The organism is Rudaea sp. 3F27F6, from assembly GCF_005503555.1.
Lineage (GTDB): Bacteria > Pseudomonadota > Gammaproteobacteria > Xanthomonadales > Rhodanobacteraceae > Rudaea.
Genome location: NZ_SCNG01000002.1, coordinates 864,107 through 1,093,343, shown reverse-complemented (window position 1 = coordinate 1,093,343; position 229,237 = coordinate 864,107). Strand labels below are relative to the sequence as shown.

General features: G+C 63.9%; 206 protein-coding genes and 1 pseudogene (2 of these 207 cut by a window edge). 129 read left to right on the top strand and 78 right to left on the bottom strand.

The window, feature by feature from the left end; translation table 11 throughout:
• The 4 genes from FFS30_RS12600 to hutG all read left to right on the top strand — a co-directional run.
• Positions 1-221: the final stretch of a D-aminoacylase gene (locus FFS30_RS12600; RefSeq protein WP_137913477.1), read on the top strand. 1,489 nt of this gene lie to the left of the window's left edge; 221 of the gene's 1,710 nt are visible here — the last part of the coding sequence; its start codon lies off the left edge, out of view; its stop codon occupies positions 219-221.
• A gap of 118 nt (positions 222-339) precedes the next feature.
• Complete coding sequence (locus FFS30_RS12595) at positions 340-1,596, top strand: FAD-dependent oxidoreductase (protein ID WP_137913476.1); 1,257 nt, start codon at positions 340-342, stop codon at positions 1,594-1,596.
• A gap of 27 nt (positions 1,597-1,623) precedes the next feature.
• Entirely contained in the window at positions 1,624-3,750 is a 2,127-nt protein-coding gene (locus FFS30_RS12590) for a tetratricopeptide repeat protein (RefSeq protein WP_137913475.1), read from the top strand.
• Entirely contained in the window at positions 3,747-4,532 is a 786-nt protein-coding gene (gene hutG / locus FFS30_RS12585; protein ID WP_137913474.1) for an N-formylglutamate deformylase, read from the top strand. Before FFS30_RS12590 ends, hutG begins: the two co-directional genes overlap by 4 nt.
• A gap of 15 nt (positions 4,533-4,547) precedes the next feature.
• Here hutG and FFS30_RS12580 read toward each other — a convergent pair whose 3' ends face one another.
• Complete coding sequence (locus tag FFS30_RS12580; RefSeq protein WP_137913473.1) at positions 4,548-5,048, bottom strand: hypothetical protein; 501 nt, start codon at positions 5,046-5,048, stop codon at positions 4,548-4,550.
• A gap of 361 nt (positions 5,049-5,409) precedes the next feature.
• Complete coding sequence (gene parE / locus FFS30_RS12575; RefSeq protein WP_137913472.1) at positions 5,410-7,326, bottom strand: DNA topoisomerase IV subunit B; 1,917 nt, start codon at positions 7,324-7,326, stop codon at positions 5,410-5,412.
• On the opposite strand from parE, the gene FFS30_RS23845 reads away from it, so the two are divergent.
• Positions 7,310-7,492: a hypothetical protein gene (locus FFS30_RS23845; RefSeq protein ID WP_171014587.1), complete on the top strand. Its 183-nt coding sequence runs from the start codon at positions 7,310-7,312 to the stop codon at positions 7,490-7,492. The genes parE and FFS30_RS23845 overlap by 17 nt on opposite strands.
• A gap of 113 nt (positions 7,493-7,605) precedes the next feature.
• Complete coding sequence (locus FFS30_RS12570) at positions 7,606-8,595, top strand: sulfotransferase (protein ID WP_137913471.1); 990 nt, start codon at positions 7,606-7,608, stop codon at positions 8,593-8,595.
• On the opposite strand, the gene FFS30_RS12565 is transcribed toward FFS30_RS12570, so the two are convergent.
• The 4 genes from FFS30_RS12565 to wecB are packed head-to-tail and all read right to left on the bottom strand — an operon-like array spanning position 8,592 to position 13,872.
• A complete protein-coding gene (locus FFS30_RS12565) occupies positions 8,592-9,371 on the bottom strand; it encodes a class I SAM-dependent methyltransferase (RefSeq protein ID WP_137913470.1) in 780 nt (259 codons plus the stop codon). The genes FFS30_RS12570 and FFS30_RS12565 overlap by 4 nt on opposite strands.
• Complete coding sequence (locus tag FFS30_RS12560; RefSeq protein WP_171014586.1) at positions 9,368-11,617, bottom strand: glycosyltransferase; 2,250 nt, start codon at positions 11,615-11,617, stop codon at positions 9,368-9,370. The genes FFS30_RS12565 and FFS30_RS12560 overlap by 4 nt, the downstream gene beginning before the upstream one ends.
• Before the next feature lie 10 nt (positions 11,618-11,627).
• The gene (locus FFS30_RS12555) at positions 11,628-12,743 is read right to left on the bottom strand and encodes a hypothetical protein (protein ID WP_137913468.1); all 1,116 of its coding nucleotides are present in this window, start codon (positions 12,741-12,743) and stop codon (positions 11,628-11,630) included.
• Positions 12,744-12,747: 4 nt separating this feature from the next.
• Positions 12,748-13,872, bottom strand: coding sequence for a UDP-N-acetylglucosamine 2-epimerase (non-hydrolyzing) (gene wecB / locus FFS30_RS12550; RefSeq protein WP_171014585.1), 1,125 nt, complete (start codon positions 13,870-13,872; stop codon positions 12,748-12,750).
• Between the two features lie 241 nt (positions 13,873-14,113).
• Here wecB and FFS30_RS12545 point away from each other — a divergent pair, with 241 nt between their 5' ends.
• The 10 genes from FFS30_RS12545 to FFS30_RS12500 all read left to right on the top strand — a co-directional run bounded on the left by FFS30_RS12545 (position 14,114) and on the right by FFS30_RS12500 (position 22,169).
• Positions 14,114-15,775, top strand: a complete 1,662-nt coding sequence (locus FFS30_RS12545; RefSeq protein ID WP_137913466.1) for a CTP synthase — start codon at positions 14,114-14,116, stop codon at positions 15,773-15,775.
• Positions 15,776-15,884: 109 nt separating this feature from the next.
• Positions 15,885-16,697: a 3-deoxy-8-phosphooctulonate synthase gene (gene kdsA / locus FFS30_RS12540; protein ID WP_137913465.1), complete on the top strand. Its 813-nt coding sequence runs from the start codon at positions 15,885-15,887 to the stop codon at positions 16,695-16,697.
• 11 nt (positions 16,698-16,708) lie between these two features.
• Positions 16,709-17,134 (top strand): hypothetical protein, encoded by a 426-nt coding sequence (locus FFS30_RS12535; protein WP_137913464.1) that lies wholly within the window; start codon positions 16,709-16,711, stop codon positions 17,132-17,134.
• Between the two features lie 6 nt (positions 17,135-17,140).
• Positions 17,141-17,782 carry a LysE family translocator gene (locus FFS30_RS12530; RefSeq protein ID WP_137913463.1) on the top strand — a complete coding sequence of 214 codons (642 nt, stop codon included), beginning with the start codon at positions 17,141-17,143 and terminating at the stop codon, positions 17,780-17,782.
• 19 nt (positions 17,783-17,801) lie between these two features.
• A complete protein-coding gene (gene eno, locus FFS30_RS12525) occupies positions 17,802-19,106 on the top strand; it encodes a phosphopyruvate hydratase (protein ID WP_137913462.1) in 1,305 nt (434 codons plus the stop codon).
• Between the two features lie 13 nt (positions 19,107-19,119).
• The gene (ftsB, locus tag FFS30_RS12520; protein WP_137913461.1) at positions 19,120-19,449 is read left to right on the top strand and encodes a cell division protein FtsB; all 330 of its coding nucleotides are present in this window, start codon (positions 19,120-19,122) and stop codon (positions 19,447-19,449) included.
• Positions 19,436-20,176 carry a 2-C-methyl-D-erythritol 4-phosphate cytidylyltransferase gene (ispD, locus tag FFS30_RS12515; RefSeq protein WP_137913460.1) on the top strand — a complete coding sequence of 247 codons (741 nt, stop codon included), beginning with the start codon at positions 19,436-19,438 and terminating at the stop codon, positions 20,174-20,176. Before ftsB ends, ispD begins: the two co-directional genes overlap by 14 nt.
• 91 nt (positions 20,177-20,267) lie before the next feature.
• Positions 20,268-20,792, top strand: coding sequence for a 2-C-methyl-D-erythritol 2,4-cyclodiphosphate synthase (gene ispF / locus FFS30_RS12510; protein WP_137913459.1), 525 nt, complete (start codon positions 20,268-20,270; stop codon positions 20,790-20,792).
• 12 nt (positions 20,793-20,804) lie between these two features.
• The gene (truD, locus tag FFS30_RS12505; RefSeq protein ID WP_137913458.1) at positions 20,805-21,851 is read left to right on the top strand and encodes a tRNA pseudouridine(13) synthase TruD; all 1,047 of its coding nucleotides are present in this window, start codon (positions 20,805-20,807) and stop codon (positions 21,849-21,851) included.
• Between the two features lie 96 nt (positions 21,852-21,947).
• Complete coding sequence (locus FFS30_RS12500; protein ID WP_137913457.1) at positions 21,948-22,169, top strand: hypothetical protein; 222 nt, start codon at positions 21,948-21,950, stop codon at positions 22,167-22,169.
• Here the strand turns inward: FFS30_RS12500 and FFS30_RS12495 are convergent.
• The 3 genes from FFS30_RS12495 to FFS30_RS12485 are packed head-to-tail and all read right to left on the bottom strand — an operon-like array spanning position 22,162 to position 24,307.
• Entirely contained in the window at positions 22,162-22,707 is a 546-nt protein-coding gene (locus tag FFS30_RS12495; protein ID WP_137913456.1) for a Smr/MutS family protein, read from the bottom strand. The two genes, FFS30_RS12500 and FFS30_RS12495, sit on opposite strands and share 8 nt — an antisense overlap.
• A complete protein-coding gene (locus FFS30_RS12490) occupies positions 22,704-23,918 on the bottom strand; it encodes a cupin domain-containing protein (RefSeq protein WP_137913455.1) in 1,215 nt (404 codons plus the stop codon). The genes FFS30_RS12495 and FFS30_RS12490 overlap by 4 nt, the downstream gene beginning before the upstream one ends.
• Positions 23,915-24,307, bottom strand: coding sequence for a helix-turn-helix domain-containing protein (locus tag FFS30_RS12485; RefSeq protein WP_137913454.1), 393 nt, complete (start codon positions 24,305-24,307; stop codon positions 23,915-23,917). Before FFS30_RS12485 ends, FFS30_RS12490 begins: the two co-directional genes overlap by 4 nt.
• Positions 24,308-24,475: 168 nt before the next feature.
• Between FFS30_RS12485 and gstA the strand changes: the two genes are divergently transcribed.
• Positions 24,476-25,099 (top strand): glutathione transferase GstA, encoded by a 624-nt coding sequence (gene gstA, locus FFS30_RS12480; protein ID WP_137913453.1) that lies wholly within the window; start codon positions 24,476-24,478, stop codon positions 25,097-25,099.
• Between the two features lie 75 nt (positions 25,100-25,174).
• Here gstA and purB read toward each other — a convergent pair whose 3' ends face one another.
• Positions 25,175-26,548, bottom strand: coding sequence for an adenylosuccinate lyase (gene purB / locus FFS30_RS12475; RefSeq protein ID WP_137913452.1), 1,374 nt, complete (start codon positions 26,546-26,548; stop codon positions 25,175-25,177).
• Positions 26,549-26,690: 142 nt separating this feature from the next.
• On the opposite strand from purB, the gene FFS30_RS12470 reads away from it, so the two are divergent.
• Positions 26,691-28,085: a class II fumarate hydratase gene (locus FFS30_RS12470; RefSeq protein ID WP_137913451.1), complete on the top strand. Its 1,395-nt coding sequence runs from the start codon at positions 26,691-26,693 to the stop codon at positions 28,083-28,085.
• Between the two features lie 131 nt (positions 28,086-28,216).
• Complete coding sequence (locus tag FFS30_RS12465) at positions 28,217-29,446, top strand: hypothetical protein (protein WP_137913450.1); 1,230 nt, start codon at positions 28,217-28,219, stop codon at positions 29,444-29,446.
• Positions 29,447-29,474: 28 nt separating this feature from the next.
• Here the strand turns inward: FFS30_RS12465 and FFS30_RS12460 are convergent, their stop codons facing one another.
• The 7 genes from FFS30_RS12460 to FFS30_RS12430 all read right to left on the bottom strand — a co-directional run bounded on the left by FFS30_RS12460 (position 29,475) and on the right by FFS30_RS12430 (position 36,121).
• Positions 29,475-30,719: a serine hydrolase domain-containing protein gene (locus FFS30_RS12460; RefSeq protein ID WP_137913449.1), complete on the bottom strand. Its 1,245-nt coding sequence runs from the start codon at positions 30,717-30,719 to the stop codon at positions 29,475-29,477.
• 23 nt (positions 30,720-30,742) lie between these two features.
• On the bottom strand, positions 30,743-31,264 hold the full coding sequence (locus FFS30_RS12455; RefSeq protein WP_137913448.1) for a DUF2884 family protein: 522 nt from the start codon (positions 31,262-31,264) through the stop codon (positions 30,743-30,745).
• Between the two features lie 34 nt (positions 31,265-31,298).
• The gene (locus tag FFS30_RS12450; RefSeq protein ID WP_137913447.1) at positions 31,299-32,333 is read right to left on the bottom strand and encodes a hypothetical protein; all 1,035 of its coding nucleotides are present in this window, start codon (positions 32,331-32,333) and stop codon (positions 31,299-31,301) included.
• Positions 32,330-33,220 carry an ABC transporter ATP-binding protein gene (locus FFS30_RS12445; RefSeq protein ID WP_137913446.1) on the bottom strand — a complete coding sequence of 297 codons (891 nt, stop codon included), beginning with the start codon at positions 33,218-33,220 and terminating at the stop codon, positions 32,330-32,332. Before FFS30_RS12445 ends, FFS30_RS12450 begins: the two co-directional genes overlap by 4 nt.
• Positions 33,213-33,590, bottom strand: a complete 378-nt coding sequence (locus FFS30_RS12440; protein ID WP_137913445.1) for a GntR family transcriptional regulator — start codon at positions 33,588-33,590, stop codon at positions 33,213-33,215. Before FFS30_RS12440 ends, FFS30_RS12445 begins: the two co-directional genes overlap by 8 nt.
• A gap of 17 nt (positions 33,591-33,607) precedes the next feature.
• Positions 33,608-34,096: a hypothetical protein gene (locus tag FFS30_RS12435; RefSeq protein WP_137913444.1), complete on the bottom strand. Its 489-nt coding sequence runs from the start codon at positions 34,094-34,096 to the stop codon at positions 33,608-33,610.
• A 198-nt stretch (positions 34,097-34,294) separates the two neighbouring features.
• Positions 34,295-36,121 (bottom strand): ATP-binding cassette domain-containing protein, encoded by a 1,827-nt coding sequence (locus tag FFS30_RS12430; protein WP_343182326.1) that lies wholly within the window; start codon positions 36,119-36,121, stop codon positions 34,295-34,297.
• Between the two features lie 283 nt (positions 36,122-36,404).
• On the opposite strand from FFS30_RS12430, the gene FFS30_RS12425 reads away from it, so the two are divergent.
• The 4 genes from FFS30_RS12425 (at position 36,405) to FFS30_RS12410 (ending at position 39,672) form a co-directional block, all read left to right on the top strand.
• Positions 36,405-37,223, top strand: coding sequence for an FKBP-type peptidyl-prolyl cis-trans isomerase (locus FFS30_RS12425; protein WP_137913442.1), 819 nt, complete (start codon positions 36,405-36,407; stop codon positions 37,221-37,223).
• A gap of 169 nt (positions 37,224-37,392) precedes the next feature.
• Positions 37,393-38,757: a UDP-glucose/GDP-mannose dehydrogenase family protein gene (locus tag FFS30_RS12420; RefSeq protein WP_137913441.1), complete on the top strand. Its 1,365-nt coding sequence runs from the start codon at positions 37,393-37,395 to the stop codon at positions 38,755-38,757.
• Positions 38,754-38,987, top strand: coding sequence for a SlyX family protein (locus FFS30_RS12415; protein ID WP_137913440.1), 234 nt, complete (start codon positions 38,754-38,756; stop codon positions 38,985-38,987). The genes FFS30_RS12420 and FFS30_RS12415 overlap by 4 nt, the downstream gene beginning before the upstream one ends.
• 109 nt (positions 38,988-39,096) lie before the next feature.
• The gene (locus FFS30_RS12410) at positions 39,097-39,672 is read left to right on the top strand and encodes a DUF2058 family protein (RefSeq protein WP_137913439.1); all 576 of its coding nucleotides are present in this window, start codon (positions 39,097-39,099) and stop codon (positions 39,670-39,672) included.
• Positions 39,673-39,789: 117 nt separating this feature from the next.
• Here the strand turns inward: FFS30_RS12410 and phbB (FFS30_RS12405) are convergent, their stop codons facing one another.
• From phbB (FFS30_RS12405) to gluQRS, 4 genes are all read right to left on the bottom strand, one after another.
• Positions 39,790-40,536: an acetoacetyl-CoA reductase gene (phbB, locus tag FFS30_RS12405; RefSeq protein WP_137913438.1), complete on the bottom strand. Its 747-nt coding sequence runs from the start codon at positions 40,534-40,536 to the stop codon at positions 39,790-39,792.
• A 94-nt stretch (positions 40,537-40,630) separates the two neighbouring features.
• Entirely contained in the window at positions 40,631-41,125 is a 495-nt protein-coding gene (gene phaR, locus FFS30_RS12400) for a polyhydroxyalkanoate synthesis repressor PhaR (RefSeq protein WP_137913437.1), read from the bottom strand.
• Positions 41,126-41,244: 119 nt separating this feature from the next.
• Positions 41,245-41,985, bottom strand: coding sequence for an acetoacetyl-CoA reductase (gene phbB / locus FFS30_RS12395; RefSeq protein WP_137913436.1), 741 nt, complete (start codon positions 41,983-41,985; stop codon positions 41,245-41,247).
• Between the two features lie 67 nt (positions 41,986-42,052).
• Positions 42,053-42,931, bottom strand: a complete 879-nt coding sequence (gene gluQRS / locus FFS30_RS12390) for a tRNA glutamyl-Q(34) synthetase GluQRS (protein ID WP_137913435.1) — start codon at positions 42,929-42,931, stop codon at positions 42,053-42,055.
• 134 nt (positions 42,932-43,065) lie between these two features.
• On the opposite strand from gluQRS, the gene htpX reads away from it, so the two are divergent.
• On the top strand, positions 43,066-43,947 hold the full coding sequence (gene htpX / locus FFS30_RS12385) for a protease HtpX (protein ID WP_137913434.1): 882 nt from the start codon (positions 43,066-43,068) through the stop codon (positions 43,945-43,947).
• A 361-nt stretch (positions 43,948-44,308) separates the two neighbouring features.
• On the opposite strand, the gene secF is transcribed toward htpX, so the two are convergent.
• From secF to FFS30_RS12365, 4 genes are all read right to left on the bottom strand, one after another.
• Positions 44,309-45,277 (bottom strand): protein translocase subunit SecF, encoded by a 969-nt coding sequence (gene secF / locus FFS30_RS12380; protein ID WP_137913433.1) that lies wholly within the window; start codon positions 45,275-45,277, stop codon positions 44,309-44,311.
• A 10-nt stretch (positions 45,278-45,287) separates the two neighbouring features.
• Positions 45,288-47,216, bottom strand: a complete 1,929-nt coding sequence (gene secD / locus FFS30_RS12375; protein WP_137913432.1) for a protein translocase subunit SecD — start codon at positions 47,214-47,216, stop codon at positions 45,288-45,290.
• Positions 47,217-47,321: 105 nt separating this feature from the next.
• The gene (gene yajC / locus FFS30_RS12370; RefSeq protein WP_137913431.1) at positions 47,322-47,654 is read right to left on the bottom strand and encodes a preprotein translocase subunit YajC; all 333 of its coding nucleotides are present in this window, start codon (positions 47,652-47,654) and stop codon (positions 47,322-47,324) included.
• A gap of 243 nt (positions 47,655-47,897) precedes the next feature.
• Positions 47,898-48,923: a fatty acid desaturase gene (locus FFS30_RS12365; protein ID WP_212742462.1), complete on the bottom strand. Its 1,026-nt coding sequence runs from the start codon at positions 48,921-48,923 to the stop codon at positions 47,898-47,900.
• Between the two features lie 161 nt (positions 48,924-49,084).
• Here FFS30_RS12365 and FFS30_RS12360 point away from each other — a divergent pair, with 161 nt between their 5' ends.
• The 4 genes from FFS30_RS12360 (at position 49,085) to FFS30_RS12345 (ending at position 50,754) form a co-directional block, all read left to right on the top strand.
• A complete protein-coding gene (locus tag FFS30_RS12360; RefSeq protein WP_212742461.1) occupies positions 49,085-49,525 on the top strand; it encodes a hypothetical protein in 441 nt (146 codons plus the stop codon).
• A 256-nt stretch (positions 49,526-49,781) separates the two neighbouring features.
• Positions 49,782-49,991 carry a cold-shock protein gene (locus FFS30_RS12355; RefSeq protein WP_137913429.1) on the top strand — a complete coding sequence of 70 codons (210 nt, stop codon included), beginning with the start codon at positions 49,782-49,784 and terminating at the stop codon, positions 49,989-49,991.
• Positions 49,992-50,044: 53 nt separating this feature from the next.
• The gene (locus FFS30_RS12350; protein ID WP_137913428.1) at positions 50,045-50,311 is read left to right on the top strand and encodes an RNA-binding protein; all 267 of its coding nucleotides are present in this window, start codon (positions 50,045-50,047) and stop codon (positions 50,309-50,311) included.
• A gap of 47 nt (positions 50,312-50,358) precedes the next feature.
• Complete coding sequence (locus FFS30_RS12345) at positions 50,359-50,754, top strand: hypothetical protein (protein ID WP_137913427.1); 396 nt, start codon at positions 50,359-50,361, stop codon at positions 50,752-50,754.
• A 339-nt stretch (positions 50,755-51,093) separates the two neighbouring features.
• Here FFS30_RS12345 and FFS30_RS12340 read toward each other — a convergent pair whose 3' ends face one another.
• Together FFS30_RS12340 and FFS30_RS12335 are read right to left on the bottom strand one after the other, a co-directional pair.
• Entirely contained in the window at positions 51,094-52,443 is a 1,350-nt protein-coding gene (locus tag FFS30_RS12340) for an amino acid permease (RefSeq protein ID WP_137913426.1), read from the bottom strand.
• Between the two features lie 332 nt (positions 52,444-52,775).
• On the bottom strand, positions 52,776-53,990 hold the full coding sequence (locus FFS30_RS12335) for a hypothetical protein (RefSeq protein WP_137913425.1): 1,215 nt from the start codon (positions 53,988-53,990) through the stop codon (positions 52,776-52,778).
• Between the two features lie 53 nt (positions 53,991-54,043).
• On the opposite strand from FFS30_RS12335, the gene FFS30_RS12330 reads away from it, so the two are divergent.
• Positions 54,044-54,226, top strand: coding sequence for a hypothetical protein (locus FFS30_RS12330; RefSeq protein ID WP_137913424.1), 183 nt, complete (start codon positions 54,044-54,046; stop codon positions 54,224-54,226).
• 308 nt (positions 54,227-54,534) lie between these two features.
• Here the strand turns inward: FFS30_RS12330 and FFS30_RS12325 are convergent, their stop codons facing one another.
• On the bottom strand, positions 54,535-57,783 hold the full coding sequence (locus FFS30_RS12325) for a TonB-dependent receptor (RefSeq protein WP_137913423.1): 3,249 nt from the start codon (positions 57,781-57,783) through the stop codon (positions 54,535-54,537).
• A gap of 240 nt (positions 57,784-58,023) precedes the next feature.
• Here FFS30_RS12325 and FFS30_RS12320 point away from each other — a divergent pair, with 240 nt between their 5' ends.
• From FFS30_RS12320 to FFS30_RS12295, 6 genes are all read left to right on the top strand, one after another.
• The gene (locus tag FFS30_RS12320) at positions 58,024-60,618 is read left to right on the top strand and encodes a bifunctional aspartate kinase/diaminopimelate decarboxylase (protein ID WP_137913573.1); all 2,595 of its coding nucleotides are present in this window, start codon (positions 58,024-58,026) and stop codon (positions 60,616-60,618) included.
• On the top strand, positions 60,615-62,030 hold the full coding sequence (murL, locus tag FFS30_RS12315) for a UDP-N-acetyl-alpha-D-muramoyl-L-alanyl-L-glutamate epimerase (protein ID WP_137913422.1): 1,416 nt from the start codon (positions 60,615-60,617) through the stop codon (positions 62,028-62,030). Before FFS30_RS12320 ends, murL begins: the two co-directional genes overlap by 4 nt.
• Entirely contained in the window at positions 62,017-63,567 is a 1,551-nt protein-coding gene (gene murD / locus FFS30_RS12310) for a UDP-N-acetylmuramoyl-L-alanine--D-glutamate ligase (protein WP_137913421.1), read from the top strand. Before murL ends, murD begins: the two co-directional genes overlap by 14 nt.
• 442 nt (positions 63,568-64,009) lie before the next feature.
• Complete coding sequence (locus FFS30_RS12305; RefSeq protein WP_137913420.1) at positions 64,010-64,390, top strand: hypothetical protein; 381 nt, start codon at positions 64,010-64,012, stop codon at positions 64,388-64,390.
• A 189-nt stretch (positions 64,391-64,579) separates the two neighbouring features.
• Positions 64,580-73,018, top strand: a complete 8,439-nt coding sequence (locus FFS30_RS12300; protein ID WP_137913419.1) for an RHS repeat-associated core domain-containing protein — start codon at positions 64,580-64,582, stop codon at positions 73,016-73,018.
• Entirely contained in the window at positions 73,019-73,648 is a 630-nt protein-coding gene (locus FFS30_RS12295) for a hypothetical protein (protein ID WP_137913418.1), read from the top strand. It abuts the gene before it with no gap.
• Between the two features lie 637 nt (positions 73,649-74,285).
• On the opposite strand, the gene FFS30_RS12285 is transcribed toward FFS30_RS12295, so the two are convergent.
• Positions 74,286-75,224: a LysR family transcriptional regulator gene (locus FFS30_RS12285; protein ID WP_137913417.1), complete on the bottom strand. Its 939-nt coding sequence runs from the start codon at positions 75,222-75,224 to the stop codon at positions 74,286-74,288.
• 112 nt (positions 75,225-75,336) lie between these two features.
• Between FFS30_RS12285 and FFS30_RS12280 the strand changes: the two genes are divergently transcribed.
• The 4 genes from FFS30_RS12280 to FFS30_RS12265 all read left to right on the top strand — a co-directional run bounded on the left by FFS30_RS12280 (position 75,337) and on the right by FFS30_RS12265 (position 78,072).
• On the top strand, positions 75,337-75,741 hold the full coding sequence (locus tag FFS30_RS12280) for a carboxymuconolactone decarboxylase family protein (RefSeq protein WP_137913416.1): 405 nt from the start codon (positions 75,337-75,339) through the stop codon (positions 75,739-75,741).
• A gap of 52 nt (positions 75,742-75,793) precedes the next feature.
• On the top strand, positions 75,794-76,393 hold the full coding sequence (locus FFS30_RS12275; protein ID WP_137913415.1) for a short chain dehydrogenase: 600 nt from the start codon (positions 75,794-75,796) through the stop codon (positions 76,391-76,393).
• A 122-nt stretch (positions 76,394-76,515) separates the two neighbouring features.
• Positions 76,516-77,394, top strand: a complete 879-nt coding sequence (locus FFS30_RS12270; protein ID WP_137913414.1) for an N-acyl homoserine lactonase family protein — start codon at positions 76,516-76,518, stop codon at positions 77,392-77,394.
• Positions 77,395-77,403: 9 nt separating this feature from the next.
• Positions 77,404-78,072: a cytochrome b/b6 domain-containing protein gene (locus tag FFS30_RS12265; protein ID WP_137913413.1), complete on the top strand. Its 669-nt coding sequence runs from the start codon at positions 77,404-77,406 to the stop codon at positions 78,070-78,072.
• 39 nt (positions 78,073-78,111) lie between these two features.
• Here the strand turns inward: FFS30_RS12265 and FFS30_RS12260 are convergent, their stop codons facing one another.
• On the bottom strand, positions 78,112-79,614 hold the full coding sequence (locus FFS30_RS12260; RefSeq protein ID WP_212742460.1) for an alpha/beta fold hydrolase: 1,503 nt from the start codon (positions 79,612-79,614) through the stop codon (positions 78,112-78,114).
• A gap of 180 nt (positions 79,615-79,794) precedes the next feature.
• Complete coding sequence (locus FFS30_RS12255; protein ID WP_137913411.1) at positions 79,795-80,241, bottom strand: cytochrome c; 447 nt, start codon at positions 80,239-80,241, stop codon at positions 79,795-79,797.
• Positions 80,242-80,384: 143 nt separating this feature from the next.
• Here FFS30_RS12255 and FFS30_RS12250 point away from each other — a divergent pair, with 143 nt between their 5' ends.
• Complete coding sequence (locus FFS30_RS12250; RefSeq protein ID WP_137913410.1) at positions 80,385-81,176, top strand: dienelactone hydrolase family protein; 792 nt, start codon at positions 80,385-80,387, stop codon at positions 81,174-81,176.
• A gap of 138 nt (positions 81,177-81,314) precedes the next feature.
• On the opposite strand, the gene FFS30_RS12245 is transcribed toward FFS30_RS12250, so the two are convergent.
• Positions 81,315-81,812, bottom strand: a complete 498-nt coding sequence (locus FFS30_RS12245; protein ID WP_137913409.1) for a molybdopterin-binding protein — start codon at positions 81,810-81,812, stop codon at positions 81,315-81,317.
• Between the two features lie 145 nt (positions 81,813-81,957).
• Here FFS30_RS12245 and FFS30_RS12240 point away from each other — a divergent pair, with 145 nt between their 5' ends.
• Complete coding sequence (locus FFS30_RS12240; RefSeq protein WP_137913408.1) at positions 81,958-83,166, top strand: serine hydrolase domain-containing protein; 1,209 nt, start codon at positions 81,958-81,960, stop codon at positions 83,164-83,166.
• A gap of 19 nt (positions 83,167-83,185) precedes the next feature.
• On the opposite strand, the gene FFS30_RS12235 is transcribed toward FFS30_RS12240, so the two are convergent.
• Positions 83,186-84,190 (bottom strand): polyprenyl synthetase family protein, encoded by a 1,005-nt coding sequence (locus tag FFS30_RS12235; protein ID WP_137913407.1) that lies wholly within the window; start codon positions 84,188-84,190, stop codon positions 83,186-83,188.
• A gap of 145 nt (positions 84,191-84,335) precedes the next feature.
• Between FFS30_RS12235 and FFS30_RS12230 the strand changes: the two genes are divergently transcribed.
• The gene (locus tag FFS30_RS12230; RefSeq protein ID WP_137913406.1) at positions 84,336-86,252 is read left to right on the top strand and encodes a CocE/NonD family hydrolase; all 1,917 of its coding nucleotides are present in this window, start codon (positions 84,336-84,338) and stop codon (positions 86,250-86,252) included.
• Positions 86,253-86,544: 292 nt separating this feature from the next.
• Here FFS30_RS12230 and FFS30_RS12225 read toward each other — a convergent pair whose 3' ends face one another.
• Entirely contained in the window at positions 86,545-88,542 is a 1,998-nt protein-coding gene (locus FFS30_RS12225; RefSeq protein ID WP_137913405.1) for a bifunctional 2',3'-cyclic-nucleotide 2'-phosphodiesterase/3'-nucleotidase, read from the bottom strand.
• An 85-nt stretch (positions 88,543-88,627) separates the two neighbouring features.
• Between FFS30_RS12225 and FFS30_RS12220 the strand changes: the two genes are divergently transcribed.
• The 5 genes from FFS30_RS12220 to FFS30_RS12200 all read left to right on the top strand — a co-directional run bounded on the left by FFS30_RS12220 (position 88,628) and on the right by FFS30_RS12200 (position 92,751).
• Positions 88,628-89,740 carry an FUSC family protein gene (locus tag FFS30_RS12220; RefSeq protein WP_137913404.1) on the top strand — a complete coding sequence of 371 codons (1,113 nt, stop codon included), beginning with the start codon at positions 88,628-88,630 and terminating at the stop codon, positions 89,738-89,740.
• A gap of 121 nt (positions 89,741-89,861) precedes the next feature.
• Positions 89,862-91,265, top strand: a complete 1,404-nt coding sequence (gltX, locus tag FFS30_RS12215) for a glutamate--tRNA ligase (RefSeq protein ID WP_137913403.1) — start codon at positions 89,862-89,864, stop codon at positions 91,263-91,265.
• Between the two features lie 7 nt (positions 91,266-91,272).
• Positions 91,273-91,650 carry a zinc ribbon domain-containing protein gene (locus tag FFS30_RS12210; RefSeq protein WP_137913402.1) on the top strand — a complete coding sequence of 126 codons (378 nt, stop codon included), beginning with the start codon at positions 91,273-91,275 and terminating at the stop codon, positions 91,648-91,650.
• Positions 91,651-91,780: 130 nt separating this feature from the next.
• Positions 91,781-92,257 carry a transcriptional repressor gene (locus tag FFS30_RS12205; protein ID WP_137913401.1) on the top strand — a complete coding sequence of 159 codons (477 nt, stop codon included), beginning with the start codon at positions 91,781-91,783 and terminating at the stop codon, positions 92,255-92,257.
• Between the two features lie 80 nt (positions 92,258-92,337).
• Complete coding sequence (locus FFS30_RS12200; RefSeq protein ID WP_137913400.1) at positions 92,338-92,751, top strand: glutaredoxin family protein; 414 nt, start codon at positions 92,338-92,340, stop codon at positions 92,749-92,751.
• 377 nt (positions 92,752-93,128) lie between these two features.
• Here the strand turns inward: FFS30_RS12200 and FFS30_RS12195 are convergent, their stop codons facing one another.
• Entirely contained in the window at positions 93,129-95,300 is a 2,172-nt protein-coding gene (locus FFS30_RS12195) for a TonB-dependent receptor (protein ID WP_137913399.1), read from the bottom strand.
• A 171-nt stretch (positions 95,301-95,471) separates the two neighbouring features.
• Here FFS30_RS12195 and FFS30_RS12190 point away from each other — a divergent pair, with 171 nt between their 5' ends.
• Together FFS30_RS12190 and FFS30_RS12185 are read left to right on the top strand one after the other, a co-directional pair.
• Positions 95,472-95,921 carry a MerC domain-containing protein gene (locus tag FFS30_RS12190; protein ID WP_137913398.1) on the top strand — a complete coding sequence of 150 codons (450 nt, stop codon included), beginning with the start codon at positions 95,472-95,474 and terminating at the stop codon, positions 95,919-95,921.
• A 191-nt stretch (positions 95,922-96,112) separates the two neighbouring features.
• Positions 96,113-97,081 carry a cation diffusion facilitator family transporter gene (locus tag FFS30_RS12185; protein WP_137913397.1) on the top strand — a complete coding sequence of 323 codons (969 nt, stop codon included), beginning with the start codon at positions 96,113-96,115 and terminating at the stop codon, positions 97,079-97,081.
• Between the two features lie 88 nt (positions 97,082-97,169).
• Here the strand turns inward: FFS30_RS12185 and FFS30_RS12180 are convergent, their stop codons facing one another.
• Positions 97,170-98,135: a patatin-like phospholipase family protein gene (locus FFS30_RS12180; protein ID WP_171014584.1), complete on the bottom strand. Its 966-nt coding sequence runs from the start codon at positions 98,133-98,135 to the stop codon at positions 97,170-97,172.
• Between the two features lie 91 nt (positions 98,136-98,226).
• Between FFS30_RS12180 and FFS30_RS12175 the strand changes: the two genes are divergently transcribed.
• Positions 98,227-99,429: a multidrug effflux MFS transporter gene (locus FFS30_RS12175; RefSeq protein WP_137913395.1), complete on the top strand. Its 1,203-nt coding sequence runs from the start codon at positions 98,227-98,229 to the stop codon at positions 99,427-99,429.
• Between the two features lie 101 nt (positions 99,430-99,530).
• Complete coding sequence (locus FFS30_RS12170) at positions 99,531-99,707, top strand: 30S ribosomal protein THX (RefSeq protein WP_137913394.1); 177 nt, start codon at positions 99,531-99,533, stop codon at positions 99,705-99,707.
• Between the two features lie 31 nt (positions 99,708-99,738).
• On the opposite strand, the gene hutI is transcribed toward FFS30_RS12170, so the two are convergent.
• On the bottom strand, positions 99,739-100,968 hold the full coding sequence (hutI, locus tag FFS30_RS12165) for an imidazolonepropionase (protein ID WP_137913393.1): 1,230 nt from the start codon (positions 100,966-100,968) through the stop codon (positions 99,739-99,741).
• Complete coding sequence (locus FFS30_RS12160; protein WP_137913392.1) at positions 100,965-102,365, bottom strand: chloride channel protein; 1,401 nt, start codon at positions 102,363-102,365, stop codon at positions 100,965-100,967. The genes hutI and FFS30_RS12160 overlap by 4 nt, the downstream gene beginning before the upstream one ends.
• A gap of 179 nt (positions 102,366-102,544) precedes the next feature.
• Here FFS30_RS12160 and FFS30_RS12155 point away from each other — a divergent pair, with 179 nt between their 5' ends.
• Entirely contained in the window at positions 102,545-103,921 is a 1,377-nt protein-coding gene (locus FFS30_RS12155) for a formimidoylglutamate deiminase (protein WP_249352404.1), read from the top strand.
• Positions 103,922-104,082: 161 nt separating this feature from the next.
• Positions 104,083-104,664: a hypothetical protein gene (locus FFS30_RS12150; RefSeq protein WP_137913390.1), complete on the top strand. Its 582-nt coding sequence runs from the start codon at positions 104,083-104,085 to the stop codon at positions 104,662-104,664.
• A gap of 27 nt (positions 104,665-104,691) precedes the next feature.
• Here FFS30_RS12150 and FFS30_RS12145 read toward each other — a convergent pair whose 3' ends face one another.
• Both FFS30_RS12145 and FFS30_RS12140 read right to left on the bottom strand, forming a co-directional pair.
• Positions 104,692-105,522: a sterol desaturase family protein gene (locus tag FFS30_RS12145; RefSeq protein ID WP_137913389.1), complete on the bottom strand. Its 831-nt coding sequence runs from the start codon at positions 105,520-105,522 to the stop codon at positions 104,692-104,694.
• A gap of 34 nt (positions 105,523-105,556) precedes the next feature.
• The gene (locus FFS30_RS12140) at positions 105,557-106,486 is read right to left on the bottom strand and encodes a LysR family transcriptional regulator (RefSeq protein ID WP_137913388.1); all 930 of its coding nucleotides are present in this window, start codon (positions 106,484-106,486) and stop codon (positions 105,557-105,559) included.
• A 141-nt stretch (positions 106,487-106,627) separates the two neighbouring features.
• Between FFS30_RS12140 and FFS30_RS12135 the strand changes: the two genes are divergently transcribed.
• Positions 106,628-107,863: an MFS transporter gene (locus FFS30_RS12135; RefSeq protein ID WP_212742459.1), complete on the top strand. Its 1,236-nt coding sequence runs from the start codon at positions 106,628-106,630 to the stop codon at positions 107,861-107,863.
• Positions 107,864-107,919: 56 nt separating this feature from the next.
• Complete coding sequence (locus tag FFS30_RS12130) at positions 107,920-108,306, top strand: tautomerase family protein (RefSeq protein ID WP_137913387.1); 387 nt, start codon at positions 107,920-107,922, stop codon at positions 108,304-108,306.
• A 12-nt stretch (positions 108,307-108,318) separates the two neighbouring features.
• On the opposite strand, the gene FFS30_RS12125 is transcribed toward FFS30_RS12130, so the two are convergent.
• Positions 108,319-108,726, bottom strand: a complete 408-nt coding sequence (locus tag FFS30_RS12125) for a VOC family protein (protein WP_137913386.1) — start codon at positions 108,724-108,726, stop codon at positions 108,319-108,321.
• Positions 108,727-108,744: 18 nt separating this feature from the next.
• A complete protein-coding gene (locus tag FFS30_RS12120) occupies positions 108,745-110,028 on the bottom strand; it encodes an MFS transporter (RefSeq protein WP_137913385.1) in 1,284 nt (427 codons plus the stop codon).
• An 87-nt stretch (positions 110,029-110,115) separates the two neighbouring features.
• Between FFS30_RS12120 and FFS30_RS12115 the strand changes: the two genes are divergently transcribed.
• The gene (locus FFS30_RS12115; RefSeq protein WP_171014583.1) at positions 110,116-110,586 is read left to right on the top strand and encodes a MarR family winged helix-turn-helix transcriptional regulator; all 471 of its coding nucleotides are present in this window, start codon (positions 110,116-110,118) and stop codon (positions 110,584-110,586) included.
• A gap of 583 nt (positions 110,587-111,169) precedes the next feature.
• On the opposite strand, the gene FFS30_RS12110 is transcribed toward FFS30_RS12115, so the two are convergent.
• The 4 genes from FFS30_RS12110 to asnS form a co-directional block, all read right to left on the bottom strand.
• On the bottom strand, positions 111,170-111,931 hold the full coding sequence (locus tag FFS30_RS12110; protein ID WP_137913383.1) for an ABC transporter permease: 762 nt from the start codon (positions 111,929-111,931) through the stop codon (positions 111,170-111,172).
• A 3-nt stretch (positions 111,932-111,934) separates the two neighbouring features.
• Positions 111,935-112,858, bottom strand: a complete 924-nt coding sequence (locus tag FFS30_RS12105; RefSeq protein WP_137913382.1) for an ABC transporter ATP-binding protein — start codon at positions 112,856-112,858, stop codon at positions 111,935-111,937.
• Between the two features lie 138 nt (positions 112,859-112,996).
• On the bottom strand, positions 112,997-114,727 hold the full coding sequence (locus FFS30_RS12100) for a choice-of-anchor D domain-containing protein (protein WP_137913381.1): 1,731 nt from the start codon (positions 114,725-114,727) through the stop codon (positions 112,997-112,999).
• Between the two features lie 456 nt (positions 114,728-115,183).
• Positions 115,184-116,584, bottom strand: coding sequence for an asparagine--tRNA ligase (asnS, locus tag FFS30_RS12095; RefSeq protein WP_137913380.1), 1,401 nt, complete (start codon positions 116,582-116,584; stop codon positions 115,184-115,186).
• A 100-nt stretch (positions 116,585-116,684) separates the two neighbouring features.
• Between asnS and FFS30_RS12090 the strand changes: the two genes are divergently transcribed.
• The 5 genes and pseudogenes from FFS30_RS12090 (at position 116,685) to rplI (ending at position 119,278) form a co-directional block, all read left to right on the top strand.
• Complete coding sequence (locus FFS30_RS12090; protein ID WP_137913379.1) at positions 116,685-117,011, top strand: iron-sulfur cluster assembly accessory protein; 327 nt, start codon at positions 116,685-116,687, stop codon at positions 117,009-117,011.
• An 88-nt stretch (positions 117,012-117,099) separates the two neighbouring features.
• Positions 117,100-117,900: a hypothetical protein gene (locus tag FFS30_RS12085; protein ID WP_137913378.1), complete on the top strand. Its 801-nt coding sequence runs from the start codon at positions 117,100-117,102 to the stop codon at positions 117,898-117,900.
• A gap of 132 nt (positions 117,901-118,032) precedes the next feature.
• A pseudogene (gene rpsF / locus FFS30_RS12080) lies at positions 118,033-118,362 on the top strand (30S ribosomal protein S6); the annotation flags it as partial.
• 141 nt (positions 118,363-118,503) lie between these two features.
• A complete protein-coding gene (gene rpsR / locus FFS30_RS12075; RefSeq protein ID WP_137913376.1) occupies positions 118,504-118,728 on the top strand; it encodes a 30S ribosomal protein S18 in 225 nt (74 codons plus the stop codon).
• Between the two features lie 100 nt (positions 118,729-118,828).
• On the top strand, positions 118,829-119,278 hold the full coding sequence (gene rplI / locus FFS30_RS12070; RefSeq protein WP_137913375.1) for a 50S ribosomal protein L9: 450 nt from the start codon (positions 118,829-118,831) through the stop codon (positions 119,276-119,278).
• 78 nt (positions 119,279-119,356) lie between these two features.
• Here rplI and FFS30_RS12065 read toward each other — a convergent pair whose 3' ends face one another.
• Both FFS30_RS12065 and FFS30_RS12060 read right to left on the bottom strand, forming a co-directional pair.
• Complete coding sequence (locus FFS30_RS12065) at positions 119,357-119,893, bottom strand: DUF4199 domain-containing protein (protein WP_137913374.1); 537 nt, start codon at positions 119,891-119,893, stop codon at positions 119,357-119,359.
• A gap of 108 nt (positions 119,894-120,001) precedes the next feature.
• A complete protein-coding gene (locus FFS30_RS12060) occupies positions 120,002-120,427 on the bottom strand; it encodes a response regulator transcription factor (RefSeq protein ID WP_137913373.1) in 426 nt (141 codons plus the stop codon).
• A gap of 168 nt (positions 120,428-120,595) precedes the next feature.
• On the opposite strand from FFS30_RS12060, the gene FFS30_RS12055 reads away from it, so the two are divergent.
• The 4 genes from FFS30_RS12055 to FFS30_RS12040 all read left to right on the top strand — a co-directional run bounded on the left by FFS30_RS12055 (position 120,596) and on the right by FFS30_RS12040 (position 125,929).
• Positions 120,596-122,029, top strand: a complete 1,434-nt coding sequence (locus FFS30_RS12055) for a replicative DNA helicase (protein ID WP_137913372.1) — start codon at positions 120,596-120,598, stop codon at positions 122,027-122,029.
• Positions 122,030-122,272: 243 nt separating this feature from the next.
• Positions 122,273-122,464, top strand: a complete 192-nt coding sequence (locus FFS30_RS12050; RefSeq protein WP_137913371.1) for a DUF6229 family protein — start codon at positions 122,273-122,275, stop codon at positions 122,462-122,464.
• A 15-nt stretch (positions 122,465-122,479) separates the two neighbouring features.
• Positions 122,480-125,350 carry a type 2 lanthipeptide synthetase LanM family protein gene (locus FFS30_RS12045; RefSeq protein WP_137913370.1) on the top strand — a complete coding sequence of 957 codons (2,871 nt, stop codon included), beginning with the start codon at positions 122,480-122,482 and terminating at the stop codon, positions 125,348-125,350.
• A gap of 69 nt (positions 125,351-125,419) precedes the next feature.
• Positions 125,420-125,929, top strand: coding sequence for a DUF4275 family protein (locus FFS30_RS12040; protein ID WP_171014581.1), 510 nt, complete (start codon positions 125,420-125,422; stop codon positions 125,927-125,929).
• Positions 125,930-126,277: 348 nt separating this feature from the next.
• Here FFS30_RS12040 and FFS30_RS12035 read toward each other — a convergent pair whose 3' ends face one another.
• Positions 126,278-128,083, bottom strand: a complete 1,806-nt coding sequence (locus FFS30_RS12035; RefSeq protein WP_171014580.1) for an Ig-like domain repeat protein — start codon at positions 128,081-128,083, stop codon at positions 126,278-126,280.
• A 202-nt stretch (positions 128,084-128,285) separates the two neighbouring features.
• Between FFS30_RS12035 and FFS30_RS12030 the strand changes: the two genes are divergently transcribed.
• A complete protein-coding gene (locus FFS30_RS12030) occupies positions 128,286-128,546 on the top strand; it encodes a hypothetical protein (RefSeq protein ID WP_137913367.1) in 261 nt (86 codons plus the stop codon).
• 104 nt (positions 128,547-128,650) lie between these two features.
• On the opposite strand, the gene FFS30_RS12025 is transcribed toward FFS30_RS12030, so the two are convergent.
• Positions 128,651-129,676, bottom strand: coding sequence for a peptidoglycan-binding protein (locus FFS30_RS12025; protein ID WP_137913366.1), 1,026 nt, complete (start codon positions 129,674-129,676; stop codon positions 128,651-128,653).
• Between the two features lie 262 nt (positions 129,677-129,938).
• On the opposite strand from FFS30_RS12025, the gene FFS30_RS12020 reads away from it, so the two are divergent.
• The 6 genes from FFS30_RS12020 (at position 129,939) to radA (ending at position 141,284) form a co-directional block, all read left to right on the top strand.
• The gene (locus FFS30_RS12020; protein ID WP_137913365.1) at positions 129,939-132,668 is read left to right on the top strand and encodes a winged helix-turn-helix domain-containing protein; all 2,730 of its coding nucleotides are present in this window, start codon (positions 129,939-129,941) and stop codon (positions 132,666-132,668) included.
• Between the two features lie 311 nt (positions 132,669-132,979).
• Entirely contained in the window at positions 132,980-134,062 is a 1,083-nt protein-coding gene (gene alr, locus FFS30_RS12015; protein ID WP_137913364.1) for an alanine racemase, read from the top strand.
• An 82-nt stretch (positions 134,063-134,144) separates the two neighbouring features.
• A complete protein-coding gene (locus FFS30_RS12010; RefSeq protein WP_137913363.1) occupies positions 134,145-136,103 on the top strand; it encodes a hypothetical protein in 1,959 nt (652 codons plus the stop codon).
• Between the two features lie 176 nt (positions 136,104-136,279).
• Positions 136,280-136,825 carry an ECF-type sigma factor gene (locus FFS30_RS12005; protein WP_171014579.1) on the top strand — a complete coding sequence of 182 codons (546 nt, stop codon included), beginning with the start codon at positions 136,280-136,282 and terminating at the stop codon, positions 136,823-136,825.
• A gap of 100 nt (positions 136,826-136,925) precedes the next feature.
• A complete protein-coding gene (locus FFS30_RS12000; RefSeq protein WP_137913361.1) occupies positions 136,926-139,802 on the top strand; it encodes a serine/threonine-protein kinase in 2,877 nt (958 codons plus the stop codon).
• Positions 139,803-139,910: 108 nt separating this feature from the next.
• A complete protein-coding gene (radA, locus tag FFS30_RS11995) occupies positions 139,911-141,284 on the top strand; it encodes a DNA repair protein RadA (RefSeq protein ID WP_137913360.1) in 1,374 nt (457 codons plus the stop codon).
• A 12-nt stretch (positions 141,285-141,296) separates the two neighbouring features.
• Here radA and FFS30_RS11990 read toward each other — a convergent pair whose 3' ends face one another.
• Together FFS30_RS11990 and ccsA are read right to left on the bottom strand one after the other, a co-directional pair.
• Complete coding sequence (locus FFS30_RS11990; RefSeq protein ID WP_137913359.1) at positions 141,297-141,662, bottom strand: DUF488 domain-containing protein; 366 nt, start codon at positions 141,660-141,662, stop codon at positions 141,297-141,299.
• Between the two features lie 10 nt (positions 141,663-141,672).
• On the bottom strand, positions 141,673-142,470 hold the full coding sequence (ccsA, locus tag FFS30_RS11985) for a cytochrome c biogenesis protein CcsA (RefSeq protein ID WP_137913358.1): 798 nt from the start codon (positions 142,468-142,470) through the stop codon (positions 141,673-141,675).
• Positions 142,471-142,627: 157 nt separating this feature from the next.
• On the opposite strand from ccsA, the gene ffh reads away from it, so the two are divergent.
• On the top strand, positions 142,628-144,013 hold the full coding sequence (ffh, locus tag FFS30_RS11980) for a signal recognition particle protein (protein ID WP_137913357.1): 1,386 nt from the start codon (positions 142,628-142,630) through the stop codon (positions 144,011-144,013).
• Positions 144,014-144,036: 23 nt separating this feature from the next.
• On the opposite strand, the gene FFS30_RS11975 is transcribed toward ffh, so the two are convergent.
• From FFS30_RS11975 to FFS30_RS11965, 3 genes are read right to left on the bottom strand one after another with little or no spacing between them, the layout of a single operon-like run.
• Complete coding sequence (locus FFS30_RS11975) at positions 144,037-144,459, bottom strand: DUF4440 domain-containing protein (RefSeq protein WP_137913356.1); 423 nt, start codon at positions 144,457-144,459, stop codon at positions 144,037-144,039.
• A complete protein-coding gene (locus tag FFS30_RS11970) occupies positions 144,443-145,843 on the bottom strand; it encodes a DUF2867 domain-containing protein (RefSeq protein WP_137913355.1) in 1,401 nt (466 codons plus the stop codon). Before FFS30_RS11970 ends, FFS30_RS11975 begins: the two co-directional genes overlap by 17 nt.
• Before the next feature lie 19 nt (positions 145,844-145,862).
• Positions 145,863-146,177: a metalloregulator ArsR/SmtB family transcription factor gene (locus FFS30_RS11965; protein WP_212742470.1), complete on the bottom strand. Its 315-nt coding sequence runs from the start codon at positions 146,175-146,177 to the stop codon at positions 145,863-145,865.
• Positions 146,178-146,385: 208 nt separating this feature from the next.
• Here FFS30_RS11965 and FFS30_RS11960 point away from each other — a divergent pair, with 208 nt between their 5' ends.
• The 10 genes from FFS30_RS11960 to FFS30_RS11915 all read left to right on the top strand — a co-directional run bounded on the left by FFS30_RS11960 (position 146,386) and on the right by FFS30_RS11915 (position 155,976).
• Entirely contained in the window at positions 146,386-146,745 is a 360-nt protein-coding gene (locus FFS30_RS11960) for a YerC/YecD family TrpR-related protein (RefSeq protein ID WP_137913353.1), read from the top strand.
• Between the two features lie 67 nt (positions 146,746-146,812).
• The gene (gene hisG / locus FFS30_RS11955; RefSeq protein ID WP_171014578.1) at positions 146,813-147,712 is read left to right on the top strand and encodes an ATP phosphoribosyltransferase; all 900 of its coding nucleotides are present in this window, start codon (positions 146,813-146,815) and stop codon (positions 147,710-147,712) included.
• The gene (gene hisD / locus FFS30_RS11950) at positions 147,709-149,064 is read left to right on the top strand and encodes a histidinol dehydrogenase (protein ID WP_137913351.1); all 1,356 of its coding nucleotides are present in this window, start codon (positions 147,709-147,711) and stop codon (positions 149,062-149,064) included. Before hisG ends, hisD begins: the two co-directional genes overlap by 4 nt.
• Positions 149,061-150,146 carry a histidinol-phosphate transaminase gene (gene hisC, locus FFS30_RS11945; RefSeq protein ID WP_171014577.1) on the top strand — a complete coding sequence of 362 codons (1,086 nt, stop codon included), beginning with the start codon at positions 149,061-149,063 and terminating at the stop codon, positions 150,144-150,146. The genes hisD and hisC overlap by 4 nt, the downstream gene beginning before the upstream one ends.
• A 139-nt stretch (positions 150,147-150,285) precedes the next feature.
• A complete protein-coding gene (gene hisB / locus FFS30_RS11940; protein ID WP_137913350.1) occupies positions 150,286-151,407 on the top strand; it encodes a bifunctional histidinol-phosphatase/imidazoleglycerol-phosphate dehydratase HisB in 1,122 nt (373 codons plus the stop codon).
• Positions 151,407-152,000 (top strand): imidazole glycerol phosphate synthase subunit HisH, encoded by a 594-nt coding sequence (hisH, locus tag FFS30_RS11935; protein WP_137913349.1) that lies wholly within the window; start codon positions 151,407-151,409, stop codon positions 151,998-152,000. The genes hisB and hisH overlap by 1 nt, the downstream gene beginning before the upstream one ends.
• Positions 152,001-152,158: 158 nt before the next feature.
• Positions 152,159-152,884: a 1-(5-phosphoribosyl)-5-[(5-phosphoribosylamino)methylideneamino]imidazole-4-carboxamide isomerase gene (gene hisA / locus FFS30_RS11930; protein ID WP_137913348.1), complete on the top strand. Its 726-nt coding sequence runs from the start codon at positions 152,159-152,161 to the stop codon at positions 152,882-152,884.
• 136 nt (positions 152,885-153,020) lie between these two features.
• Positions 153,021-153,791 (top strand): imidazole glycerol phosphate synthase subunit HisF, encoded by a 771-nt coding sequence (gene hisF, locus FFS30_RS11925; RefSeq protein ID WP_137913347.1) that lies wholly within the window; start codon positions 153,021-153,023, stop codon positions 153,789-153,791.
• 66 nt (positions 153,792-153,857) lie between these two features.
• A complete protein-coding gene (hisIE, locus tag FFS30_RS11920; RefSeq protein WP_137913346.1) occupies positions 153,858-154,469 on the top strand; it encodes a bifunctional phosphoribosyl-AMP cyclohydrolase/phosphoribosyl-ATP diphosphatase HisIE in 612 nt (203 codons plus the stop codon).
• 82 nt (positions 154,470-154,551) lie between these two features.
• Positions 154,552-155,976, top strand: coding sequence for a M20/M25/M40 family metallo-hydrolase (locus FFS30_RS11915; protein ID WP_137913345.1), 1,425 nt, complete (start codon positions 154,552-154,554; stop codon positions 155,974-155,976).
• A 51-nt stretch (positions 155,977-156,027) separates the two neighbouring features.
• Here the strand turns inward: FFS30_RS11915 and FFS30_RS11910 are convergent, their stop codons facing one another.
• The 4 genes from FFS30_RS11910 to FFS30_RS11895 form a co-directional block, all read right to left on the bottom strand.
• Positions 156,028-157,065: a C13 family peptidase gene (locus tag FFS30_RS11910; RefSeq protein WP_137913344.1), complete on the bottom strand. Its 1,038-nt coding sequence runs from the start codon at positions 157,063-157,065 to the stop codon at positions 156,028-156,030.
• A gap of 161 nt (positions 157,066-157,226) precedes the next feature.
• Complete coding sequence (gene mtnC / locus FFS30_RS11905) at positions 157,227-157,922, bottom strand: acireductone synthase (protein ID WP_137913343.1); 696 nt, start codon at positions 157,920-157,922, stop codon at positions 157,227-157,229.
• Entirely contained in the window at positions 157,919-158,479 is a 561-nt protein-coding gene (locus FFS30_RS11900) for an acireductone dioxygenase (RefSeq protein ID WP_137913342.1), read from the bottom strand. Before FFS30_RS11900 ends, mtnC begins: the two co-directional genes overlap by 4 nt.
• The gene (locus tag FFS30_RS11895; RefSeq protein ID WP_137913341.1) at positions 158,476-159,105 is read right to left on the bottom strand and encodes a methylthioribulose 1-phosphate dehydratase; all 630 of its coding nucleotides are present in this window, start codon (positions 159,103-159,105) and stop codon (positions 158,476-158,478) included. The genes FFS30_RS11900 and FFS30_RS11895 overlap by 4 nt, the downstream gene beginning before the upstream one ends.
• Positions 159,106-159,239: 134 nt before the next feature.
• Between FFS30_RS11895 and FFS30_RS11890 the strand changes: the two genes are divergently transcribed.
• Positions 159,240-159,599: a hypothetical protein gene (locus FFS30_RS11890; RefSeq protein ID WP_137913340.1), complete on the top strand. Its 360-nt coding sequence runs from the start codon at positions 159,240-159,242 to the stop codon at positions 159,597-159,599.
• 76 nt (positions 159,600-159,675) lie between these two features.
• Positions 159,676-161,160 (top strand): DNA recombination protein RmuC, encoded by a 1,485-nt coding sequence (gene rmuC, locus FFS30_RS11885; RefSeq protein WP_137913339.1) that lies wholly within the window; start codon positions 159,676-159,678, stop codon positions 161,158-161,160.
• Between the two features lie 31 nt (positions 161,161-161,191).
• On the opposite strand, the gene FFS30_RS11880 is transcribed toward rmuC, so the two are convergent.
• The 3 genes from FFS30_RS11880 to FFS30_RS11870 all read right to left on the bottom strand — a co-directional run bounded on the left by FFS30_RS11880 (position 161,192) and on the right by FFS30_RS11870 (position 164,713).
• Positions 161,192-161,602 carry a hypothetical protein gene (locus FFS30_RS11880; RefSeq protein WP_137913338.1) on the bottom strand — a complete coding sequence of 137 codons (411 nt, stop codon included), beginning with the start codon at positions 161,600-161,602 and terminating at the stop codon, positions 161,192-161,194.
• Between the two features lie 25 nt (positions 161,603-161,627).
• A complete protein-coding gene (locus tag FFS30_RS11875) occupies positions 161,628-163,100 on the bottom strand; it encodes an amino acid permease (RefSeq protein WP_137913337.1) in 1,473 nt (490 codons plus the stop codon).
• A 104-nt stretch (positions 163,101-163,204) separates the two neighbouring features.
• Positions 163,205-164,713, bottom strand: coding sequence for an amino acid permease (locus FFS30_RS11870; protein WP_137913336.1), 1,509 nt, complete (start codon positions 164,711-164,713; stop codon positions 163,205-163,207).
• A gap of 172 nt (positions 164,714-164,885) precedes the next feature.
• Between FFS30_RS11870 and FFS30_RS11865 the strand changes: the two genes are divergently transcribed.
• A complete protein-coding gene (locus tag FFS30_RS11865) occupies positions 164,886-165,479 on the top strand; it encodes an NUDIX hydrolase (RefSeq protein WP_249352399.1) in 594 nt (197 codons plus the stop codon).
• 108 nt (positions 165,480-165,587) lie between these two features.
• Here FFS30_RS11865 and FFS30_RS11860 read toward each other — a convergent pair whose 3' ends face one another.
• Complete coding sequence (locus FFS30_RS11860) at positions 165,588-166,451, bottom strand: arginase family protein (RefSeq protein WP_137913335.1); 864 nt, start codon at positions 166,449-166,451, stop codon at positions 165,588-165,590.
• Positions 166,448-167,527 (bottom strand): GNAT family N-acetyltransferase, encoded by a 1,080-nt coding sequence (locus tag FFS30_RS11855; RefSeq protein WP_137913334.1) that lies wholly within the window; start codon positions 167,525-167,527, stop codon positions 166,448-166,450. The genes FFS30_RS11860 and FFS30_RS11855 overlap by 4 nt, the downstream gene beginning before the upstream one ends.
• Positions 167,528-168,065: 538 nt before the next feature.
• Here FFS30_RS11855 and FFS30_RS11850 point away from each other — a divergent pair.
• Positions 168,066-168,275, top strand: a complete 210-nt coding sequence (locus FFS30_RS11850) for a cold-shock protein (RefSeq protein WP_137913333.1) — start codon at positions 168,066-168,068, stop codon at positions 168,273-168,275.
• A gap of 186 nt (positions 168,276-168,461) precedes the next feature.
• On the opposite strand, the gene FFS30_RS11845 is transcribed toward FFS30_RS11850, so the two are convergent.
• The gene (locus FFS30_RS11845) at positions 168,462-169,334 is read right to left on the bottom strand and encodes a pirin family protein (RefSeq protein WP_137913332.1); all 873 of its coding nucleotides are present in this window, start codon (positions 169,332-169,334) and stop codon (positions 168,462-168,464) included.
• A gap of 142 nt (positions 169,335-169,476) precedes the next feature.
• Here FFS30_RS11845 and FFS30_RS11840 point away from each other — a divergent pair, with 142 nt between their 5' ends.
• Positions 169,477-170,352 carry a pirin family protein gene (locus FFS30_RS11840; protein WP_137913331.1) on the top strand — a complete coding sequence of 292 codons (876 nt, stop codon included), beginning with the start codon at positions 169,477-169,479 and terminating at the stop codon, positions 170,350-170,352.
• Positions 170,353-170,370: 18 nt separating this feature from the next.
• Here the strand turns inward: FFS30_RS11840 and FFS30_RS11835 are convergent, their stop codons facing one another.
• The gene (locus FFS30_RS11835; RefSeq protein WP_137913330.1) at positions 170,371-170,769 is read right to left on the bottom strand and encodes a cytochrome c; all 399 of its coding nucleotides are present in this window, start codon (positions 170,767-170,769) and stop codon (positions 170,371-170,373) included.
• 119 nt (positions 170,770-170,888) lie between these two features.
• Between FFS30_RS11835 and tcdA the strand changes: the two genes are divergently transcribed.
• Entirely contained in the window at positions 170,889-171,749 is an 861-nt protein-coding gene (gene tcdA, locus FFS30_RS11830) for a tRNA cyclic N6-threonylcarbamoyladenosine(37) synthase TcdA (protein ID WP_137913329.1), read from the top strand.
• A 15-nt stretch (positions 171,750-171,764) separates the two neighbouring features.
• Here tcdA and FFS30_RS11825 read toward each other — a convergent pair whose 3' ends face one another.
• From FFS30_RS11825 to FFS30_RS11815, 3 genes are all read right to left on the bottom strand, one after another.
• Entirely contained in the window at positions 171,765-172,556 is a 792-nt protein-coding gene (locus FFS30_RS11825; RefSeq protein WP_137913328.1) for a TatD family hydrolase, read from the bottom strand.
• Positions 172,557-172,721: 165 nt separating this feature from the next.
• Positions 172,722-173,837 carry a serine hydrolase domain-containing protein gene (locus tag FFS30_RS11820; protein ID WP_137913327.1) on the bottom strand — a complete coding sequence of 372 codons (1,116 nt, stop codon included), beginning with the start codon at positions 173,835-173,837 and terminating at the stop codon, positions 172,722-172,724.
• Positions 173,838-174,002: 165 nt separating this feature from the next.
• The gene (locus tag FFS30_RS11815; RefSeq protein ID WP_137913326.1) at positions 174,003-175,208 is read right to left on the bottom strand and encodes a magnesium transporter; all 1,206 of its coding nucleotides are present in this window, start codon (positions 175,206-175,208) and stop codon (positions 174,003-174,005) included.
• 187 nt (positions 175,209-175,395) lie between these two features.
• Between FFS30_RS11815 and FFS30_RS11810 the strand changes: the two genes are divergently transcribed.
• Positions 175,396-175,914, top strand: coding sequence for a glycine zipper 2TM domain-containing protein (locus FFS30_RS11810; RefSeq protein WP_137913325.1), 519 nt, complete (start codon positions 175,396-175,398; stop codon positions 175,912-175,914).
• A 79-nt stretch (positions 175,915-175,993) separates the two neighbouring features.
• Here FFS30_RS11810 and FFS30_RS11805 read toward each other — a convergent pair whose 3' ends face one another.
• Both FFS30_RS11805 and FFS30_RS11800 read right to left on the bottom strand, forming a co-directional pair.
• Positions 175,994-176,431, bottom strand: coding sequence for a cell wall hydrolase (locus tag FFS30_RS11805; RefSeq protein ID WP_137913324.1), 438 nt, complete (start codon positions 176,429-176,431; stop codon positions 175,994-175,996).
• A 458-nt stretch (positions 176,432-176,889) separates the two neighbouring features.
• Positions 176,890-177,714, bottom strand: a complete 825-nt coding sequence (locus FFS30_RS11800) for a folate-binding protein YgfZ (RefSeq protein WP_171014576.1) — start codon at positions 177,712-177,714, stop codon at positions 176,890-176,892.
• A 115-nt stretch (positions 177,715-177,829) separates the two neighbouring features.
• On the opposite strand from FFS30_RS11800, the gene FFS30_RS23835 reads away from it, so the two are divergent.
• From FFS30_RS23835 to FFS30_RS11760, 8 genes are all read left to right on the top strand, one after another.
• On the top strand, positions 177,830-178,066 hold the full coding sequence (locus FFS30_RS23835) for a DUF1674 domain-containing protein (protein WP_343182328.1): 237 nt from the start codon (positions 177,830-177,832) through the stop codon (positions 178,064-178,066).
• 58 nt (positions 178,067-178,124) lie between these two features.
• Positions 178,125-178,517 (top strand): succinate dehydrogenase, cytochrome b556 subunit, encoded by a 393-nt coding sequence (gene sdhC, locus FFS30_RS11790; RefSeq protein WP_137913322.1) that lies wholly within the window; start codon positions 178,125-178,127, stop codon positions 178,515-178,517.
• Entirely contained in the window at positions 178,517-178,921 is a 405-nt protein-coding gene (gene sdhD / locus FFS30_RS11785; protein ID WP_137913321.1) for a succinate dehydrogenase, hydrophobic membrane anchor protein, read from the top strand. The genes sdhC and sdhD overlap by 1 nt, the downstream gene beginning before the upstream one ends.
• Before the next feature lie 11 nt (positions 178,922-178,932).
• Positions 178,933-180,723: a succinate dehydrogenase flavoprotein subunit gene (sdhA, locus tag FFS30_RS11780; RefSeq protein WP_137913320.1), complete on the top strand. Its 1,791-nt coding sequence runs from the start codon at positions 178,933-178,935 to the stop codon at positions 180,721-180,723.
• Positions 180,724-180,815: 92 nt separating this feature from the next.
• Positions 180,816-181,598 (top strand): succinate dehydrogenase iron-sulfur subunit, encoded by a 783-nt coding sequence (locus FFS30_RS11775; RefSeq protein ID WP_137913319.1) that lies wholly within the window; start codon positions 180,816-180,818, stop codon positions 181,596-181,598.
• 115 nt (positions 181,599-181,713) lie between these two features.
• Entirely contained in the window at positions 181,714-182,133 is a 420-nt protein-coding gene (locus tag FFS30_RS11770) for an MAPEG family protein (RefSeq protein WP_137913318.1), read from the top strand.
• Positions 182,134-182,171: 38 nt separating this feature from the next.
• Positions 182,172-182,372: a succinate dehydrogenase assembly factor 2 gene (locus FFS30_RS11765; protein ID WP_249352432.1), complete on the top strand. Its 201-nt coding sequence runs from the start codon at positions 182,172-182,174 to the stop codon at positions 182,370-182,372.
• The gene (locus FFS30_RS11760; RefSeq protein ID WP_137913316.1) at positions 182,344-182,775 is read left to right on the top strand and encodes a protein YgfX; all 432 of its coding nucleotides are present in this window, start codon (positions 182,344-182,346) and stop codon (positions 182,773-182,775) included. Before FFS30_RS11765 ends, FFS30_RS11760 begins: the two co-directional genes overlap by 29 nt.
• A 131-nt stretch (positions 182,776-182,906) precedes the next feature.
• Here FFS30_RS11760 and FFS30_RS11755 read toward each other — a convergent pair whose 3' ends face one another.
• Complete coding sequence (locus FFS30_RS11755) at positions 182,907-183,494, bottom strand: porin family protein (protein ID WP_137913315.1); 588 nt, start codon at positions 183,492-183,494, stop codon at positions 182,907-182,909.
• A 316-nt stretch (positions 183,495-183,810) separates the two neighbouring features.
• Here FFS30_RS11755 and FFS30_RS11750 point away from each other — a divergent pair, with 316 nt between their 5' ends.
• From FFS30_RS11750 to FFS30_RS11700, 11 genes are all read left to right on the top strand, one after another.
• Positions 183,811-185,052 carry a lipoprotein-releasing ABC transporter permease subunit gene (locus FFS30_RS11750; RefSeq protein ID WP_137913314.1) on the top strand — a complete coding sequence of 414 codons (1,242 nt, stop codon included), beginning with the start codon at positions 183,811-183,813 and terminating at the stop codon, positions 185,050-185,052.
• Between the two features lie 99 nt (positions 185,053-185,151).
• A complete protein-coding gene (gene lolD, locus FFS30_RS11745; protein ID WP_137913568.1) occupies positions 185,152-185,880 on the top strand; it encodes a lipoprotein-releasing ABC transporter ATP-binding protein LolD in 729 nt (242 codons plus the stop codon).
• 253 nt (positions 185,881-186,133) lie between these two features.
• The gene (locus tag FFS30_RS11740) at positions 186,134-188,416 is read left to right on the top strand and encodes a DNA internalization-related competence protein ComEC/Rec2 (RefSeq protein ID WP_171014574.1); all 2,283 of its coding nucleotides are present in this window, start codon (positions 186,134-186,136) and stop codon (positions 188,414-188,416) included.
• 135 nt (positions 188,417-188,551) lie between these two features.
• Positions 188,552-189,205: a MotA/TolQ/ExbB proton channel family protein gene (locus FFS30_RS11735; RefSeq protein WP_137913567.1), complete on the top strand. Its 654-nt coding sequence runs from the start codon at positions 188,552-188,554 to the stop codon at positions 189,203-189,205.
• Position 189,206: 1 nt separating this feature from the next.
• Positions 189,207-189,638 carry a biopolymer transporter ExbD gene (locus tag FFS30_RS11730; RefSeq protein WP_137913312.1) on the top strand — a complete coding sequence of 144 codons (432 nt, stop codon included), beginning with the start codon at positions 189,207-189,209 and terminating at the stop codon, positions 189,636-189,638.
• Between the two features lie 9 nt (positions 189,639-189,647).
• Complete coding sequence (msbA, locus tag FFS30_RS11725; RefSeq protein WP_137913311.1) at positions 189,648-191,429, top strand: lipid A export permease/ATP-binding protein MsbA; 1,782 nt, start codon at positions 189,648-189,650, stop codon at positions 191,427-191,429.
• An 87-nt stretch (positions 191,430-191,516) separates the two neighbouring features.
• Positions 191,517-192,509: a tetraacyldisaccharide 4'-kinase gene (lpxK, locus tag FFS30_RS11720; RefSeq protein WP_137913310.1), complete on the top strand. Its 993-nt coding sequence runs from the start codon at positions 191,517-191,519 to the stop codon at positions 192,507-192,509.
• Positions 192,510-192,752: 243 nt separating this feature from the next.
• A complete protein-coding gene (locus FFS30_RS11715; protein WP_137913309.1) occupies positions 192,753-194,267 on the top strand; it encodes a hypothetical protein in 1,515 nt (504 codons plus the stop codon).
• 554 nt (positions 194,268-194,821) lie between these two features.
• Entirely contained in the window at positions 194,822-197,527 is a 2,706-nt protein-coding gene (gene mgtA / locus FFS30_RS11710; protein ID WP_137913308.1) for a magnesium-translocating P-type ATPase, read from the top strand.
• Positions 197,528-197,725: 198 nt separating this feature from the next.
• Positions 197,726-198,397, top strand: a complete 672-nt coding sequence (locus FFS30_RS11705) for an SDR family NAD(P)-dependent oxidoreductase (RefSeq protein ID WP_137913307.1) — start codon at positions 197,726-197,728, stop codon at positions 198,395-198,397.
• A gap of 9 nt (positions 198,398-198,406) precedes the next feature.
• Positions 198,407-199,420 (top strand): AraC family transcriptional regulator, encoded by a 1,014-nt coding sequence (locus FFS30_RS11700; RefSeq protein WP_137913306.1) that lies wholly within the window; start codon positions 198,407-198,409, stop codon positions 199,418-199,420.
• Between the two features lie 19 nt (positions 199,421-199,439).
• On the opposite strand, the gene FFS30_RS11695 is transcribed toward FFS30_RS11700, so the two are convergent.
• The gene (locus tag FFS30_RS11695; protein WP_137913305.1) at positions 199,440-200,516 is read right to left on the bottom strand and encodes a substrate-binding domain-containing protein; all 1,077 of its coding nucleotides are present in this window, start codon (positions 200,514-200,516) and stop codon (positions 199,440-199,442) included.
• 134 nt (positions 200,517-200,650) lie between these two features.
• Between FFS30_RS11695 and FFS30_RS11690 the strand changes: the two genes are divergently transcribed.
• The 7 genes from FFS30_RS11690 to FFS30_RS11660 all read left to right on the top strand — a co-directional run bounded on the left by FFS30_RS11690 (position 200,651) and on the right by FFS30_RS11660 (position 209,695).
• The gene (locus tag FFS30_RS11690; protein ID WP_137913304.1) at positions 200,651-202,312 is read left to right on the top strand and encodes an OFA family MFS transporter; all 1,662 of its coding nucleotides are present in this window, start codon (positions 200,651-200,653) and stop codon (positions 202,310-202,312) included.
• Positions 202,313-202,411: 99 nt separating this feature from the next.
• Entirely contained in the window at positions 202,412-202,984 is a 573-nt protein-coding gene (locus FFS30_RS11685) for a formate dehydrogenase subunit gamma (protein ID WP_137913303.1), read from the top strand.
• On the top strand, positions 202,981-204,585 hold the full coding sequence (locus FFS30_RS11680) for a formate dehydrogenase beta subunit (RefSeq protein ID WP_137913302.1): 1,605 nt from the start codon (positions 202,981-202,983) through the stop codon (positions 204,583-204,585). Before FFS30_RS11685 ends, FFS30_RS11680 begins: the two co-directional genes overlap by 4 nt.
• A gap of 121 nt (positions 204,586-204,706) precedes the next feature.
• Positions 204,707-207,679 carry a formate dehydrogenase subunit alpha gene (gene fdhF, locus FFS30_RS11675; protein WP_137913301.1) on the top strand — a complete coding sequence of 991 codons (2,973 nt, stop codon included), beginning with the start codon at positions 204,707-204,709 and terminating at the stop codon, positions 207,677-207,679.
• Between the two features lie 165 nt (positions 207,680-207,844).
• Positions 207,845-208,720, top strand: a complete 876-nt coding sequence (gene fdhD / locus FFS30_RS11670; RefSeq protein WP_137913300.1) for a formate dehydrogenase accessory sulfurtransferase FdhD — start codon at positions 207,845-207,847, stop codon at positions 208,718-208,720.
• Positions 208,717-208,971 carry a formate dehydrogenase subunit delta gene (locus FFS30_RS11665; protein ID WP_212742458.1) on the top strand — a complete coding sequence of 85 codons (255 nt, stop codon included), beginning with the start codon at positions 208,717-208,719 and terminating at the stop codon, positions 208,969-208,971. The genes fdhD and FFS30_RS11665 overlap by 4 nt, the downstream gene beginning before the upstream one ends.
• Positions 208,972-209,074: 103 nt before the next feature.
• On the top strand, positions 209,075-209,695 hold the full coding sequence (locus FFS30_RS11660) for a Pr6Pr family membrane protein (protein WP_137913299.1): 621 nt from the start codon (positions 209,075-209,077) through the stop codon (positions 209,693-209,695).
• Here FFS30_RS11660 and FFS30_RS11655 read toward each other — a convergent pair.
• On the bottom strand, positions 209,670-210,827 hold the full coding sequence (locus FFS30_RS11655) for a cation:proton antiporter (RefSeq protein WP_137913298.1): 1,158 nt from the start codon (positions 210,825-210,827) through the stop codon (positions 209,670-209,672). The two genes, FFS30_RS11660 and FFS30_RS11655, sit on opposite strands and share 26 nt — an antisense overlap.
• 64 nt (positions 210,828-210,891) lie before the next feature.
• On the opposite strand from FFS30_RS11655, the gene FFS30_RS11650 reads away from it, so the two are divergent.
• From FFS30_RS11650 to FFS30_RS11630, 5 genes are all read left to right on the top strand, one after another.
• Positions 210,892-212,379 carry a wax ester/triacylglycerol synthase family O-acyltransferase gene (locus FFS30_RS11650; protein WP_137913297.1) on the top strand — a complete coding sequence of 496 codons (1,488 nt, stop codon included), beginning with the start codon at positions 210,892-210,894 and terminating at the stop codon, positions 212,377-212,379.
• A gap of 20 nt (positions 212,380-212,399) precedes the next feature.
• Positions 212,400-212,651, top strand: a complete 252-nt coding sequence (locus FFS30_RS11645) for a DUF3297 family protein (RefSeq protein ID WP_137913296.1) — start codon at positions 212,400-212,402, stop codon at positions 212,649-212,651.
• Between the two features lie 82 nt (positions 212,652-212,733).
• Positions 212,734-215,229: an alpha/beta fold hydrolase gene (locus tag FFS30_RS11640; protein WP_137913295.1), complete on the top strand. Its 2,496-nt coding sequence runs from the start codon at positions 212,734-212,736 to the stop codon at positions 215,227-215,229.
• 109 nt (positions 215,230-215,338) lie between these two features.
• Positions 215,339-215,605, top strand: coding sequence for a DksA/TraR family C4-type zinc finger protein (locus FFS30_RS11635; protein ID WP_137913294.1), 267 nt, complete (start codon positions 215,339-215,341; stop codon positions 215,603-215,605).
• A gap of 135 nt (positions 215,606-215,740) precedes the next feature.
• On the top strand, positions 215,741-216,382 hold the full coding sequence (locus tag FFS30_RS11630) for a trimeric intracellular cation channel family protein (RefSeq protein WP_212742457.1): 642 nt from the start codon (positions 215,741-215,743) through the stop codon (positions 216,380-216,382).
• Positions 216,383-216,486: 104 nt separating this feature from the next.
• Here FFS30_RS11630 and FFS30_RS11625 read toward each other — a convergent pair whose 3' ends face one another.
• Positions 216,487-217,653, bottom strand: coding sequence for an acyltransferase (locus FFS30_RS11625; RefSeq protein WP_137913293.1), 1,167 nt, complete (start codon positions 217,651-217,653; stop codon positions 216,487-216,489).
• Between the two features lie 104 nt (positions 217,654-217,757).
• Entirely contained in the window at positions 217,758-219,167 is a 1,410-nt protein-coding gene (locus tag FFS30_RS11620) for an MFS transporter (protein WP_137913292.1), read from the bottom strand.
• A gap of 108 nt (positions 219,168-219,275) precedes the next feature.
• Here FFS30_RS11620 and FFS30_RS11615 point away from each other — a divergent pair, with 108 nt between their 5' ends.
• The 5 genes from FFS30_RS11615 to FFS30_RS11595 all read left to right on the top strand — a co-directional run bounded on the left by FFS30_RS11615 (position 219,276) and on the right by FFS30_RS11595 (position 224,193).
• A complete protein-coding gene (locus FFS30_RS11615) occupies positions 219,276-219,938 on the top strand; it encodes a PadR family transcriptional regulator (RefSeq protein WP_137913291.1) in 663 nt (220 codons plus the stop codon).
• Entirely contained in the window at positions 219,938-220,624 is a 687-nt protein-coding gene (locus FFS30_RS11610) for a class I SAM-dependent methyltransferase (protein WP_137913290.1), read from the top strand. The genes FFS30_RS11615 and FFS30_RS11610 overlap by 1 nt, the downstream gene beginning before the upstream one ends.
• Positions 220,625-220,761: 137 nt before the next feature.
• Positions 220,762-222,168 carry a circularly permuted type 2 ATP-grasp protein gene (locus tag FFS30_RS11605; RefSeq protein WP_343182327.1) on the top strand — a complete coding sequence of 469 codons (1,407 nt, stop codon included), beginning with the start codon at positions 220,762-220,764 and terminating at the stop codon, positions 222,166-222,168.
• Between the two features lie 129 nt (positions 222,169-222,297).
• Positions 222,298-223,260, top strand: coding sequence for an alpha-E domain-containing protein (locus FFS30_RS11600; protein WP_137913288.1), 963 nt, complete (start codon positions 222,298-222,300; stop codon positions 223,258-223,260).
• Between the two features lie 189 nt (positions 223,261-223,449).
• A complete protein-coding gene (locus FFS30_RS11595; protein WP_137913287.1) occupies positions 223,450-224,193 on the top strand; it encodes a peptidase in 744 nt (247 codons plus the stop codon).
• A 23-nt stretch (positions 224,194-224,216) separates the two neighbouring features.
• Here the strand turns inward: FFS30_RS11595 and bla are convergent, their stop codons facing one another.
• Positions 224,217-225,131: a subclass B3 metallo-beta-lactamase gene (gene bla / locus FFS30_RS11590; protein WP_137913286.1), complete on the bottom strand. Its 915-nt coding sequence runs from the start codon at positions 225,129-225,131 to the stop codon at positions 224,217-224,219.
• A gap of 179 nt (positions 225,132-225,310) precedes the next feature.
• Here bla and FFS30_RS11585 point away from each other — a divergent pair, with 179 nt between their 5' ends.
• The 3 genes from FFS30_RS11585 (at position 225,311) to FFS30_RS11575 (ending at position 227,950) form a co-directional block, all read left to right on the top strand.
• Entirely contained in the window at positions 225,311-226,291 is a 981-nt protein-coding gene (locus FFS30_RS11585; RefSeq protein ID WP_137913285.1) for a PD40 domain-containing protein, read from the top strand.
• 71 nt (positions 226,292-226,362) lie between these two features.
• Positions 226,363-227,454 carry an alpha/beta hydrolase gene (locus tag FFS30_RS11580; protein ID WP_137913284.1) on the top strand — a complete coding sequence of 364 codons (1,092 nt, stop codon included), beginning with the start codon at positions 226,363-226,365 and terminating at the stop codon, positions 227,452-227,454.
• A gap of 85 nt (positions 227,455-227,539) precedes the next feature.
• Positions 227,540-227,950: an RNA-binding S4 domain-containing protein gene (locus FFS30_RS11575; protein WP_137913564.1), complete on the top strand. Its 411-nt coding sequence runs from the start codon at positions 227,540-227,542 to the stop codon at positions 227,948-227,950.
• A 124-nt stretch (positions 227,951-228,074) separates the two neighbouring features.
• On the opposite strand, the gene gspN is transcribed toward FFS30_RS11575, so the two are convergent.
• Positions 228,075-229,237, bottom strand: partial view of a type II secretion system protein N gene (gene gspN, locus FFS30_RS11570; RefSeq protein WP_137913283.1) — the 3' portion only. Its footprint extends 205 nt past the window's final position; the window shows 1,163 of its 1,368 coding nt (coding positions 206-1,368); the start codon falls outside the window, past its right edge — the gene reads right to left on this strand; the stop codon is at positions 228,075-228,077.

The window sequence follows — 229,237 nt, the reverse complement described above, 5'->3', positions numbered from 1 at the left end:
TGCGCGATCGCGGCGAGCTGAAGCCGGGCAATTTTGCCGACATCGTGATCTTCGATCCGGCGACGGTCGGCGACCGCGCGACGTTTGATCGGCCGCAGCAGTACGCGACCGGCATGCGCGATGTGTTCGTCAACGGCGTGCAGGTGCTGAAAGACGGCGAGCATACGGGTGCCAAGCCTGGGCAGTTCGTGCGCGGGCCCGGTTGGTCGGGATGGAAATAGAAGCGGTTTCGACACGGGCCTGCACGGATGAGCACGCACAAGAATGGATGACGATTTGGTTTTCTTTCATTCGTGTATGTCCGCGTTGATTCGTGTCCAACGTTTCTTTTGAGCTGAAATGACCTCGAACAAGAAAGACGTTCTGATTCTCGGCGGCGGCATCATCGGCCTCGCCTGCGCCTACTATCTGCTCAAGGCGGGGCGCGGCGTGACGATTCTCGAACAGAACACGCTGGCGAGCGGCTCCTCGCACGGCAACTGCGGCACGCTCACGCCGAGCCACGCGCCGCCGCTGTCGCAGCCGGGCATGGTGTTCAAGGCCCTCAAGTGGATGCTCACGCCCGATGCGCCGTTCCGCGTCGCGCCGCGGCTCGACTTCGAACTGTTCGAGTGGATGCTGCAGTTCGCGCGGCGCTGCAACTGGAGCGACTACCACCGTCTCGCGCGCGCGAAAGGGCCGCTGCTGCTGCGCTCGCGAGAACTGATCGGCGGCCTGGTGCGCGCGGAAGGACTCGACTGCGAATTCGCTGAGAGCGGCACGCTCTATGTACACCGCGACGCGGCCGCGTTCGAGGAAGCACGCGATCTGCCGAAGACGCTCGCCGACTGCGGCATCGCCATGGAACGTATCGACGCCGCGAGTTGCCGCGCGATGGAGCCCGCACTCAATGGCAGCATCGTCGGCGGCTACTGGAATCCGGGCGATGCGCGCCTGCGCCCCGACCGCTACGCGGCCGAACTCGCGCGCGTGGTCAAGGCGAACGGCGCGGAAATTCACGAATCCACGAAGGTCAACGGTTTCCGTAACGAAGGCGAGCGTATCGGTGCGGTGCTGACCGATCGTGGCGAGTTCGCGGCGGACGAAATCGTCTTCGCGCTCGGCTCGTGGTCGCCGCACACGGCGAAGCAACTCGGCCTGCGCATTCCGATCCAACCCGGCAAGGGCTATTCGATAACCTACACGCAATCGCCGCGCGCGCCGCGTATTCCGCTTACCTTGAAGGAACGCAGCGTCTGCGTGACGAGCTGGGGTTCGGGCTATCGTCTCGGCAGTACGATGGAGTTCGCCGGCTATGACACGTCGCTCAACCGCGCGCGGCTCGATGCGCTCAAGCGCGCTGCCGCGGAATATCTGATCGAGCCCGAAGGGCCGGCCGTGGTCGAAGAATGGTACGGCTGGCGGCCGATGACGTACGACGATCTGCCGATCATCGGACGCACCGCAAAAATTAAGAATCTGACCCTCGCGACCGGCCACAGCATGCTCGGCGTCACCATGTCGGCGGCGACCGGCGAACTCGTCGCGCAACTGTTCGCCGGCGGCGAAACGGCGCTCAATGCTGCGACGTTCTCGCCGGCGCGCTTCGGTCTCTAGGCTTTCCTGCGCGAGGTTGGCTTTCGCATGAATTTGCCTCAGTCGGACGACGCACTGCGCGGCCAGTTCGAGTCGGCCCTCGCCGCACACCGGCGCGGCGATCTCGACGCGGCGGCAGCGGCGTATGAGAACGTGCTGCAGATCGACGCGCGGCACGTCGACGCTCTGCACATGCTCGGTATGCTCCACCATCAGCGTGGCGATGCGGCGCGGGCGCTGTACTTCCTCGGGCGCGCACTCGGCGCGGTCGACGCGCCGCGTGCTGCGGCCGTGCTGGCGAATCGCGCGACGATTCACCTGGCGCATGAAGACTATGTGGCGGCCGAACAGGATGCGCGCGCCGCGGCGGCAGCCGATCCGCAGGCATTCGGTGCCTGGTTCAATCTCGGCCTCGCGCTGCGCGCGCAACGCGATATGGCCGGCGCGGCATCGGCTTTCGCGCGCGCAAGCGCCCTGCGGCCTCAACACGCGCGCGCGCTGCTGGAGTGGTTTTCTGCGGCGGCGGCATTCGGTCAGTTCGGTGCACTCGAGGTGCGCGCAAGTGCGTCGTTGCCGGCTCTCGCCGGCGAGCGGTCGTTGGCGCTGAATGCGGCGTGGCTGCTGGGCCAACACGGACAGTCCACATTGGCCTTCCGCGTACTCTCGCAGTTGCGTCGGGAACTGCCCGACGACGAAGAGGTGCGCTATCGCCACGATATCGAACGAAGCTACGGTGCCGCGGGTCTGCTCGACCAGAAGGGTGAGACCGACCGTGCGCTCGCGGCGGCCGATACGTTGCTGCAGGCGGTACCCTGGCATCGCGCCACGCGCATGCTGCGTGCCGGCATCTTCGCCGAGCGCGGCGAAGCAGTGGCAGCCATTTCAGAGTATCGGCGTATCGGTGAAATCGTGCCCGATGATGCGGTTGCCGGGGAAGCTGCGTTGATTGCGATGCAGCACGATCCGACCGCGTCTGCCGCTGCTGTGGCCGAGGCACATCGCGCCTGGGCGGCGCGGCATATGCCGGCGCTGGCGCCGTGCTGGCCGGCGCGGACGCCGCATGCCGATCCGCATCGGCCGCTGCGCATCGGTTGGTTGTCGCCGCGGTTCTTCACGGGGTTGGTCGCGAACTTTTTTCTCTCCGCGCTCGAGAAGTTCGACCGCAGCGAAGCGCAGCACGTGCTCTACGATTCGGGCGGCGTGGACGATGCGTGCACCGCGCGTTTCCGCGCCGCGGCCGATGAGTGGCGCCGCGTCGACGAACTCGATGACGCAGCGCTGTGCGAGGCGATCCGCGCCGACCGCATCGACGTGCTCGTCGAACTGAGCGGGCACAGCCCCGGCAATCGCCTGCGCGCGTTGGCGCGGCGACCGGCACCGGTGCAGGTGACCTGGCTCGATTATTTCCACAGCAGCGGCAGCGCTGCCGTCGACGTGCTGATCAGCGATGCGGTGCTGAGCCCGCCCTCGCTCGCACAGCACTACAGCGAGCACGTATTGACCTTGCCGTCGGGGCGCCTCTGCCAAACGCCGCCGGCCGACGCGCCGGCCGTCTCGGCTCGCGCCGGCGGCGCTTTGCGTTTCGCCGGTTTCAATCGCATCAACAAGGTCAACGACGAGGTTCTCGCGGCGTGGTCACGCATTCTCGCGGGCGCGACGGGCAGCACTCTGCGCCTGAAAGCACGCGCCTTCGACATTGACGATGAGCGAGCGCATTTCCTCACGCGCTGTGCAAAGCACGGCATCGCTGGCGAGCGTCTCGAACTGCTCGGCTACGGCTCGCCGGCGCAGGCGTTGGCGGCGTATGCCGAGGTCGACATCGCGCTCGACCCGTTTCCGTTTTCGGGCTGCGCGACCAGCCTCGATGCCTTGTGGATGGGCGTGCCGGTCGTCACGCGGATCGGCGAGACGATGGTAAGCCGGCAGAGCGCCAGCTTGCTGACGGCGCTTGGCCTCGAAGACCTGATCGCCGAAAATGCCGACGATTACGTGGGCCGTGCGCTCGGTCTGGCCAACGATCGCGCGAGGCTCAGCGAGCTGCGCTCCGGTTTGCGCGAACGCATGCGGACGACGCTCTGCGACGCTGACCGGCATGCGCGCGAATTGAGCGCGGCGCTGCGCGAAGCCTGGCGGCGATGGTGCCGCGACGAATTGAGAAAGGAACAAGCGGAATGAGCGAAACATATTCTTTGCAGCGCGGCACGGCGCCGCTGCTGGTTTCCCTGCCGCACGACGGCACGGCGTTGCCCGACGACATCGCCGCGCGTCTCGTGCCCGAAGCGCGGCGCGTGCCCGATACGGACTGGCACGTCTCGCGCCTGTACGCCTTCGCGCGCGAACTGGGCGCATCGGTGATCGCGCCGACGTATTCACGCTACGTCGTCGATCTCAACCGGCCGCCCGACGACGTCTCGTTGTACCCGGGGCAGAACACGACGGGGCTCTGTCCGACCGTCCAGTTCTCGGGCGAGCCGGTCTATCTGGCGGGACAGGAACCGTCGCCCGAAGAAATCGCGCAACGCATCGAACGCTACTGGCGGCCGTACCACGCGGCGCTGGCCGAAGAGATCGTGCGGATCAAATCGATTCACGGCCGCGCCGTGCTTTGGGAAGGGCATTCGATCCGCTCGGTCGTGCCGTTCCTGTTCGACGGCCGCCTGCCCGATTTCAATCTCGGCACCGCGGCCGGAGCGAGCTGTTCGCCGGCACTGCAGCGCCGGCTCGAAGCGGTGCTGGCCGCGCAGAAAAACTATACTTTTGTCGTCAACGGCCGCTTCAAGGGCGGCTACATCACGCGCCATTACGCCGATCCCGCGCACGGCGTCGATGCGGTGCAGCTCGAACTCGCCCAGCTCAACTACATGGACGAAGACTCGTTCGCGTATCGCGAGGATCTCGCCGCGCCGACTCAGGCGCTGATCCGCCGTCTGCTCGAAACCACCTTGGCGACCGAGTAGCGCCGACGCGAGAATTCAGGAGATCGGCTCGCCGAGGCAGCCGCTCTCGATGTTGCGGTAGGCGTCTTTTGCGCCGCTGAGATCGATGTCGCCTTCGACGACGTTGTCGGTGCCGGTCAGCACGCGATAGCGCAGGCGCGAGGACTGCTGTACGCGCTCGAAGTCTGCGCCTTCGATATTGATCGCGCTCACCGCATGCTCGGAGCGTTTGGGCAGGCGCATTTCGCGCGCCGAATCGTCATCGAAGCGCAAGGTCACGCTTTTTAGGCCGTCCGCAACGGCGATGGCCAGCGAGTGCGAACCGAGCTGGATGCCGTAGTCGTTCTTGTAGATCGCCGTGCAGAGGTTCTTGTCGGTCATCGCGTCCTTCGTGCGATGCACGGTCCAGTCGCCGCTGCGGAAAATCACGGGCGACCCCACAAGATTCTCCGCCGCCGCATCGGTCGATGCGAAGAACGGCACGAAAGCGCAGAAGGCGAGGGTGGCGAGGCGTGCGCGCAGGTGTCGAATCAACATGAAACACTCCTTGTGCTGTGGAAAGCGACGGCGCCTTGATATCACGGCGCGCAGCCAGCGCGCGTAAAGAATTGCAAAGCGTTGATTCGCGCGCGGGCGCGGTTTAGCGGCCGGTCATCCGGCGCATCGATAGGCGCAGAGCGGCTCTGCAAAGCGGCGTTGCTTTAAGCACGTGCTTGGCATTTGGCGCGGCAAGCGTACGGCCGAGCAAGCCATCGCACGCGATGAGGTCGAAAAGTGCAAAGAGAGTTGCCGAAGCGATTTCGCGCGCGTGGGCGGCGCGCGCGAGGTTGGAATGACGAAGCGGGCAACGAGAGGGAGCGTCATGCACCGATGGGCGCACGACGGCATTCCTCCGCGTCTACACTTCCAACGAAGCCAGGTCGCCCTTGGTTTCCAGCCACTCCTTGCGATCCGCCGCGCGCTTCTTCGACAGCAGCATGTCCATGACCTTGCTGGTGCCGTCGTCGCCCTCGATCGCGCTGCCGTCGACGCTGAGGCCGACGGTGAGCTGGACCAGGCGGCGCGTGTCGGGATCGATCGTCGATTCGCGCAACTGCGACGGGTTCATCTCGCCGAGGCCCTTGAAGCGCGTGACGTTGACCGCGCCCTTGAGTTTGTCGCGCTGAATCTTTTCGAGCATCGCATCGCGCTCGGCTTCGTCAAGGCAGTAGAACACCTGCTTGCCGACGTCGACGCGGAACAGCGGCGGCATTGCGACGAAGACATGGCCTTCGCGCACGAGCTTGGGAAAATGGCGCACGAACAAGGCGGAGAGCAGGGTGGCGATGTGCAGGCCGTCGGAGTCCGCGTCGGCGAGGATGACGACCTTGCCGTAGCGCAGGCCGGAGATGTCGTCCTTGCCCGGATCGCAGCCGATCGCGACGGCGAGATCGTGCACTTCCTGCGAAGACAGCACCTGGCCCGACTCGACTTCCCAGGTGTTGAGGATCTTGCCGCGCAACGGCAGGATCGCCTGGAAGTCCTTGTCGCGCGCCTGCTTGGCGCTGCCGCCGGCGGAATCGCCTTCCACGAGGAACAACTCGGTGCGCGTCAGATCGCTGGCCGCGCAGTCGGCGAGCTTGCCGGGCAACGCCGGGCCCTGGGTGATCTTCTTGCGCACGATCTGCTTCTCGGCCTTGAGCCTGAGCGCCGCGCGTTCGATCGCGAGCTGGGCGATCTTCTCGCCGATGTCGGTGTGCTGGTTGAGATACAGCGAGAAGCCGTCGTGCGCTGCGTTCTCGACATGGCCCGCGGCGTCGCGCGAAGACAGGCGTTCCTTGGTCTGGCCGGAGAACTGCGGCTCTTCCATCTTGAGCGAAAGCACGAAGCACAACCGGTCCCAGACGTCTTCGGGGGCGAGCTTCACCCCGCGCGGCAACAGATTGCGGATATCGCAGAATTCGCGCAGCGCGTCGGTGAGGCCGGTGCGCAGGCCGTTGACGTGGGTGCCGCCCTGCGCGGTCGGGATCAGGTTGACGTAACTTTCCTGGGTCAGCTCGCCCTCGGGCAGCCACGCGAGGGCGAAATCGACCTCGTGCTTGTCGCGCTTGAGCGAGACTTGATAGAGATCGGAAGGCAGATACTCATTCCCGCCGAGCATCGACTTGAGATAGTCGGAAAGGCCGTCCTCGTAATGCCACTCTTCCTTTTCGCCGCTGGCCTCGTCGCTGAAGCGGACGCTGAGGCCGGCACAGAGCACCGCTTTCGCACGCAACACGTGCTTGAGCTTGGACAGGCTGATCTTCGGCGAATCGAAGTACTTCGGATCGGGCCAGAAGCGCACTGTCGTGCCGGTCTGCTTCTTCGCCACGGTGCCGACGACAGAGAGATTGCTCGCGCGCTCGCCGTCCTTGAAGTCCATGCGATGGATCTGGCCGTCGCGGCGGATTGTCACCTCGACGCGCTGCGACAGCGCGTTGACGACCGACACGCCGACGCCGTGCAGGCCGCCGGAGAATTTGTAGTTCTTGCCGGAGAATTTGCCGCCTGCGTGCAGCTTGGTCAGGATCACCTCGACACCGGGACGGCCTTCGTCCGGATGGATGTCGACCGGCATGCCGCGGCCGTCGTCGCTGACTTCGACCGAGCCGTCGGCGTGCACGATCACTTCGACCGTCGAGGCGTGGCCGTTGACCGCTTCGTCGACCGAGTTGTCGATGACTTCCTGGGCCAGATGGTTCGGCCGCGAGGTGTCGGTGTACATGCCGGGCCGGCGCTTGACCGGATCGAGGCCGGAGAGGACTTCGATATCCGCTGCGTTGTATTTGCTGCTCATCCTGATTGTTTCGTTTGTTTTTGTTGACAAGTCCGGCATGAATGCCGGCGGGTTCTCCGCGCTTGCCGCAGGGCGCGAAAACAAGCCGCGAATAGTGACGATTGTGCGCTGTTCGATCAAGTCGATCCGCAGATTCGGCCGCGGGGTCGCAGAGTTCGCACGCTAACAGAGTTTTACATCAATTCCGCGATCGCGCGCCTGCTGGGTGTCAACCAAACGTATTTGACGCCGTTGACTACCCCTGGGTGATGGTTGCGCGGGTCCAGCCGGCGGGCTCGCGTGACGATTGCCGATCCATACGATCCCTGGAAAAACAGAGCGATGGACCATCCAGAAGCAAAAACATCTTCTTCGCTGGATTCGAAAATCATTCTCGTCGTCGGCATGCATCGCTCAGGTACGTCAGTATTGGCGCACGCGATCAGTCTGATGGGGGCTTTCGTCGGCGAAGAACGCGAATTGGTGCCTCCGCATCCGAGCATCAATCCGACTGGTTTCTGGGAACGTACGGACGTCATTGCTGAGCATGATCGTTTTCTGAAGGATAGCGGTTGCAGTTGGGCCACGATTGCCAACTTCTCTCTGGAAAAAGTGGCAGAAAGCCGCCGGCATAATCTCGCGGGAAATCTGCGCAGTATCGTCGGCACGATGCGGCGTCACGATTCGACGCTCGCGATCAAAGATCCGCGACTTTGCCTGACCTTGCCCGTATGGCACGAGTTCGTCGCCGCGCCGGCGCATGTCGTGATCGTGCGTGATCCGCGCAAGATTGCCGCTTCGCTGATGGCGGCCTTTCCCGAATCGTTCACGACCGATTTTCTGCTGGCGCTATGGCAGAAATATTTGCGATGCGCACTCGCGGCTCTTGCCGGCAAACGCGCCTTGTTCGTTTCCTATGCGCGTTTGCTCGAAGAGCCTGAAGCGGAACAGCGTCGTCTGTGGCTCGGTCTCAATGCGCAAGGTTGCGCAAGGCTTCCGCGCTTCGACGCACGGCGCCTGCGCAGCGTGATCGACGGCCGCTTCGATCGCAGCGCGCCAAGCGGGCATGCGCGATTGAGTGACGATCAGCAGCGTCTGTACGCGTGGCTCCTGGATCGCTGCGAGAGCGAAGGCGTGGTGGAGATTGCCGACATCCCTACGATCGAGTGCCCCGATTCGGCGCTGCTCGAACTCGAGAGCGTGCGGCGCAGTTGTATGCGCGGCGGTTGGAACATGGCCGTGCAAAACGGAGCGACGGCGAGCACACGGCCTATGCTGAGCACTGCCTAGTGGTTACGCAACACGACCGTGGCGAAGCGAGCTGCGGCAGCTTCCGCATGAGCGCCGTAGTCCCAGGTCGTCGATTCGACGCTGAGGCCAGCCGACTCGCCGAATTCGGCGAGTTCGTCGACCCGATAAGGTCGTATCGTCTCGTCGGTGGAAAATTCCGAGGTGGCGTTGCCGGTCTCGTCGAGCAGGATGTAGCGGCGTTCGATGCGGTTCGTGTGGTCCGCGTTCGCGGTGATGCGCTTGTGGCGTTCGAGGAAACCGCCGTCGTGCTCGCGCCGGTAGTCGCGGCGGAAATCAGCGAAGCTTGTCACTGGTTGCGGCACGAATGCGTCGAGAACTAGGCAGCCGCCCGGTTCCAGCAAGGTTGCGAGCGTACCCACGGTTTGCTGCGCGAGCGCCGCGCTGCGCAAATAGGTGATCAGCGAGTACGGCATCAGCACGACGCGGAACAACCCGCGCAGGGCTGGCGCGGCAATATCCATCTGCGCGACGCGCGGCGACAGAGTGTGCCTTTGACCGTCCTCGCGCAGGCGCGCGAGCATCGGCAGGGAACGATCTGCTCCAGTCGCGTCGATGCCGGCACGCAGCAGTTCGATCAGGATGCGGCCCGTGCCGCAGCCGAGTTCGAGCACTTTGCCGCCCTCGCGCAGACACAGCCGGCGATACCAGCCGACGTCGTCGAACGGCATGCTCCTGCCCATATCGGTCGCATAGACGTCGGCGATCGCATCGTACGACCAGACCCCGGTGCTCGCATGATCGAGATTTTCGTTCATAGGTTTCGATGGTTCTGTTGCAAATGGCGATAGAGCGCGAGCTGGCGTTCGGCGATCGCGTTCCAGGTATGTGCTTCGAGTCTCTCGTCGTCGGCGTTTTCGAGACGATGGCGGAGTTCGGGATCGGCGAGCAGGCGCGCAATCGGCGCGGCCATGCCGGCAATGTCGTCGGCGGCTACGAGGCCCTGCAGACCGTCGCCGGCGAAACCGCGCGTGCCCGCGGCCGTGCTCACGCAGACGCGGCGCGCGAGCAGGGATTCGATCAGCTTGATCGACGAGCCGCGGATGTCGTGCTGCGGATTGATGCTCAGGGTGCAGTCGGCGAGATGCGGCGCCGGATCGACGAAAGCGGAGACGAGGTCGATGCCGTCCTGGCTCAGGCGCGGGTCGGTTTCGGCAACCGCTTTCGATTCAACGCCGCCGAGTATGGTCAGGCGCAGATCGGGAAAGTCGCGTTTCAAAACAGGCCACGCCTGGTCGATAAAGGCGAGGATGCCTTCGCGATTTTGTGTGTAGCGGAACGGCCCCATGAACAGCAGCCGCGTCGGACTTTGCGGCGACAGTGACGCATCGGCGCGGCGATCGGTCGCGCCGTTGCCGATCAGATAGGCGTCGGCGTTCGGCAGCAAGGCAACGTCTTCGTTCGAGCAGGCGCTGACCGCATCGAAGCGTTGCAGCGCCGCAATTTGCTCTGCGTCGTTCGCGCCGCCATTGCCGTTGAGATAGACATCGTGCAGGGCGAGCAGCCAGCGTGCGCGCCCGGAGCGTTCGTCGGCGAGCAGGGCCAGTTCCATGAACTCGACTTGCACGATGTCGGGATCGTAGAGCGCGATCATGCGCTCGAGTTTCTGCCGCAGGCCCGGCCACGCATGGCGCTGCATGCGTTCGATCAAAGTCATCGGGCCGTCGGTCGAGCGATCGCCGCGGCCTTCGATCAAATGGGTCGCGCGCACGAGCCGGAGCCAGGGTTCAGAGGCAAGCGAATAGAGCGAACGCTCGTCGCCGAGCAGAATGAAATCGACCCGGTCGGCGAGCCGCGTAACGAGTTCCGCGATGCGTCGCGCGCCGCCATGCGCGGGCGGAAACAGCGCGAACGGGGTGACGAGCAGCACGCGCGGCCGTTCGGCGTAACTCGGATGCGGGCCGTGGAAGCTGTCCTGGGTGATCTTGGCGTAGGCGAGGCCTTTGAGTCGCATGCGCTGCGCCGACAGGCGCAGGCGAAACGTGCGCACGGCGCGCGCAAGGCCGGTGAATTCGTGCCAGTGCTCGGGCGCGCGCGCAGCGATACGGCGGATCTGTTCGATCGGCGCGGTCGTGGTCCACGCATGGCGCATGTCGAACCATTGGGCGTTGCGCGCGATGACGCGTTCGATTTCCTCGTGCGCATAGAAGCGGTTCACCGTGCCGCGGTGCCCGTGCCAGGCGTGCGAGGTCGGGCAGAACAGCACTTCCCAACCTTCGTTCCAGGCGCGCACGCCGAAATCGGCGTCTTCCCAATAAAACGGGTGGTATTCGTGCGCGTCAGCGACGTAGCGGCGCAGCAGATCGGTGCGGCACAGCGAGGAGCCGCCGCCCGGATAGAGATTGCCGCGCGCAAGCGTGCCCGGTTCGGGCGTGCGTTCATAGACAACGGGCTTGTCGTGATGCGGCTCGAAGTCGGACCAGCCGGTTTCCTCGCGTCGCCGGCTCGCGTCTTCGAAGAAGATCTGCGAGGTGACGGCGAATACCTGCGACTGCCGATACGGCAGCAGCTCGGCGAGCGCGTCAGGGGCGAGGCGCATGTCGCTGTTGAGCAGATAAGTCCACGCGTACTTCGCCTTGGCGAGGCCGGCGGCGATTGCACCGTCGTAGCCGAGCGGCTTGTCGTGGAATTCCCATTCCCACTGTATTTCGATAGCGCGGTTCTGCGCGGCCAGCTCATGATTCTGGTGTTTGTGGACGAGTTCCGAGTAAGCGGCCGGGTTCGCGCCGTTGACGACAACGATAATCTGCACCGGCTCATCGAGCTTCGCGCAGGCGGCAGCGAGCGCATCGAGCGTGACGGCGAGCGTGCTCGGCGTGCCGCGTTCGGGCACGATCACGCTGATGCCTTTCGCAAACGAGAACGCACGTTTCGGCTGCGGCCAACGCCGCGGCAGCTTCGGCGCGAGCCAGTCCGCCGCGTGCATGGCCGCATACAGCGGCAGAAAGCGCAGCAGGAACTGCGCGCGGGCGAGTGGTGAAATTCGGCGTGCGTCGTCGCTCACGGGCATGCGCTCAGACCAGGGCGGCGGCGCTAAGGCGCGGCGATGCGGCCGGATCGGCGTACCAGCGCAAGGCCTGTTCGGTGAACATCGTTCCCCAGACATTCGCCTGCGCTGCGGTGTCGGCGTTGAACGGCAGGAAGCCGCGTGCGTCGATGCGCGAGATCAGTATGGCCGCGAGCCGATCGAGTTCGTCCTGCGTAGGTGCCTGTGCGGCGCCGAGTTCGCGCAGCAACAGGCCGACGCGCAGTGCCTGGGCGAGGATGTCGTTGCGCACTTTGCCGTTTGCTTCGCCGGCGGTTTCGGGCAGTGAGCCATCCGCGTGCTGTAGCGCAAGGCAGCGCTGAAGCAAGGCCGCGATCGCATCGGCGCATTGCGGGCGCGAGAGCAGCAGGCCCTCGGCGAAGTACAGTGTCGGATGCAGCATGCCGAGATCGATGTCGGCCGCCTGATTCGCCCAGCGCAGGCTTTCGTTCTCACACGCCTCTTCGAGAGAGTGGGGCAGCGCTGCGTGACGTGCGCTCCAGGCGACGCGCGAAGACGCCTTGACCAGGAATGGACCACCGAGGGTCGACCAGCGCGGCGGCAAGGCACGCGTACCGCGAATTTGCACCGCAGGCAACAAAGTATCTTTTTGCACAAATTGCAGAAATTGCTCGTGCAGCGACGCGCGCAATGTTGGTGCGGGCCGTGCGATGGCGGCCTCTGTCACCGCATCGATGCCGCGCAGCAGCATGGCGAAATCGAAGAAGAACGCGGCGTCGTTGCGCCAGTCGGGCTCGGTCGCTTCGAGATAGATGCGTGTCTGCGGCGCGTGGCCGGGCAGTGGAAAACTGCGCGCCGACCAGTCGAGCGCAAGCTGCGCGCGCTCACGTACGAGAGCGTCGTCGTGATCGCCGGCGACATCGGCAAGCCAGCTCAGGTAGTAGCCGGTGATTTCCGCGTAGACATAGAGCGGCCTGCCGTCCGCGCCGATCGTTCCGGCGACGCCGCCGGCCTGGTCGCCTTCACGCAGTTGGGCGGGGCCGTGCAGTAGCCATTGACGCAGCAGTTCGGCGGTGGCGCCGGCGGTTTGGATCGGTAGAAAACTATCGGTCACGGCGACCGACGAAGTAGTGAAGGCGTTCATAGAGTCAGGCGATCTGAGGAATCAAGCCGGGCGCCTCGTGCGCGTCGGCCGTTTCGTGAAAAGCGATGAGATGTCGGGCGATGCGAATGCCGGCACGGCCGTCGCCGTAGGGCGCCTGCGCATCGAAGGGAAGTTTGGGCGGGCGCGGCGCGTCGAGCAGGCGCTGCGCCGCGGCGACGATGCTCGGCGCGTCGACGGCGACGAGGTTGGCGCCGCCGAGGGCGATACTTTCGGGACGCTCGGTGTTCTCGCGAGCGATCAGGATCGGCGTGCCGAGATAGGGCGCTTCCTCCTGGATGCCGCCCGAGTCGGTGATCGCGAGCGTGGCGCGTGCAAGCAGGCTGACGAACGGGCGGAAGTCGAGCGGTTCGGTCAGCGCGATGCGCGGATGCGCGGAAAGATGCTGACGGATGCGCGAGCCGACCGCGGGATTCGGGTGCACGGGACAGAGCACGCCGACGTCCTCGCGTGCGTCGAGCAGGCTGCGCACGGCGGTGCATACCGTATCGAGGCCGCGGCCGTAGTTCTCACGGCGATGCAGGGTCAGCACGATCAGGTGGCGCGTCGGCGATAGCGGCGGCAGTTCGGACGGCGCACACGGATTCAGCACGGCTTCGCGCAGCAAGTCGATCGAGGTCTGGCCGACGCGGTGGATGCGCGTCGGCGCTATGCCTTCGATGAGCAGGTTGCGTTCGGCGCTTGCGGTCGGGGCGAAGTGGAACTCGGCCAGGCGCGCGATGCGCCGGCGGAAGTGTTCTTCGGGGAACGGACGCAGCGGGTGGTTAGTGCGCAGGCCTGCCTCGACGTGGGCGAGAGGCAGGTTCAGGTCGCGCGCGGCGAGCGCAGTCGCGTAGGCGGTGCTCGTGTCGCCCTGGGCGACGAGCAAAGTCACGCCGGAGTCACGCAAGCGGTCGCGGATCGATCCGCGCAGGCGTTGCAGCGTGGCCGAGAGCGAGCCGCTTTCGCACTGTGCGGCACTGTCATCTGCGCTGAGCCCGAGCTGTGTCAGACTGCGCTCGACCATAGCGCGGTGCTGGCCGCTGTTGACCAGCACTGCCGCGCGACGGCCGTAGGCGTGCAGAGCCTTGGCCACGCTCGCGAGCTTCAGGCATTCCGGGCGCGTACCCACGACCAACCCAATCCGCGGCTGGCGAATTCGATTATGCCTCCCCAATTGGTATCCCCCTGCGGATTTTTTGCACATCTCTTCACATATTATTACATCGAAAAATGACAAAAAAGTGCCCGAACGACGCAGGTTTGGACGATTTTTTTTCACCTGGAGCCGGGCGCCAGGCGCCCGCGTGTCTCGCTAGAGACGTGGAAGCGGAGTAAACTGTCGCTTTACCAGCACCGGAAACTGCTGCGTCATGACTCCCCTGATTTTCGTTACCGGCGGCGTGGTGTCCTCGCTAGGCAAGGGCATTGCGTCGGCGTCGCTTGCGGCCATCCTCGAAGCGCGCGGTTTGCGCGTGACGATGATGAAGCTCGACCCCTACATCAACGTCGATCCGGGCACGATGAGCCCGTTCCAGCACGGTGAGGTCTACGTCACCGACGACGGTGCCGAAACCGACCTCGACCTCGGCCACTACGAGCGCTTCGTGCGCACGCGCCTGACCGGCAAGAATTCGATCACCACCGGCAAGATTTACGAGGCCGTAATCCGCAAAGAGCGCCGCGGCGACTACCTCGGCGCGACCGTGCAGGTGATTCCGCACATCACCGACGAGATCAAGCACTCGATCTTCGAGGCGACGCGCGGTTTCGACGTCGCCCTGGTCGAGATCGGCGGTACCGTCGGCGACATCGAGTCGCAACCGTTCCTCGAGGCGATCCGCCAGATCCGCATCGAACACGGCGCCGACAAGGTGATGTTCATGCACCTGACCCTGGTGCCGTACATCAAGGCCGCCGGTGAGATCAAGACCAAGCCGACCCAGCATTCGGTTAAGGAACTGCGTGCGCTCGGCATCCAGCCCGACGTGCTGCTGTGCCGCTGCGAGACGCCGCTGCCCGACAGTGAGCGGCGCAAGATCGCGCTGTTCACCAACGTGCCGGAGAAAGCTGTCATCAGCGCGGTCGACGTCGATACGATCTACGCGATTCCGCGTTGGCTGCACAAGCAGGGACTCGACGAACTCGCGGTCGCCCACCTCAAGCTCGATGCCAAGCCGGCCAACCTCGCCGAGTGGGATCGCGTCGTCGAGGCGGTGGAGCATCCGAAGCAGGAAGTCGATATCGCCATCATCGGCAAATATGTCGAGCACAAAGACGCGTACAAGTCGCTCAGCGAAGCGCTGCGCCACGGCGGCCTCAAGCAGAACACGCAGGTCAATCTGCGCTGGGTCGAGTCCGAAGAGATCGAGGCGCGCGGCGCCGAGATGCTGCGCGATGTCGACGGCATTCTCGTTCCGGGCGGTTTCGGCAAGCGCGGCTTCGAGGGCAAGATCGCCGCGGCACGCTATGCGCGCGAGAATTCAATTCCGTATTTCGGCATCTGCTACGGCATGCACGCGGCCGTGGTCGATTTCGCGCGCAGCATCGCCGGCCTGCCGGGCGCCAATTCGAGCGAGAACGATCGTCTTGCCAAGGATCCCGTGATCGCGCTGATCACCGAATGGACGAAGTCGTCGGGCGAAATCGAGCATCGCAGCGAGGATTCCGATCTCGGCGGCACGATGCGTCTCGGCGCGCAGGAGGCCAAGCTCAAGCCCGGCACTCTGGCGCGCGAGCTGTACGGCCAGGACGTGATCCGCGAGCGTCATCGCCACCGCTACGAATTCAACAACAACTACCGGCAGAAGTTCGCCGATCTCGGCCTGGTCATTTCGGGCGTGTCGATGGACGAAGAACTGGTCGAGATGATCGAGTTCTCGCCGCAGAAGCATCCGTGGTTCGTCGCCGGCCAGTTCCATCCCGAGTTCACTTCGACGCCGCGCGACGGCCATCCGCTGTTCTTCGGCTTCATTCGCGCCGCGCGCGAGCAGCGCGTGCTGCGCGAGGCACCGAAATTGGCCGGAGCCGCGTGAGCGAACGGATTTCTAGCCGCCGGAGCGGCGCTGAGCTTTGCATGAAAAGTGCGGCCACGGGCGGCCGCTTTTCGATTTCACGATCACGGACGAACGCCAAGGTGAACCCATGAATTTGTGCGGATTCGAAGTCGGCGCCGACCGGCCGCTGTTCCTGATCGCCGGTCCCTGTGTGGTCGAGTCGATGCAATTGCAGATCGACACGGCCGGCAAGCTCAAGGAAATCACCGGCAAGCTCGGCATTCCCTTCATCTTCAAGTCGAGCTTCGACAAGGCCAATCGCACGTCGACCGCGAGCTTTCGCGGCCCGGGCATGGAAGAAGGCCTGCGCATTCTCGGCGAGGTCAAGCGCCAGATCGGCGTGCCGTTACTGACCGATGTGCACGAATACACGCCGATGCACGAAGTCGCCGCCGTCGTCGACGTGCTGCAGACGCCGGCCTTTCTCTGCCGCCAGACCGACTTCATCCAGAACGTCGCGCGCGCCGGCAGGCCGGTCAACATCAAGAAGGGCCAGTTCCTCGCGCCCTGGGACATGCAGCACGTCGTTGACAAGGCCAAGGCGGTCGGCAACGACGACATCCTCGTCTGCGAACGCGGCGCGAGCTTCGGCTACAACAATCTCGTTTCCGATCCGCGCAGCCTCGCGGTGATGCGCGATACCGGCTGCCCGGTCGTGTTCGACGCGACCCATTCGGTGCAGTTGCCGGGCGGTCTCGGCGGCAAATCGGGCGGCCAGCGCGAATTCGTGCCCGTGCTCGCGCGCGCGGCAGTCGCAGTCGGCGTCGCCGGCGTGTTCATGGAAACGCATCCCGATCCGGACAAGGCGCTCAGCGACGGGCCGAATGCGTGGCCGCTCGGCAAGATGGAAGCGCTGCTGGAAACTCTCATCGCATTGGATCGCGTCGCCAAATCGAACTAGGGATAGACCGCATGATGCGATCGACAAGCGTGGCTATTTTGCTGTGCCTTGGTTTTGCGGCTTATGCTGCCGACCAGAAGGACTCGAAGCCAGATATCGTCGTAAGGGGCAAGGCCGTAACCAAGGATGAGCTTGATCAAGGGCAACCGGTGGCTGCATTTGCTAAGGACGAAATTCTTGCGGTCGTAACCAAAGGCAAGCCGGCGTGCAAAAACGGGACGGGCGGTGCGGATTTCGACGGCACGGTTTTTTCGTCCGATGGCGAGAAATTTACTACGGACGAGCTGCTGGCTCGACTCCACCAGCTAAAGAGCGAGCAGAAAATTTCTTGTTTCAGAGTGCGAGCGCACCGCTACGACAAGTTGGTTTACAAAAGGCTTGAGCATGTACTTGTCGATGAGAATCAAATTTCATTGTTTTGGGACGAGGTCAAATAGAACTTTATGTTCGGCATCCACGACCTGGCGCTGTTCGTTGTCTCCGGCCTGCTGTTGAACATCACGCCGGGTCCCGACAATCTGCTGATCATCGGCCGCAGCACGAGCCAGGGCGCGCGCGCCGGGTTGCTCGCGGCCTTGGGCATCGCCTGCGGCTGCTTCGTGCATGTGTTCGCGGCGGCATTCGGTCTCTCGGCGATCCTGGCGACGTCGGCTGCGGCCTTCACCGTGGTCAAACTGGCCGGTGCCGCGTATCTGATCTACATCGGCGTCGGCATGCTGCTCACCAAGATTCGCGGGGCGGCGACGCAATCGTCCGCGCCGGTCGTGAAAGCGCTGTCGCCGTGGCGGATTTTCGCCCAGGGTTTTCTGACCAACGTGCTCAACCCGAAGGTGGCGCTGTTCTTTCTCGCGTTCGTGCCGCAGTTCATCGTTCCCGACGCGCCCGACAAAGCGCTTGCGTTCCTGTTCCTCGGTACCTTGTTCAACGTGAACGCGTTGATCTGGACCTGCCTGCTCGCGCTGTCCGCGGCTGCGCTGAGCCGCCGCTTCAAGGCCAGCGGCGTGCTTTCGGCGTGGTTCAACCGTGCCGTCGGCGGACTGTTTGTCGGTTTGGGTTTGAAACTCGCGCTCAGCGAGCAACATTGATAGGGTATAAAAAGAGACTATGTCGAAAATTGCACAGATCCTCGCCCGCGAAATCCTGGACTCGCGCGGCAATCCCACGCTTGAAGCGGAAGTGACCCTGGCCGACGGTTCGTTCGGTCGCGCCGCGGTGCCGAGCGGCGCCTCGACCGGCTCGCGCGAAGCGGTCGAATTGCGCGATGGCGACAAGGCGCGCTATCTCGGCAAGGGCGTGAAGAACGCGGTGGCCAACGTCAACACGACGATTGCGACGGCGTTGAAAGGCTTCGATGCAGTCGACCAGAAGGGTCTCGACGCGAAGCTGATCGAACTCGACGGAACGCCGAACAAAGGCAAGCTCGGTGCCAACGCGCTGCTCGGCGTCTCGCTTGCCAACGCGCATGCCGCGGCGGCGTCGAAGAAGCAGCCGCTGTGGCAGTACATCAACACCTCGCTCGCCGCCGGCGCGCCACTGCACCTGCCGGTGCCCATGATGAACATCGTCAACGGCGGCGCGCATGCCGACAACAATGTCGACATGCAGGAGTTCATGGTCCTGCCGGTCGGCTTGCCGAATTTCGCCGAGGCGCTGCGCGCCGGCACCGAAATTTTCCATGCCTTGAAGTCGGTGCTGAAGGGCAAGAGCCTCAATACCGCGGTCGGCGACGAGGGCGGCTTCGCGCCCGATCTCAAGTCGAACGAGCAGGCGATCGAGACGATCCTCGAAGCGATCGGCAAGACCGGCTACCAGGCCGGCAAGGACGTCTATCTCGGCCTCGACGTCGCCAGTTCGGAGTTCTACAAGGACGGCGCCTATCACCTCGAAGGCGAAGGTCGGAAATTGTCTTCGGCGGAGCTGATCGAGTTCTACGCCGGCTGGTGCGCCAAGTATCCGATCATCACGATCGAGGACGGCATGGCCGAAGGCGACTGGGACGGCTGGAAGGCGCTGACCGACAAGCTCGGCAAGAAAGTGCAGCTCGTCGGTGACGACCTGTTCGTGACCAACCCGGCGATCTTCCGCGAGGGCATCGACAAAGGCATCGCCAACGCGATCCTGATCAAGGTCAACCAGATCGGCACGCTCAGCGAGACGCTCGAAGCGATCGCGATGGCGGACAAGGCGAAGTACGCCGCGATCGTTTCGCACCGCTCGGGCGAGACCGAGGACGTGACCATCGCCGACATTGCGGTCGCGACGACCGCGACGCAGATCAAGACCGGCTCGCTGTGCCGTTCCGACCGCGTCGCCAAGTACAACCAGTTGCTGCGCATCGAAGGCGCGCTGGGCGCATCGGCAACGTATGCGGGCCGCGCAGCGTTCCCGAACCTGCCCGGCCTCGTCTGACGGGCCGTTGTAAGTGCTGCGTTGGGTTGCGCTGATACTGTTGGCTTTGCTCCTGGCCTTGGGCGTGCAGCTCTGGGCCGGCGAGTGGGGCTTTCGCGAGGTCGCGCGGCTCAAGGCGCAGATCGACGAGCAAAAGGCCGAGAACGCCAAGCTCAAGCAGCGCAACGACCAGCTTTCCGCCGACGTCGACGACCTGCGCAGCGGCAAGGACGCGATCGAAGAGCGCGCGCGCACCGAGCTTGGCCTGATGAAGCCGGACGAGATTTTCTATCAGGTCGTCGAGCCCGCGCCGGGCGAAGACAAGACGGCGCCGCCCGAAAAGAAGAACGATGCCAAGCACTGACCGCGTGGCCGGCGGTGTGCGGCTCTGGTGCGTCGTACCGGCCGCGGGGCGCGGAGCGCGTTTCGGCGGCGGCGTTCCCAAACAATATTTGCCGCTGGCCGGCAGGCCGCTGCTGCTGCGCACCTTGGAGCGGCTTGCCGCGCATGCGGACATCGCGGGATTGATGATTGCGCTTGCCGCGGACGATGCGCATTGGCCGGGTATTTCCTCGCTGCACGACAAGCCCGTATCGGCCTGCATCGGCGGCGGCGAGCGTGCCGAATCGGTGCTGGCCGGTCTGCATGCCCTGCACGATCGGGTGCAGAAAGATCATTTCGTCCTCGTGCACGACGCGGCGCGGCCTTGCGTGCGCGCGGACGACATTTCACGCCTGATCGAACTCGGCCTGCCCGCAGGCGGGGCGCTGCTTGCCGCACCGCTGCGCGACACCTTGAAGCGTGCCGATGCGCAGGGACACTCGGTGGCGACCGAGCCGCGCGAGGCGCGCTGGCGCGCACTGACGCCGCAGTTGTTCCGTTACGGCGAGCTGGTCGCCGCGCTCGAAGCCGCGCACGCGGCGGGCATCCTCGCGACCGACGAGGCGATGGCGATGGAGCGCGCCGGCCATAAGCCCTTGCTCGTCGAGGGCGCGGAAAGCAATATCAAGGTGACGACGCCGGCGGATATGGAGTTGGCGGAGTTTTTGTTGGGCCGGGATTCGGGATTCGGGATTCGGGATTCGATCTAGAACGGGCTCCCGAGTGTGCGTGCACGTGCTCCGTCCACGCTGTGCATGACGTTTTCCCGTTTGCGTGTTTCTTCAACGATTGGAGTTGCGAGTGGCTGGCTCTTCCCCCGAATCCCGAGTCTCGAATCCCGAATCGCGGTTCCCGCGCATCGGACAGGGCCTCGACGTCCACGCCTTCGGGCCCGGCGACCACATCGTCCTCGGCGGTGTGCGCATTGCGCATACGCAAGGTCTCGTCGCGCACTCGGACGGCGACGTGGCGATTCACGCGCTGTGCGATGCGATCCTCGGTGCGCTCGCGCTCGGCGATATCGGCACGCATTTTCCGCCGTCCGAGGAGCGCTGGCGCGGCGCCGACAGCCGCGTGTTCCTGCGCCGCTGCGCGGAACTGATGCGCGAACACGGCTATGCGCTCGGCAATGCCGACATCACTCTCGTCTGCGAGCGGCCGAAGATCGCGCCGCATGCGCAGGCGATGCGCGAGCATCTCGCGGTCGACCTCGGCGTCGGCGCCGGACAGATCGGCATCAAGGCGACGACGAGCGAGAAGCTCGGCTTCACCGGGCGCGGTGAAGGCATCGCGGCGAGCGCCGTGGTCCTGCTCGTGCCGAACTGAAGGCCCGCGAACGTGAATGAGCTTACCTATGCGTACGGCGGCCCGCCGCTGACCGGCGTGCTGCGTTCGACGCCCGAGGATTTCTTCGTCGAAGAGGATCTCGGCTTCGCCGCCGACGGCGCGGGCGAGCATGTGTTCCTGCGCGTGGAGAAGCGCGGTGCGAACACCGATTTCGTTGCGCGCGAGCTGGCGCGCTATGCGGGCATCGCGCCCGATGCGGTCAGTTACGCCGGGCTCAAGGATCGGCATGCGCTGACGCGGCAGACCTTCTCGCTGCATATGCCGGGAAAGTCGGCCGCCCCGGACTGGCATGCGTTGGCGCACGACGAATTCCGCATACTCGACGCCGAGCGGCACAGCCGCAAGCTCAAGCGCGGCGCGCTCAAGGGCAATCGCTTCCGCATCGTGCTGCGCGAGGTCGCCGGTGATCGCGACGCGACGCAGGAACGCATCGCCGCGATCGCCGCTGCGGGCGTGCCGAATTATTTCGGCGAGCAGCGCTTCGGCCGTGGCGGCGCAAACGTGGACCGCGCGCACGCGATGTTTCAGGGCCGGCGCGTGCAACGCCATGAACGCAGCCTGCTGCTCTCGGCCGCGCGCTCGCATCTGTTCAATGCCGTGCTCGCCGAGCGTGTCGAACGCGGCAATTGGTGCAGCCCGCTGCCCGGCGAGGTGTGGATGCTGGCCGGCACCCACAGCATTTTCGGGCCGGAGCCGCTGACGCCGGAGCTGACGCAGCGCTTCGCCGCGGGCGATATCGGCCTGACCGGACCGCTGTGGGGCAAGGGCGTTCTACGCAGCGGCGACGACGTGGCGCTCATCGAAAGTGCCGCTATAGCGCAGCATGCTGCGCTCGCAGCGGGCCTCGAAGCGAACGGTCTGAACCAGGAGCGCCGCGCCCTGGCGCTGCGTCCGGCCGACTTTTCGACGAATTGGTTGACTGACCGCGACCTGGAACTGGGCTTTTCTCTGCCGGCCGGTGCTTATGCCACCGCGGTCCTGCGTGAAATCTGCAGTTGGTCGTCGCCAGCTCCGACGCCGGCCGCCCAGGCCGAATAGGCAATTTCGGCACATCCGGACCTTGCGCGCTCGCCTATAGTGGAGTTGGCGGCGGCGCGTCGCCGTTCGCCTTGGCAGATTCCATCGGAGGTTGCCATGAAGCGCTCCACTCTACTTGCAGTTGCGGTCACGTTCCTAGCGCTTGCCGGGTGCGCGTCGACCGGCGGTCCGCGTGTCGCCAGCCACTATGGCGCGGACGTCGACACGGAAAAGGTGCTGATCGTCAATCAATGGGCGCAGACGAAAGGCGCGACGGTCGTCTGGATAAACTTTCCGCAGAAGCTGAAGGCCGCGGAATCGGCCAGCACCGTCAACTAGCCAACAGCACGATCACCGCGCCGGTGCCACCCTGATTCGCTTTCGCCGAGGCGAAGGCGAGCACGTCGGCGCGTCGGCGCAGCAGGCTGTCGACCAAACGCTTGAGCACCGGACCCTCGTTGCGCGAGCGCAATCCCTTGCCGTGAATGATTTTCACGCAGAGGCGGCGTTCGCGCCGGCTCTCGGCGAGGAACTGCGCGACGGCCTCGCGCGCCACGGCCGCGGTCATCTGGTGCAGATCGATCTCGTCGGCGACGCTGAACTGCCCGCGTTTGAGCTTGCGCAACAGCAGAGGCGAATGGCCATCCTTCAGATAGCTCAATTCTTCGCCGACTTCGACCAAGGCGGGATCGATGTCGGAATCGATCAACTCGCCCGGCACGCGCGCTTCGTCGAGCTGTGACTGCAGCGGTTCGGGCGGAGGACGCGGCTTATCGCTGACGACGACCTGCTGCTTGACCGGACGCACCGCGCCGATCGATTGCGCGAACAGCTCGCGGTCTTCCGCGCTGACGCCGGTCGCGCGCCGCTTCGTCATCCGCGGCGAATCAAGCGCAGATGGCCCGCATCGAGCAAGGATTTCAGCGTCTGCAGGACCGATGCTCCCTGCGCCAGCGCGGCAAGCTTGGGCCCGTCGATTTCGCGCCGCGATGCGAGCATCTGCGCCAGCGGCAGTGGGCAGCGCCAGACTTCTCCGGCCACGTACAGTTCCGCATCGCGGCCGCTGCGCCGCCAGGCGTAGCGGCTGAACGGGTTGCGCAGGACTGTGGAGCCAGGCAGGCGTCGGGTCAGCGCCGGGATGCCGATCTCGCGCGCCGGTGCGGCGACGACCTGCGCGCTGCGGTAGCGCGTGATGAAACGGCCGAACCAGCGCGCCAAGGTAGCTTTGTCCACTTCGGCGAAATGCGGCATCGCGCGGACGACGCGGGCCAGCGCCGCGTCGTCGATCTCTGCGCTGTCGTTCGCCGGGACGAGGTCCGGATCGCTATAGCGCCGGTCTTCGGTCAGCGGCTCGGCAAGGAATTCGACGAAATCGAACAGCAGTTCCGCGCGCGACGGCGCGCGCATACCGATCGAATACGTCGTGCACTCGCCGAGCGCGACGCCGTCGTGCGGCACGCCGGGTGGCAGGTAGAGTGCGTCGCCGGGATCGAGCAGCCATTCGTGGGTCGGCGTGAATTCGCGCAGGAGTTTCAGTTCGGTGTCGTCGCGAAATGCGTCAGGCGAATATTCGCGCGTATGCGCGTCGATGCTCCAACGGCGGTAGCCCGCGCCCTGGACGAGAAACACGTCGTAATGATCGACGTGCGCGCCGACACCGCCGCCGTCGGTCGCGTAGCTGACCATCACGTCGTCGATGCGCCACGAGGGAATGAAAGCGAAACGCTCAAGCAACGCGGCGACGTCCATGTCCCACTTGTCGACATCCTGCACGAGCAGGGTCCAGTTCTTGCGGCCGAGTCTGGGGAATTCGCTTTCGCGGAACGGCCCGTTGCGCACGCGCCAGCGCTCGTGTTGCGCATCGCGCACGACGATGCGCGAGAGCGCGGCTTCCTCGCAGGCGAGGCCGGCGAGGTCTTCGGGCGCAACTGCATCGACGCCGCCGGCGAACAAGCCGCGGATCAGCAGCGGCTGTTTCTGCCAGTAGTCGCGCAGAAATTGCCGCGCCGGCATGCCGAGCGGCTGCTTCGCTGTTGCGTGGACTTCGATCGGCGCGGCGGCTTGCCGCGATGCGTTCGCGCGCTTCATGCGGCGATCCGCACGGCGGTGGCTCTGCGCGCCGCCTTGCGTTCCGGCTCGCCGACTTCGGGCAGCTTTTGCCCGACAGCGATCAGCGCCTTGATCGCCGGCATGACCTCGCGGCCGAGTTCGGTCAGCGTGTACTCCGCCGACGGCGGCGAGGTGTTGAGCAGATGGCGCGAAACCAGGCCGCGCACTTCGAGTTCGCGCAGACGCGCGGAGAGCACGCGCGCGGAAATCAGCGGAATGTCGTGGCGCAGCTCGCCGAAGCGGCGCGGCTCGCCGGACAGGGCCCAGATCACGTTCGGCGCCCAGGCGCCGCGCAACAGCAGCAGGCTGCGGGTCAGCGGGCAGAACGGTGGCGGTTCGATTTTGCTTTTGCGCAGGGGTAGGCCCATGGTGCGGTTACTCGGCAGTCCGCAAGTTACTCGGCGGATACCGCATTTTATCAATTACCGCGGGTTATATGGTATCCAAGAGTAACTACGTATGGATACGATACCGCATCCGGACTGCGACGGCCGCGCAGCTTCGGTACGAATCGTTTGTCATCAGGAGAAAAGCCCATGAAGCTCTACTATTCCCCCGGCGTCTGTTCGTTGTCGCCGAACATCATCGCTCACGAAATCGGCCTGCCGCTCGATCTGGAAAAGGTCGACACGAAGGCCAAGCGCACCGAGACCGGCCGCGACTTCCTCGCGATCAACCCGAAAGGCTATGTGCCGGTGCTGGAACTCGACAACGGCGAGCTGCTGACCGAAGGCCCGGCGATCGTTCAATACGTCGCCGACCAGAAGCCCGAGAGCGGCATCGCGCCGCCGAACGGCACGCTCGCGCGTTCACGCCTGCAGGAGATGCTCGGCTACATCAACTCCGAAATCCACAAGACCTACAGCCCGTTCTTCAAGGCCGACACGCCGGCCGAGACCTTGGCCGAGCGCACGGCTTACCTGCGCAAACGCTATCAGTTCGTCGAAGACATTCTGGCCAAGCAGGAGTGGCTGATGGGCGACAAGTTCGGACTGGCGGATGCCTACTTGTTCGTCGTCACCAATTGGGCGAGGGGCATCAAGTTCGATCTGTCCGATTTCCCCGCGCTGCAGGCATTCCAGAAGCGCGTCGCGGAGCGTCCCGCGGTGCAGGCGGCGATGGCGGCGGAAGGTCTCACCAAGAACAAGGTCGCCGCGTAGTTCGTTACGCTGTCTTTCCCCCGCGTGCAACGCGCGGGGGAAAGATGGAGCTGCGTTCGGCGTTCGGCGCCGATTTCAGCCTTGAATGCCCTTGGCCAATGCCTCGGCAAGACCCGTGTAACCGCCCGGAGTCAGGTCGAGCAGGCGCTGCTTGTCCGCTTCGGGCAGGGCGAGACCGGAAATGAATTCGCGCATCGAGTCGCGCGTGATGCCCTGGCCGCGTGTGAGCGCTTTCAACTGTTCGTACGGTTCGGGCAGCCCATGACGGCGCATTACCGTCTGCACGGCTTCGGCGAGAACTTCCCAGCTCGCGTCGAGATCGGCAGCGAGCCGCGCCGGGTCGACGTTGAGTTTGCCGACGCCGCGCATCAGCGAGTCGAGCGCGATCTGCGTATGGCCGAACGCGGTGCCGAGCGTGCGCAACACGGTCGAATCGGTCAGGTCGCGCTGCCAGCGCGAGATCGGCAGTTTCTCGGAGAAATGGCCGAACAGCGCGTTGGCGATACCGAAGTTGCCTTCGGCGTTCTCGAAGTCGATCGGGTTGACCTTGTGCGGCATCGTCGAGGAACCGACTTCGCCGGCCTTGAGCGCCTGCTTGAAATAGCCGAGCGAGATATACGCCCAGATGTCGCGGCACAGGTCGATCAGGACCACGTTCGCGCGGCGGATGGCATCGGACAGCTCGGCGACGAAGTCGTGCGGCTCGATCTGCGTCGTGTAGGCATTGAACTCGAGGCCGAGCGATTCGACGAAACGCCGCGACAGCGCGGGCCAGTCGACTTCGGGATAGGCGACGACGTGCGCGTTGTAGTTGCCGACCGCACCGTTGATCTTGCCGAGGATTTCCACCGCGGCGATCTGCTTGCGCTGACGCTCCAGGCGCGCGACCACATTGGCGAGTTCCTTGCCGAGCGTGGTCGGCGACGCGGTCTGGCCGTGGGTGCGCGCCAGCATCGGCAGAGCGGCGGTCGCCTGCGCAAGTGCGCGCAGCGCGGCGATGGTGCGGTCGAGCGCCGGCAACAGCACGCCGTCGCGCGCGTCGCGCAGCATGAGCGCGTAAGCGAGGTTGTTGATGTCCTCGCTAGTGCAGGCGAAGTGGACGAACTCTTTGGCCTTGGCCAGTTCGGCGTCGTCGCCGATGCGCTGCTTGATGAAGTATTCGATCGCCTTGACGTCGTGGTTGGTCGTGCGCTCGATTTCCTTGACGCGCTCGCCGTCGATCACGGTGAACGCATCGGCGATCGTCTGCAGCTTGGCGCGCGCAGCGTCGGAAAACGGCGCGACTTCGCCGATCGATTTTTCCTCGGCGAGCGCCTGCAGCCAGCGCACTTCGACGAGGACGCGGCGCTGCATCAGGCCGTACTCGCTGAAGATCGGGCGCAAGGTCTCGGCCTTGGCGGCATAGCGTCCGTCGAGCGGCGACAGGGCAGTGAGGGTGGAGTGAGTCATCGCTGTTCCTCTTCGGGGCGCGAATGATACCAACGCCGGGGCACGATTTCGGCAAAAAGCGGAAATGGCGCTTTTTATCTTGATTTTGCCGCGCGCAAACGCAAACTCCTCGGATTCAACGCAACCGTAAGGAGAAAGCAAGATGGGCGAATTCCGCATCGAACACGACAGCATGGGCGAGCTAAAGGTGCCCGCCGCAGCGCTGTGGGGCGCGCAGACGCAGCGCGCGGTCGAGAATTTCCCCATTTCCGGCATCAGGATGCCGCGCGGGTTCATTCGCGCGCTCGGACTGATCAAGTCGGCTGCGGCCCAGGTCAACGGCGAACTCGGGCATCTGTCGAAAGCAAAAGCGAAGGCGATCCGCAAAGCGGCCGATCGCGTCGCCGCGGGCGAGTTCGATGCGCAGTTTCCGATCGACGTGTTCCAGACCGGTTCGGCGACGTCGTCGAACATGAATGCGAACGAGGTCATCGCGCATCTGGCCTCGACCGCGAGCCTGAAGATTCATCCGAACGACGACGTCAACGCCGGCCAATCGTCGAACGACGTCATCCCGACGGCGATCCATGTCGGCGCCGTCCTGGCGGTCAGCGAAGATCTGTTGCCGGCGTTGAAGCATTTGCAGAAGACCATCGATCGCCGCGCGCGCGAGTTGAACAAGGTGGTCAAGACCGGGCGCACGCATCTGATGGACGCGATGCCGGTGACGTTCGGCCAGGAGCTTTCCGGCTGGTCGGCGCAGATCGCGTCGAACATCGCGCGCATCGACGATGCGCTCAAGCGCGTGCGCGCGCTGCCGCAGGGTGGAACGGCGGTCGGCACCGGCATCAACGCCGATGCAAAGCTCGGTCCGGCAATTTGCAAGGAACTGAGTCGTGCGACCGGCGTGCGCTTCCTCTCGGCGCGGAATTTCTTCGAAGGCCTGTCCTCGCAGGACGCCGCGGTCGAACTGTCCGGCCAGCTCAAGACCCTCGCCGTGTCGCTGATGAAGATCGCCAACGACCTGCGCTGGATGAACTCGGGGCCGCTGGCCGGCATCGGCGAGATCGAACTGCCCTCGCTGCAGCCGGGCTCGTCGATCATGCCGGGCAAGGTGAACCCGGTGATTCCCGAGGCCGTCGCCATGGTCGCCGCGCAGGTCATCGGCAACGATGCGACGATCGCGGTCGCCGGCGCGAGCGGCAATTTCCAGCTCAACGTGATGCTGCCGGTGATCGCGTACAATTTGTTGCAAAGTATAGAAATTCTCGGCAGCGCTTCGCGCCAGCTCGCCGATCGCGCGATCGGCGGATTCAAGGTGCGCACCGACCGCATCAAGGAAGCGCTTGCGCGCAACCCGATCCTGGTCACTGCGCTCAATCCGGTCATCGGTTACGAAAAGGGTGCCGCGGCGGCGAAGCAGGCGTATAAGGAGGGGCGGCCGATTCTCGATGTCGCTCTGGAAACGACGGGCTTGTCGAAAGCCGAGCTGGCGAAGTTGCTCGATCCGGCGGCGCTGACCCGAGGCGGCGTGCACGGCGGCTCGGCCGGCGGCTGATTGTCTCGGTATTTGTTGACGAACGTCACAAATTCCGTTTCTCGCCCTTGCATAGACCGGGCCGCGAACGTATTCAAGCGGCCTGCGCGGCAGCTTTCCAGCTGCCGCATTCGTTTATTCAGGGGTCTGCGATGTTGTCGAAGCGGTTTTCCGTCTTTGGAGTAGTGTGCGCGCTCGCTTCGGGCGCGCTGTTTGCACAGGATCTGGCGATCGACGGCAAGGATTTTGAATCGGGCGCCGCCGATGCCAAACTCGCCGAGATCGCGCGCCAGGCCGCAGCGAGCGGCAAGACCGTCGTCGTCTCCACGCCGCCGTACTGGCAGTCCAAGGTCGCCGGCAAGATGCGCGCGGCCGCGCCGGGCCTGCAAGTGAAGACCAGCGACGCGTTCTTCGAGAACGTGCTCGTGCGCATCGTCGACGGGGATAAGACGGCCAAGCCGGATGCGGCGGCAAAAGCGGCCGAAACGGCGCCGAAGCCGGTCGAAATCGCGAATACGGCCAAGCCTGTTCCGCGTGCGGAGCCGCGCGCCGAAGCCGTATCGTCCGCCGATTCGGCGAAGCCGGAATCCGCCGCTGCGGTGAAGCCCGAGCCTGCGCAGCAAGTTGCGCTGGCAAGTGCCGCGCCGGTGCAGCATGCGAAACCGATAGCGTCTGAAACGCCGGCGCCTGCTGCTCCGGCAGCCGCGGAGTCCGCACCGTCCGTTCCTGCGACCGCGCCGCCGGCGCCGGCGCCTGCGCCGCAGATCGCGTCGATCACGCCGCCGCCTGCCGTCGCCGCTTCGAACGCGAAGCCGGCAGCGAGCGCCGACACCGCGGCAATCAAGCGCAGCTTCGAAAATCAGCTCAACCTGGGCCGGCCGGCGAACGGCGATATCCGCGCCGCGCAGTTGCAGAAGGGCGACGAGATTTTCGTGCACGGTCCGGTGCGCGCCGTGGTCAGGCGCGAACGTTCGCGCGTCGAGCTGTTCTGGGTCGAAGGAGAATTGAATCTCGATCGGGCCGAACTGTTGAAGACCGATGCCAGCCGCTACCGCGTCGACGAACCGATCCGCGACGTGGCCAACCCGAGCCTCAGGGCGATGCACAGCGAGCCGAAGATGTTTGCCGCTCATGTGCCGTCGGCGCAGGTGCGTACCGACATGGAGCGGCATTTCAACGACGCGAAGGTGATCGCGTCGCGCATGCGTCCGGACGAACTGCGCTACGGCGACCTGTTCTACGTCTATCGCACGCACGCGGTCGTGTTCCGCCGCACCGAAGTCGGATTCGACCGCTACTGGCTCGAAGGCGAGCTCGACTTGAATCAGGCCGGCGTGATCAAAGACGGCGACGCCTACCGCATCGTCAGCGAAAAGCTGTAAAGCATCTGCGCGGCGTCGGAGCCGCCCGCTAATTCGACACGTTCGCCGCGGTTCGTGCGCAGGCAACAGGAGCTTGCGCGCGCGCCTCGGGCCCGCGCAGTTCGGGGCGGTCGTACGGAATGTAGTTTTCCCAGAACCACGGCAGGCAGGTTTCGCCGAGGGCCGCTTCGACGAGATACTTGAATATGCTTTCCGCGTTCGAGCTGTTGCTGAGGATCAGCACGCAATCGCGTGACGCGGCGAGGCATAGCGCAAGATTGTTGGTGCCGTCGTCATGGCCGCCTTTGAACCAGGCCGGCCCGCGTGACGATTCGTAGACCGCGAGTCCGAGCCCGTAGGCCAGCTTGATGCTGTCGTTGGCCGTGGTCGTATCTTCGGCGAGAGTCGGGAACTGCTGGACCGAGCGGATCGCGATCTGCGGTCGCCGCATTTCGGCGCAACTGTTTTTGCTCAGGCCCTCGCAGCGTGCGAACCCGGCGAGAAAGCCGGCGAAGTCGGCCGGCGTGGTGTCGAGCGAACCCGCACCGCGAGCGTTGCTGCGCTGTTTGTGGGCGAGTGCTTTGCCGGTTTCGTCGTAGCCAAGGGCGACGTTGGTCGCGAAATCTTCGCGCCAAGTCATGCCGCTGCGGCGCATGCCGAAGCGGTCGAAGACGCGCTCGCGGACCAGTTGCTCGACGTCGATGCCGAGTCCGTTCTCGATAACGAATTGCACGAGGTTGATGCCTTCGCCGGAGTAGGCGAAGCGGCTGCCGGGTTCGAACTTGAAGTCGAGCTTGGCGTTCGGTTCGTAGCCTTTGGCGGTGAAAAAACGAAAGTTCGGGAAACCGGACGTATGGTCGAGCAGGCGGCGCACGGTCAGCTTGCGCCAGCGTTCGTCGCCGGCGAGGTCGGCATACTTGTCGTAGGCCGGCAGTGGCTTCGGCAGATAGTCGGCAATGCTGCGGTCGAGATCGATGCGGCCTTCGTCGACCAGGGTCATCACCGCATAGGCGAACATCGTCTTGGTCAACGACGCGGCATACATCGTGGTATCGGCTTCGAGCGGCAGACGTTCGGCGACATTGCGCTCGCCGTAGGCGCGTAGATGGACGATGCGGCCGTTCTCGATCACCGCGAGCGCAAGCCCGGGCACCTGTGCGGCAGCCATCAACTGCTGCGCTTTCGCGTCGAGCGCAGCGCCGCGTAGTGGCCGCTTGTCGAGGCTCTTCGACGTTTGGGTTGCGCAGCCAGCGGCGAGAACGACGCAGCTTGTCGCCAGAATCCAGCGCAGCATGAATTTCCCCTATTGGTCCAAGCTTATTTGCTGTGGCACTTGGCCACGGCGTCGGCGTCGATTCTTGCGTAGGGCTGGAAGGCCGGCAACTGCTGCGTGATCGAATCCTGCGTCGCGCGGATCCCGGCGAAGTCGGCGCAGAGCCGCGTTGCCGAGGCTTCGATCTTGTCCGCCTTGGCATTGATCCTCTTGTCGGCCTTGTCCGTATCGGCGCCGGCGATCGCAGAAACGGCAAGGGCGATGGCGTCGCCGGCGATGTCGGCCCCGGCCATCCCGGTCTCGTAGGCATGATCGCGGAGCGCAACCACGCCCTTGTGGTATTGCCTGAGCAGCTTCTGCTGTGCGTCGGTCACGGTGATTGCTTTGCCGGCGATGCTGAGGCTTCCATCGGGCGTCACGATCGCATCGGGCGCGGCCTCGGCGTGGACATGCACGTTGCCGTTGTCGATGTCGAAGTAGTTCGTCGACAAGTGGGTCTCACTGTGGGCAAAACACGGCGTTGCCAATGCGATGGCGGGCAGAAGGAACAAGTTTCGCTTTTTCATGGACGGGCCTTGGCGATTGCGGTCGGATGCGTTCTCAGGAGTAAGCCTCGGTGCGCCGGCGACGGAAGTAGACCGCCGCGGCGATCAGCCCGACGCCGGCGATGGCGCCGAGCCAGAGATCGAGCGAACCGAGTGCATTCAGGATCTGGTTCCAGTTGAGCAGGGAATTGACCAGATCGAGCCGGCTCAGAGAAAAATTGAAATCATCTCCGCTGCCTGCCGTCCACAACTTGCCGTTGCCGATGTTGAACCAGCCTCCAGGAAACACGCCAAACAGAATGCGCGCGACGATATTCTTCCAGTACCACGAATCGGGAATCGACAGCTGCCGCAGCAGTTGGGTGAAGCCGACCATCAGGCCGAAACCGACCGGCAGGGCAACCGCCCAGAGGAAAGGCTTGGAGCGCGCGAAGCTCGAACAGAGCAGGAGCCAGCCGACCGTCGGCAGTGCCCAGAGCGCGTTGAGCGGGATCATGCAGACGAGCTTGATCCACATCGATACCAGGGGCACGGGGTTCCACAGCAAGGGCAGCGGATTGACGCCGTGGAACGCGGCGTAAACGCTGATCAGGCAGAGAAAGACGATATGCAGCACGATCGTCGCCGCGATCGCGAACAACGGCGCGACGACGACGGCGGTGGCGACCTTGGACAGCACCGTGTCGAGGTCGGAAATCGGCAGCGATTTCCAGAACAGCACGCTGCGGTCGCGGCGGTCGTCGTAGAGCGCGCCGAGCAGATAGAAGAATACGACGAAGAACAGCGTAACCATGACCGGGACGGAGATGCCCATCAACGCGGCGGTCACGCCGCTGTTGAAGATCCTGACCTGGTCGGCCGTCATGTTGCGCGAGATGGCGTCGAGATTCATGCCGTTGATGCTGATGCCGTGACGCGCCGCCGTCGCCTCGGCGATGATGAGGGTCAGCATGGCGATCACGATCATCACGCCGCCGGCGATCATCGGTCCCCAGAAAAAGCCGCCGCGATGCTCCCAATATTCGCGCTTGAGCAGCCAGGCGAAGGTCTGCGTGGGATTCGATCTGGCGGTGCCGATTTGTGTATTCATGCGTAGGTCCCCTTCATCGTCGCCACGAACAGATCGGCGACGCTCGGCTTGTGCAGCTCACCCAGCTCGGCGAGACGTTTCTGGTCGATGCCGTCGAACAGGAACACGGTCTTGCCGAAGATGCCGCGTTCGTTGAGGGGCCTGAGTGCACGCGCGGCTTCGATCTTGTCGGGGCCGACCATCACTTCGCAGTAGCGTTCGCCGATTTCCTCCATGCTCGCGTTGATCACGAGCCTGCCGTTCTGGATGAAGATCAGGTCGGTGAGAATGTGTTCGATCTCTTCGACTTGATGGGTGGTGACGAGGATCGTTTTCTCTTCGTCGAAATAGTCGTTGAGCAAGCTCTGGTAGAACTCTTTGCGATAAAGAATATCGAGCCCGAGCGTCGGCTCGTCGAGCACGAGCAGCTTGGCGTCGATCGCCATCACGAGAGCGAGGTGCAGTTGCACGATCATGCCCTTGGACAGCTCGCGCACACGTTGCCTCGGCTGCAGTTTGGTGCGGGCGAGGAAGGCGAGGCATTTTTCGCGCGAAAAACGCGGGTGGATGCCGGCAACGAAATCGATCGCCTCGCTCACACGCAGCCACCGCGGCAATACCGCGACGTCGGCGATGAAGCAGACTTGCTGCATCAACTGCGTGCGCTGCGTGCGCGGGTCGAGACCGAGCACGGACAATTGGCCTTCATATTCGGCAAGCCCGAGGATTGCCTTGAGCGCCGTGGTCTTGCCGGCGCCGTTCGGGCCGATAAGGCCGACGATGCGGCCTGCGGCGATGTCAAAATCGACGTTGTCCAGCGCGACCGTGGTGCCGTAACGCTTGGCCAGCCCGCGTGCGCGGACGATGTTCGCGGCGGGACTTGTCGTATTGGCGGCCGCATCATTCATGCGAGGATCCATTCGTATTTTTCGCGGTGTCGACGAGGGTGGTGAGATCGATGCCGAGACGGGTTAGGCGGTCGCGCAGCGTGGGCCATTCTTCGCGCAGAAAACGCTCGCGCTCGCTGCGCAGCAGGGCTTCGCGCGCACCTTCGGCGACGTACATGCCGAGGCCGCGGCGCTTCTCGACGAGGTGATCGTCGACCAGTTCCTGATACGCCTTCGACACAGTGATCGGGTTGAGCTGGAAGTCCGCAGCAACCTGGCGTACCGACGGTAGTGCATCACCGTGCTTGAGCACGCCGTCGAGGATCATCGCCACGACTCTATCGCGCAACTGGCGATAGATCGGGGCATTGTCGTTCCAGGTAACGCTCATGGCGATGGCTTAATTTCTCACTTGCTGCTGTGGGTCAGAATCTTGCCGAACGAATAGTAGGGCATGTCGAGGCGCAGGCGGTGCGGTTCGGCCACGGCGCGGACGAAGGTTTCGCCGAAACCGTTGTCGTCACCACCGCCGACCTGCACGACGGCCGTGCTGGACAACGCCGCTGCGACTTCTTCCGCACTCGGCTGCACGGTGATGGCCGACATGATCTGAATGCGGTCGGTCGGGTCGAGGCGTGCGGCGAGAACTTCTTCCTCGCTCGCACCGACCGCGACGGTCGGCAGAACGGGGAGCGCGGCAGCGACAACGTCGGCGACGAGGTCGTCTTCGGCGCTCGGGCGAACCGTGATGGTTTCGAGCGTGGTGGTCGGCAGCGTCGACGCGGCGGCAGAAGAAAGGGCCGTGCTGGGGTTCGAATACAGGGTCGCGGTGCCGAGAATGATCGCGCCCGTCAGCGCGAGCAAGCCGAGCCGAATTACTGGGGTGGACGTGTTCATGATCATCTCCGTTGGTGAAGCTGTGAGCTAATGAGGTGGTGTTGTATGTAACTATAACACTAAATCACGAGATGTCAACTTGTTTTTGAGAAAACCGACGAACACGCGCCCGTCGAGGCGCGCGTTAGCACGCCTGGCGTTGATTTTTCTGAAGATTTTTAGAAATGATGGCGCGGTGAGCGGCGCCCCGGCAGGCTATCAGGCGGCTTCTGCCTGCTCGAGTTCCTGCTGTACGGCCAGCCAGGTCTCTTCGAGAGAGCCGATTTCGGCAGCGATGGCGTTCGATTTCTGGGTCAGTTCGAGCATTTGCGCCGTTGCGGCGCCGCTGTAGAACTCGGCATTGGCCAATTTGGCATCGAGGGCCCGCTTGTCTTTGTCGAGTGCAGCCATGCGCTGTTCGATGTCGGCGAGTTTTTTGCGCAAAGGCGCAACTTTCGCACGCGTATCCGCGCGCCCGCGGCGGTCTTCCTTACGCTTGCTCGCCGGCGCTGCGGTCGTGTTCGTATCCTCGGCATTCGCGCGCTGGACGATGCGGGCGTAATCGTCGAGATCGCCATCGTAGTCGGCGACGCGACCACCGCCGACATGCAGCAAAGTCGTGCAGCAGGTGCGAATCAGCGCGCGGTCATGCGAAACGAGGACCAAGGCGCCTTCATAGTCGTTGAGCGCTTCCGTCAGCGCCTCGCGCATGTCGAGGTCGAGATGGTTGGTCGGCTCGTCGAGCAGAAGCAGGTTGGGTTTTTGGTATACGGTTAGAGCCAAGCACAGCCGTGCTTTTTCACCGCCCGAAAACGGAGCCACCGGTTCGAGCGCGCGGTCGCCCTGGAAGCCGAAGCCGCCGAGGAAATCGCGCGCGCCGCGTTCGCCGAGCGCAGGATCGAGTTCGAGCAGGTGCTCGACCGCCGTGGCTCTGGCGTCGAGCTGTTCGAGCTGATGCTGGGCGAAATAACCGATCTTGAGGTCGCGCGCGGCAATCAATTCGCCCGCGAGCGGTGCGATCTGGCCGGCCAGCACCTTGATCAAAGTCGATTTGCCGGCGCCGTTCGCGCCGAGCAAGGCGATGCGGTCGCCCGGCACCAGACTGAGCTTGATATGGTCGAGTATGCGGCGCTCGCCGTAGCCCGCAGCCGCTTCGTCGAGGCGCAGCAGCGGATCGGGTAGCGCTGCGGGTTTGCGGAACTCGAAACGGATCGTCGACGCCGCACGCACGGGCGCGATGTCGACCATGCGCTCCAGCGCCTTGATGCGGCTTTGCGCCTGGCGCGCTTTCGACGCTTTCGCACGGAAGCGGTCGACGAAACTCTGCAGATGCGCGCGCTCACGGCGCTGCTTCTCCTGCATCGACTGTTGCTGGGCGAGGCGTTCACTGCGCTTGCGCTCGTAGCCGGTCAGGTTGCCGCTGAACAGTTCCACGCGCTGCTCGGCGATGCTGAGCATGTGGGTGGCGACCGCATCGAGGAATTCGCGGTCGTGCGAGATCACGAGCAGGGTGCCCGGATATTTCTTCAGCCAGCCTTCGAGCCAGATCACCGCATCGAGATCGAGGTGGTTGGTCGGCTCGTCGAGCAAGAGCAGGTCGGAGCGGCACATCAGCGCCTGGGCGAGATTCAGGCGCATGCGCCAGCCGCCGGAGAAGTCGCGCACGTTGCGCGCCTCGTCGCCCGCGGCGAAGCCGAGACCGTGAAGCAGGGCGCCGGCGCGCGCGTGCGCGGCGTAGCCGTCGATCGCAAGCAGGCGCTCGTACAGCGCCGCCTGACGCAGACCGTCGTGAGCCGCTTCGGCAGCGACGAGGTCACGTTCGATCTGGCGGAATTCGGTGTCGCCGTCGAGCACGTAATCCAGTGCGCTGATGTCGAGCGCCTCGACTTCCTGCTTGACCCAGGCGAGGGTCCAGTTCTTCGGCCGCTCGAAATGTCCGGAGTCGGGTTGCAAGTCGCCCGCGACGAGGGCGAGCAGGCTGGATTTGCCCGCGCCATTGCGCCCGTTGATGCCGCAGCGCCAGCCGGCGTGCAGTTGCAGGGTCATGGATTGGAACAAAAGGAGGGGTCCGCGCCGCAGCGCGAGATCATCGAAACGAAGCATGCGCGGATTTTACCCGAAGCGGCGTGTTTCGTCCGAAACTGAACGGTCGGCGAGATCAAAAGGAACCCCGTCGCCTCGATCGAGTCGAACTGACCGGTTATTTGCCTTCGCGGGGTGGGAGCCGCACAATACACCGCCTTTTTGCGCCTACGCCCCGAGCGGACGGCATTCTTCGGTCCTCACGGATCGTTTACCGAGAAAGTTTTCGAATTACTCAGGAGCACACATGACTCAGTTTTTGCGCAAAACCCTGATTGCTTCCGCCGTGGCCGGCGCGATGACCGTGGCTGGCGCTGCGTTCGCGCAGGCTCCGGCTGCGCCTGCGGCCGGTGCGGCTCCGGTCGCCAACAAGGCGATCGACGCGAAGTTCAAGAGCGAAAAGGAAAAGTACGGCTATCTCGTCGGCACCAAGGTCGGTGAGAACCTCTCGCAGATCAAGGATGAAGTCGATCAGGCTGCGCTGATCGCGGCTCTGCAGGACAGCTTGAAGGGTGTGAAGCCGAAGCTGACTCCGGAAGAACTGAACCAGGTCAACCAGGAATTCATGCAGAAGCACCAGGCCGTGGCGATGGCCAAGCGCGCTGAAGAAGCGAAGAAGAACCAGGCCGACGGCGATGCGTTCCTCGCGAAGAACAAGGCCAAGGCCGGCGTGAAGACCACGGCCTCGGGTCTGCAGTACGAAGTCGTCAAGGAAGGCACGGGTCCGAAGCCGAAGGCGACCGATACGGTCAAGGTCGAATACGTCGGTACCAAGATCGACGGCACCAAGTTCGACGCTTCGGCCGATCACGGCGGTGCGGCGACGTTCCCGCTCAACGGCGTGATCCCGGGCTGGACCGAGGGCGTGCAGCTCATGTCGACCGGTTCGAAGTACAAGTTCTACGTGCCGGCCAAGCTCGCTTACGGCGAGAACGGCCCGGGCCCGATCGGTCCGAACGCGACGCTGATCTTCGAAGTCACCCTGCTCGGCATCGAGCCGCCGGCGCCGGCTGGCAACGCGAAGACGCCGCAGCCCGCGGACAAGCCTGCCGAAGCCAAGCAGTAAGTTCGAGTTACGCTTGAGTTCGAAAAAGGCGCGGAGCGATCCGCGCCTTTTTCATGGGCGTGTTTTGCCGTTGCCCATGCCATGCCTGCCAAGATCGCGACGCGGCCATGTACCGTCGCACTTTTCAATACAATAGCGGCTTCGACGGAAGCGAGCTTGGGTTGGATTGATGAAAATCAGTATTTTCGGCACAGGATACGTCGGCCTCGTCACCGGTGCCTGCATGGCGGACGTCGGCAATGATGTCGTCTGCGTCGATATCGATGCGGCCAAGGTCGCGCGCCTCGACGCTGGCGAGATTCCGATTTTCGAGCCGGGCCTCGAAGATATCGTCGCCGCCAACCGCGCGAAAAAGCGCCTGCGCTTCACCACCGATGCGCAAGCTGCGATCGCTCATGCCGCGATCATCTTCATCGCCGTCGGCACGCCGCCCGACGAGGACGGCAGCGCGGATCTTTCGCACGTGCTCGCCGTGGCGCGCACGATCGGCCGGCATCTCGACCGGCCCGCGGTGATCGTCAACAAGTCCACCGTGCCGGTCGGTACGGCCGACCGCGTGCGCGAGGCCATCGCCGCCGAACTCGGCGCGCGCAAAACCGAGATCGCGTTCGACGTCGTCTCCAATCCCGAATTCCTCAAGGAAGGCGATGCGGTCAAGGACTGCATGCGCCCCGACCGCATCGTGATCGGCTCGAACAGCGCGCGCGCGATCGAGCAGATGAAAGCCCTCTACGCCCCGTTCAACCGCAATCACGAGCGCATCGTGCTGATGGACGTGCGTTCCGCCGAGCTGACCAAGTATGCGGCGAACGCGATGCTCGCGACCAAGATCAGTTTCATGAATGAGATGGCGAACATCGCCGAGCGCGTCGGTGCCGACATCGAACTGGTGCGCCACGGCATCGGTTCGGATCCGCGCATCGGCTACTCGTTTATCTATCCGGGCGCGGGCTACGGTGGTTCGTGTTTCCCGAAAGACGTGCGTGCGCTCGAACACACGGCGCGCGGCCACGGCTACGAGGCGCGCCTGCTCGGCATGGTCGAAGCGGTGAACGACGCGCAGAAGGAAAAGCTCTACGAACTGATCGTGCGCTACTTTGGCGGCGAGCCGAAGGGCAAGACCGTCGCGGTCTGGGGGCTCGCGTTCAAACCGAATACCGACGATATGCGCGAGGCGTCGAGCCGACGCCTGCTCGAACAGCTCTGGACCGCCGGTGCGAAGGTGCGCGCTTACGACCCCGAGGCGCGCGAGGAAGCGCAGCGCCTGTTCGGCGCGCGTGAAGACCTGGTGCTGTGCGAGGAGGCCGACGCTGCGCTCGAAGGCGCCGACGTGCTTGCGATCGTCACCGAATGGAAGGCGTTCTGGAGTCCCGATTTCGCGCGTATCAAGGCAAGTCTGAAGACGCCGGCGATCTTCGACGGGCGCAATATCTATGAGCCGGCCACGGTGGAAGCGGCCGGCATCGCATACTACGGCATCGGCCGTGGACGCAGCGTGGAAGCCCGCAAAGCGCACAGCGAAGGCCCGAAATGAGCGAGGCCGACACGAATACGACGTCCATCGAGCAGCGGTTGACCGAGCTGGAGGTGCGCCTGTCGTTCCTCGACGGCACGGTGCAAAGCCTCGATGCGACCGTGGCCGCGCAGGACCGCCTCCTCGTCGACCTGCGGCGCGAGCTTCAAAAACTGCGCGACGAGCTCGGCGGAATCTCGGCGACGCTGAGCCACGACCCGCGCGACGAACCGCCGCCGCCGCATTACTAGCGCATAGTGCGGCTACCGCGAATCTGAAGGTCACGAAGCGGTCATCCACGGGCCGCACTTTCAAATAGAATCACCGCCTAGACGAAGGCAAAGTGCGTTATCCGTTCCCATGTCCGAATCCCTACGCGACCAACTGCTGAAATCCGGTCTCGCCGCAAAGTTCAAGGCCGAGACGAAGCCTGCGAAAGAGCAGCAGCACAAGCACCATAAACACCCGAAACCGCAGGTGCCGGCGAAGCCCCAGCCTGCGGTGGCGCAACCGAAGAAACCGGCCGCTGCGTCGCAAGAGCCGAATCTTGCGCATGCCTACGCGTTGCGCGCGAAGCAGGAAAAGGACGAGCGTGAGCAGGCGCAGCGCGATGCGGAGCGGCAGGCGCGCGAGAACCGCGAACGCAAGCAGAAGTTGGCGAATCTGCTCAACGGCAAGGGGCTCAATTCCAATGACGCCGACATGCCGCGTCATTTCCCGCACGGCAACAAGATTCGCCGCGTCTATTGCACGGCCGATCAGATCGCGAAGCTCAATCGCGGCGAGCTTGCCGTCGTCCAGCTCGCCGGCCGCTATCTGCTCGTCGAGCGCGATGTCGCGTTGCAGGCGCAGGCGATCAACTCGCAGGCGTTGGTGTTGCTATGCGACCCGAATGCGCCTACCGAGGACGATGTGCCGGCCGACTTGATGTGGTGAGGCGGAACGGCGTTTCACGCAGCTCAAAAAGAGATAGGCGCGTACAGGAGTCTTCCTGATGATCTGTTCGTGCGAATTCGCTTTTTTATCCGTGTCCGATGCGTTCTTCGAAGCGGATCAGAAATCGATGAAGTAGCCGCCGTTCACCGGAATGTTCGCGCCGGTGATGAAACCCGAATCGTCTGCGGCGAGGAAGGCGACGACGCGCGCGATCTCAGACGGCTCGCCGAGGCGGCCGACCGGAATGCTGGCGACGATCTGGCTGCGCACGTTTTCCGGGATGGCCCGCACCATCGACGTATTGCAGTAACCCGGCGAGACGCTGTTGACGGTCACGCCCTTGCGCGCCACTTCGCGCGCGAGCGCCATCGTGAAGCCGTGCATGCCCGCCTTGGCCGCGGAATAGTTGGTCTGACCGAACTGCCCGGTCTGGCCGTTGACCGAAGAGATATTGACGATACGCCCGAAGCCGCGATCGCTCATGCCGTCGACGACGTTGCGGCACATATTGAACACGCCGTCGAGATTGATCTTGAGCACGTCGACCCACTGCTGCGGCGACATTTTTCTGAGTGTTGTGTCACGCGTGATGCCGGCGGCGTTGACGAGGATGTCGATCGGGCCGTGCGTCGCCTCGACCTGCTTGATCAGCGCAGCGCAGGCGTCGAAGTCGGCGACGTTGAACGGCTCGAAGAAGATCTTGCCGTCGAAGTCCTTGATCTCGTCCTTAAACTCGGCAAGGCGCTCGGGGCGGCTGCCCAGATCGGCGGCGACGGCTACGCAGCCGGCATGCGCCAGGTGTTTGCAGATTTCGGTACCGAGTCCGCCGATGCCGCCCGTGACCAGCGCGATGCGTTTCTTCATGCCTGCCTCATCAAAAAAAATCCCATCGCAAGGATGGGTTTTGTTGCCGCGCCGCGCGTGTTGCGCAGCGAAAAATAGTTATCGCTGCAGCCGATCAGGATTTGCCTTCTTTCTTGCCGAGGCCGGGCTGGTGCGCCTGAGCGGAAGAAGCGGCGGCCTTGAGGAAACCGTCCTGCACCGACTTCCACAGATCGAGATTGCGTTCGGTCATGTCGTTGAGCATCGACCATGGAGTCTGGCCGAGAATGTTGTTGAGCTGGCTGCGGAACTTGCCCTGCTGGTCGAGGAAGATTTGCAGGCTCTTCTCGAGGTAGCTGCCCATGAAGCCCTGCATCGAATCGCCGTAGAAGCGGATCACCTGCGAAAGTAGCTGCGTGGTGAACATCGGCTGCCCGTGGCCTTCGTGCTCGGCGATGATCTGCAGCAACACGGTGCGGGTCAGGTCTTCGCCGGTCTTGGCATCACGGACTTCGAAGACGTCGCCGTCGAGTACGAGCTGACGGACTTCTTCGAGCGTGATATAGCTCGAAATCTCCGTGTCGTAGAGGCGGCGATTCGGGTATTTTTTGATGATGCGGGTTTGTGCCATGCGGCAAAATTAGCAGATTGTGCCGCGGTGCACCAGTGTATTGCTGCGCAGCATGGGGCGGGGCGAGCGCCACAAATTCGCCGCGCGATGCCGTGAAAGGCATCGCGCAAGCGCGGAATTTACCAACCCATGTACTGGCCGCCGTTGATGGCCAGGTTGGCGCCGGTGATCCACTTGGCCTCGTCCTTGACGAAGAACTCGATCGCGTAGGCGATTTCTTCGGGCTCGCCGAGGCGGCCGACCGGAATCTGCGCGGCGATCTTGTTGCGTACGTCCTCGGGCACGGCCATGACCATTTCGGTGGCGACGTAGCCCGGCGAAACCGTGTTGACCGTGATGCCGAACTTCGCGTTCTCCTGCGCGAGCGAGATCGTGAAACCGTGCATGCCGGCCTTCGACGCCGCATAGTTCGCCTGGCCGTACTGGCCTTTCTGGCCGTTGATCGAGCTGATCTGCACGATGCGGCCCCATTTGCGGTTGCGCATGCCGTCGATGATCGGGCGCGTGACGTTGAACACCGAGTTGAGATTGGTGTTGATCACTTCCTGCCATTGCAGCGCAGTCATCTTGTGGAACGTCGTATCGCGCGTGATGCCGGCGTTGTTGATCAGGATGTCGATCGGGCCGAGATGGGATTCGACCGCCTTGATCATTGCTTCGGCCGAGGCCGGGTCGGATACGTCGCCCTTGACGATGAAGACGTCGACGCCTTCGGATTTGAGTTTGTCGGCCCAAGCCTTGGCCTTGGCTTCGTCGCGATAGTTCGTGGCCACCTTGTGCCCCATCGACGCAAGTCGCTTGACGATGGCTGTGCCGATGCCTCCGGTGCCGCCTGTAACGAGTGCTACGCGTGACGTCATGATTCCCTCCTCCGGTTGTACGACGGCTGAGCTTCAGCCGACTGAATCTTTCGTTCGATTGTACACGTTAAGTCCTTCGCTCCAAGGACGCCGAAACGGCGGCTTCTTTGCGTAGCGAAGCGAGGTCGAAATGCGCTGTTGCGGCGGTCAGCAGCGCTTCGGCGCTGGCTGCCGGTTCGTGCGAGGAACGTACTAGCCCGAGGAAGGCGAGTGCGGCGCGCAATGCCGGCAGCGGATCGTTACGCCCGACCGGCCGCGCACGATCGGACTTCGACAGCTTCGCGCCAGCTTCGTCGAGCGCGAGCGGCAGATGCAGATAGCGCGGCGTCGGCAGACCGAGCAGGGATTGCAGATAAATCTGTCGCGGAGTCGAGTCGAGCAGATCGCTGCCGCGTACGACCTCGCTGATGCCGGCGGCGGCGTCATCGACGACCACGGCGAGCTGATAGGCGTAGCCGCCCTCGACCCGGCGCACGACAAAATCGCCGACGTCGCGCAGCAAATTTTGCGTGAATCCGCCCTGCAGCAAATCGACGAAGCCTATCTCGCGATCCTGCGTGCGCACGCGCCAAGCCGGAGCACGCGACGGATCGGGCCGGGCGACGCAAGTTCCGCGATGCACGCCGCCCGAGGCTTCGAGATCGCTGCGGCTGCACCAACAGGGAAATGCGTGCTCATGCAGGTGATCGAGCGCGGCGGCGTAAGCGGGCTCGCGCCGGCTCTGCCAGACCACGGGTTCGTCGGAGGTCATGCCGAATGCGGCAAGTGTGGCGAGAATATCTTCGGCCGCACCGGGAACCTCACGCTGCGGATCGAGGTCTTCCATACGAATCAGCCAGACACCGTTCTGCGAACGCGCGCGCAGCCAGCTGCCGACAGCGGCGACCAGCGACCCGAAGTGGAGCGGGCCGGTGGGCGAGGGCGCGAAGCGGCCGCGATAAGGCATGCTGAACGGAAGAGGTCGGGACGGGCGGTTTTCTTGAAATCGCACCGAGTTTACCCAAACCTTTGTTGTATCTGTACGCGCCGCCGCGGCCCTGTCGATGGCGACGCGAAACTTCAACGCATTTGAGGGTAGTCATGCTGCGCGTCGTTCTGTTTCTTCTCACCAACCTGGCGATCATGCTCGTGCTGAGCGTGGTCGCTTCCATTTTCGGCCTAGACCGTTGGGCGTATCAGGCGACCGGCATCAATCTGGCCGGCATGCTCGTCATGTGCGCGCTGTTCGGCATCGGCGGCTCATTCATCTCGCTGTTGCTGTCGAAGACGATGGCGAAGATGTCGGTCGGCGCACAAGTGATCTCGGAGCCGCGCAATGCGAGCGAGCAATGGTTGTTCAATACCGTCGCGCAGCATGCCAAGAACGCCGGCATCGGTATGCCCGAGATCGCCGTCTATGAAGCACCCGACATGAACGCCTTCGCCACCGGCGCGAGCAAGAACCATGCGCTCGTCGCCGTATCGACTGGGCTGCTGCAGAGCATGAATCGCGATGAGGTGTCGGCCGTGCTCGGCCATGAGATTAGCCATATCGCCAACGGCGACATGGTGACGCTCGCGCTGATTCAGGGCGTGGTCAATACTTTCGTGATGTTCCTCGCGCGCGTGCTCGGCAGCGTCATCGACAACGCCATCTCGGGCAATCGCGACCGCGAAGGCGGCTACGGCATCGGCTATTTCGTCATCACCCTCGTGCTGCAGATGGTGCTCGGTGTGCTCGCGACGATGATCGTCATGTGGTTCTCGCGCTGGCGCGAATTCCGCGCCGATGCGGGCGGCGCGCGGCTTGGCGGCCGCGAGAACATGATCTCCGCGCTGCGCACGTTGTCCGGCAATCACGGCGAAACGAGTCTGCCGAAGGCGGTTCAGGCTTTCGGCATTTCGGGCGAAGGCGGCATGGCGCGGCTGTTTATGAGCCACCCGCCGATTCTTGAGCGCATCGCGGCGCTGCAGAAGGCGTGATGCCTGCCTATCGGAGCCGGGCGCGATTCTTCGCGTCCGGCTTTGTTTTTGTCTGCTTCTGGATTTCCGAATCCTGCCGGCTGCGGTGAGGCGGTGCGGAACGCTCGTCAGGCTGCATGTGAATCGCGGCAATGCTAACAGCGCTGCCGCTTCTCTCCCTCGTCGTCGCACCTAGCTAGGCCGCGAGCCGTGAAGGCTGGACGCTGGGCGGAGAGCGGAATGCCGCACGGTTGAATGCGTCGCGCAGAGTCGTGGCTGGGCTGTTGGGTCTCGATAGTTGAACGCTGCGCATTCCGAGGAATGCCAACAAAAAAGGGCGCGATTTATCGCGCCCTTTTTTAAGTTCAGGTCAACGCCGATGTTATGGCCGGCGCGCCAGTTCGGAGTTGTCGCGCGTCACCGGCATCAGGTCCTTCTTCGATACGCCGAGCCAGTAGAGGATCGGGCTGGCGAAGAAGATCGAGGACAGGGTGCCGATGATGATGCCGATGATCATCGTCAGGGCGAAGCCGTGCACCGCGGGGCCGCCCCAGAGGTAGAGGGCGATCATCGTGATGCCGGTGAACAACGAGGTGATGATCGTACGCGATAGGGTCGAGTTGATCGCCTTGTTGAGGATTTCGACTGGCTCGGCCTTGCGCGCGGAGCGGAACAGCTCGCGCACGCGGTCGAACACGACGACCTTGTCGTTGATCGAGTAGCCGACCACGGCGAGCACCGAAGCGAGCACCGCCACGTCGAAATCGTGGCCGGTCAGCGCATAGAAGCCGAGCACGATGATCGTATCGTGGAATTCGCTCGCGATCGCGGCGATGGCGAAGCGCCACTCGAAGCGGATACCGATGTAGATCATGATGCCGATGATCACGAAGATCACCGCGACGATACCGTCGCTCTTGAGCTCTTCGCCGACCGAGGCGCTGACGAAGCTCGCGCTCTTCTTGGTCACGTCGGGAGTCTTGGCCTTGAGCGCGGCGATCACGTTGTCGGCGATCTCGTTCATCTTCTTCAGATCGTCGCTCGTTTCGTTCTTGCCCGATGCGTTCTCGCCGAGCTGCAGGCGGATCGCGACGTCGTTCGTGCCGACGTACTGCACGACCTGCGGACTGTGATATCCGGCTGATTCCAGCGTGGCGCGCACCCCGTCGATGTCGGGCTGCTGATGGTAAGTCGCCTCGACGAGCACGCCGCCGGTGAAGTCGAGCGCGTAATTGAGCCCGCGGGTGAACAGGGCGCCGAACGAGATGAGCAGGAGGATCGCCGAGATCGTCAGGCTGATCGTGCGCAGGCGCAGGAAGTCGATCTTGCTGTCGTGATTGAAAATTTCCATTTGCGTACCTTTAAACGGACAGCGCTTTCAGTTTGCGTCCGCTGTGGACGAGATTCACGATCGCGTGGGTCACCGTGACCGAAGTGAACATCGAGGTCAGAATGCCGACGAGCAGGGTCACGCCGAAGCCCTTGATCGGGCCGGAGCCGAAGAAGAGCAGGGCGACCGCGGCGAGCAAGTGGGTGACGTTGGCGTCGAGAATCGTCGCCCAGGCTTTCTCGTAACCCGCCTTGATCGCGGCCAGCGGCGTGGCGCCGTTGCGCTGCTCCTCGCGGATGCGCTCGCAGATCAGCACGTTGGCGTCGATCGCCATGCCGAGCGTCAGCACGATACCGGCGATGCCGGGCATGGTCAGCGTGGCCTGGAACAGCGACAGCACGGCGATCAGCAGGACGAGGTTGAACACCAGTGCGACGTCGGCAATGAGACCGAACAGCCTGTAGTAGATCGCCGCCGCAAACAGCACGGCGATGAGGCCGATGATCACGGCCTTGAAGCCCTTGTCGATATTGTCCTGACCGAGGCTGGCACCGATCACGCGCTCTTCGACGACGTCGACCGGTGCGGCGAGTGAGCCCGCGCGGAGCAGCAGGGCGAGGTCGCTGGCTTCTTTCTGGCCGAGGCCGGTGGTCTGGAAGCGCGAACCGAACACGCCCTGGATCGTCGCGGCGTTGATGACTTCTTCGGTCTGCTTGAACGTGCGCACTTCCTTGCCGTCGACGATCTGCGTCTGCGGGACGCGCTCGATGTAGACCACGCCCATGCGTTTGCCGACGTTCTGCTGGGTGAATTCCAGCATGCGCTGACCGCCCTTGGCGTTCAGTTGGACCGACACGGCCGGCGTGCCGCTCTGCGGGTCGGGAATCGCGGTGGCATTGACCAGCTCGTTGCCACTCGCGATCACCTTCTTCGACAGGATGATCGGCATCGGCTTGCCGTCCGGGCCAGGGCGCTGCATGTAGTAGAGCTTCGACTCGGGCGGCACGTTGCCGCTCTTGGCGATTTCATAGGCGCCCGGGTTGCCGAGATTGGCCGAACCGGTGGCGTTCTCGTCCACGGCGCGCCACTCCAGCGTTGCGGTGGCTTGCAGAATTTTCTTCGCTTCGGCGGTGTCATGCACGCCGGCCAGCTCGACGACGATGCGGTTCGCGCCCTGCTGCTGGATGATCGGTTCGGACACGCCGAGCTGGTTGACGCGGTTACGCAGTGTGGTCAGGTTGCTTGTGGTCGTATTGCGCGCGGCGGCGAGCGCGGTCGACTCGCGCACCTTGGCGAGAATCGGAAAGTTGTCGGCCGTCGCGGCGCTGTCCGTCAATTCGAGCGGCGGCTGGTCGCCGAGTTTTTCCGGCTGATTGACCTGCTTGGCGATCACGTTGCCCGCGGCGGCGCGATCGGCCTCGGTTTTGAACGTAGCGACGATGCCGTTCGGCGTCGAGTTGACCGATTCGAAGCGGATCTTGGCATCACGCAGTGCGCTCGAAATATCGTCGCGGTAGCGCTGCTGCATCTTGTCGAGCGCACCCTTCTGATCGACTTCAAGAAGGAAGTGCACGCCGCCCTGCAGGTCGAGGCCGAGCGGCATCGCGTTCGCGCCGATCGCGCGCAGCCAGCCGGGTACCGTCGAGGCCATGTTCAGCGCGACGTTGTACTTGTCGCCGAGCGCCTTGCTGATGACGGCCTGGCCTTTGTTCTGCGCATCGGAATCGTTGAACTCGACGAGCAGGTTGTCCTTGCCGATTTCGAGGCTCTTGACCGCGAGCTTTTCGTGGTCAAGCGCTTCTTTCACCTTGGTCTTCAAGGCATCGTCGAGCGTGCCGCCGCGGTTGGCGGAAACCTGCACGGCCGGTTGCGGCAGGAAGGTGTTGGGCAGGGCATAGATCGTGCCGAGAATCAGCACGACTGCGATCAGGGCATAACGCCATTTGGCAAAATCGTTCATCGTGTCGCTCTTGCGCCGCGCTCGGGCACGGCCGTTATCGTTGTCGATTTATCGCGCGAAGCCTGGGCGCAGCGCGATTACGGGGTTCTCAACGGATGCGGATGCTCAGGACGATTTCAACGTGCCCTTGGGCAGGACCATGCTGACGGCCTGCTTCTGCACCTTGATCGTCACGCCGGAGGCGATTTCCACGCTGAGAAAGGTCTCGCCGATATCGGTGATGCGGCCGGCGATGCCGCCGCCGACCACGACTTCGTCGCCCTTGGCGAGCGCGTCGATCATCGAGCGCTGCTCTTTGGCGCGCTTCATCTGCGGACGCAGCATGAAGAAATACATCGCGACGAAGACCGCGCCGAACATGATGAGGCTCGGCCACGGACTCGGTTGTCCCGCGGCGCCCGCGGCCTGCGCGTAGGCGCTGGAAATGAAAAAATCCATCGTTGAATCCCTGAGTTGAAGGCCGCGCCGTAACGGTCGGCGGCCGGAAAATGGCCGCCGATTATGGCATGGGATGGGGGGATGTGCATCCCGGGCGGCTTTTGCGCGGCGCCGCGGCGGCAAAGCCGTGGCCGAGCCCGCCGTCCGGTTGTCTCCGGGCACATACGAAGCGGCCCGGAAAATGAATCCTGCGGCATGCCCCGTCGAGCTGAAAGGACCGCCTTTGCCGAGGGAAAGGCGTTCTCAAGCCGAGCGGACGGCTTCGCGGAACGAAACCAGGCGTCGCGATTTTTCGTCCCACAGCGCCAGGTTGATGCAGCGAAAACTTTGCCACAGAGTCAGGCGGTCCTGGTTGCGCAGTTCCGGTTCCGCGCCGACGGCGAGCGGCAATCGATAGAACGGTATGCGGCTGGACAGGTGATGTGCGTGATGCATGCCGATATTCGCGGTAAACCAACGCAGCACCGACGGCAAATCGTAGTGAGAGCTGCCGTGCAGGGCGGCGTCGCGAAAGGCCCATTGGTCGCCGCGCGACCAGTAAGTGCCTTCGAACTGGTGCTGTACGTAGAAAAGCCATCCGCCGACCGAAGCGCTGAGCAGCATGATCGGACCCTGCACGAGGAGAAACGGGCCCAGGCCGATCCGGCCGCTCATCAGGATCACGACGCCGGCGATCGACACGTTGGTTCCGAGCGTACTCGCCCAGTGCCGCCAGCCCGCGCGGAAAAATCCGGCCGGAATGCGGTTTTGCAGAAAGAATACGAACGCCGGACCGATGCAAAGCAGTAGCAGCGGATTCCGATAGATCCGATAGCGCCAGCGCATCCAGTTAGGTCGGGCCATGTATTCGGCCACGGTCAGCGTATCGATATCTCCCACGCCGCGCCGGTCGAGATTGCCGGACGTCGCGTGGTGTATGGCGTGGGCTCGCCGCCAATGCGTGTAAGGCGTCAACGTGAGCACGCCGAGGCAGCGGCCCACCCAGTCGTTGGCACCCTGTGCCGGAAGAAAGGCGCGATGACCGCAATCGTGTTGGATAAGGAACAGTCGAACCAGGAACCCGACTGCGAACGGCAGCAGCACGCAATACAGCCAAATGTGTCCGTGCATCGTCGCCCAATACATGGCGTACCACACGAGCGCGAACGGAACGGCAGTGATCGCGAGTTCGATAATGCCGCGCGACAACGAAGGCGTTTGGTAGTGCATGAGCCGCTGTGACAACGCGGCCGCTCGGTCCGACGCATCCGGGGCGATCTTGGAATTCAACGCGTTGCTCCGATCGGGGCGTTCGGCAACGGCGTTGCACGGACTTCACAGTCATTCTTGCAAAGATAGGCTTTCGCTGTCCATGACAATTCGTATTCCGCTTTGATCTGCAGAAACAATAGTGTCGTTCGGGAGTGTGCGCAGAGTCGTTCTCATTCGACATGGTCGGGGGCCCAGCGCTCGATGCCCGTTTACCGCAATGCATGCGCAGTGGGCAAATTCCTGCCGCTCCATCACAAGATTGCCACCGGGTTCCAACTGCGGATATGGAACCGGTTGCACCCGCCGAAAAGGCGCATACTGCATCCAGATCTATCTCGTGGCGCGCTCTGATGGCAAGTCCCGTGGCCCTGTTTCATTTCCGTTTGAATGCGGATCACGGCATCGGTCGCGTCGAATTGCTCAAGCTGTGGGCGCAGGCCTGCCACTCGACCGAAGTCAGTGTGAGCCGCGTCGAATCCGGCAGCGGCTCCGGCAAGGTGCATACCTATTCGTTGTTCGGTCCGACCAAAAATTTGGATATCCGCGACGCCGAGAATCGAATGCGCGATTCGTTGGCAAAAGCGCTGCCCAAAGCGGCCCTCGTGCTTCGCCGGTACTGATGATCACGCGCACTTCGAGTCGACGGCCGCAAGCTTGGCAGAGTCGACTCCGTACGATGATCTGCGCGGCAGCGGTCGGGCCGTGCGGGGGGAACTATGTTATTCTGGCCCCACTGAGTTTGCCCTGGCGGTCGCAGTCTGTGACCTGATCGCGCATAGCGTGCGCTGTCTCTTTCCCTCTCTTCACTCCCTCCGCATCCCAGTAGTCGGTCCGCTCGCGCACCGGCGCGCTATCTTTTTTTCGGGAGCTACACCTATGTCCAACCGCCAGATCGGCACTGTCAAATGGTTCAACGAGGCGAAGGGCTTCGGCTTTATTTCGCGCGAGAACGGACCCGATGTGTTTGTCCATTTCCGCGCCATCACCGGCTCGGGGTTTCGCACGTTGGCCGAAGGTCAGCGCGTTTCCTTCGAGTTGACCCAAGGCCAGAAGGGCCCGCAGGCGGAAAACGTCAACGCGGCCTGATCGGTGATGGATGAACCTTGCTTCGGTCTTACTTTTTATGAGGAGCCAACGAAATGCTGACGATGGTTATTCGTGGGCTGCCCAAGTCGATGACCGAGGTCACGCTTGAACACTTATTCACGGTACACGGACGCGTGTTCGACGTGCGGATGTCGAAGGATCTTTTCAGCGGCGAGTGCAAAGGCTTCGCCCAGTTGAAGATGGAAGGCCATCAGGCCCGTGCCGCAATCGCGGCACTCGACGGCACCCCGCAGGGCGATTCCTACATGCGTGTTTCTCTGCTCGACGAAAGCAGAACGCGCCGCAGCGGACGCCGGTGAGCCGGTACGCGAAATCGAAGCCCGCGCGCAAGTCCGACCCTGCGCGCATGCGGCGTCTCGCCGGGACGCGCGGCGAGGGCGCGGCCGTGGGCGAGGTGCTCGACAGCGCGGACGGCTACGTCTGTTGGGAATTGAACCCTGCCTATGCCGCTTGGTTCTGGCCGTTGATGCACAAGGCCACTGGATTAGTCTTGTCGATTCCGGAGTCGGAACTTGAGCCGTTGCAGCCCGGCGATCGCACCGCTCCGCCGCGTGCACCGACGGAAGAGGAAAAGGACGAGATTCTTAAACTTCCCGAACGCACTGAAGACAGTGCGCGGGTTTACAGCCTCATTCTGAAGGGCAAGCCGGCCTTGATTCACAAGGCGTTCCCGACCCGAACCGCCAATATGCGCGTACTGCACTTCTGTCTGCGTCAGTTGGGCGGCGAAGCGAAGAACTGAAAGTTCGAGGTGGCGTCGCAGATTTCTTCGCGACGGGGAATATCGGCTCGCGGCTAAACCGATGCTCTCGATCATAAGCGGGCGCGTAGCGCACGGTATCGACCGTTCCTGTCTGCTTATTGATGCGGTACCTAATTGATGCGGCACCTATAGGGATATGTCCGTTCGGGCTGAGCGTAGCGCCGTAGGCGCGCAGTCGAAGCCTGTTGCTGCGGCACTTCGACTTCGCCGCCGCGCGGCTACGCTCAGTGTGAGCGGTCAAAAATTTATCGGGCCGAATCCATAGTGAACGTAACTTGGGAACACCGATGATCGGGCGACTCCTGCTGTTTTACGTTTTCACGTTGAGTGGCGGAAGCGCCGTGCGCGCGTCCAGTACCAGTAGACCGGAATCCCCGCGAGCGTGATCAACACGCCCATGCCGGCGTCACGAGGATTCTGCCAGACCGTGGTCGCGACGACCCAGGCGACCACGACGAGAAACAGCATCGGCAACAAAGGATAGAGAGGCATCTGGAAGGCCGGGGCGGCGCCTTCGGCGCGCGCGCGGCGATACCAGAACAGCGTCGCGATCACCGCAGCGATGCCGATCCAGTCGCCGACGGTCGAGTAATTCAAGAGCTGCTCGAACGTGCCGGTCAGGGCGAGCACGCTGGCCCACGCCGCGAGCATCAGCAGGGCCGTATTCGGCGAACGCCAGCGTGGGTCCAGCTTGCCCGCGGAGCGGAAGAACACGCCGTCCGCGCCCATCACCTGGAACACGCGCGCCGCGCCGATCAGCGAGATATTGACGAAGCCCAGAGTCGAGATGGCGATGCCGAGCGCGATCAGGCGCGCGCCGGGTTCGCCGAATACATGGCGCATCACGTCGGCGGCCGGCGCTTGGCTCGCGGCGAGGCCGGCATGGCCGAGCACCGCAAGATACGCTGCGTTGGCGAGTACGTAGCATCCCGCGACGAGCAGCATGCCGAGCAGCAGCGAGCGCGGCAGGTTGCGCTGCGGATCGCGGATTTCTCCGGCGATGTCGTTGACGTAGTACCAGCCGCCATAGGAAAACAGCACGGGCATCATCGCCCCGATCAGCGTGAGCGGCTGGATCGGCGGCGGCGGTGCCGTCGGGGCCGGCGCACCGCCGGCGGCGAGGCCGACCGCAATCAATACACTGAGCGCGAGCAGTTTCAGCACGGTCAGGATGTTCTGGGTCAGCGCGCCGGCGCGGATGCCGAACCAGTTGATTCCGGTCAGGAACACGATCGTGCCGACAGCCCACGGTGCCGGGTTGGCGACTTTGATGCCGAGCGCCGCGCCGAAATATTCGACGAATACGGTCGAGACCGCGGCGATCGCGCCGGAATGATTGACGATAAGAAGATTCCAGCCGTAGACAAAGGCGACGATGAGGCCGAAGGCTTCACGCAGATAGACGTAGCCGCCGCCGGCGTTCGGCCGCCGCGCGCCGAGTTCGGCATAACACAGAGCGCCGATCAGAGCGATGACGCCGCCGAGGCTCCAGGCAATCAACTGCTCGGTCGCCGAACCGGTCTGCTTCGCCACCGCCGCGGGCACGCGGAAAATGCCCGAGCCGATCACGCCGCCGACCACGATCATGCTGGCGTCCCAGACGCCGAGCCGGCGCAGATAGCCGGGCGCCGATGCCGTGGACGAGGAAGACGCGGCTTCGTTGGACATGCGGGTGGTTCCCTGATCGGATGGCCGAGCATGGCGAACTCGCGCGCGGCTGTCGAGATGCTGGCGCGGCAAATAAGTACTGCTGCTCAATCCACGGCATCGAGGTGCCTGCGCTTGGAGGGCGGATTGCTCTGCGCGCACAAACATCGCGAAAAACAGATGCGCAAGCTCGATTTGCACAGCGACATCGAACTTACTGCGTTCACCGTATTGCTTGCGTTCGACGTCGGCCGGACAAACTCAGGTAAACATTCGCGCAATCGCGGCAACAACCGCGCCGCTCCCCGAAGGAAGCGGCGACGGGTCCGGGCGCAGGCTCCCGGAAGAACGGATCACTTGCCGGGCATAAGTCCGAGCATCCAGGAGAAATCCTGCGAGATCGAACCGGGCGTGACCGGCGTGCAATTGCCGTGCGGGTTGGAGGAGCAGGCATAGCCCACCGCCGACCATCCGTTCGCCGGGCCGCCGAAATTGTCTTCCACGTGGCCGGGCTGAGGCAGGCTGCCGTCGTAGTAGGCGTATCTGTGGCAGGTGATGCACGACGCGGTGCCGGGGTTTACGCCTGCGTTGAACTCCACGAACGAATTGCCCAACGGGATCGGCGTGGTCTGCGCACTGACGAACTGAGTCTGCGCACCGGTGAGGAAATAATTGTTGAATGCCGGATCGAGGCCCGCCGACGCCATCAGCTGTTTCAACTGCGGGCTCTGTGGCACGGTCGTGCCTTTGCCGTAGGGCGTCTTCGATGTCGTGCCCCAGGGATCGAAGCAGGTGTCGTAGAGGTTCGCATCGCAGCGGTTCGGATTCGTGATCGTACTCGCGGGCTCGAACGTCGCCCACAGCCAGTCCGGCAAAACCTTCGAGGAGATATGCAGGCCGACGAGTGCGTAGCAGGTTCCGTTGATCGTTTCCGTGTACAGCGAATGCGTCGGATCGGGGCATTGGAACGACGGATTGAACGAACTCGTCGGCACCCAGTCGGCCTTGACCTCGATCGCATCCCACGGGAAGGTGATCGCGCCGCCCTGTCCCTTGGCATACGCCTGCTGGCCGGTGAGGGTGATCAGCCCGTTGGTCTTGACGAAATTCGCTTCGGGCGGATTCACGTACACCTCTTCGCAGAACTGCGCTTTCGCAGTGACGTTCGACGGAGGCGGATATCCGTTGAGTGTCGTGGTCTGCATCGGTGTGCATTCGATGCCCTTGTCGGTCGCGTCGGCGGCGAGTCCTCTCAGCCCGCGCAGTGACCGCGCGAGCGGGCTCACATGAAATACGCGCTTCTTGCCGAGCAGCGCCTGCGGCGGCGGGCAGCCGATCATGTTCGGATTGAGCTTGCACTGCTCGGTCCACGTCTCGAACGTCAAGCCGCCGTTGGCGGGCTTCATAGCCTGCACGAACAGGAACCACGCATATCTCGCTGCGGCATCGGAATCGGCCGCGCTGGCCGGCCGCTTCGAGATGTCATCCGCCGTGGCCGGCGCCTGCGCCGAGGCTCCGCTCAGGGAAATGATGGTCAGCAATGCGGCGGTGAGAACTCGTTTGTTCATTGGCACTACTCCTCATCGAATTGGCGACTGCACGCCGTCGCCCGCGTTGGAAAATGGAATCGATCGTGGTGCGTTCTCCGCGAACGGTTGTGCAAGCGATCCGCTTCGACGCGGTCGCGTTTTTTATTGGTTGCAGCTACGGCATACCGTTCACGACGAAACGTCGGAGTGCCACAGCGAACGTCCGCAGCGACGGCACCGCTGCGGAAATCGGAGACGTGTTGGGATTGCCGTGATCGAGACGTTGGCCTGCGTGCATGCGCAAGCGCCGACGCAAAAGCGCGTCGCTAGCGGCGCAACGACTCGTTGCACTCTCGCACTGACCGTACGGCGCGCATGAGCGCGCGGCAGATTCGATCATGGCCTGCCCCCTGAAACGAGTACGTACCCATGTCGATTGCGAGCGGAATGCAGCGGGCGCGCAGTCGAAGGCACATACGGCAAACGCGGTATACGCCAGTTGCCGATGTCGATTCTGTGCGCCGACGCAAAAAAAATCGGCGCCGTTGCGGCGCCGATTCCAGGATTGTGACCCGTGATGCGTTTAGAACGTGTATTTCGCCGTCACCATCATCGACCAGCGCGAGACGACACGGCTCGGATCGTAGAAGCCGCCGTCGTAGATCGTGAGCTGCTGCGGCTGATAGTTGCCGTTCTTGTCGGTCGGCAGCGAATAGACGTACTGGCCCTTCGAGTTGACCCCGGCATAGTTCGCCAGTGTGCGCGTCGGATAGAGGCCGGTGTTATACACGTCGCCCCAGTGCTTGTTGAGCAGGTTGAGGAAGTTGAAGATGTCGAGACGGATCTCGCCCTTGTTGCCGTTGAAGATGCCGGGGATCTCCTGCGCGAGCGACAAGTCGAACGACGTCACCCACGGCGTGCGCGCACCGTTGCGCCCGGCGATCATGCCGCGATGGCCCGACAGGTACTTGTCGTTGTTGAGGTACTGCCAGAACTGCGCGATCGCCTTGTCGCTCGTGCCCGGCGCGAACGCCATCTTCGGATCGTTGATCGAAGGAATGTAGACCGGATCCCAGCCGGCGACGTTGTCGCCGTTCGCGTCGTTGCCGAACACCCAGGTGTACTGGTTGCCGGTGCGGCCGCTGTAGAAGATCGACGCCGTGCTCTTGTAGTCGCCGAAGAAGGCGTGCTGGTAGGTCATCGACGCCTTGATCGCGCGCGCGATGCTGTAGTTCGACGTCGAGGAGATGTTCTCGTTCGGGTTCGTGCGCGCGATGCGGCGGTAGCCGTCGAACGCGATCGTGTCGGAACCCGGGTCGGCATCGGTCGCATGGCCGAAGGTCACGCTCACGTTGCCCGAGAGACCGTCGGTGAACGGCTTGGTCAGCGCCAGGGTCAGGCTGTCGGACTTGCCCTTGTGCGTGTTCGTGAGCAGGGTCGAGGTCGGGGCGAAATCGCGGTTGCGGTTGGCCAGCCAGTCGGTGCCGTTCGGTGCCTGGCCCGGCGTCTTCCAGAACTGCTGACGGCCGTCGGGCAGCGTGCCGGTCGGCGCGCCGAAGTTGATCGCCTGGTAAAGAATGCCGTCCTTCACCTTGTTGTGCTGGTACTCGGCCGTGGCGAGCAATCCCCACACCGGCAGTTCGCGATCGAGCGCGAGGCTGAACTTCCACGCGGTCGGCAGCTTGAAGTCCTTGGCGATCGTGTCAACCGAACCCGCACCGCCGCCGGCCGGAATGTTCTGGTTGTACGGATCGGGACTGAACGGCGCCTTGGTCGGATCGCCGTTGGTGTACGAGAGCAGGGTGACGCCGTTGTTCTGATACGGGTTGGTCAGCCACACCGTCGGTGGCGAAGTCTGGAACAGGCCGATGCCGCCGCGCAGCTGAGTCTTGTACTCACTGTCGAAGTTGTAGTTGAACGAGACGCGCGGCTCGATCACCTTGTTGCTCGACGACACCGTGTAATTGTTCGGATAGCCGAACGCCTGGGCGAACTTGGCGTTGTACTGCGGCGGTTTGTTCGCGTCGGGGATGTCCATGCGCAGGCCGTACTGCACCGACAGCTTGTCGTTGACCTGCCAGGTGTCCTGGATGAACGGGCTGTACTGCGTGTAGGTCCACGCGCCGGCGATGTCGTTCAGACCGAAACCGGACGCCGGGTGATACAGCGAGTACTGCGAATACTTGCCGGCGAGGAAATTGTCGAGGCCCCAGAACTGGTACACGCCGAATTCGGCCTGGCCGAACAGGTTGAAGATCTTGTTGCGCTGGAAGTCGAGGCCGCCCTTGATCGCGTGATCGCCGAGCGTGTAGGTGCCAGCCAAGAACAGCGAGGTCTTCTTGGTCTCGATGTAGTTGTAGTGGCGGTACTGTTCCTTGCCGAGAAACACCGACGGACCGGTGCCCGACGGCGACAGATTCACCTGCACCGACGGCTGGTCGTATGGCGCGGTCGTCGCCTGGGTGAACTTCTGGTAGCCGACCTTGGCTTCGGTGGTGAAGTTGTCGCCCCAGTCGGAGAACAACTGTGCGACGTAGTTGGTCGTCTTGATCGCCTTGGTCCAGGTGTAGCTCGACAGGCCCACGGTGGACGGTCCGTTGCCGCCGACCGCCGGCTGCGATTCCTTCGAATTCTGGTACGAGAAGCTGGCACGGTGACGGTCGGAGATGTTCCAGTCGATCTTGGCCAGATAGCGCTTGTCGTCGTAGGTCAGCGCCGACGAGCCGCCGAAGCTGCCCGGCTTGAGGCCGAGCTTGGTCGCGGCGTCGATCACCTTCTGCAGGTCGCCCGGCGAGACCTTGTTGCTGGTCGAGGCGCCGTTGCCGAGACTGAAGTCCATGCCGTTGAGCGAGTCGGCGCCGATGCCGGTGGTCTTTTCCTTTTCCGCGGAGAGGAAGAAGAACAAACGGTCCTTGATGATCGGACCGCCGACATTGAAGCCGTAGGTCGCGTCCTTGTCGTAGCCGTTGTACTTGTAGCCCGGCGTGCCGCTCGGCAGCCAGCCGGCATCGCCGACCAGGTGGTTGGCATTGCGGTAGGCGTAGTAGAGCGAACCGTGGAAATCGTTCGTGCCCGACTTGGTCACCGCGTTGACGTCGGCGCCGACAGTGTCGGCGACCACGTCGAAGTTCGCGGTCGAGATGTTGTACTGCGCGATGGCTTCAGGCGAGATCGGCGACTTGAGGTAGGGCAGGCCGTTGGCGTTGAGGCCGAACGGGTCGCCCTGGGTTACGCCGTCGACGGCGATGTTGTTGTAGCGGTTGTTCATGCCGACCGCGGAGATCGCACCGGTGCCCTGGTTGACCACGTTGACGCGCGGGTCGAGGCGGACCACGTCGTCGATCGCGCGGTTGCCCATCGGGATCGCCTGCAACTGGCGCTGCGAGATGTTCGTCGCCAGGCCCTTGTTGTCCGGGGCGAACGTCAGCGCGAGCGCCGAGGCGCTGACGGTGACGCCTTCGAGCTGGGCGGCGCCGGCGGACGATGCCGCGGCCGTGGTCAGATTGATCGAGGAAGGCTGACCGAGCTGCAGGTAGACGTCGTTCTGTTCGGCGACGGGCTTGCCGCCTTCGTTCGCCTTGACTTCAAACGGGCCGCCGACGCGCAGGCCCTGTGCGGAATAGCGGCCTTCGGCGTCGGTCGTGACCTCTTTCGAGGTGCCCGAAGGCACGTGCACGATCGTCACTACCGCGCCGGCGACCGGCTTGCCGGCGGCGTCGAGGACGCGGCCATTGATACCGGACGTGGTGATGTTCTGGGCATTTGCCGTGGTGATCGCCAGTAAGGCGGCGATGGCGACGGGCAGGGCTTTGGCGCGAACGGAAACAAACATCTAGAGTCCTCGATGTGAAAACAAGTGTTAAGCGTATTTTACAATTGTTACAACGTAACGGAACATGCTGCGCCGCCAGATGAGCGGGTTCGGTTAGCTCGATCACGAAAACTGCGACAGTGGCCGCAGTCGCGGCGCCGATCTGTGCGGGCGCAGCATTTCGCCTTACTATTGCCAGCTCGCTGCGCTTTGCTGCGCAGCTCCGCTCTTCTTCCACCAACAACGGGAATCATCGTGAGTGTGAATGCCGCGCCTGTCTCCGGCGCCCAGTGGGTCGTTCTCAAATTCGGCGGTACCAGCGTTTCGACGCGGCCGCGCTGGGACAAGATCGCGGCAATCGCCAAAGGAAAACGGGCGCAGGGCAAACACGTGCTGATCGTGGTCTCGGCGCTGTCGGGCACGACCGACAAGCTCAAGGCGATCTGCGACGGCCACGCCGACCACGGCAAATGCCGCGCGGTCGCCGACGACATCGTCGCGCGCCACCGCGCCATGTTCGCCGAGCTGGAATTGCAGGACGCTGGCGCTCTCGACGCCTGGCTCGGCAAGCTCGAAGCGCTGCTCGCCGATCCGCGCCGCGGCGAAGGCGCGCTGACCTGGCAGGCCGAAGTGCTCGCGCTCGGCGAGATGATGTCGTCGACGCTCGGCGCCGCCTATCTCAGCGCGTCCGGCCTGACGACGCGCTGGCTCGACGCGCGCGAGCATCTGCTCAGCGAGGCGCTGCCGAACCAGAGCGCATGGGGACGCTATCTCTCCGCGCAGGTGCCGACCTCGCGCGACGCCGCGCTGATCGCGAAACTGCCGGGACTCGGCGAGACCTTTATCACCCAGGGCTTCATGGCGCGCAATTCGGCCGACGAAACCGTCATCCTCGGCAGGGGCGGTTCCGACACCTCGGCGAGCTACTTCGGTGCCTTGCTCGACGCCGAGATCGTCGAGATCTGGACCGACGTCGCCGGCATGTTCAGCGCCAATCCGCGCAGCGTGCCGACCGCGCGCTTGCTGTCGCGCCTCGACTACGAGGAAGCGCAGGAAATCGCCACGACCGGCGCCAAGGTGCTGCATCCGCGCTGCATCAACCCGGTGCGCGAGGCCGGAGTGCCGCTCGCGATCAAGGACACGAACTATCCCGACTTCGCCGGCACCGAGATTTCCGCCGCGGTGGCCGAAGCGCTGCCGAGCGTGAAAGCGATCTCCTCGCGCACCGGCATCACCCTGATCTCGATGGAATCGATCGGCATGTGGCAGCAGGTCGGCTTTCTCGCCGACGTGTTCGAGATCTTCAAGCGCCACGGCCTGTCGATCGACCTGGTCGGCACGGCTGAAACCAACGTCACCGTCTCGCTCGACCCGACCGAAAACCTGGTCAACACCGACGTGCTCTCGGCGCTGTGCACCGACCTCGCCGAAGTGTGCCGGGTGAAAGTGATCTCGCCGTGCGCGGCGATCACCCTGGTCGGGCGCGGCATGCGCTCGATGCTGCACAAGTTCTCGTCGGTGCTCGCCGAATTCGGTTCGCTGCGCGTGCATCTGATCTCGCAGTCGTCGAACAATCTCAATCTGACCTTCGTGGTCGACGAAAGCGTCGCCTCCAACCTCGTGCCGCAACTGCACGATCTGCTGATCAAGGCCGAGGCGATGCGCGTCGAGGACGCCGCCGTGTTCGGCCCGAGCTGGGGCGACCTGTACAAACCCGCGCAGACCAAGACCACGCCGTGGTGGCGCACGCGCCGCGACGAACTGCTGGCGCTCGCGCAGACGGCGACGCCCGCCTACGTCTACGATCTCGCCACCGTGCGCGCGCAGGCGCAGGCGCTGCACGGCACGATCAAGGCGGTCGACCGCTGGTACTACGCGATCAAGGCCAATTCGCATCCGGCGCTGCTGCGCGAAATTGCCGCCCAGGGCTTCGGCCTCGAATGCGTTTCGCCGGGCGAGCTGGCGCGCGCACGCGAGGCGGTCGGTGCGCAGGTCGATCTGCTCTACACGCCGAACTTCGCTACGCGCGAAGACTATGCCGCGGGCATCGAAGCCAACGCGCGCCTGACTCTCGACAACCTGCATCCGCTCGAACACTGGGGCGAGCTGTTCGCCGGACGCGAAATCGAGCTGCGCATCGATCTCGATTTCGCCCGCGGCCACCACGACAAGGTCAAGACCGGCGGCGCCGCGTCGAAATTCGGTCTCGCCTTGAACGAGCTCGACGAGTTCCGCCGCCTGGCCGCCCAGCACGACGTGCGCATCGTCGGCCTGCACGCGCATCTCGGTTCCGGCATCCTCGATGCGAAGCACTGGAAGGAAGTGCACATCCAGCTTGCGAGCATCGCCGAGAAGATCGGCACCGTGCGCTCGCTCAACGTCGGCGGCGGCTATGGCGTGCCGGCGCGCCCCGACGAAGCGCCGCTCGATCTCGCCGCGGTCGCCGCGAATCTGGCCGAAGTGAAGGCCGCGTATCCGCAATTCGAACTGTGGAGCGAGCCGGGTCGCTTCCTCGTCGCCGACGCGGGCGTGCTGCTCGCGCGCGTGACCCAGTTGAAGCGCAAGGGCGAGTTCCGTTACGTCGGCGTCGATGCGGGCATGCACACGCTGATCCGCCCGGCGCTGTACGAGGCCTATCACGAGATCGTCGACCTGACGCGCATCGACGAGCCGGCGAACGAACTCGTCCAGATCGTCGGACCGATCTGCGAATCGGGCGACGTGCTCGGCAGCAATCGCCGCCTCGCCGCCGCGCAGGAGGGCGACGTGATCCTGATCGCCCAGGCCGGCGCCTACGGCGCGGCGATGTCGTCGGACTACAACCTGCGCGGACGCGCGGTGGAGATCGTGCTGTGAGCGCACCGACCGCCGACAAATTCGCCGATCCGCGTGCGGCCAAAGCCTTCCGCTTCGTTGCCTGCGATTTCGATGCGCAGAGCGGGACGGCGAGCCTCGCCTATGCGTTCGACGACGGCCCACTGCTGACCGAGCGCATCGTCTTCCCTAATGCGCCCGCGTTGCCGCGCGAGCGCGAAGCCGCGTTCAACGAAGCACTGCGCCTGCTGCACCTGACTGCGGGCGTTAGCTACTACAAGGCCGGCATTCCGCCTGAGCTGCGCGTCGAAACCGGCGCGCTCGATGCGGACACGGCCGCGTACCTCCACGAGCTGTACTTCCACGGTCTCGCCGAGTTTGCCTATCAGAACAAGCTCGATTTGAGCGAGCGTTTGTCGTCGCTGCTCCCGCTCGGAGAAGGTGACACGGCGCACCGGGCGAGATTAGGGGCCGTCGACTCCGATTCGGTTTCGGGAGAAAGCAAAAAGTTGAATCTCCCGCGCCGCACGCTGCTGCCGATCGGTGGCGGCAAGGACTCGCTGGTCGGCGTGGAACTGTGCAAAAACGTCGGCGAGCCCGCGACCGCGGTCTGGATCGGCGACTCCGCGCTGATCGCCGCCTGCGCCGAACGCACCGGCCTGCCGCTGCTCAATATCAAGCGCCATATCGCGCCGGAACTGTTCGAGTACAACCGTCGCGGCGCCTACAACGGCCATGTGCCGGTCACCGCGATCAATTCGGCGATCCTCGTCTGCGCGGCGATCCTCTACGGCTACGATGCGATCGCGTTTTCCAACGAGCGCTCCGCGTCGAGCGCGACGCTCGAATACCTCGGCCGCCAGATCAATCATCAGTGGAGCAAGTCGCTCGATTTCGAGCGCCACCTGCGCGCGCAGATCCAGGCGCGCATCGCCGCCGATCTCGATTATTTCTCGCTGCTGCGTCCGTGGTCGGAATTGGCCGTCGCGCGCGAGTTCGCCAGGCATTCGCAGTACGACGCGGTGTTTTCGAGCTGCAACCGCAACTTCCGCATCCTCGGTGAACATCCGTCCGACCGCTGGTGCGGGCAATGCCCGAAATGCCATTTTGTTTTCCTCGCGCTTGCGCCGTTCGTCGCCAAACCGCGCCTGCTGAAAATCTTCGGCCGCAACCTGCTAGACGATACGGCGCTCGCGTCGGGTTTCGACGCACTGCTCGAGTACCGCGATCACAAGCCGTTCGAGTGCGTCGGCGAAGGCCGCGAGTCGCGCACGGCGATGTACGCGCTGACCCAGCGCGCCGAATGGCGCGAGGATGCGCTGGTCGTGCGCTTCTCCAGGGAGATTCTGCCGCAGCTCGATCGCGGCGAACTCGCGTTCGAGCCCTTGCTCGCGTCGGCCGCGGAACATTTTCTGCCCGAGCGTTTCGCCTCCATCCTGAATGCGCATCGCTGACGACGCTGCGACGGGACCGCGCCTCTCGGCGCTGGCGGGCAAGCGCGTCGCCATCTGGGGCTATGGCCGCGAGGGCAGGGCGGCGCTGTCCGTTCTGCGCCGGCGCTTTCCCGATCAGCCGATCACCTTGTTCTGCAGCGAAGCAGAAGCCGGGAACCTCGCGGCGCATGGCCTAGGCGCTGGATTTGACGGGCACGGTTCTTTATCCGAATTGGAGAAGAACGAACGCCACGCGCATAAACTTTCTTCGTCACAAGACGCGCAAGCGTCACATCCTGCTGATTCCGGCATCAAGGTGATCACCTCTTCGCCCGATGCCGCTGCGCTGTCGCACTTCGACGTGGTGATCAAGTCGCCCGGCATCAGTCCCTATCGCGAGCCGTATCTTTCTGCGCAGCAGGCCGGCGTGCGCTTCACCTCGGCCAGTGCGATCTGGTTCGCCGAGCGTCCCGATGCAAAAACGATCTGCGTCACCGGCACCAAGGGCAAGAGCACGCTCGCATCGTTGGTCGCGCATCTGCTGCGCAAGAGCGGCAGACTCACCGCGCTTGCCGGCAATATCGGCCTGCCCCTGCTCGAACTGCTCGATGTCGAAAGCGAACCCGACTGGTGGGTGATCGAACTGTCGAGCTTCCAGACCCGCGATTTCGCCGGTGCGTCGACGATCGCCGTGGTCAACAATCTCTACGAAGAACATCTCGACTGGCATTTGACGCGCGAAAACTACGCAGCGGACAAACTGAGCATTGCGCAGGCTGCGCAGCGTATCGTCGTCAACGCCGCGCAGCCCGAACTGGTGCAGCTCGCGGCACGCGATTTTCGCTACGCATTCAATCGCCCCGAAGGCTGGCATCTGCGCGAAGCCGCGATCTGGCGCGGCGACGAACGAGTTCTCGCAATCGACGAGATTCCGCTGCCGGGCGAGCACAACGCGCTCAATGTCTGCGCCGCGCTCGCCGCGGTCGAGGCCGCAAGCGAGTTCGAGGCGGACGAAGGGAGACGACCGCCGCTCGATCTGCGTGACGCACGGCGGCTGCGCGAACATCTCGCCGAGTTCAAGGCGCTGCCGCACCGCCTGCAGCATCTCGGTGCGCGTGGCGGCATCGACTACGTCAACGACAGCATCTCGACGACGCCCTATGCGGCGATCGAGGCCCTGCGCAGCCTGCACGGCCACGCGACGACGATCCTGGTCGGCGGTTTCGATCGCGGCGTCGACTGGCGGCCCTTCGTCGACTTCGTCGCGGAACGTCCGCCGCGGGCGATTGTCACGATGGGCGCGAACGGCGAAGCGATCGCGGAAGCGCTCGGCCGCATAGCGCATCCCGGATTCCAGCTCGAATCCACGCGCATGCTGGCCGACGCATTCGTGCGCGCGCAGACGCTGACCGAGGCAGGCGGCACGATCCTGCTTTCGCCCGGCGCACCGAGCTTCGACCAGTTCACCGACTACGCCGAGCGCGGCCGCGAATTCGCGCGCCTGGCCGGCTTCGATCCCGCTGCAATCGTACAGATCGAAGGTCTCGGCATCGCCTAAGACCCTCTATCGGTCGCGCTTGTCGATTGTCTGTCGCGATCGCGGCCGGTGGAAGTGCTCGCAATTGATTTTTTTGGTCACACGGCCTAGCGCGCCAAGCGTTGAATGCAGAGTGCGAAGATTTCACGAATTTCATTATGGGCGGTCGATAATTTTCGGGTAAATTCGAGCATACTCGGCCGAGATGAAAGTTAAGTGCTAATCGGGTTCATTTCGGGTTTGGTCTTACTCGTGTGGAAACGTGTCAAGTATCTCTGTTAAAAACGACTTTGCTTTCGATTGCGTCAGTTGAGTGTGGGTAGGGGTGAAAGCGAGCGTATTGAACGAGAAGTATTCATCTGAGTGTTGAAGATATGATTATCGGATGAGTCTTATCTCGGACTAAGTGAGGAGCTCGAACATTGCAAGTATTATTCGACAATTTGGCTTGGAGGAGTCTCAAATGTTGAAGATGTTAATGGCGGTGCTGGTGTTGTTGTCACCCGCGATGGCATTCGCCGGCGGAAGCGCAACCGGGCGGGTTTCCGGCCCTTGGGTTGCGAAAAGTCCCAAACAGCTTTTTATGTTCTACGTCACTCCAGTTACCGGCAATCCTTCCTGTTCGACCGGTGGAAGATGGGCGGTTGACTTGTCTACGCCGAGCGGCCGGGCGACCATGCAATTGGTCAATTTCGCCAATTTGATCGGAAGGACAGTTACGGTTGGTGGGACAGGCGCTTGCACCTTGGTCGGTGACAGTGAAGATGTGGATTTTGTCTTCATTCCGGGTGAAACCTACACTCCTCCCGCTGCTAGCCCACTCCCGAGTTTAGGTGGAACCTGATGAGTGGTAGATCGAACTAGTCTTCGCTGGATAAAGCGGCTAGCAGATGCGTGGGAGTTGGCCTATTTGGTATCGAATGCCGAGTTGGTGTAGAAAAAGCAACTCGCATGAATGTTGAATGGGGATGGCTCGGACGGGGTCTTATTTGTTGCCTCATTTTGAATAGATGAGGCAGGATGGGGAAAAAGCATGACGGGACGGCACAAGGGCGTTTGGCGCGTGGCGATGGTAGCCATGGCCGGTCTTTTGGTTTGGGTGGTGGTATCTGCCCGAATCTTCAACCAAACAACAGATTCCTCTGCGGCATCGGGCGTTGATTTTTCCGATGTCCATGACGGCGCGTTTACCGTGCGGTCGTTCGTGGAAACGGTGCATAGCCCGCCTCTGATTTTCCGAGACTCTTTAGCTCCTCCACCTGAACCGGTTGCTGTACTGCCTGTCCCCGTCTGGTCGACGGCGCTGTATGGCCAGGGAATTTACGGCTCTCCTCCCGTAGCGGTTTCAGTTCCGTACGCAACTCCGCCAGCCTCGAGTACGGCCAATCCCGGGGCCACGCGAGCAGCAGCCCTGATCCTGCTGATGGACGACGACGGTCCATCCATTATTTCGATCAGCCCGCTCGTTGGCACTGCCGGCAGCACGATAGTGACCATTACCGGTTCGGATTTCAGCTTCGTTGCGTCCGAGAATCAGATCGCCTTTACCGGAATCCCGGCAGTGCCGGCAGCAACGGTCACTCAGTTAGCGAACGGCAACATGCAGTTGACCGTTATCGTGCCAGGCAATGCCCCCGCGGGCTCCGGCCCGATTACGCTCAGCGTGCTCGGGGATTCGGCGGTCAGCAACGATAATTTTGCGATATATCTGCCTCAGACGATCACGTTCAATCCACCCGCAGCGCAAGTCTATGCGCCTAGCACTACCTTCTCGCTGAGCGCGAGCGCCAGTTCCGGTTTGCCTGTGACGTTCAGCGTAAGCCCCGCCCAAACCTGCGTCCTGACTGGTCCATCCACCGTACTCATCGTCGGCGCCGGTACGTGCACCGTTTCTGCTGATCAAGCCGGATCGAGTGTTTATGCGAAAGCCGCCACTGTGACGGGGGCGGTAGTCATCAACCGTGCCGCCCAGACAATCACGTTCAGCCAGCCTACGTCGCAAATCTATGGTCCTGGCAAGATATTCAATGTGAGTGCGAGTGCAAGCTCCGGACTGCCGGTTTCGTTTAGCGCCGGTCCCTCTTCGATCTGCACCATGAGCGGGGCTTCAACGGTCGCTGTGCAGGGGGCAGGAAGTTGTAGCGTGTCGGCGGACCAGGCCGGATCGAACAATTACAACCCAGCACCAACGGTTACAAGGATGGTGGCGATCGCTCCTCCTGTGGTCTCTCTCTCCATGCCTCCATCGGCGACACCGATAAACGATGCAGTTACTCATGACGCTACGGTGGGCACGATGGCTGGCCAGGCCAGCACCGACGGCGGGGCGGCGCAGTACCACATTCCGATCGTTGTACCGCCGGGGCGCGCCGGTATGCAGCCTGAGTTGGCGCTCGTCTACAACAGCCGCGGCGGCAATGGTGTGATGGGCATAGGCTGGACAATATCGGGGTTGAGTTCGATCCATCGCTGCCCACAGACTCCTGAGCAGGATGGTATGACGGTCGGCGTGGCATATGCGGCCACGGATCGCCTGTGTTTGGATGGTCAGCGGCTCGTGAGAGTGGCTGGGAGCAACTACGGCTTGAACGGCGCGGAGTATCGCACCGAGGTCGACAGCTATACGCGTATCACGCAAGTGGGGGGCGATATTGGCAACTGGGATGCCGCATGCTTTCGTGTGGAGCAGAAGGATGGTCGTATCCTGCACTACGGCGGCGTGACGAGCGGATCATCTTGTTCCATTTCAACCGCCGCCTCACGTGTGAAACCTTCAGGCGCACCTGCAGCGTTGAGCTGGTTGGTGGAAAAAATCGAGGATCGAGTCGGCAACAATCAGTTCTATACCTATGTCGACAAGGGCAACGGTGAGGTACTGCTTAGCAAGGCCGAATACACCGGCTACGGCACGAATAAGGGCAATCGTTCGGTTAATTTCGCCTATCAGCCTCGTACGAGCGCGGCAAGCGGAGTGAACGACATCAGCTCAAGTTATCTGTCGAGCGGTTTGACGATGCAGACGCAGGCGCTGCAGTCGATCACGGTTATGATTGATGCGACATCGGTGCGCACCTACACGCCGACATACACCGTGTCGTCTTACAGCCAGCGTCTGATGTTGATGAGCTTGAAAGAATGCGCTGTCGATGCGAATGGCACCGTTTGTCACCCGGAAACGCAATTCGGCTCGACGGAAAGAGATGCGGGCAACGTAAAGCCGGACTTTCACCTCACTTCTCTCGTGGGCCTGAATATTCCGACGACGCCGATCGCGCAAGCTTTGGTGGCTCCGGACGCTATGAAAGCGCTGGTCGCCAAAGGGATGGCGAAAGCAGCTCAGACGGCAGCCGATCCCAATGCGGGCGATATGGATTATCGCATCCAATCGGCCGGAGACATGGACGGTGACGGTTCGTCCGAGGTCGCTCTGCATGTTGGCAACGATTCGAGCAGCAAAGACTATCTGATCCAGCTGACACCCGATCGACAGGTGCGCAGCGCTGTTGATGTCACCGGGCTGCTGTGCTTCAACCAAGACGGGCAGGATTGTTATGGCGATTTCGGGGGCGATGGACGTTCCGAAGCCATCCTTTTTCCGTTGACGAGTTCCGATCCGCCAAACATTCGCCTAGCCATGTGGAGCCTCGGGAGGGGTGTCATTGCCACCGCGGGGAGCCAGCCTCTCCAGACTCTCGTCACCAATATTCCCGCAGGTGTGCCTGTGCCCGGAAAGCCCGGTGGAGTGAACGGCGCCGTGCACGCAGTAGATATCAATGGCGACGGCAAGCTCGATATCATTGTGGAGCAGCCCGGATCGGTGGAACCGAATAATTGTGGCAACGATGCCGCTGGAATGCCGACAAAGGCGGTGTTTGTATATCTGAACAAAACTCAGGTGAATCCTCAGACGGGCCGCATGGATGCCGCGCATCCGCCCACATTCTCCGCAGGCATCCAATTGACCTGCTTGCGTCGCGTTACGACAGCGCAAAGCTATTGGATGTTGGAAGAGAGAATCGACCATATCGCCGATTTCGACGGGGATGGCATTCCGGATATCTTCATTGGAAATACTTATCCGGCCGGTGATGGCAACGGTTCGGCTGCGTTCAGTAGATTGCTTCTGATCCAGTCGATCAACAACGGCACTGTGAGTATCAAGTCGTCTAAGAGCTGCACGGACATTGGTCTCGTCAGCATTGCCGATAACGACAGTGGTAGTAGAGACGAGTGCGCGCGATCGACAGGCTATGCCGTTCATTGGATGGACGTCAATGGTGATGGCCTCGAAGATTTCGTCATATCGCGCCCGAACCGCCGAGTTTGGGAGGTCCGCCTAAATCAAGGCGGTACCGCAGGATTGGGGCCTGTCATCACGACAACCGGCTTGGGCAGTGGCGCCGGGCAGGATATCTATAACAATCCGACCGATCCGACCAATCGCTATCGTTACTATTTCAAGTACCTCAACCGCCTGCCTCTGGCAGACATCGATGCGGACGGAAAGCCGGAAATTCTTGTGGTTTCGGCGCAGCAAGGCTTTGCGCTGAAGATGTGCGTGTTCTATGCGTTGCCATTGACCTCGGACGGTGAATGCCGGACGACGAATACCACGACTGGGCCGCCGCCGGATCCGACTTCGCCGATTTGTCCCGCTTACGCCTGCCCGCAGGAGCCGGGTACGGGAACCTATCTCATGCCTGGCGCAGACCCGAATGGTGGTTTCAGCAAATGGGGACGTAACGTCATTTTTCCGATGTACGGTTCCGATACCGACCACCCTGACGTCGGGTTCGCCGATACCAGTGCTTATCACCTTGCAGCGGTGAAGTTCGTGCAAACGGACGCGACGCACATCCGGGCGGATCTGTCCGAAACTCCAATCGTGTCGACCCTGTCCAAGCCGAGCTCTCCGCCTAGCAATTTGGATGTGTTCGGTGACGGTCTGCAGGACGTCGTCACGCGGCTGGGTTGCCAGTACGGACCGTTCGTTCTGGAGCTGGCGAATCGTTCAATCAGTTGGGACGACTGCCTGGTGGTGGACGTAGCCGGCTACGGTCCCTCCACGCTTTCGACCTACGCTTCGCCGACCGACACCAATCCAACCGTGATTAGCGCAGCGAGCTTGAAGTCGGACTATCCGATCTTCATCAATCAGAACGTCGGCACTGGCTTGAGCTCTACGGTCTCTCCGCTTTCCTCGGTTGCATCGGTTACCACAGGCCTGCCGAGCTTATTGTCCCAGGCGACAAGCGGTCTTGGTGATTCGGCGCAATGGAGCTATTTGCCATTGGGGCAGCCGATCGTGCAAGACGGGATTCCGCTTTACACAATCAAGAATCCGCTGACGAACGGTGACGGTGGCTATGCCGATGATCGGCACTACTATTTCGCGAGCAGCATGCCGGTAGTCAGTGCGATGACGCAAAGCAACGGTCTTGGCGGCGTCGCTGGCGCACGCAGCGCGGTGTATGGTTACAGCGAGGCGATGTACAACCACCTGGGCCGTGGGTTCCAGGGTTTCCGCACGATCAGCGTAGAGAACGCTGCGAGTGACGCATCGCAGCGGCTAGTCACTACGACGACGTTCAAGCAGAAATTTCCACTCGTCGGCAAGATCGAGCAGGTGACCACCCGTACGGTGCCGGCAAATGGCTCGCGTACGATTCATGCCGAGAGCTCCGCATACTTGTGCATCCAGTCGAGTGGCGGTCTTGCCTCGTGTCCGCAAAGCGACTCGAGTACTTCTCCGCTGACGATACCGACAGCTGTCACCGTACAGCGCCCGGTGGCGACTTCCCAGACAAGCAAAGACTATGATCTCGCTACTGGTGCGCAGTCGGGTCACAGCACGACGTCAAACAGTCAGTGGGATATCTATGGCAATCTGCTTGCGCAAACGGTGACCCGTGGCGACGATGCCGCTGGCGGCCAGTTCATGGCGAGCCATACGGTATCGACCACGAATACCTACACTCCGAATGCCGCTAATTGGACAATCGATCTGCCCGACGAGACGCGAGTACAGACCTCGATCAGTTACGCGCGTAGCGTCCCCATCGGCGTCGCGGCCCCGCCCACACAGACTCTCGACACGAAGTATGCATGGAATCCCGACCGTTCGCCGCAATCGAAAACGATACAGCCACAGTCGGTGATTGGCGATGCGAACCAGGAATCGACGACAGGTTATTCCTATCCGTCGCCGAATTATGGTTTGCCTTCTCAAGTACAGGTCACGGGTCCGAGCATCGCTCCATCGAGGACGATGAACTACGGCTACAGTGCTGATGGCTATTTCGTTGCGACGACGACGAATGGCTTGGGGCAGACCGTTACCACTGTCGTCCAGGCGCGCGATGGACGGGTGACGAAGGCAACCGACGCCAATTACGTCAGCACCGGTACGACTTATGATGCGTTTGGTCGAGCCGTACAGGTTACCCACCGCACGTCCACGGGTTCCGACATCGAACCGCCGATCAATATTGCCTACACCAACTGCGTGGGTGGTTGCGGAGGCCAAGGCAGTGATTCTAACGATGCGTACTCAATTTACCGCACACTGACCGCACAGCAAGGTTATCCAACCAAGGTGGCGTGGTACGATCTGCTTGGCCGCACGGTCAAACAAGCACAGGCCGGATTTAGCGGCACATCGGGTAGTACCTTGCAATATGCATTCAGTGCGACGCGGACCTGGTTTGACGAAAACGGCCGCACATGGAGGCAGTCCACGCCGTACTACGTCGGCATGGATAGCCCGAGCTACACTGAATTTGGTTACGACGCACTGAGTCGCGTCACGGCCAAGTCTGCGCCGGCTGCATGCGGCGGCGGCACGATGGATACGACCTATTCCTACGTGGGCCGACAGACGAATATCGCGGCCAGCGGTTTCTGCTCGGGCGGTGCGTCGAACACCACCATCAAAATGAGTCGAAGTTCAAACGTGCTCGGTCAGTTGATGCAGACGATCGACGCGAACGGCAATACGACCTTTTCGAACGGCAAAATCACGAGCTACTGGACCGATGCCTTGGGCCACGCCGCGGCGATCCAGGACGTCGAAGGCAATGTGACGCAAGCCACCTACAATGCCTTGGGCCACCGCTTGCAGAGCGCGGACCCCGATCAGGGAACATGGAATTTCAGTTATAACGCGCTCGGTGAACTGACAAGTCAGACCGATGCACGCGGTGTAGTGACAACAGTGACCGGCCGCGATGCACTGGGTCGCATGACGCAACGCCAGCAAGTGTCGCCGACTACGGTGAACGGCCTCGCTGCGGAAAACCTGTTCGACGCTTGGAGCTACGATCCGCTCAATGGTGTTGGTCAGCTCGGCGGGGTGACGCGGCGTCGCGGCAGCGGCACGCCAGGTTCTAACCCGGTAACGTGGAGTGAGAGCTACGCCTACGACCCGGCCGTGCGTCCGATCGCGATCGCGACGACGATCAATGAATCGGGCTCGACCCTGAACCTAAGCAGTTCGACGTCTTACGATAACGTGGGAAGAGTAGACACTCAGACCTATCCCGCGCTGCCGACGGGTGGCAACACTCTGGCGGTAAAGCGCAGCTATACGGCCTACGGTCAGCTCGACGCGCTGAGCAATGCAGGGACCAGCTATGTGTACTGGACTATGCAGTCCCAAAACGCTTGGGGACATGTGACCAGTGAACAGTATCCGGGTGTGATCACGGGCAGTCATAGCGACTATACGGCGACGGGCCAGACACAAACGCTGAGTTGGAGTGGCAGCGTCAACGATCAGGTGGTCTACACATACGACAGTTTCGGCAACCTCAATACACAGCAGCGCAACGCCGGCGGCAGTACCAACACAGAGAACTATACCTATGACTCGCTACAGCGCTTGAAGATCGCTACGCGTGCGGTCGGCGCGCCGGTGAACTACGCGTATTCGCCTAACGGCAACATCACAAGCAAGAACGACAATGGCACAGGCGGCTATAGCTATCCTCCTGTGAACGGGAGAAGCAACGGCTGCGGCCCGCATGCGGCAATCTCGGCGAACGGGCAGAGCTACATCTGCGATGCGAACGGAAATGTGATTGGCGGCGCGATCAGCGCCACATACGATGCCGATAATCATCCGCGCAGCATCAACCGCGGCGGCGGTACGATGAGCTGGACGTACTCGACGACCGGTGCAATGACCTCGGAGGTATCGAGCCGAGGATTGCGCTACTTCGGCCCGAATGGGTACGAACAGATCGGCACGGGCAGCGGCGCGACGCAAGTGTACGAGCTCGGGCCGGTGATCGTGACCCGAACGGGGGGAGTGGACAACGTCAGCGTCGTGCTGAGAGACCGCCTAGGCTCGACGATCAGCGTGATCGATGCGAATGCGCCGACGACTCGGTGGTACGACGCGTTTGGCAAGGTGCGCAACGGCGATATGAGCGACCGGTTCCTAGGTGGGCTCAGTCTGGACAAGACGATCCATGGATTCACCAAGCACGATCACGCGGATGACGTGCAACTGATTCATATGGGCGGGCGGGTGTATGACTACAGCCTGGGCCGCTTCCTCAATGTCGATCCGATTATCGCGAATCCACAAAATTCACAGTCGTTAAATCCTTATAGCTACGTCGGCAACAATCCTCTCAGTGGTGTCGATCCGACTGGCTACACCACTAGATCTGACACGAGGTCACTCTGTTTCCAGTCACTTATGGCCTGCGGCATGGTTAGTGGCAAGGATTCCGTGTCCGCGTTGAGTGCAGCGAGGCAGCAGAGTAAGAGCGGTAAAGATTCGATGACGTCTCTCGGGGCGACATCCACCCCGAACAGCGGGAAGGTGTCAGATACAGGTTCGCTGAGTAAGAGTGTTGCTGGTAAGCAGCTCGCTCAAGGAGCCGAGCCAGCGCGGACGGAAGAAACGGTGCGACCGGAAGAGCGGGATGCTACAGGGCGCGTAAAATCTATTCCGGAGATTGGTTCCGAGAACGTAGCTGCAAGGGACGTCGCTCGCCATACCGAGGAGGTGCAAAGAGATAACCCGAAATACCGACCACCCGAGACAACGAGCGGGCGCGGTGTGAATAATCCGAATGACCAAATGGAGATCATTCAGCAAGAGCAGCAGCAAAAGACAGACGAACTACTCGCGCCGATGCGAAATCAAACGGATCAGATAGTTCGAGGCGGTACAAACAATACGGAGGCTCCGTCGTCTACATACGACACCTCGATTACATCTGCTGGAAGCAGATATTTGAACGTACGGACGAACGTCACCGCAAGCCAGTTTCAGTCGAACCTAACTTCGAATGGCTATAGCGTCACTGGCCAAGGCACCAACGCGAATGGGACCTATACGATTCTGGGTAACGGCACATCCACCTACACTATCTACATGCGATCAAGCACTGGTGAGGCAGGGGCCCAATATTTCGGGCCCAACGGAGCTTCCGCTAAGTTTTCGCTCGGAGGGCAGTAAGTGGTGATGCAGGCAAAATTGGCAGGTCAAGAAGATGCTCTTCGACGCCGAGCTTTTGAGAATGCTGTGCGGGCCATAGACTATCGTCGGCAGCTACCAGAGAGAGTGTTCGTTGGGAAATGGGAGGGCTTCTTCTTTTGCGAGTCTGATCGTATCTTTCATTCGGAATTTATCGACGTTGCTGGCGCTTTCTTGCACTACGAGCAGGCCCATGTGGTGGGCTTTATAAACCTTGATGCTGTAAGCGAAGTTGGTCTTGTGGAAAGGGCGGCGATCTTCGCGGATGAACAAACTACTGGGCGACAATATATGGAAAGCCTACAGGGCAGCGGACCTGCTGATGGTTGGCTTTATCAGATGGGGCGATACATTGTGGTATCGGATGTGGGGGATTGGTGTATTTATTGTGAAAAGGGTAATGAAGTTGCTGTCGTTGGGGTGCGCAGTTTCGATTACGTAATGAAGTTTGAGTCAGCCTTGGGGCGGCTGATGGCAAGACCAATTGAGGATTTGGTCGAGGGTGGTCGTTCGCCTTTGTATCCCTTTGATCAGTTAGTGCCAGAGTGGCGCAAGGGATTAATAGAAAACTACGGTCGTTCAACTGAAGAGGCTGAATCGGTCGAGCGCTAAAATGAGCACGCCTGACGCACAGGCCTGGCTTCGCGCTGGGCTTATGCCTTGAGCGGCTGGCTGAGCTCAGCAGCGTCCATGCCGCGAAGATAGACCATTTTGACCCAATGGCCGCCACTGTTGTCGTGCTTCAAGTCCTTGCTTGGCGCGGCCAGTGTTTCACGATGTGGAAATCCTTACGCCAGATAGGCGCGATGCTGGTAGTGCGCGATAGCACAGCGCCCGGACCTGTAGTTTCTGCCACTCGCGCCAGGCTGCGGAGACACCTTTTTTGCGGATTGCTCGGCGAACCGCCTTCGGTGCGGAGGATGAGGAAACCTCCCAGTTGTTGCGCGACAGCGTGCACTGTCCGAGGCACGTTGAGGGCGGCGGTGAGATCGAACACCGAGACCTCACGGTCGCGGCCGTTCTTGGTACCGGCGGCGATGCTGATCTTGGGTTGGGTCTGAGCTCTGTACCCGATTTAGTAGCAGTCAGAAGCGGAAACTTCCGGCCGAGCGATTGCCGACATCACAGGCGATCAGGAACCTTTCCCTCCATTTGCCATTGGGATTACATCGCAGATGAGATTTTCATTTAGGTGACATCGCTAAAACTTGATATGGTGGCTATTCACATTGAGAGAAGAATCTTCGCTTTAAATCAATCTGGCTCGCCTGCCATTAGACGGACGTGGCGATAAAGGCAGCGGCTCCGGCTTCTCGAACCGCGCCACGATGAAATCGATAAAGCACTGCAGCTTCGGCGTCGGTCGCCGGTCGGGCAGATAGACCAGGTGCACCGGCGCGGACCTTACTTGGTAGTTCTGCATCAGCGGCACGAGGCGGCCGGCGCGCACGTCGTCTTCGAGCAGCACTTGCGGCTGCAGGACGATGCCGAAGCCGGCGAGCGCGGCCTGACGTAACGCTTCACCGTTGTTCGTGCGCAGACGGCTGTCGGCGCGCACTCTGTGTTCGCGGCCGTCGCGGCCGACCAGGCGCCAGAAGCCTTGCTGCGACCAGTAGGCGAGGCAGGCATGTCGATCCAGATCCTGCGGGCGCCGCGGCGCCGGGTGTGCCGCGAGATAACTCGGCGCTGCGCAGATCAGCATGCGGTACGGCGCGAGCGGGCGGGCGACGAGGCCGGAGTCGTCGAGCTTGCCGATGCGGATCGCTGCATCGAAGCCTTCTTCGATCAGGTCGGCGATGCGGTCGTTGAGCACGAGCTCGGCCTGCACCTCGGGATACAGACGCAGGAACTCCGTGAGCGCCGGCGCGATCTTGCGCGAGCCGTAGGTCGTCGACGCGGTGATGCGCAGCACGCCGCGCGGCACGCCGCGCAGGCTGTCGATCGAAGCGTCGGCCGCGGCGGCTTCTTCGAGCACGGCCTTGCAGCGGTCGTAATAGAGTCTGCCGACGTCGGTCAATTGCTGGCGCCGTGTCGTGCGATGGATCAGACGCGCGCCGAGGCGCGTTTCGAGTGCTCTGACATGCTTGCCGACCATCGTCGCGGAAATCTCGAATTCATCGGCGACCGCAGTGAAGTTGCCGAGCTCGGCAACGCGCGCGAATACCGTCATGCTGGTAAGGCGATCCATAGAATTAAAAACCATGGGTTCGGAATAATCGAACTATAGCGCCGTTTATCGGCGGCTGCCGCGACTTCAGACTATGCCGGTCGCCCATCGGGGCGGATTACGGGAAACCACCATGACTAACGATCGCATTCTGCCCAGAGACACCGAAGCCTACGCACGCGGACTGGCCTTGTTCAAACGCCTGCACGGCGAGCACAGCGGCGCGCAGCTCGCCGAGTCGCGCGAAGAACTTTGCCCGGATTTTCTGACCATGACGATGGAGTGGGCCTTCGCGGGCGTTCTCGACCGGCCCGGCCTCGACCTGGCGACGCGCGAACTCGTCGTCATCGCGAGCTGCGTCACCCTAGGCTATGCGTTGCCGCAGTTGCGCGCGCATATCGAGGCGGCCGTGGTCGCCGGCGCGACGCGCGAGCAGATCGTCGAGACGATCCTGCAGACGCTGTTCTACGCCGGCGGCGCCGCGGTCAACAACGCGCTCGGCGTGGCCGCCGAGGTATTCGTCGCCAAGGCCGCGTAGGATAAACGCGGCGGCCCGGCGCAAAACATTTCGTTCGATCAAGGAGCACTCCATGAAAGTTCTGGTTATCGGCGCCGGCGGCGCCATAGGCAAGGCGGTTGTCGCCGAACTCGCGCCACGGCACGAGGTGATCGAAGTCGGCAAATCACGCGGCGCGCATCGTGTCGACGTGCTCGACAGCGCGAGCATCCGCAGGCTGTTCGCCGAAGTCGGCAAGGTCGATGCGGTCGTCACCACGACCGGCGTGGTGCATTTCGGCCCGCTTGCCGAGATGACGCCGGAGCAGTTCCAGGTCGGTCTCGACGACAAGCTGATGGGGCAGGTCAAGGTCGTGCTCGCCGCGCAGCCGTACCTCAACGACGGCGGTTCGTTCACCCTGACCAGCGGCATCGTCGGCGCGGAACCGATCCGCGAAGGCGCCAACGCGAGCGCGGTCAACGCCGCGATCGAAGGTTTCGTCCGCGCCGCGGCGATCGAACTGCCGCGCGGCCTGCGCATCAATGCGATCAGCCCGACCGTGCTGACCGAATCATTGCCGACCTACGGGCCGTATTTCCGCGGCTTCGAGTCGGCGCCCGCGCAGCGCGTGGCCCTGGCCTACAGCCGCAGCGTCGAAGGTGCACAGACCGGGCGGGTCTACAACGTCTGGTGACGGCGGCGTCCGCGTGCCGGCCGGCGCGCGGGCGTGAACTCTCGCTTCCGGCTTGTGGTCGCAATAGCGCCTTTGCACAATGGCCGCGCCCGACGCGCGGCGACCACGATCCGGAGAGTTCCATGTCGAGCTGGAAGAGCTGCCTGCTGGCGGCATCGCTGATTCTGTTTTCGGCCTTCGCTGCCGCCGCGCCGCCGGCGGCCAAGCCGGCCGCGGCCGCGCCGGACGACGACGTCAGGCTCTACGCGCTCGACTGCGGCCATCTCGATTTCAAAAGCCTCGGCATGTTTTCCGATACGGGCGAGTACGACGGCCGTCCCGGCCGCATCGTCGCGCCGTGTTATCTGATCCGCCACCCAGCCGGCTGGATGCTTTGGGACACCGGGCTCGGCGACCGCATCGCGCAGTCACCGCAGGGCGTCGACCTGCTCGACGGCTTGGTGCACGAGCAGGTGACGGTCACCCTGGTATCCCAGCTCAACGCGCTCGGCCTCGCGCCGAAGGACATCCGCGTCATCGCGTTCTCGCATCTGCATGAAGACCATGTCGGCAACGCGAATCTGTTCGCCAAGACCTCGACCTGGATCGTCAACGACAAGGAGCTGGCCTGGGCCAAGTCGGATCCGTCGCCGCTGCGCGTCGATCCTGCGCTGTTCTCCGGCGTCGATTCGGCCGACGTCAAGCATATCGACGGCGACATCGACGTATTCGGCGACGGCCGCGTGATCATTCTCAAGGCGCCGGGACATACGCCGGGACATCAGGTGTTGCTTCTGCGCCTGAAAAAGTCGGGCGCGGTCCTGCTCACGGGCGGTCTCTATCCGCTGCGCGAGAGCCGCGGCCAGCGGCGCGTACCGGCGATCAACGTCAGCCGCGCCGATACGCTCGCGTCGATGGAACGCATCGAGAAAATCGCCGCCAATCAGAAGGCCCGCGTCGTCGCCCAGGGCGATCCCGCCGACTTCGCCGCGCTGCCCAAGTTTCCCGCCTATCTGAACTGAGCATCGCCCATGACCACGGAAAAACGTTCGATGCGTGTGTGGGATTTGCCGACGCGCCTGTTTCACTGGGCTCTTGTCGTGCTGATCGCATTGCAGTTCGCCACGGCCGAGTTCGGCTTCCTGACGATGGAATGGCATTACCGCTTCGGCTATGCGACGCTCGCGCTGATCGTGTTCCGCGTGCTGTGGGGATTCGCCGGTTCGCAGACGAGCCGCTTCGGCGAATTCGTGCGCGGCCCGGCGGCGGTCGTGCGTTATCTCAAGGCGAGCGTGTCGGCGAATCCGCCGGCGCAGGTCGGCCACAATCCGCTCGGCGGCTGGTCGGTGGTGGTGATGTTGTTGTGCGTGCTCGTGCAGGCGGTCAGCGGGCTGTTCGCGAGCGATGGCATCGACGAGGACGGGCCGTTCGTCGGTGCGGTGTCGAATGCGACGGTCAAACTCGCCACGCGCCTGCACCATCTCGGCGAGACCGCTTTGCTCGTGCTGATCACTCTGCACGTCGCCGCGGTGCTGCTGCACTGGGCGCTCAAGCGGGACAACCTGATCGTGCCGATGATAACCGGGCGCAAGCGCGCGGACGGCCCCGTGCCACTGCGCTTCGTCAGTGGCTGGCTGGCATTGGCGTTGTTCGTGATCGTCGCCGCGGCGATCGTCATGTTGAGCCGCGCCGGCAACTGAAAAAGCCGCGGCGGCCGAAGTTCCGGCGGGAACGCGCGCTTACTTGCGCTGCGGCGCCGGCGCGGCGAATGCAGGCACTTCGAACTTCGGCAAGGCCAGGGCAACGTCGGTCGGGAGCGCCGCGGTCGCTCCTGTTTTCAAGAAATCGTAGACGGCTTGCTTGGCCGCCGGATTTTCACGCAACTGATAGAACGTGCCGTCATGTCCCGCACGGTGCACGAGGATCGCGTGGCCGTTGGGGAAATACGGCAGCAGGCCGAGCGTGTTCTCGATCGGTGTCGAGGTGTCCCAGTCGCCGTGGACGAAGACGACCGGGATTGGAGTCACGCGCGGGCGCCTGACTGCATCGCCCATGTCCGGCGTCGGCCAATCGGATGCCGAGGTGAAGTTCGATTCGAAATTCCAAGTGCCGAGATAATCCAGGGCCGGGTCGGTTCGCAGCTGATGCTCGCGTTCCGGTGTGGTCGCCAGGCTGTTGTCGGCGAGCGGGCCGATCAGTTTGGTCGGATGCGCCTGCCGGTCTTTGATGGTCATCTTCGCCCACTCATCGTAATGGCCGTGGTAGAGCGAAAGGATAAAGGCCGGCCAGTGCTCCGCCTCGGCTGTATGCGTGAGCAGCGCAAGCTGCATGTCTTCGGTGCCGAGCACCACTGTTCGCGGTTTGCCTGTGTCGTCCTTCACGCTCACCCGCACGGGCGCGGCGACGAAGCGAGTACGCAAGCTGCGAATCGCCTCCATCAGTCCGCCTTTGGGAAGATACGGTGCGAGTCCGGGGTCGCGATCGGCATCGTAGGCGATGCGCTGCAGCGCGGCCACTACGTGCGAGGGCATATCGAAGCCGTTGTTCAGCGGCTCGACTCCCGAGAGCACGGCGCGGGCTACGCTGTCGGGATGGAAACGCATCACCGCGAGCGCCCATTGCGAACCGAAGCTGCCGCCGAACAGGCTGATCTTGTCGTAGCTCAGCGCCCGCCGCAGATCGTCTACGTCTGCCGCAAAGGCTTCGATCGTATAGCCGGACAGATCCTTGTCCGCATGATGCGCGACGGCACGCCGGGCCAATGCCTGCATCGCGAGCGCGTCGTCGCGTACCGAAGCCGGTTTGTCCAGAGGGGATGCGTCGGCCATTTCCACGAGCATCTCGCCGCGGCGGGTGTAGCCGCGTTGCTCGACGATAACGAGATCGCCGACGGCGCCGAAGGTCGACCAAGAGCGCAGGCGGCTCCGCGATGCTTCGTCCGTATCGGTGAAGGCGCCGAGCACGCTCAGGCCCGGGCCGCCGGGAAGCCAGAAGACCGGCGGCGCGCCGGTCGGCTGCTTTGCCTTGATGCGTGCGAAGCCGACGCCGATCTTGCGGCTCGCCGGGTTGTTCCGATTCTCGGGCACATAGAACGTGCCGATTTCGTAGGCGAGGGTTTCGCCGGTCGGAAGCTTGACGGTTCCCGGTTCGATCGCAATCCGATCGTTCGCCGTTTGCGATGACGCGACGGCGGTCGCTATCGGGGAAAATGACAACGCCAACACCCAGCAGAGTGTTTGCATCCACGTTCGCATGATTCCCCCGTTACGATGTCCCCGCGTCAATGTCCGCGAGAAGTGTCCTCTGCGTCAAGGACACTTTCGCGATAGTGACGATCGGGCATCGTCAGCGTCCTGAAGGGCCGCTGCGCGTACGCGTCGACGAGTGGTCGATATGCACGAATCCGTTGTGCCGACGACAAGTCAGTCTTTCTTGTACTTCTCGTGGCAGGCCTTGCAGGTCTCGGCGACTTTCTTGAACTGTTCCTTGTCCTTGGCCTCGTCATTGGCCTTGGCGACGTCGGCGAGCAATTTGGCCTGCGTGTTGAAATCCTTGGCCTTGGCCTGGAAGTCGTCCCAGTTCGCCCAGATTTCGGGCTTCGCGTCGGTGTGGCCCTTGTCCGAGCCTTTCGGGAAGCCTTCGACGATCTGGTCGCTCAGAAAGGCGACGCGATCGGCGTGCTTGGAAAAATCGGCGGCATCGAACGGCGCCTTGCCCTTGACCATCGCGCCGAGCGGGCCGAAGTTCCAGCCGATCACGGTCATCAGACCCATGCGGTAGTCGACGGCGTCGTCCTGTTTGCCGTGGGCGAAGACGAGTGCGGAGAGACTCAGAGCGGTAGCGGCGACGAGCAGACGGGACTTGAGCATGGCGGCCTCGATGACGGTTGCGGGATGCCGGCCGAGTGTAGCAAACGCCTGTGCAGAAATTGCGCAACGCGGGCGCGCTATCATGTCCGTCGCCGTTGCGCGGCCCGCCGCGAATTTCCGCAATCGACCGGAGGAGAAACCCGATGAAACGCCTGCTTTCGCTCTGCCTGTTGTCCTGCCTCGCGGCGAACGCCGCGCATGCCGCGATGGTGACGAAGAATCTCGACTACGACGTCGGCGGCAAGAAGATGCAAAGCGTGCTGGTCTACGACGACGCGGTGAAGACGCCGCGCCCGGGCGTCGTGATGACGCCGGACTGGCTCGGCATCACTCCCGACAATCTCGCCCTGGCCAAGCAGATCGCGGGCAAAGACTACGTGCTGCTCGTCGCCGACGTCTACGGCGCCGACGTGCGGCCGAAAAATGCCGAGGAGGCCGGCGCCGCGACCAAGGCGATGTACGCGAACCGCGGCGACCTGCGCGCGCGCATCAATGCCGCGCTGACCCAGCTCAAGGCGCAGGCCGGCAAGGCACCGCTCGACGGCAAGGACTGGGGTGCGATCGGTTTCTGCTTCGGCGGCGCGACCACGCTCGATCTCGTGCGCAGCGGCGGCGACGTTGCCGCCGTCGTTTCCTTCCACGGCAATCTCGCCACCGACGATCCGGCGCTGGCGAAGAACATCAAGGCCAAGGTACTCGCGCTCAACGGCGGCGACGACAAGTTCGTCTCGCAGGAGTCGATCGTGGCGTTCGAGAAGGAAATGCGCGACGCCAAGGTCGACTGGCAGTTCGTCAACTACGGTGGCGCGGTGCACTGCTTCGCCGTGCCGAGTGCGAAAGGCGACGTGCCGGGCTGTCAGTACGACGAACGCACCGCGAAGCGCGCCTATGCGCGCATGCACGAGTTCTTCGACGATGCTTTCAAGGCGAAGTAGGGCGCGTCTTCCGCGCACTCAGCGCGGGAAACAATGCAGAAAACATTCGCGCGCATCGAACCGCACTTTCGATGCGCGCGACGACCGTCGGGCCGCGAATCGCGCCGAGCACATTGCTTCGAACCGCGGTTCCAGGCGCTACGGCGCGCGCAACAGATCGACCGCCGTGACCTGACGAATCCAGCGCGCCGGACGCTTCTCGTCGGGCGCGACGATGCGGAACGGACCGTCATTCGCATCGAGCGGCTTGCCGTCGCATTCGTGGGTCAGGACCGGCACATTGTCGCCGCGGAACATCGGGTCGAGTTCGGCCAGCGCATAGACGACGCGATAGCCGTCGGCCGCGCGGATGCGCACGTAGAGCGCGAGATCCTTGCCGCGCAGCTTCTCGCCGCTCGATGCGCCGACTTGGGCGAGCACGTCGATCAGATTGGCGCCGCGGCAGTCGGCCTTGTGCCCGTGTGCCTCGGCCTGGACGCGGCGCTGCGGCAGCTTGTCCAGTGCGGCGAAGTCGAGCGAGAGCGTCTTGCCGTTCTCGCCGCCGACGGCGACGGCGGTCTGCGGCGCCGGTGTGTCGGCGTAGGCGCAGCTTGCGACCGCGGCGAGGGCAGCGAAGCAGAGTCGGTACGGTTTCATGGGTTACTCGCGATGGCCGATGAGCCGCAGGCGGCGGGAATTTCGAGCGTAGCGGCGACGGCAAAAAAATCCAACCGTGCGCTTAAACCTTGCGCTGCGTCGGCGCTTCCAAACAGGCGTTCCCGACTGATCCCTGCTCACGCTCATGAATCCCAATCGCCGCCGCTTTCTCGGTACCGCCGCCGCCGTTTCGTTCGCACCTTGCGTTTTCGCCGCGGCGAAGACTGCAGGCGTGGCGGGGCAGGCTGACGGAATCCAAGTGCCCGATGCCGCGTTCACCGCAACGCTGCCGAAACTGATGGAAATCTCCCAAGTACCCGGACTGGGTGTCGGCGTCGTCCAGGATGGCCGTCTTGTCTGGCAGTACTACGCCGGCGTCGCGCATACGCAAAGCCGCGTGCCGATCACGGCGGATTCGTTGTTCAACGCCGCGTCGCTCGGCAAGCCGGTGTTCGCCTATGCCGCGTTGCGCTATGCGCAGGCCGGCAAGCTCGATCTCGACCGGCCGTTGAAAAGCTATCTGAGCGAGGATATGCCGAGCGGCGAGTTCGCCGAACGCGCCACCGCACGCCATGTGCTGAGTCATTCGACCGGGTTCGTCAATTGGCGCGACTCGCCCGACGAGGCGCTCACGTCGAGTTTCGAGCCCGGTGCGACATTCCAGTATTCCGGCGAAGGCTACTTCGCCTTGCAGCGCTGCATCGAAGGCTTGAGCGGCCAGGGCTGCGAAGCCTGGATGCAGCAGACGATGAAGTCGCTTGGTATGCGCTCTTCGACGTATCTCTGGCGCGAAGACGCGCCGCAGCGCATCGTTGACGGCCATTACGACGGCAAGCCGAAGCACAGTTGGGATTTCCGCCGCGAGTTGTTCGCGCGTATCGAGACCGGCGGCGAACCGCTGGCCGCATGGAACAGCGCGCGCATCGCGAAGGCGATGCGTAAGGCGGACGAGCCGAAGCTCGTGCCGAACCGCGTCGTACCGAACGTCGCTGGCAGTCTGCTGACGACGGTGCCGGACTACGCCGCATTCCTTGCGCACCTGCTCTCGTCGTCCGCTCAGGACGGTTCCGGCCTGGAAGAGCCTTTGCGCGACGCGATGTGGCGGCCGCGTACGCGCATCGACGACGCGTTGTCGTGGGGCCTCGGCTGGGGCGCGCAGCGCGACGCCGCCGCGTGTCGGTTCTGGGCCTGGGGCGACAACGGCGCATGGAAGAATTTCGTCCTCGGCGATCCGGCGACGCGCTCGGCCGTGGTGGTTTTCACCAACGGCAGCAATGGCATGCGCCTCGCCGAGCGCATCGTGCGTGCAACGAGCGGACGCGACAATGCGGCATTTCTTTGGGTGGCCGCCTAGCGCCGGCGCTGCAGCGCGATCAGTGATCGCGCTGCAGCGCGTAGTCGGCGAGCGCGGCGAGCGCGGCGCGTGCGGCCGATGCGGGCAGTGCATGCAGACAGGCTTTCGCGGCGTCGGCGTATTGCTGGGCGAGATCGCGTGCGCGTTCGATCGCGCCGGTGTCGCGGATCGCCTTGACGATATTGTCGAGCGAGTCGAGGCCGCCGGTTTCGATCGCGCGGCGCAGCGATGCGGCCTGTTCGGCCGGCGCGCGCTCGATCGCGTAGATCAGCGGCAGGGTGGCCTTGCCTTCGGCGAGGTCGTCGCCGATGTTCTTGCCGATCGTGCCGGCGTCGGAGACGTAGTCGAGCACGTCGTCGGCGATCTGGAACGCGTAGCCGAGTTTCATGCCGTAGTCGTAGAGCGCCTGCTCCTGCGCGGCCGGCACGCCTGCAAGCACGCCGCCGAGGCGCGTCGCCGCGGCGAACAGCACGGCGGTCTTGCGCTCGATCACTTCGAGGTAGGCCTGTTCGTTCGTATCCGGGTTGTGGATGTTGAGCAGTTGCAGCACCTCGCCTTCGGCGATGCGGTTGGTGGTGTCGGCGAGGATGCGCATGACCGGCATCGAGTCGAGTTCGACCATGAGCTGGAACGAACGCGAATAAAGAAAATCGCCGACCAGCACGCTCGCCGCGTTGCCCCAGAGCGCGTTTGCGGTCTTGCGCCCGCGGCGCAGGTCGGATTCGTCGACCACGTCGTCATGCAGCAGGGTAGAGGTATGGATGAACTCGATCACCGCGGCGAGCTGGACGTGGTCTTTGCCCGCATAGCCTGCGGCCTGTGCGGCGAGCAGGTGCAGCATCGGCCGCAGGCGCTTGCCGCCGCCGCCGATGATGTGCTCGGCGATCTGGTTGATCAGGACCACGTCGGAGGCGAGCCGCGCGCGGATCAGCGCGTTGACCTGGGCCATGCCCGGCGCGGCGAGCGCCTGTGCGTCGGCGAAGCGGGTGATGGCGTGGGGAAGATCGTTTGCGGCGCTGGACATCGGCATTCTCGTGGCGTTGCCGCGATTATAGCGGGCGGGGCGGATTTCTTTTGCGACCGCACACGAAAAACCGAGACTTTTGGCGCTTTGCGCACGGCGCGAACGCGTCTAGTATCGCGCGTCACCCACTGCCAAAAGGTCCGCGATGAATCCGCTCCGTTCCGCCTGCCTGGCCGCATTGCCGCTGCTTTTCGCCGCCGCTTCGGCGTCGGCCGACACGCCGCCGTCGATGCCCGACATCCCGAAGACGTTCACGATGCCGACCCAGGCCAGCGACTACGTCAAGCGCGTGGTCATGATCCCGATGCGCGACGGAGTGAAATTGTATACCGTGGTGGTGATTCCGAAAGGCGCGTCGCATGCGCCGATCCTGCTGACGCGCACGCCGTACGACGCCTCGCACCGCACCGAGCGCGAAGTGTCCGGCAGCATGCTCGCGACCATGCCGCAGGGCGACGAGGTGTTCGTCAAGGGCGGCTACATCCGCGTCTTCCAGGACGTGCGCGGCAAGTACGGTTCGGAAGGCGACTACGTGATGACGCGGCCGCTGCGCGGGCCGCTCAACGGCACGAAGGTCGATCATTCGACCGACGCCTATGACACGATCGACTGGCTGGTGAAGAACATCAAGGAGTCGAACGGCAAGGTCGGCATGCTCGGCTCGTCGTACGAGGGCTTCACCGTGGTCATGGCCCTGGTCAACCCGCATCCGGCGCTCAAGGTCGCGGCGCCGGAGAGCCCGATGATCGACGGCTGGATGGGCGACGACTGGTTCCACTACGGTGCGTTCCGCCAGACCAATTTCGACTACTTCTCCGGCCAGACCGTCGAGCGTGGCGAAGGCAAGAAGATCGCGCGTGCCGGTTTCGACGACTACAACAACTTCCTGCGCGCGGGTTCCGCAGGCGACTACGCGCGCGCTGCGGGGCTCGAACAGCTGCCGTTCTGGCGCAAGGTGTCCGAGCACCCGGCCTACGACGCGTTCTGGAGCGGCCAGGCGCTCGACAAGGTGATGGCGGAGACCAAGCTCACGGTGCCGACGATGTGGCTGCAGGGCCTGTGGGACCAGGAAGACATGTGGGGCGCGATCCACAGTTATCCGGCGATGGAGTCGAAGGACACGCACAACGACAAGAACTTCCTCGTCATGGGTCCGTGGCGGCATAGCCAGGTCAATTACGACGGCACCTCGCTGGGCGCGCTGCAGTGGGAGGGCGATACGGCCCTGCTGTTCCGCCGCGACGTGCTCAAGCCGTTCTTCGACCAGTATCTCGTCGACGGCGCGCCGAAGGTCGACACGCCGCCGGTATACATCTACAACACCGGCGAGAATCACTGGGACCGCTACAACGCGTGGCCGCTGAGCTGCGCCGAAGGCTGCGCGGCGAAATCGAAACCGCTCTATCTGGCCGACAAGCAGGGCTTGTCGTTCGACGCACCCGCGGCCGGCGACAAAGCCTACGACGAGTACGTCTCCGACCCGGCCAAGCCGGTGCCGTACCAGCGCCGCCCGGTGCATTTTGCCGACGGCGATGCGTGGAAGCGCTGGCTCGTCGAAGACCAGCGTTTCGTCGACGGCCGCCCCGACGTGCTGACCTACGTGACTGAGCCGCTCACGCAGCCGCTGCATATCGGCGGCGCGCCGCAAGTGCACCTTGTCGCCTCGACGAGCGGCAGCGACAGCGACTGGGTGGTCAAGCTCATCGACGTGTATCCCGATACCTTGCCGTCGAAGCCCGAGATGGGCGGCTACGAACTCGGCGTCGCCATGGACATCTTCCGCGGCCGCTATCGCACGAGCTTCGAGAAGCCCGAAGCGCTGGCCGCGAACCAGCCGCTGGTCTATCGCTTCGGTCTGCCGACCGCGAACCACGTGTTCGAGCCGGGGCACCGCATCATGGTGCAGATCCAATCGACCTGGTTTCCGCTCTATGACCGCAATCCGCAGACCTTTGTGCCGAACATCTTTTTCGCCAAGCCGGGCGATTATCAGAAGGCGACGCAGCGCATCTATCGCGGCGGTGGCGATGCGAGTTATATCGAACTGCCAGTGACACCCTAGGGAACCTCTGAACAACTCCGATTTTCACCAAGCTCGTCATTCCGGCGGCTCTCAACAGCCGAAGGGCTGGTCAAGCTCGAATCCAGCCTTTATGGGGGCTGGGCGAAGAGCTGGATCCCAGCTTTCGCTGGGATGACGAATAAATCAGAGGTTCTCTAGGCGACAGACGCCGCCCCGCATCGGGCGATGAATCCTCCGCGCCGCGCCTTTGCGCCGGCGCGGAGTTTTTTTGTAGGCGTGCGGTTAGCGCGCCGACGCATGCCGTCGGCGCGTCCTTGCTCCGGCAGTGCGCTCAGCGCGACAGATCGATCGAGTACACCGCGGTGCCGTCGCCGTTGTCTTTGACCAAGGCAATATTGTTGAGTCCGGCGGCGTGCGCGCGGTCGAGCTTGCCCGCGGCCGAAGTGAACACGACCGGGCCGGCCGTCTTCACTTTGGCGAAACGCCAACTGCGCTGGTCGCCGAACTTCTTGCGCGTGATGTCGCGCTGCTCGCGGACGAAACCGATCAGCGCGTCGCGGTTCGTGTCGGGCGCGGAGAACAGCGTGTTGTCGCCGTCGAGGCCCGGGAAACGTCCGCCGCCCGAGGCGCGGTAGTTGTTGGTGACGACGACGAAGTCCTGGTCCTCGCGCACCGGCTTGCCGCGGTAGCGCAGGTCGAGGATGCGCTGGCCCGGTTCGCGCGTGACGTCGATCGTCCAGGTCAGATCGCCCTGCAGCACGTCGAAGTTGTAGGTCGGGAACTTGGTGTTGACCAATTCCTGCGCCTCGGACTTCGCCGGGTCGATGCGATGGAACCAGCCGGCCGACTTTTCCAGCCACGCCTTCAACCCGGCGCCGTTGACCTTCACCGCGGTCAGTGTGTTCGGATAGAGGTAGAGGTCGGCCGCATTGTTGATCGCGAGCGAGCCCGCGGGCACGTCGGTGTAGTCGTTCGGGCCGCCGAAGCCAGCCTTGAACGGCGAGGCCGCGCCGAGCACCGGCAGCGAGGCATATTGCGGTAGATGTTCCTTGATGTACTTCTGCGCATAGTCGCGCTCGGCGGCGTTGACCAGGCTCAGCGCCGAGGTATCGCCGGCGGCGACGAAATAAGTGCTGATCTCGTAGTCGCTGTGGCCGATCGGCGTCTTCACGTACTCGATCGCGCCGAGGTGTTCGTCCTTGACCAGTTCGGCGATGTGCGCATCCGCCGCCGTGTCCTTGACCGAGCGCACCTCGGCCTTGGTCGTGGCGCGGTCGATCTGCCAGCGGCCGTCGCGCCAGACCAGGGCGAGCTGGACCACGCCGAGATTCTTGCCGAAATAATTGCCCATCACCGCCGGCACGCCGCGCACGAAGCCGCGCGTGTTGTCGACTTCGGGCACTTTGCTGAAACGCGATTTCGGATCGTTCGGGTTCGGGAAGATGTCGTGCGAGTGGCCGAGCATCATCGCGTCGATGCCGGCCACGCCGGCCAAATGCCAGGCGGCGTTTTCGGTGCGCGCGGAGTAGGGCGAGGCGTCGATGCCGCCGTGCACGAGGGCGATGACGATGTCGGCGCCGGCCGCCTTCACTTCGGGCAGGTACTTCTGCGCGGCTTCGACCACGCCCATCACGGTGACCTTGCCTTCGAGATTGCGCTTGTCCCAGTCGAGAATCCAAGTCGGGGTGAAGCCAAGCACGCCGACCTTGATCGGCGCTTCGATCGTCTTGCCGTCGGCGGTATGCGTCTTGATCGTGCGCGTCAGTACCTTCCACGGCGCGTACAGCGGCTTGCCGTCTTTCGCGCTGAATACGTTCGACAGCACGAGCGGGAAGTCCGGTCCCTTGCAGTGCTCGGCGGGCACGCCGCTCACGTCGAACGCGGTGCCGGTGACCTGGCTGAGGAACGGCAGGCCGTAGTTGAATTCGTGATTGCCGATCGTGGCCGCGTCGTAGCCGAGCGAGTCCATCGCCTTGTATACCGCGAGTTCCTGCGTGCAGGCGACGGGTTTGACCTGCGCTTCGTAGTCGGCGAGCACGGTGCCCTGGATCGTGTCGCCGGCGTCGAACAGCATCGTGTTCGGGAATTCCTTGCGCGCCGCGCGGATCAGGGTCGCCGCGCGTTCGAGACCGAGCGTCTTGTCTTCGGCGAGTTTGTAGTAGTCGTAGCTCATCACGTTCGAGTGAATGTCGGTCGTTTCGAGCAGGGCGAGTTCGGCCTGGGTGCCGGTCGCGGGCGCCGCCGCAGACATTTTCTGCGGGCCGGGCTGCGCAGCGCAGGCGGCGAGGGCAAGGGCGGAAACGAAAGTGAGTGAGCCGGCTCGGGTCATGGCGTGAGGTCGTTGCGGGGACAAAGCGCAAGTGTAGCGCCGTGCACATGGCACAATCATGTAAATCTGCAGCAGGGGAAGGCGTGTGAACGCGGCCAGCAAGGAATCCGACTCGACTGTCGCGGCGGCCGGCGACGACGTGCGGCGCGACTGGCGCACACGTCTCGCCGAAACCTGGCCCGACGCCGTGCGCCTGCTCGCCGGCGCGATGCTCGCCTATCTGCTCGCGCGCGTGCTTCACCTGCACGAGGCGCATTGGGCCGTGCTGACTGCGCTGATCACCTCGCGCGGCCATGCGGGCGGTGCGGCGCGCGCGGGCGTCGAACGACTGCTTGCGACTGTCGCCGGTGCGGGCATCGCGATCGGCGCGGCATGGCTGCGCCACACCTGGTACATCGACAGCGGCATCATTCTGTTTCTCGCCCTCGCGCCACTGTGCCTGCTGGTCGCGGTGAAGCCGGACTATCGCGGCGCGCCGGTCGCGGCGCTGATCGTGCTGTCGGCGGGACCGGCCGCGGGCCTCGGGCCGCTCGACACCGCGCTGCTGCGCACCGGCGAGATCGCGCTCGGCGCGCTGGCCGCGATGATCGTGTCGGCGCTCGTATTCCCGGCGCGCGGCAGGGCCAGACCGCGTGCGCATGCGGCCGCGGTGCTGCATCTGCTCGGCCGCTGGCTGCGCATCGCGTTTGCGCACGGCGAGACGGACGCCAAAGCCCTCGATCGTCTGCGCGAAGAGATCCGCCACGAGCTTCGTGAACTCACCATCCTCGCCCACACCTCGGGCTGGAAGAAGATGCAGGACAAGCAACTGGAGCGGCTGCTCAAATGTGTTTCCGCGCTCAATGCCGACGTCGGTTTTCTTGTGCGTGCGGTCGCGCGCAAACCGCTGGCGCAGGTCGTCGAGGTTTTGCGCGCACCGGTCGACGAGGTTGCGCAGAGTCTGATCGTCGCAATCGAGCGCGTCGGCGCCGCGATGTCCAAGGATGCCGCGGTCGCGGCCGACACGGAGATCGAGGCGAAATTGAAGGCGCTGGCGCTGGCCGCGCGCGCGCAGGCCGAGCGCGTCGAGCCGCGCCATGTGCATACGCTGATCTTCCTGTTCGGCACGATCGGCACGGATCTGGGTTATCTCAGGGCGATGCTCGGGCCCGCGCAAACGGCGGCCGACACGGCCGCTTCCGCGCCGGCGGATGGTTGAGTCCGGCGCGCCGCCGCTTCGCTTCGTCATTGCCGCGATGCGCGCCGTGGCGGCGCGTTTAGGGAAAACGCAGCCGCGTATCTGCTAATCTTTGCGCCCGTTTTTCGACGCTGTTTCCGCAATGACCGTTCGCACTCGCTTCGCTCCCAGTCCCACCGGCTATCTGCATATCGGCGGTGCGCGCACCGCGCTGTACTGCTGGCTCGAAGCGCGGCATCGCGGTGGCGAATTCATCCTGCGCATCGAAGACACCGATCGCGAGCGTTCGACCGACGTGGCCGTGCAGGCGATTCTCGACGGCATGCGCTGGCTCGATCTCGGCGCGGACGAGGGCCCGTACTATCAGACCCTGCGCATGGAGCGGTACGCCCAGGTCGCCGACGAACTGGTCAAGGCCGGCAAGGCCTACTACGCCTACGAGACCAAGGACGAACTCGAGGCGATGCGCAACGCGGCGATGGCGAAGAACGAAAAGCCGCGCTACAACGGCTACTACCGCGAACGCAACGAACCGCTACGCGACGATCCGAACCGCGTGATCCGCTTCAAGAATCCGCAGGGCGGCAGCGTCGTGTTCGACGACAAGGTGAAAGGCCGCATCGAGTGGAGCAACGACGAGCTGGACGATCTGGTGATCTTCCGTTCGGACGGTTTCCCGACCTACAACTTCGCCGTCGTCGTCGACGATATCGACATGGGCATCACCGAAGTGATCCGCGGCGACGATCACGTCAACAACACGCCGCGCCAGATCAACATCTACCACGCGCTCGGCGCGACGCCGCCGACCTTTGCGCATTTGCCGATGATCCTCGGCGCCGACGGGCAGAAACTGTCGAAGCGCCACGGCGCGGTGAACGTGATGCAGTATCGCGACGACGGCTTTCTGCCGCACGCGTTGCTCAACTATCTGGTGCGCCTCGGCTGGTCGCACGGCGATCAGGAGATTTTCTCGCGCCAGGAAATGATCGATCTGTTCGACGTCAGCAACGTGAACAAGGCCGCGGCGCGCTTCGATCTCGACAAGCTCAAATGGATCAACCAGCAGTACATCAAGAACGACGATCCACTCGAACTCGCCGGCGAATTCGAATGGCATCTGCGCATGCAGGGTCTCGATCCGGCCCACGGCCCCGCGCCGGTCGACGTGATCGTGGCCTTGCGCGAGCGCGCTCAGACTCTGCGTGAAATGGCCGAGAAGGCGAGCATCTGGTACGGCCCGATCGTGTCCTGGGACGAGGCGGCGATCGCCAAGCATTTGAAGTCGGCGACCGCCGTGCCGGCGCTGCAGGCGGTACATGCGCAGCTCGCCGGCCTCAAGGACTGGAGCGTCGAGAACGTGCACAAGGCGATCCAGGACGCCGCAGCCGCGATCGGCGAGGTCATGGGCAAGGTCGCGCAACCGCTGCGCGTGGCGATGACCGGCACCCAGGTGTCGCCGTCGATCGACCACACCGTCTATCTCGTCGGCCGCGATCGCGCGCTCAAGCGCATCGACGACGCTGTGGCGCGCGCCGGAGCCTGAGACGGCCATGGCGACGCCGTCGGGCTGCGATGTCGCCACACTGACGCAGGCACTGCAGTCGGGCGATCCCGACCAGCAGATGCAGGCGCTCGACGCCTGCTCGGCCGTGCTGACCGATCCGACCCTGTGGTATTGGCTGATCGGCCTTACGCTGTTCTGCGCCCTGGTCGGCGCGCTGATCGGCAAATACAAGCATGCGGTCGTGCGCGACATGCTGCTCGGCCTTGCCCTCGGCCCGATCGGCTGGGGCATTTCGCTGCTGCTGCCAAAGGTCGTGCCGAAGCCGCCGTGCCGCGCCTGCGGCAAGCCCGTCGAGGCGGGGGACAAGTATTGCCGGCACTGCGGCGCGGCACTCGGCACAGCGTCGAATCGCCTGAACCCGTAGACGCATTGCGCGGATCGGCTCCTCATGTGCGCGGGAACGGTGGCGCAAATCGCGCGCGGCCTTGGCAGAGCGCATCGGCGACCCCATTTCCCTGAGTGCTATGATGCGCCCGTCACAATCCGATCCGTCCATGTCCGCCACCAAGCCCGCCAGCTCGCATCACCACCGTCACGACGCTCACGCCTTCGTGCGCGAGGTGACGGCCGCGTGCGAAATGCGCGGCTTGCGTCTGACCGAGATCCGCCAGCAGGTGCTCGACCTGATCGCCAGCTCGGAAAAGCCGGTCAAAGCCTACGATCTGCTCGACCGTCTCAAGGACGATCGCAGCAACGCGGCGCCGCCGACGGTCTATCGCGCGCTCGATTTTCTGATCGAGAACGGCTTCATCCACAAGCTGCAGTCGATCAACGCCTACGTCGGCTGCCACCACCCGAGTGTGGTGCATCACGTGCCGTTCCTGATCTGCGACCAGTGCGAGTCGGCGACCGAAATCTGCGACGAGAAAGTCGCCAAGCTGCTCGCCGACCAGGCCAAGGCGCTCGGTTTCCGTACGCGCGCGCAAACCCTCGAAGTGCACGGCATCTGCAAGCGCTGCGCCGCAGCTTGACCCTCCCGCCCGATTCGGATTGAAATGGCGGCCGCTCGACGGGGCGAGCCACGCACTCCAATCCAATCGAGATTCCGGGAATGAATTTCGTCAAGAATGTCAGAGTCGCCGGCCTTCTCGTCGCGTTTTTCTTCGCCGGCCTGTACGGGCCTCCGCTTGCGCACGCGATATATCAGCGCCTGTTTCCCGAAGCGGAATACCAGAGCGGAGATTTCTCCGCGCTGCACGCCCAGGCCGGAAACGACATCGTCCTGTTCAGCACCTCGACCTGCCCCTACTGCAAGAAGACGCGTGAGTTGTTCGCCGCGCGCCATCTTCAGTACAAGGATTACGTCGTTGATCAGTCGAAGGAAGCCGAAGATCTCTTCGCCAAGCGCGGCGGCGACGGCGCCGTGCCGCTGATCTACATCGGCGATCGCGAGATTCGCGGCTTCAGGGAATCCACGATTCTCGATGCCGTGGCCTCGATTTCAGGCTCGTCCAATCCGCATTGATTTGCGCGCTCAGCGGTCGGGCTCGCACCACGGGGGCGCAGACCGCGACTTTCTTCGGAGGCTGTCAAATGAAGAAGACTTTTCTGCTTTGTGCTTTCGCTCTGGGCGCAGGAATCGGATTGTCGTCGGTCGCATTCGGAGACAATACCGCCTGTGAGAACCGCTGCTGGGGTTCGTACAGCTCTTGCATCGCGAACGGAGTCGCGCAGTCGATTTGCCAGAGCGCGCTGCAGGGCTGCATCGGACGCTGTTATCCGGGCTGCCACAATCAAGTCTGCTGATCGGCACGATCGGCTGGACGCAGAAACGCAAAGGCGCAGGCTCGTAAGCCTGCGCCTTCGTTTGCCAAAGCGGCAACGCTGGGTTTGCCGCGAAACTCAGAACGACTTGGACAATCCCACATAGGCCCCCGCGCGCGGACCCCACTGCGGTGCGCCGACGCCGATGCCGGAGCCGTCGCGCAGCTGATAGGTCTTGTCGGTCGCGTTGATGATGGCGAAGCGCACATTGGTCTTGCCGAGCTGCGGCAGGTCGAAGTCGCGCGCGGCGGACAGGTTGAGCTGCCAGTACTGCGGCAGGTGCGCGGTATTGGCGAAGGAATTGCGTAGGCCCGAGCCGTAGAGGAAGGTCGCGCCGAGCTGGGTGCCGTTCCAGTCGTAGCTGATGCCGCCTGAGCCGGTCAGGCGCTGATCGTGGTCGAGATGGACCCAGTGCGTGGCGATGTAGTCGAGCTCGTCCTGGCCGAAGTTGTACTGGCCGGTGACGACCTGCTTGCCCATCGCCCGGTTCGAGGCGACGTTGAAATAGGCGCTGAGATTTCCGTTCGTGTACGTCGCCGAGAATTCGACGCCGCGGATACGGCCCTGGGCGTAGTTGAACGGCGAGAAGATCAGCGCCGCGCCGAACTGGCCTTCGTCAAGCAGGTTGGTCACCTTGCGGTAGTACGCATCGAGGCCTAGCGTCCAGTTGTCGCCGATTTTCTGCGTGACGCCGGCATCGAAGTAGTGCGAGCGCTCGGAGCGTGTCTCGGCGTTGACGTTGGTCGGCAGCTGGTTGGTGGTGCCCTGAAACAGGGCGATGTCGGTCTGCGAGATCAGCTCCGCGGGCGGCGGGGTGAAGTAGCGCGCATAGCCGGCGTGCAGGGTGGTGGTGTCGCTCCACTGATAGACGAAGCCGATGCGCGGGCTGATCTGGCCTTCGCTGACATAGGCGTCGACCTTGTCTGCACGCACGCCGTAGTTGAGGGTCAGCTTGTCGGTGATGTCCCACTGGTCCTGCAGGTAGATGCCGTAGGTCTTCGCGCTGATGTGCGGCGCGTTGTCGATGATCGTGATCGGCGTCGTGCTGGTCTGGTTGCCGTCGGCATCGGCGGGGAAGACCAGCGCGTTGTTGTTGCTGGTCGGGTGCTCGTTGCTCACGTAGAGACCGTAGCGCAGCGTATGCGAGCCGCCGAGGATCGGCGTGGAAAAATCCGCCTGCAACGTGTCGGCGCGGTTGCTGCGCTGGATCGTGCCGGCGACGCCGTTGAAGATCAGGTCGCCGACCGGATCGGGATGATAGTTGACGCTCGTGTAGCGCTGGCCGAGCGACACCTGATAGTCGCTTTCGCCGAAGCGGCCCTGCAACGAGAGCACGCCGAAGCGGGTGACTTCGCGCTGGCGTTCGTCGAGCTGGCCGGAGTCGAAGTTATCCACTCCGGTCAGCTGATACTTCGCCGGCAGGCCCTGCGTGTTCGGAATCTGGAAGCGGTTGTTGGCGACGCCGAACATGAAGCTGACGCGTGCGTCTTCGTTGAGCAAGTACGACAGATAACCGAAGCCCTTGACCTGGTTGGTGTGGTCGTGCAGCGCGTTGTACGAGCGCGTGGGATTTTCGATGCCGACGTCGTTCTGCAGGTACTCGCCGGTGAAGAACCAGCTCCAGCGGTCCGAGGTGCCGTGCAGCGAAAGCTGCGGATTGAACGTGCCGTGCGAACCGGCAAGCAGGCTGATCTTGCCGCCGAAGTCGTTTTCGTCGCCCTCGTTCGGGTGATCGTGGTGGCGGTGCGCGCCGCTTTCGGTGGTGATGTCGACGACGCCCGCGGTGCGGTAGCCGTATTGCGCCGGCAGCGCGCCGGTGAGCAGTTGCACGCGCTCGATGATGTCGGAGTCGAGCGATTGGCCGAAGCCGGAGATGCTTTCCGGGATGATCACGCCGTTAATGCGGTATTGCAGGTCGGCGTGGTCACCGCGCACGTGCAACTGGCCGTAGGAATCCTGCACGACGCCGGGCGCCTGCAGCAGGATCTGGTTCAGCGGCGTCGCATCGCCGAGCGGCAGGCGTTCGATTGCCGCCGAATCGATCACGTACTGGCTCGCGCCGATGTTCGGCGAGAGCTGATTGCGCGAGCGGTCGAGCTTGGCATTGACCTCGACCGTGCTCAGGGTCGTCGAAGCGGGATCGGCGGCCGCAGCGGCGGGGGCGGTTGCGGCGGGTGAAGCGTCGGCGGCATGGCCGGTCTGTGCGGCAAGGGCGAAGCTGACGGCCAGGGCGAGCAAAGTCTTATTCATCGTACGGCTTTGGGGTTCGAGGGGAGCAGGATTTGGAAAATGTAATGATATATTGTAACATTCGCAAGCCATTCGTACCTGCCGAAAGTCATATGCGCCGACCGTCCGTCGCCCTTGCGACCCCGCAGCAGCGAGTCGAGCGCCTTCATCACGTTATGTTATAACTTAGCCATGGCCAGCCCTTCCGTATCGCAACCGCCTGATTCCTCCGCGCATGACGCACTGGCTCACATCGCCGACCGCATCGGCGCGACCGCGTCGTTTCTCTGCGCGCTGCATTGCGCGGCGCTGCCGTTCGTGCTGACCGTATTGCCCGCGCTCGGTCTGGGTTTCCTCGGCGATCACCGTTTCGAGCGCGCTTTCATCGCTTTCGCCAGCGTGCTCGCCTCGGCCGCGCTGATACGCGGCTGGCGCCGCCATCGCGCGCCGTATGCGCTGTATCTGCTCGTGCCGGGGTTGGTCCTGCTCTGGACCGGCGCATGGGTCTTCGATACCGGATCGGCGCCGATCCTGCACGCCGTACTCGTCACGCTCGGCGGCTGCGGCGTCGCCCTCGCGCATATCGTCAATATGCGCCTGACCCACTTGTTCGGCTGCTGCCCGCCGGCGACGTCGGCCTGAAGACGTGTTTTGCGCGCGACGCGCGCAAGACGTTCAGTTTATTCGCGCGCGGTTCCGGCTCCGACGGGCATCGGTCGCGGCGGTCGTTGTGCCTTTCTGTGAACGGCGACGCGGCGATGCGATTGTGTAACGCCGTGCCGAAAACCTAACATCGCGTTCCGCCATCGAGCGCGAATCACGCGTCCGCGACAATGACCGCTTCCGACCACCACCACGATCACGACCATGCCGGCATGAGCGAGCGCCGCCTGCTGTGGGCGTTCGTGCTGACCATACTGACCCTCGTCGTCGAGGCGGCCGGCGGCTGGATCTCGGGCTCGCTGGCCCTGCTTGCCGACGCAGGGCACATGTTCGTCGACGCCTTCGCGCTGCTGCTTGCCTGGATGGGCGCCTATTTCGCGCGGCGGCCGGCCGACGACAAACGCAGCTTCGGCTACGCGCGCCTCGAAGTGCTGGTCGGCTATACAAATGCGCTGTTCCAGTTCGTCCTCGTCGCCTGGATCGTCATCGAGGCGATGGGGCGTTTCGCCCAGCCCGAGCCGATCCTGTCCGGCACGATGCTGGTCATCGCGATCGCCAGCCTCGTCGTGAATCTGTTCGTGCTGCGCGTGCTCGGCGGCCACGATCACGACGACCTCAACGCGGCCGGCGCGCGCCTGCACGTGATCGGTGACTTGCTCGGCTCGCTCGGCGCGGTCGCCGCGGCACTGCTGATCCGCTGGAAAGGCTGGCTCTGGGCCGATCCCGCGTTCTCGATCTTCGTTTCGCTGCTGATCGTCAGGAGCGCATGGAAGCTGCTCAAGCGCTCGGCCCACATCCTGCTCGAAGGCACGCCGGAAGGCATCGATACCGCCCAGGTCGCGGTCGCGGCGCGCGCGGGCGAGGGCGTCGTCGACGTGCACCACGTCCATGTCTGGCAGCTCGCCGGCGGGCGGCGACTCGCCACGTTGCACGCACGTCTGGCCGAAGAGGCCGATGCGCACGTCGCGCTCGCCCAGGTGCAGCGCATCCTGCGCGAGAAATTCCAGATCGTGCACGCGACTGTGCAGATCGAGCGCCGCGACTGCGCGCACGAGGACTGCACACGCGGAAAGCACGATCATGAACACGATAACGATCATGACCATGAGCACGGTCATGATCACGCGCATACGCACTAAGCGGCGTTGTCGACGCTGACGAGCGCGAAACCAGATCAAGTCAGAGCAAGCTCAATCCAGCTCAGCTTTTCTCCGCGTCGATCCGTGTCTAACTGCGCTTAACTCTTTCACACCAAGCCTGCGCACAGTCACGGCCGAGATCGCGCAGGTCGCGCAGGAAGTCGATGCGCGCCGTGAGCCGCGTCTTCGCGCTGTAGTGGTCGAGCGATTCGCCCGGTTCGATCATCTGGATGTCGATCTTGCGCAGCCGCTGGCCGAGTGGCGTCAGCGGGAAATTCTTCGCCAGCATGCTCTGCGCGGTCTGCAGCGTTTCGAGTTCGCGGATGAACGTGGTCGAGAATGACAGTTCGGTGATGCGTTCGCCGATCTCGCGCGCGGTTGCCGGCGCCTGCGCGCGCTCGATCGGCTGCACGAGCACGCAGGCGATGGTCTCGGCATCGCAGCGATAGACCAGCGGTTCGATCGCCGGATTGCCGGCATAGCCGCCGTCCCAATACATCTCGCCGTCGATTTCGACCGGCGCGAACAACTGCGGCAGGCAGGTGCTCGCGAGCACCGAGTCGAGATCGAGGTTGGTGTTGTCGAACAATCTCAGGCGGCCGTCGCGCACGCGCGTCGCGGCGACAAACAGTTTGAACGGCGAGTTCGCGCGAATCCTGTCGAAGTCGAACAGCGCCGAGGCGATGTTCTTCACCGGATTGATGCCGAGCGGGTTCATTTCCTGCGGGGTGAAATAGCGCGTCAGGCCGAGCAGGATGCGCTCGGTCGCCGCTCCGGCCGGCGTGGCGAACGCCCAGCGCATCAGGCTTGCCTGCGCGGCGACCGATTCCCACAGTTTGGACAGCATCGCGCGCGCTCCGTCGCGCTCGCCGTCGAGCCAGCCCTGGGTCAGGGCGCAGGCGTTCATCGCGCCGCTCGACGTCGCGCTGATGCCGTCGAAGTCGAACGAGCCTTGCTCGAGCAGATAGTCGAGCACGCCCCAGGTGAACGCGCCGTGCGCGCCGCCGCCTTGCAGGGCGAGACTGATTTTGGATTCCGCGGGCTTGCCGGTCATGCGCAAATCATAGCCCGAGTTTGCGCATGCAGGCTTGCAATGGCGCCGGCCGGCCCCAGTGAAGACGCTCGCGCCCGAAAACAAGAAACTCATGAAAACCCAGTTCCTGAAATATGCCGTCGTGCTCGGCCTGATCACGGCGATCGGTCCGTTTGCGATCGATATGTATCTGCCCGCGTTGCCTTCGATCAAACAGAGTTTCGGCGCGAGCACGGCCGAGGCGCAGATGAGCCTGATGGTGTTCTTCATCGCGCTCGGCATCTGCCAGCTCGTCTACGGTCCGGTGTCGGATATGTTCGGCCGGCGCGCGCCGCTGTACTTCGGCCTCGGCCTGTTCATCGTCGGCAGCGTCGGCTGCGCGCTCGCACACGACATCCAGACCCTGATCGCGTTCCGCTTTGTGCAGGGCGTCGGCGCCTGCGCCGGCATGGTCATCACGCGCGCTATCGTGCGCGACATGCACACCGGCGCCGAGGCGGTGCGGCTGATGTCGCTGCTGATGCTCGTGTTCAGCGTCTCGCCGATCCTCGCGCCGCTGGCCGGCAGCTTCGTCATCGTCTGGGCGAGCTGGCGCGCGATCTTCTGGAGCGTGATCGGTGCGGCGGTGGTCGGCCTCGCGCTGCTGAGCCTGTTCGTGCCGGAAACGCGGCCGAAGTCCGAACGCGTCGATTCAAGCCTAGGCACGGCGCTCGCCGCCTACGGCGTGCTGCTGCGCGATCCGATGTTCCTCGGCCTGGTCTTCATCGGCGCATTCGGCGTCGCTAGCTTTTTCGCCTACCTGGCCAATTCGTCCTTCGTCCTGATCGAGCACTACGGCCTGACACCGACGCAGTACAGCCTGTGCTTCTCGATCAACGCGGTCGCGTTCTTCGGTGCCGCGCAGATGAACGGGCGGCTGGCGAAGATGTTCGGCATGCACCATGTCGTGCGCATGGCAACCTGGGGCTACGCCTCGGCGATGCTCCTGCTCGCCGCGCTGACTGCGCTCGGCGTCGACAGCCTGCCGGTGATGATCGTCGTGCTGTTCATCGGCTATGCCTTCCTCGGCCTGGTCATCCCGAACTCGTCGGTGCTTGCACTAGAACAGCACGGCGCGATTGCCGGCACCGCCTCCGCGCTGATGGGCACGCTGCAGTTCATGACCGGCGCCGTGGTCATGGCGATCACCGGCGCGATCGGCGACCGCACCTCGAAGACGATGATCTACGCCATCGCCACCTGCGCCGCGATCTCGTTCGTGCTCGCCCAGCTCGCCCTGTCGCGCCGGCGCGTGCGCGCCGCAGCGGCGGACTAGAGGCAGTTATCCGCATCGGGACAGGGCCGCGCCGATTTCTCAAGTGGCGCGCGCGCTGCTAAGCTACGCCACCTTTTTCAATCTGATGACAGGAGACAACCATGGGCAGAGGCGACCGCAAGACCAAGAAAGGCAAGATCGCGATTCGCAGCTACGGCAATGCGCGCCCGCACGAGCCGAAGCAGGCGACCGGCGCGAAGTCGGCCGCGGCCAAGCCTGCGGCGAAGAAAGCCGCCCCGGCCAAGAAAGCCGCCCCGGCGAAGAAGCCGGCGGCCTGAGCGCCTTGAGCCGATCGTAAAAAGCCCCGCATCAAGCGGGGTTTTTTTTGCCCGCGACGTAGACTTTCCGCGCCAGCGCGCCGCCGATCCAGTAGCACAGCTCGGCCGGATGCGCCGCATCCCAGACGACGAAATCGGCACGCTGTCCCGGCACCAAGGTGCCGCGGTCGGCGAGGCCGAGCGCGCGCGCCGCATTCGCGGTCGCGCCGCGCAACGCTTCCTCGGGCGTCATGCGGAACAGGGTGCAGGCCATGTTCATGGCGTGGCGCACGGAGAGCAGGGGCGAGGTGCCGGGATTGAGGTCGCTCGCCACCGCGAGCGGTACGCGATGGCGGCGGAACGTCTCGATCGGCGGCAGTGTATTTTCGCGCAAAGTATAGAAAGCGCCCGGCAGCATCACGGCGACGCTGCCGGCCGCGGCCATCGCCGCGATGCCGGCTTCGCTCGTGTATTCGAGGTGGTCGGCGGAGAGCGCGCCGAACTCCGCGGCGAGCGCCGCGCCGCCCGAGTCGGACAATTGGTCCGCATGCAGCTTCACCGGCAGCCCGTACGCGCGCGCGGTCTCGAACACGCGCCGCGTTTCCGACGGCGTGAAGGCGATGTTCTCGCAGAACGCATCGACCGCGTCGGCGAGCCCGGCATGCGCGATCTTCGGCAGCATGTGGATACAGACTTCGTCGACGTAGTCGGACTGGCGTCCGGCGAACTCGGGCGGCAGCGCATGCGCGCCGAGAAACGTCGTGCGCACGCCGATGCCAAGCTCGTCGCCGATGCGCCGCGCGACGAGCAGCATCTTCGCCTCGTTGTCGACATCGAGGCCGTAGCCCGACTTGATTTCGAGCGTGGTTGCGCCGTCGGCAAGCAGGGCGCGGGCGCGCGGCAGCGATTGCGCGAGCAATTCGTCTTCCGTCGCCGCGCGGGTCTTGCTCACGGTCGAGACGATGCCACCGCCTGCCTTGGCGATCTCGGCGTAGCTTGCGCCGTTGAGGCGCAAATCGAACTCCGCAGCGCGATCGCCGGCGAAGACGAGGTGGGTGTGGCAGTCGATCAGCCCCGGGGTGACCAGGGCTCCATCCGCGGATTCGACGCGCTCGGCGAGTGCGTCGGCCGCGCCGGGCAGTTGCGAACGCGCGCCGACAAAGGCGATGGCGCCGTCCTTCCAGGCCAGCGCGCCGTCGTCGACGAGGCCGAAAGCGCTGCCGTCGGCGGCCATCGTCGCCAGGCGGCAGTTGAGCAGGAGTCCGTCCCATTTTTTGTTCACGCTGGTTTCTCCGGTGGTGGCGCTGCGCCGCTCGCGGCCGTGCGCTGCAATTCGTATTCGCCGATCAGGCGCTGTGCAAATGCGCGATAGACCGGCACGGGCGCGACGAGTGAGGAGATCGCGCGCGCAAGCAAGCACACCGCCATGATCGGAATCGCCATGCTCTGATTGGCGGTCAGTTCGAGCGAGATCACCGCCGAGGTCAGCGGCGCCTGGGTGACACCGGCCAAGAACGCGCCCATGCCGAGCAGCACGACCGCGGTGTTGTCCGCGGACGGAAGCAGGGCGGCCAGTGTATTGCCCATGCCTGCACCGACCGCAAGCGCGGGCGAGAAGATGCCGCCCGGTATGCCGGCCCAGTACGAAACGATGTTCGCTCCGAGCTTGAGCAGTCCGAACGCTGCGGCGGCACCGTGTTCGGACTGGACCAGGGCGCGCGCTTCGGCATAGCCGGTGCCGTACACGCCGATGCCGAAGCCACCGCTGACGATGCCGAGCGTGGCCAGGGCGATGCCGCAGGCCGCGGCGAACACGACCGGCCGGTGTGCGCGCAGCGCGGCGATGCGCGCAAACGGATGGCGGCTGGCGGGATCGGGATCGCGCAGCAGGATCGTGCGCACGAACAGGCCGCCGCCGATGCCGCCGCAGAGGCCGCACGACAACACCGCGAGCCAGCTCTGACCGAGCGGCAGTTCGGCGGCGACGCGGCCGAAGTAGGCGTAGTTGCCGAGCACGCCGAGCGAAACGACGCCGGCGAAGATCACCGCGGTCAGCACGATGCCGCTGAAGCGGTGCTCGAAGGTGCCGGCGAGTTCCTCGATCGCGAAGACCACGCCGGCCAGCGGCGTGTTGAATGCCGCGGCGATGCCGGCGCCGCCGCCGGCGAGGATAAAGCGCGAGAGTGCGGCCGGGTCGGTGTAGCCGAGGCGGCGGCCGAGCGCGTGCATGATGCCGGCGCCGACATGCACGGTCGGGCCTTCGCGCCCGATCGACGCGCCGGCGGCGAGGCCGATCAGGGTCAGCAGCATCTTGCACAGCACAACCGGCAGCGCGAGCAGGCGGCGGCGAAAGTCGGCATCGGGCACTTCCAGCGCGGCGATGACCTGCGGGATGCCGCTGCCACGCGTCGCGCGCAGCGGGCCCGCGGTCAGCCACGCGAGCGCGGCGAACACCGCCGGCAGCAGGGCCAACGGCAGCCAGATCGAAATTCCAAGCAATTTGCGGAAGCCGGCAAAGGCGAGATCGCTGGCCTGTGCGAACGCGACCGCGGCAAAGCCGACGAGGATGCCGCCGCTCCACAGGGTCAGCCGGCGCTTCCATTGCGTCGGCTCGAACACATCCTGGCGGAACAGGTTGTGCAGCGCCGTGCGCACGGAGTCGATGAAAGAGAACGCCATGCGCGGATTATCGCAGACCGCGCCGCGTGCGGCTGCGTGCCGACGTGCTGGTATGTTCAGCATGCAACCCTTAGGCTTGCCGCAGAGTGTGCATGCGCGCTCGGGCCGGATCGCAGGCCGCACGCATGCCTTGCATGGCGATAAGGAAGAGCATGAATCAGGCGACGGCGGAACCAGCAGTGCGGTACTCGGCAGAGAATCTCTGGCGCCCCGGCGGCTGGCAGAAACAGGGCAGCGTGAGCGTCGGCTCCGCGCCGCAGAATCGCGGGGTTTTGATCGACGTGACGGCACAGGACGCGCGACAGGACACGCAGGCGCTCGGCCGCTACGTGCTGCCCGGTATGCCGAACCTGCATTCGCATGCGTTCCAGCGTGCGATGGCGGGCCTGGCGGAGAAGCAGACCAACGCATCGGACAGCTTCTGGACTTGGCGCGAGATCATGTACGCCTTCGCCAGCCGCATCGGCCCGGACGACCTGCGCGCGATTGCGGCGCAGCTCTATGTCGAGATGCTCAAGGCCGGCTACACCCACGTCTGTGAATTCCACTATTTGCATCACCGGCCCGACGGCAAGCCCTATGCCGATCCCACGGCGATGTCGCTTGCCCTGATCGAAGCGGCGCAGGAAGCCGGTATCGGCCTGACCCTGTTGCCAACCTTGTACATGACCGGCGGCTTCGACGGCCGCGCGCTGTCCGAGCGCCAGCGCCGCTTCGACCTCGAAGTCGACGGCTATCTGGCGCTTTTGCAGCAATTGGTAAAAATGGAAAATGCCGCATTGCGCGTCGGCGTCGCCCTGCATTCGCTGCGCGCCGTACCCGAGCGCGCGATGCGCGAAGTGCTCGGCGCCGACGTTACGCGTGCGATGCCGGTGCACATCCACATCGCCGAACAGATCGGCGAAGTGCAGGACTGTCTCGCCCTGCGCAACGCGCGCCCGGTTGAATGGCTGCTCGACAATATGCCGGTCGACGCGCGCTGGTGTCTGGTCCACGCCACGCATATGACCGCGCAGGAAACACAGCGGCTCGCCCAGTCGGGCGCAGTCGCGGGCGTATGTCCGACCACCGAGGCGAACCTCGGCGACGGCCTGTTTCCGCTCAAGGCTTATCTCGATCACGACGGCGTGCTCGGCGTCGGTTCCGACAGCCATATCTCGGTATCGCCGGTCGAGGAATTGCGCTGGCTCGAATACGGCCAGCGTCTGGCGACGCGGCATCGCAATATCGCCGTCTCTGCGGCGAACCACAGCGTCGGCGAGACCTTGTTCTCGGCCGCCCTGCGCGGCGGTACGCGTGCCGCGGGCACGGCGATCGGTGCGATCGACGCAGGCGCGCGTGCCGACCTCGTCGTCCTCGACGAAGACGCCGCGCTGCTCGCGGGACGCGATGCGGCGAACCTGATCGACACCTTCCTGTTCGCCGGCAATGCGAATCTGGTGCGCCACGTCATGGTCAACGGCGCCTGGACCGTGCGCGATTTCCGCCACCGCGACGAGGCGCGGATCGCTGCGCGCTATCGCGAAACGGTCGAGCGGCTGGCCGTGGCAGCCTGAGAGCGCTTGCGACGGCACGGAAACCGTGATTCAAATCGCGGTTTGTGCGTGCGCCCTGCATGGTTTGGCCGATCCGATGCGAGTATCGTGACGCCCGTCGCACGGCCCGTTGCCGCCGTGCGCCGCCCACCACAGTCCGCACGCATTTCGGGGAGATCGTCATGCTGCATCAGGCTCGCCTCCGCTCGCTGTTCGCTCTTTTCGCCTTGTTCTGTTCCGCGCCGCTCTACGCCGGAGCGATCGTCACTACGGTCAATATCCGTTCGGTCGACGACGCCTACGCGTTCGCTTCTGCGGGGCTCGGCATGCCGGTCACGAAAACGATCACGCTGACGTTCGACGCGAACGGCTCCGGTCCCGGCTTCGCCGCTCTGCTCAATTCGCTCGCCGTGCAAGGCGTCAACGCCGCCGATTTCACCATCGTCCCGGGCGGCACCTGTACGGCCGGGTCGACGCTCAGTACGAGCACGCCGTCGTGCACGGTGCTCGTGCAGTACTCGCCGTCTTCGAGCGCGGCCGAGAACGCCCAGCTCGCGGTCAACTGCCGCACGGTCGGCATCATTGGCGGCTTCACTTTGAACTGCAGCCCGGCGACGGGCGGTTCGAGCGGCACGATGTCGCTGCTTGGCTCGGTTGCCGCGATCGTGCAGGGCGCGCCGGCCTTGAGTCCCGGCGTGCTCACCCTGCTCGCGACGATCCTGGTCGGCGCCGGTACGTACTTCGCTGCGCGGCGCAACGGCTGAACGGATTCTTCGCGATGCGCACCCGACTCAAAGCCGGGGCAGCGAGCGTGCGCGCCACGGCGTTGCGAGCATGCCGAATGCGCTGTGCCAGCGCGGCGCGGCGAGTGCGGCGAGGCCGAACTGCGCGGGTTCCTCGGCAGGGGGCGTGAGCGTCGCGAACGCACGGTCCCAGCAAGACAAGATCACGCCATAGTTCGAGTTGGTGCGCTCCTGCACCGGCGAATGATGATTCCAGTGCAGACGCGGCGTGACCACGAGCCAGGACAAGGCGCGGTCGAGCACGCGCGGCCAGCGGATCGCCGCGTGATGCCAGTAGGCGAAGGCGAGGTTGAGAATCTCGTGCACGAGGTACACCCATGCCGGCACGCCGATCGCTGCGCAGGCGGCGATCTTCCATGATTGGGTCAGCACGAGGTGCAGCGGATGCTGGCGCAGGTTCGTGGTCGCGTCGACGCGTGGGTCCGAATGGTGCACGGCGTGCATGAGCCAGAGCCAGCGCAGGTTGTGGCTCAGGCGATGGAAGACGTAGTCGGCCGCGTCGAGCAGGGCGAACGCGAGGACCGCGTGCAGCCAGCCCGGCAGCGGCGCGAAATACAGCACGCCGACGCCGCGCATCTGCAGCCACTGCAGCAAGGCCCAGACTGTGCTGCCGAATACAATTGAAACGAAGACGACGCCGATCAGCCAGAGGGCGAGATTGTGCGCGCCGTGCACGAAGCGCGCGCGGTCCCAGCGCGTGCCCGGCGGCGGCAGCAGCCATTCCCCGGCAAGGGTGAGGACGAAGCCGAACAGCAGCACGAGATTGGCGATCTGCCGAAGCTCGGACTGCAGGGCGAAACTCTGAGCGACGTCGGACATGGCGGGCGCGGGGCGTGGCCGGATCGCGCGCAGACTAGCCCGCGCGCGCGCCGGTCCGCAAGCGCACGACGGACGCCGGTTTCTGCGCCGATTTGAGCGCGCCGGCAAGCAGGCCGAGCGGGCCGGCCAAGCGCCCGCAGGCAGCGCGGTGGGCGAGGCCGATATGGATCTGCGGCTTGAAATCGCGCAGATCGAGCACGTCCAGCTGGTTGCGATATTTGCTGCGGTCCAACGCGGTTTCGGTGGAGACGCCGAGACCGAGGCCGCGCGCGACCAGCGACATGCGCAATTCCGAATTGTAGGTTTCGACTGCGGCGACGAACGGCGCATTCGCACGCGCGAGCGCTTGGCGCAGCACTTCGCGATAGCCGCAGCCGTCCTGGCTCAGGATCCACGGCCGCTCGGCGAGGTCGGCGAGCGAGCGCCGGCCGCGCAGGCCGAGCGATTTCGCCGCGGTCACGATCATGCGTTGCGTCGACACCGGGTCGATGCCGAGCAGCGGCGACGCGGGCGCGTGCTCGGGCAGGTGCACCAGGGCCGCGTCGATGCGGTTGCTCGGAATCTGTTCGAGCAGGGCCGGGGACCAGGCCGTCGTGATGCGCAGCGTGAGCTTCGGGTAAGCCTTGCGCAGGCGGTCGAGCGGCTCGGCCAGGGTGTCGTCCGACTGCGACGGGGTGACGCCGAGGCGCAGCTCGCCGCTGATTTCGCCGTTCTCGGCGAAGCCGTCGCGCAGATCCTGCACCGCGCCGAGTACGCGCCGGCCGAGTTCGTAGGCATCGCGGCCCGCGGACGTCGGCTTGAGCGGCTTGGAGATGCGGTCGAGCAACTGCGCGCCGAGCGCTTCTTCGAGCCCCTGCACGCGCCGCGTGACCGCGGGCTGGGTCAGGTGCAGGGTCGCCGCCGCGCCCATGATCGAGCCGGCGTCGACCACGGCGAGAAAGGCTTCGATGTCGCGAGTGTTCATGCTTGCCTCCGTCGAAACGAAACGTACGAGCACCCATCCGTATTCAATAGTGACATAATAATTCTAAAAATAATTCAATTGAAGAATATTCATGACAAGCATAGAGTGTCGCGACATCATGTCAAGTATGGTTTGCACATCATGTCCACGACCGAGATTGAAGTGCCCGTGCGTTCCGCCGATGCCGCGGCCCTGATGCGCCCGGTGCCGACGCGGCTGTTCGCGTTCGCGGTCGGCGTGATCATCCTCAACCTGTTTTCCTCGCAGCCGCTGGTCGATGTGATCGGGCCTTCGCTCGGCCTCGACGCGCGCTTGTCCGGCTTCGTCACTCTATCCGTCCTGCTCGGCTATGCCGCGGGCTTGATGCTGCTCGTGCCGCTGTCCGATCTGGTCGAGAACCGGCGCCTGGCGCTGGCGATGCTCGGCGCCGATGCGCTCGCGCTCTGTGCTGCCGCGCTGGCGCCGTCGGCGCTGTGGTTCTTGATCGCGGCGTTCGCGCTCGGCGCGGCGATCAGCTGCATCCAGGTGCTGATGCCGCTCGCGGCGACGCTCGCGCCCGAGGCGCAGCGCGGCCGCGTGGTCGGCGACGTGATGAGCGGGATGATGGTCGGCGTGCTGTTCTCGCGTCCGCTCGCGAGTCTTGCCGCCGATGCGCTCGGCTGGCGCGGCATGTACTTCGCCTCGGCCGCGGTGGTCTGCGCGCTGATCGCTCTGCTCGCCTGGACCTTGCCGCGCCACCGCCCGCAGGGCGGTATCGGCTACGGTGCGCTGATTGCTTCGCTGTGGCAGCTCTTGCGCTCCGAGCGTGTGCTGCGTGTGCGCGCGCTGGAAACGGCGATGATGTTCGCCGCGTTCAATCTGTTCTGGACCACGATTGCGTTGCTGCTCGCCGAGCCGCCGTTCGAACTCGGTCCGCGCGGGATCGCGTTGTTCGCGCTGGCCGGCGTCAGCGGCGCCGTCGTCGCGCCGCTGGCCGGGCGCTGGGGCGATCGCGGCTGGGCCAAGCCGGCCTTCATCGGCCTGCATGCGCTCGCGATTCAGGCGATGATTCTGGCCGCGTTCGCCTATTCGCTCGCGTCGACTCTGCCGACTTTGTCGCTCGGCCTGCTCGTGGTCAGTGCCGTGCTGCTCGATGCCGGCGTGGTCGGCGACCAGGCGCTCGGTAGGCGCGCGGTCAATCTGCTGCGCCCCGAAGTGCGCGGCCGGCTCAACGGTCTGTTCACCGGCATCTTCTTTCTTGGCGGCGCGGCCGGTTCGGCGCTGACCGGATTTGCCTGGAAGTGGGGCGGCTGGAACGCGGTCTGCTTCCTCGCCGGCCTGTTCGCGTGCGCCGCGCTGGCGATCTCGTGGTCGACCTTGCGCGATCCGCGCGTTTGAGATTCGTTTTTTTTCGGCAACGAACATCTTCAACAACGAAATCGAAGGAATCCACCATGCCTCTCGTCACCCTGACCGTCGCCAAACCCAAGTCCGCCGAGTTCAAGTCTGGCGTGCTCGCCGCCGTGCACCAGGCGCTCGTCGCCTCGGGCGTGCCGCAGACGGATCGGTTTCAGCGTGTATTCGAGCTGGAGCCGGAGAATTTCCGCTACGACGCGAGCTATCCCGATCTCACCTCGGCACGCGACGAAAATTTCGTTCTGATCGAAGTGCTGTTTTCCGAAGGGCGCAACGTGAAGGTGAAGAAGAAGATCGTCGCCGACACACTCGCCGCACTGACCACCGCGCCACTGAGCTTGAACGCCGAGAACGTTATGATCGCGTTCAAGGAAACGCGCTGGGAGAACTGGTCGTTCGGCGGCGGCCGCTTCCTGCACGTTTAGCGTGCAATTCGATCAGGCCGGCGCGGTTGCGATCTCGTCGTAGCCGCGGTCGAGGAACTGCACGAAACAGAAGCCGTGGCCGAACGGATCGGCCATGACGGCGAGCTTGCCCCATACATCCGTCTGCACCGGTTGTTCGAGCACGGCGCCGGCGGCGATCGCGCGCGCGACCGCGGCGTCGATATCGGTCACGACGAAGTCGAGATGCACCGGCGTCCAGTGGCGCGCGTAGTCGCGCGGTTGCCCCGCCGCGGCGAGGCTGCCGGCGCGTTTGTCGAGCAGATAGATCGGCGCATTGCCGCCGAGGAGTTCGACCACGCCGCCGCCAAGATGGCGGCTGACGCGCAGTTCAAGAGCAGTGCAATAGAACTCGACCGCACGGTCGAGATCGTCGACATCGATATTGACCAGCGCATCCATGCGCCGATTCTACGACCGTCAGGCCGGCAGCGGCTGCAGTTGCGCTGCGCGGCGGCGGATCAGCATGACCAGGATCGCGGCGACGATGCAGGCCGCACCGGCGACAAAGAAGGCGCCGACGTACTGGTTGGTCTGCACGCGGATCACGCCGGCGCCGTAGGCCGCCGTCGCCGCGCCGAGCTGGTGGCCGGCGCCGATCCAGCCGTAGACGAGCGGCGACAATTGCGGGCCGAAACGATCGGTGGTCAGGCGCACGGTCGGCGGCACGGTGGCGATCCAGTCGAGGCCGTAGAACACGGTGAACAGGCCGAGGCTGCCGATGCTGAAATCGGAATAGGGCAGATAGAGCAGGGACAGTCCGCGCAGTCCGTAATAAGCGCAGAGCAGCAGGCGGCTGTCGTAGCGGTCGGAGAGCCAGCCCGACGCGGTCGTGCCGATGATGTCGAAGATGCCCATGACCATCAGCAGGCCCGCAGCGCGCGTCTCGGGGATGCCGTTGTCTGCGCAGAAGGCGATCATATGCGTGCCGATCAAACCGTTCGTCGACAGCCCGCAGACGAAAAACGTGGCGAACAGCAGCCAGAACGTGCCGCTGCGCGAGGCTGTCGCGAGCGCACCGAATGCGGCGGTGAGCGGGTTGGCGCGCGACGCGTCGTTGGCGTCGGCGCCCGTTGCGCCGTAGCGATGCAGGCCGACTTCGGCCGGGCGCTCCGGCATCAGCAGCAGCACGAGCGCGATCAGCACGACGGCCGCGCCGGCGACGATATAGACGACGACGCGCCAGTCGTAGCCGTGATCGATAAACCAGGTAAGCAAAGGCAGGAAAATCAGCGATCCGGTCGCGGTGCTCGCTGTGAGCAGGCCGAGCACGCTGCCGCGATTGTGCTCGAACCAGCGGTTGACGACGGTCACGCCGAGCACCATTGCCATCGTGCCGGTGCCGATACCGGCGAGCACGCCCCAGGTCAGGATCAGGCCGAGCGGCGAGGTGACGAAGGCACTGCCGCCCATCGCGGATGCAAGCAGGAGGAGCGCGGCGACCATGGTGCCGCGGATACCGAAGCGCTGCATCGCCGCGGCGGCGAACGGGCCCATGAGGCCGAACAGGGCGAGCCCGATCGATACGGCGAGGGTGATCTGGTCGCGGCTCCAGCCGAAGTTCTTTTCCAGCGGTACGATCAGCACGGCCGGCGTTGCGCGGATGCCGGCGACGACGAGCAGGGTGACGAAGGTCAGCGCGGCGACGACATAGGCATAATGCAGTCGGCCGTTGAGACGGGCGGCAAGATAGCGGCGAAGCATGCAGGTTCCGTTGGCGGATCGGTGCCGCCGCATGATGAAAAGTATATAATATGAGTATATGCACCTAATTTTCCGATGGCAAGATCGATGAAAGAAAAATCCTCCAAGGCGTCCTTCGCGGCAGCGAAGCGGCGCACCGAATGCGTCTGCATCAATCTGCGGCGCATGTCGCGCACGGTCAGCCAGATCTATGACGACGCGCTCGCGCCGGCGGATATCAAGATCACTCAGTTCTGTCTGCTGCGCGCGATCGAGCGCATCGGGCCGACCGGCGTCGGCGCGCTCGCCGAAGACCAGGAACTCGACCGCACGACGCTGACGCGCAACTTGGCCTTGCTCGAACGCGAGGGTTTCATCGAACAGGCGCCGGGGCCGGACCGACGCACGAGCCTGACACGGCTCACGCGCGCGGGCACGGCCGCGGTCGCGCGCGCGCTGCCGCACTGGGAGCGCGTGCAGGACGAACTGCGCGACGCGCTCGGCGACGAGACGCTGAAGAAACTAAACGAGATTCAAGCGACGATCAGCGCGGCTGCGGCGGGTTCGGGCAAGTCTTGAGGGATTGCGCGGTGCCGCTAATGGGCGCCGGTCTTTTGGCCGTTGCAGGGCGCACAAAAGATACCTGTGAAGCAAGATGATTCCTGCGCTTCGCCGCGATGGCGAAGCGCAGAGATGCCGTCGTCAGTTGCACTGAACCTGGCAAGCCAGCAGCACCTGTGCCGGATACACGCACTGTCCGCTTTGATGGGTCTGTTCGCAATATGTATGCAGGCAGGCCTGCACGCAGGGATCCGGCGGCGGCTTCTGGATTGCGCTTGCCGAAACGCCGAATCCGATTCCGAAAAATAGAGCGCACAACACCTTCAGTCTCATGCTCATCTTCATCTCCATAAAGTTGAATGGCATACGTCTGGACTACGGTGGTACTGTCGAAACACTGCTCGGTTCGCGTTTTCCGAATCACGCGCGCAAACCGCCGGCAGTATAGAAAGGGCGAATTAGGTCCTTCTTAAATGATTGGCCGGGCAGTGACGTATTTCGCATTGGCCGGCAACCCTGCTGTGGAATCGCACGACAGGCACGCCCGGGCGATGCCCGTACGAGCGGAATTTTTCGGCGACCGTCGAAAAGAAAATCCCGCTCAGTTGCGTAGTTTGTACCCGGTCTTGAAGATCCAGCCGATGATGGCGAGGCAGAGTGCGAGAAAGCCGAGGATCGCGGCGACGCTGACCGCGACGTCGACGTCGGCCTTGCCGTAGAAACTCCAGCGCATGCCCGAAATCAGATAGACGATCGGGTTGAACAGGCTGATCTTCTGCCACAGCGGCGGCAGCATCGTGATCGAGTAGAACGCGCCGCCGAGGAAGGTGAGCGGCGTCATGATCAACATCGGCACGATTTGCAGACGCTGGAAGCTGTCGGCCCAGAGGCCGATGATGAAACCGAACAGGCTGAAGCTGATTGCGGTGAGGCTGAGGAACGCGACCATCCAGAACGGATGCTCGATGTGGTACGGCACGAAGAAGCGTGCGGTGACCAGGATCAACACGCCGAGCATCAGCGACTTGGTCGCCGCGGCGCCGACGTAGCCGATCACCGCCTCGAACGCCGAGACCGGCGCCGAGAGCAGCTCGAAGATCGTACCGGCCCACTTCGGCATATAGATGCCGAACGCGGCATTCGAGATGCTTTCGTTGAGCAGCGGCAGCATGAGCAGGCCGGGAATGATGAAGGCGGCGTAGTCGACGCCGTCGACGTTGCCGACGCGTGCGCCGATCGCCGCGCCGAACACGATGAAGTAGAGCGAGGTCGACAGCACCGGCGAGAGCAGCGATTCCATCAGCGTGCGGAAAGTGCGCGCCATCTCGAATTTGTAGATCGCGCGGATTGCATAGAAATTCATGGTTCAGCTCCGCAGCAGACTGACGAAAATGTCTTCGAGCGAAGACTGGCTCGAATGCAGGTCTTTGAAATCGATGCCGTGCGCGGCAAGGCAGCGCAGCAGTTCGGCGATGCCGGTCTCGTCGCGCTGCGTGTCGAAGGTGTAGGTCAGTGCGCTGCCGTCGGCCGACAGCTCGAGCGGCAGTGCGGCCAGCTCTGCGGGAATCTGCCGCAGCGGCGTCTGCAGTTGTAGCGTTAGCTGCTTCTTGCCGAGCTTGCGCATAAGCACGGCCTTGTCTTCGACGAGGATCAGCTCGCCCTTGCGGATCACGCCGATGCGATCGGCCATGTCCTCGGCTTCTTCGATATAGTGCGTGGTCAGGATGATCGTCGTGCCGTTCTCGCGCAGGCGCCGCACCATCTGCCACATGTCGTGGCGCAGCTCGACGTCGACGCCCGCGGTCGGCTCGTCGAGAAATAGGATGTTCGGTTCGTGCGCGAGCGCCTTGGCGATCAGCACGCGGCGCTTCATGCCGCCCGACAAGGTCATCACCTTGGCGTCGCGCTTTTCCCAGAGCGACAGGTCGCGCAGCACTTTTTCGATGTGCGCAGAATTCGGCGCATGGCCGAACAGGCCGCGGCTGAAGCTCACGGTGGCGATCACGCTCTCGAAGGCATCGGTGTGCAGCTCCTGCGGCACGAGCCCGATTTTCTTGCGCGCCGCGCGATACTCGCGCGCGATGTCGTGGCCGTCAGCGGTGATCGTGCCCGTGGTCGGGTTGACGATGCCGCAGACGATACTGATCAGGGTGGTCTTGCCGGCGCCGTTCGGCCCGAGCAGGGCGAAGATCTCGCCGCGGCGGATGTCGAGATCGACCGACTTGAGCGCCTGCAGTCCGCCCTTGTAGGTTTTGCTGACGCCTTTGATCGAAACGATGTTTGTTGTCATGTGCCGCATTCTATTCGGCATTTCCGCTTTCGCGGAACTGTCGCAATCGAAGAATGCAGAGTGCGTGGGGAAATCGGCGTTGCACGAAGCGATGCCGCAGCGGCGAAAGTTCCGTCGCTGCGGCATCGAGAAGATCGTTTACGGTGCCGTGCCGATTTTCCGCAGTCCCAACCAAGCCGCGAAACCGAGCATGCCCGCGAGCAAGAAAAGCGCCCAGAGGGAGAGTGCTGGCGCCGGTGCGGCAGGTGTGACCGGTGGCGCCGCGATTGACTGGCCCGTCACCGCGAAGGTGAAGCTCGGCGCCGAAGGATCGTTGCTGCGGATCGTGATCGTTGCGTTGTGCGCGCCGATCGCGGCTGGCTGATAGCTCAGCGTGAACGCCGCGTTGGCACCGCGCGCGATCGTGCCCGGTACACTGCCGATGACAAAGGCCGCATTGTCGCTGCTGATACTCGAAACGACGAGATCGCCCGCGGCCTGAGGAGCGAGATTATCCGTCGACGCTTGCGGCTTGCCGGTCGCGGCCGGGCTGACGCTCGCGATGTTGCCGATCGAGAAGCTATGCGCCGCCTGCGCGCCGGCTTGGATATGGCCGAAGTCGGTGCCGTTGCTCACGTTCGGTGTGGCGGCGCCGTTGCCGATCGCATTGCCGTTGCCGGACAGTTGCAGCTTGCCGGCGCTCGCATTGGCCGAGCACGTCGCCGTGCTGCCGCCGTGGTCGCCCGCGCAGCTCCAGTTCCACGGGCCCGAGCCGCTCACCGCGCTCGGCGTGCCCGCGCTGCACAGATGAGTCGGCGTGACCGAGAGCGTGCTGCCGTTGTCGCTGCCGCAGACGCCGTTGACGGTCGGCGGCGCGCATTCGACCACGATGCCGGTAACGTCGGCGCCATTCAGATTGCCGGCGCCGTTGGTCACCGAGCAGACTTGCGCCGGGGCGGACGGCTGTGTGTTGACACTGACCGCGTAGGCGGAGCCGTCGGCGAGCGCGGTCGGGAAAGCGAATTTGCCGTTGGCCACAATCGGCAAGGTCTGCACGCCGGAGTTCAGGTTCAGCACGAGGCCGCTGCCGACCAGTCCGTTGAGCGTACCGCCGACGCTGTATTTCGCCGTGCCGATGCCGGTGCCGAATAAGGTGATCGAGTAGCTGGTGCTGTTCGGATAGGTGGTGCCGTCGATGCTGATCGCAGTGTGGTCCGATTTGGCCCCGACCGCAGCGGGATGGAAGGTATAGGTGAAGACGCAACTGTCGCCGGGCTGCAGTGCTTTGCCCACACAATTTTGTACTCCGCCGAAATTAGCCGTATCGAAGACGCCGCCGCCGCCATAGGTCGGAGTCTGCACGGCATTCGACACATTCTTGATGATCACATTGAGGCTTGTGCTCGTACCGACCATGACATTGCCGAAATCGAGCGCCGTCGGCGATACGGTCAACGGTAGAATGCCGATGCCCGACAGACTGACCGTGTAGCTGGTGCTGCCGATATTGAACGATGTGCCGTTTGAGCGCGCACCGAGCGTGCCGGGATGAAAGATGTAGTTGAGTATGCAACTTTCACCGGGCTGGAGCGTGCGTCCCCCGCAGGTCTGGTTCGCGTCGAAATACGTCTTGTCAGAGAGGCCGCCGCCGGCCAGGGCCGGTATCTGCGCAACCTGCGACACGTTGGTGATGGTCACGGCGAGCTTGGCGCTCGTACCGACCCCCACATTGCCGAAATCGAGCGTGGTAGACGACACGGCGAAGTCTCCGGGAGCGGCTCGCGCCGTCGTCGCCATGCAGAAGGTCGACAAAAGAAGGCCGAGGGCGATAAAGCCGAGCAGCCATTTCGGCGATCGCATCGGCACGTGGAAGAACGACTTCGCTGACATAAGATCCTCTGGAGACACTGATGGTTAGTCCTTTCGGCGCCGACCCGATCGGAGTTTCGATTCGGATCGAAGTCGCTGCGCCGTCGCGCCGGAATCGATGCGTCGTTGAAGCGGCATCGCGAAGCGATCGCGCGACCGATGCGTTCCGGCGTGGAAGCTAAGTACGTGCTGCGGTGACGGTTCCGGACATGCGGCGGCTTGCGCGTGTGCATGTCGGCGAATGTGGGCTTATCTGCGAAGCCGGTCCTTCATGATCGGAACGACGTTCGGATTTTCATCTCGACGAATTCGCCGGTGCGCTCGATGCCGGCATCGACGTGCTGCGCGTTGGTCGAGGGAATGCGCGACGACGCGATCACGACGGCGGCATGTCTGCGCGACGAGCGCATACAAAAACCCCCGGACATGCCGGGGGTTTGATCTGCACCAGTTTTCGCACGCGTTGCGTGCGCAACCTCAGAATTCCGCGGCGCCGGGCACGCGCGGATACGGGATGGCGTCGCGGATATTGGACAGGCCGCAAACGTAGACCACGAGGCGTTCGAAGCCGAGGCCGAAGCCGGCGTGCGGCACCGTGCCGTAGCGGCGGAAATCGCGATACCACTGGTAGTGCCCCGGGTCGAGCTTGAACTGCGCCATGCGCCGGTCGAGATAATCGAGACGCTCCTCGCGCTGCGAGCCGCCGATGATTTCGCCGATGCCGGGCGCGAGCACGTCCATCGCGGCGACGGTCTTGCCGTCGTCGTTGAGGCGCATATAGAACGCCTTGATCGCTTCCGGATAATTCATCACGACGACCGGACGGCCAACGTGCTTCTCGGTCAGGTAGCGCTCGTGCTCGGTCTGCAGGTCGCTGCCCCAGGCGACCGGATACTCGAACTTGTGTCCGGAGTTCTGCAGGATCTTCACCGCCTCGGTGTAGTCGATGCGCTCGAACGGCGCGTTGACCAGCGCTTCGAGGCGCGTGATCGCTGTCTTGTCCTGGCGCTCGGCGAAGAACTTCATGTCGTCCATGCGCTCTTCGAGCACGGCCTTGAAGATGTATTTGAGGAAATCCTCAGCCAGGGTCGCGTCGTCGTTGAGATCGGCGAAGGCGATCTCGGGCTCGATCATCCAGAATTCGGCGAGATGGCGCGTCGTGTTCGAGTTCTCCGCGCGGAAAGTCGGGCCGAAGGTGTAGACCTTGCTCATCGACAGGCAGTAGGCCTCGACGTTGAGCTGGCCGGAGACGGTGAGGTAGGTTTCGCGGCCGAAGAAATCTTTGTTCCAGTCGATGCCACCCTTGTCGTCGCGCGGCAGGTTGACGAGATCGAGCGTGGAGACGCGGAACATCTGTCCGGCGCCTTCGGCGTCGCTCGCGGTGATGATCGGCGTGTTGATCCAGAAGAAGCCGCGCTCGTGGAAGTAGCGATGGATCGCCTTGGCGATGCAGTCGCGCACGCGCGTCACCGCGCCGAAGGTGTTGGTACGCGAGCGCAGATGTGCGACCTCGCGCAGGTACTCCATCGTGTGCGCCTTGGGCTGGATCGGGTAGGTCTCCGGATCCTCGACCCAGCCGACGACTTCGAGCTGGGTTGCCTGGATCTCGAATGCCTGGCCCTTGCCCTGCGAAGGCACGAGTTCGCCGGTCGCGATCACTGCGCAGCCTGCGGTCAGGTGGGCGATCTCGTTCGCGTAGTTCGCCAGCGTGTTCTGCGCCACGACCTGGATCGGATCAAAGCACGAGCCGTCGCTGACGTTGACGAAGGACAGCCCGGCCTTCGAATCGCGGCGCGTGCGCACCCAGCCGCGCACGGTGACTTCGCTGCCGGCGGCGATCGAACCGGACAGGGCTTGCTTGACGCTGGCGATGGACATGCCTTGAAACTCCCTAGGTTTTGCCCACATCTTGAGGCGTGGGCGCAGTTGTTTTTTGCTCGGTGGAAGAGCAAGGCGCGCATGATAGAATCAAAGGCCCATGAACATCCAACTCACCAGCGCCGCGCGCACGCGCATGCAGCAGTTCCTCAGCGCCAATCCACAGGCGGCAGGGGTGCGTTTCGGTGTGCGCAAGACCGGATGTTCGGGTTATGCCTACGTGGTCGATATCGCCGATCGCGTCGCGGCCAACGACCAGGTGATCGAACGGGACGGGGTCAAGCTCGTCATCGATGACAAGAGCGCCGCGCTCGTCGACGGCACCGAGATCGATTTCGCCCGCCAGGGCCTGAATTCCGCCTTCGTCTTCCGCAACCCGAATTCGACCGGTGAGTGCGGCTGCGGTGAGAGTTTCACCGTCAGCTGAGGCAGTTTACCCGGCCGCGGCGCGGCAATCTGGACGAAACGGGCGTCGCCGCGGATACTGCGGCGCTAGGGCAACGGGGTAGGGCATCGTGACGGAATCGGATACGAGCACGGCGGTCGCGCCGGCAGCGCAGCGCGTGGACAACCCGGCATCCGACTCGGCGCTGCACAGTCTGCTTCCGCATCTGCTCAAAGTAATCAAGCGCGAGCCGGCGTTCGGCATCACGGTGGCCTATTTGCTCGTCGCGATGGCGGGCATCTTCTACAACTACCGCTTCTACGGGAAGTTCCAGATCCCGGTGTTGAGCCTGTCGCAGATCAGCGATTTTCTGACTGCCGGGATTCAGCATCCGATCGCCCTGGTGCTCGTGCTGACGACGTTCCCGCTGATCTGGCTGTTCGATTGGATAAATGTCCGTTCGCGGCGCCGGTATCGGCTTGCCCTTGAGCGCGCGCATGAGGGCGGTGGATCCGGCTGGCAACAGCGCTGGCGTCGGCGTTGGTTCAAGTGGAACGCCGAATTCGGCGATCGGTTGTGGATTCACCAGGCCGCCTACTTCTTCGTTATCGTGGTCTACGGCTGGAATTTCGTTGCGATCTACGCGGGCTATCAGGCCGAGCGGGTCCGCAACGGCGAGGCGGAGCAGGTGAGAATCCGGCTGAACGGCAGCGAGGCCGATCTCGCGGCGTCGAAATCGCCGACCTGGACTTACCTCGGCGCGGTGTCGAACTACGTCTTCGTCTACGATGCGGCAGCGAAACAGTCGCTGATCCTGCCGACCAACAACATCATGCGCATCCAGCCGGTGCGGCCGGCAGCCAAGACGGACGCGGCCAAAGCGGAGCCGGCAAAAGCCGATTCCGCCGGCGAAGTTGCGCCAAAACCCTGATTCCCCTACAATTCGCGGTTCTCCGCACGGCCCTTGCGCCGGCGGAGCCTTGCCTCACCGTGATTCCAAGCGAAATCGTCGGGAGGCTGTCGCAGCGGAAATCCCTTCGCGCGATACCCACAAGGAGACAATATGCGTCATTACGAAGTTGTGTTTCTGGTCCACCCTGACCAGAGCGAGCAGGTGCCTGCGATGATCGAGCGCTACAAGACGCTGATCGAAGGCGGCCAGGGCAAGATCCACCGCTTTGAAGACTGGGGCCGCCGTCAGCTCGCGTACCCGATCAACAATCTGGCCAAGGCGCACTACGTCCTGTTCAACATCGAGTGCGGCCCGGAAGTGATCAAGGAACTGCAGACCGGTTTCCGCTTCAACGACGCGGTGCTGCGTCATCTGATCATCCACCGCGACGAAGCGATCACCGAGCAGTCGTTCATCCTCAAGAACAAGGACGACAAGGGTGGCCGCCGCCGCGACGGCGAGGAAGTCATCGGTTTCGGCGGTGAGGATTTCGACGAGCCGCGTCAGCGCCGTCCGCGTCCGCCGCGTGAAAACGCCGCTGCCGCCGCCCCCGCCGCCGAGCCGACCCAGGAGTAAGCCACCATGTCGAAATTTTTCCGTCGCAAGAAGTACTGCCGTTTCACCGCCGAAGGCGTGACGCTGATCGACTACAAGGATCTCAACACCTTGCGTCAGTACCTCACCGAAACCGGCAAGATCGTGCCGAGCCGCATCACCGGCACCAAGGCGCGCTACCAGCGCCAGCTGACCACGGCGATCAACCACGCCCGCTATCTGGCCCTGCTGCCGTACAGCGACGCGCATTGATCCTCATGCCCTCTCGCGTAGAGAGGGCTTGAGACAAATTCGGACAACAACCACCTGCTGCGCCGGACACCGTGCCGGCGCTAACGAATCGGAGAACATTATGGAATTGGTCCTTTTGCAGAAAGTGAAAAACCTTGGCGGCCTTGGCGACAAGGTCAAGGTCAAGCCGGGCTACGGCCGCAACTATCTCGTGCCGCAGGGCAAGGCCGTGCCGGCCACCGAGAAGAACGTCGCCGAGTTCGAGAAGCGCCGCTCGGAGTACGAGGCCAAGGCGAACTCGATCCTCGCCGCTGCCGATACGCGCAAGGCCGCGCTTGAAGGCGCCGCGATCACGATCAAGGCGAACGCGAGCCCCGAAGGCAAGCTGTTCGGCTCGGTCGGTCCGCGCGAAATCGCCGAGGCGTTCAGCGCCGCCGGCCATCCGCTGGAAAAGAGCGAAGTCGTCATGGGCGAAGGCTCGATCCGCCACACCGGCGAGTTCGAAGTCCATGTCCACCTGCACGCCGACGTGCACACGACGGTCAAGGTCACGGTCACCGGCGACGAGTAAATCGTCGGCAGCCATTGCCGAGTCGAAAAGAGGCGCCTGCGGGCGCCTCTTTTTTTGTCCGCGACCGGCAACCCGCGACTAGGTGCGCTGGACCGCGAGGAACCGGCGGTTGCGCAATAGCGCCGCGGCGATCAACGAAACCAGCGCGCCGATCGGGAAGATTTCGGTGAACGTCATCGGCAGGCGGTAGAGCGGGTTGGCGTACTGCGCTTTCAAGGTCTCCATTTCGGCGACGAATTTCGCCAGGGCTTCGCCTGAAACGCCGCTGGCTTTCTTCTGTTCGATCAAGGTTTGTGCATAGCCGCCGATGAAGTCCATATGGGTCGTGGCGAGCAGCGCTTCCCAGGCGCACACGTAGAACACGCTGGCGACGACGGTGATGCCGAGGCCGAGGGCGAACGCGGGCCAGAAACGGATCACGCCGCCGAGGTCGCCGTCGCGATGACGCTTGATCGCGATGAACACCAGGCTGAACGCGATCAGCATCGTCGTGTAGCCGATGACCATGCCCCAGGCGACCGGCATATGGTGGTCCAGGGTCACGGTCAGGACGAGCATCGGAACGCCGACGATCAGGCCGGCGAGGACACCGTAGCGCAGAATGATGCGGAACATACTTGCTTGCCTCCATTGGACGGGGAAGCCGATTAACCCTCGCGCGCCGCCGCCGCGGCAATCATCCAAACGGGTGATTTCGGCGATTCGACCCGAAATTACCTGGCCTCAGCGCACGATTCCGAGTTCTCTGGCCTTGGCGATCGCGTCGGTGCGCCGTTTCGCTCCGAGCTTCTCGAACAATCGGGCGACATGGGTTTTGACCGTATTCGGCGAGACGTCGAGTTGTCTGGCGATCTCCTTGTTCGACCGGCCCGCGGCGATTTCCATGAGCACAGCGAGTTCGCGCGGGCTGATGCCGAGCGAGGCCTGCGCCTGCGGATTGCCGTCGAAAGCCGGTGCGGCCGGCGTCTTCACCACGCGCATGCCGATATAAATGCCCAGGGTGAGGAAGCCCGCGCCGATCAGGAACGTGGCCGCGTCGGCGAAATGCGTGCGCATCAGGCGCTGGTAGTCGAGCAGGGCGAGGACGAGCGTGCCTGCCGCCAGCAGCGCTCCGTATCCGGCCGCCCGTTTCCAGAGGAACCCCTTCATGGCTTCGCATTATTGCGCACGGTCGCCCGCGCAGGGAACGCGGCCGGCGCGTACCGGCATCAGGACGATTTCCACAAGTTATCCACTGGCGAGTCAACAGACGGGTATGAAAGCATGCTCGCCCAGGCCGCGCGCAATTCTCGGCTGCTGAGATGGCAGCGAAGCACGATGCGCGCGATACCACGACGCCCGCCGCACAGTAAACAAAAAAACGACATGGCCGTTTCCCCAGACCGCTTTTCCGCCGGGCGCATCGATGCGCTGCGTGTGCCGCCGCATTCGATCGACGCCGAACAGGCCGTGCTCGGCGGACTCATGCTCGATGCGAACGCCTGGGAGCGCATTGCCGACAAGCTCGTCGAGGACGATTTCTATCGCAAAGACCATCGTCTGATTTTCCGCGCGATCGGCGAGCTGTCGAACAAGAACATGCCCTGCGACGCGGTCACGCTGGCCGACTGGTTCGAGTCGAACAAGCTGTCCGAACTCGTCGGCGGTTCGAGCTACGTGATCGAACTCGCCAACGCGACGCCGAGCGCGGCGAACATCGGCGCCTACGCCGACATCGTGCGCGAGAAGTCGGTGCTGCGCCAGCTCATCGAAGCGGGCACGAAGATCGCCGGCGACGGTTTCCAGCCGGAAGGCCGTTCGACCCAGGAGATACTCGAAGGCGCGGAACTCGAAGTGTTCCGCATTGCCGAAGCCGGCGCGCGCGGGCGCAAGGGATTCACGCCGATGCGCGCGGCGGTGAAAGAAGCATTTCAGATCCTCCATCACCGTTTCGAGAACAAGGGTGCGGTCACCGGTCTGCCGACCGGCTTCGCCGATCTCGACGATATGCTCGCCGGTCTGCAGCCGTCCGATCTGATCATCCTTGCCGCGCGTCCGTCGATGGGCAAGACCGCGCTTGCGGTGAACATGGCCGAGCACGCGGCGATCAAGTCGAAGAAGGCGGTCGCCATATTCTCGATGGAAATGTCGGCCTCGCAGCTCGCGTTCCGTTTGATCTCCTCGCTCGGCCGCATCAACCAGCAGCATTTGCGCACCGGCGACATCCAGGAAGAGGAGTGGCCGCGCGTGACCAGCGCGATCACGCTACTGTCCGACGCGAAAATCTTTATCGACGATACGCCGGCGCTGTCGCCCGGCGAATTGCGCGCGCGCGCGCGTCGTCTCAAGCGCGAGCACGATCTCGGCCTTATCGTGATCGACTACCTGCAGCTCATGCAGGTGCCCGGCAACAAGGAGAACCGCGCGACCGAGATTTCCGAAATCTCGCGCGGCCTGAAGGCGCTGGCGAAAGAACTCAATGTGCCGGTGATCGCGCTGTCACAGCTCAACCGCTCGCTCGAACAGCGCACCGACAAACGTCCGATGATGAGCGACTTGCGCGAATCGGGCGCCATCGAGCAGGACGCCGACGTGATCCTGTTCATCTACCGCGACGAGTACTACAACCCCGATTCGCCTGATAAAGGCCAGGCCGAAGTGATCATCGGCAAACAGCGTAACGGCCCGACCGGTTCGGTCAAGCTGACCTTCCTCGGTCACTACACGAAGTTCGAGAACTTCGCCGCCGACAGTTACGGCAGTTACGATTGATCTTCGCGGAATAGCACCAGCGCATCGCGCTTCGATGCGCGTGCTTATTTGCGGAGATGCGCAAGGCGATCGTTAATAAGTATTTCCACTTTCATTGCCTTGTCGTTCAAAAAATCTGAAATAACCGCATCGAGTTCGCATATGGTGCAATGCATATCGAGCCCATTCCGCGCGGTGATATAGTCGATCGCGAATAGCGCTCATTCGAGTGCTATTCAAATCCACGTCAATAGGAGACAGGTTATGAGTAATGATCTGGAAAGCTCGATGTTGATCGATCAGTGGCGCACGGACTCGTCGGTGGACAGCCCTGCCGGCCCTCTCTATCTCGGCGGCGACTATGTGGAATCGGATATCGTAGGTTCCACGGTAATGAGCACGACCACGTTTGCCTGCACGCAGGGCACGCGCGTTCACGACAACTGCTGCAATTGACGATGCGTTGATCGGGTGACTACGACCACCCGCAATTTCAACTCATCGCTGGGCTGCCTTTACCAAGCCGATCTGGACGGATTGGCAGCCCAGCTTGCCGCTCTCGGCGGCCTCGGCGTCGACGAATGCGATCTGATCGTCGGCGCCACGCGCGACAACCTCGTTGCCACACTGCACGGCAAACTCTGCCGCCTGCTCATCGTCGAACTGAACGCCGCGCGCGTGAGCGGACGCCTTTGCGGCGAAAGCAGCGCGCAGCGCTGGGACCATTTCTGCGCGCTTTCCTCCGAAGCGACGTTCTGGGCAGGCTTGTCCTCGCACTATCCCGCTCTCGCCGGCCGCGTATCGCGCGTGGTCGCAAACATCTGCTCGGCGGCGCATAAATTCGCGCGGGATTGGGCGAGTGACAAAAATGCGCTTGCATCCGTATTCGGTGGCGTGCCGACAGCGCTGCTTCAACTCGATTTCTCGGCCGGCGACAGTCACCGCGGCGGCAGGACCGTAGCGATCCTGCGCACCGACGCCGGCCAACTGGTCTACAAGCCGCGGCCGACGATGGTCGACGCGGCGCTGCACGGATTCATCGCCGAACTCAGAAACGACGGTTGTTCGACGTCGATGCGCGTGCCCGATGTCGTTGCGCGCATGGAGCACGGTTGGTGTGAATTCGTCGCGCATCGCTACGCGCGCGATGATGCCGAATTGCAGCAGTTCTATCGCGGCATCGGTCACTGGCTGGCCTTGATGAGACTGCTCGGCGGCAGCGACCTGCATGCCGAGAACCTGATTGCGGTGGGGCCGAATCCCGTGGTGATCGATTGCGAAACTCTGTTCACGCCGAAAATTCCGCCGCGCGATTCGGGCCTTGGGCAGGCGTTCGATCGGGCCGCGCATGTGCTTGCCGACACCGTTCTCGCCACCGGCCTGTTGCCGAGCCGTGGGGGCGCCGTCGGCTGGCAGGGAGTCGACAATTCCGGCGTCGGCCTGCTGCGGGGTCAGCAGCCGCGCATGCCACAGCCGCAGATCGTCGGCGCCGGCACGGACGAGGCGCGCATCGGCATGGTCGAGGTGGATGCGCCGTCGACGCAGAATCAACCGAGCGTCGATCCGGTACTCGCACGCTACTGGCCGCTCGTTCTGTCCGCGTTTGACGAGATGACCGGGCATCTGCGCAAACTCGATGCGACCGGCTCGTTGCGCACGCGGCTGCAAACCTTCGCCGACTGCCGCGTGCGCGTCGTGCCGCGCGCCACGAGCGTCTATGTCGAGCTGGGCCGCATGCTTTGGCATCCCACCTCGCTGCATGACGAGGCGGCGGCTCGCGGCCGCGCTGCCGGGCTGCTCGAAAAGATGGCGGCGAATCTTACGATCGCACCGGACGACCGCACGGTGATCGACGCGGAAGTGCAGGATCTGCTCGTAGGCGATATTCCTTATTACTCGACCCTGGTCACGTCGGGCCGGCTCGACGGGCCGCGCGGAACGCGCTGGCTCGATCGCTGCAACCTGCTCGAACAGGCGCTCGACGGCTGGCGCGGCGCGGATTTCGATCTCGATCGGCGCGTGATCCAGGCGACTCTTATCAGCGCCTACGTCAACGAGGGCGTGCTGCCTGTTCACCGTTCCTTGCTTCCGTCGCATCCGCGCGCGGACGATCTCGATGCGAGGCGTCGCCGCCAGGCCGCGTCGATCCTGCGGCAGATACTCGATGCGGCGATACACGCAGAAGACGGCAGTATTGCCTGGATCGCTCCGGTCGTGACGCCGACGAGCCGATCGATCCAGCCGATCGGCCAGGATCTGTACAACGGTCTTGCCGGCGTGGCGGTGACGATCGCGGCGTACCTGAGCGAAGTGAAAGCCGAGCGGGCCGATCCGGTGGACGGACTCGAACGCCATCTCGATTCGGTCGTGCGCACGCTCAATCTCGCCGAGGCGAGATTCCGCAGCGAAGCCGCGGAGAAAGTGAAACCGCGGCCGCGCCTGCCCGGCGCATACGTCGGACTCGGCTCACAAATTTGGGCGCATTTGTTTCTTGCGCATCACGGATTCGAGCCGGACGCGAATCTCGATCGCGCGCGCTCGCTGGCCGCGCTTATTCCACAGGCCGCCATCGCCGATACGACTCACGATATTTTGTCCGGCATTGCTGGCGCCATTCCGCCGTTGCTTGCGCTGCATCGTGTGACGGGCGACGAGGGCTATCTGCAAAACGCAAAAGATTTGGCACGCCTGCTCGATGAGCGCGCGAAGCGCAATCAAGACCGCGCCCACTGGAGTGACAGCCGCTGGCCCGACGGCGTCGGCGGCTTTTCTCATGGCGCGACCGGCATCGCCTGGTCGCTGACGAAATTGATGCGTGCGTCGATGGACGATCGCTATGGCGATTTGGTTCGCGCCGCATTTCTTTTCGAGGAATCGTTGTTCGATCCCGAGCGTGAAAACTGGCGCGATCTGCGTCACGGTGCGAACGAGAAAACAGCAGCGGCATGGTGCAACGGCTCCGTCGGCATCGGGCTCGCGCATCTGGATTTGGATCCTGCCCTGACCGATCCGTTTGCACGGCAACAAGTGCGGCGTGCGGTCGCAGCGACGTGGTTACACGGACGAGGGCTCGATCACTGCCTTTGTCACGGCGATTTCAGCGCGTGGGAACTGCTCAGCAAGGCCGCCGCGGCCGGCGAAGGACCGCGCGGAGTGACGGACGAAGAGATGACGGCGAGCCTGCTCACGAGCCTCGAAGACCACGGCGCGATCTGCGGCGTCTCGCGCGATATGTTCCTGCCCGGATTGATGACCGGCGCGGGCGGCATCGTCTATCAGTTGCTCAAGATGAATCCGGCGAGTGCATTGCCGTCGGTGCTGACGCTCGGCGATTTTTCTTGAGCTCGTTGCGAAGCTCGTAAGACAACGGTTGCGGTTTTCGTACAAACTTCAATGCCGAAGGGCGAGGTGATGCCTGATCTAGGCATTAAGCGTGATGCAGCCGAGCGTGCCATGGACGTTAAAGGGAAAATAAAACAAAAATCGACGAAGGTCTCTGTTACTCCGGGGCCGATAGAACGCCTTCTCCTGGTTTCAGAAGTCAAAGCGCATATCGATCGTTGGATGGCGATCTTTGGTAGAGACCGCGAAGGTATACACTTCAACGAGTTTATTTGGCACGTCTTCAGCTACAAACGTTTCCCCAGCGTTTCGCGTGGCGATGCCGCCGCTTTGTACGCACAACAGGTGGCACCGGAATTCGTCGTCATTTCCAACAATCGCCGAGAAGGTTTCGTTACGAGGAATCGTCCTGCTGCCTGTTCGTGGCAGGATTGGCTCATTTTCCCTCCCAATCTGGCGTGGACCATGGCCTTTACGCACGAAGACAAATGGCTCGGACCATTCTTTGCACAGAACTCGAAATTTGAATCATTGGACGCAGAGAATCGCAAGGCATTGTGCAGCGCGCCCGAAACTTGAGAATGCCCGCAATAAGGGCTGGCCGAAAAATTGAACCTTTGAACACGCGAATCGCCGCGGACTGGGTTGTGCCCATACGACGCAACGAATAGGCGGCGAAGCGCTTCGAGCGGATCAAACTTTTTGAGCGGCCGGAATTTGATCCGTCTCAGCGGGTGCCATTGGACCGTCAGTGCGGGCGATCGTCGAATGGAGCAATCGAGGCATCGATTGCGTTTGACTAGACCCAAAAAAAGCCCGGCGTATCTGCACGCCGGGCTGCGGCCGCAGCCCATCGGCCATAAGGCTTTACCGGCAGCGCGGGTTGGCTGCCGGTAAAGTGCGTGCCTCTTGGTATCTGTGAGTGGTTCAGGCGCCGTGGCGGCGCAGGTGCGCGGCGAGTGCGAGTGTGAGTGCGGCGATCATTGCGAGCACGGCCCAGGTCGACAAGGTCGGAGCGGGCACGGCTTGCGCAGCCGGCGCAGCGGTCACGGTCACGAGGACCGGCGTGCTGCTGCTGGCCGCATTCGTCGCGTCGCCCGAGTAGGTCGCGATCAGGCTGTGCGTGCCTACGCTCAATCCGTTGGCTGTGAAACTCGCAGCACCGTTTGTGCCGAGCGGAGCCGTGCCGATCACGGCACCATCGGCGCTGAAGGTCACCGTGCCGCTTATCGCCGCAGCGAGCGCTGCCGCTTGCGCGCGCGGCGTGGCCGTGCCGGACGTTACCGTGGCGGTGAGGCCGAGGCTGTTGCCAAACTGCAGCGGATTTGGCGTCGCAACGAGTTTGGTCGTGGTCGGCGTCACCACTATGACCGGCGTGAAGCTCGCCACCACCGTGCAGTTGGCGGTGACCGGCTGGGTCGTATAGGTGCTGCCGGTCAGGGTTCCGTTGCAGGTGCCGCCGACCGACGCGGTGTAGCCTGCGTTCGCGCTGACCGTGAACGTCGCGGTGGCGTTCGCCGCGACCGTCTGCACCGTTGCCGGCGAGATCGTTCCGTTCGCACCCGCGCTCGGCGTGACCGTATACGTGGTGCCCTGGGCCGCGTTGACGGTGAAGCCGTTCGGCAGTCTCGCGTTGAGTCCGCCCGCGCTTTGCGTGCCGCCGACGTCGCGCGCGCCCGCGGCGGCGCTCGGTGCGATCACCAATGTTGCGGTCGCCGTCTTGTCATCGACGACGACGAGATTCGTCACCGAAACGCCGGCGCCCAAGTCGAAGGTCGTGCCGGTCTTGAAGCCGAGGCCGCCGAGCGTAACGTTGACGCTGTTGCCCGCGGTGCCGCTGGCCGGAGTGATCGAGCGCAGATCGAACTGCGCGAACGCGGGAATTTCGCCGAACGAGATCGCCGTCTGCACGGTCACCGAGGCGCCGGCCGGCAGAGCGCGGTTCCACTGCAGCGCCGCGCCGTTGTCGATGCATTCGGTGGCGCTGACCGTGTTGCTCAGTTGGCCCTGGCCGATTTCGCTCCAGACCGCGCTGAAACCGCGCGCGACATAGGCGTCGGGCGGCGTCTGCGGGATCAGCAGGATCGTGTACTTCTGCGAATCGGTGTTCGGGCAGCCGTCGCCGCTCTGGCCGCCGGGACTGGTCGAGGCTGCCTCGATGTAGGGACGACCGCGGTCGCTCGCGGCGAGAAAGATGTCGGCGCCAAGGAAGATCTTCACGTTCTGGCTCGCCGCCGAATTGGTCAGCGTCAGCGCCTTGGTGAAGTAGTTGTTGCCGTTGACGTACTGCACTTTGAGCGTCGCCGCGATGCCGCTCGTGCCGAGCGTCGACGCCGCGCTGACGGTGAACGGGTCGGCCGCCGTGCCGGTGCCCGTCACCGCGCCGAGCGAGGTGGAGGTGAACGGCGTGTTGCCGCTGAACGAGGTCGCGCTGCCGGCGGGATGATTGCTGAAATCGGGAGAATAGAACTGGTCCGCCGTGCGTACGAAGAAACCCATGTCCGCCGTACCGGTCGCGTCGGTCGGGTAGATCTGGCCGACGCCCGGGATGGCGCTGTTGACGATCTGGAACGAATTGTCGGCGCCGACGTGAACAGTCAGCGGGGAGCCCTGGATTTTCGTCACTGCGGGTGCGGCCGCCAGGGCGGCGACGGGCAACAGGCTCGAGGCGAGCAGGAAAATCCGGGCGGCGAGGCCGCGCAAACGCGCGGCGGGGGGATTGCTGGAGAACATGATGGATACCTTTGTTGCGTGGACGCGTAGCGGCGGCGCTACCCTTGTGTGGCACACCGATGCTAGGGAGCGCGCCGCGCCGCGTCGGCACGGAACCCCCATGCCCAGGTAATGAATCGGTAACGGCGGCCCTGTTGCAGCGCTCGCCGCCAGTCAGTACGCCGCCTTCCAACCGGCTGCGGTCAGGATCGAACTTGGCAGGTTGGCGGAAGCCCACAAGCTGCTCGCGACGCTCGACGTCGAGGCGCTTTACGTCGGCGATGCCGACCTGCTCTGGGGCACGCATATCGATGCGCTGCGCGGACTGCTGTTGGGCAAGCGCGGCGACAGCGCCGCCGAGTCTGTGTTGCGTGCAGCCGTGAAAGGCTTTGAAGGCAACGCGCAAACCGAGGAGCCGCTGCATTGCAAAGTGCAGCAGGTGTTGTCGGCGACATGCGGGCAGAAAGCGGGCAGGCGGCGCTGAGTGCGGGTTTCGCCGGCGCTCGGTGCAAGCAAAATCGCAAAGCACAGGCAGAAAAAAAGACGACGGGGATTGCCCCGTCGTCTTGGCATAACGCGGCGGAACGCTCAGTTCTGCAGCGCGGCCGCGGTGGGAGTGTCGAGTTGGCCGGTCACCGGCAGGCCCTTGATCTTCTGGAACTTGCTGATCGCGGCCGAGGTGCCCGGTCCCGGCAGGCCATCGACCTTGCTCGTGTACAAGCCGAGTGCGGCGAGCTTGCGCTGGGCGTCGGCGAGCGACATGCCCGGATCGGCCTTGGTCGCGCCGTCGACGCCCAGCTGGCCGCCGGTGCCGAGGCCGCCTTCGACGCGCTGCGGCGCGTATTCGCGCACCGACTTGACCATCTGGTTGTACGAATCGAGGAACGCGGCGGCGATGACCTTGCCCTGCGGCGTGCTGTTGTATGCGCCGGCGCCGCCGGCCACGGTGCTGCCGATGCCGAGTGCGCCGAAGCCGAAGTCGGTGTTCTTGGCGCTGCCCTGGGACGCGGCGACCTGGACGCCGGAGCGCGTATCGGTCAACATCAGCGTCGTCGAGGCTTCGCTGCTTTTCATCGAGCCGGCCAGCGCGCCGAGCAGGCCGCCCGCGCGGCCGCCGATCGCGGCGCCGAGCGAGGCACCGCCTTCGCCGGTCTGCTGCGAAAACTGGATCGTCGGCGTCACCACGTAGTCGGCGGCGACGATCTGGCCCTTGCCGAGGTTGCTGCGCGAACGCAATTCGCCGCTCGCAGCCAGGTCGCGCTCCTGCATCATCTGGTTGAGGCCGCGGCCGCGATCGACGACGACGAAGCAGTTGCTCTGCTGGATCATCAGGCGGATCAGCGGTGTGGTCGCCGGCAGGTGATACTGCGTGGTCAGGATGATGTACCACTGATCCTGGGTATTTTCCTCGACCGCGAGGGTGCCGAGCGGCTTGGCGCAGTGCTCGAGCTGGGGCGCCGCGTTCTTGCTGGAGGCGCCGCCGGCGGAACCCGAGACCGGGTTGCTGCCGCCGCCGACCGTCATCTGGCTGGCGCAGCCGGCGAGGAGCAGAGTGCTGCCCGCGGCGAGGGCGAGGAGGGCCGTAGAAACGCGAGGTGTTTTTGTAATAAGCATCGTGGTTTTCCGCTGAGTAATGTGGGCTGGCCCGCGGGCCATGCGACTCGCAAGCGGCGCGATGCTAGGCAGGCGCCCGGATCGTGTCGGCACGCAGCGGCAATTCTTGGGTAACGAATTGGTAACGGCGCGCGGCGCAAGGGCGATGCGGCTGGCGGGGATGGCGGCAGTCGGTGAGAATTGGTGAGCGGACGGGGGGAGGTCCTCCGCGGCGGTCGTTTTCGGCTGCTGCGGATTCGATGGAGCAGTGGAAGGACGACGGATGAAGAATGACGAGCAAATCGGTACGCAAACCTCGTACCGTTATCGTTTCGGTACGGCGGAATTCGACGAGGCGCGGTTCGAGCTGCGCGTCGCCGGCCTGCCGGTCGAGGTCGAGCGCCGCGCGCTCGAAGTGCTGGCCTACCTGCTGCGCCATGCCGGCGAGGTGGTGACCAAGGAAGAACTGTTCCGCGAGGTCTGGGCCGGGCGCATCACCGTCGACAAGGTATTGCCGAACGCGATCGCCAAGCTGCGCCGCGCGCTCGGCGAGGCCAATGCGGACCTGCTGCTGACCCAGCCGCGCATCGGTTATCGGCTCGACGGCACGGTCGAGCGCATCGCGGTCGGCCGCACCCTGTCGAGCAAGCTCGAACTCGCACCGGGGCAGACGGTGCCGGGGCGGCCCAATTTCCAGCTCAAACGCCTGCTCGGCAGCAGCCGCGGCAACGAGGTCTGGCTGGCCGAGCATGCGAAGACGCGCGCGCTGCGCGTGTACAAATTCTGTACCGACGGCGAGCGCCTGCGCGCACTGAAACGCGAGGCGACCCTGGCGCGCGTGCTGCAGGAAGGCGTCGAAGACCATCGCCACTTCGTCGAACTGATCGACTGGAACTTCGAGACGCAGCCGTTCTTCCTCGAATGCGAGTACGGCGGCGACAACCTGCTTGAATGGGCCAAGACCTCGCTCGCTGCGCGTGGACGCACGGAACGGCTCGGTCTGTTCCTGCAGATCGCCGACGCGGTCGCCACGGCCCACGGCATCGGCGTGCTGCACAAGGATCTGAAACCGGCCAACGTGCTGATCGCCGAGGAAGAAGCCGGTCCGCGCGTATGCCTGACCGACTTCGGCAGCGGCCGCCTGCTCGACCCCGACCGGCTCGAAGAACTCGGCATCACCGGCCTTGGCCTCACGGTGACGCAAAGCCTGTCGGCCGATAGCTCGACCGGCACACCGTTATATCTGGCGCCCGAAGTGATCGCCGGACATACGCCGACCGTGCAGAGCGATGTGTATGCGCTCGGCGTGCTGCTCTATCAATTGCTTGCTGGTGATTTGAGCAAGCCGATGGCCTCGGGCTGGGAAGCCGACATCGGCGACGACCTGCTCAGTGATGACATCCGCTCGGCGACGCACGGCAACCCGGCTCAGCGCGTGGCCGGCGCCGCCGAACTCGCGGGCCGTCTGCGCAATCTCGATCTGCGCCGCGAGCAGACCGCGCGTCTGCGCGAGGTGCAGGCACAGGCGCGCCTCGCTCAGGAAACGCTCGCACGCAGTCGAGCGCAGCGTCCGTACCTCATCGCACTCGTCGGCGCCCTGGTGCTCGGCGTGCTGGTCTCGCTCGGGCTGTACCGCACCGCGTCGAATGCGCGCAACACCGCGCAGCGCGAACTCGATCGGGCGAATGCGATCAACCGCTTCCTCAACGAAGAATTGATCAGCAACTCCAATCCTTTCGTCGCGGCGAAAGGGCAGAGCGCGACGCTCAAGGACACCTTGCTCGGCGCGCGCGAGCGCATCGCCAAGCGTTTCGCCTCGCAGCCTCTGACCGAGGCATCGATCCGCGCGAATCTGGTCTCGCCGCTCAACATGCTCGAACTGTTTGCCGAGGCCGAATCCGAAGCGCGCAAGGCGCTCGCGTTGTACGAGCGTGAAGAAGGCGCATCGAGTCTCGACGCGCTGAGGGCACGTTCGATGCTCGCGCGCATCCTCACGCGCACCGCCAAGTTCGACGAGGCGCTCAAAGAAATCGAAACCCTCGACAGTTTGACCAAGGATTCGCCCGGCGCGTGGACGAAGTACCTGACTTCATCGGCGAAAGGCACTTACTACGCGAACCGCGGCGACTATGCGAAAGCCGTGCCCGAATTCAAAGTCGCCATCGCCGCGATCAGGGAAGTCGACCCCGGCAACATTTCCGTGCGCGATTCGATGCGCATGGATCTGATCAGCATGCTGATCCAGACGGGCAATGCCAAAGAGGCGCTGCAGGAAGGCAAGGGCGTGATCGACGAGATCGTCGCGCGCGGCGGCGACAACGAACTGGTGCTCGCCTTCGCCAAGGCCAGCGTGGCGAAGGCCTACGCGGCCGAAGGCGACGACGGCCAAGCCGAAGCGCAGTTGCTTGATGCGCAGCAGACTATCGTCAGACTGCTCGGCCCAGAGCACACGCGCAACCTCGTCCTGATGAGCGACCTCTACGAGATCGAACTGCGACGCAAGAATCGCGCGAAGGCGCTGGAGTATGCGCAACTCGTGTACACGGGATTCCGCACCAAGCTCGGTGAAGATCACAACATCACCAATGTGACCCTGATCAATCTGGGCCAGGCGCTGTACGAGAACGGCAACTCCGTCGACGCCGCGGCGCGTCTGCGCACGGCTTACGAGAAGCTCTCGGCGAAGCTGACCAAGCAGAATCCGCAAAGCCAATACGCCGGGTTCTGGCTCGCCGCGGCGCTGGCCGATCTCGGCAAGGCGGACGAGGCCGCGAGTCTGGTCGACTCTCTCGACCAGAAATCGCTGGAGCTGGCCGGTTCGCCGGACAACGCCTGGAAATTCCGCATCGAAGCGCTGCGCGGGCTGATCGAGATGAAGCGCGGCAATCGCGCCGCTGCGCAGACTTTGCTCAAATCCGCGATCGACGGCATGAAACAGAATTCGGTTGCAGACGAGACGATTTATACGAAGGCCAATCAGTCGCTGGCCGTATTCGCGGAAAAGCCGGCATGATCGATCACGGCCCGGTTGCGTGATTCGCGACCGAGCCGACGGGCCGAGACTTGGGTTTGCCGAGCGCAGAATTTGCCGAGCCGCGCAAACTGCATGTGAGTATGCGTAGCAGTAAAGAGACGTCCGCCCGCTGTCCCGATGAACCGAAGTCCGTGCGAGGCTTCGGTTCCGCCGCTTCGCCGCGCTTGCTATGAAAATGCCATAGAACATCTCGTCGAAGGCCCATCCGCTTCATTCCAGAAAGCAAATTGTTGCGATACTGCACGTCGCTTCGTTGCGCCGAAGCCCCGACAAACCACGATACCTAACTGATGAGCCGCACCACACTAGCCACGATCCGCCTCGGCGCGCTGCGCCGCAACCTTGCCCGTATCCGCGAGCGCGCCGGCGGCGCCAAGGTGATGGCGGTGATCAAGGCCGACGGCTACGGGCACGGCCTCGAACGTGTCGCGCGTGCCTGTGCGGATGCCGACGCGCTCGGCGTCGCCTCGCTCGGCGACGGACTGCGCCTGCGTTCGGCCGGCAACGGCCAGCGCATCGTCGTGCTGTCCGGACCCGACGAGCCCGGCGACCTCGCCGAATTCCGCCGCCTTGGCCTCGACGCGGTAATCCATCACGACACGCAACTCGACTGGCTCGCGGCGGACGGCGAGACGAAACCGCTGCGCGTCTGGCTCAAGATCGACACCGGCATGCACCGGCTCGGCTTCGACCCCGAGCGCATTGCGCAAATTCATGCGCGTCTGCGCGCATTGCCCGGGGTCGATCGCGACATTGTGCTGATGACGCATTTCGCCGCGTCCGACGAATTCGACAATTCTCTGACTCGCGAGCAGATCGCGCGCTTCGATGCAGCGACGGCACATCTCGACGGCGCGCGTGCGCTGGCCAATTCCGCCGGGCTGCTCGGCTGGCCTGCGGCGCGCAACGATTGGGTTCGCGTCGGCGGCTTGCTCTACGGTCTCTCGGTCGTCGATGGAAAAACCGGCGCGGACCTCGGCTTCGAGCCCGTGATGACCTTGTCCACGCGACTGATCTCGGTCAGGCATATCGCGAAAGGCGAGCGAATCGGCTACGCGGCGACCTGGGAGTGCCCTGAAGACATGCCGGTCGGCGTCGCCGCGATCGGCTATGGCGACGGCTATCCGCGCAGCGCGAAACCCGGCACGCCCGTGCTCGTCAACGGCAAGCGCGCCGCACTCGTCGGGCGCGTGTCGATGGATCTGATCACGATCGACCTGCGCAACGTGCCCGACGCGCAAGTCGGCGATCGCGTGACGCTATGGGGCGAAGAGTTGCCGATCGAAACGATCGCCGCGCACGCCGGCACGATTTCCTACGACCTCACCTGCGGGATGACGCGGCGCGTGCTATTCGTCGAGGACGATTCGTAGGCCGTGCGGCAACTGGTGGCTGCTGGACTGCTTGGCTACACTTCGTGGCTGCGCTGCGGACGGAATAGGACCGAGTAGGCGCATGGATGTCCAAAGTGAAAGGGGATTCGGGGTGGAAAAGCTTGGGGCGAATCATCGCGCGCTTTTGCGTGCGCAGTCTTGGTCGCGTCGTTTCGGGATCGTGCTGTGTGCTTTGTTCGCATTGCTGGTGTGGTTGCCAGCGGCCGCGGCGATTCCGTCGAGCGAGCGCGCGGTGCTGGTTGATCTCTACAACCAGACCAATGGCGCTGGTTGGACGAAGAATACGGGTTGGAATGGGCCAGTAGGCACGGAATGCAGTTGGTATGGCGTGACGTGCGACGATGCGCAGACGCATGTGATCGCAGTCGGTCTTGATGACGGCGATCTAGGCAACCATCTGGTTGGTACGCTGCCTTCAATTGCGGCGTTGACTAAATTGCAGTCGTTCCATGTCAACGGACCACGCTCGAGTTGCGGTACGGGGCGGGATCGCGATTCGGAATATCAGGGGCACTTAACCGGAACGCTGCCAGATTTGTCCGGGCTACAGGATCTTGAGTATTTTGCCGCGCAAAATAATCATTTCACGGGAACGATTCCGGTGTTGGCCGGATTGACCAAGCTCACGAGGTTTTACGTCGGTATCAATGACCTGACTGGCGAGATTCCGAGGTTTGAAGGGCTGAGCAAACTTACTTTTTTCTATGCTTGCCGCAATCAGCTGACCGGCACCATCCCGGACTTCGGCAGCACGCCGAAGATGCAGGAATTTCGCATAAGCTTCAATCAGTTGACCGGTACCATCCCGGACTGGAGTCAACTGAGCAATCTGGATAGTGCCGACCTCGACCACAACCAGTTGAGCGGCGCTATCCCGCCCCTTCCTGCGAAAGCGCTTCTGTACGACATTGACGTCTCCCACAACCGATTGACGGGCATCTTGCCGGCCTTCCCGATTTACGGGCCGTACGCCACATTTAATGTGAGTTTCAATCTGTTGTCCGGTGATTTGCCTGCTGCACCGCAGGGGACCAACGGCCGTCGGGGCTACGCTTTGTGTCCGAATCTGTTTAATCGGAAAGAATCGAAAGAATGGGATGACTTGGTCGGTGAATCTCCCTGGTACGCCGATTGTTTCGACGCCAAGGTCAATCTCAACCAATTTGGCTTGACCGGCACTTGGTACAACCCGACGACGAGTGGGCAGGGTTTCATGTTTCAGAGTTTTCCCGATCTGCACGCAGTCGGACAAGGGTTGTTCTTCGGCGGCTGGTTCACCTTCGAGCGCGACTGGTCGCCTTCGACCTATCACGGCGACCCTTCTCCGGCACAGCACTGGTATAGCCTGCAAGGCAATGTGGATAACCTGTTCCCTTACGCGCAGCTCGATATCTATACCGGTACGAGCGGCAATTTCGCTGCCCCGCCGCGCATAACGCCGGTCAAGGTCGGCACGGCGCTCCTTGCGCTGTCGGATTGTGGCCACGCGACTTTGAAATACGACTTTGATGCGTCGATACCGAAATCGATGGGCTCGATCCCGCTGACTCGCCTCAGTGGAAATAGCCGCTGCACACCCGTAGGGGACAACGGCGCCGCCGCGACGAACTTCTTGCTATCCGGTTCATGGTACGACGCGGAGACGAGCGGGCAAGGCATTGTCCTCGACATCAATCCGGATACAAACCTGCTGTTTGCGGCCTGGTATACCTACACAAAAAACGGGGCGCAAACCGGCGGCACCGCGAGCCAACGCTGGTTCACGCTGCAGACCAACCAGTTCGCGCCCGGCGCGAGCGCGGTGAGCAACGTCGAGATCCTTACGGCGACCGACGGCCTGTTCGACGATCCCAAACCGGTTACGAGCCAGCGCCACCTCGGCACGGCCGATATTGCGTTCCAGGATTGCGCGACGATGACCCTGAGCTATCGCTTCGATGCGGGCGAGAACGCGGGCGAAATCGGCACCATGCGCCTGACGCGCCTCGGTCCTGTGCCTGCGGGATGCAAGCTGCCTTAGCTCGCGCGGGCGACGGATCACAGGCCGATTCGTGTGATCCGTTTGGCGAAAAAACTGCGACGCAGGTCCGTATAGCAGGCGGCTGAAATATGCGATGGTGCGCCTGCTTCGGCCGCGAGGCGGGGCGCCGGCGCAGCGCGGTGCGCGCCGGAGACGGGGATCGGCGTGCATCGGCGATGAGCGAAGTCACTCAACTTTTGCAGCGCAGCAGCGCGGGCGACGAGGCCGCGCGCGAGCCGTTGTATCGACTGCTGTATCCCGAGCTGATGCGGCTTGCGCGCAGTCATCTTTCGCGCGCCGGTACGCTCACCCTCGATGCGCCGAGCCTGCTGCACGACGCCTATCTGCGCCTGACCGCCAACCGCCTCCTGCCCGACACCAACCGGCACGTATTCTTCGCCTATGCCTCGCGCGTGATGCGCAGCGTGATCGTTGATTACGTGCGCGAGCGCGGCGCGCAGAAGCGCGGCGGCGGCATGCGGAGCGTGACCCTGACTGGCGGCCTCGCCGAGACGATCTTCACCGAACATTCCGTATCCGACATCGAGCGTGCGCTGAGCGCGCTCGAAAACCTCGACCTGCGCGCCTATCGCGTCGTCGAGATGCGTTATTTCGCCGGGCTGACCGAAGAGGACATCGCCGCGGTGCTCGACGTGTCCGTGCCGACGGTCAAGCGCGACTGGCGCAAGGCGCGCGCGTTCCTCTACGGACAATTGTGCTGAGCGCAGTGCGCGAACGGCGACGGTGACATGCGCGCCGCGTGATACGCGCGGCGGTGAATTTGCGTCTGAAGTCCGCAAGCGGTTTTGACGGGGAAACGACGTGGCCGACGATAGGCGTGGCGATGAAGACGATGCGCGGAATTCGTGGCACGAGGCCATGCGCGTTTTCGAGGAATGGGTCGATGCGGACGGCGCGCGGCAGGCGCAACTGCTCGCGCGTCTCGTCGCGCGCGATGCCGCGGCGCATGCGCATCTGCTCGAACTGATCGCTGCCGACCGCGCCGCCGAAGGCCGGCACTTTCTCGAAGCCGACGCGATCGGCGACGCACAGCCGCTCGAAGAGGCGCCGGCGCCGCAGGATCTTGCCGGCGAGCGCGTCGGTGCCTGGCGGCTCGATCACCTGCTCGGTAGCGGCGGCAGCGGCCAGGTCTGGCTCGGCATGCGCTGTGACGGGCGGCATGCGGGGCGCGCGGCGATCAAACTGCTGCGCGGCGGCGCAAGCGACCGTCAGGCGCAGCAGCGCTTCGCCCGCGAAGGGCGCCTACTCGCGCGCCTGCAGCATGCGCACATCGCGCGCCTGCTCGACGTCGGCGAGAGCGCGCAGGGTCAGCGCTACCTCGTGCTCGAATATGTCGACGGCGAGCGCATCGATCACTGGTGCGATCGCCAGCAGGCGAGCGTCGAGGCGCGTCTGCACTTGTTCCTGCAGATTTGCGCAGCGGTCGCGTATGCGCACGCGAATCTGATCGTGCATCGCGATCTCAAACCGTCGAACATCCTCGTCGACACGAGCGGCGCGGCGAAGCTGCTCGATTTCGGCATCGCCAAACTGATCGAAGACGACGGCGGCGAAGACGATACGGCCGAACTGACGCGCGTCGGTGGCGCCGTGTTCACGCCCGAGTACGCGGCGCCCGAACAGTTCGCCGGTGCGCCCGCGACGGTGGCGACTGACGTCTATTCGCTCGGCGTCGTGTTCTATCTTCTGCTCAGCGGCCGGCGCCCGCACGGCGGTTGCAATACCGCGCCGGCGCTATGGGCGCGCACGCTATCTGAGCATGAGCCGCGACGCCTTTCTTCCGCCGCGGCGGACAAGGGCGAGGACACCGAACGTCATGCGCAGGCGCGCGGCATGACGCCCGAGCAACTGCGACGCAGCCTGCGCGGCGATCTCGAGACGATCGCCACGTGCGCGCTGAAGAAGGCGCCGGCCGAGCGCTATGCGACGGTGCAGGCGTTCGCCGACGACGTGCGGCGTTATCTGCAGCATCAGCCGATCCGCGCGCATGCGGACAGCACCTGGTATCGCGCACGCAAGTTCGTGCGCCGGCATCGCATCGGCGTCGCTGCAAGTGTGCTCGCTGCGCTCGGCGTCGCCGCGGGCGTGGTCGGCGTGTTGCGCGCCGAGCGCGTCGCGGTGCGCGAGGCCGCGCGTGCACAGGCGGTCCAACAGTTTCTGATCGGCCTGTTTCAAGAGGCCGATCCGGCTCGCGCGCAAGGTGAGAAGCGTAGCGTTGGCGATCTGCTCGATCGCGGCGAGAAGAATTTGCGCGCGACGCTCGACGGCGAACCGCAGACCAAGCTCGCCCTGCTCGGCGCGCTCGGCAGCATCCGCATGCAGCTCGGCGACGGGCGCAAGGCGGTCGCGCTCGCGCAGGATGCGCACGAACTCGCCGCGCGTGAATTCGGCGCCGACAGCCTCGACGCCGGCGATGCGCTCGCCGGCCTCGCCGATGCGCAATTGAACGCAAGCGATTTCGTTGCGGCGGAGAAAAGCCAAGTACAGGCGCGCGATGTGCTGCGCGGCTATGCCGATGTGCGCGCAAAAGAACTCGCGATGATCGACGCGCATCTGGCCTTCGTCTACATGCAGACCGATCGCGACGCCGCCGCACTCGAGCAATATCAGGCGGCGCTGCCGCAGATCGAGAAACTCTACGGCGCGCAGAGTTGGGAACTGGCGAACCAGAAATCGCTGCTCGCGAGTTTGTATTCGCGGATGAACCGGCCGGCCGACGCGGCCGCGTTGTACGCCTCGCTCGAACCGCAGCTCGATGCGGTGCCGCCCGAACACGCGCTCGATGCGGCCGAGATCCGCGGCAACGAAGGTTATGTGCTGATGCGGCTCGGGCGCACCGCGGAATGCGAGGCGGTGCTGCGCAAAGTCGTCGCCGAGTACGACCGCTTGGCCGGGCCCGACAACAACTACGCGGTCGCCGCGCTGCGCACGCTCGGCTACGCTCAGGCCGAAGCGGGCGACTACGCGAAGGCGGCGGCGACGTTCGGCGAACTCGTTGCGCGCACGCGGCGTGCATTCGGCGCCGACACCGGCGAATACGCGCTCAACGAGTCGTTCCATATCGGGCCGATGCTGATGACGGGGCAGGCCGGCGAGGCCGAGGCCATCATGCGTACCGCGCTCGGCACCGCTCACAGCGCATCGGGGCTGACGACGTCGGAACAGCGCGGCATCGAACGCCGCTACACCCTGACTCTGATCTGGAACGGCAAGGCCGGGCAGGCGTTCGATATGCTCAAGCGCATCCTCGCCTATGAACGCGAAAACCAGGAGCCGGCGTTCAAGCTCGCCTCGACCTTGCTCTATCTGGCCGGCGTGCAGAATGCGCTCGAACGCTATGCCGACGCGCGCGCGAGCGCGCACGAAGCGGTCGAAATCTACGTGCGTCTCGGCCGGCGCAGCGATGCCGGCCTGGTCCAGTTGACCGAGGCGTTGGCGATTTCCGCGCAGGGTTTCAGCGCCGAAGCGCTCGGCATGGTCGATGCGGCGGAAACGAATCTGTTCACGCGCTTTGCCGCCGACAGCCCCAAACTGCTGCTCGCCGCGGTGATCCGTGCGCAGATTCTGCGCGAAGCGGGGCGCGAGACGGAAGCCGCGGCGATGGACGAGTCCGCGCGCACGGCGCTGAAGCAGCGCGTCGGTGTCGAACTGCCCGCGCGCCTGGTCATGTTGTTCTGACCGAAGTACAGGACCGACGTTTTGGAAGGAGAGGTGCGACAGGTCCGATTGTCGTGCGCACCGCGCGGCCATCGCGTCAGATGAGACGCGCCGAACTACAATGCGCGCATGGCGAAGAACAAGACGGCTTACGTTTGCAATCAGTGCGGTGCCGAATACGGCAAATGGCAGGGGCAGTGCGAGTCCTGCGGGGCGTGGAACACGCTCAGTGAATTCGCGCTCGAGCCCGCGGCGAAAAGCGCGACGGTGCGCCGCACCGGCTATGCGGGCGCGGCCGAAGCGAAGGTCGTCGCGCTGACCGAAGTCGCTGCCGAGGCCGAGACGCGCGTGCGCGTCGGCATCGGCGAGCTCGATCGCGTGCTCGGCGGCGGCCTCGTCGAAGGCTCGGTGGTGCTGGTCGGCGGCGATCCTGGCATCGGCAAATCGACCTTGCTGTTGCAGGCGCTCGGCGCGCTCGGTGTCGTGCTGCGTGCGCTCTATGTGTCGGGTGAAGAGTCGCTCGCGCAGATCGCCGCGCGTGCGCAGCGCCTCGGCCTGCCGCTGGAGCCGCTGCGCTGCCTTGCCGAAACCTGCGTCGAGCGCATCATCGAGAATGCGCAGAAAGACGCGCCGCGCGTGCTCGTGATCGACTCGATCCAGACCATCTGGACCGAGACGTTGACCGCCGCGCCGGGCTCGGTCAGCCAGGTGCGCGAATCGGCCGCCCGGCTGGTGCGCTACGCGAAGGAGACCGGCACGAGCATCTTCCTCGTCGGCCATGTCACCAAGGAGGGCGGCATCGCCGGCCCGCGCGTGCTCGAACACATGGTCGACGCGGTGCTCTACTTCGAAGGCGAATCCGGTTCGCGCTTCCGCGTGCTGCGCGCGTTCAAGAACCGCTTCGGCGCGGTCAACGAACTCGGCGTGTTCGCGATGGGCGACAAGGGCCTGCGCGAAGTGCCGAATCCCTCGGCGATTTTCCTGTCCGCGCATAGCGCGCCGACGCCGGGCAGTGCGGTCATGGTCACGCGCGAAGGCACGCGGCCGCTGCTCGTTGAGGTGCAGGCGCTGGTCGATCAGTCCTCGCTCGGTAATCCGCGCCGCGTCGCGCTCGGCCTCGAACAGAACCGGCTGGCGATGCTGCTCGCGGTGCTGCACCGGCACGGCGGCGTCGCGGTCTACGATCAGGACGTCTTCGTCAACGTGGTCGGCGGCATCCGAGTGCAGGAAACCGCGGCCGATCTGCCCGTGCTGCTGGCCGTGCTGTCGAGCTTCCGCGACCGGCCGTTGCCGGAAAAGCTCGTCGCGTTCGGCGAAGTCGGATTGTCCGGCGAGATCCGTCCCGTGCCGAACGGCGAGGAGCGTCTGCGCGAAGCGGCGACGCACGGTTTCCTCAAGGCGATCGTGCCGAAGGCCAATGCGCCGAAAAAGTTGAAGATCGGCGAGATGGAAATCGTCGCCGTCGAGCGCCTCGCCGAAGCGCTCGACGCAGCCGCGGACTGAGCGCCACTGGGCTCAGCGGCGCGATTCGAGGAAGGTCTTGAGCACGATCGCGTGATTGTGCGTTTCGTCGTGCGCGGCGTAGACGAGGGTGACCGGGCCTTGCGCAACTTGGCGCTCGGCTTGCGCGACGGCATCCGGGTTCGTCTTCAGCTCGGCGACGTAGCGGCGCATGAACTCGGCGAAGCGCGCCGGTTCGTGGCCGAACCAGACGCGCAATTCGGGGCTCGGCGCAATGTCCTTGAGCCACAGATCGAGTCGCGCGGCGTCTTTTTTCAGCCCGCGTGGCCAGAGCCGGTCGACGAGTATGCGGCAGCCATCGTCTTCGCTCGGCGCTGCGTAGGCGCGCTTGATCGCGATCGTGTGCTTGGGGGCGGCCACGGCGAAAGCCTCAGGGCACGCGTTTCAGCACCACTTCGAGCACGAAGCGGCTGCCGAAGAACGCGAGCAGCAGCAGCGCCATGCCGAACAAAGTCAGATTGACCGCGCGGCGCCCGCGCCAGCCGTAGCGCCAGCGGCCGAACAACAGCGCGCCGAACACGATCCACGCGGCGATCGACAGAATGGTTTTGTGCGCGAGGTGCTGATCGAACAGGTTGGTGACGAACAGGATGCCGGTGATCAGGGTCAGTGTCAGCAGGACGAAGCCGGCGCCGATCAGGCGGAACATCAGTGCTTCGGTCAGGGTCAGCGGCGGCAAGGTGCGCACGAGTCCGTCGAAGCGGCGCGCATGCAGGGCGCGTTCCTGCAGGGCGAGCAGGATCGCGAGCACGGCGGCGATGCTGAGCACGCTGTAGCCGAGCAGGGCGAAGATCGCGTGCAGCTTGATCTGCCATTCCAGCGCGATCGGCTGGGTCGACGGCGCGAAGAACACATCGACGCCGAGCAGCAGGGAGGCGAGCGGAAACACGATCACGCCGAGCGTCGCCACCGGCCGGTTCAGGTTGACGAGCAGGCACAGCGCCGCGATACAGGCACCGACTAGGGACAGGGCGGCGAAGAAGTGCAGATCCACGCCGCCGCGATGGGCGCCGAACAGCTCGGCGAAGTGCAGGATCACGGCGAGCGCACCGAGACCGAGGCCGAGCGCGCGCGGCTGCGCCTGCCGATGCAGCAGGGGCAGGGCGAGGATCGCTGCAGAGCAGAGATACAGGGTCGTGGCGACCAGGGTGAGCACGGTGGCGGGCATGCGGCAAGTGTAGCGGTTTAGTTCGCGGGACTCCCAGCCGCCGCGGCCGCTTCAGCGGCCCGCATCGGGGCGGAAAGGCGGCGATGGGGCGGCCGGAGGCGTTCCCGGCCCCGCTGTGCCGGTATAATTGCCGCTTTGCTCTCCTGCGGTTCTTCTCATGTTCGAGTCTTTAAGCCAACGCCTTTCCTCCACCATCGAGCGCCTGCGCGGCCGCGCGCGCCTGACCGAGGCGAATATCCGCGAAGCCCTGCGCGAGGTGCGCATCGCCCTGCTCGAAGCGGACGTGGCGCTGCCTGTGGTGCAGGCGCTGATCCAGCGTATCCAGGTGCGTGCGGTCGGCCAGGACGTGATGAAGAGCCTCACCCCGGGCCAGACCCTGGTCAAGGTCGTGCGCGACGAGCTGACCGCGGTGATGGGCACGGTCAATACCGACCTCAATCTTGCCGCGGCGCCGCCGGCGATCGTGCTGATGGCCGGCCTGCAGGGCGCGGGCAAGACGACCACAGTGGCCAAGCTCGCCAAGTTTCTCAAGGAGCGCAAAAAGAAGAAGGTCATGGTGGTCAGCGCTGACGTCTACCGTCCGGCGGCGATCGAGCAGTTGCGCACGCTGGCCGAGCAGGTCGATGTGCTGTTCCATCCGAGCACGGGCGATCAGGACCCGGTCGCGATCGCCAAGGGCGCGGTCGACGCGGCGAAGAAGAATTTCGCCGACGTGCTGCTGGTCGATACCGCGGGCCGCCTCGCGATCGACCAGGACATGATGAACGAGATCAAGGCGCTGCATGCAGCGCTCAATCCGGTCGAGACCCTGTTCGTCGTCGATGCGATGACCGGCCAGGATGCGGCGAACACGGCGAAGGCCTTTGCTGAAGCGCTGCCGCTGACCGGCGTCGTGCTGACCAAGACCGACGGCGATGCGCGCGGCGGCGCGGCGCTGTCGGTGCGCTACATCACCGGCCGCCCGATCAAGTTCATCGGCGTCAGCGAGAAGCCGGACGGGCTCGATGCGTTCTATCCGGACCGCATCGCCCAGCGCATCCTCGGTATGGGCGACGTGCTCTCGCTGGTCGAGCAGGTCGAGCAGAACGTCGACAAGGAGAAAGCGCAGAAGCTCGCCGAAAAGGTGATGAAGGGCAAGCGCTTCGACATGAACGACATGCGCGACCAGTTGCAGCAGATGGTTTCCATGGGCGGCCTCGCCTCGTTGATGGACAAGCTGCCCGGCGTCGGCAACCTGCCCGACAGCGTCAAGTCGAAGGTCAACGACAAAGAAATCCATCGCATGATCGCCATCGTCAATTCGATGACGAAGAAGGAACGCCGCCATCCCGACCTGCTCAACGGCTCGCGCCGCGCACGCATTGCCAAGGGTTCGGGCACTCAGCCCGCCGACGTCAACCGTCTGCTCAAGCAGTACATGCAGATGGAAAAGATGATGTCGAAGATGGGCTCGGGCGGCATGAAGGGCCTGATGCGCCAGATGGGCGCGGCGATGCGCGGCATGGGCGGCGGCGGAATGCCGCCCGGCGGCCTGATGCGCTGAGGCGCGCCGCCTGCGCGTTCACTTCATTCGTCGGCGACGACGGTGCCCTGGTGGAAGACGATCTTCCAGCCGCCGCGGCCGTCGCTGCGCCAGATCGACGCGCGCCGCGTGACCCGGCCTGCATGCGTCAGCGTGTAGGTCAGGAGGAAATTGCCGGCGGCGATTTCGGCGCAGTGGAAATCGCGCGTCTCCCAATGATCCTGCGGCGGATCGAGTCCGCGCTGCTCGAGCACGTCGAGGATGTATCCGCGCGAATAGCGCCGGCCTGAAGCGCCGATCTCCCAGAACGCATCGTCCATCATCGCCTCGAAATCGGCACGCGTGGTACCGAATTCGGGGTGATGAAAGACCGGCTCGCGACGCTGAAGCTGATCCAGCACGGATAGGTGTTCGCCCGCCGTGATGAGCGCGGGCTCGAAGGCGGAGTGATCAGGCGAGTCGGTCATTGGCGCAGGCTCGGATGGCGTGGTCTACCGCCATGCGCAGCATGGCCGGAGCGATATAGCGGCGGTGCGTGCGGTCGATCGCGGCCATGTAGAAGCGCCCGAACAGATTCTTGCATGCGACGCGCGTGCCGAGACTGAAGACGATGCGGCCGTCGCCGAGCATTTGTACGCCGACGCAGGAGCGGAAGCGCAGATGCTTGTCGTCCGCGCCGAGCAGAACTTGCGCCCGCGTATCGCCGGCGTCGATCGACTGCGCGAGCACCGGAAAACGCCCGGCGAACGTGTCGCCATCGTCGCGGCCGAGCAGGGACGAGACCGGGCAGCCGAGCGGTGAGGTGCGCAGGCCGAGCGGTTTGACGAGAAAGTTGCGCAGCTTCATCAGCCGCGAAACGCCGGCCGGTGGGTTGTCGACGAAGCCATCGAGCAACAGCGCGAGGCATGCGGAAGCCGAGCCTGCATGCATTTCGCCGCAGCCGAGCGTGAGGCGGAACGTGTCCTGATGATGGTGCTGGCCGGCGAGGGCGGACGACAGGAGCGAGTCCTCCGCCGGCGCGCCGAGTTCCTCGACACGACGCGCAACCGTGCTGTCGGCAAGAAAGCCGGGCGACTTGCGCAAAGCGCCCGCCGCAGTGCGGATGCGCCCGAGGCTGCTGCGTGCATGTTTGCAGAAGCGCGCGAGTGCCGAACCGGCGGGTGCGTCGAAGGACAGCGCGATCGTCGCGATGCCCGCGGGCCGGGCATCGACGTCGTCGAGCAGCTTCGCGGCTCTTTCCGGCAGTAGCTCGGTCAACGCGGGAATCGTCGCGTCGCCGGCCAGAATGCGCTCGCGCACCGGTTCGGTCAGGGCGCCGCCGAGTTCGTTGGTGTGGCAGGACAGCGCGAACAGGGTGGGATGCTTCGAATCCGTATCGACCGGGCCGAATTGATGCCAGGTCTCGCCGCCGAAGCGCACGGTGAACAGGCTGTCGGGCGGAATATCGACCTGGCGTAGCGAACGCACGAAACTCTGCGGATCACGCTCGATTTCGGCGTGCGACGCACCGGAGAAACGCAGGCGTGCGCCGCCGCTGCCCGAGACGGCGGTGAATACGCGATGGCCCGCGTGGCGGTGGAACGGATGGCCCTTGGGGCCGACCGCGAACGAATAGAGCGAGCTTGCGTCGCCTTTGGCCAGATCCATCGCGCCGAGCCGCGCGGACGGTTCGTCGAGTTCGTCGACGAAATGCTCGTGCGCCTGCTGACGCCGCGTGGCGCTGGCGAACAGCGCGTCTCCCGCGCCGTGGCCGAGCTGGGCGATCAGCGAGACTTCCACCGGCAACGCGCCGGAGCGCGGATGCAGTCGTGCGGTCGGAAAGGTGGCGACGGACTGGGCGAGGGCAGGCATGACACGGTTCTCCTTCGCTTCAGGATTTCTTGCGTGCGCGCGCCTTGGCTTCGCGCTTCAGCGGGCCCGCGACCGGGCAGACTTCGGCGACCCACGAATACAAGGTGTTGGCGAGATGGTCGGGAACGAGCCGGTAGTAGACGTACTGGCCGCGCTTCTCGCGCGAGATCAGTCCGGCTTCTTCGAGGATGCGCAGGTGGCCGGACAGGGCCGGCTTGCTGAAGTCGAAGCGTTCGGCGATCTCGCCGGCGCTGAGCTCGCCCTGGTTCACGTAGGCGAGGATCTTGCGTCGCGCGGTCGAGGCCAGTGCTTCGAATACCTTGTCCATCGGAATTAAGTAATTAAGAATTTTCCTAATTAATTACATTCTTCTTTTTCCTTGTCAAGTGCGCTATTTTCTGCCGGCGCTGTGGCTCGCGGAGAAGGAGCGCGGCATCGGGGCGGTGGCCGCCAAAACCCTCGAATGCGATATTGCCAGATTGGTTTATGTAATAGCGCATTATTACATTGATCTCGGTGCACCTCTCTGCTAGCATGCGCGCATGAAACGCAAACAGATCGATGCGGAAACCACGAGTGAGTCGGCCGAGGACAACCTTTGTCGTGCGTTGCTGGCGATGCGCGGCCTCGGCGAAATGCGTTCGTTCCTGCGCGATCTGTGCACGCCGGCCGAACTCGAGGCGCTGATCGACCGCTGGCGCGTCGTGCCGTATCTGCTCGAAGGCATGGCCTATCGCGAGATCCACGAGCGCACCGGCGTCAGCGTGACGACCATCGGGCGCGTCGCGCGCTTCCTCGCCCAGGGCAACGGCGGCTATCGTGCCGCCGTCGAGCGCCATGCACTGCCGAGTCTGCGCAAGCGCGGCCGGCCCGCGGGGACGACTGCGAAGAAATCCGCTTGATCGGGACGGGCGGGCAGGAGGCTCGCCCATCTTTTTCGCGAACAGAATGTGAATGACGATGACTACGATGAAAAATCGCGATCGGCTGCGCATTGCGATCCAGAAATCCGGACGCATGGCCGACGTATCGCAAGATCTGCTCGCGCGCTGCGGCCTCAAGTTCCGCCAGAGCAGGGACAAGTTGTTCTGCTTCGGCGAGAGCATGCCGATCGATCTTTTGCTCGTGCGCGATGACGACATCCCGGGGCTGATCGCGCAGGGCGTCTGCGATCTCGGTATCGTCGGTCGCAACGTGCTCGCCGAGCAGGCGCTCGCATCGCGCGCGAACGGCGAGGCGACCCCCGCGGTCGAACTGCGCGCGCTCAACACGAGCCGCTGCCGCCTGTCGATCGCGGTGCCTCAGGAAATGGAATACACCGATCCGCAGCAGTTGCAGGGGCTGCGCATCGCCACTTCGTATCCGGCCCTGACCGGCGATTGGCTGGCGCGCAATGGCGTCGAGGCCAAGGTGGTGTTTCTCGCCGGTTCGGTCGAGATCGCGCCGCGCCTCGGCACGGCCGATTTGATCTGCGACCTGGTTTCGAGCGGGGCGACGCTCGCGGCGAATCAGTTGAAGGAGGCCATTGTCCTGCTCGACAGCGAGGCGGTGGTCGCCGGTCCCGAGGAAGCGCCGCTCGACGAACGCGGCGAACTGCGCGAACTGCTGCTGCGCCGGATCGACGGCGTGATCCAGGTGCGCGAATCGAAGCTGGTGATGCTGCACGCCGCGCGTTCTTCGATCGAGGCAATCCGGCGCATTCTGCCTAACGCGCAGACGCCGACCCTGCTGCCGATCGAAGGCAGCCCGGGCCAGGTCGCCCTGCAGGCCGTGTGCTTCGGTGCGATCACCTGGACCCACCTCGAAGACATGAAGCGTGCCGGCGCCAGCCAATTGCTCGTGCTGCCCGTGGAGAAAATTCTCGCATGAGCGCTATCGCATCCACCGCGGCCGCGACCGACCGCGCCGCAACCCGGCCGATACTCGAATGGGCCGCGCTGGCCGACGACGCGCGCCGTGCCGTACTACGCCGTCCCGCGCAGGAATCCAGCGCCGAACTCGGCGCGAACGTCGCACGCATTCTCGATCAAGTACGCGCCGACGGCGACGCGACCTTGCGCGCACTGACGCGGCGCTACGATGGTTGCGAACTCACGACCTTCGCTGTGAGCGAAGCCGAATTTGCCGAAGCGGAGGCCGCGCTCGATCCGGCCTTGAAGCAGGCGGTGCTCGCGGCGAAGTCGCGCATCGAAGCCTTTCATCGCGCCGCTGCGCCGCAGACGGTGACGGTCGAAACTGCGCCGGGTGTGGTCTGCGAAAGAGTGACGCGGCCGATCGCGCGCGTGGGCCTGTACGTGCCCGCAGGCAGCGCGCCGCTGCCGTCGACCGCGCTGATGCTCGGTGTGCCTGCGCAGATCGCGCAGAATCCGCAGGTCGCGCTGTGCACGCCGGCCGGCAAGGACGGGCGCGCCGATGCGGCCGTGCTCTACGTCGCCGCGCTGTGCGGCATCCGCCGGGTGTACAAGCTCGGCGGCGCGCAGGCGATCGCGGCGATGGCGTTCGGCACCGAATCGGTTCCAGCCTGCGACAAACTGTTCGGGCCCGGCAACGCCTACGTCACCGAGGCCAAGCGCCAGGTGTCGGCCCTGGCCGACGGGCCGGCGATCGACATGCCGGCCGGACCGTCCGAAGTGCTGGTGATCGCCGACACCGCGGCGAATCCCGAGTTCGTCGCCGCCGACCTGCTCTCGCAGGCCGAGCACGGCGCGGACTCGCAGGTGCTGCTGCTGTCGAACGAGCGCGGTCTGCTCGAAGCGGCACGCGACGCGCTGCAAGCTCAGCTCGCGCGCCTGACTCGCGTGGAAATAGCCTCCAAGGCCTTGTCGAAGAGCCATCTGATCCTCGTCGATTCGCTGGCTGAGGCGCTCGCGATCAGCAACGACTATGCGCCCGAGCACCTGATTCTCAATGTGCGCGAACCGCGCTCGCTGCTGCCCGGCGTGGTCAACGCCGGATCGATATTCCTTGGTGCCTGGTCGCCCGAAGCAGTCGGCGATTACTGCAGCGGCACCAACCACGTTCTGCCGACCTATGGCTATGCACGTGCCTGGAGCGGCGTTTCGGTCGCGAGCTTCGTCAAGCAGATCACCGTGCAGGAACTCAGCGCGGATGGCTTGCGCGCGATCGGGCCGTCCGCGGCGACGCTCGCGCGCGCCGAGCGCCTCGATGCGCACGAGCGCGCCGTCACCCTGCGCCTAGCCGAACTGGAATCGCAGCCATGAGTGCGGCAAGATTGAAACTGCTCGAACGCGCGCGGCCCGAAATCCTCGCGATGCAGCCGTATTCCTCGGCGCGCATGGAAGCGGGCAATGCGAAGATCATGTTGAACGCCAACGAGTCGCCGTGGGCGCCGGCCGGCAGCGTCGACTCGAATCTGAATCGTTACCCCGATCCGCAGCCGGCGGCGCTGCGAGCGCGGCTCGCCGAACTCTACGGTGCCGTCCCCGAGCAACTGCTGCTCGGCCGCGGCAGCGACGAGGCGATCGACCTGCTCGTGCGCGCATTCTGCAGCGAAGGCCGCGATACGATCGTCGTTTCGCCGCCGACTTTCGGCATGTACGCCGTCGCTGCGCGTACGCAGGGCGCGGCGGTGGTCGAAGCGCCGCTCGGAGCCGGTTTCGGGCTCGATGCGGAGGCCGTGCTGGCCAAGGTGACGGACTCGACCAAGCTCGTCTTCGTCTGCACGCCGAACAATCCGACCGGCGCGCTCGTGCCGCTCGCGCGCATCGAGGATCTCGCCGTTGCCTTGCGCGACCGCGCATTGGTCGTGGTCGACGAGGCTTATCTTGAATTCGCGCAGGGCGCGGCCAGTGCGACGACCTTGCTGGCCCGGCACGACAACATCGCCGTGCTGCGCACCTTGTCGAAGGCCTACGCGCTGGCCGGCGCGCGCGTCGGCACGCTGATCGCGCACCATGAGATCGTCGGCTTGCTGCGCCGCATTCAGGCACCGTATCCACTGCCCGCGCTGTGCATCGACGCCGCGCTGCAGGCGCTTTCCGCGAGAGGTGTCGCGCAGGCCGCGGAACGCGTCGCGATCCTGCTGGACGAACGCGGCCGCCTCGCGGCTGCGTTGCCGGCCGCGGCCGGAGTGCTCGCGGTATATCTCTCTGCGGCGAATTTTCTCTGCGTCCGCTTCGCCGATTCGGAAAAAGTATACAAGGTGCTGATCGCGCTCGGCATCGTCGTGCGCGACGTCAGCCGCTATCCGGGGCTGGCCGGTTGTCTGCGCATCACGGTCGGTACGCCGCAGGAGAACGCGGCCGTGCTCGAAGCCTTGGGTTTGCGGCAGGAGGCAGCGTGATGTTTTTGCCAAATGATTTTGCCGAGTTGCGTCGCGTGAAAGCGAGTCGGCTCGAAGGCTTGTTTCCCATGCAGAGGCCCGAAAAAGATAATCGGAGTCGCGCGCTGCTCGCGCGACGTATTTATCTGTCGGTAGCAGCATGAGCCAGCGAAAAATTCTCTTTGTCGACCGCGACGGCACCCTGATTGTCGAGCCAGCCGACTACCAGATCGATGCGTACGAGAAGCTCGCTTTGGTCGACAACGTGATCCCGGCGCTGACGCGCATCGTCGCTGCCGGCTACGAGTTGGTGATGATCACGAACCAGGACGGGCTCGGCACCGACAGTTTCCCGCAGGCTACGTTCGACGGTCCGCACGCGTTGATGATGCGTATCTTTGCGTCGCAGGGGATTCGCTTCCGCGAGGTGCTGATCGATCCTAGCTTCGCTCACGAAGGCCGCGATACGCGCAAACCGGGCATCGGCCTGGTGCGTCACTATCTGGCCGACGACGGTTGGAGCCGTGGGTTTTCTGCGATGGTCGGCGACCGTGAGACGGATGCGCAGTTTGCCGCCAACCTCGGCATCCGCTGCTTCCGTCTCGATACGAAGGAATGGGACTGGAACGCGATTGCACACGAACTCTGCGATGCGCCGCGGCGCGCATCGGTCGAGCGCAACACGAAGGAAACGCGGATTGCCGTGCAGGTCGATCTCGATCGGGTAGCCGAACCGAAAGTCCGCACAGGACTCGGCTTCTTCGACCATATGCTCGAACAGATCGGCAAGCATGGCGGCTTCGCGCTGACTTTGAACTGCGATGGCGATACGCATATCGACGAACACCATACGATCGAGGACTGCGCGCTCGCCCTTGGCACCGCGCTGCGCCAGGCGCTCGGCGACAAGCGTGGCATAGGCCGTTACGGCGCCGCGGCGGAATCGGCGAGCGGCGAAGCGGCCGTCGATATCACTCTACCAATGGACGAGACGATCGCGCGCGCGGCACTCGATCTTTCGGGGCGCGCCTACTTCGTCTTCGACGGCCCGCTTCCAAATAATGCGTTCCCGCGTGATCGCGTCGGCGACATTCCGACCGAACTCGTGCCGCATTTCTTCCGCTCGCTCTGCGACACGCTCGGCGCCAATCTGCATCTGGCCGTGCGCGGCGAGAACGCGCACCACATGATCGAGGCCTGCTTCAAGTCGGTCGCACGCGCGCTGCGCGTCGCGCTGCGCCGCGAAGGCTCGGAGCTGCCGAGCACGAAGGGGACCTTGTAATGCCGAAGGTGGTGCTCATCGATGCGGGCGGCACCAATATCGGTTCGGTGCGCTATGCGCTCGAACGCCTCGGCGTCGATGCGCCGCTGTCGAGCGACGCAGCGGAAATTCGCGCTGCGTCGCACGTGATCCTGCCCGGCGTCGGTGCCGCGGCGCCCGGTATGGCGCGGCTGCGCGAAACCGGACTGGTCGATGTCGTGTGCAGTCTCACGCAGCCTGTGCTCGGCGTCTGCCTCGGTATGCAATTGCTCTTCGAGCATTCGGAGGAAAGCGATACGCCGTGTCTGGGGCTGATTCCGGCGCGCCTCCGGTTGTTCGCGAAGGACGACGGTTTGCGCGTGCCGCATATGGGTTGGAATGCGTTGAATCCGCTGCGCCAGCATCCTCTGTTGGACGGCATCGACGCGGGTGCGTTCGCTTACTTCGTCCACAGTTATGCGGCTCCGGTCGGTGACTGGACGCTCGCAAGCTGCGACTACGGTGGCGCATTCTCGGCCGTGGTTCAGCATCGCAACTTCCACGGCGCGCAGTTCCATCCCGAGCGCTCCGCTGCGGTCGGGGCGAGGCTGCTGCAGAATTTCATAGCGCTCTGATAAAGATCGTTGGCCACGGATTACACGGATAAGCACGGATCAAAGCCAACTAATACGATGGGAATTCTTTCTCTATTAGTTATTTTTTTGCTTGATCCGTGTTTATCCGCGTAATCCGTGGCAAAAAAAGCTCTTTCTTTCGAACAAACGATAATCGTATGAAAATCATCCCCGCCATCGATCTTCGTTCCGGCCGCGTCGTACGCCTGAAGCAGGGCGACTACGCGCAGGAAACACGCTACGAGTTCGATGCGGCGGCGCTCGCTGCCGACTATGCCGATGCCGGCGCCGAATGGCTGCATCTGGTCGATCTCGACGGCGCGCGTTCGGGCACGTTCGAGAATCTGCGCGTGATCGAAAAGATCGCGGCGAGCGAGCGGCTTGCCGTGCAGGCCGGCGGTGGCGTGCGCAGCGAAGACAACGTGCAGCGCCTGTTCGACGTTGGCGTCGCACGCGTCGTCGTCGGCAGTGTCGCGGTGCGCGAGCCGGACCTTGTCGAGCAGTGGATTGCGCGCCACGGCGAAGACAAACTCTGCATCGCGCTCGACACGCGTTTCGTCGACGGCGTTTGGACGCTGTCGAGCGCGGGCTGGACGGAGAATTCCGCAGCCACGCTCGACGAACTGGCCCCGCGTTATGCGGTCGCCGGTGCACGTCATCTGCTCTGTACCGACATCAGCCGCGACGGCATGCTGTCGGGGCCAAATCTCGATCTTTACGCGCATCTGGCGAAGATCGCGCCGCAGCTTTCGGTGATCGCCTCGGGCGGCGTACGCAGCGCCGCCGACGTGCAGGCGTTGCGCGCGCTGAACCTCGGTGGTGTTGTGCTCGGGCGCAGCCTGCTCGAAGGAAAATTGACTCTGGCCGAGGCATTTGTATGTTGATGCGCCGCTACGCTCTTGCCGTCATTCCAGCGCAAGCTGGAATCCAGCCTTTTCTCTTCGATCGCTGCAAAAGCAATACAAGAAAGAGCTGGATTTCAGCTTGCGCTGGAATGACGAACGAACGAAGGTTGTTGCAATGCTGACGCGCAGAATCATTCCGTGCCTCGACGTGAGGGACGGCAAAGTCGTCAAGGGCGTGCGTTTCCGCGACCATGTGGAGATGGGCGACATTGTCGATCTTGCCGGCCGCTACCGCGACGAGGGCGCGGACGAACTCGTGTTTTACGACATCACCGCAAGTCCGCAGGGCCGTTCGGTCGATCGCGACTGGGTTGCGCGCGTGGCGCGCGTGATCGACATTCCGTTTTGCGTCGCCGGGGGCATCCGCAGCGTCGAGGACGCACGCGCGGTGCTGCACGCAGGTGCGGACAAGGTTTCGGTCAACTCGCCGGCACTCGAACGGCCTGAACTGGTCAATGAATTGGCCGATGCCTTCGGTGTGCAATGCGTCGTCGTCGGCGTCGATTCGCTGCGCGACGATGACGGCGAATGGCATGTGCGCCAGTACACCGGAGATCCGACGAAGACCCGCGCGCTTGCGCGCCGCGCTTTATCTTGGGTTTCTGAAGTCCAGGAACGGGGCGCCGGCGAAATCGTTCTCAACTGTATGGGCTCGGACGGCGTGCGCGCTGGCTACGACATCGAACAGCTGCGCGCCGCGCGTGCGATCTGCAAGGTACCGCTGATCGCCTCGGGCGGCGCCGGTACGCCCGAGCATTTTCGCGATGTGTTCCGCGAAGCCGATGTCGACGGTGCGCTTGCCGCGAGCGTGTTCCATTCGGGCTCGATTGCGATACCGCAACTGAAGAAATACTTGGCCGACGAAGCGATTGCGATTCGGCCGTAGAGGCGAATTGAATTTTGGATCAACGTTGCTTGCTAGCGATGGGAGCGGCGTCCGGGTAGGGCAACTATGACGAATACGGAATCATTGCAACTCGACTGGAGCAAGGGTGACGGCTTGCTGCCTGCGATCATTCAGCACTGGCGCAGCGGTGCCGTGCTGATGCTCGGCTATATGAATGCCGACGCGCTCGCGCAAACCCGGCAAAGCGGCAAGGTCACCTTCTATAGCCGCAGCAAGCAGCGTCTGTGGACCAAGGGCGAGATGTCTGGCCACCACTTGTTGCTCAAATCGCTGTGCGCCGACTGCGACAACGACACGATCCTGATTCAGGCCGAGCCGCAGGGGCCGACCTGCCACAACGGCACGCAGAGCTGCTTCGGCGAGGGTTCGGAACCGCCGCTCGCGTTTCTCGCCGAGCTCGATGCGCTGGTCGCCACGCGCGAGCGCGAACGTCCGCAAGGCAGCTACACGACGAAGTTATTTGAAGGCGGCCTGCGCCGCATTGCGCAGAAGGTCGGCGAGGAAGGCGTCGAGACCGCGCTCGCCGCGGTCGCCCAGGACGAATCGGATCTGCGCAGCGAATCGGCCGACCTGATCTTCCATCTGCTCGTCCTGCTGCGCGCGCGCGGAATCGATTTCGCCGACATCGTCGCGGAATTGCGCACGCGGCATCGCTGAGCGAACGTCTCGCGCATGGCACACAAGGTCGCGCCGTGCGGGGTTGTGGCATGATCGGGGTTGGTCTTCACCGGAACCCGTCATGCGCAAAACTCTGCTCGCCGCCGCGATCGCCCTAGCGACCTGCGCCTCCTCCCATGCTGCTCCAGCCGCCACCGACACGTTGGCGCACGACATCTTCAAGCAACTGATCGAGATCAACACGACCGATTCGGTCGGCAGCACGACCGACGCGGCAAAGGCGATGCAGAAGCGCTTTCTCGACGCGGGTTTCGCGCCGAAAGATGCGCAGGTGCTGGTCGGGGCGAATCCGAAGCGCGGCAATCTCGTCGCGCGGCTGCGTGGCAGCGGCAAGCACAAGCCGGTACTGATCATCGGCCATCTCGACGTGGTCGAGGCCAAGCGCGAGGACTGGACGGTCGATCCGTTCACCTTCATCGAAAAAGACGGCTATTTCTACGGCCGCGGCACGCAGGACATGAAGAACTCCGACGCGGTCGCGACCGCTGCGCTGCTGCGACTGAAGAGGGAAGGATTTGTTCCCGACCGCGACATCATTCTCGCCCTGACCGCGGACGAAGAGGGCGGCACCGACAACGGCGTCGACTGGTTGCTGAAGAACCATCGCGATCTGGTCGAGGCGGAGTTCGCGCTCAATCCGGACTCGGGCGGCGTCGATGCCGACGCGGGCAAGCCGGTCGCGCTCAGCGTCGATGCGACCGAGAAGCTCTACGCCGACTACGAGCTTGAAGCGACCGATGCGGGCGGGCATTCGTCGCTGCCGCGTCCGGCGAATCCGATCTACGAGGTGTCGGAGGCGCTCGCGCGTCTGGGCAAGAGTTCATTTCCGTTCGAGCTCAACGCGGTGACGCGCGCATGGCTGGAGCATATGCAGAAAATCGAAGACGGCGCGCGCGCGAAGGACATCAAGGCCGTGCTCGCCACGCCGCCCGATGCCGATGCGATTGCGCGCCTCAGTACGGATGCGCGCTACAACTCGGTGCTGCACACGACCTGCGTTGCGACGCGCCTCGACGGCGGCCATGCGAACAACGCATTGCCGCAGCGCGCGACGGCGATCGTCAACTGCCGCATCCTGCCGGGCCATTCGCCCGAGGAAGTGCGCCAGGATTTGATCAAGATCTTCGCTGCGCCGAAGGTGACGGTGCGCTACATCGATACGATCACCGACAAGCGCCTCGACGTTGGCTCCGAGCGCAAGGCATTGCCGCCGCCGCCGCCGCGCAAGGACGTGTTCGACGCGCTCAACGCGGTCGCCGGCAAGATGTGGCCCGGCGTGCCGATCGTCGTCGATATGGCGACCGGTGCTTCCGACAGCGTCTACACGATGGCTGCCGGCATCCCGACCTACGGTTTCAACGGCGCGGCGATCGATCGCGACGACGTACGCGCGCACGGGCGCGACGAGCGCCTGCGCGTGAAGGCGTTCGACGATTCGGCGGAGTTCTACTACCGCTACCTGAAGACGCTGACCGGCGGCAAGTAAGTCGGCACGTCCGCCGTCATTCCTCTGTAAAAGGAATGGCGGCGAGGGGGATCAGCGCGCTTCGACGCTGGGTTTGTCGCTGCGCGGTTTGGACGGGGCGCTGTGTTCGCGCGCCGGTGGGTGGAACGGAACCGCCGGCCCCGGCTTGAATCCGCCGCGCCAGTTTTTCAGCTTGGCCTCGATCGCGGGTGTGGTTGCGATCTGCGGCAGCGAGTGCGTCTGTTGATCGCGCGTTTCCCAGGCGTCGATCTCCTTCTTCGCGTCGGCGAACGCGTCGGTGAACGAGGCGGTGCGGTTGAGCGCGTCGACAAAGAAAGCGCGGCCGAAATCGGTGATTTCCGACGTCGTGCCGCAACCGAACGAAGCACGGTCGCCGCGCGCGGCGGTGACGACCATGGTGTTGTCGTCCTTGAGCGCGTCGATGAAGCCGCCGGAATAGCAGGCGGAGATGACGAAAACGCGGTGCTTGATCGGCGATTCGGAAAACAGATCGGCGAGATCCTCGGGCACAATCTGGTCGAGCGGCAGCGGATCGAGGCTGACGTAGAGTTCGTGCGCGCGCGAGCCGTGCGTGGTGATGAAGAGCATCAGCACGTCGTCGTTCGGATCGAGTTTCTTGCCGAGCGCGTCGATCGCGATTTCGAGGTTGGACAGGCTCGCGATCGGACGGCGGTCGAGGGTCGACGGGTTGTTGACCAGGGTCAAGATACGGCCCTTGGCATCGAAACGCTCGGAGAAGAGCTTCTCGACGTAGTCGACTTCGTTGCGGAATACATTTTCTTCGCCGTCGCCGGCGAAGGAGATCAAATAGAGATTGGTCTTACCGGGTGCGCGCGGCGCGAGCTTGTCTATCGAGTCCTGCATGCGCTGTTGCTGCGCATAGAACACTTGCTCGGGCGAACCGACGTTGGCCGGCCAGATGATCGGCTGATCGGCGTTTTCTTCGGTCGGCTCGCTATCGGCCGCCAAGATTTTCCCCGTGCCCGGCGCACCGGTCTGGTGCGCACGCAGCGCCGCCACACCTGCGCTGGCGCCGACCGTGAAGGCGAGGGCGAAGACGAACAAAGCGCGGGCGGTCGTGCGGATCAAGGCCGGATTGACGCATCGAAAAGGTGCAATAGCGATATTTTAACAAATTATACGTTGCACTGCAGCGTATGAATTTTCCTTCATCTGCCTAAGCGGCAGAATTAACGCGGCTATCGCACGGAAGCGCGGTTTTGATCAGGAATCGACCTTAGAAAGCGATTTCAACTCACTGAAATTTCGGTGAAATCGTGCACCTGTTTATGCCGACTCTCGGTGGCGACCGCGGGCGGGCGCAGCAACTGCACGGTCTGAAAGCCCGCCGCGGCTGCGGCATCGAGCTCCGCCGCGATGTCGGACAGGAAGAGAATCTGTCCCGGCGGCGTTTCAATCGCCTCGGCAATGCGCCGGTACGAATCGACCTCGCGCTTGGCGCCGATTTCGGTGTCGAAGTAGCCGGAGAACAGCGGGGTCAGATCGCCGGCCTCGCTATGTCCATAGAGCAGTTTCTGCGCGGCGACCGAGCCCGACGAATAGACGTAGAGGCGGATTCCCTGCTGACTCCACTTGCGCAGGCTGTCCGCGACTTCGGGATAGACGTGGCCCTTGAACTCGCCGCTCGCGTAGCCGTCCGCCCAGATCAGGCCTTGCAGAGCCTTGAGCGGCGTCGCCTTGCGGTCCTCGTCGATCCAGCGGATCAGCAGATCGATGATTTCCTGCTGGGTCGCCGAGACGAGTCCCGCTTCGCGCGCGGTTTCGTGCAGCCAGTGCTGTACTTCGGGCTTGTCCGCGTGGGTGACGACGAAGGCCGGCAGCCTTTCGCGTGCATACGGAAACAGCACGTCTTTGACGAAGTCGATCGAGCTTGTGGTGCCTTCGATGTCGGTGACGATGGCGCGGATTCCGCTCGACACGTTCATGCGGCCAACGACTGTGCGGCGAGACGCGGGAATTTCTCGGCGATGTCGCTGCCGGTGAAGTTGGCGACCCAACCTTCCTTGTTGGTGAACAAGCGGATCGCGACGAAGTAGGGCGTTTCGCTCATGTCGAACCAGTGGCGCGTGCCGTCCGGCACGCCGATCAGGTCGCCCTGCACGCAGAGCACCTCGTAGACCTTGCCGTCGATATGCAGGGTGAACTGGCCGCGGCCGGCGACGAAGAAACGCACTTCGTCCTCGGAATGGGTGTGCTCGTTGAGGAACTTCGCACGCAGCGCCGCGCGGTCGGGATGATCGGGCTTGAGGCTGATCACGTCGACGGCCTGGTAGCCCTCTTCGCGCTGCAGGCGATCGATATCCGCATGATAGGCGGCGATGACTTCGTCCTGGCTCGCGCCCGGTGCGATGGGCTTTGCCGCTTCCCATTGCTCGAAGCGCACGCCGACCTTGCCGAGCTCGCGCGCGATGTCGTCGTGCCGGGTATGTGTGCTCAACGGCGCACGGCCGTCGGTGTCGGAATAGATGCGCAGCTCGCTCACTGTCTCAACCTCCTCAAATCCAGCTCGCAGTTGAGCAGGAATTCGAATGCTTCGATGTGCCGCTCGGTCTCGGCCATGTCGCGGCCCCAGGTGTAGATACCGTGCCCGTCGATCAGATATCCATATAGCGGCTTGCCGGCGTCAATCCAAGTATCCACTTTTTCCACGAGCTCGGGCATGTGCTGGGTATTAGGAAAAACCGGCAGATCGATATGCGACTCGTGAGTCGTATGGCCCGCGATTGCCTTCTGCAGCTCGTAGCCGGAAAAACGGATCACGCCCTCGCCCGCATACAGGCGCGAAGCCACGGTCTGCGTGCGCGAATGCGTATGCAGCACCGCGTTGGCCTCGGGGTAGCGCGCATAAATCTGCGTGTGCAGCAGGGTTTCCGCCGAGGGACGCGCGGTCGTGCCGACGGCGTTGCCCGCGGCGTCGACGACCATGATGTCGTCCGCAGTGAGAGCGCCCTTGTCGCGTCCCGAAATCGTGATGGCGAGATGGGCGTCGTCGAGCCGCATGGAGAAATTGCTGCTCGTCGCCGGGGTGAGGCCCTGCGCACCGAGTTTGCGCCCGGCCACGGCGATCGCTTCGGCGCGTTCGGCGAATAGTTGCGGGGTGTAGCTCAAGACGAAGACTCCGTAGGCGTGGTGCTGTCTATGCGGGCAGGCACTATAACGGATGGCTGCGGCAAACACATGTCCAAGCCCGGCGCCGACGCGCTACGCTAACGGCTGGATATTCGAGAAAAACGTGAGGCACCATGAGCATCGACATTTCCCAACTTTCGGCGGCCGAACTCGATGAGTTGATCGTGCGCGCCGCCGCGCGACGCGCGACGCTGGAGCCGGCCCAGTCGGCGCAGCCGCCCGAGAAGGCCGAGGCGATCGTCAATCCGGCCTGGCACACCTCGCCGCTGCCGAACGGCGTGCTGTTTATGCTGCGTCATCCGGGGCTCGGCTGGCTGCCTTTCATTCTGCCGCATGAACATCGCGTGCATCTGACCTCGCTCTGGTTGCATCAGTCGCTGCTGTTCAAGCCGGTCGAAGTGGCGGCCGAGCCGGCGACGCCGGCCGCGATCACGCCGAACTTCGGCACGGGCGGCAGCGGCACGGTGCATTGAGACGTCGCGATCTCGGCGGCTGAGACTTTGCGCTGTCACAATGGCGCGGTCGTCCTGGTCGTGAAGTACGCAAACAATGTCGAACGAATATCTAGCTTGGGCACTCGCCGCATTGATCGGAGCCGTGGTCGGCGCCCCGATCGCTGCGCTGCTCGTGCGTGCGCGCGCTCACGCCGCCGGACGCGCCAGCCGCGATGCAGAGTTGAGCCAGCTCGCTGCCGAAAAGCAGGCGACGCTCGATAATCTGCACCGCGTCGAACAGGAACACGCCGCGCTGAGCGGCGAACTGGAAGAACAGCGCGAACGCGTCTTTGCGCTCGGCGACGAGCGTGCGAATCTGGCCGGACGGCTTGAGCGTCTCGGCCAGCTCGACGCCGAGCTTGCGGCCGCGCGCGCCGAGGCGTCGAAATGGCGCGAAGCAACGCAGCGTGCCGAACAGCGCATCACCGAAACGGCCACGCGTGCGCAGGAGCAGCATCAGGCCGCCGCGGAAAAGATCGCCCTGCTCGAACGCGTGCGCGAGAATCTGAGCGACCAGTTCAAGGCGCTCGCTGGTGACCTGCTCGAAGAGAAGAGCAAGAAATTCACCGAGCAGAATCAGACTCAGCTCGGCGGCCTGCTCGGCCCGCTGCGCGAGCAGCTCGACGGATTCAAGAAGCAGGTCGGCGAGGTCTACGACAAGGAGAGCCGCGAGCGCCAACTGCTCAAGGCCGAGATCGACACACTGAAGAATCTCAACCAGCGCATCGACGAAGACGCGCGCAATCTGACCCGCGCGTTGACGCGCGAGAGCAAGACTCAGGGTGCGTGGGGCGAGCTCGTGCTCGAACGCCTGCTCGAAGCCTCCGGTCTGCAGAAAGGCAGGCAGTACGAGACGCAGACGACATTCCACAACGAAGGTGGTGGCCGCGCGCGCCCGGACGTGATCGTGCGCCTGCCCGAAGGCCGCGATATCGTTGTCGACGCGAAGGTGTCGCTGACCGCCTATGAGCGCTATTGCACCGCCATCGACGATGCCGAGCGCGGCACGCAGCTCAGTGCGCATCTCGCGTCGTTGCGCAGTCACGTGAAGGAACTCGCCGAGAAGCGCTACAGCGACTTGCCCGGCGTCCACTCGCTCGAATTCGTGCTGATGTTCGTGCCGGTCGAAGCCGCGTATATCGAAGCTGTCCACCGCGACGAGGCGCTGCATGCGTTTGCGCTTGAGCGACAGGTCGTGATCGTTACCACTTCGACTTTGCTCGCCACACTGCAGACGATCGCGAGCCTATGGCGCAACGACGACCGCAACCGCAACGTCGCCGAGATCGCGGATCGTGCGGGCAAGCTCTACGACAAGTTCGTCGGCTTTATCGACGATCTCAACGACGCCAAGACCAAGCTCGATGCTGCGCGAAACGCGCTTGCCGGTGCTTCGAGCAAACTCGAAACGGGACGCGGCAACTTGATCGGTCAGGTCGAGAAGCTGCGCGAACTCGGTGCCCGCACAAGCAAGGTCTTGCCCGATGCGCAGGTCGAGCGGGCGCAGCTCGATGAGCGCCAGGGGAGCTTGGACGGCTGAGCGGAAAGCGCGGCGAGGCGGCCGAAACGGATCAGGCGCGCCGGTAGCGGCGTTGTTCGGCGATGATCTTGTGCAGATAGATCGCCGCGCAGACGGCCAGCGTGGAGCCGGCCAGTACTTCGAACCAGATGGTGAAGTTCATCGCGAGGGTATGCTGAGAGCACAACGCGAGCGCGTAGTGACCGAGCCCATCCAATCCGAAGCCGCCGTAGGCGACGAACAGCAGCGCGGCGCCGGTGCGCCATCCCAGCGACAAGGCGATCATTCCCGCAATACCCACCGCGGTGATCGCCAGCCATACCCAGTACACGTTCTCGCGTGTGATCCACAAAGGCATGTTCGGATAGAACGCGATGTATTCCGCGTTGTGCGCGAAATGGATCAGGCTTGCACAGCAATACACGGCGAGCAGAAGCCAGACATGTTTCGGTAGTTTTTGCAATTGCCGCGCAATTCGCATTTCGAGATCAAGCTCGGGTCGAGATCGCGGCGGTGGTCGCCTCGGTTTCGCGATGCAGCTTGCTCTTGCGATAGCCGTAGGCGAAGTAGAGTGCAAATCCGGCGACCGTCCAAGATATGGTCAGCATCCAGTTGTAGGCATCGAATGTCCACAAGAGCAGAAGGCAACTTGCAATGCCGAGAAAGCAAATTAAAGGGGCGAAGGGGATGCGGAAAGGACGTGGGATCTCCGCATGGTAAATCCGAAGTATCCATACACCCGCGCAAACTGCGGCAAAGCTGATAAGAGTGCCGATCGAAGTGAGGTCGCCGAGAACATCGAGCGGAAATACCGCGGCTAGCAGAGCTATGCCGACGCCGGTGATGATGGTGTTTATGTGCGGCGTACGATATTTCGGATGGATGCGCGAAAAGATCGGCGGCAGTAGACCGTCGTTCGCCATGATCATGAAGATTCGTGGCTGGCCGATACACATGCAAAGGATCACGCTCGACAGGCCGATCAGCGCGCCGATTTCTACGATCCAACGCAGCCACGCCAGCTGTGGGTGGCTTGACACGGCAGTGACAACTGGTTCGTTCGTGCCGAGTTGGGTATACGGCATAAGACCAGTGAGTACCGCGGCCATCGCAACATAAAGCACCGTACAAATCGCCAGAGAAGCCATCATGCCGATTGGCAGGTCTCGCTTGGGATTGACCGACTCCTGGGCAGCTACGCTGGTGGCCTCGAAGCCGATATAAGCGAAGAAAACCATTGAGGCGCCGCGCAGAATTCCGCCCCATCCGAATTCATGTTCGCCCTGACTTGGCGGAATGAATGGGTGCCACAAACTCGTATCGACGTAGCTCCAGCCGAAGCCAATCACAAGCAGCAGTAGGCAGATTTTGAGTATCACCATCACCGTATTCACAGATGCCGATTCTCGAATGCCGACATAGCAAATGGAGGTTAGTACGGCGACGATGCCGACGGCCGGTAGATTGAGAATTGAGCCAGTGAGTTGCAGTTTCCCATCAACTTTTGCCAGAGGTGCGCTGGTTAGCGCAGCTGGCAAATGAATGCCGACGTGATCGAGCAAACTGACAAAATAGCCTGTCCAGCTTGTGGCAACTGCCGAAGCAGACACGCCATATTCCAAAATCAGCATCCAGCCGATAAACCAAGCTGCGCCTTCGCCAAGGGTGGCGTAGGTGTAGGAATAAGCCGAACCCGACACAGGGACCATCGCAGCAAATTCGGCATAGCACAGCGCGCAAAACGTACAGCAGATCGCCGCGAGCACGAATGAAAGCATTACCGCAGGACCTGCGTGCATCGCTGCCGCCTGGCCGGTGATGACGAAGATACCGCCGCCGATCACTGCGCCGATGCCGATCGCGGTCAGGCCCCAGGGGCCGAGCGTGCGGCGCAGTTCGATCTCGCCGGCTTCGTTGTTGACCGCGAGCGGGTGCTTGGTGCGGAGGAGCTGCTTGAGCATTTGCGTACTTCCGGAAAAGAACGAAGGCCGACGCGGGGCGTCGGCCTTCGTGATGAGGTCATGTCAAGTTGTATGCGTAACTTCCGATTTCAACGCCGCGTGCCTTATCCCGCGTTGCCTTCGGCGAGCTGGCTGCGCTTGTAGCCGTAGAACGCGTAGATGATCAGGCCGAGCACCGCCCAGCCAAGGAAGAACGTCTTCGCGAACGGCGACAGGTTGTAGAACAGGATCACGCAGCCGAGCGTCGCCAGAGGGCAGACGATCCAGGCCAGCGGCGTGCGGAACGGGCGCGGACGGCTGGGCTGGGTCCTGCGCAGCACGAGGACGCCGATCGACACCATCGCGAAGGCGAGCAGGGTGCCCGAGTTCGAGGTGTCGGCCAGCCGGCCCACGGGCAGCAGCGCGCCGCAGATCGCGACGACGATGCCGGTGAGCACCGTGATCACGTGCGGCGTGTGGAAATTCGGATGTACCTTCGACAGCACCGCAGGCAGCAGGCCGTCGCGCGACATCGTGAAGAAGATGCGCGTCTGGCCGAACATCATCATAAGGATTACCGACGGCAGGGCGAGGCCGGCGGCGATGCCGATCCAGTTGCCGATTTCGGGGAAGCCAATCTGGCGCAGCACGTGCGCGAGCGGTTCCTTGCTGCACACGAGGGCCTGCGAGTTGGCGCAGGCCGCGGCCATTTCCGGGCTGCTCGGGTCGATCGCGAAGCCGTCGGCGCCGATCAGGGGCTGTGCACCGACCGCACCGACTGCACCGTAGCCGACGAGCAGATAGAAGATCGTGCAGACGATGAGCGAACCGATCAGGCCGATCGGGATGTTGCGGTTCGGATTCTTGGTTTCTTCGGCCGCGGTCGACACTGCATCGAAGCCGACGTAGGCGAAGAAGATCGATGCGGCCGCGCCGAGCACGCCGATGCCACCGCCCGAGGCGAACCAGCCGGTCGGCAGGAACGGCTCGAAATTCGGGCTCTGCACCGCCGGAACGGCGATCGCGATAAACACGGTCAACGCAGCGATCTTGATCGCGACGAGCACCGCGTTGACTTTGGCGCTCTTCGAAGTGCCGATGACGAGCAGTATCGTGACGACGAAAGCGATCAGGAATGCGAGCAGATTGAAAGTGCCGCCCGACATCGGGCCCGCTTGCAAGAACTGCGGTAGCGCCAACGCCCCGGGTTGGACGAGTCCAAACACGGTGGAGTGATTGAGCAGGCCGTTGACGTACCCGGCCCAGCCGACGCAGACGGTTGCCGCGCCGATGCCGTATTCGAGGCCCAGCGCCCAGCCGACAACCCAGGCGATCAGTTCGCCGAACACGCCGTAGCTATATGTGTAGGCCGAGCCCGAGACCGGGATCATCGAGGCGATTTCGGAGTAGGCCAGGGCGGCCAGAGCGCAGACGACGGCGGCGATGACGAAGGCGAGCATCATGCCCGGGCCGGCTTTCTGTCCGGCCTCGGCGGTCAAGACGAAGATACCGGTGCCGATCACGGCGCCGATGCCGAGCAGGGTCAACTGTACCGGGCCGAGTTGGCGCTTGAGCGATTTCTTTTCTGCGGTTTCGAGAATCTTATCGAGCGGCTTGACGCGCCAAAAAACCATTGTGTGTCCCCAGACTGATGATGTGGTGGGCGGCTGGCGGCGCGGCCGCTGCCATCCTCTTTGATCCGGGTACCTCGCCTTGGCGCTGGAAACTTCGAGAAGTCGCTCGCAGTTTCGCTGGGACCCAAACTCGTGCGGGTAAAATACGCGACCCCTTCCTGTCGAGCAAGCTGTGACGCACAAGGCCGCCGTCGAATCCACACGTTTGTTCCAACCCTGGCAGAGCGATTGGAGCGCGGCATTCCGTCGATACGCGATGCGCCATCCGGCCGAAAGCGAGGTCGCCGCGCTGTTCGCCGATTTCGTGTCGGCGCATGCCGATGCGGCCGAACGCAGTCTCGGCGTCGGTCACCTGACCGGCTCGGCCTGGCTCGTCAGCGCCGACGGCAGGCGCGTGCTGCTGACCCACCATCGCAAGCTGAGTCGCTGGCTGCAGCTCGGCGGACATGCCGATGGCGACGTCGATCTCGCGCGCGTCGCTTTGCGCGAGGCGGAAGAGGAGTCGGGCCTGAGCGGCTTGGCCGTCGTGCCGGAGATTTTCGATCTGGATCGCCATGAGATTCCCGCGCGCGGACACGAGCCGGCGCACTGGCATTACGACGTGCGCTACGTCGTGCGTGCGACGGCGGGCGAGGATTTCGTCGTAAGCGACGAGTCGCATGCGCTGGCCTGGCGCGACATCGCGCAGCTCGTGGTGGACGACGGCGCCGACGAATCCCTGAGGCGCATGGCGCGAAAGTGGCTCGTACAGAGCGAGCGCTCCTGACCGAGCAGGGCTGTTGTCGCGCAACGTTATTTCTTCGCCGGACGGCCCTCGGCAGTCGTCTTTACTTATGAGGCGACAGCGCCGATGCCCCCTTCGCCGCCGGGCCGATCAGGGGCGAATGCGCGCGAGCAAGCGTCGATTGAGCGCACGCTGCTGTTCCTGCCAGGCGGCGAGTTCGGCGGCCGGCACGGGTTCCTGTCCGTCGGCATGGCTCAGCCAGCGCTTCCACGCAGTGGAGTATTCGTAGGCCGACACTTCGCCGTTGATGTCGCTGCCGACGATGCGGCCGGCAAGCGCGTCGATGACGGCATTTATATGTAGTTCCAGCAAGCGGCCCTGGTCCCAATTGGTGCGCGCGGTCTCGGGACTCAGCGCGTCCTTGTCGATCGACAAGTAGGTCGGATGCGGCAATTGCTTGAGCATGGCGACGAATTGTTCGACCAGCTCGTCGGGTGTGGCGAAAACCTTGAATGCCTTGCCGAGCCCGATACGGGTCGCCCAGCGCGTATCGACGTCCATGCACCAGTTGGTCAGCTTGCCGGCGTAGAGCGGCCGCAGATAGTTTTCCCACGAATGCGCGGCGCCGACGTCGTTCGAAGTGATGCCGATCACGTGTACATGGCTGACGAACGGCAGCGCGGCGACGCGGCGCACCCACGAGCCGCAGTGGATGCCGAACGGGAAGCGCATATTGTCCGGATGGTTGTCGAAGACCACGACCTGAAAAGGCCCTTTGTCGCGCAATCGGCGCACGAGCGGCCAGGTCAGATGATGGAAATCGCCGCTGCCCATAAATACCGTGCCGTACTCGGCGGGCAGTTCGGCGTCGAGTTTGGTCGCGAGCGCGTCCATGCGGCGCATCGAGCAGCCGAAGCGGATCGCCTCTTGCCAGTCGGCCAGGTCGACGGTCAGTGCATCAGGCAGTTCGCCGACGGAGCGGTCGAAATCGAGAATGACGGGACGGAAGCTCACGAGGATTTTGCCTGCATTACCGCGCGATCACTTTCGAACGCGCCGGAGAAGCGGCGCAGTATGGCGCGCAGCACCGGATTGCGCACATAGACGGCATGGCGCGTGAAGGTGAACTTCGCGCCGAGATAAGACTTGATTTCGGGGTCGGTCCAGCCGGCGATGTAGTGCTTCAGCCCGTGCTTCATCGCGTAGTCGAGATTATGCATCCAACTGACGAAATACAGATTCAGCTCGCGCGCCTGCGGGTAGACAAAGCCGACGTATTTATCGACGAGATTGCCGCCGCAGACGTAGCAGAGATTGAAGCCGATCACGCGGCCCTCGTGTCGATAGACGAAGATCACACCGCCGTTCGATGCGTCGAGCAGGATCGCATCGAAGAAATCGGCGGTGAGCAGGTCGAAATGCAGCTCGCTCTGATTGTAGACGTTGAGGAACAAGGCATAGAACTCGGCGCGCACCGCCGCATCGGCAAAACGCGCGTCGCCGGTCGGCACGGTTTCGATGTCGAGCTCGGCGGTGCTGCGCAGCTTGCGGCGGATGTCTTTGCGCCGTCCCGACGACAGACGTGCGAGATACTCGTCGGTCGAGGCGAAGTCGATCGTCACGTAAGCGAGGGCCTGGCCTTCGAGCAGAACGAAACCCGCTTGGCGGCAGGCATCGACGAAAGACGCCGAGGCCGCATTGCTCTCGGCCGGCAGCAGTGGCGAGTCCTGTGGCGTGTCCTTGACGATAACGAAGGCATAGCGCCTGGCGAAGTCCGCCTTGATGCGGGCGACGAGCGATCCGGCATCAACGCCCGAAGGTAACGGCGCATATTCGGTCACGGTCGTGCCGACGAAGCAGGTCAGGGGCTTCAGCCATTCGCCCCAGCGGCGGTAGAGCGGCAGCCGGGTGATGCGTTGCTTGGCGGCCGGCTCCATCGTCGTCAGCAGATCGAACTTGGCGACGAAGTAGGGCGCGCCGTCTGCGGTCGAACCGGTGGAAAAATCCTGCGGCGGCGCAGCGAGGAACTTCGCGATCAGACCGGCCGGTTCGAGCAGGTTGAAATATGCCGTGCGGTCTGTGGAATCCATGAGTGGTGCAGTAGGCTCGCGGCGCCTCGCGATACGCGGGGCATACGGCGAATTTTCGCATAAAGTTGCAGTCCTGTTGCTGCGGTGCTTCTCGAACGCGCTGCGCATGGGGTGCAGGACGGCCGCAGTGTCCACCGCGAACACCCATTCGGAATTGCTGCATTGCATCGACGGCGGAGTTCTACGATTACTTTCAGCGAGTGCCGCACGCATATCTATTTCGAGTGGGCGATGCCGTCGATCCGGAGTCGGCCGGACTGCATCGGGAGGCTGTCGGACGGTCATCCCGTAATAGCGTTGGTATCGATACCCGGCATTTTTTCAATTCCGTGTCTGCTCGCTATGTCTTTTGTAAATTTTGAGTTATGCTGAAACTACTGTGTCTGCACGGCCGTTGTGAGTTGTGACCGGCGAGTCCCTGAGCCTGCGTTCGCTGGTCCTTCGATCGCTACATCGTCAACCCATTTCCATGCATGCCAGTAAGTCGTCCGTAAATGTTGCGTTTGCGGATTCGTCTAGTTTGTCTTGTGGAGCTTTTATGTCGGATCGTGAAGTAGGTACTGTCAAATGGTTCAACGACAGCAAGGGTTTCGGATTCATCAGCCGTGAAAACGGCCCGGACGTGTTCGTGCATTTCCGCGCGATCACCGGCACCGGTTTCCGCACCCTGCAGGAAGGCCAGAAGGTCAGCTTCAAAGTCGTCCAGGGCCAGAAAGGCCTGCAGGCGGACGAAGTCACTCCCGCCTGATAGTCTGAAAATCCAAAACTACTTCACGCCCCGGCAATCGAAAGACTGCCGGGGCGTTTTTATTGCAGAGTGAAAACGATTACATCAATCATTATAACGGTTATACATTTCTAGTGCGGCGATTCGGTCGTTTGAAGTACGATAAAAATCGTATTTAAATCACCGCCTCGGACTGACCTTCCGTGTTTAGAACCGTCCGGCACGAAAGTCCTCGACTGCCTGGATAATCTGCTGCTGGGTGTTCATCACGAACGGTCCGTACTTGGCCACCGGTTCGTTGAGCGGCCGGCCGGCAACGAGAATCGCACGTGCGGCGACCGGTGCCGTGACCAGCAGCTTGTCGCCGGTGCGGCTCAGTACACCGAGGTCGCCGCGCAGCAATTCGCTGGCACTGCCGTCACCGACCCGCGCCTGACCCTCATACACATAGACGAAGGCGTTGTGTCCGGCAGGGATGTCGATTTCGGCCGTGGCGCCCGCGTCCAGGTGCAAATCCAGATACAGCGGATCGGTCGCCACATTGTCCACGGGCCCGCGCATGCCGGCCTGCTCGCCCGTGATCACGCGCGCCTTGGCGCCCGGCGCGAGCTGCACTTCGGGAATGCGCTCGGGCGCAATGTCCTGGTAGCGCGGCGCGGTCATTTTGTCCTTCGCCGGCAGGTTCACCCAGAGCTGGAAGCCTTGCATAAGGCCTTCCTCCTGCTCGGGCATTTCCGAGTGAACGATGCCGCGGCCGGCGGTCATCCATTGCACGCTGCCCGCGGTCAGCAGGCCCGAGTTGCCCTGGTTGTCGCCATGGCGCATGCGCCCGGCAAGCATGTAGGTGACGGTCTCGAAGCCGCGGTGCGGGTGGTCGGGGAAGCCGGCCATGTAGTCGCTGCTCGAATCCGAGCGGAACTCGTCGAGCATCAGGAACGGATCGAGCATGTCGAGCGCCGGCTGGCCGATCACACGCGTGAGCTTGACGCCTGCGCCGTCGCTGGCCGGCAGTCCGCGCACGATGCGCACGACGCTGCGGCGGTCGGGATTGGTTTGAGAAACGGGATTGACGCTGGCCATGCTGAACTCCTCAAAGAAGCGATGGCGTCAATATAAGCTCCATGCGCAGCGAAACCAGCCGTCCTGACTCGGACGCATCGTCCTGCCGGTGGAACTGCGTGAGGTCTACACTATCGGCACCCGTTTCCATTCTCTTCATGCCATGACTTCTTCTATTTCCCATCTGATCGACGGCCGCGTTCACGATCTCGGCGACGGCTTCTTCGTCCGCCGCCTGCTGCCGCACATCGACGCACGCCACGTCGGCCCGTTCGTGTTTTTCGACCACATGGGGCCGGTGGAAATGAAGCCCGGGCAGGGCATGGACGTACGCCCGCACCCACATATCGGGCTCGCCACGGTGACCTACCTGTTCGAAGGCGCGATCCGCCATCGCGACAGCCTCGGTTCGGTCCAGGACATCCGTCCGGGCGACGTCAACTGGATGACCGCCGGCCGCGGCATCGTCCATTCCGAACGCACGCCCGACGCGGAGCGGGCAGCCGGACAAAAGATGCACGGTATCCAGATCTGGGTTGCTTTGCCGAAAGCGTCCGAAGAAGTCGAGCCGGAATTCCATCATCACCCGGTCGCGACCTTGCCGGCGATCGAGCGCGACGGCGCGCATCTGCGCCTCGTCGTCGGCGACGCGCTCGGCCTGCGCTCGCCGGTGCGCGTATTCGCTCCGATGTTCTATCTCGCTGCGGAGTTTTCCGCCGGCGGAAAATTCGTGTTGCCGCCCGAATACCCGGAGCGTGCGGTTTACGCGGTCGATACCGACCTGATCGTCGGTGGCGAGACGCTCGCGGCACAACGCATGGCGACGCTGGCGCCGGGCGTCGACGTCGAGATCGTCGCGCCGAACGGCGGCCACGCGGTCTTTTTCGGCGGCGAGCCGCTCGACGGCGACCGGCACATGTATTGGAACTTCGTTTCCTCGTCGCGCGAACGCATCGAGCAGGCCAAGCAGGACTGGGCGGCGCAGCGATTGGGGCAGGTGCCCGGCGAAACCGAGTTCATTCCTCTGCCCGTGAAGTAACGGAGCGCCGCGGATGCCTCAGCGGTATTGCTGATGACATTCCTCGCATACCTTGCCGATCTTTTCCGCGACCGGCGCGAGCGCGGCGCAGTCCGCCGGCGCCGCGGCGATGCCCGCGTCGAGCGCGTCGCGGAGCCGCGAGCCGAATTCGCGGAAGGCCGATTCCGGCGTCGAGTCGGGGTAGACGGCGGGTTCGATCTCGTTGCTCAGCGCACGCAACTGGGTCAGCGCGAGCGTGGTTTTTCTCGCGTCGCAGCGCTTGGCGCGCAAGTCCTCGCGCAACGAACCGTAGTGATGCTGCATCACATCCATCGCCCCACGCGCGTAGGCGTCGCGCGCGCGCAAGGCGTTGGCGACGATGACGGCGCCCATCGCGCCGACGACTAGTCCGATCAACAGCAAAACGATCTGCTTCATAGTCACGATTGAAACCGCAAAGTGCGAAGCATATCTCAGGCGCCGGCATTTATTGAGAAGTGTGGTCGCGCATGACTGCCGATTTTCGTGGTCAGGCAGGATCGCTATAAAATATTTCGATGACAGAACGTTTTGCAGGAATCGATCGTCTCTACGGCGCCAGCGCGGCGGAACGCTTTGCGCACGCACATGTCTGCGTGGTCGGCATCGGCGGCGTCGGCTCCTGGGCGGTCGAGGCGCTGGCGCGCTCCGGCGTCGGCGAGCTGACCTTGATCGACGCGGACGACGTCTGCGTGTCGAATACCAATCGCCAACTGCACGCTCTCGACGGCGAATACGGCAAAGCCAAGGTCGAAGTAATGGCGCAGCGCGCACGCGCGATCAATCCGGCGATCAAGGTGCATGCGGTTGCGGATTTCCTGACTTCATCAAATTTGTGGGAACTGCTCGGGCGCGACGGGCTGCGTCCGTTCGACGCCGTGCTCGACGCCTGCGACGCGCTCAAGGTCAAGGTCGAGATGATCGCGTTCTGCAAGCGGCGCAAGATTCCGATCGCGGTTTCGGGTTCGGCGGGTGGACGTATCGATCCGACCCTGGTCACTTCGCGCGATCTGTCGAAGACCGAGCACGACGCCATGCTCGCCATCGTGCGCCAGAAGCTGCGCGACGACTACGGCTGGACGCGCAATCCGAAACGCTACTTCGGCGTGCAGGCCGTGTTCTCGCGCGAGAACGCCAACTATCCGCAGGCCGACGGTACGGTGTGCAAGACGCGCATTTCGGGTGAGGGCGCCTTGAAGCTCGACTGCTCGGGCGGTCTCGGTGCGGCGACGCATGTAACGGGCACATTCGCCTTCGTCGCGGTTTCGCGCGTGCTGGCGAAATTGCTCGAAGCGAAGAAACCGGGTGCGGACGCCGATAAGCGTACGCCGGTGCGCAGCGGCACGGAAGCCGAGAAAATCGAAGCGGCCGCTTCCTGATTTACTTTATCCGAGCTACGCGGTGGCGGAACCATTCCATGCCGGCAGGCGGAACAGACGCTCGGCATTGCGCGTCGTCGCCATGGCGATTTCTTCGGCCGGCACTGCGCGTAGCGCCGCTATACAGGCACAAACTTCGCTAAGCAGGGCCGGCTCATTGCGTTGGCCTTGGTGGCCGTGCAACGGCTGGTCCGGCGAGTCGGTTTCGAGTAGGAGGAGTTCGAGTGGCATGGTCGCGGCGATACCGCGCAGACGCCGCGCACGCTCGTAGGTGACGGGACCGCCGAGGCCGATGCAGAAGCCGAGCTTCCACAACTGCCGCGCCTGCTCCTCGCTGCCCGAAAAACTGTGCACGACCCCGCTGAGCTTGCCGATACTGCGCAGCGCGGCGATCACTTCGTCGAGCGCGCGGCGCGCGTGCAGGACCAGCGGCAGGTTGAAGTCACGCGCGATTTCGAGCTGACTGCGGAAGTACAGCCGCTGCGATTCCGCGTCGAGGCCTTCGACGAAGAAGTCGAGCCCGCATTCGCCGACGGCGACGGGGCGCTCGCGCTCGATCCAGCCGCGCAGCGCATCCAGATGCTCCGGGCGGTGTTCGGCCAGATACATCGGATGCAGGCCGTAGGCCGGATACAAGCCGGTTTCGGCACGGCATAGCGCCGCCAATTTGTCGAAACCGGCCAGCGCGATCGCAGGCACGATCTGCCGCGCGACGCCGGCGTCGCGCGCGCGTGCGAGCACCGGGCCCCGGTCGGCGTCGAATTCGGCGACGTCGATATGCGTGTGGCTGTCGATCAGATCGAGCATTGGTGCGGGATTCCGAATGCGAATCGGCGGAAACGTAGAGCATAAGCCTCCGCCTATGATCGATGCCGCATGTGGGTTCGATCAACTCCGTACGCTGCCAATGTTCGCCGCCGTACTGCAAAGCTGCTTGCATATGGGCAGACGTTCGATGGCGATCGGGCCGAGCTACGACTCGACCATAATGCGGCCGACTTCCGCCGCGAGCGCATCGAGATCGGCTGCGCCCGTGTTGCCGAGGATGACGACGGTCAAATCGCTGTCGAGGAAACGATACAGCTCGCTGCGCGTTCCCATGATCCTGCCGGGGCGCTTGGCGATTCGATAGTTTTTGCCGCCGATCTTCTTCTCGTAGATCCAAAGGCCGTAGCCGTAGCGATCGAGCCCGGGCTGAGTCAGAAGCGCGAGCGACTTCGCGTTGAGCAGGCCGCCGCCGAACAGGGCATTGGAGAACTTCAGCACATCGTCGGCCGTGGAATACATCGCACCCGCGGCATACCAGTTCTCCGGATAAACCGGCATGTCCTTCTCGAGCGTCTTGCCGTCGGCGCCCAGCGAATACGGATCGGCGAGGCCCGGCACGAGACGCGCGTGGTGCGCCATACCGGTATGCTCCAGGCGCAGTGGCCGCAGGATGCGTTCCTGCAGCACTTCTTCGTACGATTTGCGGTAAAGCGCTTCGATGATTTTGCCGAGAATAATGTAGTCGGCATTGTTGTAGTCGAACGATTGGCCGGGCGGCCGCACTGGCGGGTCGCTGCAGAATTTTTCGAGCAATTGGTCGCTCGTGTACGGCGTCTGGTAGATCGGTAGGCGCGCATGCTTGGCGGCGTCATCGAGCTGCGCGGAGATCGCTTCATCGGCGTTCTCGATGTTCGGGATGCGATCGATATTTGGAAGCCCGGACGTATGGTTCAACAGTTGATGAACCGTGACCCGACTTGCGGCCTGACCGCGATAGCCGGGCAGATACTCGCCGAAAGGCTTGTCGAGATCGAGGCGGCCGGCCTCGTGCAATTGCAGGATCAGGGTCGAGGTGAACAATTTGGTGATCGACGCAATGCGATAAACCGTCCGGTTAGTGTTCGCCACGCCGAGTTCGTAGTTCGCCAGCCCGAAGCTGCGCAGATAGCGGACGCGGCTGTCTTTCTGCACAAGGATCGTCCCGCTGAAGCGGTGTGTCTGTACTTGTTCGGTGATGGCAGCATCCGGCGATGCCGCGTGCGCGGCAGTTCCGGCGCAAAAAAGGAGCGTGAGTACCGATGAGCGAAGCAGACCCAGCATGGCGATTGGACCTCGGGCGTGCCGGCGCTGGTTCGGATCGCGGCCGGCGAAACAGAAAACCGCGGCCCGAACCAGCCAGCGGAAGCACGGCGGTTCGATGCACGGTTCTTGTGAAAGGTTGCGATGCGCTGAGTCGGGCCGTTTACCCTGGCGCAGATAAAGAGCCTAGAGCAGCAGCCATTGAGCGAGGCCGAGGAACAGGCCCATGCTGACTACATCGGTCGCCGTGGTCAGGAAGATGCTCGAGGCCATCGCCGGGTCGGCGCCGGCTCTTTTGAGCACCATCGGTACGGCCGCGCCGGCGACTCCGCTGGCGACGCTCGACAGCGCCATCGCAACGAGGGTGATCAGCGCGAGCGGCAGGGCCTGCGCGTTGTGCTGAAAGTGCGCGATCACGAACATGCCGATCGCGGCGACGCAGCCGACGAGCAGGCCGTTGAGCAGGCCGAGCCAGGCTTCCTTGAGCAGAAGGGCGTTGGCACGGCCGGGGCGGATCTCGTTCAAGGTCATGCCGCGCAGGGTGACTGCGAGCGCCTGGCAACCGGTATTGCTGCATTGGCCCGAGAGCACCGGCAGGAATACGGCGAGCAGGACGATCGCGTTGACCGTGTTCTGAAAATAACCGACCACGGCCGCAGCGACGAAGGCGGTCAGCAAATTCAGCTGTAGCCACGGATGGCGGAACATGAGGGCGCGCGGCCACGGCGTGGTCGTGCGCTCTTCCTTTTCGACGCCGACCATCGATCCGGCCTGGGCGCTGATTTCGAAAGCCTGCTCCTCGAACAACACCTGACCGCGAACCTGGCCGACCAGCCTGCCGTCCGCGTCGCAGACGGGATAGACCGGATAGTGGCGGGTGACCACGTCGCGCATCGCATCGACGAGCGCGGCGTCGGGCTGCAGCGAGAATGGATCGCGCACCATGATCTCGCCGAGCGTCTGACTGCGGTCCGCGTAGAGCATCTCGCGGAAGGTGACGACGCCAACCAGCTTCCCATTCGCGTCGGCGATGAAAAGATAGGTGACCAGACGTGTCTTGACTGTGTCGCGCAATGCGTCGATCGCACTGCCAACCGTCGTGCCGGGGGCGAATTGTGGCGGCGTCGGTTCCATCAGGCGGCCGACCGTCGCTTCCGCGTAACGCACGCGGATTCGCCATTGCTCGCCTTCGTCAGCCGGCGCCGCGGCGATGACCGCGTCGCGCCGCTGCGGCGTGAAATGCTGAAGAATGTCGACAGCCTGGCCGGCACGCAGCTCGCTAAGCGCGGCTGCGATCTCGGCGTCGCCATGTCCTTCGAGCCTGTTTTTTGCCGAAATCGCGTCGAGATTGCGGATTCGGTTGCCGAGCGTTTCCACTGAGGTTTCTGTCATCGCTTCCCCCCATGATTCGTTACTATTCCCCAAGCGGATGCTAACCCGGCTTTGGGCGGACGGAAACGTGGATTCGCGCGATAGTTCGCTGTTTGGGAATTCTGCAAGTGTTCACATGTTCGCTCGCAGAATGGCGCCGTAAACCCCCGGATTCGGGTGTACGAATCATCAATACGAGGATCAGAATATGTTCAAGCATCGCGGAATTGTGGTGTTGTCGCTCGTCGCACTGTTCGGTTTGCAGGCCTGCGTCGCGCCGCCGCCGCGCGAGCGCGTGGTCTATCGCGATCCGGCCGGATACAACAACAATCAGCAGAACGGTTACTACGACCGTCGCGACAATGGTGTCTGCAACCGCTGCGGCACGATCCGCCAGATCGAGCAGGTGCGCGTCGACCAGCAGACGACGGGCGGCGGTGCGATCCTTGGCGCGCTCATTGGCGGCCTGATCGGCAACCAGTTCGGCCGCGGCAGCGGCCGCGCGGCGACGACGGCAATCGGTGCAGTTGGCGGCGCAGTCGCCGGCAATGCGGTCGAGTCGAACAATGCACGTGCGGCGTCGGGCTATGCATGGCGCTACTACGTCGAACTCGACGATGGTCACGAGGCTTGGGTCGGCCAGTACGACAATCCGGGCTTCCGCATCGGCGACCGCGTAGTGATTCGCGGCGGACGCAACGATGGCCGTCTCGAACTGATGCGCTGATCGACAAACTCAAGTCAACAAAAAACCGGACGTGTGCGAACACGTCCGGTTTTTTTATGCCCGCGAATCGAGCTTGAGATCAGTCGACGCGGTAGAAACTGTGTTCACCGATGCGTGCGAGCGGATAGCCCTTGGCCCATGGCGGCATCGGCGTGTTCGATGCGTAGAAGTGGTCGGCCTTCGGCACGACCGAATAGCGCAACGGTTCCGGCAGGGACCACATCGTCATCGCGACATTTGCGATCGCCCAGGAGCGCTGCAACGCATCGGCTTCGCTCATCACATAGCCGGGAGGCAGGAGAGTAAACGCGAACTGGCCCGGAGCGGTGAGCACGGAACACACGGAATTGCCCCACTGGCCGCTTTCGGCGCGGCGCAGCGCAACCTCGGCCACCGCCAACTGGCCGGCTACGGGTTCGCTGCGCGCTTCGAGATAGATCGTGCCGGCGAGGCAGGCGCGGTCGGCGACAGGCTGCGGCAGGATCGAGGCGAGCCAAAGCAGAAAAGAAATTTTCATGTACGAACGTCAGACAAAAGGAATTCGTTGTGCGAAATCCGCGTCGCGTCGTTGCGCGCCAGCTGAAGATTTCTTCCCGTCACGAGCAGGCTGCGATGTAGATCGCGCGCTCAAGTGAAGGAGTAAAAGTATGCGGAGCCTTACCTGGTTCCGTTGCGCCGGTGCACTGTCTGTGGGCCGGTGTTTGCGCGTCAATGGTGACGGCGCAGTGATTCAGTGCGTGCAGGTTAGTCGATTTGTGCGGCGCGCACAACGCTGAATGTTAAGAATTGAGAAAGCTGAACGCTCGTGTTCAGAAACAATTAAGCAAATGATAAAAAGGGTAGAAAGAACAAATTGATCCAAATTATCTTTTTCGTACAAGTGGAAAAGTATTTAAGTGTACTTTTACAAAAAAGATAAATTAATACTTTTTTGCATTCAGTGACTGATTCTGTCTCTGCGCTCCACGGTGACCGCTACGGCAACTTCACGCCGCTATCGTTGGTCACCGCGAGCGCCGTCGCGATCGATTCGCTCGCCCATGCGGAGCAGACGATCAGAGCGCTTTCCCCGTTTTTCATGTCGATGGTTGCGCCGGGCTCGGGCAGTTCCGCGGTGGAGTAGGTCACTCGACGCAGTTGCCGCTTGTTGCCGCCTTTGAAGTGCAGGCGCGCGACGATTTCCTGGCCCGGATAACAGCCCTTGTTCGTGCTCGTTGCGGCGAGAGCGTCGAGTCCGATCCACATCGGCAGCAGCTTGTCCTCGATCTCGGCAGAGAGTGTGACGAGACCCGCAGCGATATCGGCCAGCGCATTTTCGTTTTGCGCTGCCGCCGATCGCTCTGCGTTACCTGGCTCTTCCGCGGTCAGCAGCAGCCAGCGCGGCGTCTCACCAGGCAGGGCGATGCAGGTCTCGCCGGAATTCGAAGCGATGAGCCAATCCGCCGGCGGCGTGGGAAAACGATCGAGGTTTGCCTGCCGTCGTGCAACGTAGGCGTATTGTTTTTCGATCGTGCGCAATTGCACTTTGGCGCGGAAGACATAACGTGCGAGCGCCGCGCACAGTTGCGCAGCGGAACCGCCGCGCAGCACCAGACGCAAATGCTCGTCGTCGTCGCGCAGTAAATGGAAGAACGCACGCACACGGCCTTGTGGCGACAACCACGCCGACCATTGCCAATGGCCGTTCTTGAGTTCGGCGAGATTGCTCGAAAACTGCGCCTGGGCGAACGCGATCGCATCGGCACCGACGATTTCGACGATCTGAGGAGCGGGTAGGGCGATAAGGGAAGCGCTGGTCATATCGTAATGTCGTCGGTCTTGGCCCAGTCCCATCGTGATCCCTGCAATCGGGCAGTTCGGTGGCTGGAGCGTGTCAGAGGTTCGGGTCCGGCGCTATAATTGTGCATCGCAAGAAATGTGGAGATTTCTTGCCGGTTGTCAAGCAAGCAGGGTCAAGCGTCGCACTATGTCGATCCACGTGTCCGAGTCCACTGAGCCCCAATCTTCGTCCCGAGACGCGGACGAAGCGGTATCATCTGCGCCGCCTTCGCCCGCAGGAAAATCTCCACCAAAGGAAATCGGCGGTCGCGACGGCCTCGAACCCACGCGCTACGGCGATTGGGAAAAGAACGGCCGTTGCGTCGACTTCTGACGGCAGTCGCGTTTGCATCTCGTTTCATCTACGCAGTAGCCACATACAAGGTTTTCGTATGCCGCAACCCGCACGTCCTCTGTCTCCGTTCACCACGATCTATCGCTGGCCGCTGGCAATGGCGCTGTCGATCGTGCATCGCATGACCGGCATCGCGATCGCGATCGGTCTTTTGCTCGTGGTCTGGCTGCTGCTGGCCCTGGCCCACGGTCCGGAAAGCTACGCGACCGCGCGCGCACTCTGCGGCTCTTGGCTCGGTCTGGTCCTGCTGTTCGGCTGGACCTGGGCGCTGACGTTCCACCTCGCCAACGGCATTCGCCACCTGTTCTGGGACGTCGGCAAGGGCTTCTCGATCCAGCAGGCGAAGGCGAGCGGCATCGCTGTGATCGTCGCCAGTCTCGTACTGACCGCCCTGATCTGGGCCTGCGTATTCGCCCAAGGAGGCAAGTGATGAGCGAGACGAACAATGTCCGCGCGGCCGACTACCGCACGCCACTGAAGCGCGTGCGCGGGCTCGGGGCCGCCAAGTCGGGCACGCATCATTTCATCGCACAGCGCGTGACGGCGGTGGCGCTGGTGTTTCTCGTGCTGTGGGCGATCTATCTCGCCTTGGCCCTCGTGCACAGCGACTACGCGCAGGCGCGCGAGATGCTGCATCACCCGTTCGCTGCGGTCTGGCTGATCGCGTTTCTGATCGCCGGATTCTGGCACGCGCAGCTCGGCATCCAGGTCGTGATCGAAGACTACGTGCACACGCGCTGGCTTGAAGCGGTCGCGCAGCTCGCGAACAAATTCGTCTGCGCGGCGGCTGCCCTGGCCGGCATCATCGCCGTCGTCCGCATCGTATTGAGCTGAGAGGAATCGGAATGTCGGCGTACAAGATTCAAGAACACAAATACGACATCGTCGTCGTCGGAGCAGGCGGCGCAGGGTTGCGCGCCACTTTCGGCCTCGCCGCGAAGGGTCTCAAGACGGTCTGCCTGACCAAGGTGTTTCCGACGCGTTCGCATACGGTGGCGGCGCAGGGCGGCATTTCCGCCGCGCTCGGCAACATGGGCGAGGACGACTGGCGCTATCACTTCTACGACACGATCAAGGGTTCGGACTGGCTCGGCGACCAGGACGCGATCGAGTACATGTGCAAGGAAGCGCCGGCCGCGGTGATCGAACTCGAACACTATGGCGTGCCGTTCTCGCGCACCGAGGAAGGCAAGATCTACCAGCGCCCGTTCGGCGGCATGACCACGCGCTACGGCGAAGGTCCGCCGGCGCAGCGCACTTGCGCCGCGGCCGACCGCACCGGTCACGCGATGCTGCACACGCTGTATCAGCAGTCGCTGGCGCACGATGCGCAGTTCAAAGTCGAATACTTCGCGCTCGATCTGATCTTCGACGCCGACGGTGCCTGCCGCGGCGTGCTCGCGCTCGATATGGCCGAAGGCACCCTGCATTTGTTCCGCGCGCACGGTGTCGTGCTCGCGACCGGCGGCTACGGCCGCGCTTACTTCAGTGCGACCTCGGCGCATACCTGCACAGGCGACGGTGGCGGTCTCTTCGCACGCGCGGGCCTGGCGCTGCAGGACATGGAGTTCGTGCAATTCCATCCGACCGGCATCTACGGCGCCGGCTGTCTGATTACCGAAGGCGTCCGTGGCGAAGGCGGCATCCTGCGCAATTCCAGCGGCGAGCGTTTCATGGAACGCTACGCGCCGCACTACAAGGACCTCGCTTCGCGCGACGTGGTCAGCCGTTCGATGACGATCGAAATCCGTGAAGGCCGCGGTGTCGGCGAGCACAAGGATCACATCCTGCTCGATCTGACCCACCTTGGTCCCGAAGTAATTCACGAGAAGCTGCCCGGCATCGCCGAGAGCGCGCGCATCTTCGCCGGCGTCGACGTGACCAAGCAGCCGATCCCGGTGCTGCCGACCGTGCACTACAACATGGGTGGCATCCCGACCAACTATCACGGCGAAGTCGTGCAGAAGATCGGCAACGATCCGGACAAGGTCGTCGAAGGCTTGTACGCGATCGGCGAAGCGGCTTGCGTTTCGGTTCACGGCGCCAACCGTCTCGGTTCCAATTCGCTGCTCGATCTGGTCGTGTTCGGCCGCGCAGTCGCGAACCGCTGTGCCGAGACGATCAAGTCGGGCGCCTCGCACAAGACCCTGCCGGCCGACGTCTGCGACGCGGCGCTGGCCAACCTCGATAAGCTGCGCAACGCCAAGGGTTCGCGTTCTACCGCGGAAATCCGCCTGGACATGCAGCGCACCATGCAGAGCGACGCTGCAGTGTTCCGTACCTCGAAGACGCTCAAGGAAGGCTGCGAGAAGATGGACAAGGTGTTCGCTTCGTTCGAGGACGTGCGCATCGCCGACCGCTCGCTGGTATGGAACTCCGATCTGATCGAGACTTACGAACTGCAGAACCTGCTCTACAACGCGGTCGCGACGATCAATTCCGCCGAGCAGCGTCACGAGTCGCGTGGCGCGCATGCGCACGAGGATTATCCGAATCGCGACGACGTCAACTGGATGAAGCACACGCTGGTGAAGGTCGACCACAAGGGCGCGTGCAGCTTCGACTATCGCCCGGTGCACATGAATACGCTGACCGACGAAGTGAAACCGGTGCCGCCGAAAGCGCGCGTGTATTGAAAAGGCTGGGTTTCGGAATTGGCGATGCGGGACTCGTTCCGCATCGCTCGGCCCGAAGCCTCAATCCCTAATCTCAGAATCCGAGCAAGAACATGGCCGAGTTCACCCTTCCGAAGAATTCCAAGGTCCAGAAAGGCAAAAAGTTCCCCGCCAAGGCGGGCGCGAAGAACGTACGCACGTTCCGCGTCTATCGCTGGAATGAGGACGACGGCCAGAACCCGCATATCGACGAGTACGAAGTCGATATGGACAGTTGCGGCCCGATGGTTCTCGACGCGCTGATCAAGATCAAGAACGAGATCGACTCGACCCTGACCTTTCGCCGCTCGTGCCGCGAAGGCATCTGCGGTTCGTGCGCGATGAACATCGACGGCGGCAACACGCTCGCGTGTACCAAGGCGATCGACGACTGCAAGGGCGACGTGAAGATCTATCCGCTGCCGCATATGCCGGTGGTGAAAGATCTGGTGCCCGACCTGACCAACTTCTACGCGCAATACGCTTCGATCAAGCCGTGGCTGCGTACGGAGACGCCCGCGCCGGACAAGGAACGCCTGCAGTCGAAGGAAGACCGCGCCAAACTCGACGGTCTCTACGAGTGCATTCTCTGCGCGTCCTGTTCGACGTCCTGCCCGAGCTACTGGTGGAACGGCGACAAGTATCTCGGCCCGGCGGCATTGCTGCAGGCCTACCGTTTCATCGCCGACTCGCGTGACGAAGACACCGGTGCGCGTCTCGACGAGCTTGAAGATCCGTTCAAGCTGTATCGCTGCCACACGATCATGAACTGCACGAACACCTGTCCGAAAGGCTTGAATCCGGCCAAGGCGATCGGTGAGATCAAGAAACTGATGGTCGAGCGCAAGGGCGTCTGAGCGAGGGGTTCGCAAGGGCCGAATACTTTAGAGCTCGATTTATCGAGCCCGGCTCTTGAATTGCAGATCGCAGAAAAACGCGCGCGCCAACTCGCGTTGCAACGAGGGGAATCCGATGGAAGCACGCCTGATCTTCTGGCCGGCCGTCGCCATGGTCATGCTGACCTTTCTCGTGCAGATGCGCATGTATGTCGCGCGCATTGGCGAGATGAAGCGCGAGCGCGTTCATCCCCAGGCAATCGCGAACTCGGCGCAGGCCGCGGCGCGGCTCAAAGACACTTGCGCCGCCGACAACTTCCGCAACCTGTTCGAAATGCCGGTGCTGTTCTACGTGGCGCTGTTGGTCGCTTTTCTGAGCGCGCAGGTCAGTACGGTCACACTGACTCTGGCCTGGGTCTTCGTTGCGTTGCGCATCGTGCATAGCGTGATCCATTGTAGCTACAACAAGGTCATGCATCGTTTCTACGCATACGTATCGAGCAGCCTGGTGTTGTGGATACTTTGGGGCGTGCTGGCCTTCGGGTTGTGCAAGTGAGCGAAGCAGGACGCCTGCGCTGGCGCTGTCGTCGCGGCATGCGCGAACTCGATCAACTGCTCGGCTGGTATCTCGATACGCGCTACGAGTCGGCCGATGGCACGGCGCAGGCCGCGTTTGCCGAGCTGCTCGAACAACCCGATCCCGAGCTGTGGCACTGGTTGCAAGGTCACGGCGCCCCGGAAGACGTCCGCTTCCGTGCCATCGTCGATGAAATCCGTACCCGCGATCGCATTTGACTACCGCCCGTCGCGTTGGCTGATGTTCGGCATCGGCCTCGCGACCTTGCTGGCGGTGTTGGCGATCGCGGTGTGTGGCTTGAGCCTTTGGTTCAAACTGGCTTTGATGCTCGCGGCCCTCGCCTATGCCGGGCAGTCACTCTGGCGATTTTCGCATCCGCCGTTTACGCAGATCATGTGGCACTCGGCCGGACATTGGCGGCTGGGCGATAAAGAAGGTGGCGAGCATATCGGCGAACTCGTCCGTGCCGTCACGCTCGGCATGCTGATCGTGCTGGTGTTGAAAGTCGGTGCGAAGGCTACGGTGGCGTTGCCGTTGTTGCCGGACAACTGCGATGCCGAGACGCGGCGTCGGCTGCGCGTAAGGCTGGCACGAGCCGATTCGGTTCACGCAGTCGAATGAAAAGCAAAAAAAACCGGCCTCATCGTGAGGCCGGTTGTCCCGCGTCCTTGCCCTGTGAAGCATTCCGCTTCGATCCGGTGAATCCTGCGACAGCCATCCTTGGCCGCGCTGCTTACTTCAGTTGAAGCGGATCAGAAGCGGTATTCCGCGCTGACCGAGAACACGTTCGGATCGAGGTTCAATCCGTTCTTGCTGGTCTTGTAGTAGTCGTAGTTCACGCCGAGCGACAGGTTGTTGCTGAAGTCGTAACCGGCACCGACGCCCGCATACCACTTGGTGCTGGTGTCGTCGACGTAGTAGGCGGTCGCACCGTCCTTCGAGTAGTAACCGTTCGTATCGGCGCGGAACAGGCCGACGCGACCGGACAGATACCACTGCGGAGCGATGTTGAAGCGGCTGTTCACACCGGCGGTCCAGCCTTTGACCGAAGCGCTGCCGAGGCCCAGGCCGTTGTAGCGGCTCTTGGCGCCGAAATCGCCGAGCTTGGCGTAGCCGCCTTCGACGCCGAGCGCGAAGCCGGGGCTCAACGCCCAACGATAACCGAGGTTGACGCCATAGGCCGTATCGTTGTCGTCGTAGAGACCTTTGTCGAGGCTGGAACGACCGACGTTGCCGTTGACGAAGAAGCCGCCGTTGTTGCCGTCTGCGGCGTGGGACACGGCCGGCAGCGTAGCGAAAGAAGCGGTAGCGAGGGCGATAGCGAACAGCGTATTTTTCATGGGTGTCTCCAATTGCTCTTGTGTTTGGTGTTGCTTGTTGGACAAACAAAGCGCGCCCGAAGGCCGCTCCGCACGTCGGCGATCTTTTTCATCGCCTCGGTGCTGGGATTCAAAATGGGGCGAGGGAGTTTATTTTCAATACTGCGCGGTTTATAAAATATTCACCTAGCTGAAATCGCATACAGGAACCTGTCCAACCTTGCAGGAACCTGGCGCGTTTCCTCGTGTCGAACTGACGGCTGAGCGCGCAACACGTACAATGCGCAAGCCCTCTGCGTTGCAGTCCAAAAAATTCCGCAAACGGATTTCCACGAGAATGTTCCATCCGCTGCAACTCTTCATCGGCCTGCGCTACACGCGCGCCAAACGCCGCAATCACTTCATTTCGTTCATCTCGCTCGTATCGATGCTCGGTATCGCCGTCGGCGTGATGGCGCTGATCGCAGTGATGAGCGTGATGAACGGCTTTCAGGGCGACATGCAGCAGCGCATCCTCGGCATGGTTGCGCACGCCTCGATCGAAAGCATCGACGGCGGTATTTCCGACTGGCGCGACACGGTGAAGAAAGTCGAGGCGCGGCCGCACGTCGTCGGTGCGGCGCCTTATCTCGACGCGCAGGCGCTGTTGCGCGGCCGGCGCACGCAACCTGCGGTCATTCACGGACTCGTGCCCGATCAGGAACCGAAGGTATCGAACATCGGCGACAAGCTGCAGTCGGGCTCGCTGGCCCAGTTAACGCCCGGCAGTTTCAACATCATCCTCGGCAACGAACTGGCGATGCAGCTCGGCGTGCGCGTCGGCGACAAAGTCACGGTGATGGTCCCCGAGTTCAGCGTCACGCCGGTCGGCGCGTTGCCGCGCTCGAAGAACTGCGAAGTCGTCGGCGTGTTCGCGGTCGGCTTCGCCGAGTACGACACCGGCGTCGCGCTCATGAACATGGACGACGCGATAACCCTGCTGCGCGCCGACGGCGCCGGCGGCATCCGTCTCAAGCTCGACGATATGTTCGATGCGTGGAAGATCGCGGTGGGATTGCGCGATCAACTGGAGCAGTACTTCAAGGTCACGACCTGGGAACAGAGCCACCAGAATTTTTTCAGCGCGGTGCGGATGGAGAAGACGGTGATGTTCATCATCCTCTCGCTGATCGTCGGCGTCGCCGCGTTCAATCTCGTCTCGACGCTGATCATGCTGGTCACCGACAAGCAGGCCGATATCGCGATCCTGCGTACGCTCGGCATCTCGCCGAACAGCGTCATGGGCATCTTCACCGTGCAGGGCGTGATCGTCGGCAGCTTCGGTATTCTGATCGGCCTCGTCGGCGGTGTTCTGCTCGCGTGGAACATCCCGGGGATCGCCAAGTGGGTCGAGCGCACGTTCCATTTCGAGATCCTGCCTGCGGACATCTACTACATCACCGAAGTGCCGTCCGATTTGCACTGGAGCGACGTCGGCTGGGTCGCGGCGATCGCCTGGGTTTTCTGCCTGCTCGCAACCTTGTATCCGGCGTGGCGCGCGGCGCGCACACAGCCGGCTGCGGCGCTGCGCTATGAGTAAGGCCGCGGACAAACAGCCGCGAGCGGCACTGGGTGTGGCGCTGTTCGGCGCTCGTTCTTATCGCGCGGAAAAACAGTGAAAGAAGCGCTCATTATGGTGATGACTTACAGCAGCCCCCAGCCTCCGACGCCGAGCCCTCGTTCCGGAGATATCGTCCTGCGCGCAAGCAACGTCGCCAAGACCTATGCCGAAGGCAAGCTGCGCACCGAAGTCCTCAATAACGTGAGCTTCGAACTGCCGCGCGCATCGACACTGGCAATCGTCGGCGCGTCGGGCGCCGGAAAGAGCACGTTGCTGCATATTCTCGGCGGCCTCGATACCTTGAGCGCGGGTGAGGTCGAGGTCGAAGGCCGCGCGATGTCGAAACTGTCCGACCGCGAGCGCGGCGAAGTGCGCAATCGCTCGCTCGGCTTCATCTACCAGTTCCATCATCTGTTGCCCGAATTCACCGCACTCGAAAATGTCGCGATGCCGCTGCTGATCCGCGGCATCAAGGTTGCTGAGGCGAAGCGGCGCGCGAACGAGCTGCTCGATCGTGTCGGTCTCGCGCATCGCACGGCGCACAAGCCGGGCGAACTGTCCGGCGGTGAGCGCCAGCGCTGCGCGGTGGCGCGCGCGCTGGTCACGCGTCCGGCCTGCGTGCTCGGCGACGAGCCGACTGGCAATCTCGACGAAAAGAACGCCGCGCAGGTCTATGCGCTGATGCTCGAGCTCAACCGCGAAATCGGCACGAGCTTCGTGCTCGTCACGCATGACCGCGGGCTCGCGCGACGCATGGATCGTGTGCTCGAACTGCACGGCGGAGGATTGAGCGAAGTCGCCGGTTAGTTACGGCGTTCTCGCATAGAGGAACATCGTCGCGTTTTTGCGATGCCTTGCTTGGCATCGTTTGCGGTGATGGAAGGGAAGGCGCGATGCCGGGCAGGGCAGGTGCCTGAAGGGCAAAATAGGGGACGGCGCTGCAATGGATTGGCGTGCTGCTTTGGAAGGCCTTTTTTTCGCGCGGCATTCGGCGTCGCCCGGTGCAGCCAAGCGCGGCGAAGAAGCGCCTCCCCGATTTCCGCTGAGCGACCTTTTCAGTGTGGCCGCTGCCGTCGCTCTGCTGACCGGCGCGGTCGCCGTGCAAACCTTGACTGCGTTGCCGTCTCACTGGGTTACTGCAGGTCTTGGGCTGGCCGGTGCAGTGCTGACTCTGCTGCGCAGCCGCTGGCGCTGGCTCGGTTTTGTTCTGGTCGGTGCAGCCTGGACGGTCTGGCGTGCGGACCTCGCCTTGTCGTCGCGTTTGCCCGCTGCGCTGGAAGGCGAAGACGTATTCGTGACCGGCACGATCCGCGGACTGCCGCGTGTGGCGGACGACTCTACGCGTTTCGATTTGGCCGTCTATACAGCTGAACGAGAAAACCGACCCGTGACCATTCTCGGCACGCTGCGCGTGAGCTGGTACGACACCGCGCCGACGATCCAGCCATGCGAGAACTGGCGTCTGCATCTGCGCCTCAAGCGCCCGCGCGGCCTGATCAATCCGGGCGGCTTCGATTTCGAGCGCTATGCCCTCGGCGAGGGCATTACCGCAACGGGCTACGTGCGCGAAGACGCGGCCAATCGCGCAACCGGCACGCGTGCCTTGTGCGTCGAAGGTCTGCGCCAGCACATTTCGCTGCGCATTGCCGAAACGCTCGGCCCAGGGCCGCAAAGCAACGTGCTGCGTGCGCTCGCGTTCGGCGACCAGCAGGCGATGGACGAGGGCGAATGGAATGTCGCGCGCGCGACCGGTATTCCGCATCTGATCGCGATCTCGGGTCTGCATATCGCGCTGTTCGCCGGATTCGGTGTCTTGATCGTGCGATTGTTCTGGAAGCTCGCTCCGCGCCTGACCCTGCGCTGGCCCGCGCCGCTGATCGAGGCGCTGGCGAGCATCGTCTTCGCGGTCGGCTATGCCGCGATCTCCGGCCTCGGCCTGCCGACGCGGCGCGCGCTGGTGATGATCGGTGTCCTCCTCGCCGCCAATCTGCTGCGGCGCGCGCGGGCGCCGGTGCACGGGCTTGCCTTCGCCGTGATCGTGCTGCTCGCGCTCGATCCGCTCTGCGTGCTCAGCGCGGGCTGCTGGCTGTCCTTCGTCGGTGTCGCCTGGCTGATGTTCTGCCTCAGCGGCCGCGGCGAGCGTCGGCGCTGGTGGCGCGAAATGCTGAGTGCGCAGGGTGTCGCCAGCCTCGGCCTGCTGCCGCTGACGATCTGGTTCTTCGGCCAGAGTTCGCTGATCGGACCGATCGCCAACCTGGTCGCCGTGCCGGTGGTGTGCTTCTTCATTCTTCCGCTCGGCGTTGCCGGGGCTTTGCTGCAATCGACGTTGCCGGCGATCGGCGCGCCGTTGCTCAAACTCGCCGGGCTCGCGATGCAGGCGCTGTGGTGGCTGCTCGAACACATGGCCGCGTGGCCCGGCGCGTTGTGGTATTTCCCCGAGCCTAGCGTTTGGGCGTTTGCCTTGGCGATGCTCGGTGCCGTGTGGATTCTGCTGCCGCGCGGCATGCCGGCGCGCGGTCTCGGCGTGGCCTTGTTCCTGCCGCTGCTGATTCCCGCACGCGCGCCGTTGCGCGATGGTGAATTCGAGGCGCTGATGCTCGACGTCGGCCAGGGCCTGGCGGTCGTCGTGCGCACGCGCGACCACGCACTCGTCTACGATGCGGGCGCACGTTTTCCATCCGGCTTCGATCTCGGCGACGCTGCAGTCGTGCCCGCGCTGCGGGCGAAGGGCATCGGCCGCGTCGATCGCCTGATCGTCAGCCACGGCGACAACGACCATGCCGGAGGCGCCGCGGCCGTGCTCGCGGCGTTTGCGCAGGCTGAAGTCTCGGGCGGCGAGCCGGCACGCATGCCGGTCGCGGCAACGCAATGTCTTGCCGGGCAAGCGTGGAACTGGAACGGCGTCGCGTTCCGCATCGTTCATCCGCACGAACCGCTCGCGGCCAAAGACAACGATCGCTGCTGTGTGCTCGAAGTGCGCACGGGCGGCAGCGCCTTGTTGCTGACCGGCGACATCACCGCGGCGGTCGAAGGCGACGTGGTCGCCGCGCTCGGGCCGATCGCGCCGCACACGCTGCTGCAAGTGCCGCACCACGGCAGCAAAACCTCGTCGAGTGCGGCCTTCATCGCGGCGATCGAGCCGGAGCTAGCCCTGGTCTCGTCGGGCTATCGCAATCACTTCAATCATCCGAATCCGACCGTCGTCGCGCGCTACCGCGCGGCCGGAGTCGATTTGCTGGCCACGCCGGAAAACGGATTTACCGAATTCCGTTTCGCCCCCGATGTCGCACCGCGCCTGGTCGAGCGCGGACGAGTCGATCGGCATCCGTACTGGCGTGAATGAGCGCTGCGGCTTGGGAACCCGCAGACGGCGGAATAGGTCGAAGCCGTCACCAAACGCGCAAAGCCGGAGTTATTCGCTGGTATGATTCGCGGCGAGCGCGGGAACTAGAGAGGCATTGGCGTGCTGGAAATTTTGATGGCCGGCGGCTGGGCGATGCTGCCCATCCTGATCTGTTCGGCGATTGCGATCGCGATCATCCTCGAACGCTTCTGGACTTTGCGCCGCTCCGCCGTGATCCCGCCGGGCCTGACCGCGCAAGTGCGCGAGTGGGCGCGCAATCGGCAGCTCGATCCGCAGCACGTGGAAACCCTGCGCCAGAATTCGCCGCTCGGCGAAGTCCTCGCGGCGGCGCTCAGCGTGCGCATGCGTTCGCGCGAGATCATGAAAGAGCGCGTCGAGGACACTGGGCGCCACGTCGTGCACCGGCTCGAACGCTTTCTCAACACACTTGGCACGATCGCATTGATCTCGCCGCTGCTCGGCCTGCTCGGCACGGTGTTCGGCCTGATCCGCATGTTCTTCGCGGTGATGGTGTCCGGCGTAGGCGATCCGCTCAAGATGGCCGGCGGCATCGGCGAGGCACTGGTTTGCACGGCAGCCGGCCTGTGCGTGGCGATCCCGGCGTATTTCTTCCATCGCTATTTCCGCGGTCGCGTTACCGATCTCGTCGTCGACATGGAAAAGGACGTGATCGTGCTGATGGACGAGCTCTCCGCGCACGCGGAAGCCGTTCCCACGCGCGCACCGCGCCCGCGCAGAGAATCGGCCGCGGAACAGGAAACCGTCTGAGATGCGGCTCAGTTCCGGACGGCAGGACGACTTCGAGATCAACGTGATCTCGCTGATCGACGTCATGCTGACCCTGCTGATGTTCTTCGTCATGACGACGACCTTCGTCCAGCACTCGGCGATGAAAGTGACCCTGCCCGAAGCGTCGGAGACGACTACCGAAGCGCAGCGCGAATCGCTGACCGTGATGGTCGACGCGAACGGGCACTACTTCGTCGACAACAACGAAGTGCTCAATCCCGCGCTGGACACGCTCAAGGAAGCGATCGCGCGCATCGCCGGCGATAACCGCGAACGTCAGGTCGTGCTGCGCGCCGACGCGGCGACGCCGCACCAGGCCGTCGTCACTGCGATGGACGCACTCGGCCAGCTCGGCTTCACTCATCTTTCGATCGCGACTACACGTGCGAAAGACGCAAACAAGCCACGCTGAGCGCACGGCATGAGCGAACCAGACAATACGGGTTTCGTGGCGACCTACCGGCGCCTGCTCGGCTATCTGTGGCCGTTGCGCGGCACCGTCGGATTCGCCCTGCTCGGCATGGCGCTCGATGCCGCCTGCGGCTCCGCGTTCCTGTATTTCATCAAAGAGATCATCGACGCGATCTTCACCGATCACGATCCGTTCTGGACGTTCTGGATGCCGTTCATCGTCATCATCCTGTTCGTCACGCGCGGCATCGGCGGCTATCTCTCCGACTACGGCATGGCAAGGGTGGCACGCAGCGTGGTGCACCGGATGCGCAACGAGGTGTTCGGCCGCTATTTGCAGTTGCCTTCGTCGTATTTCGGCTCGGAGACGTCGGGGCAGATGGTGTCGCGCCTGACCTTCACCGTCGAGCAGGTTTCCGGCGCGTGCACCGATTCGCTCAAGACCGTGGTCCTGCATTCGCTCAACGTAGTCGGCTACACCGTCGTCATGTTCTACCAGAGCGCCCGCCTCACCGGCGCGCTGTTCGTTCTCGCGCCGTTGATCGCGTTGATCGTGCGCACGGTCGGCCGGCGCTACCGGCGCATCGGTCCGCGCATCCAGCAGTCGATGGGCGAGGTCACCGGCACGATCCACGAAGTCGTCAACGGCCAGCGCGAGGTCAAAATCTTTGGCGGGCAGGAAGCCGAACGGCAGCGTTTTGCCGCGGTCACCGAGGAAAACCGGCGCCTCAATTTGAAAGTGTCGTCGACCAACGCGATGGCGACCGCGGCTGTGCAGATCATCGCGGCCTGTTCGATCGCCGTGGTGATTTTCGTCGCCACGCGGCCCGGCATCATCAACCACACGAGCGCCGGCGAATTCATGTCGGTTATCACCTCGATGATGGTGATGCTCACCTCGCTGAAGAACCTCACCACGGTGCAGTCGAACATGAATCGCGGCATCGTCGCCGCGCAGGACCTGTTCCGCCTGATCGACACGCCGGGCGAGTGCGACGAGGGCACGCGCAGTCTGCAGCACAGCCGCGGCGAGATCGATTTCCGCGGCGTTTCGTTTCGCTACGCGGGCCAGCATGCCGATGCACTCGACGGCGTCGATCTGCACTGCGCGCCCGGTACGGTCACCGCCCTGGTCGGGCGCTCGGGCAGCGGCAAGTCGAGCCTGGTCGGCCTCGTGCCGCGGTTTTACGAGCCGACCGCCGGCGAAATCCGCCTCGACGGCGAACCGCTCGGCGACTACCGCCTCGTCGATCTGCGCGCGCAGATTGCCTGGGTCGGGCAGAACGTCGTCCTGTTCAACGACACGATCGCGCGCAATATCGCCTACGGCGCGCTCGGCGGCGCTTCGCGCGAGGCGATCGAGGCCGCCGCGCGCGCAGCGAATGCGATGGAGTTCATCGAGCGGCTGCCGCAAGGGCTCGACTCGCCGGTCGGCGAAGACGGCGCGCAGTTGTCGGGCGGCCAGCGCCAGCGCATCGCGATTGCGCGCGCGATTCTCAAGAACGCGCCGATCTTGATCCTCGACGAGGCGACGAGCGCGCTCGACACGGAGTCCGAACGCCTGATCCAGGACGCGCTCAATCGATTGATGAAACAGCGCACTGTGCTCGTTATCGCACATCGCCTCTCGACCATCGAGCATGCCGACCAGATCGCCGTGCTCGAAGGCGGCCGCGTCGTCGAACGCGGCACGCATGCGGAGCTGATCGCGTGCCATGGCAAGTACGCTGCGTTGCATCGTCTGCAGTTCCACGAACCGGCTGCGGCAACGGTGCAGGGAACTGCGTCGTGAGCCGTTCGCAGCGCGAATGTTTGCGCCCGCCCGTTGCCTTCGTAGCCCCGCTTTCGCGGGAATGATGGCGGGAAGAGGAGCCGGCTAATGAGTCTCCTTCACCGACTCCCGACAATCTGGTACGACGGCGTGCCGCCGCCGCTGTGGTTGCGCCTACTCGTCCCGGTCTATCGTGGCTTGCGCGCACTGCATCGCTTGCCGTATTCGCTCGGATGGAAAAAGCCGCAACGTTTGCCCGTGCCGGTGATCGTCGTCGGCAACGTCACCGTCGGCGGCACCGGCAAGACGCCGCTCGTGATCGCCCTTGTCGAGGCTTTGCGCGTGCGCGGGCTCAAGCCGGGCGTGATCAGCCGCGGCTACGGCGCCGACACCGGCACGCCGCAACTGCTCGATGCGTCCGCCGACGCGGCGCGGGTCGGCGACGAGCCGCTGCTGATCCACAACGCGGCCGACGTGCCTGTCGCAGTCGGCCGCGATCGCGTCGCCGCCGGGCGCTTGCTGCTCGCGCATCGCGACTGCGATGTGATCGTCGCCGACGACGGATTGCAGCATTATCCACTTTTCCGCAATGTGGAAATTTGTGTCATCGACGGCGAACGCCGCTTCGGCAACGGACTGCTGCTGCCGGCGGGTCCGCTGCGCGAGCCGCTGTCGCGGTTGGCGACGGTCGATTTCCGTGTCTGCAACGGCGCGCAGGCGCGGCCGGGCGAAGTGCAGATGCAGCTCGTCGGCGAAGCCGCGGTGGGCGTGAGCGATCCCGCCGTGAGCCGGGCCTTGCGCGACTTCTCCGGGCGCCGCGTGCATGCCGTCGCCGGCATCGGCAACCCGGCGCGGTTTTTCGCGACGCTGCGTGCGGCGGGCGTTGACGTGGTCGAGCATGCGTTCGCCGATCATCATGTTTTCGTCGCGCGCGATCTGGATTTCGGCGATGATCTGCCCGTGCTGATGACGCAGAAGGATGCGGTCAAGTGCGCGGCGTTTGCCTGCGCGGATTTCTGGTGCGTGCCGGTGCGTGCCGAACTGCCGCCAGATTTCTTCGACGGGATTGCGCACAAGATGGCCGGAGAGCCGGTTCCTTGATCGTCTGAACGGCGTTTTTCAGCGTCATTTTTGTCCGCAAGCAAGCCTATTTGCTCGATGGCACGAGCAAGGACGCAAAAGCCCAGATTGCGGAGAACGCAAGGAAAAGAAAACCTCGTCGAACGAATTCTCGTTCTTCTCTGTGTTCTCCGCGGTTCAGTTCTTTGCTCTGCCGCTTTTATCAACGGATCGGATAAGCGAAAAAGCCGGTCCCGGAATCCTGTCACGCAGTGGAGGTTCCGCATGAGGACGATTGCATCGCTACTGTTGATCGGTTTCTGCCTGTACGCGGGTCTGGCCCGCAGTCAGTCCGGGCAGCCGCTGCAAGGGCGCGTTTCCAACACGCAGCAGAATCAGCAGGGAAACTCGCCGCCCACCGAAATTTTTTCGAGCGGCAGCACGGGTACCCAGGGCGTCGTCGGCAATCCGAATTGCCCACCGCCGACCCTGCTCGGCGGCGACCATCCGCGCAACTGGTCGTGCCCGACCGGTACACAGGGCGTCGTCGGCAATCCGAACTGTCCGCCGCCGACCTTGCCCGGCGGCGGCCATCCGCGCAATTGGTCATGCCCGACCGGCACGCAAAATCCGGGCGGACGCCCGCCGTTGTCGGGCTACGCGGAGACTTCTCCAGGGCCCGGCGGTACTGCTCCCGGACCCGCGCAAAACGGACGTGGAACGCCGTCGCCCGGGCAGGGCGACCCCGGCAAGTGGCTCAGGACCGGCGCAGGCTCGGCCGCCACTGCGGCGTGTTTCCCGGGAGGCTACTCGACCACGAACGGCGTGGCCGGCGGCTACAACTTTTGCGCGAACCCGACCTTGCGCGGCGCGCCGTCGGGGTGCCGCTGCTTTTCCAAAACGCCATCGACTCCGTGGCCGTGGGAAGCGCCGGCGCAGGCGCAGAATCGGCAGACGCAAGGCGAGCCCGATCCGTTCCTTGCGGGTGTGCGCGACGGCACGCGCGGCTGCGCGGTGGGCTACGAGAATCTCGTGGCGGCGGCCGGCGCGTTCGGGCGCGGTGATTTCGTGCGCGCGCAGACCCTGCTCGGCATCGACAAGACCGATATCGCGAGGCAGTTTCTGATCGCGCTGGCGGGCGATCTGCAGACACCGGTCGTCGGCAAGCCGCCGACGCCGTATGCGAACGGTTACCGCATATCGCGCCGGCTGTGCATGTACGCAACGTTGTGGCAGCCGAAGGCGGGCAAGCCCGGCACCGTTGCGCCGCCGCGCTCCTGGGCCAAAGGCTTGGAATCCGCCGGCGCCGACGCATGGGCCGGGCAGTACCATGTGGACCCGTTCTCCGGCGAGCGTTTCCAGGTCATGGGCCGCTCGCGCGTGCCGGCCTCTCATGCCACCTCGACCAATGCGAACAAGGGCGAAAGCCTCGCCTATCACGAGGCACGTTTCGACCAGGGCGAAATCGGTCTGCAGGCGCCGGCCGGTGCGAACGTCGCCGGCGTCGATTTCATCACCGCGGCGCGTCAGGCCGGAACGGGCCTCATGGAAATCATCGTCAGCGATGTGAAAACGAGCATGAAAGGCAATTTCCCCGCGGCGAAGTCCGTGCTGCCAGGCACCTGGCGCGCCGAAGTGCTCGATGCCGTGCAAAGGCTGCGTCTGGGCGATGCGGGACTCGAAGGTGAAATAGCCGACGCCTTGACCCAAAACCGCATTCGTATGCGCCAGTTGAATGTCGATCTCGCGCCGGGCGCGCAGGGCCGCTCCGGGCAGCCCGTCAACATCAGCGGCTGGTAGGGCGTTCTCGCAATAGTGGGGCGATCTTCGTTCGTCCGCTTTGTCGGCGATGGAGGCGGAGCAAAACGATTGAACCACGCAGAACACGGGGAAAAGAAAACGCAGAACATCTCTTGCAGCCCCGGATTTTTCCTGCCGTCGCGGCGCACGCCGGAATCGTGGGTTGGCCTTTGCGAGAGGTTTCCGAGGTGTAACGAATTTTGTTCTTCTTTCGCATTCTGCGTGGTTCGGGCCTTCGTTTCCTCCGCCCGGTGACGGGGGATGATCTCGATGCCATGTACGAGAGTTCCGTGGCGGTTGACAAGCTGCGGCGCCGCGACTACTTTGCGCGCACCTTTCTATCGAGGACGTCCGTCCGTGGACCCTTGCAGTAGATCTTCAACTGCAGCCAACCCGACTTTTCCACGCGGATAGTTCGCCTTTGCGGCGCGCCGTCCCGTAGAGGATAGTGCGCCGACACCATCACGCCCTCGCGGGCGCTCCCGTCGCCGAGCTGTCACAAAGTCCGGGCAATCTGCTTGGTTTTGTGCGATTTTCATGACGGGAAGCCTCTCATGCTGAAATTCTCGATCGCGGCGATGCTGATCGGCGGCAACGGCCGCAATGGCGCCAAGAACGAAGCGGCCGCGCGCATCGCGGCGGAACTCACTGCGCTCGCGCGCCTCAACCCCGACGACGCCCTGAGCAAGCTCAATCCGGGCGGGCAGGCGCTCAGTCCGGAGCAGGTCGCCGAACGCTTCGAGCAATACGGGCCGAACACGGTCGCGCAGGAAAAGAAAAAGCCTTTCCTGCTCGAAATCGGCGAGCGCTTCATTACCAATCCGATCAATATCCTGCTGACCGTGCTCGCGCTCGTCACCTGGTTCACCGGTGAGGAGACGAGCGACAAGATCGGCGCGGTCATCATGTTCGCGATGGTGGTCATGGCCGTGTTCGTCGCGCACTTCCAGGAGGCGCGTTCGAGCAATGCCGTCGAGCAGTTGCGCAAGATGGTCAGCAACACCGCGACGGTCAAGCGCGAAGTCGAAGAGCCCGCGCCGGGCACCGACGAGGATGCGCCGCCGGTGCGCGTGGTCAAGAAAGTCGAAGTGCCGCTCGATTCGCTCGTGCCGGGCGATCTCGTCTTTCTCGCCGCCGGCGACATGGTGCCGGCCGACCTGCGCCTGATCAGCGCGAAGGACTTGTTCGTCAACCAGTCCGCGCTGACCGGCGAATCGATGCCGGTGGAGAAATTCGCTGCGGCCGACGCCGACGCGAAGATCGCGCTCGAAGCGAAGTCGCTGTGCTTCATGGGTTCGAACATCGTGTCGGGCAGCGCCACCGCGGTGATCGCGGCGACCGGCGCAAACACCTATTTCGGCGCGCTTGCGGGTTCGCTCGTCGGCCAGCGTGTGCAGACCAGTTTCGACAAGGGCGTCAGCCGCTTCGCCTGGCTCATGATCCGCTTCATGGCGGTGATGGTGCCGATCGTGTTCCTGATCAACGGGGTCACCAAGGGCAACTGGTTCGAGGCCTTCATGTTTGCGGTGGCGGTGGCGGTCGGCCTGACCCCGGAAATGCTACCGATGATCGTCGCGATCAATCTCGCCAAGGGCGCGCTCAAGATGGCGAAGAAGGACGTCATCGTGAAGCGCCTCAACGCGATTCAGAACTTCGGTGCGATCGACGTGCTCTGCACCGACAAGACCGGCACGCTGACCCAGGACAAAGTCATCCTCGAACGCCACACGGACATTTACGGCGACGAGAACGAGCGCGTGCTCGAATATGCATGGCTCAACAGCTACCACCAGACCGGCCTGCGCAACCTGCTCGACGTCGCCGTGCTCGACGCGGTCAACGATGCGGATACGGTGCAGCACCTGCATGCCGAATACACGCTCGTCGACGAAGTGCCGTTCGATTTCACGCGCCGGCGCATGTCGGTGATCGTCAAGAACAAGGCCGGCAAACACTACATCATCTCCAAGGGCGCGGTCGCCGAGACCCTGGCCGTCTGTTCGAGCCTCGCTTTCGAGGACGACTACAAGCCGATGACGCCGCAGCATCTCGCCGAGGTGAAGGCCGTCGCCCACGAGATGAACGAGGACGGCTTCCGCGCGCTCGCGCTCGGCGTGCGCGAGATCGAAGTCAAGCCGGCCTATTCGCGCGACGACGAAAAAGACCTGACAATGATGGGCTTCGTCGCCTTCCTCGATCCGCCGAAGGATTCCGCGGCCGACGCGATCCAGGCGCTCAACGCGAACGGCGTTGCGGTGAAGATCCTCACCGGCGACAACGACACGGTTACGCGCAACGTCTGCCGCCAGGTCGGCATCCAGGTCGACAAGTGGCTGACCGGGCCGAAGATCGAGGCGATGAGCGACGAGGAACTGATGCTCGCCACGCGCGACACGCCGGTGTTCGCGCGCCTCAACCCGCAGCAGAAGGTGCGCGTGGTCGAGGCGCTGCATCGCGACGGCCACGTCGTCGGCTTCATGGGCGACGGCATCAACGACGGCCCGGCACTACGTGCGGCCGATGTCGGCATCTCGGTCGATACGGCGGTCGACATCGCCAAGGAATCGGCCGACATCATCCTGCTCGAAAAGAGCCTGCTCGTGCTCGAGGAAGGCGTGCTCGAAGGCCGCAAGGTGTTCGGCAACATCCTCAAGTACATCAAGATGACCGCGTCGTCGAACTTCGGCAACATGTTCTCGATGATCGGCGCTTCGGTGCTGCTGCCGTTCCTGCCGATGCTGCCGGTGCAGATTCTGCTCAACAATCTGCTCTACGACTTCTCGCAGACTGCGGTCGCGTCCGACGAGGTCGATCAGGAATATCTCGCCAAGCCGCGCCAGTGGGATCTGAAGGGCATTGCGCGCTTCATGGTCGGCATCGGTCCGATCTCGTCGATCTTCGACTACATCACCTTTGCCGTGCTCTGGTTCGTGATCGGCGCGAATACGACGGCGCACGCCGGTCTGTTCCAGACCGGCTGGTTCATCGAGTCGCTGCTCTCGCAGACCCTGATCGTGCACGTGATCCGCACCGGCAAGATTCCGTTCCTGCAAAGCTGGGCGAGCCTGCCGCTGACCGTCGCCGGCATCGTCATCTGCATCGTCGGCATCCTGCTCACCGCGCTGCCCATCGGCGCCTGGTTCGGCTTCTCGCCGCTGCCGGGGCTTTGGTGGCCGATACTCGCCGCGATCCTGGTTACCTATATGTGCCTCACCCAGGTCGTGAAGACCTGGATGATCCGGCGCTTCGGGCTGCTTTGATCGAAGCGATACGCGGCTGCTCACGGGCCGCCGCGTCCTTCTTGACCAGCGGCGCAAGCTCGCAAGTGTGCGCTCGGGCGAAAATGCCAAGAGCGTGGCGCAATCCGATGACGACTTGGCGCGATCGGATTTTTGTTGGCGGCATCGGACTCCTATAGTGGCCTGGCGGCATTGCGCCGATTGCCTAGAGGAATTCACATGTCACAGGTCTGGTTGATTACCGAGGCAGCCCACGGCGCCGGTCGCGCGTTGGCCGATGCCGCATTGCAGGCGGGTGGGCAGGTCGTTGCCGGCAGTTGCGAACACGGCTGGCTCGACGCGCTGGTCGCGCGCTACGGGGCCCGCGTCCGCGCGGTCGAGTTCGACGCGGCGGACGAAGCGACCGTGTATGCCGCGCTCGACACGGCGTTGACCGCGTTCGGCCGGCTCGACGTCGTCGTCAACACCGCCTCCAGCACTCACTCGACGGCGGTCGAGGAAATGAACGATACCGAATTGCGCGCGCGTTTTGAGGCGGATTTCTTCGCCGTCGCCGGGGTGATGCATGCGGTGTTGCCGATCTTGCAGGAACAGGGTGCGGGGCGCGTCGTGCAGATCATGGAACGCGACGCCGGTCGCGCGGAGGGCGCTGCAGGGCGCCGCGCCACGCGCAGTGCGCTGCGGGCTTATTTCGAGGCGCTGGCCGAAGAGTCCGTGGCCTGCGGAGTCGAGATCGACGTGGTCGAGCCGGAGCAGGTGTTCGATCGCGTGTCCAGGCACGTGACCGCGCAACTGCTGCGCAAGATCGGTATCGATGCGGAAGGTATCGGTCCGCGCACGCGGCCGACCGCGCGCGTGACGAAACTGCCCGTGCGGCCGCAGGCGGCGTAGGTTGGTGTCATGGGTGCCGATCTGATTCCGCTTTCCAAGATATCGCGCCTGCGCATGCGCGAACTGGGTATCGACGAGGCCCGCGTGCTCCAGCTCGCGGGCCTCTCGCCGGTGCTCTATCGCAGTGCGCGGCCGCGTTTCAGCACGCGCCAGTTCTTCGCCTTGTGGCAGGCGATCGGCGAGGTCAGCGACGACCCGACGCTCGGCCTGCGCATGGGCGAGCACACGAAGGTGGAGCACGCGGAAGTGATTCTTCTGGTCGCGCTCTATTCGGCGAATTTCCGTGCGGCGATGGAGAAAATCGCGCGCTACAAGCGTCTCGTCTGCCCGGAAGAGATCACCGTCGAATACACCGCGGTCGAAGCCATCGCGCATTACCGCTGGACCGCCTCGGAGAATCACGCGCCGGCGACGCTGACCGACGCGATGTTCGCTTCCGCGCTGAGCCTCGTGCGCCGCGCGACCGGCGACGTGACGGCCGCGCCACGCCGTGTCGAGTTCATCCGCCAGCGGCCGACGCAGGACCTTGTCGAGATGTACTCGCGCTACTTCGGCTGTGCTGTGCATTTCGGCATGGAGCGCGATCTGATCGTCTGGGACCTGGCGACGATGGACGAGCCGTTCCTCACTTCCAACGAGGACCTTGTCGATCTGTTGTTGCCCGGCCTCGAAGCGGCCCTGCGCGACTATGCAAGGGCGGCCTCGCTGACCGAGCAGGTCGGCGCGATCCTCGGCCGTGGCATGCGCGGCGAGCGGCCCAGTGTGGAGGCGGTGGCCAAGCAGTTGCACCTGAGCCCGCGCACTTTGCAGCGGCGTCTCGCCGACGAGGGCACGAGCTATCAGGAGCAGCTTGACCTCGTGCGCCAGCAGACCGCGCGGCATTTGCTGACCTCGACCGATCTGGAGCCCGGCGAGATCGCGTTCTTTCTCGGCTTCGAGGAAATCAATTCGTTCACGCGTGCCTTCCATCACTGGGAAGGCACGACACCGAACCGTTGGCGCGAGACGGCGAGGCCGTCGTAGCGACGGCGCCGCGCGGCGCTCAGCCGTGCAGCGCGGGAAACGCCTCGAGCAGGTCGAGGGTGCGGCCGCAATGCTCGGCGTTGTAGCCGGGCAGGGTGTTGGCGATCTTGTGGAATTCGTGGCTGCGCAGGATCGCGAGCACGCGGTCCACCGCCTGGCTTTCGTAGACGGCGTGCGGGCAGAGGAAGAAATAGCGCTCGTAGAGGATCGGCAGGTAGTCGAGGCCGAAACGCTGCGCGGGCGTTTCCAGGCCGAAACCCGCGTCGGCCATGCCGCTCGCCACGTAGGCGGCGATGGCGGCGTGGGTGAACTCGACGTTGTCGTAGCCGTCGATCGTGCCGCCGTCGATGTTTTCGGCGGCGAGCAGCAGGTCGAACAGCGCGCGCGTCGCCGAGTCGTGCTGGCGATTGACGAAGCGCACGCCGCGGCGCGCGAGATCGCGCACGCTGCGGATTTTCTTCGGATTGCCGCGAGCGACCATGATGCCCTGCCGGCGCGTGACCAGGTCGATGACGACGAAGCCGCCGCGGCGCAGCGATGGCGGCCACAGTTTCAGCATCGGCGCCTCGAATTCGCCGATCGGCAGATGCAGCCCGGCGAGGTCGCAGTTGTCGCGCGCGAGCGAGGCGAGCACGTCGAGGCTGCTGCGGTACTTGAGATCGGCGGCGATCTGGCGCTGGCCGAGGAAGCGGTGCAAGGTTTCGACGGCGAAGCCATGAGTTGCGTGGATGCGCAGAATGCGTTCGCCGGGCTCGAAAGCGTGCTCGAACTCGACTTCGATTTCCGAGCACAGGGAATCGAGCAGCGGCGACAGGCGCGCGGCAATGCGCTTGTCGGCCCAGACCAGCTTTTCGCCGAGTGCGGTCAGGCGCGCACCCGAGCCGCGCGTGGTTTCGATCAGCGTCGCGCCGAGCGTCTTCTCGCCGGCGCGCAGCACGCCCCAGGCATAACGATAGGAGAGCTGCGAGCGCGCACAGGCACGCGCAAGGCTGCCGGTTTCGTGCACGCCGACCAGCAGTTCGATCAAGCGCGGCAGCGCAGGCTCGCCGCTCGGTGCCTGCACTTGCCATTGGGGGTTGATCGAAACCTTGAACATGCTGCGACAAATATGTACTCGAAAGCATATTTTGTCATGCGGCGCTCCGCTATGGTGCAGACATAAGAGCGAGGCGGCCGGGCCTCGCCCGAACGAACCCGCCGCAAACGCGGCAAAAAAAGGGGGAGGGCAACATGGCAAGCACGACCGACGTCATTCCACCCGGCACGCCCGGCCTGCTCGACAAAGAGCGCACCGTCGCCGGCGCGGGCTACAACCGCTGGCTGGTGCCGCCTGCCGCGCTGTGCATCCACCTGTGCATCGGCATGGCCTATGGGTTTTCCGTGTTCTGGCTGCCGTTGTCGAAAGCGATCGGCATATCCAAGCCGGTCGCCTGTGCGGCTGGAACCGGATGGTTCGCCGAATTGTTCGTCGCCGATTGCGACTGGTCGGTTTCGGCGCTGACCTTCACCTTCACTCTGTTCATCGTCGTCCTCGGCCTCGCCGCGGCGGTCTGGGGCGGCTGGCTCGAACGCGTCGGTCCGCGCAAGGCGGCCTTCGTCTCGGCCTGTTGCTGGGCCGGCGGATTCCTCCTCGGCGCGCTCGGCATCTATGTCCATCAACTCTGGCTGATCTGGCTCGGCACGGGCGTGATCGGCGGCATCGGCCTCGGGCTCGGCTACATTTCGCCGGTGTCCACGCTGATCAAGTGGTTCCCCGATCGGCGCGGCATGGCCACCGGCATGGCGATCATGGGTTTCGGCGGCGGCGCGATGATCGGCGCACCGCTTGCGGACAAGCTGATGAAAGCCTTCGCCACGCCGACTTCGGTCGGGGTCTGGGAAACCTTCGTCGCGATGGGCGCGATCTACTTCGTCGTCATGCTGATCGGCGTGTTCGGCTACCGCATCCCGGCTGCGGGCTGGACGCCGCCCGGTTGGACCGCGCCGGCGGCCGACGCGGGCAAGGGCATGATCACGCGCGGCCAGGTACATCTCGACCAGGCGTGGAAGACGCCGCAGTTCTGGTGCATCTGGGGCGTGCTCTGCCTCAATGTCAGCGCGGGCATCGGCGTGCTCGCGATGGCCTCGCCGATGCTACAGGAGGTGTTCGGCGGCAAACTCGTCGGCGTTGCGCTCGGCTTCAACGATCTCGATGCCGCGCAGAAGGGCGCGATCGCAGCGATCGCCGCCGGCTTCACCGGCTTGCTCAGTTTGTTCAATATCGCCGGCCGGTTTTTCTGGGCTTCGGTCTCGGACTATCTCGGCCGCAAGAGCACTTACTTCGTGTTCTTCGTTCTCGGCATACTGCTCTATGCCGCGGTGCCGAGTCTCGGCCATAGTGGCCAGATCGCGCTGTTCGTCGCCGCGTTCTGCGTGATCCTGACCATGTACGGCGGCGGCTTCGCCACCGTGCCGGCCTATCTCGCCGATATGTTCGGCACGCAAATGGTCGGCGCGATCCACGGGCGCCTGCTGACCGCATGGTCGGTGGCCGGCGTGATCGGGCCCTGGCTGATCACGTATTTTCGCGATGCACAGCTTGCCGCGGGGCTTGCGCGCAGCCAGGTATACGATACGACCATGTACGTGCTCGCGGGCTTGCTCGTCGTCGGGCTGATCTGCAACGCACTCGTGCAGCCGGTTGCGCCGAAGTGGTTCATGAGCGAGGCCGAGCTCGCCGCGGAGCGCAAGCGCGCTCACGACGTCGCCGTCGCGAATGCGGCCGGTCCGCTGCTCGGCGGCGCGGCTGCGGTGACACCGATCGGCTTGGTCTATGCCGCCTGGATCGCGATCGGCATCCCGGTCGCGTGGGGCGTGTGGATCACCTTGCAGAAGGTGGCGGCGCTGTTCTGACCGTGCCGTAGTTCCATCGAAAAGTGCAGCCAGGGACGGCTGCCAGTTGATTGCCGCGTTCATGGACGAGCGCGCAGGTAAGACTGAGAAGCCAGCGAAATGAAGCCAGCGAAAATCAATGTGGTGGTTGAAAGTAAGGCGTACAAATTGCCGCCGTTGCCCGCGCCGATGCGGCAGGCGGTGATGCAGGCGATTGATGCGCAGCGCGAAAAGCCCGGCGCGTTGTTGCCGATCCTGCACGGCGTGCAGGACGCGCTCGGCTACGTGCCGCCCGAATCGCTCGCGCTGATCGCGCACGAGCTGAACGTCACGCGTGCCGAAGTGCATGGTGTAGTCACGTTCTATCATCATTTCCGCGCGTCGCCGCCGGGACGCCGCATCGTGCGCATCTGCCGTGCGGAGGCCTGCCAGGCGCTCGGCGCGCGCGCGCTCGAAGCACATGCAAAGCAGAGTCTCGGCATCGATTTTCACGAAACGACGAGCGACGGTGCGATCACCCTGGAGCCGGTCTACTGCCTCGGCAACTGCGGCTGCGGACCGTCGGTGCTCGTGGAGAGCAGTGCGCGTGGAGCGGTGAGCGGGGAAGCACACGCAACTGTCGAGTTGTACGCACGCGTGACACCGGAGGCGTTCGACGAACTCGTCGGCGACGCGAGGAGTGCGAGCGCATGAATGCGTCGACTTCGCCAATCAAGATTTACCTGCCGCGCGACGCCGCTGCGCTGGCGCTTGGCGCGGATCGCGTCGCGCAGGCGATCGCGGAAACGGCGCGCAGCCGCGGCATCGAGATCGATCTCGTGCGCAATGGCTCGCGCGGAATGTTCTGGCTGGAACCGTTGATCGAAGTGGCGACACCGAAGGGGCGCATCGCCTACGCGCCGGTCAAAGCGGCCGATGTCACGAGCTTGTTCGATGCGGATTTTCTGTACGGCGGTGCGCATGCGCTGCGTCTCGGCGCGGTCGAAGACCTCGCCTGGTTCAAGCAACAGCAGCGATTGTGTTTCGCGCGCGTCGGTATCACCGATCCTCTCAGCGTCGAGGACTATCTGGCCCACGGTGGCTACCGCGGTCTGAAAAATGCGCTCGCGCTGAGCGGCGCCGACATCGTCAAGATCGTCACCGATTCCGGCCTGCGCGGCCGCGGCGGCGCGGCGTTTCCGACCGGCATCAAATGGAAGACCGTTCTGGACGCATCGAGCGCCGCGCGCGCGGCGCTCGATGCCGCAGGCTCTTCCGAATCCCAAATCCCAAATCCCCAATCCCGGTCTTTCATCGTCTGCAATGCCGACGAAGGCGACTCCGGCACGTTCTCCGACCGCATGCTGATGGAAGGCGATCCGTTCTGCCTGATCGAAGGCATGACGATCGCGGGCATTGCCGTCGGCGCGAGCCAGGGCTATATCTATCTGCGCAGCGAATATCCGCACGCGCATCGCGCGCTGGCCGCGGCGATCGAGAACGCCTACGCGGCTGGCTACCTCGGCGCCGACATTCTCGGCAGCGGCAAGCGCTTCGATCTCGAAGTGCGCCTCGGCGCGGGCGCCTACATCTGCGGCGAGGAAACGTCCTTGCTCGACAGCCTCGAAGGCAAGCGCGGCCAGGTGCGCTACAAGCCGCCGCTGCCGGCACTCAAGGGTCTGTTCGGCAAGCCGACGGTGATCAACAACGTGATCTCGTTCGCCTCGGTGCCTGCCATTCTCGACCGCGGCGCAGAGTTCTATCGAGACTACGGCGTCGGCCGCTCGCGCGGCACCTTGCCGATCCAGCTTGCCGGGAACCTCAAGCGCACGGGCCTGGTCGAAAAAGCATTCGGCGTGACCCTGCGCGAATTGTTGTACGACTACGGCGGCGGTTCGTATTCGGGCCGGCTGATCCGCGCGGTACAGGTCGGCGGCCCGCTCGGAGCGTATCTGCCGGAATCGCAGTTCGACACGGTCGTCGACTACGAAGCCTTCGCCGCGATCGGCGCGATGCTCGGCCACGGCGGCATCGTTGCTTTCGACGACACGGTCGACATGCTGGAGCAGGCGCGCTACGCGATGGAGTTCTGCGCGGTTGAGTCCTGCGGCAAGTGCACGCCGTGCCGGATCGGCTCGACGCGCGGCGTCGAGGTGATCGATCGCATTCGGGCGAATGTCGATCGGGAAAAGAACCTCGCGCTGCTCGACGATCTGTGCAGCACGATGCGCTACGGATCGTTGTGCGCGCTCGGGGGTCTGACGCCGGATCCGGTGGTCAGCGCGATCAAGTATTTCTCGGAAGATTTTTCTTAAGAGCAGTTTTAACCACGGATTATACGGATCACACGGATCAAGAAAATTTCTGAATTCGCTCTTATCCGTGTGATCCGTGTAATCCGTGGTCAAATGCTCTGGCTTTGATGAGGTAGGCAATATGTTGTCGATAATCGAACTCGATTTCGGTACGCCCAAGTCCAAGTCCGCGCAGCAGGTGGCGCTGACCATCGACGGGCGCGAAGTGAGCGTGCCGGCCGGCACCTCGGTGCTGCGCGCGGCGAGCGAAGTCGGTATACAAATTCCCAAGCTCTGCGCGACCGAGCTGCTCGATGCGTTCGGCTCGTGCCGGCTCTGTCTTGTGCAGATCGAAGGCATGAAAGGCTATCCGGCCTCGTGCACGACGCCGGTAGCGGCCGGTATGAAGGTGACGACGCAGAACGCGAAGCTCGCCGACATCCGCCGTGGCGTGATGGAGCTGTATATCTCCGACCATCCGCTCGACTGCCTGACCTGTCCGGCGAACGGGCATTGCGAACTGCAGGACATGGCCGGCGCGGTCGGCTTGCGCGAAGTGCGCTACGGCTACGACGGCAGGAATCACGTTTACTCCACGCTCAAGCCCTCCCCTTCAAGTGGTGGGGGCGGTGTCAATTTCACCGCTACGCAAACACCATCCCCCTCCAACCTCACCCTTGAAGGGGGAGGCTTCAATCCGTTATTTGCGGTCAAGGACGAAAGCAATCCGTACTTCACCTTCGACCCGTCCAAGTGCATTGTCTGCTCGCGCTGCGTGCGCGCCTGCGACGAGCAGCAGGGCACGCTCGCGCTGACAATCCAGGGCCGCGGCTTCGACTCGAAAGTTGCAGCGAGCCAGAACGAGGGTTTCATGGATTCGGAATGCGTGTCGTGCGGCGCCTGCGTGCAGGCTTGCCCGACCGCGACCCTGAGCGAGAAATCGCTGATCGCTCAGGGCCAGGCCGAGCACAGCGTGACGACGACCTGCGCCTACTGCGGCGTCGGCTGCTCGTTCCGCGCCGAAATGCGCGGCGAGGACATCGTGCGCATGGTGCCGAACAAGGATGGCAGTGCCAACCACGGCCATTCCTGCGTCAAGGGCCGCTTCGCAATCGGCTATGCGACGCACCAGGATCGCATCCTCAAGCCGATGATCCGCGCGAAGATTAGCGATCCGTGGCGCGAGGTGACGTGGCAGGAAGCGATCGCTCACGCCGCGAGCGAGTTCAAGCGCATCCAGGCCAAGTACGGCCGCGACTCGATCGGCGGTATCACCTCTTCGCGTTGCACGAACGAGGAAACCTATCTCGTGCAGAAGCTCGTGCGCGCCGCGTTCGGCAACAACAATGTCGATACCTGCGCGCGCGTTTGCCATTCGCCGACCGGTTACGGTCTGAAGCAGACGCTCGGCGAATCGGCCGGCACGCAGGATTTCGATTCGGTCATGCAGGCCGACGTGATCCTCGTTATCGGTGCCAATCCCACAGATGGCCATCCGGTGTTCGCCTCGCAGATGAAGCGCCGGTTGCGCCAGGGCGCGAAACTGATCGTCGCCGATCCGCGCCGCATCGACATCGTGCGCACGCCGCACGTGCGCGCGGACTATCACCTGAAGCTGCGGCCGGGCACCAACGTCGCTCTCGTGACGTCGCTCGCGCACGTGATCGTCGACGAAGGCCTGGTGAGCGAAGCCTTCGTGCGCGAACGCTGCGAGCCCGAAGCGTACGCGAAGTGGCGCGCGTTCGTCGCCGAGCCGAGAAACTCGCCCGAGGCGATGGAGGAGGTGACCGGCGTGGCGGCGGCCGATGTGCGCGCCGCGGCACGGCTTTACGCAACCGGCGGCAACGCAGCGATCTATTACGGCCTCGGCGTGACCGAGCACTCGCAGGGTTCGACCACGGTCATGGGCATCGCCAATCTCGCGATGGCGACCGGCAACATCGGCCGCGAAGGCGTCGGCGTCAATCCGCTGCGCGGGCAGAACAACGTGCAGGGCTCGTGCGATATGGGTTCGTTCCCGCACGAGTTTCCGGGCTATCGCCATGTGGATGACGATGCCGTGCGCGCGAGTTTCGAGCAGGCCTGGGGCGTGCCGCTGCAGAACGAGCCCGGCCTGCGCATACCGAACATGTTCGAAGCCGCACTCGACGGCGAATTCAAGGCGATCTACATCGAAGGCGAAGACATCGCGCAGAGCGATCCGAACACGCAGCATGTGACCGCGTCGCTGACCTCGATGGAATGCGTCGTCGTGCAGGATCTGTTTCTCAACGAGACGGCGAAGTTCGCCCATGTCTTTCTTCCGGGCAGCTCGTTTCTCGAAAAGGACGGCACCTTCACCAACGCCGAGCGGCGCATCTCGCGCGTGCGCCGCGTGATGCAACCGCGCAATTCCGACGGCACGCGCGGCTATGCCGACTGGGAGATCACCCAGCTTCTCGCGAACGCGATGGGTTATCCGATGAACTATGCGCACCCGTCGGAAATCATGGACGAGATCGCGCGGTTGACGCCGACGTTCCACGGCGTCAGCTTCGACAAGCTCGACCGCCTCGGCAGCATCCAATGGCCGTGTAATGATGCCGCGCCCGAGGGCACGCCGACCATGCACGTGCATGAATTCGTGCGCGGCAAAGGCCGCTTCATGCTGACCGAGTACGTGCCGACCGCGGAGAAGGTCAACGCGAAATATCCCCTGATCCTGACCACGGGGCGGATTTTGAGCCAGTACAACGTCGGCGCGCAGACGCGGCGCACCGAGAACAGCCGCTGGCACAGCGAAGACCGCCTCGAACTCCATCCGCAGGACGCGGAAGACCGAGGCATCGTCGACGGCGACTGGGTCGGCATCGAAAGCCGTGCCGGCCAGACCGTCCTGCGCGCGACGGTCAGCGAGCGCATGCAGCCGGGCGTGGTCTACACCACCTTCCATTTCCCGTTCTCGGGCGCGAACGTGATCACCACCGACAATTCCGACTGGGCGACGAACTGCCCCGAATACAAGGTCACTGCCGTGCAGATCACGCGTGTCAGCCAGCCTTCGGATTGGCAGCAGCGCTATCGTAAGTTCAGTGAGAGGCAGCAGGAGCTGTTGTCGGAGGCGGTGACGAAGTAGCGATAGCTTTCCTTCTCCCATCGGGAGAAGGTGGCGCGGCAGCGCCGGATGAGGGAGGAGCGCTGCCGTTGTTGAAGATTCCGCGAGAAAATTGCGAGGCTCTTCCCTCATCCGCCCTTCGGGCACCTTCTCCCGCAGGGAGAAGGGAGGCAAGGCGACTACGGCTTGAAATCGCATTCAAACAACCCGGTTCCCCACGGCGCCGTTACACGCGAAGTCGAACGTCATCGCCACGGCGTCGCCGCGCGCGTGCGCGACGCAGTCGCCGAGGAAATTCCGGTTGCCTTCGTTTACAACGAGCGCCCGCATGCGGTGATGATGGCGACGCCGGCCGATCTCGAAGATTTTGCATTGGGTTTCAGCCTCAGCGAAAACATTATCGACAACGCCGCGCAGTGCACGAAGATCGAAGTAGTCGAAGCGCTGGCCGGCATCGAATTGCACATCGCCATTCCGGCCGAGAAAGCCGCAAAGCTCGAAGACCGCGTGCGCGAACTGACCGGACGCACGGGCTGCGGACTCTGCGGCGCGCAGACGCTCGATGCGGCCGTACGCCATCCGCCTGCGGTAGCCGGCTCGCCCGATGTGCGCGAGGCGGCTTTGCTGCGCGCGCTTGGCGAAATGCAGAAGCTGCAGACGATCAATGCGGCGACGGGCGCCGTGCATGCGGCCGCCTGGGCCAATCTCGACGGCAGCGTCGTCCTGCTGCGCGAAGACGTCGGCCGCCACAACGCGCTCGACAAGCTGATCGGAGCGATGCAGCGCGCAGGCATCGATCCGCGCGCGGGCTTTCTGCTCGTCACCAGCCGCGCGAGCTACGAGATGGTGATGAAGGCGGCGACCGTCGGCATCGGCTTTCTCGCCGCGATCTCGGCGCCGACCGCACTTGCGATCGCGCTCGCGCAGGAGACGGATCTGACTCTGGTCGGCTTCGCCCGCGCCGACGGTTACGGCCTCTATGCGCATGGCCATCGTTTGATCGAACGCGCCGCCGTCGCCGCGCCGCGTGTCCGCAATATGCAACCGGAAAACACCGCATGAGCCTGCACGAATCTCACGACGCTTCGGCCGCACTGGTCAAGATGGTCAACGACATCGCCGACTATTTTCAATCGGAACCCGACCGCGAACTCGCGGTCGACGGTATCGTCAATCATCTGACGCGTTTCTGGGAGCCGCGCATGCGCCGCAAGATCGTTGCGTATTTCGCCGAGCGGAAGGGCGAAGGACTCAGCGAGTTGGCGCGTGCCGCCGTCGCCCGTCTTGCGGATGCCGCGCGCAGCGCGGCTTGAGCTGTAACGCCGATCGATCGCGAGGCGAAGGCGTTGCGCGGGGCCGTTGCCGCGCGCATGATGCGCGCCGCGCACGCAGTCCGACGAAGGTGGAAATCGCCGCATGAAAATCGCCTACGCCCGTTTCGCTGCGGCGACGATCTGGCTGACCTTGTTGTATCAATTCGGGCTGTGGTTCGTGATCGGGCCTTCGCGCGGGTTCGGCCGGATCGAGATCACCTGGATCTTCTTCGCGTTTTTTACCAACCTGACCAATCTGCTCGCCGCGTTCGCACTGACTGCCGCGGCGCGCCGATCCACAGGATTTTTTTCACGCCCTGGGATCGTCACCGGTATTGCGGCGAGCGCGGTTCTCGTCGGTCTGGCTTGGAACGTGCTGCTCCGCGACTTCGACAATCCACAGGGGCTGCGCCTCGTCGGCGAACTCTTGTTGCATGACGTATGTCCGCCGCTGTTCCTGGCCTGGTGGTGGCTCGCGGCGTCGCGGCAGCCCCTGCGCTACGCCGAGATCGCGCACTGGGCGCTGTATCCGATCGGATACTTTTTCTACGCACTCGTGCGCGGCGCCGCGGACGGTTTCTATCCGTACCCGTTCTTCAACGTGCGCGAACTCGGCTACGCACAGGTATTCGTCAACGGTGCGGGAATCCTCGTCGGCTTTATCGCGATCGCGGCGGCACTGGTGTGGATCGCCAATCTCAGGTCGCGCCGCGTTCCCGCTTGAACAGCAGGGCGAGCAGCGGCGGGGTGACGATCGAGGTGATCAGGGACATCGCCACGATCAGTGCATAGGTGCGCGGCGAGAACACGCCCGCAGCGAGGCCAAGGCTGGCGATGACCACGCCGACTTCGCCGCGCGGCATCATGCCGATGCCGACGATCAGCGCACCGCGCTTGCCGAGCGCGAGCGCACCGAGGCCGCCGCCGATCAGTTTGGAGACGAGCGCGATTGCGGTGATCACGGCGAGGGTCAGCAGCGCGTCGGCGGAAGCGAGTTGCTGCAGTTCGATCTTCGCGCCGGTGAGCACGAAGAAGAACGGCGTCATCAGCATCAGCAGCGGCTGCGTATCGTGTTCGAGTTTTTTGTGCTGCGGCGTTTCCGAGGCGACCATGCCGGCGAGGAAGGCGCCGATGATCGCAGCGAGGCCGAACTGAGTCGACAGGAAGGCGAGGCCGAGGCAGAGCGCGAGCGCGGCGGGCAGCAGGTCGATCTTGCGCGCATCGAGCTTCGGCCCGGAGCGGCGCGCGAGCCGCGTGCCGAGCAGGCCGATGACGACGACGAAGCCGATCGCTTCGAGCAACACGATTGCGAGCTTGCCGAACTGCACGTTCTCGCCGGCCTGCAGCGCGGTGACGATGCCGAGCAGGAGCATCGCGAGGATGTCGTCGATGACCGCGGCGCCGAGGATCACGCGGCTTTCTTCGCGCTGCAGCACGCCGAGTTCCTGCAGCACGCGCGCCGTGATGCCGGCCGAGGTGGCGACGAAGGCCGCGGCGATGAACAGCGATTTTGCCCAGTCGAAGCCCGAACCGTGCGCCCAGATCGAGCCGAACAGGAACGGCACGATCACGCCGAGCAAACCGACGAAGAAGGCGCTGCGGCCGACGCGTTTCATCTCGTCGATGCGCGTTTCCAGACCGACAGCGAACAGCAGCAGAACCACGCCGATCTCGGAGAGCACTTCGAGCGGCTCGGACGGCGCGATCCAGCCGAGTACCGATGGGCCGATCACGCAGCCGGCGACGATTTCGCCGACCACGCCCGGCAGCTTGATCGCGCGCGCCAGCCAGCCGGCGACGCGCGCGGCGACAAAGATCACGAACAGGCTGAGGAGGATGTCGGTGCCGTGCTGCATTGCGGTTGCCTTTTCCCTGGTGACGCTGGATGCTACCTGCAGGATAACCGATGGGGAATCAGAAATGCCGGCAGCGTTACGCAACGCGCGCGAGGCGATGTCCAAGGTCGACACCGCCTGGTTGCGCATGGAAAGCCCGACCAATCTGATGATGATCACCGGCGTGCTGATGTTCAAAGAGCGCCTCGACCTCGCCCGGCTCAAGCAACTCTTCGAAGATCGCTTCCTCGCCTATCGCCGCTTCCGCCAGAAGGCGGTCGATTCGGTCCGCTCGGCGCAATGGGAGACCGACGCCGATTTCGACATGGACTGGCACGTGCGCGTCGCCGCGCTGCCCGGCAACGCCGACAAGGTCGAGCTCGAAAGATTCGTCAGCGAGCTCGCCTCGACGCCGCTCAACCACGCCAAGCCGTTGTGGCAGTTTCATCTGGTCGACAACTACGCGCCGAACGGCGAGCGCGGCCGCAGCGTGCTGGTCGCGCGCATCCATCATTGCTATGCGGACGGCATGGCGCTCGTCCAGGTGCTGCTGTCGCTGACCGATGCGAGCCCTTCGGAGAAGCAGCACAAGGAGCTGGCGAAGGTCTGGCTCAAGCGCGACCAGGGCGGCGTGTTGAAGCGCCTGCTCGAACCGGCCAGCGCGGGCCTGTCGAAGGCGCTCGCGCTTGGCGAAATGGCGCTCGACAAAAGCAGCGAGCTGGTGGCGAATCCCGAACTCGCCGCCGCGCTCGCCAAGGACGGCGGCGAAATCGCGCGCGAACTCGCGGTCGCGCTGACCTTGCCCGACGATCCGCCGACCGCGTTCAAAGGCCCGCTCGGCCAGGCCAAGCGCGTGGCCTGGGCGGAACCGCTGCCGCTCGAAGAAGTGAAGACCATCGGCAAGGAGCTTGGCTGCACGGTCAACGATGTGCTGCTCGCCTGCGCCGCGGGTGCGCTGCGCGGACATCTGCGCGAGATCGGCGATCCGGTGGACGGGCTGACGATACGCGCCACCGTGCCGGTCAATCTGCGTCCGCTCGAACACGCGAAGAAACTCGGCAATCATTTCGGTCTGGTCTTTCTCGACCTGCCGATCGGCGAGGCCAATCCGCTGCGCCGGCTCGAACGAGTCGCGGCGAACATGCGCGAGCTGAAGAAGTCGAAGCAGGCCGCGCTGACTTTCGGCCTGCTTTCCGCGGTCGGCATGGCGCCGGCGGCGATCCAGCGCGTCGCCCTCGAACTGTTCTCGCGCAAGGCGTCGACGGTCGCGACCAACGTGCCCGGTCCGCAGATGCCGCTCTATCTGGCCGGCTGCGAAGTCGACGAACTGATGTTCTGGGTGCCGCAGTCGGGCTCGATTGGCATGGGCTTGTCGATTCTTTCCTACAACGGCAATGTTTATTTCGGCCTGATCGTCGACGGCAAGCGCGTGCGTGATCCGGAGCCGATCGTGCAGCGTTTCGCGCGCGAATTCGACAAGCTCGTGCTGATCACGCTGATGGAAGACTGGGAGCGCGAGATCGCCGCGGCGGATGCGGAGGCGACGCTGGCCCACTACAATTCGCGCTCCTGATTCCGAACTCGATTCCGCATATGAGCGACACGCCTCCCGATCATCTTTCCAACGATCCGCGCAGCAAGTTCTACGATGAGGCCGTGCTCTCGCGCGGCATCGGCATCCGCTTCAACGGCGAGGAAAAGACCACGGTCGAAGAATATTGCGTCAGCGAAGGCTGGGTGCGCATGGCCGTGCCGCGCGCGCTCGACCGTCGCGGACGGCCGATGACCTTGAGGTTCAAGGGCGAGGTGGTGGCGTACTTCCTCGATCAGGCCGCATCCGAATAACCGCATCGAGCGGGCGCCGGGGTAGTGCCTGCAGCCGGGCCGGGACGGCTGCGAGGGGCGGGAGCTGTTTGGGGGGAACGTCGTGGGGATCGTCGGAAGATTCGTCTGTTTCGTCGCGTGCGTCCTGCTGTTGGGAGTGCAGGAGTGTCACGCGTTTCTGCGCGAAATCGCGCCGGGCCAAGAGGTCAAGCTCGGTGCGGACGAAGGCTTGCTACTCGTATCGGTCGATACTCTGGCGGAGATCTACTATGTCCGCATCCAGAAAGAAGGAAATATTTTTTCGTCGGCCAAGCTGCAGGACCTGAAGCAGGGCGTCACCACCAAGCTTTATGCGGCGCCGGCCGGCAAGTATCGCTGGGATCGCGTCGGCCTGCTCGCGAACTACTACTACGAACTGTCCGACGAGGTCGAATTCAAATTCGAGATACGCCCCGGCGTGGTCAACTATCCGGGCGATCTGCTGTTCCGCCGCAGCGGCGGTACGCGCAGCCGCATGCGCACGATGGACCGGGCCTTGCAGGCGATGGACTGGCTCGAAACACAGTTTCCGTCGCTGAATTCGATGAAGTTCGTCTACATCGGCCACTATGCCGATCCGTTCGTCGAGCATTACCGCAAACTGCGTGCGGCGCATCCCGAGAAGAAACTCGCCGATCTCGACAAGCTCAGCGAACTGCCGTCGCCGCTGACGCCGTCGCTGCCGATCGAGGAACTGTGGCAAACCGGCAGGATTGCCTCGGTGTCGGTCAATCCGGCGGGCGATCTGCTCGCGGAGTCCGTCTACGAAAAGGAAAAATGGGGAATCGATCTGATCGACCTGCGCGCGTCCGAAGTCAGGCGTTTGGTCAATCCGCCGTTTCGCGTCGAAAGCATGCAATGGTTCGGGAATCGCACGCTCGTGGCGAGCCTCGGTGAACCGGGCGACAAGAATTTCATTGCCGCATTCCATGTCGACAATGCCGTCGGCAAGCCCTTGAATGCCAGGAACGTCAATTTGCCCTATACCGGCAGGGTGGTCGGCGGTTCGTCCCCGGATCCGCGGCGCATTCTGATCGCCAGCGCGAGTCCGGGCGGCAAACCGATGGTGCATCCGGTCGACATGACCAGCGATGCGTCGGTCAAGAATTCCGACCGCAGTTTCGACACGCGTCTGAACAAAGGGCTGAACGACGATTACTTGTGGTACGCCGATGGTGCAGGCAGCGTGCGCGCGGCCTTGGCGATGGTCGGCAAACAGATAAGCTTGTTTTACGGGCAGAGCGGCAGCTATCAGGAGTTGATCCGCTTCAAGGAAGACGACGAGCCGTATTTCGTGCCTTTTCAGGTGTCGCCGAACGGCGGTCTGATCTACGGCTTCAGCGACTACGGGCGCAATCAGCGCGACCTCGTCGTTTTCGATCCATCGACCAAGACCATTGCACAGACGCTTTTCTCCAAGGAAGGCACCGACATACAGGATGTGATTTTCAATCGCGCCGGGGCACCGATAGGCGCGAGGTACTACGACTCGGGCAATCTTGTCAGCAGCTATTTCGACGAGGCCGACCGCCGTCTCAATGCGCTGATAGAAAAAGCCTTCCCGGACAAGACGGCCGTGGTCATGTCGCGCGACGACGAGGGCAAGGTCGCGATTCTCGGCGTCGACGGCAGCGATTTTCCGTTTACCGTCTATCGGCTCGATACCGAAACGCGCCGCGCGTCGCTGATCGACGAAGCCACGCCCTCACTATCGAAAAAGAAGTGGACGCCGAGCGTCGTCGTGCGCGCCCGGGGCGCGGACGGGCAATCGATCGAGGCCTACCTGACCTTGCCTTCCGCCGCCGGCAAGCGCCCTTTGATCGTGCTTGCCCACGGTGGTCCGATAGGCATCCGCGATCAGCGCCACTTTGACCCGGAAGTGCAGTTTCTCGCCGGCCTGGGCTACGCGGTTCTGCAGGTGAATTTTCGTGGTTCGGAAGGATACGGACGCGCCTATCGCGAAGCGGCGAAAGGCGGCTACGGCACCTTGATCGAGGACGACATCGACAGCGCCGTCGATGCCGCCCTGGCGGCATATCCGCTCGATGCGGGCCGCATGTGCGCGATGGGCACGAGCTACGGCGGCTATTCCGCATTGATGTCCGCGGTGCGCCATCCGGACCGCTTCCGTTGCGTCGTCTCGATTTCCGGCATCAGCGACCGGATACTCTCGTTCACCGCCAGCGACGGCGCGTTCAACGCGGTCCGGCGCAAAGCGCTGGAGAAATACATCGGCAATCCGAACGACGGCTCCGACGCGCTCTTGCGCACCTCGCCGATCTATCGCCTCGACGAACTCAAGGCTCCCGTGCTCATCGTCCACGGCACGGAAGACGAGCGCGTGGACTATGAAAATGCGCGTCGCCTGGTGCGCATGCTGAATCTCGCCGGGCGGCCGCCGTCGTTGATCCGCCTGCAGGGGGAAGGCCACGGCATCCGCGACATGAAGAACAGGGCGCAGACCTATCCCTTGATTGCCGCATTTTTGAGCAGGCATTTGAGCACTGCGGCGCCGCCGGCCGGCGAGGAAAAGCGATCTTCGCCGGAGCCGGCGCCTTGACCGACGGCGCGGCGGCCTGACCCGGCGTGCGTCGCTGCGGGTTGAGCTTTGCCCCGACCGTCGCCATCATGCATGTAGGCGGAGTTTCGCCGAGCGAGCGGAGACGACGATGGCCACGGGCTGGGCCGGCGATGGCGCCGTGCAGGATCAAATCGATGCGACGATCGCGGACGCGGTCAAGCGTGCGCGCAGCCGCGCGGCGCGCGGGCCGAGCCTGAAACGCTGCGAGGAATGCGATGCCGAAATTCCCGAGGCTCGGCGCAAGGCCGTGCCGGGCGTGCGTTTGTGCGTGGCCTGCCAGTCCGCACGCGACGAGGACGAGGCGGCGTTCAGCGGCTACAACCGGCGCGGCAGCAAGGACAGCCAGTTGCGTTGATACGCATTGCGCGCCCGGTGTCGGCCGCGCTTGCGGATACGGGGCCACGACTTCCCGTCGCGCGGTGCCGTGAACGATCCGGCGTTTCGGATTAAGCTGCGCGCACTGTCGCAGCAGTAGTTTCGGGGAATTTTCTTGAACGCAACGACGACGCGCTCGCGCTGGAGCAGCGCCCGCATCCTCTACGCACTCGATCTCGCCGGTGTCGCCGTGTTCGCCGTTTCCGGGGCGCTCGCGGCAGGGCGCGCGGGCCTCGACTGGTTCGGCGTGATCGTGCTCGCGACCCTGCCGGCGATCGGCGGCGGCACCTTGCGCGACCTGTTGCTCGGGCGCCAGCCGATCTTCTGGGTCGCGGACTCGACCTATCCTTGGGTGATCTGCGCGACGGCCGTCGCCACCATCGTCTACACGAGTTTCCTGCCCGTGCCGGCGCATGCCTTGCTGATCGCCGATGCGCTCGGGCTCGCGCTGTTCGCGATCACCGGGGCGCAGCTTGCCGAACGCACGGGGCATGCGCCGATCATCGTCGTCATGATGGGCACGATGACCGGTGTTGCCGGCGGCGTGCTGCGCGACGTGCTCAGCGGCAGCGTGCCGATGATCCTCAAGAAAGACATCTATGCCACGGCGGCGATCGCCGGGATCGTGCTCTACCTCGTCGCCCAGCGCCTCGGTGTGGAGCGACGCTGGGCGATGGCGCTCGGTCTCGTCACGGTCGCCGCGCTACGCCTGGTTTCCGTGGTCTACGATTGGCAGTTGCCGACGTTCAAACTTTGATCGCGATGGTGCGGTCGCCGATCCGGGCGCGGAGTAATGTCAAAGACAGCGCTGCTCGCGGCGTCATGCTCGGGACGACCTAGCCCTTCCGGCAGGCTCGAGGCTTAGCCTGCCTGCCCGTGGATCGCCGGCTCGCTCGCCGCATCGGGCGCCGCCGCGCCGAATTGCAGGCGTCGCGCGAGCCGCTTGCCGAGCCTGTCGCTGGGCACTTCGATCGCCACATGCAGCAGCCAGGCCAGGGCCAGGGCCGCGGCCGTCGTTACGGCGAGACTGGCCCACGTGGCCACGCCGGCATCGAGCAGCAGGCGTAGGGCGACATATCCCGCGACTCCGTGAATCGCATACAGCGGGTAGCTGATGTCGGCGAAAAAATTGCCGAGACGCGTGGCTCTGAAGCAGCGCGGAAAACTGGCGGCGAATCCGAACAGCAAGGTCGCGAGGACATAACTCCAGAGCAAGGTGGCTTCACCCGAGAAGACGCCCGTCATGAGCAGCCACGCGAACATTGCGAACAGGGATGTTCCGATGAAAAGCGCCAGTTCCGCACGCAGAGATCGCGTGTGCAGGAAGTGAAACAGCGTGCCGATGAACATGAAGACGAGATAAGGAATGGCGTGGGTCAGGCCGAGCCCGAATCGATAGGCGGCGGGAGCCGATGCCTGCCAGAACTGAAGTTGGCCGGCCACGTACAGTCCGATCACGGCGAGAACCGCGGGTACGACGAACACCAGAGGCGATTTGCGCCGGAACCAGACAATGGCCGCAGCGCAGACGAGGTAGAACTTCATCTCGATCTCGAGCGTCCAGATCACGCCATCGATGTTCGTCGACCAGAGCAGGTCGCGGATGCCCGGGATGTAGTGGACGAGCACTTCCTTGAAGCCGAACGGCCATTCGACGCCGAAGTATCTGCCGACGATCCACAACGCAGCGAGGCTGATCGAAAAACCCGCCGCATACAGCGGAACGATACGAAAGAATCTCCCGATCAGAAACGCCGGGCAAGACGCGTTCCGCAAGGAAAACGGGATGACGAAACCGCTCACGAGAAAAAACACGCCGACGCCGAACGGACCCCAGTCGAGATGGGACGACGGATGCAGCCAGGCCAGATACCCCGGCATCGTTACCTGCGCGGCAGGAATATGCAGCAGCGCTGCGACGGCTTCAGGGCGCTTCCAGAACACTCCGGCGTAATGCGAGATGAGGACGCAGACGGCAGCAATGCCGCGCAACGTGTTGGCGTATTCGACTCTTTCCACTCCCCCCATGTCGCTCTGTCCCTGGCCGCTCGCATACGGAAAAAACGAAATGATATACGCCGACGTCTGCGTCGCTTCAGATTTTCATTCCGTGCGGCACACTCAACGGATGATCACGCCGCCGCCGAACGCGGCACGCGGTAGAACACCGCTGACGACAGCATCGTGACGATGCCGAGCACGGTCACGGTCGCGCGGAACGCGCCGATGTAGTGCTCGCCGCGCGCGGCGTCCGCCGGCAGGAACCAGGCCATCAGCAGCGAGCCGAAGGCGACGCCGAAGCTGATCGACAGGTTCTGCGCCGTGCTCGACATCGACGAGCCCATGCTCGCCTGCGCCGGGACGAGGTCGACGAAGCCGAGCGTGTTGACCGCGGTGTACTGGATCGACATCACCGCGCCGAACACGAATACCTGAGTGCAGATGCGCCAGATCGGCGTGTCGGCCGAGAACGTCGCGAACGACAGGATCATCAACCCGGCGAGCGCGGTGTTGACGATCAGCACGCGACGGTAACCGAGGTGGCGGATGATCGAGGCGACGAAGAACCGCGTCGACAGCATCGCCAGCGCCTGTGGCGTCTGCAGCAAGCCCGCCATCACCGGCGAGTAGCCGAAGCCGACCTGGAACAGCAGGGTCAACAGAAAGTAGACGCCGCCGACGCCGAGCCGCGTGGTGAAGCTGCCGTTGACGCCGATGCGGAAGCTCGGCACGCGCAGCAGGTTCAGGTCGACGATCGGATACGCAATGCGCAGGCTGCGCATCGCATAGACGACGAGCAGCACGATCGCGGGCACGCCGATCAGGGCGGTCTGCAGATAGTTCGCCTCGATCACCTGTTCCAGCGCCCAGGACACGCCGCCGACGCCGAGGCCGAACAGCACGAAGCCGGCGAGATCGAGCGGCACCGGCGTGGCCGCGCGGTAGTCGGGCATGTGCCGCAGGGTCATCCACAAGCCGATCAGACCGAACGGCAGGTTGACGAAGAAGATCATGCGCCACGACAGGTAGGTCGAGAACAGGCCCCCGAGCAGCGGGCCGATCGCCGGGCCGATCAAGCCCGGTATCGTTGCGAATGCCATCGCGCCTACGAATTCGGCTTTGGGAAAGCTGCGCAGGATCGCCAGGCGCCCGACCGGCATCATCATCGCGCCGCCGAAACCCTGGACGACGCGTGCGATGACGAGCATCGGCAGATTCTGCGCAAGGCCGCAGGCGAGCGAGCTCGCGGTGAAGATCGCGATCGCCGCCCAGAACACCCGGCGCGTGCCGTAGCGGTCGGCCATCCACGAGCTCAGCGGAATGAACACGGCGAGGCTCAGGGTGTAGCTGATCAGGGCAGTCTTGATCGACAGCGGCGACACGCGCAGGGCGTCGGCGATGCTCGGCGCCGCCGTATTGACGATCGTCGAGTCGAGCATCTGCATGAAGAACGAGAACGCGATTAGCCAGAGCAGGGTGCGCTTGGCGCGCGCGTCGAGGGCAGGGGATTCGACGGCGGCGGGCGGGCTCGGTTGATCCATGTCGCCTATTCTCGCACGAGACGGCGCCGAAGGGGGTTTTGTCATAGGGTTGTTGACATCTTGGAAATATATCTTACGATATAGCTGTCGATAATACGGAGAATCTCAATGCACCACTATTTCCATCATCGTTTCCACGACAAACTGCATCGCTTCGCTGAAGACTTCGGTGAGGCCCTATGTATCGGCCGCGGCCGCCACGGCCGCGGTTTCGGCCATTTCGGCGCCGGTTTCTTCGGCGGTCCGGGCTTTGGCGGCGGCGGCTTCCGCACCGGGCGCAAGCTCGCTTCGGGCGAGCTGCAACTGGTTCTGCTCGCCCTGCTTGCCGATCGTCCGAGCCACGGCTACGAGCTGATCAAGGCGCTCGAAGAGCGCTCGGGCGGCTTCTACGTGCCGAGTCCCGGCATGGTCTATCCGGCGCTGACCTGGCTCGAAGAGGTCGGCTACGCCAGCGTCACCGCCGACGGCGCGAAGAAGCTGTATGCGATCACCGACGAAGGCCGCAAGTATCTCGACGATCACCGCGAAGCGGCCGACGCGATGCTCGAGCAACTCGAACTGATCGGCCGCAGAATGGGCCGCGTGCGCGAGGCCTTTTCCGGCCCCGACGACGACGAGGATCAGCGCGGCGGCATCTGGCGCGACGCCTGGCTCGCACGCCGCGAACTCAAGTCCGCGCTGCGCGACAAGCGCCACGCTGGTCCCAAAGAGGCCAAGCGCATCGCCGAGATCCTGCGCCGCGCGGCGGCCGAAATCCGCGGAGACGAATAATGGCCATCCTCAATCTCGCCGGCGGCGTCGATACGCCGCCTCCGGCACCGAGCGCGCTGCAGGATGCGCGCATCGAAGCGGTAATCGCGCGCATGAAGGCCGCTTATCGGCGTCCGTCGAACGGCGGGCCGAACCACAGCAGCGACCGCGATCCGCATGCCTATGCGGAATACGGCTTTTCGATCCATCCCGACCAGGGTGAATTGATTTATCTGCTGTGCCGCTCGCTGCGCGCCAAGCGCGTGGTCGAGTTCGCCACGTCGATCGGCCTGTCGACGCTGTATTTCGCTGCGGCGATGCGCGACAACGGCGGCGGCAAGGTGATCGGTTCGGAGATCGTGCCGGAGAAGATCGCCGTGGCCCGGCACAATCTGGTCGAGGCCGGCTTGTCCGACTACGTCGAGATCCGCGAAGGCGACGCGCGCGAAACCCTGCGCGATCTCGGCGGCGATGTCGATTTCGCCCTGATTGACGGCTGGCCGCTCGGTGAAGGACCGTCGCTCGCGCTGCAGGTGATGCGCCTGATCGCGCCGCAGATGCAGGGTGGGGCGATCGCGCTCAACGACAATGCCGAGCCGGACTATCTCGCCTGGATCCGCGATCCGGCCAACGGCTTCCGTTCGATGAGCCTGCCGATGAAAGGCGGCACCGAACTGTCGGTACGCACGCAAGTCGATCCGGCCTGAGCGCCGGACGCATTTGCCGCTTGACGCGCGGCGAATAGTTTGCTGCAGTGCGGTACGTGCTCCGTGTCTCGTTTTACGGGCGAGGCTGATGGGGTCCATGCACCGCAGGGAGACGCATGCCGGTCAGCTACGACGAGATGTTCGACAACATCGGGCCCGAAGCGAACGGTGCGGCGCGGCCGCACTACGGGAATTTCGATCACTGGCTCAAAGCCATGCCTTCGGGCCGGCTGGAACAGAAGCGGCGCGAGGCCGAAGTGCTGTTCCACCGCGTCGGCATCACCTTCGCTGTCTACGGCGAGAAGGAAGGCGCCGAACGGCTGATTCCGTTCGACATCGTGCCGCGCATCATCCCGCGCGACGAATGGAAGATGCTCGACGCGGGCCTGCGCCAACGTGTCAAAGCGCTCAATCTGTTTCTCCACGATGTCTACCACGACCAGGAAATCCTCGCCGCGGGCAAGGTGCCGAGCGATCTGATCCTGCATAACGCCGAGTACAAGCCGGTCATGCGCGGCATGGACGTGCCGGGCGGCATCTATTCGCATATCTCCGGCGTCGACATCGTGCGCGCGGGGCGCGGCGAGTACTACGTGCTCGAAGACAATCTGCGCGTGCCGTCGGGCGTGTCCTACATGATCGAGAACCGACGCATGATGATGCGTCTGTTCCCGGAATTGTTCGCGATGCATTCGGTCGCCCCGGTCGAGCACTATCCCGACCGCCTGCTCGATGTGCTGCGCTCGGTGGCACCCGATGCCGTGGACGAGCCGACCGTCGCCGTGCTGACCCCGGGCTTCCACAACTCGGCCTACTTCGAGCACGCCTTCCTCGCTCAGCAGATGGGCGTCGAACTGGTCGAAGGCCAGGACCTGTTCGTGCGCGACGACACCGTGTACATGCGCACGACCCAGGGGCCGCAGCGCGTGCACGTGATCTATCGGCGCATCAACGACGATTATCTCGATCCGACCGTGTTCAAGCCGGACTCGATGCTCGGCGTGCCGGGCATCTTCGCCGCCTACCGCGCGGGCCGCGTCACTCTCGCCAACGCGATCGGCGCGGGCATCGCCGACGACAAGTCGGTCTATCCCTACGTTCCCGACATGATCCGCTTCTATCTCGGCGAAGAACCGATTTTATACAATGTGCAAACGTATAAATTGCGCGACCGCGAAGATCTGAGCTATGCGCTCGACCATCTGCCCGAACTTGTGGTCAAAGAAGTCCACGGCGCTGGCGGCTACGGCATGCTGGTCGGCCCGGCGGCGAGCAAGGCGCAGATCGCCGCGTTCCGCGAACGCATCCTCGCCGAGCCGTCGAAGTACATCGCCCAGCCGACCCTGGCGCTGTCCTCGTGCCCGACCTACGTCGCCAGCGGCCTCGCGCCGCGGCACGTCGATTTCCGCCCGTACGTGCTCAGCGGCAAGGAGATCCATATCGTGCCGGGCGGATTGACGCGCGTCGCGCTCGCCGAAGGCTCGCTCGTGGTCAATTCGTCGCAAGGCGGCGGCACCAAAGACACGTGGGTGTTGGAAGAATGACACGCAGCGGCGTTTGTTTATGCCGTCGTTCCGGCGCAAGCCGGAATCCAGTGTCTTCCCTTACTGCCGCTCGCATCGAACCGGGATCAAAATGGATTCCGGCGTGCGCCGGAATGACGGAGTAGGCGAATGCTTTGTCGTACCGCGAACGACTTGTACTGGACCGCCCGCCACATCGAGCGCGCCGAGAACACCGCGCGCCTGGTCGACGTGAGTCAGCGCATCGCGCTGCTGCCCGAGCGTCTCGATCCTGCGCGCCACGAAGCCGGCGCCTGGCGCCGCGCGCTCGACGCGCTCGGCACCGTGCAGGCGTATTCGCGCCTGAACGGGCCGGTCGTCGCGCACAAAGTGCTGCGCTATCTGTGCCTCGATCCGGCGAATCCGTCCTCGATTTATTCCTGTATCCGCGCCGCGCGCGAGTCGGCGCGTGCGCAGCGCGGCGCGGTGACGCTGGAGATGTACGAGGATCTCAACACGTCGTGGATCGAGATGCGCCAGATCGGCCAGCAGCGCTTCGAGGACGAAGGCCTGCCGCGCTTCATCGAATGGGTGAAGACACGTTCGGCGTCGTTCCGCGGCGTCACGATCGGCACGCTCGGCCGCGACGATCCGTATCATTTTCTGCGCCTCGGCACCTTTCTCGAACGCGCCGACTGGTGCGTGCGCCTGATGGACGTGAAGTACTCGCAGGCCGAGAGCGAGGCGGGCGATGCGCGTTCGGCGCTCGGCTATTACCAGTGGAGCGCACTGCTCAACGCGCTGTCGGCGATGGAAATGTACCGCCGTCGCTATCGCGAGACGATCCTGCCCGAGCGTGTCGCCGAGCTGATGATTCTGAATCCGGATTCACCGCGTTCGCTCGCAACCTGCACGGTGACGGTGCATCGCACTCTCGCCGCGCTCGCCGGGCCCGGCAACCACGAGGTCGTGCGCCAGGCCGGCGCACTGATGGCGGAGACGCGCTACGGCCGCATCGACGATCTGTTCGCGGCCGGCATGGAAGGCTGGCTGCGGCGCGTGATGACGCGGCTGTTCGAGCTCGCCCGGCAAATCGACCGGCACTTCCTGCTGACCCCGGAGGCAGTGAAGTAGTCCTTGCTTCCCCTCTCTCGTGGGGGTGCGGTGCCCAAAGGGCGGATAGGGGGAAAACGTTGCAAATTCTCAAGCTCCTCGAATAGTTGAGATACCTGTCCTTCATCCGGCGCCGCGCACCACCTTCTCCCGATGGGCGAAGGAAAGATAAAATCCGCTCCAAACAAAATCTTCGTCACCCGATTGCCAATGACCTACTGTGTTGCGATGAAGCTCGGTGCCGGTATGGTGTTTGCGTCCGATACGCGCACCAATGCCGGCGTCGACAATATTTCCCGCGTCGACAAGCTGCATGTGTTTTCCCGCCAGGGCGACCGCGTGATCGTCGCGCTGTCCGCGGGCAACCTTTCGATCTCGCAGGGAGCGATCAACCAGATCGAGCGCGTGGCGCTGGAATCGCCGGACAAGCCGAACATTTATTCGGTGCGCTCGCTCTACGATGTCGCCGAGCTGTTCGGCAATGCCTTGCGCGACACGCGCCAGCGCGAAGGCGAATATCTGCGTGCGCAGAACATCGACGCGTCGGCGAGCTTCATCGTTGGTGGCCAGGTCGCCGGCGAGCGGTTGCGTCTGTTCCTGGTCTATTCCGAAGGCAATTTCATCGAGTCGTCCGACGAAGCGCCGTTCTTCCAGAACGGCGAGACCAAGTACGGCAAGCCGGTGATCGACCGCGTGATTTCGCCTGATCTCGCGCTCAACGACGCGATCAAGCTGACCCTCGTCTCGTTCGATTCGACCATGCGCTCGAATATTTCGGTCGGCCTGCCGATCGACTTGCTCGTCTATCCGCTCGACAGCTTCGATGCGAGCCGGCAGCATCGCATCGAGGAGAACGATCCGTATTTCCGCGAGCTCGGCCGGCTTTGGAACGACGGCCTCAAGCAAGCTTTCGCCGGCATTCCCGAGCCGCAGAGACTCGCCGTCGTTGCCTGACGGCGTGTCGCCGCGGCCCGCGGCTATTTCGCCTTCGCCGCGTTTTCCTTGGCAATGCGCTCGTCGAGCATCTTGTCGTACTTCGCCGCGAAGCGGCGGCACGCGCCCGCGTCGATCATCGGGTTCGGCTCGCGTTTTTTGGCGAGCTTCGCCAGGCGCTCGTCGGTGCCGGACGCGTCGGGATGCGTCGAGATCAGAATGTCGCAGGGCAGGTTGGCGACGGTCTGGATGCTTTTGCGGAACAAGGCGGTGAGATCGCCGTGCGTCGCGTCGGCCTGGAAACGGAAGCCGTCGGAGGCGAACGCCGAGATGCTGTCCGAGTAGACGATGTTGAGGCATTTCGCGCCTTCGCACGACGTCCAGGTCCAGGTCGTGCTGCCCGGCGTGTGCCCCGGCGTGAAATGCGCGGTGACCGCGGCTTTGCCGAGGCGCACGACCTCGCCGTCGGCGATTTCGCGCACGCGCGCGACGGCGGGGAAACTCGCCATCTCGGTATCTGACGCCTGCGGATCGTCGGCGACCACGTGGCCGTCGCGCAGCGCCTTGGCGCCGGACGGACTCGCGATCGCCACCGCGCCGCTGTCGCGCACGATCGCGGCGATGCCGCCGGCATGATCGGAGTGCGCGTGCGAGTTGAGCACGTACTTGATGTCCTTGAGCTTGAAGCCGAGTTTGGCGATGTTCGCCTCGATCTGCGGCGCCCACTGCGGCAGCGTTCCGTCGATCAGGATCAGGCCTTCGTCGGTGCGGATCAACACCGAACTCAGGCCGGCCGAACCGACGTAGTAGGTGTCGCCGTAAATGTGTTGCGGTTCGTGCGGGGTAGTCCACAGTTTGTCGGCCGGCACGGGGCGGGTCAGCGGATCGTCGGCAGCGAACGCGGCGTCGGTGCAGACGGTCGACAGCAGGGCGATCAGGGGCAGAGGCAAACGTTTCATCGTCGGGTTTCTTGAGTGGCGGTCCGGGAGCGTTTTTTTATCGCGTTGTTGCGGCGGCTAACAGACCCAATTGTGGCGGCTTCCGGGCGGCGTGCGCAGCAGGGGCCTAACTTTCGGCACATGTCGAAATCGCTCGCCGGCCGCACAGTCCGCTCGCGATCGAATCTAGGGAGAAGACGATGGTTTTGTGCGCGACCGCGCGCTTTTGCGGCCTTGCGATCGGTTTGGTGTGTGCGCTTGGCGCACGGGCGGGAGAGTTGTTCGCTCCGGGCGCGGTTTCGACTGGATTCCAGGAAACGACCGCGACGTTCACGCCCGACGGCAAGACCGTCTACTTCATGCGCTCGGATCTCAACGAGTCCGACGACACGATTCTTGAATCGCGCAGTACGGCGCAAGGCTGGAGCGCGCCGAAGGTCGCCGCGTTCTCGGGCATGTGGCACGACTCCGAACCGGCGCTGACGCCCGACGGCAAGCGCCTGTACTTCGTTTCCAACCGGCCGTCGAAGCCCGGCGATCCGCCGCTGACCGTGGAAATGCAAGGCCAGCATTTCCCGGGCAAGAACCTGTGGTACGTCGAGCGCCAGAACAACGGCGCCTGGAGCCGGCCGGTGCATGTCGACGGCGAGATCAACCGCGGCAACCAGATCTACAATCCGTCGCTCGCGGCGAACGGCGATCTGTATTTTTCCGCGCACCGCGACGATTCCGGCGATGCCTATCAAATCTACGTGGCGCGTCCGAACGGCGACGGCTACGCGAATCCCGAGCGGCTCGACCTCGGCGAGATCAAGCGCAATCGCATGGACCCGGCGGTCGATCCGCGCGAGCGTTTTCTCGTCTACGCCGGCAACGAAGGCGACTCGCTTGGCCGCGCGGACATCTATATCGCGTTCCGCGACCCGGACGGCAAGTGGGGCAAGCCCGAGCACCTCGGCGGCGACGTCAACAGCAAGTACCTGGAAAACGCGCCGACGCTCGGCCGCGGTTTCGGCGAGCTGTACGTGGCGAGCAATCGCGTCGCCGAAGTGAAGTTTCCGAAGCTGCTCGACGACACCGCGTCGTTGACCCGCCGGCTCGAAGGCCCGCTGAACGGTTCGCGCAATATCTGGCGCTTCGATATCTCGGACGTGCTGCACGCACACGGCATCGCCGACTGAGCGTCGGTCTCCTGGCTCGCGTCGGAGAAGCCGGCGCGAGCGAGTTTCGCGCCCGTCCGCGCGGAGCGATAATGCACAAGATGCGAGCTCGAAACGCGATCGGCGTCGGCCTGGGCAAGCGCATGCGCTGCAGCGCTCGGCGGCGCGCGCGGATGCTCGGTGGCGTGATGCTGGTTTTCAACGTGTGCTGCTTCGCCGCCGCACCGGTCGGTATGCAGAACGCGGTCGTCTTCAACGACTATTCGCCGCTCGCGAGCAATGCCGAACTGATCGACCGGCTGTTCCGCCCGCTGCTCGCGCTGCGCCTGCGCGAGAAGCTGACCGAGGCCGGCCAGGGCGCCGCGCAGGCGCAGAGTGTCGATCTCGGCCGCGAGCAGTTCGCCCTGTACGTGCCGAAAGAGCCGCCGGCGTCGGGCAGCTACGGCTTGCTCGTCTGGATTGCGCCGATGGACGAAGCGGCGATTCCGCCGGCTTGGCTGCCGGTGCTCGACCGCCTCGGCATGATCTGCGTGACCGCTGCCCAATCGGGCAATGTCGCGAACGTGTTCTCGCGGCGCATTCCGCTCGCTCTGCTCGGCTACGCCAATGTCGCCAAGGCTTATCCGCTCGATCCCGCGCGCACCTACGTCGGCGGTTTGTCGGGCGGCTCGCGCGTCGCGCTGCGCGTGGCGCTGGCGTTTCCCGACGTGTTCCGCGGCGCGGTGTTGAACGCGGGCAGCGACTCGTTCGGCAGCGCGGCCTTACCGCCGCCGGCGCCGGAATTGTTCCGTCAGTTCGAGGAAGGCACGCGTCTCGTCTACGTCACCGGCAGTCGAGACGACGAACGCCTTGCCGCGGATGCGCACAGCCGCGATTCGGCGCGCAAGCTGTGCATCACCCACCTGCAGACGCAGGAGATGCGCGGCCGCGGCCACGAGTTGCTCGATGCCGCCGCGCTCGAACATGCGCTGAGCACACTGGCCGCGCCGCGCAAGACCGATGCGGTCGAACTGGCCGCATGCCGCGATCGGCGCGCGCACGAAATCGATGCGCAGTTGCGCGAAGTCGAAGCGCTGGTCGCTTCCGGCAAAAAACAGGAAGCGCAGGAGCGGCTGCAGGCGCTCGACGAGCGCTACGGCGGTCTTGCCGTTCCGCGCAGCGTCGAGCTCGAACGCAAACTGTGAGAACTTTTTGCGAGACCTGCGACGCGCTAGTCTATGCACATGCGGCCCATGTGGATGGCCGAATGCTGAACGGTAATCGATGTCGATGACGAATCAGGCGAACGAATCGCCGCAGACGGTGCGGCTCGATCAATGGCTGTGGGCGGCGCGTTTCTTCAAGACGCGTGCGCTGGCGAAGAAGGCGATCGAAGGCGGCAAGGTGGAGCTGAATCAGGGCGCAGGCAAGCCGGCGAAAGCCGTGCATATCGGCGACCGCCTCGATATCGTGCGCGGAGAAGAGCGCTTCGAAATTGAAGTTGTCGGGGTACACGGTCAGCGCGGCCCGGCTGCGGCGGCGCAGGCGCTGTACCGGGAGAGTGAGGCGAGCCGCGCGGCTCGCGCCGAAGCGGCCGAACGCCGCCGCCTCGAACGCACCGGCTACGCGAAGCCGCCGACCAAGCCCGACAAGCGCGCGCGCAGATTGATCATCGCGCTCGGCGATATCGACGCGATGTAGCACGCGGGCTTATCGGCCCGGCGCAATTAAGGGTTCGATTGATCAAGCCCGCGGCTTTGCGGCGCGATAGAGAACCGGCAGGGACAGGCCGAATCCTCTTAGCGCGCCGCGCAAACGCCGCGCGCTATTTGAACTCGCCCTTGGCCTGGACGATCGTCGATCCGTCCGGCTGCGGCGTGCCGACCTTGCGCAGCGCGGCGGCAATCGCCGCGTCGCCGCGTGCTGTGAGCTGCGCGGCGGCGTCGTACGCGGTCTTCGTCGCCTTGAACGTGCCGTTGATCTGCAGCGGGCCGCCGAGATCGTTGAGCACGCCGATGATGCTGCCGTCGGGGTCGGTGCCGAGATTCAGTTCGAGATCGCCGAGCGTCGCCTGGCGCGCGCCGGCCACGGCGACGCCGTGCCAGACCAGCTTGCCGGCGACCGTGCTCGGCCACAGGCCGTCGCGCAGGGCGAGGCGGGCGAAGTTGCCGTCGACGTCGCCGCTGACTTCGATGCCGGGCAGGTGGATCAGCGGCGTCAGCAGCGATGCGGGAAACTTGAGCGTCGCGTCGTTCAGTTCGAGCGCGCGGTCGGCGCCGAGCTTCCATTTCGCCGCGAGCTGGGCGCTGCCGCCGGCGTTCTTGAGCGTGCCGGCGACGCCGCCGTCGGCAGCCGTGTCGAACGTGGCTTCGACGTTGCCGAGCAACTCATGCGAGACGCTCGCCGTCGCCGCGTCGTTCCAGTGCAGATTGCCGCGCGCTTCGGCCGGCGCGGAGCCGCTGCGCAACAGGATGTGGGCGAGCTGGCCATCGATCTCGCCGGTGAGTTTCGCGTTCGGCATGCGCAGCAGCGTCGCCGCGAGCGGTGCCGGCAGCTTGTAGGAAAGATCGTTGAGTTCGAGGTCGCGCGAGGGTTTGAGCTTGATCGCGCCGTTGAATTGCGCCGCGCCGCCGGTGTTCTTGAGCGTGCCGGCGATATTGCCGTCGGCGGCCGTGTCGAACGCGGCATCGATGGCGCCGAGATCGGTCTCGGCGAGCTTGGCCTTGTCCCAGCGCAACTTGCCTTCGCGCAATTGAGTCGGCCAGCCGTCGAGCAGGGTCAGGCTGCTCGCCGTGCCCTGAATGTCGCCTTCAGCCTTGCCTTCGAAGTGCAGCATGCCGGCGGCGGCGCTTGCCGGCAGGCTGAAGCTCAGATTGTCGAAGGTGTTGCCGGCAGGCGAACGCGTCAGCGTGCCCTGCGCCTTGAGCGCATCGCCCGCGATGCTGAAGTCGGCGACGCGGCGGCCTTCGAGCAGCGGCTTGAAGTGCA

Coding starts and splice junctions, on each gene's coding strand:
- FFS30_RS12595 (WP_137913476.1), top strand. CDS start 340: ATGACCTCGAACAAGAAAGACGTTCTGATTCTCGGCGGCGGCATCATC.
- FFS30_RS12590 (WP_137913475.1), top strand. CDS start 1,624: ATGAATTTGCCTCAGTCGGACGACGCACTGCGCGGCCAGTTCGAGTCG.
- hutG (WP_137913474.1), top strand. CDS start 3,747: ATGAGCGAAACATATTCTTTGCAGCGCGGCACGGCGCCGCTGCTGGTT.
- FFS30_RS12580 (WP_137913473.1), bottom strand. CDS start 5,048: ATGTTGATTCGACACCTGCGCGCACGCCTCGCCACCCTCGCCTTCTGC.
- parE (WP_137913472.1), bottom strand. CDS start 7,326: ATGAGCAGCAAATACAACGCAGCGGATATCGAAGTCCTCTCCGGCCTC.
- FFS30_RS12565 (WP_137913470.1), bottom strand. CDS start 9,371: ATGAACGAAAATCTCGATCATGCGAGCACCGGGGTCTGGTCGTACGAT.
- FFS30_RS12555 (WP_137913468.1), bottom strand. CDS start 12,743: ATGAACGCCTTCACTACTTCGTCGGTCGCCGTGACCGATAGTTTTCTA.
- FFS30_RS12545 (WP_137913466.1), top strand. CDS start 14,114: ATGACTCCCCTGATTTTCGTTACCGGCGGCGTGGTGTCCTCGCTAGGC.
- kdsA (WP_137913465.1), top strand. CDS start 15,885: ATGAATTTGTGCGGATTCGAAGTCGGCGCCGACCGGCCGCTGTTCCTG.
- FFS30_RS12535 (WP_137913464.1), top strand. CDS start 16,709: ATGATGCGATCGACAAGCGTGGCTATTTTGCTGTGCCTTGGTTTTGCG.
- FFS30_RS12530 (WP_137913463.1), top strand. CDS start 17,141: ATGTTCGGCATCCACGACCTGGCGCTGTTCGTTGTCTCCGGCCTGCTG.
- eno (WP_137913462.1), top strand. CDS start 17,802: ATGTCGAAAATTGCACAGATCCTCGCCCGCGAAATCCTGGACTCGCGC.
- ispD (WP_137913460.1), top strand. CDS start 19,436: ATGCCAAGCACTGACCGCGTGGCCGGCGGTGTGCGGCTCTGGTGCGTC.
- FFS30_RS12500 (WP_137913457.1), top strand. CDS start 21,948: ATGAAGCGCTCCACTCTACTTGCAGTTGCGGTCACGTTCCTAGCGCTT.
- FFS30_RS12495 (WP_137913456.1), bottom strand. CDS start 22,707: ATGACGAAGCGGCGCGCGACCGGCGTCAGCGCGGAAGACCGCGAGCTG.
- FFS30_RS12490 (WP_137913455.1), bottom strand. CDS start 23,918: ATGAAGCGCGCGAACGCATCGCGGCAAGCCGCCGCGCCGATCGAAGTC.
- FFS30_RS12485 (WP_137913454.1), bottom strand. CDS start 24,307: ATGGGCCTACCCCTGCGCAAAAGCAAAATCGAACCGCCACCGTTCTGC.
- gstA (WP_137913453.1), top strand. CDS start 24,476: ATGAAGCTCTACTATTCCCCCGGCGTCTGTTCGTTGTCGCCGAACATC.
- purB (WP_137913452.1), bottom strand. CDS start 26,548: ATGACTCACTCCACCCTCACTGCCCTGTCGCCGCTCGACGGACGCTAT.
- FFS30_RS12470 (WP_137913451.1), top strand. CDS start 26,691: ATGGGCGAATTCCGCATCGAACACGACAGCATGGGCGAGCTAAAGGTG.
- FFS30_RS12465 (WP_137913450.1), top strand. CDS start 28,217: ATGTTGTCGAAGCGGTTTTCCGTCTTTGGAGTAGTGTGCGCGCTCGCT.
- FFS30_RS12460 (WP_137913449.1), bottom strand. CDS start 30,719: ATGCTGCGCTGGATTCTGGCGACAAGCTGCGTCGTTCTCGCCGCTGGC.
- FFS30_RS12455 (WP_137913448.1), bottom strand. CDS start 31,264: ATGAAAAAGCGAAACTTGTTCCTTCTGCCCGCCATCGCATTGGCAACG.
- FFS30_RS12450 (WP_137913447.1), bottom strand. CDS start 32,333: ATGAATACACAAATCGGCACCGCCAGATCGAATCCCACGCAGACCTTC.
- FFS30_RS12445 (WP_137913446.1), bottom strand. CDS start 33,220: ATGAATGATGCGGCCGCCAATACGACAAGTCCCGCCGCGAACATCGTC.
- FFS30_RS12440 (WP_137913445.1), bottom strand. CDS start 33,590: ATGAGCGTTACCTGGAACGACAATGCCCCGATCTATCGCCAGTTGCGC.
- FFS30_RS12435 (WP_137913444.1), bottom strand. CDS start 34,096: ATGAACACGTCCACCCCAGTAATTCGGCTCGGCTTGCTCGCGCTGACG.
- FFS30_RS12430 (WP_343182326.1), bottom strand. CDS start 36,121: ATGACCCTGCAACTGCACGCCGGCTGGCGCTGCGGCATCAACGGGCGC.
- FFS30_RS12425 (WP_137913442.1), top strand. CDS start 36,405: ATGACTCAGTTTTTGCGCAAAACCCTGATTGCTTCCGCCGTGGCCGGC.
- FFS30_RS12420 (WP_137913441.1), top strand. CDS start 37,393: ATGAAAATCAGTATTTTCGGCACAGGATACGTCGGCCTCGTCACCGGT.
- FFS30_RS12415 (WP_137913440.1), top strand. CDS start 38,754: ATGAGCGAGGCCGACACGAATACGACGTCCATCGAGCAGCGGTTGACC.
- FFS30_RS12410 (WP_137913439.1), top strand. CDS start 39,097: ATGTCCGAATCCCTACGCGACCAACTGCTGAAATCCGGTCTCGCCGCA.
- phbB (WP_137913438.1), bottom strand. CDS start 40,536: ATGAAGAAACGCATCGCGCTGGTCACGGGCGGCATCGGCGGACTCGGT.
- phaR (WP_137913437.1), bottom strand. CDS start 41,125: ATGGCACAAACCCGCATCATCAAAAAATACCCGAATCGCCGCCTCTAC.
- phbB (WP_137913436.1), bottom strand. CDS start 41,985: ATGACGTCACGCGTAGCACTCGTTACAGGCGGCACCGGAGGCATCGGC.
- gluQRS (WP_137913435.1), bottom strand. CDS start 42,931: ATGCCTTATCGCGGCCGCTTCGCGCCCTCGCCCACCGGCCCGCTCCAC.
- htpX (WP_137913434.1), top strand. CDS start 43,066: ATGCTGCGCGTCGTTCTGTTTCTTCTCACCAACCTGGCGATCATGCTC.
- secF (WP_137913433.1), bottom strand. CDS start 45,277: ATGGAAATTTTCAATCACGACAGCAAGATCGACTTCCTGCGCCTGCGC.
- secD (WP_137913432.1), bottom strand. CDS start 47,216: ATGAACGATTTTGCCAAATGGCGTTATGCCCTGATCGCAGTCGTGCTG.
- yajC (WP_137913431.1), bottom strand. CDS start 47,654: ATGGATTTTTTCATTTCCAGCGCCTACGCGCAGGCCGCGGGCGCCGCG.
- FFS30_RS12360 (WP_212742461.1), top strand. CDS start 49,085: ATGGTCGGGGGCCCAGCGCTCGATGCCCGTTTACCGCAATGCATGCGC.
- FFS30_RS12355 (WP_137913429.1), top strand. CDS start 49,782: ATGTCCAACCGCCAGATCGGCACTGTCAAATGGTTCAACGAGGCGAAG.
- FFS30_RS12350 (WP_137913428.1), top strand. CDS start 50,045: ATGCTGACGATGGTTATTCGTGGGCTGCCCAAGTCGATGACCGAGGTC.
- FFS30_RS12345 (WP_137913427.1), top strand. CDS start 50,359: ATGCGGCGTCTCGCCGGGACGCGCGGCGAGGGCGCGGCCGTGGGCGAG.
- FFS30_RS12340 (WP_137913426.1), bottom strand. CDS start 52,443: ATGTCCAACGAAGCCGCGTCTTCCTCGTCCACGGCATCGGCGCCCGGC.
- FFS30_RS12335 (WP_137913425.1), bottom strand. CDS start 53,990: ATGAACAAACGAGTTCTCACCGCCGCATTGCTGACCATCATTTCCCTG.
- FFS30_RS12330 (WP_137913424.1), top strand. CDS start 54,044: ATGGAATCGATCGTGGTGCGTTCTCCGCGAACGGTTGTGCAAGCGATC.
- FFS30_RS12325 (WP_137913423.1), bottom strand. CDS start 57,783: ATGTTTGTTTCCGTTCGCGCCAAAGCCCTGCCCGTCGCCATCGCCGCC.
- murD (WP_137913421.1), top strand. CDS start 62,017: ATGCGCATCGCTGACGACGCTGCGACGGGACCGCGCCTCTCGGCGCTG.
- FFS30_RS12305 (WP_137913420.1), top strand. CDS start 64,010: ATGTTGAAGATGTTAATGGCGGTGCTGGTGTTGTTGTCACCCGCGATG.
- FFS30_RS12300 (WP_137913419.1), top strand. CDS start 64,580: ATGACGGGACGGCACAAGGGCGTTTGGCGCGTGGCGATGGTAGCCATG.
- FFS30_RS12285 (WP_137913417.1), bottom strand. CDS start 75,224: ATGGATCGCCTTACCAGCATGACGGTATTCGCGCGCGTTGCCGAGCTC.
- FFS30_RS12280 (WP_137913416.1), top strand. CDS start 75,337: ATGACTAACGATCGCATTCTGCCCAGAGACACCGAAGCCTACGCACGC.
- FFS30_RS12275 (WP_137913415.1), top strand. CDS start 75,794: ATGAAAGTTCTGGTTATCGGCGCCGGCGGCGCCATAGGCAAGGCGGTT.
- FFS30_RS12270 (WP_137913414.1), top strand. CDS start 76,516: ATGTCGAGCTGGAAGAGCTGCCTGCTGGCGGCATCGCTGATTCTGTTT.
- FFS30_RS12265 (WP_137913413.1), top strand. CDS start 77,404: ATGACCACGGAAAAACGTTCGATGCGTGTGTGGGATTTGCCGACGCGC.
- FFS30_RS12260 (WP_212742460.1), bottom strand. CDS start 79,614: ATGCAAACACTCTGCTGGGTGTTGGCGTTGTCATTTTCCCCGATAGCG.
- FFS30_RS12255 (WP_137913411.1), bottom strand. CDS start 80,241: ATGCTCAAGTCCCGTCTGCTCGTCGCCGCTACCGCTCTGAGTCTCTCC.
- FFS30_RS12250 (WP_137913410.1), top strand. CDS start 80,385: ATGAAACGCCTGCTTTCGCTCTGCCTGTTGTCCTGCCTCGCGGCGAAC.
- FFS30_RS12245 (WP_137913409.1), bottom strand. CDS start 81,812: ATGAAACCGTACCGACTCTGCTTCGCTGCCCTCGCCGCGGTCGCAAGC.
- FFS30_RS12240 (WP_137913408.1), top strand. CDS start 81,958: ATGAATCCCAATCGCCGCCGCTTTCTCGGTACCGCCGCCGCCGTTTCG.
- FFS30_RS12235 (WP_137913407.1), bottom strand. CDS start 84,190: ATGTCCAGCGCCGCAAACGATCTTCCCCACGCCATCACCCGCTTCGCC.
- FFS30_RS12230 (WP_137913406.1), top strand. CDS start 84,336: ATGAATCCGCTCCGTTCCGCCTGCCTGGCCGCATTGCCGCTGCTTTTC.
- FFS30_RS12225 (WP_137913405.1), bottom strand. CDS start 88,542: ATGACCCGAGCCGGCTCACTCACTTTCGTTTCCGCCCTTGCCCTCGCC.
- gltX (WP_137913403.1), top strand. CDS start 89,862: ATGACCGTTCGCACTCGCTTCGCTCCCAGTCCCACCGGCTATCTGCAT.
- FFS30_RS12210 (WP_137913402.1), top strand. CDS start 91,273: ATGGCGACGCCGTCGGGCTGCGATGTCGCCACACTGACGCAGGCACTG.
- FFS30_RS12205 (WP_137913401.1), top strand. CDS start 91,781: ATGTCCGCCACCAAGCCCGCCAGCTCGCATCACCACCGTCACGACGCT.
- FFS30_RS12200 (WP_137913400.1), top strand. CDS start 92,338: ATGAATTTCGTCAAGAATGTCAGAGTCGCCGGCCTTCTCGTCGCGTTT.
- FFS30_RS12195 (WP_137913399.1), bottom strand. CDS start 95,300: ATGAATAAGACTTTGCTCGCCCTGGCCGTCAGCTTCGCCCTTGCCGCA.
- FFS30_RS12190 (WP_137913398.1), top strand. CDS start 95,472: ATGGCCAGCCCTTCCGTATCGCAACCGCCTGATTCCTCCGCGCATGAC.
- FFS30_RS12185 (WP_137913397.1), top strand. CDS start 96,113: ATGACCGCTTCCGACCACCACCACGATCACGACCATGCCGGCATGAGC.
- FFS30_RS12180 (WP_171014584.1), bottom strand. CDS start 98,135: ATGACCGGCAAGCCCGCGGAATCCAAAATCAGTCTCGCCCTGCAAGGC.
- FFS30_RS12175 (WP_137913395.1), top strand. CDS start 98,227: ATGAAAACCCAGTTCCTGAAATATGCCGTCGTGCTCGGCCTGATCACG.
- FFS30_RS12170 (WP_137913394.1), top strand. CDS start 99,531: ATGGGCAGAGGCGACCGCAAGACCAAGAAAGGCAAGATCGCGATTCGC.
- FFS30_RS12160 (WP_137913392.1), bottom strand. CDS start 102,365: ATGGCGTTCTCTTTCATCGACTCCGTGCGCACGGCGCTGCACAACCTG.
- FFS30_RS12150 (WP_137913390.1), top strand. CDS start 104,083: ATGCTGCATCAGGCTCGCCTCCGCTCGCTGTTCGCTCTTTTCGCCTTG.
- FFS30_RS12145 (WP_137913389.1), bottom strand. CDS start 105,522: ATGTCCGACGTCGCTCAGAGTTTCGCCCTGCAGTCCGAGCTTCGGCAG.
- FFS30_RS12140 (WP_137913388.1), bottom strand. CDS start 106,486: ATGAACACTCGCGACATCGAAGCCTTTCTCGCCGTGGTCGACGCCGGC.
- FFS30_RS12135 (WP_212742459.1), top strand. CDS start 106,628: ATGTCCACGACCGAGATTGAAGTGCCCGTGCGTTCCGCCGATGCCGCG.
- FFS30_RS12130 (WP_137913387.1), top strand. CDS start 107,920: ATGCCTCTCGTCACCCTGACCGTCGCCAAACCCAAGTCCGCCGAGTTC.
- FFS30_RS12125 (WP_137913386.1), bottom strand. CDS start 108,726: ATGGATGCGCTGGTCAATATCGATGTCGACGATCTCGACCGTGCGGTC.
- FFS30_RS12120 (WP_137913385.1), bottom strand. CDS start 110,028: ATGCTTCGCCGCTATCTTGCCGCCCGTCTCAACGGCCGACTGCATTAT.
- FFS30_RS12115 (WP_171014583.1), top strand. CDS start 110,116: ATGAAAGAAAAATCCTCCAAGGCGTCCTTCGCGGCAGCGAAGCGGCGC.
- FFS30_RS12110 (WP_137913383.1), bottom strand. CDS start 111,931: ATGAATTTCTATGCAATCCGCGCGATCTACAAATTCGAGATGGCGCGC.
- FFS30_RS12105 (WP_137913382.1), bottom strand. CDS start 112,858: ATGACAACAAACATCGTTTCGATCAAAGGCGTCAGCAAAACCTACAAG.
- FFS30_RS12100 (WP_137913381.1), bottom strand. CDS start 114,727: ATGTCAGCGAAGTCGTTCTTCCACGTGCCGATGCGATCGCCGAAATGG.
- asnS (WP_137913380.1), bottom strand. CDS start 116,584: ATGTCCATCGCCAGCGTCAAGCAAGCCCTGTCCGGTTCGATCGCCGCC.
- FFS30_RS12090 (WP_137913379.1), top strand. CDS start 116,685: ATGAACATCCAACTCACCAGCGCCGCGCGCACGCGCATGCAGCAGTTC.
- rpsR (WP_137913376.1), top strand. CDS start 118,504: ATGTCGAAATTTTTCCGTCGCAAGAAGTACTGCCGTTTCACCGCCGAA.
- rplI (WP_137913375.1), top strand. CDS start 118,829: ATGGAATTGGTCCTTTTGCAGAAAGTGAAAAACCTTGGCGGCCTTGGC.
- FFS30_RS12065 (WP_137913374.1), bottom strand. CDS start 119,893: ATGTTCCGCATCATTCTGCGCTACGGTGTCCTCGCCGGCCTGATCGTC.
- FFS30_RS12060 (WP_137913373.1), bottom strand. CDS start 120,427: ATGAAGGGGTTCCTCTGGAAACGGGCGGCCGGATACGGAGCGCTGCTG.
- FFS30_RS12055 (WP_137913372.1), top strand. CDS start 120,596: ATGCGCGCGATACCACGACGCCCGCCGCACAGTAAACAAAAAAACGAC.
- FFS30_RS12050 (WP_137913371.1), top strand. CDS start 122,273: ATGAGTAATGATCTGGAAAGCTCGATGTTGATCGATCAGTGGCGCACG.
- FFS30_RS12040 (WP_171014581.1), top strand. CDS start 125,420: ATGCCTGATCTAGGCATTAAGCGTGATGCAGCCGAGCGTGCCATGGAC.
- FFS30_RS12035 (WP_171014580.1), bottom strand. CDS start 128,083: ATGTTCTCCAGCAATCCCCCCGCCGCGCGTTTGCGCGGCCTCGCCGCC.
- FFS30_RS12025 (WP_137913366.1), bottom strand. CDS start 129,676: ATGCTTATTACAAAAACACCTCGCGTTTCTACGGCCCTCCTCGCCCTC.
- FFS30_RS12020 (WP_137913365.1), top strand. CDS start 129,939: ATGAAGAATGACGAGCAAATCGGTACGCAAACCTCGTACCGTTATCGT.
- alr (WP_137913364.1), top strand. CDS start 132,980: ATGAGCCGCACCACACTAGCCACGATCCGCCTCGGCGCGCTGCGCCGC.
- FFS30_RS12010 (WP_137913363.1), top strand. CDS start 134,145: ATGGATGTCCAAAGTGAAAGGGGATTCGGGGTGGAAAAGCTTGGGGCG.
- FFS30_RS12005 (WP_171014579.1), top strand. CDS start 136,280: ATGAGCGAAGTCACTCAACTTTTGCAGCGCAGCAGCGCGGGCGACGAG.
- radA (WP_137913360.1), top strand. CDS start 139,911: ATGGCGAAGAACAAGACGGCTTACGTTTGCAATCAGTGCGGTGCCGAA.
- ccsA (WP_137913358.1), bottom strand. CDS start 142,470: ATGCCCGCCACCGTGCTCACCCTGGTCGCCACGACCCTGTATCTCTGC.
- ffh (WP_137913357.1), top strand. CDS start 142,628: ATGTTCGAGTCTTTAAGCCAACGCCTTTCCTCCACCATCGAGCGCCTG.
- FFS30_RS11975 (WP_137913356.1), bottom strand. CDS start 144,459: ATGACCGACTCGCCTGATCACTCCGCCTTCGAGCCCGCGCTCATCACG.
- FFS30_RS11970 (WP_137913355.1), bottom strand. CDS start 145,843: ATGCCTGCCCTCGCCCAGTCCGTCGCCACCTTTCCGACCGCACGACTG.
- FFS30_RS11960 (WP_137913353.1), top strand. CDS start 146,386: ATGAAACGCAAACAGATCGATGCGGAAACCACGAGTGAGTCGGCCGAG.
- hisG (WP_171014578.1), top strand. CDS start 146,813: ATGAAAAATCGCGATCGGCTGCGCATTGCGATCCAGAAATCCGGACGC.
- hisD (WP_137913351.1), top strand. CDS start 147,709: ATGAGCGCTATCGCATCCACCGCGGCCGCGACCGACCGCGCCGCAACC.
- hisC (WP_171014577.1), top strand. CDS start 149,061: ATGAGTGCGGCAAGATTGAAACTGCTCGAACGCGCGCGGCCCGAAATC.
- hisB (WP_137913350.1), top strand. CDS start 150,286: ATGAGCCAGCGAAAAATTCTCTTTGTCGACCGCGACGGCACCCTGATT.
- hisH (WP_137913349.1), top strand. CDS start 151,407: ATGCCGAAGGTGGTGCTCATCGATGCGGGCGGCACCAATATCGGTTCG.
- hisA (WP_137913348.1), top strand. CDS start 152,159: ATGAAAATCATCCCCGCCATCGATCTTCGTTCCGGCCGCGTCGTACGC.
- hisF (WP_137913347.1), top strand. CDS start 153,021: ATGCTGACGCGCAGAATCATTCCGTGCCTCGACGTGAGGGACGGCAAA.
- hisIE (WP_137913346.1), top strand. CDS start 153,858: ATGACGAATACGGAATCATTGCAACTCGACTGGAGCAAGGGTGACGGC.
- FFS30_RS11915 (WP_137913345.1), top strand. CDS start 154,552: ATGCGCAAAACTCTGCTCGCCGCCGCGATCGCCCTAGCGACCTGCGCC.
- mtnC (WP_137913343.1), bottom strand. CDS start 157,922: ATGAACGTGTCGAGCGGAATCCGCGCCATCGTCACCGACATCGAAGGC.
- FFS30_RS11890 (WP_137913340.1), top strand. CDS start 159,240: ATGAGCATCGACATTTCCCAACTTTCGGCGGCCGAACTCGATGAGTTG.
- rmuC (WP_137913339.1), top strand. CDS start 159,676: ATGTCGAACGAATATCTAGCTTGGGCACTCGCCGCATTGATCGGAGCC.
- FFS30_RS11875 (WP_137913337.1), bottom strand. CDS start 163,100: ATGCTCAAGCAGCTCCTCCGCACCAAGCACCCGCTCGCGGTCAACAAC.
- FFS30_RS11870 (WP_137913336.1), bottom strand. CDS start 164,713: ATGGTTTTTTGGCGCGTCAAGCCGCTCGATAAGATTCTCGAAACCGCA.
- FFS30_RS11855 (WP_137913334.1), bottom strand. CDS start 167,527: ATGGATTCCACAGACCGCACGGCATATTTCAACCTGCTCGAACCGGCC.
- FFS30_RS11850 (WP_137913333.1), top strand. CDS start 168,066: ATGTCGGATCGTGAAGTAGGTACTGTCAAATGGTTCAACGACAGCAAG.
- FFS30_RS11845 (WP_137913332.1), bottom strand. CDS start 169,334: ATGGCCAGCGTCAATCCCGTTTCTCAAACCAATCCCGACCGCCGCAGC.
- FFS30_RS11840 (WP_137913331.1), top strand. CDS start 169,477: ATGACTTCTTCTATTTCCCATCTGATCGACGGCCGCGTTCACGATCTC.
- FFS30_RS11835 (WP_137913330.1), bottom strand. CDS start 170,769: ATGAAGCAGATCGTTTTGCTGTTGATCGGACTAGTCGTCGGCGCGATG.
- tcdA (WP_137913329.1), top strand. CDS start 170,889: ATGACAGAACGTTTTGCAGGAATCGATCGTCTCTACGGCGCCAGCGCG.
- FFS30_RS11825 (WP_137913328.1), bottom strand. CDS start 172,556: ATGCTCGATCTGATCGACAGCCACACGCATATCGACGTCGCCGAATTC.
- FFS30_RS11820 (WP_137913327.1), bottom strand. CDS start 173,837: ATGCTGGGTCTGCTTCGCTCATCGGTACTCACGCTCCTTTTTTGCGCC.
- FFS30_RS11815 (WP_137913326.1), bottom strand. CDS start 175,208: ATGACAGAAACCTCAGTGGAAACGCTCGGCAACCGAATCCGCAATCTC.
- FFS30_RS11810 (WP_137913325.1), top strand. CDS start 175,396: ATGTTCAAGCATCGCGGAATTGTGGTGTTGTCGCTCGTCGCACTGTTC.
- FFS30_RS11805 (WP_137913324.1), bottom strand. CDS start 176,431: ATGAAAATTTCTTTTCTGCTTTGGCTCGCCTCGATCCTGCCGCAGCCT.
- FFS30_RS11800 (WP_171014576.1), bottom strand. CDS start 177,714: ATGACCAGCGCTTCCCTTATCGCCCTACCCGCTCCTCAGATCGTCGAA.
- FFS30_RS23835 (WP_343182328.1), top strand. CDS start 177,830: ATGTGGAGATTTCTTGCCGGTTGTCAAGCAAGCAGGGTCAAGCGTCGC.
- sdhC (WP_137913322.1), top strand. CDS start 178,125: ATGCCGCAACCCGCACGTCCTCTGTCTCCGTTCACCACGATCTATCGC.
- sdhD (WP_137913321.1), top strand. CDS start 178,517: ATGAGCGAGACGAACAATGTCCGCGCGGCCGACTACCGCACGCCACTG.
- sdhA (WP_137913320.1), top strand. CDS start 178,933: ATGTCGGCGTACAAGATTCAAGAACACAAATACGACATCGTCGTCGTC.
- FFS30_RS11775 (WP_137913319.1), top strand. CDS start 180,816: ATGGCCGAGTTCACCCTTCCGAAGAATTCCAAGGTCCAGAAAGGCAAA.
- FFS30_RS11770 (WP_137913318.1), top strand. CDS start 181,714: ATGGAAGCACGCCTGATCTTCTGGCCGGCCGTCGCCATGGTCATGCTG.
- FFS30_RS11765 (WP_249352432.1), top strand. CDS start 182,172: ATGCGCGAACTCGATCAACTGCTCGGCTGGTATCTCGATACGCGCTAC.
- FFS30_RS11760 (WP_137913316.1), top strand. CDS start 182,344: ATGAAATCCGTACCCGCGATCGCATTTGACTACCGCCCGTCGCGTTGG.
- FFS30_RS11755 (WP_137913315.1), bottom strand. CDS start 183,494: ATGAAAAATACGCTGTTCGCTATCGCCCTCGCTACCGCTTCTTTCGCT.
- FFS30_RS11750 (WP_137913314.1), top strand. CDS start 183,811: ATGTTCCATCCGCTGCAACTCTTCATCGGCCTGCGCTACACGCGCGCC.
- lolD (WP_137913568.1), top strand. CDS start 185,152: ATGACTTACAGCAGCCCCCAGCCTCCGACGCCGAGCCCTCGTTCCGGA.
- FFS30_RS11735 (WP_137913567.1), top strand. CDS start 188,552: ATGGCCGGCGGCTGGGCGATGCTGCCCATCCTGATCTGTTCGGCGATT.
- FFS30_RS11730 (WP_137913312.1), top strand. CDS start 189,207: ATGCGGCTCAGTTCCGGACGGCAGGACGACTTCGAGATCAACGTGATC.
- msbA (WP_137913311.1), top strand. CDS start 189,648: ATGAGCGAACCAGACAATACGGGTTTCGTGGCGACCTACCGGCGCCTG.
- lpxK (WP_137913310.1), top strand. CDS start 191,517: ATGAGTCTCCTTCACCGACTCCCGACAATCTGGTACGACGGCGTGCCG.
- FFS30_RS11715 (WP_137913309.1), top strand. CDS start 192,753: ATGAGGACGATTGCATCGCTACTGTTGATCGGTTTCTGCCTGTACGCG.
- mgtA (WP_137913308.1), top strand. CDS start 194,822: ATGCTGAAATTCTCGATCGCGGCGATGCTGATCGGCGGCAACGGCCGC.
- FFS30_RS11705 (WP_137913307.1), top strand. CDS start 197,726: ATGTCACAGGTCTGGTTGATTACCGAGGCAGCCCACGGCGCCGGTCGC.
- FFS30_RS11700 (WP_137913306.1), top strand. CDS start 198,407: ATGGGTGCCGATCTGATTCCGCTTTCCAAGATATCGCGCCTGCGCATG.
- FFS30_RS11695 (WP_137913305.1), bottom strand. CDS start 200,516: ATGTTCAAGGTTTCGATCAACCCCCAATGGCAAGTGCAGGCACCGAGC.
- FFS30_RS11690 (WP_137913304.1), top strand. CDS start 200,651: ATGGCAAGCACGACCGACGTCATTCCACCCGGCACGCCCGGCCTGCTC.
- FFS30_RS11685 (WP_137913303.1), top strand. CDS start 202,412: ATGAAGCCAGCGAAAATCAATGTGGTGGTTGAAAGTAAGGCGTACAAA.
- FFS30_RS11680 (WP_137913302.1), top strand. CDS start 202,981: ATGAATGCGTCGACTTCGCCAATCAAGATTTACCTGCCGCGCGACGCC.
- fdhF (WP_137913301.1), top strand. CDS start 204,707: ATGTTGTCGATAATCGAACTCGATTTCGGTACGCCCAAGTCCAAGTCC.
- FFS30_RS11665 (WP_212742458.1), top strand. CDS start 208,717: ATGAGCCTGCACGAATCTCACGACGCTTCGGCCGCACTGGTCAAGATG.
- FFS30_RS11660 (WP_137913299.1), top strand. CDS start 209,075: ATGAAAATCGCCTACGCCCGTTTCGCTGCGGCGACGATCTGGCTGACC.
- FFS30_RS11655 (WP_137913298.1), bottom strand. CDS start 210,827: ATGCAGCACGGCACCGACATCCTCCTCAGCCTGTTCGTGATCTTTGTC.
- FFS30_RS11650 (WP_137913297.1), top strand. CDS start 210,892: ATGCCGGCAGCGTTACGCAACGCGCGCGAGGCGATGTCCAAGGTCGAC.
- FFS30_RS11645 (WP_137913296.1), top strand. CDS start 212,400: ATGAGCGACACGCCTCCCGATCATCTTTCCAACGATCCGCGCAGCAAG.
- FFS30_RS11635 (WP_137913294.1), top strand. CDS start 215,339: ATGGCCACGGGCTGGGCCGGCGATGGCGCCGTGCAGGATCAAATCGAT.
- FFS30_RS11625 (WP_137913293.1), bottom strand. CDS start 217,653: ATGGGGGGAGTGGAAAGAGTCGAATACGCCAACACGTTGCGCGGCATT.
- FFS30_RS11620 (WP_137913292.1), bottom strand. CDS start 219,167: ATGGATCAACCGAGCCCGCCCGCCGCCGTCGAATCCCCTGCCCTCGAC.
- FFS30_RS11615 (WP_137913291.1), top strand. CDS start 219,276: ATGCACCACTATTTCCATCATCGTTTCCACGACAAACTGCATCGCTTC.
- FFS30_RS11610 (WP_137913290.1), top strand. CDS start 219,938: ATGGCCATCCTCAATCTCGCCGGCGGCGTCGATACGCCGCCTCCGGCA.
- FFS30_RS11605 (WP_343182327.1), top strand. CDS start 220,762: ATGTTCGACAACATCGGGCCCGAAGCGAACGGTGCGGCGCGGCCGCAC.
- FFS30_RS11600 (WP_137913288.1), top strand. CDS start 222,298: ATGCTTTGTCGTACCGCGAACGACTTGTACTGGACCGCCCGCCACATC.
- FFS30_RS11595 (WP_137913287.1), top strand. CDS start 223,450: ATGACCTACTGTGTTGCGATGAAGCTCGGTGCCGGTATGGTGTTTGCG.
- bla (WP_137913286.1), bottom strand. CDS start 225,131: ATGAAACGTTTGCCTCTGCCCCTGATCGCCCTGCTGTCGACCGTCTGC.
- FFS30_RS11585 (WP_137913285.1), top strand. CDS start 225,311: ATGGTTTTGTGCGCGACCGCGCGCTTTTGCGGCCTTGCGATCGGTTTG.
- FFS30_RS11580 (WP_137913284.1), top strand. CDS start 226,363: ATGCACAAGATGCGAGCTCGAAACGCGATCGGCGTCGGCCTGGGCAAG.
- FFS30_RS11575 (WP_137913564.1), top strand. CDS start 227,540: ATGACGAATCAGGCGAACGAATCGCCGCAGACGGTGCGGCTCGATCAA.